Genomic DNA, 223,844 nt, shown 5'->3' on the forward strand with positions numbered 1-223,844 from the left:
TCCAGGTGCCCGTGCCCACGCCGGACGCCGCGACGGCCCGGCTGTGCGCGGGGCTGCGGCTGCCGGAGAAGGTGCACGGGCAGCAGCGCCGCGACACCTCCCCGGAGTCGCCGCTGACCGCCGCGTGGGGCTCGCCCGCGATCGCGTTGCGCTGCGGCGTGCCGCGTCCGGCCGAGCTGCGGCCGGAGTCCCGGCTGATGACGATCAACGGGGTGGACTGGTTCGGCGTGCCCGCCGACCGGCCCGTCACGTTCACCGCCGTGGCCCGTCAGGCGTACGTCGAGGTGACCGTGCCCGCCAAGTACGCGCCGCCGGGCGACGTCCTCATCGAGCTCGGCTCGGCGATCACCGCCACCATCCCCGAGAAGCCCGAGGGCCAGATCTAGGGGTGGGTCACCACAGCGGCACCGGGCTTTCGCCGCGGGGGTAGTAGCCGGGGACGGGCTCGCCGGACGAGGCGCGTTCCAGCCGTCGCCGCATCCCGTCCGACAGCACGTCGGCCTTCATCATCTCCACGAACACCGCGGTGACGTTGCCGAGGTCGAACCAGTCGCGCTGCCAGGACCACCGCCGCCCGCCGGCGTACCGGAACCAGCTTCCGCCGATGCCCGCCACCTCGTACGGTGTCCCGTCGGGACGGCGGGCGTCGGCGATCTGCTTCCAGAACCCGACGACCTCGCCCCTGCCGTCGTCGATGAGGATGCTCTGGTACGGGTAGCGCCAGCCGTCCAGCCCGCCCATCTCCGAGCCGAGCGCCAGCTCGCGGATCTCCTCGCGGCCCACGGCCATGAAGTCCTGGCCCGGCCCGATGTTCCAGCCGTAGGTGGCGTCCTCGGTGTACAGGTCGGCCAGCGGCCGCCAGTCGCCGAGCCGCTCGCACCGCCGGTTGCTGTCGAGCCAGTGCTCCACCATGTCTTCGAGTTCCTCGCGCGGGAACGCGGGCATCCGGCACCTCCGGGGGTCAGTCGATGAGCTTGAGCGCCTGCGTGGGGCAGTAGCGGACGGCGGCGGCGACCTCGTTGCGCAGGTCCTCGGAAGGCTCGGGGTCGGCCACGCGCACCTTGCCCTTGCGCGGCACCTCGAAGACGCCGGGCGCCTCCAGCTCGCACATGGCGTGCCCCTGGCACAGGTCCAGGTCGGCCTCGACCCTCATCGCGCCGTCCCCGGCGACCTGCGGCGGTAGCGGACGGCGCACGGCCGCGCGAGCTGCACCACCATCTTGGAGTGGTCGTTGCGGTAGGTGTCCGGCGGCTGGGCCAGTTCGAACTCCCAGTCCCGCAGCAGCACCGAGAAGATCGCCTTGAGCTGCATCATCGCGAAGTTGGCGCCGACGCAGCGGTGCCGTCCCGCCCCGAACGGCACCCACGTCCACCGGTTGACCAGGTCCTCCTCGCGCGGCGCGACGTAGCGTTCGGGGTGGAAGGCGTCCGGGTCGGGGAAGTCCTCGGGGATGCGGTTGGACACCGCCAGGCCGCAGCCGACCATCGTCCCCTCCGGGATGCGGTGGCCGAGCACCCGCTGCTCCGACTTGGCCACCCGCAGCAGCAGGATCAGCGGCGGGTGCAGCCGCAGCGTCTCCTTGATGGCCGACTCCAGGCGCGGGATGGCGCGCAGCGCCTGGAAACTGACCTCCCGCCCGTCCGCGTACAGGCCGTCCAGCTCCTCCACGACCCCCGCCAGCACGTCCGGGTGACGCAGCAGCTCGATGAGCGTCCAGGCGGCGGTGCCGGACGAGGTGTGGTGCCCGGCGAACATCATCGAGATGAACATGCCGGTCACCTGGTCGGCGTCGAACCGGGGCGTGCCGTCGGCGGCGCGGATCGACATCAGCACGTCGAGCAGGTCGCGGTCCTCGCGCGGCGGGTTCGGTGGGCGCGCGTCCATGATCTGCCGGACCAGCTCCACCAGCCCCGCCCGGGCCCGGTCGCGCCGCCGGAAGCTGTCGATCGGCGCGTACGGGTCGACGTAGGCGATCGCGTCGGTGCCGCGCTCCAGGTCGTGGTACAGCTCGGCGAACCGCCGGTCCAGGCTCTGCCGGAACTTGCGGCCGATCAGGCACGCCGACGAGGTGTAGATGGTCAGCTCGGCGAACCAGTCGAGCAGGTCGATCTCGCCCTCGTCGCCCCAGCCGGCCACCATCCGGTCCACCTCGGCGGCGATCGTCGCGGCGTGTCCCTTGAGGTGGGAGCCCTTGAGCGCCTGGTTGTGCAGGGCCTCGCGGCGCTGCTCGGGCGTGGCGTCGAACACCACGCCCGTCCCGAAGATCGGGGTCATGAACGGGTACGCCTCGGCCTGGTCGAGCTCCTCGTCGGGCGCGCGGAAGAAGAACTCGTTGGCCTCGGCGCCCGACAGCAGCACCACCGCGCGTCCGCCGATGCGGAACGCGCCCACGTCGCCGCACTCGGCGCGGACGCGGCGCATCAGCGCGATGGGGTCGGTGCGCAGCTCGTCCAGGTGGTCGGGACCGCCCGAGACGAACGGCACGTCGAGCAGCGTGGTGGTCATCGGGACTCCTCCAGGGGCGCTTCGGGTTGCACCTCCACCAGGGACAGATGCGCGCCGCGCGGCGTGGACACCACCGCCGTCACGGCCGCCGCGACATCGGACGGGCGCAGGAAGTACGGATGCCGGGCGTGGCCCCACCTGACCCACTCCTCCAGCACCTCGCCGGTGGTCTGGGCGTCCCAGTCCATGCCCATGCCGGTCGCGGTCGGTCCGGGCCGCACGATCGACGCCCGCACACCCGTGCCCTCCAGTTCCATCTGCAACGCCCGTGCCATGCCCTCGACGCCGTTCTTGGCGGCGACGTAGGCGCCCATGCGCGTGCGCGGCGACCGCACCACGTCCGAGGAGACGAACACCACGTCGCCGCGCCGCCGCCGCACCATGTCCGGCACCAAATGCGACACCAGCCGGTGCGCCCCGACCAGCAACACCTGCAGCTGCGCCAGGAACGTCTCGGAGTCCAGGTCGTGGACGCGCGCGGCGGCCAGCTCACCGGCGCCGGACACCACCACCTCGATCGGGCCGAGGGCGTCGGCGGCGGCCGCCGCGAACTCCTTCACCGAGTCGGCGTCGGCGACGTCGAGCCGGTGCGCGAACGCCTCCCCGCCCCCGGCGCGGATCGTCGCGGCCAGCTCCTCGCACGTGCCGACGCGGCGCGCGCCCAGCGCCACCGGATGCCCGGCCGTCGCCAGCGCCGTCGCCGTGGCGGCGCCGATGCCGGACGACGCGCCGCTGACCACGGCGGGACGCCGCTCGGGATGCGGCTCGAACCTCGGCACCTACCTCACCTCCACGCGGACCGGCAGCGACGCGAACCCGCGCACGTTCACCGAGTGGACGCGGTCGGCGCGCGCCTCGTCGACCTCGTAGCCGCGGACCCGGTTCACCAGCTCGGTCAGCGCGACGCGGGCCTCCAGCCGGGCCAGGTTGGCGCCCAGGCAGAAGTGCCGTCCGCCGCCGAAGCTGACCAGCTGGGACGTGTCGCGGCCGAGGCGGTAGACGTCCGGGTCGGGGAACACGCGGGGGTCGCGGTTGGCCGACCCGACCAGCAGCAGCATCCGGCCGCCGGCGGGCACGCGCCGACCGTGCCAGGTCGTGTCCCGCGTCACCGTGCGCGCCAGCATCTGGCTGGAGGTGTCGTAGCGCAGGGTCTCCTCGACCCAGTCGTCCACGCGCGCCGGGTCGCCGAACGGCTTGGCCAGCTCGGCGGGGTTGCGCCACGCCCAGTACACGGCGTTGGCCAGCAGCTTGGTGGTCGTCTCATTCCCCGCGACCACCATCAGGAACAGGAACGCGATGATCTCGCGGTCGTCGAGGCGGTCGCCGTCGATCTCCGCGTCGAGCAGCGCCGAGGTGAGGTCGCCGGTGCGGCGGCGGCGCCGCTCGGCCAGCATGCCCTCGTAGTAGCCGACGAGCGCGAGCGCGGCCTCCATCCCGGCGGGCGGGACGTCGTTCAGGCCCTCCTCGCGGTGCACCACCACGTCGGCCAGGCGCCGCACCTCCGCACGGTCGGCCTCGGGGACGCCCATCATCTCCGAGATGACGTCCATGGGCAGCAGCCCCGCGAAGTCGGCGACGAAGTCGAACTCGCGTCTCTCCAGGGCGGGTTCGAGGTGCCTTCTCGTCAGGTCCCCGATGCGGCCTTCGAGTTCGCGCACCCTGCGGGGCGTGAAGCCCTTGGAGACCAGCGCCCGCATGCGCGTGTGCCGGGGCGGGTCGAGCGCGAGGAACGACATCGTCCGGTGCGCCTGCGGGCCCCACGCGCTGGGCTCCAGCGAGACGCCGTTGGCGTTGGAGAACGTGACGTGGTCGCGGAACGCCGCCGCCACGTCGGCGTGCCGCGACAGCGCCCAGAAGCCGAGTTCGTCGTTGCGGTAGAGCGGCGCCTCGTCCCTGAGGCGCGCGTACGTCGGGTAGGGGTCCTCGTGGACGGCGTAGTCGAACGGGCTGTAGGTGGGGGGCTCCCTCAGGGGCTCCACAGCCGTCACCTCACTCGGGCAGTATCAGCTCGGCTATCTCCGTCAGCCGGTCGGCCATGCGGGCGTAGGAGGTGTGGCCCATGCCGGCGTGCACCAGCGCGCCGGCGTAGGCGATCTCGAGCGCGCTCAGCACCTTGGGGTCGGCGTCGTCCCCGAGCGCCGTCTGCAGGCGCTCGCGGATCCGCATGCCGATGCGCAGGCGCAGCTCGCACACGTCGGGGTCGCCGCCGAGCATCGCCGCCGTGCACGCCGCCGCGAGCTCCGGCTCGTCGGACACCAGCAGCGCCACCTCGCGCAACACCGCCGCCACCCGCTCGCGCGCCGGGTCCGTCCCCCGCTCGACGGGCGGCAGCGCGCTCAGCCGCCGCCAGAACACCTCGGTGATGAGGTGGTTCTTGGACGTGAAGTAGGTGTAGGCCGTGGCCGGCGCCACTCCGGCGCGGCGGGCCACGTTCCGCACGGTCAGCCCGTCGTATCCCTGGTCGCGCAGCTCGGCGACGGCCGCGTCGGTCAGCCGCCGCACGGTGTCGGCCTGCCGCTCGGTGAGCCGCCGCCGGGTGGGCTCGGTCGCCAACTCGCTGGACATGTGTCCAGACATTAGTTCAGCAGCCCGCCGGTGACAACCCCGCCCCTGGACGGCAGCCGTCCCCGGCCCTGAGCGGTGGACCGGGGACGGCCGCGCCGGACGGGCGAGGACAGCGGATCCCCACCCGGCCCGGCGGCTGTTGCGGGCCTCAGCCGGTGAAGCCCTTGAAGATGCCGGTGAACTCGTAGGCGGACTGTGCGATGCCGCTGCACGTCGGGGAGACGCGGCCGTCGGCGCAGCCGCCGTTGTCGCGTCCCACCGACCAGAAGCCGACGAAGCCGATGTGGTTGGCGTTGGCCCAGTCGCGCAGGGCGCGGGCGTGCGCCTGGGTGGTGGTCATCCCCGAGTCGTTCTTGCCGATCATGGGGGTGACGCCGAGCCGCCGCTTCTGTTCGGCGTCGCCGCGCCCCGGCCAGATCTGCCGCATCTGCCGCAGCGTCGCCTCCGCGGCGGAGATCATGGCGGCGCCCCAGTCGCCGGTGTACCCGAAGTTCATCAGCATCGGGTTGACCACGACGTCCAGCCCCCTGGCGGCCGCGTCCCGCAGGATCTGCTCGGAGAACGGGTCCACGCCGTAGTCCTGGCCCTGGACGCGCAGCGTGTAGCTGATGGCCGTGCCGCGCTCGTCCTGGAGCCGCTTGAGCGCGGTGTTCACCTTGGCGACGTCGACGGCCGCCTCGATGTCGACGTCCAGGTGGTTGGTGCCGACCGTGTCGAGGACCTTCTTGTACGCGCCGAGCAGCGCGTCGGCCGAGCCGCACACGTGCTCCAGGTACGGCGACAGCGCACCGCCGGACGCCACGACCACCTGGCCGCCGCCGCTCTGCAGCGCGCGGACGTCGTTGATGATGCGCGCGTCGTTCAGGGGGATGATGCCGCCCCAGGACGGGTTGCACCCGGTGCTGTCGGCCAGCACGAACGCCAGCGTGTAGTTCTTGACGCCGGTCGCCCGCGCGGCCGCGGCCAGCGACGGCGTCGTCATGGTGATGTCGATGTAGGGGGCGTGGCGGATGGCGGGGGCCGCTGCCTGACGTGCGGCGGCGTACGAGCCGGATGCGGACGCGGCGGCCGCCGGCACGGCCAGCAGCGCCGCCAGGAACGAAAGGAGGATGCGTCGCAAGGTCGCTCCCAGGGTCGTGCGGTGCGGGGATCGGGGCGCGGCTTACTATTAGGAAAGTTTCCTAACTGATTGCACGTTAGCCGCGCCGTCCCCGTCCGGCAACCCCCGTCCGGCCCCGCACGACGGCACCACCCCAGGTCGCCCCCCGAACCGGCATCGTCCACTCCGCGAATTCGGCAAGACCGAACGACCACCCCGCCGCCACACTGGCAACCCTCACCACGACACTCCCGGCATACGAGCCCGCTCCGCATCTCGACACGGCTCGATACCCCGACGGTGAGCGGCTGCCGTATTCGGGGCAGCGGCCACCCAGGTCTCCTTTGCCGACAATTCGGCGCGGCCTGCGGAACAATTCAGAATCGTTCCGCGATTCGTGACGCGACTCGTGGCGAGTTTTGTGGGGCGGGTGGGATTCGAACCCACTCAGCGCGAAGCACCTGCTTTACAGGCAAGCCCGACTCTCCCGCGTCGGCGCCGCCCCCGGCGTGTGCTTTCACGGTGTCAGCGGAAGGCCATTTCCCGCAAATGAATTTCCGGGCCGTCACTGCGGCTGGCAGGTGCGGCACCATACGGTGGTGCGGCCGGAGATCCGGCGTCGGGACAGCGTCGTGCCGCAGCGCGGGCAGGCTCCCTCGGGCTCGTCGCGGGCCCCTGTCAGCCACGTGTCGCGCGGCGGGACCCGTCCCGCCCTGACCGAATCGCGCAGCACGCGCCGCATCGCCTGGTAGAGCGCGGTGACCTCGTCGTCGTCCAGGTCCGGCACGTTCCGTAGCGGGCTGACGCGGGCGCGCCAGCAGATCTCGTCGGCCAGCAGGTTGCCGAGGCCCGCGATGAGCGTCTGGTCGGTCAGCGCCGACTTCAACCGCCCCCGGCGTCCGGCCAGCAGCGCGCCCAGTTCCTCGCGGGAGACGTCCAGCGCGTCCGGGCCGAGGTCGTCGAGCGTCCGCCCGGCCTGGTCCTCGTCGGCGGCGAGCCGTACGCCCTGGAGCTTGCGCATGTCGCGGAAGCGCAGCTCACCGTCCCGGAAGCCCCACACGACCCGGTCGTGCGGGTGCCGTGGCTCGTCCGGGTCATGCCAGGACAGCGACCCGGTCATCCCGAAGTGCAGCATGAGCACCGGGCCGTCGGCCGGGGCGATCAGCCACTTGCCGTGCCGCCGGGGCTGCCCGAAACGATGGCCCCGCAGCGCCTCGTCCAGCCGCCGCGCGCTCACGCCGCGCAGCACGCCCGCGTCGCACACCCGCACGGCCGTGATCGGTTCGCCGGCATGTTCCGCCAGCACGCGGCGGAACCCTTCGACGTCCGGAAGCTCCGGCATGCCGCATGCCCTACCCGGTCTTCCCTCGTCCACCCCACGCGCACGAGGGGCCGGCACGTACCCCCGACAGGATTCGAACCTGCACCATTCCTGCTTCTCGAACAGGCGCCTCTGCCAGTTGGGCGACGGGGGCGTGGTGCGGCTCCCGGGATTCGAACCCGGAACATCCACTTCCTGAAAGTGGCCTCTCTGCCTGTTGGAGTAGAGCCGCGCGAAAAAAGGGCCGAGCGTTCGGGGAAGGCGTCGCTCGGAAACGCGCGGCCGGGAGGTCAGGCGATGGACCGGCCATGGCGGGCGAGCGACGCCCAGGGCAGTCGTAGGCGTTGGAGCGTCATGGCCGATCCTCCTCTCGAAGTCCTTGTGTCGTTCCCTTGGACGGGCCGACGACGACTACGGTGCCAGAATTCCCCCGAGCTGGGCAACGCGTTTTCTCGCCGGGGCCGGCGACCGGTTCAGAAGGTGCCCGACGTGGACGAGTCGTCGCTGATCAGGAACGCGAGGCCGATCAGCAGCCAGATCCCGACCATCACCCAGCCGCACGCGATGCCCGCCGCGGCCATGCCCAGCCCTTTCTGCCCGGCACGCCGGGTCTGGTTCCACCCGAGGTGGCCGAAGATGATGGCCGGTATGGACGACAGGCCGCAGGTGAGCAGGCCGACCACGCCCAGGATCAGCGCGCAGATCGCCGTGGTGTTGTAGCGGCCCGCCGCCGCGGGCAAGCCCGGGGCGTGCCCGGCCCGGGTCGCCGGGACGCCGTATCCGGGATGGCCGTTGCCGGGCGGCGGCGTGTCCATCGCGGCGGTGGCGCGCCGGTACCAGTAGTCGGCCTCGGCCGTCTGGCCCCGGGCGCTGAGCAGCACGCCGAGCTGGTACATGGCGGCGGAGTCTCCCGCCTCGGCGGCCTGCCGGTACTGCTGTTCGACCAGTCCCACCGCCGCGTCGGTGTCCAGAGCGGGCTGCGGCAGCGCCTGCCACGTCCCCGCGCCGGGCCGCGCGGACGCCGCGTCCGGCCGCGCCGCCGCCCCGCCGGGCCACGCGGCCGCGCCGTCAGGCCGCGCCGGTGCGAGGCCGCCGGGCGGCACGGGCGGGTCGCCGGGGTGCGGGGACGGGACGGGCGGCGAGGCGGGAGCGGCCTTGGGGGCGCCTGAGATCCTGGGAGCACCTGAGATGAGGTGTTCGAGCAGTTGCTGGGCGGTGGGACGCCGCGCCGGGTCCTTGGCCAGTGCCGCGCGGACGACCTCCAGCACCGTCCCCTGAAGGCCGGTGAGGTCGGGTTCCCCGCTGACGATCCGGTGGATGATCGCGGGCACGGTGGGGCCGTCGAAGCACGGCTTCGCGCGCGCGGCGAACGCCACCGTGGCCCCCCAGGCGAACACGTCGGTGGCCGGGGACGCGGACGCGCCCGCCAGTTGCTCGGGCGCCATGAACGCCGGGGTCCCCACGATGCCTCCGGTGGCGGTGAGACGGGTGCCGTCCAGCTCCGACCGGGCGATGCCGAAGTCGATCACGCGCGGGCCGAGGGGCGACAGCAGCACGTTGGCCGGTTTGAGGTCGCGGTGCACGATCCCGGCGTCGTGGATGGCGGTGAGCGCGGTGGCCATCCCGACCGCGAGCGCTTCGAGGTCGGCGCCGCGCAGCGGACCGCGGTCGGTGACGGCGTCGTCCAGGCTGGGTCCCTCGACGAACTCGGTCACCAGGTAGGGCGGGTCGGCGTGGGGATCGGCGTCCAGCACGGGGGCGGTGCAGAAGGGGCGGACGCGCTGCGCGGCGGCGACCTCGGCCTGGAACCGCGCCCGGTACTGCGGGTCCGCCGCGTACTCCCGGCGGATCACCTTGATGGCGACCCCGCGTCCGGAGTCGTCGACGCCCCGGTACACGGTGCCCATGCCGCCCTCGCCGAGCCTGCCGACGACCCGGTAGCGGCCGATGACCACCGGCGTGCCGGCGCGGGGCGTCTGGGACACGGCTGGCTCTCCTCCCGGCAATGACCTTGAAGCCCCCAAGCCTGGCATATCGGGAAGTGCGACGTGCCGATCTCCCGCAGGACTCGTCGCCCCGGCACGCGGTCCGGCGGGGTGCGGGTTCAGTCGGGGATGTGGGGGGTGCCGTCGCGCATGGGCGGGAAGCGGTGGGTGGCGGCGGTCGTGCCCGCGACCATGCGGGTGATGTCGGCCTCGGGGAGCACCTCGGTGTCGTCGTCGATGATGACCTCCCAGCGGCAGTGCGGGACGCGGCCGGCGGGCACGCGGGGCGGGCGGTGCACGGGGCGGATGCGCGCCTTGGGGTTGACCGCCTGGGCGGTGATGTCGAACGTGCCGTCCTCGATGGTGTGACACATGCCCTTGATGGAGCGTTCGCCGAAGGGTTCGACGTCCAGGAGGGCGCCGCAGGAGCGCAGCTGGAAGAAGCCGTGCGTCTCGGAGATCAGCTCGTACTCCACGTCCATGTAGTGCTGGGCGAATCCCGGGTCGAGCTGCAGGCACTTGAAGATCGCCGAGACGCCGTCGCCCTCGATCTTCATGATCTCGCGGATCCGCCGGGTGTAGACGGGGCTGGCGCCGCGCCACTCCTCGATCGCGATCTCCTCGACGGCGCGCTGGCCGTACCGCAGCCCGACCGCGATGAGCGCGGAGCGGTCGAGCAGGTGGACGATCAGCGCGTACTCGCGCACCAGCCGGACCAGTGCCTCCTTGGACAGGTCCTCGAACCGGAAGCCGGGGTCGAACTCGCCCGAATAGTCGTCGCGGGGCTTGCGTTCCGTCATGGCCTGAACTGTAGTCTGGACATGTGTCCAGAACAACCGATCGCTTGCTCGGTAACGCGTCCGGCGCCCGCGGCCCCTCGCCGCTGCTGCTGGACGGACGGCTGACCGCCGGATCGGGCGGCACGTTCCCGACCGTCGACCCGGCGACCGGGGAGACCCTCGGCGAGGCCGCCGACGCCACGGCCGCCGACATGGACGAGGCCATCGCGGCGGCGCGGCGCGCGTTCGACACCTCCTCCTGGCCCGCCGACGTGCCGTTTCGCGTGCGCTGCCTGCGGCAACTGCGGGAGGCGTTGCGGCGGCACGCCGACGAGCTGCGCGAGCTGACCATCGCCGAGGTGGGCGCCCCGCGCTTCCTGACGTTCGGCGGCCAACTGGACGCCCCGGTGAACGACCTGGGCTGGTTCGCCGACCTGGCCGAGTCGTACGCGTGGGAACACGACCTCGGCCGGGCCGAGCCGATGGGCGTCCCCAGCGTGCGGCGGGTGCGGCGCGAGCCCGTCGGGGTGGTCGGCGCGATCACGCCGTGGAACTTCCCGCACCAGATCAACCTGGCCAAGCTCGGCCCCGCCCTGGCGGCCGGCAACACGGTGGTGCTCAAGCCCGCCCCCGACACGCCCTGGTGCGCGGCCGTGCTGGGCGAGCTGATCGCCGAGGAGACCGACATCCCGCCGGGCGTGGTCAACGTCGTCACCTCCTCCGACCACCGGCTCGGCGCCCAGTTGGCCGGTGACCCGCGGGTGGACGCGGTGTCGTTCACCGGGTCCACCGCCACCGGCCGGGAGGTGATGACCACCGCCGCGCGCAACCTGACGAAGGTCTTCCTGGAGCTCGGCGGCAAGTCGGCGTTCATCGTGCTGGACGACGCGGATCTGCGGTCGGCCTGCTCGTACGCGGCGTTCGCGGCGGCCACCCACGCCGGGCAGGGCTGCGCGATCACCACCCGCCTGCTGGTCCCCCGGGAGCGGTACGACGAGGCCGTCCAGATCACCGCCAGGGCCCTCACCAAGATCGGCGTCGGGGACCCGCGCGACGACGGCACGGTGTGCGGGCCGGTGATCTCCGCCCGGCAGCGCGCCCGCGTCGAGGGCTACCTGGAGCTGGCGGTGCGGGAGGGCGGCTCGTTCGCCTGCGGCGGCGGCCGTCCGGCGGGCCGCGAGAACGGCTTCTGGATCGAACCCACCCTGGTCACCGGCCTGACCAACGACTGCCGCACCGCCCGCGAGGAGATCTTCGGGCCCGTCCTGGTGATCCTGCCGCACGACGGCGACGACGACGCGGTACGGCTGGCCAACGACTCGCCGTACGGGCTGTCGGGCGCGGTGCACGGCCGCGACGCCGAGCGCGCCCGGGCGGTCGCGCGGCGGCTGCGCACCGGGACCGTCAGCGTCAACGGCGGCGTGTGGTACGCGGCGGACGTCCCGTTCGGCGGCTACAAGCAGTCCGGAATCGGCCGTGAGATGGGCGTGGCCGGATTCGAGGAGTACCTGGAGACCAAGGCGATCGCCGAAACCCCGTCCTAGAGGAGGCACAGTGCGGTTCGAGGGAAAGGTCGCGGTCGTCACCGGGGCGGCGGGCGGCATCGGTGAGGCGTACGCGCGGGCGCTCGCCGGCGAGGGCGCCTCGGTGGTCGTCGCGGACGTCGACGAGGCCGGGCAGCGCGTCGCCGACGACGTCAAGGGCCTGTTCGTGCGGACCGACGTCTCCGATCCGGCGTCGGTCGAGGCGATGGCCGCGGCGGCGGCCGAACGCTTCGGCGGCATCGACCACCTGGTCAACAACGCCGCGATCTTCGGCGGCATGCGCATCGACCTGCTGCTCACCGTCGACTGGGACTACTACCGGAGGTTCATGGCGGTGAACATGGACGGGGCGCTGCTGTGCGCCCGGGCGTGCGTGCCGCACATGCGGGAACGCGGCGGCGGCTCGATCGTCAACCAGTCCTCCACGGCCGCCTGGCAGTACGCGGGCTTCTACGGGCTGGCCAAGGCCGGCGTCAACGGGCTCACCCAGCAGCTGGCGCACGAGCTGGGCGGCATGGGGATCCGCGTGAACGCCATCGCCCCCGGCCCCACCGACACCGCCGCGCACCGCGAGGTCGTCCCCGGCGGCATGTCGGAGAAGATCGTCCAGGACAAGATGGCGATCAAGCGGATGGGCACGCCTGGGGACCTGGTCGGCGCGTGCCTGTTCCTGCTGTCGGACGAGGCGTCCTGGATCACCGGCCAGATCCTCAACGTGGACGGCGGCGAGGTGTTCCGGTCGTGAGCGCGTACGGGTTCGTCGGCCTCGGGCAGATGGGCGCGCCGATGGCGCGGCACCTGGCCGGCACCGGCCTGGTCGTCCACGACACCCGCCCCGAGGCCATGGAGCCCCTGGTGAAGGCGGGCGCCCGCGCCGCGCGCACCGTCGCGGAGGTGGCCCGCTCCGCCGAGATCATCTCGGTGATGGTGCGCGACGACGACCAGGTGAACGAGGTCGGCGCCGAGATCCTGGCGTCCGCCCGGCCCGGCACCGTCCTGGCCGTCCACTCCACGATCCGCGCGAGTACCGCCGAGGAGCTGGCGCGGCGGGCCGAGCCGTACGGCATCGAGGTCGTGGACGCCCCCGTCAGCGGCGGCTTCATGGGCGCGACCGCGGGCACCCTGGCCGTCATGGTCGGCGGCTCCGCCGAGGCGTTCGAACGCTGCCGCGAACCCTTCGGCGCCTGGGCGGATCTCGTCCTGCACATGGGGCCGGTCGGCGCGGGCACCCGCACGAAGCTGGCCCGCAACCTGCTGCACTTCGTGGCGTTCACCGCGGCGGCCGAGGCGCAGCGCCTGGCCGAGGCGTCTGGCGTCTCGCTGCGCAGGCTCGCCCGCGTCGTCCGGCACTCCGACGCCGTCACCGGCGGGCCGGGCGCGATCATGCTGCGCCCCACCACCGCCCCCCTGCGCCCGCACGACGAGCTGTACGACGTCCTGCGCAACGTCCGCGACCTGGGCGAGAAGGACCTCGCCCTGGCCGTGGAACTGGCGTCCGACCTGGACGTCGACATCCCCCTGGCACGGCTCGCCCTGGACCGCTTCGGCGCGGCCCTCGGGCTGGAGGAGGACCGCGATGGATGAGCGGCGCCGCCGCGGCCTGGACATGATGCGCCAGGTGTACGGCTGGGAGGTCGGCGACTCCCCCGACGCCTTCTTCGGCGTCACCGTCGACCACCTGTTCGGCGACGTGTGGACGCGCCCCGGCCTGAGCATGCGCGACCGCCGTCTCCTGTTGGTCGGCGTGCTGGCCGGGCAGGGCCTGAACGACGTCCTGGACATCCAGATTCCCGCCGCCCTGGCCAACGGCGAGCTGTCCCCGGACGAACTCCGCGAAATCGCGATCTTCCTGACCCACTACGTCGGCTGGCCCCTGGGCTCCCGCCTCAACGTGCAGATCGAGAAACTGATCGCCAAGTACCAGCGCGGTTAACGGCCCGCCAGCGGCCCGGGGGCGGGCATCAGCATCGGCCCGTTCACCCGGAAGCGCTCCACGCCCCTGCGCGTCAGGTGGACCCGCAGGTCGATCCACCCGGCCCGGGCGGCCAGGCGGCAGTCGTCGGCGCCGCTCACCGGGAAGTGCAGGTCGCCCACCGACAGCTTGGCGCCGCGCACGTGCACCGGCAGCAGCACCCGCGACCCGGCCGTCAGCGGGGCGATGCCGCAGCCGCCGATCTGCCGTCCGCGCGCCTCGCTGCGCACCGCCTCCGCCGCGATCCGCCGGTACGCGGCCGACCCCTCCTCGACGTGCCCGAGCAGCATCCCGGGAGCCCCGGCGTCCAGCCGCCACACCTCCGCCTCCGGTTCGGCGGCCGGCTCCTCGTCCGGCACGGCGGCCGCCGCGGCCGCCAGCATCGCCGCGTCCGGCGCGCACCCGATCACACCGGGATGCCCGGCGGGCGCGTACACCCCGTCGGAGCGTCCCACGCCGATCACGTCCACCACGATGACGTCACCGGGCTCGGCGCCGACCACCACGACCGGACCGCACAGCACCGGATCGGCCCCGGGCTCACGCCCCTGGCACTCCATCCGGATCGAGCCGCCCGTGAGCACCTCGGCCACCGCCGGGATCTCCGGGTGCCACCGGTCGTGCCCGGGCACCGCACGGCTCGCGTCCCCACCGCCCCACGGCGACACGGCGGACCCGGGAGCGGCCGCACTGGGCGGCTCGGAGGCAAGCGGGAGCGACAACGGGATTCCTTCCTCACGGAGATCTTCTCTACGGAAGAATCCTGCCGACCGACCTGTTTCCGAGTGATTTCAACACCCTTAAGACCCGGTTAGCGATACCCCCCGGAGGGTGCTGAGGGTGGCGGTCAGCGCAGGCCGCTGGGGCGGTCGAGGGCGGTTCGGATGAGGCGGTCGACCAGGGCCGGGTAGTCCAGGCCGCTGGCGGCCCACATCTGGGGGAACGCCGACGTCGGGGTGAAGCCCGGCATGGTGTTGATCTCGTTGAGGATCCAGCGGCCGTCGGGGGTGTGGAAGAAGTCGACGCGGGCCAGGCCCTCGCAGTCGAGGGCCTCGAACGCGGCGACCGCCAGGCGCTGCACCTCGGCGACGGCCCCGGGCGGCAGGTCCGGGGGGATGGCCATGCGGGTCGCGCCGTCCAGGTACTTGGTCTCGAAGTCGTAGAAGTCCTGGCCGCCGGCCATGAGGATCTCGGCGGGCAGGCTGGCCTCGGCGGGGCCGCCGGACAGGCCCTGCAGGACGCCGCACTCGATCTCGCGGCCGACGATGGCGGCCTCGACGATGACCTTGGGGTCGTGCTCGCGGGCCGTCTCGATGGCCGCCGTCAGGTCGTCCTCGGTCTCCACCCTGGAGATGCCCATGCTGGACCCGGCACGGGCGGGCTTGACGAACACCGGCAGGCCCAGCTGCTTGATCTCGTCCAGCTTGGCGGTGCGGGCGGTGCGCCACTCCCGGTCGCCGACCATCACGTACCGGCCGACCGGCAGGCCGCGGGCCTGCCAGACCAGCTTCATGAAGCCCTTGTCCATGCCGACCGCGCTGGCCAGCACCCCGGCGCCGACGTAGCGGACGCCCGCCAGGTCGAGCATGCCCTGGATGGTGCCGTCCTCGCCGTACGGGCCGTGCAGCAGCGGCAGGACGACGTCCACCTCGGTGAGGGTGGCGGGCACCCGGCCCGGTTCGACCACCATCAGGCCCTTGCGGGCCGGGTCGAACGGCAGCGCCAGGGCCTGGCCGTCGGCGGAGACCTCGGGAAGCCGCCCGTCCTCGATGGCCAGCCGCTGGCTCTCGGGCGCGAGCACCCAGCGGCCGTCGCGGGCGATGCCGACGGGCACCACCTCGTAGCGGTCGCGGTCGATGGCGGCCATGACGGCTCCCGCGGTGACGCAGGAGATCGCGTGCTCGCTGCTGCGCCCGCCGAAGACCACGGCCACACGGATCTTAGGTGATGCGTCGGACATGATGTCCGACCCTACAGCGATCAGTGGGTGTCGGCTACGAGCCGGGCGCCGTCGACGCCGTCGAGCGTGCGGCCGACGGTGTCGAGGGCCTCGGTCACGTCGCGGACCAGGTCGTCGGCGTCCTCCAGCCCGACGGAGAAGCGGACCGCGCCGGGGTCGATGCCGGCGGCGCGCAGTGCGGCGTCGTCGTGGCAGCGGTGGGTGGTGGAGGCCACATGGGCGACGTGGGTGTGGGTGCCGCCGACGCAGGTCGCCGGGGTCGCCAGGCGCAGGGCGTCGACCAGGGCCAGGCCCGCGCGGCGCCCGCCGGACGGGGTGACGGTGACCGCGGCGCCGAACCGGGTGCCCTCCGGGCCGGCGTCGAACAGGGCGCGGGCCTGCTCGTGCCCGCGGTGGCCGGGCAGCCCCGGGTAGTCGACCGACCGGACGGCCGGGTGCCGGGCGACGGCGGCGGCGAACAGATTGGCGGTGTCGCACTGGCGGCGCACCCGCAGCGGCAGGGTCTCCAGGCCGCGGCGCAGCAGGAACGCCTCGTCGGGCGCCAGCGCCGCACCGGTCTGCACGCGGACGCGGCGGACCTGCTCGACCAGGTCGGGCGCGCCGACGACCGCGCCGCCGGTGGCGTCGCCGTGACCGCCGATCGCGGCGGTCGCCGAGTGCACCACCAGGTCGGCGCCGTGCTCCAGCGGACGGCACACCACCGGCGTGGCCAGGGTGGCGTCCACGGCCAGCAGCGCGCCCGCGCCGCGGGCCAGCGCGGCCAGGCCCGGCAGGTCGGGGACGGCCAGCCCGGGGTTGCCCGGCACCTCGGCCCAGATCAGGCGGGTGGTGGGACGGATCGCCTCGCGCGCGGCGGCGGCGTCGGCGACGTCGACGTACGAGGCGTCGACGCCGAACCGCGACAGCAGCCCGTCCAGCAGCGCGTACAGGTCGCGGTGCGGCCCGGCGGGCGCGACCACGTGCGCGCCCGCGTCGGTGAACGCCAGCAGCACGGCGGTGGCGGCGGCCATGCCGGACGCGAACGCCTCGCCCTCCACCGGCCCGGACGTCCCGTGGCCCTCCAGGGCCGCGAGGCCGGCCGCGAACGCGTCGGCGGTGGGGTTGGCCATCCGGCCGTAGGAGTAGCCGGGCGCGCGGCCGCTCAGCAGGGCGGCGTGCTCGGCGGCGCCGGCGAAGGCGAACGCGCCGGCGCGCCAGACCGGCAGCCCGACCGGGGCCTGACGCGGCAGCGGCGGCGCCGGCAGATGGACGGCGCGGGTGTTCTCACCGTGTGAACGACTGCTTCCCGTGGTACGCATCGTTCACAGCATGTCACACTCCGTAGCGCTCCGGCTTGGGGGAACGCGAGATCAGCGAGATCGCCGCGTCCTTGATGGGCACCCCGTGGCGCAGCACGTTGACGACCGCCTCGGTGATCGGCATCTCGACGTTGTGCTTGCGGGCCAGCTCCAGCACCGCCTCGGACGACTTGACGCCCTCGGCGGTCTGCTTGGTGACCGCCACCACCTGCTCCAGCGTCATGCCGCGGCCCAGGTTCTCGCCGAACGTGCGGTTGCGCGACAGCGGCGAGCTGCAGGTGGCGATCAGGTCGCCCATCCCGGCCAGCCCGGCGAAGGTGTGCTCGTCGGCGCCCAGCGCGGCGCCCAGCCGGGCCGTCTCGGCCAGCCCGCGGGTCATCAGCAGCGCCCGGGTGCTGTCGCCGAAGCCGAGCCCCACCGCCATGCCCACGCACAGCGCCACGATGTTCTTGACCGCGCCGCCCAGCTCGCACCCGATCACGTCGGTGGTGGTGTAGACGCGGAAGTACGGGGTCATGGTGGCGGCCTGCAGCCGCCGGGCGCGCTCCTCGTCCACGCAGGCGGCGACGGCGGCGGCGGGCTGCCCGGCGGCGACCTCGCGGGCCAGGTTGGGCCCGCAGAACACCGCGACCCGCTCGTCGGGCACCCCGGCGACCTCGGCGATCACCTCCGACATCCGGCGGCAGGTGCCGAGCTCCACCCCCTTCATCAGGCTGACCAGCACCGACTCGGGCGGCAGCAGCGGCGTCCAGGCCGCCAGGTTCTCCCGCAGCGTCTGGGCGGGGACGGCCAGCGCCACGAAGTCGGCGCCGGCCAGGGCCTCGGCCGGGTCGATGGTGGCGCGCAGCCCCTCGGGCAGGACGGTCCCCGGCAGGTAGTCGGGGTTCTCGCGGCGTTCGTTGATCGCCTCGACGACCTTGGGACGGCGCCCCCACACCGTGACCTCGCCGCCCGCGTCGCGCAGCAGCTTGGCGAACACGGTCCCCCAGGACCCCGCCCCCATCACGGCGGTGCGGACTGTCACGCGGTCTCCGCCCCCTTGCCCTCGCCCGCGTCCGCGGTCTTCTCCGGCCTCGCGGCCTCGACGGGCTTCCCGGCCCCGTCCCCGGAGCGGGTCTCGGAGCCGGCCTCGGCGGTGGCCCGGCGGCGCTCCTCCAGGACCTTGTGGTGGTCGTACAGCTCCTTGGGGGGCTCCTCGCCGCGCAGCTCGCCCAGCAGCCCGGCGATGGTCGTCATGATGTCGCCGGTGGCCTCGCGCAGGGTGCTCTTGGTGAGCGGCCTGCCCTCGTAGCGGGACAGGTCAACCGGCGGCCCGGCGATCACCTTGATCTTCTTGCGGGGGAACGGGTGGAAGCCCTTCTTCAGGCTGCCCGCCAGGCCCCGCTTCTCGACCTTGCGGTACGGCAGCAGCTCGTGGGTGCCCCAGATCGCCACCGGGACGACCGTGGCGCCGGTCTTGAGCGCCATGCGGGCCACGCCGGTCTGCCCGGTCATCGGCCACAGCTCCGGGTCGCGGGTGCAGCTGCCCTCGGGGAAGAAGATCAGGCACTGGCCGGCCTCCAAGGCCTTCTCGGCGTCCTTGAGGGCCAGCGCGGCGTCGGTGCGGTCGCGGTACACCGGGATCTGCCCGGTGCCGTAGAGGATCTTCTTGATGAACTTGACGCCGAACAGCTGGGACTTGGCCAGGAACACCGGGTAGCGCCCCGACTCGTACACGAAGTGCGACAGCGCCAGCGGGTCCGACTCGGAGATGTGGTTGACGGCCAGGATCAGGCCGCCCTTCCGGGGCACGTTGGCACGGCCACGCCAGTCTCGCTTCAGCAGCCCGTACAGCAGCGGGCGCAGCACGACGATGGTGAGCTTCCGCCAGCCCGGCGAATACCCGTACCCCTGACTCATGCCCGTCCCTTTCTCGATGCGCCCACGCGGTGAGCGCGGGGTGTCCTCAGTTTCGCGGTTGCGTGCGCATAGTGTCGAGTTGCCATGTCTACAGCACAGCGCGCTGCGCATCATCTCCAGTGGTCGCTCGTGGTGCCGGTCAAGGTGCTGGCCCGCGCGAAGTCCCGCATGTCCGCGTCGGCGGGCCCGCACCGGCAGGCTCTGGCGCTCGCGGTCGCGGCCGACACGGTCGCCGCCGCGCTGCGCTGCGACCGCGTCCGCGACGTGATCGTCGTCACCGACGACCCGGTGCCCGCCGCCGAGCTGGCCGCGCTGGGCGCCCGCGTGGTGCCGGACGAGCCGGACGCCGGGCTGAACCCGGCCCTGGTGTACGGGGCGGTGCGCGGCCGCGAGCTGGCCCCGGACAGCGGGGTCGGCGCGATCTCCGCCGACCTGCCCGCCCTGCGTCCGGACGAGCTGGCCCGGGTCCTGGACGCGGCGGCCGGGGCGCCGGCGGCGTTCGTGCCGGACGCCGCCGGGATCGGCACCACCCTGTACACGGCGCGGCCCGGCGTGCCGTTCGCGCCCGCCTTCGGCGGCGACTCGCGTGCCGCGCACCGTGCCCGCGGGGCCCGCGAGCTGCTGGTTCCGGACACCGCCAGCGTCCGCCGCGACGTCGACACCCTGCCGGACCTGCGCGAGGCCCTCGCCCTGGGCTGCGGCCCGCGCACCACGGCCGTCGCCCGCCTCATCACCGCCCTGCACACTCCCGCCTAGCGGGCCGGCGGCCGGCGCGGCGGCGAACGCGGGAACCTTGATCACCGCGCGGGGGGCGGGAACGGCTAGGGTGGCCGCTATGCAGGGGACGGTGCGGACGTACGACCCGGAGACGCGCTCGGGCAGCGTGCTGCTCGACGACGGCACCGAGCTCCCCTTCGACACCGCCGCGTTCGAGGCGGGCGGCCTGCGGATGCTGCGATTCGGCCAGCGGGTGAACCTGGCCGCCGAGGGCGGCCGGATCACGGTGGTGACGCTGTCGACGTTCCCGCTGCCCGGCGACGCCCCGTGAGCGACCGCGCAGGTCAGGGGCCACGAACAGTCCTGCACAGCGCTGAACGGCCCTGAGCGGCCCCGAAGCGGCCGTATCGCCACGAGCCCTGCGGACGCGGCCCGGGAGGGCCCTGCGGCGGGCTGAGCTGCGCATGGAATGCCGCAGCGCCCGGGAGCCGCGTGGGGCGGCGGCCCGGGCGCTGCCACGGGTAGTCTGCCGACGACCTACTTCTTGCCGGCCACCAGGTTCTTGAAGTCGGCGCCCGCCTTGAACTTGGGCACGGACGTCGCGGGGACCTGGATGGTCTTGCCGGTTGCGGGGTTGCGAGCCGTACGGGCAGGCCGGTCGGCCTTCTCGAACGAACCGAACCCGGTGATCGCGACCTTGTCGCCCTTGGCGACGGCGTCCTGGATCGTCTCCAGGATCGCGTCGACCGCCTCGGCTGCGGCCTTCTTACTGCCCAGCCGCTCTGAGATGGCGTCGACCAGCTCACGCTTGTTCATGGGTTACTCCTCTAGTTCCCCCCTTGCCCGAACGAAACTAAGGCAGCCTCCGCAGCGACACAATCACCTGCACGCAAGAATCCCCGTGTCGCTGACGTTTTTGTCGGCATCGCCCCCGTCTCACCCGGGAGCCGGACCTGTCCGGCCACCCCGCACGTTAGCGGGCGTCGGACGTGCCGGAAAAGTCGGCCAGGAAGGCGTCCAGCCTGCGAGCGGCCAGGTCGGCGTCCCGCTTGGCCAGGTCGGTGATCGCCAGCAGGTGCCGGATGAGGCGCCGGCGGGTGTCCCGGGGCAGCGGCGCCACCAGGCGGTGGGCGTCGCGGAGCCGCCGGGCGAGCAGGGTCAGCGCGGGATCATCCCACTCGGGGCCGCTCCACGGCGCCGGGACAGTCGGCTGCTCGCCCGGCTGGGGTCCGGCATGGGTCAAGGAGAGCCCCCCAACGATACGAGCGTGTGTCTGCGCACACTCTCGATTGTCGTCGGTGGGCGGGCATGCTCACGCACCCGGGGGGCGGTCCGGCCCGTTACGGGCCGGATGTCGCCCCGGGCCGGGCCGTTCAGACGGTCGTGGGCAGCCAGCCGAGACGGCGCTGCTCGTAGGCGGCGATGTCTTCGGCGTGGCGGAGGGTCAGGCCGATGTCGTCCAGGCCCTCCATCAGGCGCCAGCGGGTGTAGTCGTCGATCTCGAAGGCGGCGACCAGGTCGCCGGCGCGCACCTCGCGGGCGCCGAGGTCGACGGTGATCTGCGCGGTGGGGTCCTGCTCGGCGCGGGTCTGCAGCTCCTCGACGACGTCGCCGGGCAGCACGACCGGCAGCAGCCCCATCTTGGTGGAGTTGTTGCGGAAGATGTCCCCGAAGCGGGGGGCGATCACGACGCGGAACCCGTACTGCTGCAGCGCCCAGACGGCGTGCTCGCGGGACGAGCCGGTGCCGAAGTCCGGCCCGGCGACCAGGATGCTGGCGCCCTCGTACTCGGGGCGGTTCAGCACGAACTCGGGGTCCTCGCGCCAGGCCGAGAACAGCCCCTTGTCGAACCCGGTGCGGCTGACCTGCTTGAGCCAGACGGCCGGGATGATCTGGTCGGTGTCGACGTTGCTGCGGCGCAGCGGCACCGCGCGTCCGGTGTGGGTGGTGAAGGCTTCCATGATCGAGAACGTCCTTACAGGTCGGCGGGCGCGGTCAGGCGGCCGGTGACGGCGGTGGCGGCGGCGACGGCGGGCGACACCAGGTGGGTGCGGCCGCCGGGCCCCTGCCGGCCCTCGAAGTTGCGGTTGGACGTGGAGGCGCTGCGCTCGCCCGGGGTGAGCTTGTCGGGGTTCATCGCCAGGCACATCGAGCAGCCCGCCTCCCGCCACTCGGCGCCGGCGGCGGAGATCACCTCGTGCAGGCCCTCCTCCTCGGCCTGCTTCTTGACCTTCATCGAGCCGGGGACGACCAGCATGCGCACCCCGTCGGCGACCTTGCGGCCCTTGAGGACGCCCGCGACGGTGCGCAGGTCCTCGATGCGGCCGTTGGTGCAGGAGCCGACGAAGACGGTGTCGACGGCGATCTCGCGCAGCGGGGTGCCCGCGGTCAGGCCCATGTACCGCAGCGCCCGCTCGGCGGCGGCGCGCTCCACCGGGTCGTCGTAGGAGGCCGGGTCGGGCACCGACTCGCCGAGCGGCAGGCCCTGCCCGGGGTTGGTGCCCCAGGTGACGAAGGGGGTCAGCTCGGACGCGTCGATCACGACCTCCTTGTCGAAGGTCGCGTCGTCGTCGGTGCGCAGGGACGTCCAGTACTCGACGGCGCGGTCCCAGTCCTCGCCCTGGGGCGCGTGCGGACGGCCCTTGAGGTAGGCGAACGTGGTCTCGTCCGGCGCGATCATGCCGGCGCGGGCGCCCGCCTCGATGGACATGTTGCAGACCGTCATGCGGCCCTCCATCGACAGCGACCGGATCGCCTCGCCGCGATACTCGATGATGTGGCCCTGGCCGCCGCCGGTGCCGATCCTGGCGATGATCGCCAGGATGAGGTCCTTGGCGGTGACGCCCTCGGGCAGCGCGCCGTTCACGGTGACGGCCATCGTCTTCGGCTTGATCTGCGGCAGCGTCTGGGTGGCCAGGACGTGCTCGACCTCGCTGGTGCCGATGCCGAACGCCAGGGCGCCGAACGCGCCGTGCGTGGAGGTGTGCGAGTCGCCGCACACGACGGTCATGCCGGGCTGGGTCAGGCCGAGCTGCGGGCCGATGACGTGGACGATGCCCTGCCCCTCGTCGCCCATCGGATGCAGCCGGATGCCGAACTCGGCGCAGTTCTTGCGCAGCGTCTCGACCTGGGTGCGCGACACCGGGTCGGCGATCGGCCGCAGCAGGTCGGTCGTGGGGACGTTGTGGTCCTCGGTCGCGATCGTCAGCTCGGGGCGGCGGACGGTGCGCCCGGCCATGCGCAGCCCGTCGAACGCCTGCGGGCTGGTCACCTCGTGCACCAGGTGAAGGTCGATGTAGAGCAGGTCCGGTTCACCCTCGGCACGCCGTACGACGTGCGCGTCGTACACCTTCTCGGCCAATGTACGGCCCATCGCTCACCTCACCTGAGTTCGTTCGCAGCGGCGCGCGGGTCGCGCCGGCGCTCGCCGTCCGATTTGCATCTCACATAACGAGACGGCAATATCAAGTCATGGACAACTCTAGCGGAGTCGGCGTACTTGACAAAGCGGTTCTGGTGCTGAACGCCCTGGAGGCGGGTCCCGCCTCGCTGGCACAGCTCGTCCAGACCACCGGGCTGGCGCGGCCGACCGCCCACCGGCTCGCCGTCGCGCTGGAGCACCACCGCTTCGTCCACCGCGACACCCAGGGCAGGTTCATCCTGGGGCCGCGGCTGGCCGAGCTCGCGGTGGCCGCGGGCGAGGACCGGCTGCTGGCGATCGCCCAGCCCATCCTGGCCCAGCTGCGGGACCTGACCGGCGAGAGCGCCTCGCTGTTCCGGCGGCAGGGCGACGTGCGGGTGTGCGTGGCCGCCGCCGAGCGCAGCAGCGGGCTGCGCGACACCATCCCGGTGGGCGCCGCGCTGCCGATGACCGCCGGGTCGGCCGCGCAGGTGCTGCTGGCCTGGGAGGAGCCCGACCGGCTGCACCGGGGCCTGCGCGGCGCCAAGTTCGAGGCCACCACCCTGGCCCAGGTGCGGCGCCGCGGCTGGGCGCAGAGCGTGGGCGAGCGCGAGCAGGGCGTCGGCTCGGTGTCGGCGCCGATACGGGGCGCGGGCGGCCGGGTGATCGCCGCGGTGTCGGTGTCCGGCCCGCTGGAGCGCCTGACCCGCTCCCCCGGCCGCCTGCACGCCGGTCCGGTGATGGCCGCCGCCGAGAAGATCTCCGAGGCGATGCGCCGCACCGCGTCCTAGTCCCTCGACCGGACGGCCCTCATCCCGCCCGGCGCGCGTGCGTCCGCCCGCGCCTTACCCCTGCACGGCGGCCGTTACGTCGCCGGCCCGTGTTCTCACACCGACGTCCCGGGCCGGGTGGGCAGCGGCCGGTAGATGGGGATGCCCGCCTTCTCGAGTTCGTCGCGCAACGCGAAATAGGCGTCGCCGAACGGGTCGTCTCCGGTGAGCGGCATCAGGCCGCGGCGGATCGCCACGTCGTGCGGGGCGAGGGCGGCGGCCTCGGCCACGTGCCGCCGCGCCGCCTCGTCCCGGCCCTCGCGGGCCAGCCAGACCGCCAGGCGGGCGTGCGCGCGGGCCCGCTGCTCGTCGGCCGTCGGGACGCGCAGGTGCTCGCGGACCTGCGCCCGGTCCAGCCCGGCGTCGCCGTCGACCACCCAGCGGCGCAGCGCCGCGTAGGACTCCTGGGAGTCCAGGCCGTTCATGGAGCGGAACAGGTCGGTGGCGGTCTGGGTGTCCTGGGGACGGGCGATGCGGCCCTCCTCGTCGATCCACACCACCGTCGGCACGTTGATCACGTTGTAGAGCTCGGCGACGACGCCCTCGGTGTCGACCAGGGCGGGATGGGTGGCGTTCGCCTCCTCGATCCACGGCCGCGCGTCGCCGGCCGACCGGTCGCACGCCACGCTGACGACCGTGAACCCGTGGTCGCGCAGCGCCGCGTGCCGTTCCTCCCAGGCGGGCAGGTCGTAGCGGCACCCGCACCAGGAGGCCCAGAACACCAGCGCCACCTTGCGCCCGCGGAAGTCGGCGAGGCGGACGCCGTCCAGCTCGAAGTCGGGCGCCTCGGCGACGGTGAGCCGCGGAGCGGCGGCGGCCAGGGCGAGGGCGCGCTCCGCCGCGTCGACGACGGCGACGTGACCCGTCAGCTCGGCGAAGGCGGCCACGTCCACGCCGTCGGGCGTCTCGATCGCGGCGGCGCGGGCCGCGGGCAGGCAGGCGTCGTCGCGGCACCAGCCGTGCGGCTTGCGCTCCCAGCCGAGCAGCGGCCGGTCCAGCGGGGCGAAGGGCCGCCCGCCGGGACCGGGCCGGGCGTCGATCCGCTCGACGCGATCCCCCTCGACGACGGTGAACATCTGGTCCCCCCAGTTAGATAGTGTTGGTATCCAAGTATTGGATAGCTCTAGTATCCAGTCAAGGGGGTGTGCGCGGTGAAGATCTCCGAGCTCAGCGACCGCAGTGGGCTGACCATCCAGACGATCAAGTTCTACATTCGCGAGGGCCTGCTGCCGAAGGGCACGGCGACCGGCGCCACCCGCGCCGAGTACGACGAGCGGCACCTGGAGCGGCTGCGGCTGGTGCGGGCGCTGCGCGAGGTCGGCGACCTGCCGGTGGCCGCCATCCGGCGCATCGTGGCGGCGGTCGACGACGAGGACGTCGGCATGCACCGGCTGTTCGGCATCACCCAGTACGCCATCGGCCCGCACGTGGACCCGCCCGACCAGGACCCGGCCGCGCCCGAGGACCTGGCGGCCCAGTGGCGGGCCGCGCGCCGGGACGTCGACGCGCTGATCGGCGAGCTCGGCTGGCGCGTCACCGAGCGCGCCCCCGCCCGCGACCTGCTCGCCCAGACCTTCGTCGCGCTGCGCCGCCTCGGCTTCCCCATCACGCTGGCCGACCTGCTCCCGTACACGCGCGCCGCCACCGCCGTGGCCGAGCACGAGATCGGCGCGGTCGCCGCCGACGCCCCGCGCACCCGGGCGGTGCACGCCATGCTGGTGTCCACGGTGCTGTACGAGCAGGTGCTCACCGCCCTGCACCGGCTGGCCCAGGAGGACGCCTCGGCCCGCCGCTTCGGCGAGGACGACCCCGGCGCCGACAATTAGACAAATCAGCCTTTGCCAGTCGGATTCACCAATCACACCGGTTCGGCGGAAAAAACGGTAGCCGCATACGATGAACCGGCAATGACGACCACACCGGGTGATGTTCCGATGACCGCCGTGGACCCCGAGCGCGGGCGGTGGACCGACCGGCTGCTCGCCGAGGGCGACGACCCCGACCCGCGATTCACCCTCGCCAACGAGCGCACGTTCCTGGCCTGGATCCGCACCGCCCTGGCCGTGATCGCCGCCGGAATCGGGCTGGCCCTCAGCCGCGACCTGCTGGCCGCCCCCGCGCGCGACGCGCTGGCCGTCGGCTTCGCCGCCACCGGCGCCCTGATCGCCGTCCTGGCCTTCCGCCGCTGGCTGCGCACCGAACGCGCGCTGCGCCGCGCCGAGACCCTGCCGCCGCCCGCGCTGGCCCCGATCATGTCGTACGGCCTGGCGGCCGCCGCCGTCGTCCTGCTGGTCGCCCTGCTGGTCACCTAGGCGAGGCGAGGCAGACCGTGAGCCGCCTGTGGGACCCCGGCGCCCAGCCCGAACGCACCGCCCTCGCCTGGTCGCGCACCACCCTCTCCCTGCTGGCCGCGGGACTGCTCTGCGTCCGGCTCGCGCCCTCCGCCGCCGGCGCCGCTCTCGCCGCCGCGGCCGTCTGCGGCGCCGCCGCCCTCCAACTGCGCCGCGCCCGCCGCACCCACCACCGCCGCGGCCGGCGCCTGGCCGCCGGAGCCCCGGTCGCCGACCCCGCCTCCGTCCTCCTCGCCACCGCCGTCACCGTGCTGCTGGGCGTCATCGGCATCCTCTTCGCCGTCACCTGAAAGATCCGCTTGGTAGCCTCGCTGCCGTGCCCGACCGTCCGTTCGTCAGCCTGACCACCGACTTCGGCGCCGCCTACACCGCCATCTGCGCCGGTGTGATCTACTCGATCGCCCCGTCGGCGAACGTGCTCGTCCTCAGCGACGAAGTGACGCCCTACGCGGTGACCGAGGGCGCCATGCTGCTCCGCCAGGCCCTTCCGTACCTGCCTGCCGGCGTGCACGTCGGGATCGTCGACCCGGGCGTCGGCACCCCGCGCCGTCCCGTGGCGGTCGTCACCGGACGCGGCGACGTGCTGATCGGCCCCGACAACGGGCTCCTGCCCCCGGCCGCCGAGGTGCTGGGCGGCGCGGTCCACGCGTACGAGCTGGCCGACCCCGCCCACCGGCTGCCGGAGGTGTCCACCAGCTTCCACGGCCGCGACATCTTCTCCCCAGCCGCCGCGCACGTGGCCAACGGCCTGCCCCCGGCCGAACTCGGCCCGCGCGTCCCACCGACCGCCCTGCGCCCGCTGCGGGTGCCACCGGTCACCAAGGACGACGACGCCCTGACCGCGTCCACCCTCTACATCGACCGGTTCGGCAGCCTCGTCCTCGCCGCCAGAAGGGACGACCTGCCCGCCACGCCCGCATACGGCACGCCCCTGGAGGTCACCTGGACCACTCGGGACGGCACGCCCCGCACCATCCGCGCCCCGTTCGCGGAGACCTTCGGCAGCGTGGCCGAGGGAGAGCCTTTGCTGTGGGTCGACTCCTCCGGCTGGCTCGGCCTCGCCGTCAACCAGGGCTCGGCCGCCGCCCGCTTCGGCCTCGCCTCCGACGCCGTGCTCACCATCCGCCCCGCCACCGAGGAGTGACCATGGACCTGGACGTCGTCGCCTGGCTGCACACTGTCGACGGCCGCCTGCTCGCCGTCCGGTCCCGCGGCCGCGACCTGCTCTACCTCCCGGGCGGCAAGCGCGAGCCCGGCGAGGACGACTGGTCGGCCCTCTCCCGGGAGGTCCGCGAAGAGCTGGCCGTCCAGCTGGACGAGGGCTCCTTCCGCGAGGTCGGCGTCATCCGGGCCCCCGCCCACGACCAGCCCGCCTTCACCCACGTCCGCATGGCCTGCTTCACGGCCGCCTATCAGGGCGACTTCCTCCCCGCCGGCGAGGTCGACGAGTACCGCTACGTGGCCCCCGCCGACCGCGACCTGCTGGCCCCCGCCGCCCGGGCGGCCCTGGACATGGCCACCGCCCAGGGCCTGCTGTCCTGACCCGGCGGCGCCGAGCGCTCTCCCGGCAGGTCAGGGCGCCGGCGAAGTACGCGACGCCTCTCGTCGTTGATTTTCGTTGATCCGTCGTTGACGGCTTTTCCCGTTGTTCGGCTGTGGGTGCGCCCTCCGCTCCCTATGATCACGAATTCACCATCGGGGAAAGGCGAGAACAATGAGACGTAGATGGCTGAACGGCTCCGTCGGCCTCATGACGGTGATCGCGCTGGCGGGCTGCTCGGCCGGGGCGGAGGCGGTCGACGTGAAGAAGGCCGCCCAGGCGCAGAAGGGGACGGCGAGCCCGGTCGCCGAGCGGCTTCGGGAGACCATCGACCGGCTGCGGTTCGAGGAGGTCCTGGACACGGCGCCGCCCGGCTCGGCCCAGGCCCGTGCGCTGCGGGCTCCCGTGGACAAGGAGGCCACGCAGTCGCCGCGGCAGCGTGCGCGCCTGTACGCGGCGGCCGAGCCGAAGCCGATCGTCCAGCAGCCGCAGATGGACGCGACCATCATCGAGCTGGACAGGAACGGGCGCCCCGTCTCGTCCGGAACCGTGCTGATGAGCCCGCTCTACAAGGACGGCGTCGTGGTCCCGGTCGACCGCAACCTGTCCACGACGAGCGTGCGCTGGCGGCAGTGGGACGACGCGGGCTGGTACGCCAACAAGGGGCAGGGCTCCATCGACGTGGTCGCGGGCAGGGAGAACGCTCCGCTGGACCACATGCTCAACTATCCCGCCTCGGTCCTGAAGCTCATGGTCAACTTCGGCGTCCTGCGGCTGGTGGACCAGGGCAAGATCAAGCTGGACGACACCTTCGACTACCGGCCCACCTCCGACAGTTCCGTGTCCCTGTGCGGCACCGCCACCTCCAAGACGGTCCGGCAGTACATGGACGAGTCGCTCACCTGGTCGTCGAACGGGCGTCCTGCGCCCTGGTCAAGCTGCTCCACGAGCAGAACGCGATCGACCCGCTGAACCAGACCTTCCAGGACCTCGGCCTGGAGACGCTCCAGCTCAAGGGCACCAACCCGGCCACCGGCGGCCGGTGGTCCAACTCGATCACCATGGGGTCGCTGGACACGGCCAAGCTGCTGGCCCTGGTCAACGGCGCCCCCGGCCGCGTCTGGACCGCGCCGAACGGCAAGCCGGTCACCAGCGACGCGGTGCTGAGCGCCTCGTCGCGCGCGTTCTTCATGTCCAGGCTCAGGCAGCAGGGCTTCAACGACATGCTGTCGACCACCAACTGGTGCGGCGGCGCCTATCCGGCGCCCGGCATCCCCAACGCCGCTCCCGCCCGCTGGATCGGCGCGGACGGCACCGTCACCGTGGCGGGCAACAAGTTCGGCCGGGACGTGCGGCCCTGCAACGCCAAGGCCGAGGTCTCCTTCGCCCACAAGACCGGCTGGGTGAACAACACCGCCAGTGACGCCGGCATCGTCCGGGCCCTGCCGGGCAAGGAAGGCCGCCACTACATCATCGTGGTGTTCTCCAACCTGGGCACGCAGTACGTCGACGCGAACCGTCCCGACACGCCTTCCGGCATCTACCCGTTCAGCTACACCGAGAAGTTCGCCCAGCTGGGCCGCGCCATGGACTCCTACGAGAGCCGGCGCGCCAAGAGGAACTGAGGCACGGCCGAAAACCGTCGCCTCTCCCCTCCGGGTGTGAGTGCGTGTGACTGGAGGCGGGCCCGGCCGGTGACATACCGGCCGGGCCCGCCTCCAGCCGTGTGGTGGCACTCCAAGGGCGCGCGCCGGCCGGGTCATCCCGCCTGTCGGACGGCGGCGGGGGCGCCGGGTTCGACCCGGGTGCCGGGCCCGAGCCGCATGACCATCCGGTCGACTCCCGCCGCCGCGGCCCGGGTCATCAGGTGCGCCAGGTAGGGCACCCCGCCCACCGGCAGCATCGGCTTGGGGATGTTGACGGTCATGGGGCGCAGGCGGGTGCCCTTGCCACCGGCCAGCACGATTGCCTGGGTCAAGAGAACTCTTTCTGGTCGGCCGCGCTCCGCCGGACGGCAGGCAGGGCCGCCCGGCCGGAGTGCGGGTGTCACTGTGGGGTCACTGTCGGGGTGTCCGTGTGGGTGTCACCGTGGGGTGCCGCTCTGGGGTTCGACCACGGAAACAGGTGCGGATGGCCTGCTCGGTCTTGGGACGTCCGGCGAAGCTGAGCCGGGCGCTGCGCTCGGGGTCGGCGTTGGCGGGGTCGGTGTCGAAGTCGACCATCCACCAGTAGAGGCCGCGCATGTTGTTCTTGCGCACCACCCAGCACACCGCCGTGTACCAGCGGGCCTGCATGGTCTGGTCGACCCTGCGGCGGTTCACCCAGTCGCCGGGCGCGCTGTAGGCGCCGGTCTGCGCGGCGATGCCGACCTCCGACAGCAGGATCCGCGACGGCCGGCCGTCGTGCATTCCGTCCAGCCAGTTCTTCCAGCCCAGGGCCAGCTGCTTGACGGTGGCGTCGTCGGGCAGCCCCAGCGGCGGGTAGGCGTCCAGGCCGATCCGGCGGAACGGCACCGACCTGCGGCCGGTGCGGAAGCTGTCCCAGTTCATGTCGTAGCTGAGCTCTCCGGGGAACCGCCGCTGCGCCCAGGCCGCCAGCCCCCGCCACCGCCGGTCGGCCTGCAGCGAGTTGAGTTCGGTGCCGATGACGAAGGTGGCGGCCTGCTCGTCGGCGGCGACCTTGAGATAGGGGCTCAGGAAGGTCCGGTAACTTGCGAACCACCCGTCGCGGGAGGCGGGCTGAACGGCGCCGCGCCACTCGGTCTCGGTCCTGACCAGGTTGGTCTCGTCCATCAGCGGCCGGACGGTGACCCGCAGCCCGGCGGCCCGGGCCTCCCGCAGGACGATGCCCAGGCGCCGCGGCGTGGGCGTCCGCCTGGGAATGGCCCCGACCTCGGAGGATGCCGGCCCCGCCATCCGGAACGGGAAGTTGATCGAGACGGCGTTGGCGTTGAGGCTCACCAGGTAGCGCATCATGCGCTGGGCCTTGGCGCGCACGTGCGCCTCGTCATCGCGGGGGCTGTTGACGTAGTAGACGTTGACGCCCCACTCGCGCATGCCGGGCTTCCAGCGGGCCGGTTGCACGGCACCCGGTGATGCCGCGACCTGCCGGGAGCGGGACGGATTCCGCGTGTCGGTGCCCAGCATCCGGTCGCGCAGGTCGAGCAGCGGGCGGTCCCCCACGGTCACCGCGGTCGCCACCACTCCGGCGACCAGTGCCGACGGCACGGTGAAAAGGATCTTGTAGTTCATGATGGTGATCGGTCCCCCGGGATCCGGTCACCGGCCCTCAGGCCGGCTTGGCGATGACGACGAACTTGTTCTCCTCGCGCCGCACGAACCTGATGAAGCCGCGCAGGCCGCCCCAGCCCTCGATGAGGGAGAACAGCGGGATCAGCAGCAGCACCACCGGCGGTTCCCACCAGCGCCGCCGACCGCCGGCCGAGGCGTGCGCGTTGAGCCGCAGTCCCTCCCAGTAGCACCACACGACGTAGGCGAAGTTGATCGCCCACAGCACGGCGATGACCATGCTGACCGGGGAGGTGTTCACCGTCCCGGTCGCCCAGGCCACCAGGAGGACGAACCCGACGTGCTGGAGCGGCCCCAGCACCCACGTCGCCACGCACATCCCGAGGAACGCCCGGTAGCGCAGCTTGATGGTGCGGTTGAACACCAGGCCGACCAGTCCCCACGCCCAGCGCTCCCGCTGCTTGACGAAGTCGCGCACCGATGCCGGGGAGGCCCCGTAGCAGCGGCCGGCGAACCAGTCGCTGCGGCCCGGGTAGCACTGGCTGAAGTTCAGCGCCAGCTGCGCGTCCTCCACGATCGCCTTGGGGCCGAAGTCCCAGCCGATCCGCGCCTCGATCGACGCGCGGATCAGCAGCAGCTCGCCGTGCAGCCCGGCGATCGGCGTGCCGCTTCCGGTGATCGCCCGGAACCGTGCGATGTCGTCGGCGGGACGCACCGCGTCGGCCAGCCAGGTGAACCGGCTCACCGCGTTCTCGCGCGGGTAGGTGAGGATGCCCTGCGCCAGGTGCTTGGCCTTGGCGCCCGCCCGGCGCTGCCGGTTGACGAACTGCGCCATCGCCGCGGCGGTGTCCGGCCCGACGGCGGTGTCGTCGTCCATGTGCAGAACCCATACGTCGTCGCGGGCCTCGCCCTCGGCGATGCGCAGTTCGTGCGAGTACTGGTTGGCGCGGGCCTTGAACCGGGTCCCGTTGCGGGTCCGGTAGGCCGCCGGTACCTCCACCACCCTGACCCGCGGAAGAGACCGCGCCAAGGCCGCGATCGCGTCCGCCGCCTCGCATCCCTCTTCGGTGACGATGTCCACCCGCATGGAGGGGAAGTACGCCGGCAGGTGGCGGACGTAGGACTCCACCGAGCGCCTGAGCGCGGGATAGGTGTCCCGCCGTCCCACCGTCGGGACGACCACGAGCAGTGCGTCGTGCACGGCGGGGGACGGCGGCGGAAGCCTGCGGAGCTGCCGTGCGCGGCGGCGCATCAGGACCGCTCCCTGCATGCCCACCACCGACCCGATGACGGGCAGCGACCAGACGACGCTCAGGACCCAGTTCAGCGCTCCGCCGCCGGGTTGGTACGACCAGAAGCAGAACACCAGGATCACGGCCAGCGGAAGCAAGAAGGGCAGGAGGCCCGGTTTCCAGGGGACGTAGCTCTCAGCCTGCGGCCGCCGCGCAGGCGCGGTGGTCGCCCCTGCCTCCGGGGGCGGCTCGGGACGGGGCGGAATGGCGGTGGTCATCGCTGTTGCAGTCACCTTGCGGATCGGGGCGACGACGTTCGGTTCCGGCCGGTGAGCGGGTCGTGCCGCATTCCTCACGACGCATCGCCAGACACGAGAAAAACGGTCCAGATCACTTCGGCGAGGAAGGACAGTACAGCACGGAGAATGGCTGTCGAACTCCCTGGAGATCCGGGTTTTTCCCCATTTCTACTGTTGACGTCTGGCGTCGCGCCCCGGTTTACATGACCTTGGGGCGAATCAATGCCGCCTTGTCCGCGTCCGCCGGGCGGCCGGACTCCGGCCGCCCGGCGGACGCGGACACCCCTCCTTCCCTGAAAGCAGCCGTCCAGGTGTTCGTGCAGGTGATCCGCTTCAGGGAACCCGGGCCTCGGTTTCGCCCGCCCGCGCAGATGCGCCGTCCGATCTCCACGCGGCGACCTCGCACAGGACATGCCTCAATGCACGCAGGGCGCAGAACATTCTCGACTTTCCCGTACTCGGACCGGCGGCCCCGCATACGCCTGCGCACCGCAGTGAAACGGTCATGACCACCCGACCGTCAGGGCCGGACGTCTTTCAAAACGAACCCCCGTTCAATGAAAGCAGAAGGCGGTTACATATCGCCTACGGGCGACTTAAGGACGGCTTTCAGGGGCCACTCTCCACACACGGTTGCCGGCGTCGTCGGCCACCAGGAGGCCACCGGCCCTGTCCATGATGACTCCGACCGGCCTGCCGTACGTCTTGTCGCTCTTGGGGTCCGGCCGGAAGCCCGTCAGGAAATCCCGTGGAAGGCCGTCCGGCCGCCCCTGTTCGAACGGCACGTACACCACCTTGTAACCGACGGGGTTTCCACGGTTCCAGGATCCGTGCTCACCGATGAAGGCACCGCCGCGGTACTGCTCCGGAAACAAGGTGCCCGTGGAGAACGCGAGCCCCAGCGGCGCGGTGTGCGCGCCGAGCGAGTAGTCGGGCCGGACGGCCTTGGCGACGAGGTCGGGCCGCGGCGGCTTGACGCGGTCGTCGGCGTGCGTCCCCCAGTAACTCCACGGCCACCCGTAGAAGTCGCCCGGCCTGACCCGGGTCAGGTAGTCGGGGGCGACGTCGTCGCCGAGCACGTCGCGTTCGTTGACGACCGTCCAGGGCGTGCCGGTGGACGGTTCGACGCCCAGGCCGTTGGGGTTGCGGATGCCGGACGCGACGACGCGTTCACGGCGGCCGTCCAGATCGACCTGCAGGACGACGGCGCGCCGCTTCTCGGCCGCCAGGCCGTTCTCCCCCGCGTTGCTTCCGGAGCCGACGGTCACGTACAGGCTGCGGCCGTCGGCGCTGGGCATGATGTTGCGCGTCCAGTGGTTGTTGTAGCCGCCCGCCGGCAGATCGAGGATCTTCTCGCCGGGCGCGGTGATCCTGGTGTCGCCGCTCTTGTAGCGGTACCGCCACACCGCGTCGGTGTTGGCGACGTAGAACCAGTCCCCGACCACGGCCATGCCGAAGGGGTGGTTGAGGTTCTGCAGGAACGCGCTGCGGAAGTCGGCGACGCCGTCGCCGTTGGTGTCGCGCAGCAGGGTGATGCGGTTGGCGCTGTCCTTCACCGCCCCGTCGTTGCGGCGAAGCCAGTAGAGCAGCCGGGTGCCGAGGGAGTCGGGATCCTTGGGCGGAGTCGCCGCCTCGGCCGCCAGCACGTCGCCGTTGGGCAGCGAGTAGAGCCAGCGGGGGTGATCCAGGTTCGTGGCGAAAGCCGTGACCGCGAAGCCCTCGGGGGCGCGCGGCGTCGCGCCTTCCGGCCATCCCACGACGTTGGGCGCGTTGACCTTGGGGATCGGCTCGGGATTGGGCGGCGCCAGTTGCGGGGAGGGGCCGAGCCTGGCCGGTCCCTGGGGTTCGCTGCCCCGGTTGAGCAGGTAGTAGACGCCGCCGACGGCGAGCAGCGCCAACGCCACGACGGCCCCGGTGACGGAGACCAGAACGCGCTTGACCAGCCGGCGCCGCTGACGCGGACGCGGGGCGGGCTCGGCCGGAGTGTCGGAGAGCTGATCGATCGCGGACTCGTCAGACATGAGAGGTGCCGTTTCGTGTGGAGCGGGGTTCGACGACGCGCTGCCGCAGCTCCCCGATGCCCTCGACGTCGCTGACGAGTTCGTCGCCGGGCGCGAGGTAGCGCGGGGGCTGCCGGGCGAACCCGACGCCCTCCGGGGTGCCGGTGAAGATGAGGTCGCCGGGCAGGAGCGTGACCGTCCTGGACAGCCGCGCCACCAGCTCCGCCACCGGGAGCACCATCTGGCCGGTGCGGCCGTCCTGCACGCACTCGCCGTTGAGCGACGAGCGCAGCCGCAGGTCGTCGGGGTCGTCGAACTCCTCGGGCGTCACCAGGCACGGCCCCGTGGGCCCGAACCCGGGATGGGACTTGCCGAGGCTGAACTGCGGGACGGGCCCGGCGAACTGCATCGTCCGCTCGGACAGGTCCTGCCCGGCCGTCAGTCCGGCGACGTGCTCCCACGCGCGCGACGCCGGGACGTCGCGCGCGGTCCTGCCTATGACGACCACCAGCTCGATCTCCCAGTCCACCCGGCTGTCCCCGTCCGGCAGAGCGACGTCGCCGACCGGACCGGCGATGCAGGTGGGGAACTTGGTGAACACGGCGGGTTCCGCGGGGACGCCGACGCCGCTCTCGGCGGCGTGCGCCCCGTAGTTGAGGCCGATTCCGAACACCTGCCGCGGCTCCGGGACGGGTGGGCCGAGACTCGCGGGCTCCACCGGCTCACCGGCGACGTTCCGCACACCGTCGGCCCAGCTTCTGAACTCGTCCCAGCGCCGGTAGAGCGACGTCGGGTCGGCGGCGAAGCGCCCGCCGCTGGCCGACTCGACGTCGATGGCGGTCCCGTCGGTGAGCAGCACCGCGCGTCCGCCGAGATTCGCCAGCCGCATCAGCGCTCGCCCCCCTGCCGTCCCCAGAGGAAGGCGAGGTCGCGGAACGCCTTGAACTCCAGGCCGTTGCCGGACGGGTCGGCGAGCATCATCATGGCCTCCTCGTGCGGCTCGCCCCGGTGCCGGACCGTCGGCTCGACCACGAACGCCACCGATCGGGCCGCCAGGCGCTCGGCGAGGGCCTCCCACTCCGGCCACGGGAGGACGACCCCGAAGTGCCGGACGGCGATGTTGGCCCCCTCGGCAGCCGCCCGGTGCAGCCGCGCGTCGTCCCCCTCGACCAGCCGGACCACGATGTGGTGCCCGAAGAAGTCGAAGTCGGCTGCCCGCTCCGCCCCTTTCTTCCGCGCCTCGGGGCACCCCAGAACGGTGCCGTAGAAGTGCCGGGCGGCATCGAGGTCGGGCACGGGAAATGTGTGGTGAAACGGGTAATGAGCGCTGCCCGCGGTCGGCTGGCCCATCGGATCCTCCCTGGGATAGACTCCACTCCTCAGAACTTAACAGTCGTAAGATGTAACACTCGTTAAGTTAGGACGTCAATATCCGTGCTCACCCGCGACAGGATTCTCGACGCCGGACTGGAACTTCTGGAGGAGGAGGGTCCGCACGGCATCACCATGCGCAAGCTGGCCAAACGCCTCGACGTCACGGCGACGGCCATCTACCACCACGTCGACGGACGCGACGTCCTCCTGGACGCGATCGTCGACCGGGTCTGTGCCGCCATCGTGGCCGAGGCCCCACGGGAGGGCGGCTGGCGCGACCGGCTGCGCGGGCTGCTGACCGTCCTGGTCGAGCGGGCGTCCCGGCATCCGCGGGCGTCGGTGTGGGCCATCACCGAGTACGCCCGCCGGCCGCCGGTCATCCGGTTGCACGACGCGATGCTGTCGATCCTGCTGGACGCCGGGTTCACGCCCGCTCGCGCGGTTCATCTCAAGGGCGCGGCGATGCGGCTCGTCGTGGGGCATCTGGTGATCCTGGAGGCGTCGTCGCGGGAGTGGAGCCGGGCCCCGGGCGAGGGCGACTCGGCCTTCGAGACCGTGCGCCCGGCCCAGGAGAACGCCGCCCCGGCCGAGGCGTTCCGCGTCGGGCTCGACGCCCTCCTGGCGGGCATCGCACCCGGCCCCCGGCTTCCGGACGACGATTGACGCTCACTTCTAACGAGTGTTAATCTCCGCATATCTAACACTCGTTAAGTGGGCCGCGTCCGCCTCTCTGACGCCTTTTCGCGCGTCCGGCGGCGAATTCACCGCGCAGCCCGGACGACATGCTCATCCCACCCCCCAGGAGCATGAGAAATGGCGACGGAAAGCGCACGGAACCCGACGGCCGCCGATCCGGTCGCCTTCACCCGCGACCGGCGTTACCTCCGGTCGCTGCTCCTGATGCTCGCCGGGGCGTCGTTCTTCCAGGGATACGACAACCAGATCTTCGCCCTGCTGTTGTCGGACATCCAGAGCGACTTCCGGGTGGGCGAGTCGACCCTCGGCGCGATCAACATCGTCAGCGAGCTCGGCACCTTCGCCGCGTTCTTCGTGGCCCGCGGCTCGGACCGCTTCGGCCGCCGGGCGCTGCTGCTGTGGTCGGTCGCGGGCTACACGCTGTTCACCGCCCTGACCGCCCTGAGCTGGGACGTCTGGTCGTTCGCGAGCACGCAGTTCCTCGCCCGGGTCTTCATCGGCACCGAGTACGCGGTGAGCGTGACGATCATCGTCGAGGAGTTCCCGGCGCGGCGGCGGGGGCGTGCGCTCGGCGTCCTGCTGGCGGCCGGCGCCTTCGGCAGCGTCGTCGTCGCCGGTCTGCTGGGTTCGGGCCTCCAGGACGGGCCGCTCGGCTGGCGGACCTTCTACCTCATGGGGCTGGTGCCCCTGGTGGTGCTCGGCGTCTACCGGCGGCGCCTGCGGGAGACCGAGCGGTTCGCCGCGCTCCAGGCCGCGCGAGCGGCCCGGGCGGAGCAGACCGCGCGAGTGAAGCGGGCGGAGCGGGCGGGCCCTTCGTTCCTGCTGCCCTGGCAGCCGCGCTACCGGCGCCCCCTGGTCCTGGTCGGCCTGGTGTACGTCTTCACCGCCATCCCCCACTACGGCGCCACGGCCTGGTGGGCGTTCTACGCCGAGCGCGAGCGGGGGTACGGCTCGGGCGAGATCTCGTTCTTCGTGATCTGCGCGTACGGGCTCGGCATCGTCGGCTACCTCCTGTGCGGCCGGGCGATGGAACGTTTCGGCAGGCGGCCCACGGCGCTGGCGTACGCGGCGGGCGCCCTCGTCAGCACCGCCGTGCTGTTCCAGGTCGGCGACAAACGGCTGGCGTTCGCGCTGGTCGTCCTGTCGGTGGTGTTCGGCCTCGGCATCCGGCCGGTGCTGGGCGCGTTCGCCACCGAGCTGTTCCCCACCGAGATCCGCGGCCAGACCGCGGCGTGGATCAGGAACGTCTTCGAGATCGTCGGCACGACGGCGGGACCGGCCGTCGTCGGGCTGCTGGGCGATCACACGATCGGCGCGATCGGCACGATCGGTGACACGGTCACCGCGGTGGTCCTGCTGTACCTGCCGGTGATCTGGCTGATCTGGCGGTACATGCCCGAGACCCGCGGACGGCTCCACGAGGACAGGCTGGTGACGCGCTCATGAGCACCGACGCTTGCGGCGAAGCCCGTGACAAGGCTCCCGAGAACACGACCGAGGACAGGGCCGAGGACGGCTTCGCCGGCGGTCGGGCGGCAGCGCGGCGCGCGTTCGTCGTCGCGTGCCTCGTCCTGGTCACGACGCTGCTGGTGGCGGGCTCGCTGCTGCTGACCGTCGGGACCGTTCCGGCCAGGCCGGAGGGCGTGGCCGAACGCTGGCTGACCTACGCGGGCGAGAGCACCCGCGCCGGCGTCGGCCTCCAGGCGCGCGCCCACGCCGACGCGATCGGCCCGGTGGCGCTCGCGGCCTCCATGCTCGACATCGGGACGGGCGGCGGCGAGGCCGCCTTCGCCACGGTGACGGTGGGTTCCGCGGACGTCTACGGTGATCTCGCGCGGGTTCCCTTCCACGTGCGTCAGCGGCGGGACGACGTCCCCGAGCCGGACGTTCACGGCACGCTCTCCTTGCGGCGGACCGGGGACGACTGGCGCGTCACCGGCCTGGACCGAGGCGCGGGCGTCGCCCCGGCCCAGCCGTCCAGGCGCACACGGCCCTGGCTCTTCCCCGGGGCCCTTCTGCTGGCCGTCGCGGTCGCCGCCACGTGCTCGCTGCTCGTCCGCGTCGCGACCCCTTCGACGGGCCGGCGGGACGGCGCCCGGGGTTGACCCGCGGACGCCGTCCCACCGGCCGGCCTTCCCTCAGCGCGGACGGCGGGTCGTCACCGGTTGCCGCACAGCGCCCGATCGGTCAGCTCGTTGGCGGCCGTGAGCTGGGCGAGCTTGGCCTTCTCCTCCCCCGGCTGGGTGGCCAGCATGATCTCCACACTCGTCCCGCCGTCCTCGGCGACGGAGTTGACACTGGACACGCCGAACATGCTGCCGCCGTGGAACCAGGCCCACGTGCCGCAGGAGGTCCGCCGCTTGGCCAGCCCCAGCCCGTAACCCGCGTCCTTGTACAGCGTCCGCCACGCGGTGGCCGGCACGGTCTGCTTCATCTGCTCCAGTTGCGCCGCCGGCAGCAGCCGCCCGCCCAGCAGTGCCCGCAGGAACCGGTTCATGTCGTCGGTGGTGCTGATCAGCCCGCCGTCGGCGTACCCGTCGGACATGATGGACACGTCCACCAGCGGCCCGCCCGGCGTGAACCGCTCGTAGAACGTGGCGCGCGGCTGCGGCACGTACGCCGAGGACCCCGGACTGTAGGTGTGCTCCAACCCCAGCGGCGCGATGATGCGTTCGTGGACCTCGTGCTCCCAGGGGTTCCCGGTCGCCTTCTCGATGATCATCCCGGCGACGATGTAGTTGGTGTTGGAGTAGCTCCAGCGCTCGCCCGGCGTGAACTCCGGCGCGTGCCGCATCGCCATCCTGACCAGTTCCTCCGGCCGGTACGACCGGAACCGCACCTTGCGGTATCCCTCCGGCGTGTGGTCCTGGTCCTGCGGCAGGTAGTAGCTGTAGTCGTACAGCCCGCTGGTCTGCCGCAGCAGATGCCGCACGATGATCTTCGCCCCGTCGTTGCCGTTCCCCTGGACGAGGCCGGGCAGCCAGCGTTCCACCGTGTCGTCGAGGCCGACCTTCCTCTCGGCCGCCAGCTGCAGCATCACCGTCGCCACGAACGTCTTGGTGTTGCTGCCGACCCGGTAGTACCCGTCCCAGGGCACCGGCCGCCGCGTGTCGAGATCGGCGACGCCGCTGCGCGCCTTGACACTCCCCTCCTTGTGCACCACCTGCGCCAGCACCCCGGTGGTCCCGGTGTCGCGGATGGCGTCGACATCGTGCTGCAACTGCTCCCGCGAATAGCGCGGCGCCCCGGAGGCGGGCACCGCGACGGCCGCCGCGACGAGCGCGGCGAGGCCGATCCCGCCCGCGCACTGAGCGATGCGTCTCATCATGTGACCCCCGTCTTCGATGATCGGCAAGGCTACGGATCCGCATCCCGCCCGCACGATCAGGCCACCTGCAGACGTCCCGGTGGGGATGACCTCACCCCCGAGTTCCGGCGAACCTGTCGTCCGGCCGGTCGATCACTCACCCGGATCCGGCTGAAACCGTGGCCGGTCACCTGCCGTCGAAGATGTCGTCTTTCGCCGGACCGATCGCCCGTGCCGCGCGGCGGCGCGTGCGGTGACGCCGGGCGTGTTCGCTGCCGGGAAACGTCTGGCGTCCATAAGGGAGGCTGGCGAAGATACGTGGGGATTGACCGGATCTCACAGCGTCGGGGGGCTGATGGACACCGCTGTCGAATTCAGGGTGCTGGGTCCGCTTGAGGTCGTTCGCGGCGGGCGGGAGATCCCGCTGTCGTCGGGGCGGCAGCGGACCGTGCTGGCGTGCCTGCTGGTCAGCGCCGGCCGGCTGGTCACGGTCAGCACGCTGATCGACCGGGTGTGGGGCCAGGACCCGCCGTCCGGCGCCCGTGGCACGGTCCAGGTGCACCTCATGCGGCTGCGGCGCACCCTGGGTGATCCGGCGCTCATCGAGACGAGGCCCGACGGATATCTGATCGCGAGGGGCCCGGACGACCTGGGGCGCCTGGACGACCTGACCGTCCGGGCCGGCGACGCGGAGCGGGCCGGCGACCTGGACCGCGCGCTGCGGGCCCTGCGGGAGGCCACGGCACTGTGGCGGGGGCCGATCCTGGCGAACGTGGCCTCGTCCTGGCTGCACACCGAGCAGATCCCCCAGCTCACCGAGCGGTGCCTGAAGACGGCCGAGCACCGCTACGAGCTGGAACTGCGGCTGGGCAATCACGAGGCGGTCATCGCCGACCTCAAGGCGCTGGCCGCCGCCCATCCCCAGCGCGAGCCGCTGCACGGCCTGCTGATGCGGGCCCTGTACCGGGCGGGCCGCCAGGCCGAGGCGCTGGACGTCTACGACCGCGCCGCGGCCACGTTGCGCGACGAGCTCGGCCTGGACCCCGGCGACCGGCTGCAGGAGCTGCGGCAGGCGATCCTCACCCGTACCGAGGACGCCGGCGTCCGCCCGCAGGCGCCGGTGTCGCTGGTGGCGGACGACGCCTGGCGGGCGGCCTGCCAGCTGCCCCCGGCACCCGCCGACTTCACCGGGCGGGCGGACGCGCTGGCCCGGATCGAACGTCTCCTGGCCCCCGAACGCCTCAGGCCCCTGGACCTGGCGGTCCCGATCGTGACGGTGTCGGGACCGCCGGGTGCCGGCAAGACCGCGTTGGCCGTCCATGCCGCGCACCGGCTGCGGGAACGCTTCCCCGACGGCCAGTTGTACGCCCCACTCGGTTCCCGGGACCCCGCCGACGTCGCCGAGGACCTGCTGCGGGGCCTGGGCCTGGCGGCCGCCGCGATCCCCGAGCGGATCGAGGCGCGCGCCGCGGTGCTGCGGGCCCGGCTCGCCGACCGGCGCGTCCTGCTCGTCCTGGACGACGCCGACGAGGCCGCCCAGATCCAGCCGCTGCTGCCCGGCACCGCGGGCTCGGCCGTCCTGGTCACGAGCCGGCGCCTGCTCGCCGACCTGCCCGGCAACCATGTCGTCCGGCTCGGCCCGCTCTCGCCCGGCGAGGCCGGCGACCTGCTCCAGCGGATGGTCGGCCCCGGCCGCGTCGCCGCCGACCCCGACGCGGCCCGTGACATCGCCGCCGCCTGCGGTCACCTGCCCCTGGCCCTGCGCATCGCGGGTGCGCGGCTGGCCGCGCGGCCGTCCATCGGCCTGGCCGGCCTGGCCGGTCGCCTGCGGGACCACCGCCGCCGTCTCGACGAGCTGTCCCTCGGGAGCCTGGAGGTCCGGGCCGGGCTGCGGCTGGCCTACCAGGCCCTCGACCCGGCCGCGCGCACCGCGTTCCGGCGGCTCGGCCTGCTCGCCCGCGCCGACTTCTCCCTGTGGCTGCTGACCCTGCTCACCGAGCACGACGGTGACGGCCGTGACGCGGACCGGGCGCTGGAGGCGCTGGTCGACGCCAACCTGCTGCAGCCCGCGGGCGTCAACGCCGCGGGCGAGCCGAGCTACCGCTACCACGAACTCACCGCCGACTTCGCCGCCGAACTGGCCGGTAGCGCCGAGGCCGACGGCCGGCTGGCGCTGCGCCACCTCGTCCGCGCGCTGACGTCGCTGACCGCCACGGCCGAGCACACGCACGCCCGCGCCTTCGACGACCTGCCCGCGCGGCGTCCCGCCGACGCGCCCGCCCGGCCCTTCGCCGACGCGGCGCCCGTCACCGTGGACGCCGCGCCGCCCGATCGGCGCGTCGGCGTCAGCGACCACCTGGAGGCGCACGTCCGGCGTCTCCCGCACGACCCGATCGGCTGGTTCGCCGCGCACCGCTCCCTGCTCGTGCACATCGTGGAAGAGGGATGCGCGCGGGGCCTGTACGAGGACGTGGCGGACCTCGTCGACCGGGTCGTGCCGCTGCTGCACCGGCAGGTCGGCGCTCCGGCGCTGCGGCGGCTCCGCGAAGCGGTCCGCGACGCCGCCCGCGACGCCGGCGACGAACCCGTCATGTGGCGCGCCGAATACGGCCTCGTCGTTCTCGCCATGTACACCGAACGCCGAGCCGACATCGTCCACGCACTGCGTGCCTGCGTACGGGCGTTCGAACGGCTCGGCATGACCCGCGAACTCTCCTACGCCCTGGGCGAGCTCGTCTCCGCGGAGGTCAGGCCCGGAGCCGAGGTCCCGGCGCGCGACGGCCACCAGCCGCTGCCCGGCTGCTCGGCCATGGCCGAGCGGGCGGTCCGGCTGGCCCGGCAGGCCGGTGACCGGCACGCCGAGGTCATCGGCCTGGTCGCCCAGGCCGACGCGTTGGCGGCGTCGTTGCACTTCGATTCCGCCCTGTCCACGGCGGACCGGGCCCGGCGGCTGGCACACGCGCTGGCGGCCCCGCACTTCGAGGCGACGGCGCTGAGCCGCGTCACCCGCTGCGCCCTGGCCGTCGGCGACACGGAACGGGCGGCGGAGGCGTGCCGGACGGCGCTGCGTCTGCTGGACGACGTCCAGGACCACCGGGGCACGGCCTGGATGCTGCGCGAGTCCGCCCGCATCGCGCTGGACGAGGGCCGCTGCGACGACGCGCTCGTCCTGGCCGAAAAGGCCGCGGAAAGGTTCTGCGAACTCGGCGACGAGCGCGGTCACGCCCTGGCCTCGGCCACGCTGGACGACATCCGCCGCGCCCGCTCATGCCCGGCCTGAGCGTCCCCGCCGGGCGGCACCCGCAGCGTGCGGGATAGCGGGGACACGTCAGTGAGGCGCATTCCGCCGCAGCCGACAGGGTTATCCGATGTGCCAGGGGCGCCCTTCACGGCGTTCAGTGTGCTGTCGCCGGAATGTAAATGCCGCTTTGTACCGTCGCTTGCGTTCTCTTCGGCGAATCCGACCGGCCCTGACCGGGCATTCCATCGAAAGGACGGAAACGTGCGGAAAACGAGTCTGCGCAGCGGGCTGACGTTGGCGCTCGCGGGCGCCGGCATGGCTGCGGCCGTTTCGGTCGCCACTCCGGCATCGGCCGCCCTGCCGCGCAACTGCGAGTGGGAGGCGCTCACGACGACGCAGTTTTCCTGGGGAACCGGCCATGGCTGGCTGAACTCCGGCGACCGCGTCTACGGAGCCGACACCAGCAGCACCCTCCGCCAGGTGTACGCCTACAAGTTCGCCCGTACGGGCACGGTCGACATCACGAATTTCAAGACCATCTACTGCGAGTAGGGCTGAGTGGGGGGACCCTCGGCTACCGTGCCCTCGAGAAACCCCGTTCGGAAGCACTGGGCGATTCCCGCCCGAGCGGCTCGATGTGACCGATCACGCGGTGGAGTGCCGCCGTAAAGGCGGCACTCCACCAAAGGCACGGGAGTCATCTTGTCCGCGGCACCCTATGCCGTCCTCATCATGATCAGCAAGGCTGAGAGCATGACGACGCTTCCGGAGACCTTGGCGGAGAAGGCCTAAGTTAGAACTCGCCCTGCCGATGCAGTTTCAGGCCGTGATCGCGCCAGAGCTCCGCGATGAAATTGTGCGACACCTCGATGCCCTCACACTTGAGGTATCTGGCCATCGCACGGCTCGACCAGCGGCTGAGCCCGCTTTCCGCCGGCGGGGAGGAACGGGTCAACGCGATGATCCGGGAGCGGACCGGCTCCGGCACGCTGCGCGGTCGTCCCGTCGATCTGCTGCCGGTCAAGCCGTTGATACCGCTCTGTTCATAACGAGCCAGCCAGCGGTAGACGGTCGCCGGTGTCGTGCCCAGGGCCGCGGCGATCTCCGACACCGGACGCCCCTCGCCTCGCCACAGCACCATGTGCACTCGATCTACAACAGAATCCGCCGCATCCTTCCCACCGGCAAGAGCGATCAGCTTCTGGCGCTCATCTTTCGACAGGTGCATTTCCACCACAATGTTTCGAGAGCTCGGAGCAACGTACATGAAATGAAGGTGAACATCGGATATCAGAACGCCCGGCGGCGGTCCACAGAGGGTGCCTCTCCAGCCCCGACCGGCTCATGACTGGTCGGGCGTCATCGAGATCGTCGAGGCATGCGGACCGCCTTCTCGGCCTGCAGAGTGCGGGCATGGCGGGTAGTTCACGGTGCGTTTGTAAAGTGCCTCCAAATCCTCCGGGGAGCCGTTGAACCGAATGCTCACCAGCTCGGCCCCCACCTGGCCCGGTCAACGTTGGGCAGGCCGACCTTCTTGAGCATCGTGCAACCTGTCGATCTGAGTTGAGTACTACTGTGCTCGTGGCCTTCGCCTGGAGCACTTGAGACCGTCCGTCTCTGCCAGGTTGTGGCAACCCCGAAGGGGACGGCGGTCGACCGCGTGGGCAACAGCGTGTCCGAATCCATGTCTCCGCGCCCTGTAGTGGGGCTGCGCCCGTGTTTCCACGCCGGTCGGGTCAGTGTCCTGCACGAGGCATCGGAAGCCGCTGCCCATGGCTCCACCGGACACGGTGTCTTGGCCGTTGACCTGCTGCTCATCTCCGCGGAAGGGGGTGAGTGCGACAGGCACTCGTATGCAGCGACCGTGGCCTGCTACAGAGGGCCGCGACCCGGCACGTGAGCGCCGTCAGCCGAGTGTTTGCGGCAGAACGAGGTGCTCCAGCAGGTCACCACGCTCCTCGTGCATGAGCCGCCGCTGGGCTGGGACCACGTCCAAGTGGATTACAGAGGGATGGGCGACTACATCGAGGCGGGCGCGCTGCTGCGCATGACAAACGGCGCCCTGTACGGGGCGCCGCTTCCGGAGAAGGTCCAGAACCTCCTCACCCGATTGCGCGCCGGAATGTACCGACCCGGCCGGGGGACTTGGTTGCACACGACGTACTGGTTGGATTACCCGACGACGTACCAGATCCATTACTCCCGGCACGAGGCGCCCCAGTTCTGCACGCCGCCATCAGCGGAGCAATAAGCCCGTGAACTCGTCCTGTTCTCGCGCGGCGCGGAACATACGCCGGACTGGCTGAAGGCGGCGGCCGAAGCCGACCCACCGGCGAACACCTCCTGACGACCGACAACCGCCAGCGCGGCCCTCGTCTCGCTCACCTGGTGCCCGCACGCCCCCCTGGGCCCGCTGGTACGCCGTTCTCGTGGCGGAGTCGCCTTCGTTCCACGCCACGCGTCGCCCTCGCCACAGTTGATCGCGGCGATTGTGACGATGGCGGCGGTAAGCGGGCCAAGGCGTTCGGCGTCTACGGCGCGGTCCCGCCGGAAGGCTGTTACCCAAGCGGGCGCTGGTTAAGAACCGGGGATCAGACGCCGGAGTTCCACTCGGCGCAGGTCTCACAGCAGCAGCCGTCGCGAGTGCACCAGCAGCGCCCCCCGCAGCCCTTGCCGTGGTGCTTGCTCCACGGCGGCTGGTAGCAACCGCACGTCGCACCGATCAGGGGGCTGACCAGGCACGGGATGGGGAACGGCGGACGCTGGCGCGGGCCCTTGCCGCCGAACATCCCGCCGCCGCCAGGCGGGTAGTGGCCCCCGCCGCCGTGTCCCCCATGTCCGCCGTACCCGCCGTGTCCGCCGTGGGGCGGTGGGGGCGGGTACCCGCCCTGCGGCGGGTACGGCCCCTGCGGGGGATACGGGCCCTGCGGGCCTTGCGGGCCGTAGCCGCCCGGCGGGTAGGCGTTGAACACCCGGTCGACCGACCGGGCCACCTCACGATCCAGCAGCGCCCGCACCAACCGCCGGTCCTGCATCTGCACATCCGCCAGCGCCAACCGCAACCCGTGCGCCGCCTCATCACACAAACGACGCGCCTCGGCCAGATCGGTACCAGTGGCCACCAGCGGGTTGTAGGCACCCGAGGCCACGTCGTCCGCCAGGTCCTCCACCGCGTCCACCAGATGCGCGATACGGCCGAAGAACCGCCCCGCCTCCGCCAGCGCCTCGGCGTTGCCCTCCCGCCCCGCCAGCACCGCGGTATGCGCGAACACCGCCGCCACCGCCGTCTCCGCCGGCTCGGTCAACTCCAGCAACCCCAAGCCCCCGGCGGCCTCCAGCAACGGCTGCCGCGCCACCGCCTCCCGCAACACCCCCGGATCGAACCCCACCGCCGCACCCGTACGCGCCCCCGCGGCATCCCACCGATCCGCCATCCGCCCCGCAGCCGCCGCCACCACCCGCCGCGCATACGCGCCGTCCCCATCGGCCACATGATCACGGGTCTTGCCCGCCGCCAGCAGCAGCGACGCCGCCGCCGCCAGCCGCGCACCCTCCGCCCGCGCCGACACCACCTCGGCACCACGCATCCCCCGCAACGCACACGGCCCGGCCTTACGACGCGGCGACAACTCCGGACACTGCGCCTCCACCAGCACCGATACCAGCAACCCGTCATAGTTGGTCACCAGACGAGCCGCCTGCCCATGCTCACCACGCAACGTCAGGCACAACCCGCACAGATGCGCCATCCAATCCTCGAACAGCGACCCGCACAGCACATGCCTGCACGGACGAACCACACCGAACATTTCCCCACGTCTCCTATGCGTTGGCCCGCAGCACTACTCACGGACGTGATCTTCAACGAATCGGTTCCGGCCCTTTCGAGGTCCGGGTCCGCTCCCCCCGGCGCAACCCGGCACGGTGTTCAAGCGCCCGGCCTGGAAGCCCGACGGCGGCCGTGCCGCAATCGGCGACCGGCCAGTTCCAGTGCGAACGCCACAGTGCCCGGCCGATCGACCTCGTCCGTCAGGTGGCCGCTCATGCGCTGGGCCGGCTCCTCGGCGTCGCGTCGCTCAGAAGCAAAGTGCTCGATGTCCCCCGGCACCACAGCGTCGATCGGTCAGCCGCATCGTCGACGCCTGGCCCACTCCTCGGGCCGGATGCGTCGCCATGCCCGGAGGGCGATCGGCGACGCCGGGTGGCCGGGCCGGCCTGGGCGTCCACGCCGGACGACGCGGAGGGAGATCTTCCATGCCGCGTCACCGTAAAGCAACGCGTTGACTCCCCGCTTTCACCTGGCTTACGTCCCACCCCCTCCCTCGACCGGCCCCGAGGAGTGCTGGGCGCTCATGCTCCCGGACGGCTCGGCGGTCGCCCGTATCAACGCATTCCTCGCCATCAGCCGATTGATCCGCATCGCCCGTGAGCGGCAGCCGGAAGCTCACTTCCAGGCCGCCCGACGAAGCGGTGGCCAGTTCGATATGGCCGTGCATGGCCTTGATCAAGGCCACGCCGCACTGGAAGGCCCGGATGAACTGGCGGCGTTGGGGCGGCGGTTCGGCCGTCATCGTGGCGGCACTCGGGGGCTTCGGCTCGGTGCAGTCGCCGTATCACCGCGTGTCCCCGGGCCCTGTGGTGGACGTCGGCCGTCCCGTCCAAGGGGCATGGTCGGTGACGACAGTGCGGGTGCGGTCCAGCAGAGGTTCGAGTGGATCGCGGCGGAGGTCACCGACAACCGCACGGTCCGGGGGGCGGGAGCGACCGCGGCGCCGTCCGTGGAGTCGTAGCAGACCACCGCCGCGCTGGGCACCGCCGCCGCGTCCCGCTGGGCACCGCCAGGTTGCAGGTCACCGCCATGGACGGTCCCGTCCGGCGGGGCGGTCCGCGTCCCGGCGACGTGCTGCTGGCGGTCGGCGACGGCGGTGCGCCGGCACCATCCGGTCACCGCGGACGACGGCGCGGCCGCGCGGCGCGCGCTCCGCACCGCCCCGCCGCCCGGACTCGTCGTTCCCGATCGAATGCTGCCCGACGGCGACGGGGCCGACCTGCTGGCGTGGCTACGCGGCGGCGAGCGCACCAGGACAGTGCCGGTGCTGCTGCTCACCGCCGCCGCCCGTGAGTCGGCCCACCTGGCCGACGGCGTGCTCACCCGCGTGCTGCGCAAGCCGTTCGACCTTTCCGCGTTCAACGCCGCGCTCTCGGCCCTGACATCACACTGACCGGTACGCGGCCCCCACCCAGGGACGCCCCGCCCGCGCGGGCGTGAGACCGGCCACCGCGACGACCGGCCGGAATCGCCGTCACTTCACCGGCTGGAAGGACGGCCACTCGGTCAGCCGCCACGGGGAGCCGCCGTCGGCGCGGTGCCAGGTGACGTGAGAGACGGCGAGCACGGCCGACCCGTCTCGCAGCTCCCACACCTGCGTGGCCCGCAGACCCGACGGCTCCCCGACGGGCCGGCTCTGCCGGATGCCGAGGCCCGCCTTGACCCAGCCGGTGTAGGTCGCCGCGTACAGCCGGCGTTCGCCGGCGTCGAACCGGCTCCGTTCGGTGACGTCGGCGACCCGGTCCGGATCGCCCGACGTGACCTCGGTCAGCACGGCGGCGCACCGGTCGGGCGAGGGCGCCGGCATGGCCGGGGAGAACGCTCTGCCCTCAGCGGGCTTCACCGGGGGCGCCGACGCCCGGGGAGCCACCCGGCTCGACGGCGCGGACTCCGCGGCCGGCCTCCCGGGCACGGAGGAGAAGACGGCCGAGATGGCGCTGCCCACGGTGACGAGGAACACCCCACCGGCGACGATGAGCGTCCAGCGTCCCTGGAGCCCGCCCACGCCCCTGGACGAGGCGTCCACCGCCGGGCCCGACGACACCGACGGTGCGCCTTTCCTCGTGCGCGGCGCGGCCTCGGTGAACTCGGCGGGATCGGCGTCCTTGTTCTCCGCTTGGACCCCGGCCATCGGCTCGGCGGAGGCACGACGCAGTTCTTCCAGCTCAGGAACGATGACGAACTCTTTCACGTCGTCCCCCACCTCTCGTTTCGGCCGGGTTGGGCCCGCGCGACCCGATGGGTGACCGTCCCGTCCCTTCTCCCCTTGTCAATCCGGAGCGCGGTGACGGGGCCGCCGGCGCGTATGGTGAGGCTTCCGGCGGCCGGCCCGCCGCACGAGTCCGGCTCAGGGCAGCAGGGCGGCGACGAGCATGCGCCGGAGCCAGTCCTCGTACTCGTCATGCGACCAGCCGGCGTCCACGACGAGGCTCTCGTAGACGCCGAGGCTCATCGGGGCGACCGCGATGTCCGCCGCCCTTGGGTCGACGTCGCGGCCGGTGCCGCGGATGCGGTCGACGACCATCTCGACGCCGAGCCGGTTGCGGCGGTCGCCCTCCGCGCGGGTGGCGTCGATGTGGGGGGCGACGGCGGCACCGGAGTTCAGCATCACGACGATGTCGCCGCAGCGCTCCCTGACCTTGGGGCTCGCCTTGGCCAGCAGCCCGAGCAGGTCGGCCGGGTCACGCAGGTCGGCGGCCTCGGCCATCAGGTCCGGGAGATGCGCCTCGTCGTCCATCAGGTCGACCAGCCCGTTCAGCGCGCGCCCGCCTTGGACCCAAAGTGCGCATCGATGGTCTGCGGCGCGCGACGCCCGCCTCATTGGCGATAAGGCGGATCGGGGTGCGGGCGTAGCCATGCTCGGCGAACAGGCGGCGGGCGACAGTGAGGATGGTGCGCAGCGTCAGCGCCTCACGCCGGTCACGCAGCCGGACGACACCCGGCAGGTCACGGTCGGTCACACCAACCCCATTGGAACAGCGTTCCACCCAATGGACGCATGATCTGGAATCACGGGCGGCTTCGACCATCCCCGGTGCGAAGGGGCGACCCGTCTCCCGTGAGCACCGAACTGGACGACACCATCGTCCACGCCCTCGACAAGCGCGCCTCGGCGCCCTTCCTGCCCGGAATGCCGGGGTGGTCGCGAGCGCGGGAGGGAATGTCCGGGCTGTTGGTGTGGGGGGCGGGACGGATGGTCAGCGATAGGAGTCGATGAGCCGGGCCAGATGCCTGCCCGCGAGGCGCAGGGGCGTCTCGCTCTGGGAGACCTGGGCGGACATCTCCGCGCCCTCCAGTGTGTTGATCACCGTGTGGGCGAGATCGCTCGCCAGGTCCTCGGGGAAGCCCGAACGGCGGAGCCTGTCGCTGACCAGGCCACGCCAGTTCGCGAAGGCCTGTTCGGCGGCGCGCTGGATGTCCGGCACGCGCCCGGCGCTTTCCAGCGCGGTGGTGGTGATGGGGCAGCCGTCCAGCCAGCCGGAGTCGCGTAGATCCCTCGCCAGCTCGTCGGCGCACGCGATGACCGCCTCCGCCGGATCCTCCACCCGTTCCAGGGTGGCGCGCAGGATGTCGGCGAACTCCCTGTCCCCATGGCGGATGGCTTCGATCGTCAGCTCGGTCTTGCCGCCGGGGAAGAAGTGATAGACCGACCCGAGCGTGGCCTGGGCCTCCTGCGAGATCTGCTTGAGGCCGGTCGCCTCGTACCCCTGCCGTTGCATCAGGCGGGAGGTGGCTCGGACGATCCGCTCCCTCGTGCCGATCTCGTGCTTGGTCCTCATGGCGCCCATCGTAGTGAATAGAGCGCTCGTTTTAGTGCTAGGGTCCCTCAGTGAGTAGAACGTTCGTTTTAGTCCGTGAGGAGAACCATGACCGTCAAGTCCGTCACCGTGATCGGCCTCGGTCCCATGGGGCAGGCGATGGCCGCCGCCTACCTGGACAGGGGCTACGAGGTCACGGTGTGGAACCGCACGCCGGGCAAGGCCGACGGGCTGGTGGCCCGCGGCGCTCACCGCGCGGACACGGTGGAGGCCGCGTTCAAGGCCAACGACCTGGTGGTGCTGAGCCTGACCGACTACACCGCCGTGTACGCGATTCTGGAGCAGGCCCCTGGCGCCCTGGCCGGCCGTACGGTGGCCAACCTCACCTCCGACACCCCTGACCGGGCGCGTGAGGCGGCGGAGTGGCTGGCCGCCCGTGGCGCCGTGCAGATCACCGGAGGCGTACAGGTGCCGCCCCCGGGCATCGGCACTCCGGACGCCATGACGTACTACAGCGGCCCTGAGAAGGCGATCGAAACCCACCGGACCGCCCTGGAGGTCCTGACGGGCATCGACTACCTCGGTGAGGACCCGGGCCTGGCCGCGCTGTACTACCAGATCGGGATGGACATGTTCTGGACCGGCCTGGTGGGCTTCCTGCACGGCCAGGCGCTGGCGCAGGCCAACGGCATCTCGGCACGGGAGTTCCTGCCCAACGCCGTGAAGACGATGGACTTCCGGTACTTCCTGGAGTTCTACGCCCCGCGCATCGACGCCGGTAACCACGAGGGCGACGTCGACAACCTGACCATGGGCGCGGCCAGCCTGGAGCATGTGCTGCACACCGCGCAGGCGTCCGGCGTGGACGGCTCTCTCCCGGCGGCGGTCCTGGACCTCTTCCGTCGCGGCATCGCCGCCGGCCACGGCCAGGACAGCCTCACCAGCCTGACCAAGGTGCTGAAGGGGTAACTAACGGCCGCACGAGGGTTCCCGCCGTCCTCCCCGCCGGGGCGCCGCGACGTCGGCCAGGGAGGGCGGCTGGGACGGGACACTCGTGTGGGACGCCACGAACGCTCGTCCGCCGTCCGGTCAGAACCGCGTCGTCGCATCTGTCCGCGCCACCTGCCGGCTCTGCTGCGATGTCCCTTCCAGCCCTGCCCGCGTGCGCGGATGCCGGTGAGGTCGCCCCGGAAGCCGTCCTTGGACAGTGGACGGCGGCCGATCACGGTCAGCGTGGCCTGGATGTCCGCGCTCGGCCGCGCGGGCAGCCTGCCACCGGGCCGGGGATCGTGTTCGCGGACGAAGGTGACGAGCACGTCGTAGATCGGGTGCTTGTCGCGAGCGGTGCCGACGTGGCCGGACAACCGCGCGGTCGTGCCTCATCCGAGGTCAGATGTGTGGACCTGCGCAGGTCAGCGCATCGGACCGGGGTCGCGGGCGGGGCCTGCGTGCCGGTCGGGTTCGGACGTTGTGTGAAGTCGCCGATCACCCGGCGTCACGGCCCTGATGGCTACCGACAGGGTACCGCCAACGGCTGTGCGCAGGTTCCTCAACCCCGAGTCTGCTCGGTCCCCTCCCAATCGGCCATGGCCACGGCGCGGGACGGCAGGGTCGGGGTCTGGCAGTCAAAGCACATCCCCTCCGCCAATGCCGTTGGGGCATGCGGGACGTACCGAGGTCTCGAGACTCCACTGACCGGTAGTGACGCTGGGACTGAACGATGTCACTGTTTATGCCCGCTCCACCACCGTCACGGCGATCGCTGTGGGGTGCTTACAGGGGCACGACAGGTCGGTGGCCGCGGCCGAACTGCCGGCTCAACGGGTCCAGCAGTTCGGGCGCACGGTGGTGCTGAAGCACCGGCATGTCCACCTGCCGCGCATCCGCGGCTAGGCGGGCCGCACCGAGAGGGCGTGGCGGAAGACGTCGCGCGGGTCCCACCTGGCCTTGACCTGCTGTAGCCGGGCGTAGTTGTCCCGGTAGTAGAGGGTGTGCCAGGGCGCGCCCCTGTTCCAGGCGGGGTCGGCCAGGTCGGCGTCGGGGTAGTTGATGAACGCTCCGTCGCCGGGCGCCGGGACGCCGCCGGTGTCGGCGTACAGGTCGCGGTAGAGCTCCCGCAGCCAGGTGATGTGCCGGTGGTCGTCGGCGGGGTCCTCCCACCCGTTGATCAGGAAGACCTTCATGATCGTGTCGCGGTGCGGCGTCGCCGTCGCGTCCGGGGCGACGGTGTTGACCCGGCCGCCGAAGGTGTAGAGGTTGAGCATGCCGCCCGGGTAGTCGTAGTCGGTCCGGGTGAGATGGTGGTGCAGGACGTCGATCTGCCGGTCGCTCAGGCGGCGGCGCAGGTACGCCGACTTGGCCTTCAGCCGGTAGTGGGGGCCGGGTTCGCCCGGCGATCCGGCCAGGGCGCCGGCCAGCCAGGGCTGGTTCCTCACCTGGCGGACCGGAGTGACCGGGACGCCGCGGTTGATCACGGCCAGATGGTCGTCCAGCAGCCGTTCGGCGCCGGACGCGGCGGCCACCTGGCCGATCATGCCGAGCGTCCCGGCCGGCCGGCGGTTGAGCTGGAGCTCGCTGTAGAGCCGGGTGGACGGGGAGTCCGGCGCGCTGTTGCGCTCGGCCCATTCGCCGTAATTGCGTACCATCCGGGCGAAGGATGCCTTGTCGAACCCGTTCCAGTCCCAGGTGACGGTGAAGCTCAGCACGGTCGGCGGCGGCGCGGGCAGCAGCCGGGCGGGGTCGTCGCCGCGCGCGCCGGGCGTGCGGAACCAGTAGCGGGTGACGATGCCGAAGCTGCCGCCCCCGCCGCCGGTGTGCGCCCACCACAGGTCCCGGTTCGGGTCCGTGGCCTCGCGGGTGGCAACGACGCTGCGGGCCCTGCCCGTTCGGTCCACCACGACGACCTCGACCGCGTGCAGGTGGTCGACGGCCAGGCCCATCGACCGCGACAGCGGGCCGAAGCCGCCGCCCAGGACGTGCCCGCCGGCGCCCACGGTGGGACACCACCCGGCGGGGATCGTCACGCCCCAGCCCAGGTAGAGCCTGCGGTACACCTCGCCCAGCAGGGCGCCCGCCTCCACGGCGAACGCGCGGCGACCCGGGTCGTAGTAGACGGCGGTCATGGCGGAGGTGTCGATGACGACCTGCACGGCGGGGTCGGCGGCGAAGTCCTCGAAGCAGTGGCCGCCGCTGCGGACCGTGACCCTCTTGCCGCCGTCGACCGCTTCCTGCACGGCCCGGACGACGTGCTCGGTCGTGCCGACCACCCACACGTGCTCGGGCCGGCCCACGAACCGCCGGTTGTAGCCGCGGGAGGCCAGAGATGGGTGGCGCGGGTCGTCGCGGCCGACCTTGACGGGGCCGGGCGGGAGCGGGCAGCCGGCCCCGCCGGGTTCCGCTCCGGCGGGGACGGCTCCCACGGCGGGGACGGCGATGCCCGCCGCCGTCGCAGCCAGGCCGCCGCGCAGGACGTTCCTTCTGGTGTGCTCGGGTCTTCCGGTTCGCTCGGTCATCAGGGCTCCTCGGCCAGGTTGCCCTCAACCTAGGAACGCGGCCGCGAAGAATCAGTGGGCCTGGCTCCACCGGACCGGTAGGCGTAACCCCCCATCCGGGAAACCGCGCCCGCCGGACGGGAGGTCGACCCGGCGCCCTGTGGCCGCTACCTGCGGGCCAACGCGACTTTCCACACCAACGACGCCGAGTACCGCACTGGCGGCCTGGACCGCCAAGAATGTGCCGAAGCCACCGACCTGACCGACTTCCCCCACCGACCGGGGGCCGTGCCAGGGCGAGGCCGGCCACATGGCGGCCACCAGCGGATACGGCGGCGGCCACCTGATCGCCGCCACCCTGCACGGCGTGGACCGCCGTTACGGCCTGGTGCCGCAGTGGCACTCGATCAACAGAGGGATCTATATGCGCTGGGAGGAGGGCGCGAGCCGGTGCCTGCGGGGCCCCGGCGGGCGGGTGCGGCGCTACGCCGTCCGGGTCGAGTATCCGGCCGGTGACAGCGTGGTCCACGACCGGTTCGTCACCCGCATGACCGTGGCCCCCGGCCACGAACGGCAGTCGTTCGGGCTGGACATCCCCAACCGCGCCCTAACCGGAGGAGTACCGCGAGCTTCGCAACCACCTGGACGACAGCCTGCGTGCCGCCGGCTGCGCCGCGGCCGAGGAGAAGCACGACCGCCGCCCACAGGTTGCCGGTCCTGGCACTGCCTGCGGACGGCCTGGCAGGAGCACCTGGTAGTCCCAAGAGCGCCATCTCGTGTCCACGGGCGGGAATGAGCGGGTCGAAGACCTGCTCGACGACTGCGGCCGTCTCGGCCTGCCCGGCGCGGAAGTAGCGGGCGGAGGTGTCCAGCAGGGCGTGGTCGAGCAGCGCCTGGACCTGGGCGGGGTCGGCGCCGCCCTGGCGGAGGCAGATGGCGGAGCCGGTGCGGGCCCCGCGGCACCCAGCACCCCGCACCGCCTATGTACCGGCCGGCGGTGTGGGGCGGAACGGCCAGTAGGGAGCGGCCCTGGCGCTACGACGAGAAGACACCGCCGGGTTGGTGGGGCTCGGTGACCAGCGTTCATCAACCGGAACGCCCGAGTCTACGACCGTTGATCAAGAGCGCGCCCGTTACTGCCGTATTCCGGTGGCACCCGCAGATCGCGCCGGGCGCGGACATCGTCACCTCGGTGCCCTCCCGGACGCGTCCGCTTGGAAGGCAGTTGCTGCTGGATGTGGTGAGGCGGGCGGGCTCGGGGCAGGAGGAGGGCCATGAGCAGGCCGATCGCCATCGTGCCTGTCGCGATCAGGAACGAGACGCGGAAGCCGTGCATGGTCGGGACCGCGACCCCGTTCACGTCGTTCGCGGTGTCGGCGATGACCGTGCCGATGACGGCGCTGGAGGCCGAGGAGCCGATCGAGCGCATCAGGGTGTTGAGGCCGTTGGCCGCTCCCGTCTCCGAGGCGTGGACAGCGCCGGTGATCAGGGCGGGGAGGGAGGAGTAGGCGAGGCCGATGCCCACGCCCAGGATCACCGTGATGACGAGGCTCTGCCAGGGGGCGCTCATCAGGCCGAGGCCGGCCCCGTAGCCGATCGCAATGATCACCATGCCGAGGATCAGGGTGACCTTGGGGCTGTGCTTTGCGGACAGCCGGGCGTATACGGGGGCCGCGAGCATCATGGTCAGGCCGAGCGGCGCCATGCACAGGCCCGCGACCACCATTGACTGGCCGAGGCCGTGGCCGGTGGCCTTCGGCAGCTGGAGCAGCTGGGGAAGGACCAGCGAGACGACGAGAAAGGAGGCACCGACCATGATCGAGGCGAGGTTGGTGAAGAGCACGGCGGGGCGGGCCGTGGTGCGCAGGTTCACCAGCGGCGCCTTGACACCAAGCTCGATCACGCCCCACAGGGCGAGGACGACCGCCGCCGCGGCGAACGATCCGAGCGTGGTGCCGGAGGTCCAGCCCCAGTCGCCGCCCTTGGTGATCGGCAGCAGGAAAAGGACGAGGCCGGCGGACAGCCCGACCGCACCGAGAACGTCGAAGGTGCCCTGCGCGCGGATCGGGGATTCGGGGACGACGAGGAGGATGAGGGCGATGCAGAGAATGCCGAGGCCGGCGGCGCCGTAGAAGAGGGCGTGCCAGTCGGTGTGCTGGGCGACCAGGGCCGCGGCGGGCAGGGCGAGGCTGCCGCCGACGCCCATGGAGGAGCTCACGAGGGCCATCGCCGAGCCGAGCCTCTCACGGGGGAGCAGGTCGCGCAGCAGGCCGATACCGAGGGGTATCGCGCTCATCGCGAAACCCTGGAGGGCCCGGCCTGCGATCATCGTGAGCAGGTCGCTGGTGAGGGCGCTGACGAGCGCGCCGATGACCATCACCGCGAGGCTGAGGATCAGCATGCCGCGCTTGCCGTGGAGGTCGCCGAGACGGCCCATGATCGGTGTGGCGACGGCGCCGGAGAGCAGGGTCGAGGTGATGACCCAGGTCGCGTTGCTCGGTTCGGTGCCCAGCAGTTGCGGCAGGTCTTTGATCACCGGGACGAGCAGGGTCTGCATCACCGAGACGACGATGCCCGTGAAGGCGAGCACCGGGACGAGGGCCCCGCTCCCTCTTGCCGTGGGCTGGTCGGTCGACGTGTGCGTCATGAAGAAGGCCTTCAGGCTGGGCGGTCAGGTGCAGGACAGCTCGTGGATTTCGACAGGTTGAGGGGGGCGACGATCACGCCGTCCGCGAGGCGTTGAGGGCTTCGCGGACGCAGGCGGTGAGCGGGATGGGCCTGCGATCCACCTCGCGGTGATCGGCCTATGGCCAGCAGGCTCGTGGATGGGCCCCCGAACCGGCGGGGAGCCTCATCCGGTACCGAATGCGAAACGCCGGACCAAAGGCTCACTCGGAGACTGACGCCGTCTTCTTCGGGTCGGCTGCCGCCCAGGGGCCGAGGGCGAACCCGGCACCGTTCCGTCGGACTTCCAGGGCACCTGCACCGCCGAAGTGCGCGGGGACGAGCAGCTCCCGTTCATCAGCCGCCCTTCCGAGAATCCGCCGGCGGCTGCCCACGGCTTGTTCCGGGGCCAGGCAGGCGTTGCTGTTGCAGCAGGGCTGGAGGATCTGCACCGGGCTGTGCAGCAGGTCTCCTACGAAAACAGCCCGGTCGCTCCCGGATGCGAGTCGCAGCACGGACGAGCCGGGGGTGTGCCCAGGCGCGGACTCCAGGGTGAGGTGTTCGTCGATGCGGTGGAAGCCGTCCCACAGCACGGCCTGTCCGGCCTCGTGGATGGGCGCGATGCTGTCTTCGTAGATCAGGCGGTCGACCTTCTGAGCGCCGTTGCCGTACGCGTTGTCGGGACCGTAATGGAAGTCGTCGGCGGCAGGGATGAGGTATTGGGCGTTGGGAAATGTCGGTACCCACTGCCCGTCCGCGTCGACGGTGTTCCAGCCGACGTGATCGACGTGGAGGTGGGTGTTGACGACGACGTCCACATCCTGCGGGCGAACACCGGCCCTCGCCAGAAGGCCGGGAAGATCACTCTGAGACTGGTGGAAGGGCCCCATGCCCGGTCGCTCGCGCCCGTTGCCCGCGCCGGTGTCGACCAGGACGGTCCGCCCGCCGCTGCGCAGTACCCAGGTCTGCAGAGCGAGCACCGCCCGGTCGCTGTCCGGCTCCCAGTGGTCCGGTGCCAGCCAGTCCTCGTTGTCCTTCCACACCTCGGCGGCAACGGCAGGGAACATGCCGGAGGTGGGCAGAAACGGCTCATGCCATTCAAGGACCCGGATGACTTCGACGTCACCCAGCACCATGCTCTGCACATTCTCGTTCTCGTTCGTCATGTACTCGACCCTAAGAACACCGAACGAGCCTCTCAATGCGCGTCCAGCTCAATAAAATAAGAATCCGTCTCACGAATGATGCGGGAGATATCCTGGACGGATGGATGTGGTGAGCGACGCCATCTCCGCCGTGCACCTCGGGCACCCCTGGTTTCACCGAGTGCGGACGAGTGGAAGCTGGTGCGCGCGGCTGGATCCGTACGATGGCGCGGGCTTCTACGTCGTCTTGAAAGGAAGCAGTTGGCTGCTGACCGACGGCGGCGCCCCGGTGACTCTCGGCGTGGGTGACGCGGTGCTGCTGCCTCACGGCACAGGCCATGTGATCGCCGATTCCCCCATCGATACGGCGGTCGCGGAGGAGAAGGCAGTGCCGTTCGAGCAATGGCTCATGGGGACGGGGACGCGAGCCCGACCTGGTCGTGACGAGACGGAGCTGCTCTGCGGCAAGTACTGGCTCGACTGCAGCCGCATGCACCCGCTCATGGCGGAGTTGCCCGAGGTCGTCCACCTTCCCAGTCGAGTAGGCAGCCACCTCGAACTGCGTGCCGCGATCGATCTGCTCGCCGGTGAGCTGGACGAGGTGCGGCCCGGCTCCTGCGTGGCCCTCCCGAGCCTGCTCGACCTCCTCCTCGTCTACATGATCCGTTCCTGGATGACCGAGGCCACCAGCGGAGCATGGCCCACCGCATTGGGCGACCCGGTGACGGCCGCCGCCCTGCGGGCGATGCACTCGAAACCGGCCGCGCGGTGGAGCCTCGACCGCCTGGCCGCGGAGGCGGGCGTCTCCCGTCCCACCCTGGCACGCCGGTTCACCACCCTGGTCGGCCGCCCTCCGATGGCGTACCTCACCTGGTGGCGCGTGATCCTTGCCGCCACCCTGCTCCGCGACACCAAGGAAACCCTGGCCACCATCGCCGACCGAGTCGGCTACGGCAGCCCGTACGCGCTCTCACACGCCTTCGAAAGGGAGTTCGGCACCACACCGGGGCGATATCGAGCGAAGGCCGCAGAGCGCTCCGCTCCCACCGCAAGCCCTCAACCGACGTCAAAACAAGCTGACGTCGAAAACTCGGTCAGGCAGTGACTTCACAGTCATCGCGAAACGGCACTACCCGCAGTCCCGCACACCTCGCCGGCCGACGGAGTGAAGACCTCCGCCAGTTCCCGCGTAGACACCGCCCGCATGAACCTCGGGTACGCCGTCCGGTCGATCGACGCCATCCGAGCATCCCTCGCTGATGGAGATGCCGACCTGCATCAGGTCGCCCCAGTGCCGTCAATCAGCTTCCAGTCGATCACGTTCCGGAGGCGATCCGGTCGATCGTCGACATCGCCGACAAGTACCTCGACGACTTCGAGCCGCTGGTCGTGCACGCCTGGCGGCGCCAGCTCGCCGCCGCCGGGACCCGGGCGCCGGCCTCGGCCGCCACCCGCGACGGCCGCGAGACCGACCCGGCCGCGCCCGCCGCCCGCAGCCCCATCACGGTCGGCTTCGCCGACATGGGCCGGCGGCGGTGCGCTCGCGCTTGAGCGTCGGGACGCCACCCTCCCCATCACCAGGTCGACGTTGTCGGCGTACCCGGCGTCCAGCTCGGCGGCCTCCGAGATCACTTCGGAGCCGTTGTGAGGCTGGGCGATCAGCCGAGATGACGTCTGGTCCTGATGACGAACCGACGAAAAAGGATCTTGAAAAGATGAACCGCAGGTCGGGACCATAGCCCTGACCTGCGGTCTTATCTGTACCCCCGAGCGGATTCGAACCGCCGTTACCGCCTTGAGAGGGCGGCGTCCTAGGCCACTAGACGACGGGGGCCTGTCTTTTGTTCGGCCTCTGCGATCTCTCGCTCGGGCCTCGCCCAGCTTACCGGACGATCTCCCCTTGTTCGAACCGATTCTTGGCGAATCGCTCCGGACGGAGGGAGCGGGTCTGACCGATCGAGATCGGGGGGGACCCAGCTGGGGTACCAGGACTCGAACCTAGACTAACTGAACCAGAATCAGTCGTGCTGCCGATTACACCATACCCCAGTGCGGTACGGCTCCCCGCCGGTGTGACCCGGCCGGTCGCTCGCGCCTCGAAGAGAATACAGGACCCGGGGACCGCGAACCAAAACGATTAGCCGGCCCCGGCCGGGGACATCGCGAAGAGCTCGAGCTGGACGCCGTCCGGGTCGCGGAAGCACAGGACGTGACCGAAGTCCGTCTCGGCGATCGGCGAGTGGGTGACGCCGAGGTCGGCGAGACGGTCCTGCCATGCGCGCAGTTCGTCGAGGTCGGCGACGGCGAAGGCCAGGTGGTCCAGGCCGGTGCGGCGGTGGTCGAAGGGGGCGCCGTCGGCGTCGCGGTGCTGCTGGAAGCCGACGATGGTGGGGCCGGCGGGGTGCACGCAGATCGTCTCGAGCCGGTCGTCGCCGTCGAGGCGGGCGTACGGGGTGAAGCCGAGCACGTCGCCGTACCAGCGGACACTGGCGTCGCGGTCGCGGACCGACAGGGACAGATGGGACAGGCCGGTGATCCGCGGCACGGCGCCCTCCAGGTGAATGCTCTGGATCGGAGTATTGCCGACGATACTCCGGTTCGGAGTATCGTCAAGGGCGTGCTCACCACCACCTCGTACGCGGTCCTGGCCCTGCTCGGTGTGCGTCCCTGGACGACCTACGAGCTCAAGCAGCAGATGGACCGCAGCCTGCGGACGATGTGGCCGCGGGCGGCCAGCGTGCTGTACGAGGAGCCGAAGAAGCTGGTGGCGCACGGCCTGGCCCGCGGCCGCGTCGAGTACACCGGGCGGCGCCGCAGCACCGTGTACGAGATCACGCCGGAGGGGCGGCGGGCGCTGCGGGAGTGGCTGGACGAGCCGGGCGGGGCGGGGCCGGTGCTGGAGTTCGAGGCGCTGGTCAAGGTGGCGTTCGCCGACCACGGCGACCTGGCGCAGCTGCGCGCGACGCTGCGGGCGATCCGGGCCGACGCCGAACGGCGGATGGCCGCCACCGTCGAGCGCATGACCGAATACCGGACCTCGGGCGGCCCGCACCCCGAGCGGCTGCCGGTGATCGCGTTGACGGCGCGGCTGCTGCGCGAGCAGAACGAGGCGCTGCTGCGCTGGGCCGAATGGGCGGAGGCCGAGGCGGCGCGGTGGGAGGGCGTCACGCCCGAGACGGGCGCGCGGGTGCCTCCCGACGCGTTCAGCGACGGCTGAAGTCGGGCGGGCCCAGGTGGTCGTGGCCCCATTCGACCAGGGGCCGCAGCCGGCGCCAGGACTCGCGCACCCGGTGCACCACCTCGGGGGTGCCCATCCAGGGGTCGGCGGGCCAGCCGTGGTGGGCGTACAGGGAACGATGCCGCAGCAGGTCCAGCCGGGGATGGTCGGCGGGGACGCCGCGCGGCCGGGTCTTGAGCCGGTCGCCCGCGATCTCCATGCCGGACGCGCGCAGCTCGTCCACGATCGCCTGGAGCAGCTTGCCGGGCGGCTCCTGCACGGCCTCCCGGTAGCGCCGCAGCTGCTCGGGGGTCGGCGCGTACATGCCGCCCGCCACCATCAGCCCGTCGGCGTCGATCTGGACGTAGAACCCGCCGACGTGCGCTCCCTGGTGGGTCTTGTACGGCGTTTTGTCCGGCGAGAACCGCAGGTCGCGGTAGGGGCGGAACAGCTTGGCCGGCCCGAACTCCTCCTCCAGCTCGGCGCACAGGGCCACCATGGGCTCGCGCACGCAACGCTCGTAGGCGTCGCGGTGCGCGGCCCAGTAGCTCGTGGAGTTGTCGGCGAGGAGCCCGGCGTAGAAGTCGAACGCCTCGTCGGGAAAGCCGGTGAACGTCACGGCGACCACCTCCCCGGTACGACGGCGGGGACCACGCTACGCGCCGGGTACGACAGAACCGCTACTCGCGGGCCACCACGCGGTTGGTGAGCTCGCCGATGCCCTCCACGCGCACGGTGACCTCGTCGCCGATCTCCAGCGGGCCGACCCCGGCCGGGGTGCCGGTCAGGATGACGTCGCCGGGCAGCAGCGTCATGACCTGGCTGACGTACTCGACCAGCGCGGGAACGTCGTGCAGCAGCAGCGAGGTGCGGGCGTCCTGGCGGACCTCGCCGTTGACGGCGGTGGTGATGGCCAGGTCGGCGGGGTCGATCTCGGTCTCGATCCACGGGCCGAGCGGGCAGAAGGTGTCGAAGCCCTTGGCCCGCGTCCACTGCCCGTCCTTCTTCTGCAGGTCGCGGGCGGTGACGTCGTTGGCGCAGGTGTAGCCGAGGATCACCTCGGGAACGCGGGCGGCGGGCACCTCGCGGCACATCCGGCCGATCACCACGGCCAGCTCGCCCTCGTAGTCGACCCGCTGCGACAGCTTCTCGGGATAGGCGATCGCCTCGCCCGGGCCGATGACGGCGGTGGACGGCTTGGCGAAGATCACCGGCTCGGCGGGGGGCTCCCCGCCCATCTCCCGGGCGTGGTCGGCGTAGTTCTTGCCGATCGCGATGACCTTGCTGGGCAGGATCGGCGCCAGCAGCCGGACGTCGGCCAGCGGGTACCGCACGCCCGTGAAGGTCAGCTCACCGAACGGATGGGCCGCGACCGCGGCGACGGTGTTCTCTTCGACCACCCCGAAGGACATGCCCTCCTCGGTGGAGAACCTGGCGATGCGCATGTCCGGAAGCCTAGTACGGGTCCCGGGACGTCCCGTCCGGCAGGTCACCCGTCCGGACGGATCACCACAAAAGGTGCGGTCTACCCCTTGCGTACCGCGCCACGGCTACTGAGAACATGGACCGGCCGCCACCGGAAGGACGGACCGCCGCTCATGGCACATCCGAACCCGCGGGCTCGGGCCGAGCCCATCCAGCAGTCCACGATCGTCCGCAGCGACCGTGCCCACACCTTCGGGATGTTCGTCGGCCGCATCGGGGCGTGGTGGCCCCGCCGCACCTTCGCGATCGACGCCGACCGGGCCGCCGGGGTGCGCTTCGAGGAGGCCCTCGACGGCCGCGTCGGCGAGGTGTGGGAGGACGGCACCGAGCACGACTGGGGCCGCGTCGTCGCCTGGGACCCGCCCAGCCGGTTCGCGATCACCTGGCGGGTGCCGCCCGCCGACGGCACCGAGGTCGAGGTGCGGTTCGCGGCGCTCGGCCCCAACCTGACGCGCGTGGAACTGGAGCACCGCGGCTGGGACCGGCTGTCGGCCGAGCAGCGCGCCGAGGCCGGCGACCTCGGCGAGGACTGGCACCTGACCCTCGGCCGGTTCGCGGCCGCCGCCGAGGCCGCCGCCCGCGCGTTCTGACCGCCGGAACGGCCGTCAGAAACCGCACGGGGAACCGTTCACACGGCAGTTCTCGGGGCCCGAGGGAGTGCCCTCCGCGCCGAACCGCACCTCCCACGTGGCGCCGACCGGGATGGGCCGGGCGCCCTCGGCGTTCTGAATCTCCACCGTGGACCCGCCGCGCACCAGCCGTCCGCCCCAGATGTTCTTGACGTTGGCGCCGGGCGCGGCGAAGGTGATCCGCCAGTTCGTCAGTGGCCTGCCGGTCCGGTTGGTCACGGCGAACTCGCCCTCGAAGTAGCCGGGGTCCTGCTGAACGACCTGGTAGGTGATCCCTTCGCCGCGGACCACGGGGCCGGGCGGGGGCGCGGGCAGCGGAGGCGGTGCGGCGGTCGTGCCGGCGGACGGAGCGGCTCCGCCGGGCGCCGGCGCCTGCGAGGGCGGCGGCGCGGCCGCCCCGGGGGATGCGGACGGCGCCGGCTCCCCACCGGCCGGCGGCGACGGCGGCGTGGACGTCGCGGTGCCGCCGTCCGGCGCCGTCGGGGACGCGGCCGGCGACTGCCGGGTCGCCGCGGGCTCCTCCTCGCCGCCGCCAAGCATGAGCACGACGACGGCGAGCGCGGCGACGACGACCACGGCCACCAGCACGGCCACCAGCACCATCGGGCGCCGCCTGCGGTTCGACGCGCCGGGTGCTGGGCTCACCGGCACCCCGAGCGGAGGGCTCGCGGGCGCGCCGGGCGGGGGGCTCGGGGACGCGACCGGCGGCAGGCTCGTCGGCCCGGTCTGCGCGTCCTTCGCCATCGGCGCCGGGACGTCGGGCCCTGCCGAGCCGTTCGGCGGCGGCTCCGGAGGCACGGCGGGCATCTCGGCCATGGCGGGCGCCAGGGTGTACGGGGTGGGCGGCACCTGGCCGGCGCTGGGCTGCTCGCCGGGCTCGCCGCTCTCGGCCTCGGACCCGAACTGCATCGTCCAGGGCTCCTCGTCCCCGCCGGGAACGGCGGCCGGGGTCGCGGCCGGGGCGACCGGCTCGTCCGTCACCGTCTCGGAGGCGCGGTCGGCGGGAGCCGGGCGCCCGGACGGGCCGTCCACGGACGTGGCGTCGGGGTCGAGCGGCGCGTCCACGATGGTGTTCTCGGCCTCGCCGGCCTTGGTTCTGGGGATCCCGAACTCGGTCGTCGTCCGGTGGTCCGGGGGCACGTGTCCCGGCTCGTGACCGCTCACCTGCGTCACCTTTCGCGCTGCGTCGTCTACTGATGTGCGACGGCGGCCGGACGCGCCCGGTTCAGGCTCGGCCGAAATCGGATCTTCAGGACGTGGCGGCCGGCTCCGGGACGCCGCGCCGGGCGGCCCGGCGCTGGTGGCGGTTGAGCATGTCGGTCACGAGCTCGATGGCGTCCGGCGCGGCGGCGTCCCGGCCGCTGGACGCGCAGGCCCTGGCCAGCCAGCGGGTCGCCTCGGCCAGCAGCACGTCCGAGGCGCCGGGCGACCGCTCGCCGCGCTCGTCGGCCAGCCGTCCCAGCACGTCCACCAGCGCCAGCGCGGCGCGCGGGTGGCCGGACTCGGCGGCGCGCCGGAACCACCCGGCGGCCTGCTCCAGGTCGCCCTCGCTCTCGTACAGCGCGCCGAGCCCGTAGGCGAAGTCGGGCCACTCGCTCCACGCGCCGTCCTTCGCTCTCCCTGCCGGACGCGGGTCCCCCACCGGCTGGGGACGCGGGGAGGGGACGGACATGACGACGCTCCGGAGTTTCGGTGGTGGGACTGGGCGGCTCGGCACGCGCGGCGTCAACGGGACGGCCGCGCCGGTCGAGCGTACATATCGTGGCGACCGGCGTCCCGTTTCGCCACTGATTTGCCAGCTTTGGCAGTAATGCCAGTAAAAACCTCGCCGTGCCGGCCGCAGAGCACTCCCCCGGCAGGCGGGCCGGACACCGGCCGCGTACGGTTGTGGTGATCGCCGACAGGATCGACCGGGAGGGGCGCCACGTGTCCGTCGTGAAGATCAACGTGCTGACCGTCAGCGAGGAGATGCGCGCGGAGCTGGAGAAGCGCTTCGCGGGCCGGGCGGGGCTGGTGGAGTCCGCCGACGGGTTCGAGCACTTCGAGCTGCTGCGTCCCGTCGAGGGCACCGACCGCTACATGGTCTACACGCGCTGGCGCAGCGAGGAGGACTTCGAGCGCTGGACGCAGAGCCAGGCGTTCCAGCGCGGCCACGCCGAGGCGGCCAGGGACGCCGAGCGCGCGGGCGCCCAGGGCCACGGTCACGGGCACGGTCACGGCGGCCCGGCGGCCGGCGCGGCCGAGCTGTGGAGCTTCGAGGTCGTCCAGGAGGCCGACCCCAAGCCCGCGTCCGGCTGAGCCGCCCGGCGCGCGCCGCCGCGTCCGGCCCGGACGGTCAGCTCGCCTCGTAGCCGGCGTGCAGCAGGCAGTAGGTGACGGCCTGCTCCAGGGCCTGCCAGGACGCGGCGATGACGTTCTCCTCCACGCCGACCGTGCCCCACTCGCGGTCGCCGTCGCTGGACTCGATGAGCACGCGGGTGCGGGCGCCGGTGCCGTGCGCGCCCTCCAGGATGCGCACCTTGTAGTCGACCAGCTCCAGCCGGGCCAGCTCGGGGTAGAGCCGCTCCAGCGCCAGGCGCAGAGCGTTGTCGAGCGCGTTGACCGGGCCGTTGCCCTCCCCGGTGGCGACGATCCGCTCGCCCTTGGCGTGCAGCTTGACGGTGGCCTCGGAGACCATGGAGCCGTCGGGGCGGCGCTCCACGATGGCCCGCCACGACTCGACCTCGAAGTGCCGCTGCCGCACCCCGGTCAGCTCCTCGCGCAGCAGCAGCTCGAACGAGGCGTCGGCGGCCTCGAAGGTGTACCCGGCCGACTCCAGCTCCTTGACCCGCTCGACGACCTTGCGCGCCTTCTCCCCCGACAGGTCGTAGCCCAGCTCGCGGCCCTTGAGCTCGACCGAGGCGCGGCCGGCCATGCTGGACACCAGCATCCGCATGTCGTTGCCGACGGCGGCCGGGTCGATGTGCTGGTACAGGTCGGGGTCGACCTTGACGGCCGAGGCGTGCAGCCCGGCCTTGTGCGCGAACGCCGACACCCCCACGTACGGCTGCTGGGAGCCGAGCACGACGTTGGTGACCTCGGAGACGGCGTGCGCGATGCGGGTCATCTCGGCCAGCTGCTCGTCGGACACCAGCCGCATACCGCGCTTGAGCTGCAGGTTGCCGACCACGGTGAACAGGTTGGCGTTGCCGCTGCGCTCGCCGTAGCCGTTGGCGCAGCCCTGGACGTGGGTGGCGCCCGCCTTGACCGCGGCCAGCGAGTTGGCGACGGCGCAGCCGGAGTCGTCGTGGCAGTGGATGCCGACCCGGGCGCCCACGCCCACCACCTCGTGGACGACCTCGGCCAGCTCGTCGGGAAGCATGCCGCCGTTGGTGTCGCACAGCGCGATCACGTCCGCGCCCGCCTCGGCGGCGGTGCGCACGACCTCCAGCGCGTAGGCGGGGTTGGCCCGGTAGCCGTCGAAGAAGTGCTCGGCGTCCAGGAAGACGCGTTGGCCCTCCGCACGCAGGTGGGAGACCGTGTCGCGGATCATCGCCAGGTTCTCCTCCAGGGTCGTGCGGAGGGCCAGCTCGACGTGCCGGTCATGGCTCTTGGCGACGAGCGTCACGACCGGCGCGCCGGATTCGCGCAGGGCGGCCACCAGGGGATCGTCGGCGGCCTTCGCACCGGGCCGGCGGGTCGCGCCGAACGCGGCGAGCTGCGCGTGCCTCAGGCCGAGCTCGGTCCGAGCCCGCCTGAAGAACTCGGTGTCCTTGGGGTTGGCGCCGGGCCAGCCGCCCTCGATGAAGCTCACGCCGAGGTCGTCCAGGTGGCGCGCGATGGCGAGCTTGTCGCCGACGGAGAGGTTGAGGCCCTCCTGCTGCGCGCCGTCCCGCAGCGTGGTGTCGTAGACGTGGAATCCGTCGCCGTGCATGTCGCAGTCCCCTCCAGGGATGGAAGCAGCCCCGCCGGAAAGAAAAAGACCTCTCACGGACGTGAGAGGTCTGCGCGCCGGCGGTGTCCCGAAATCAGTCGCCGGCGCGCCAGCCGATAATGACGAGGCTGAGGCGCATGATGGTCACAGTCTGCCACATCCGCCGCACCACTGAGACATCGGTCTTAAATGGTGAGACGGACGTGGCTTGTGCGACGGATGCGCCGGAAGGGATCGCGGCGCCCGCGGTCAGCAGATCTTGTGGACCCAGCCGTAGGGGTCGGGGCGGGTGCCGTACTGGATGCCGATCAGCTCCTCGCGCAGCCGCATGGAGACGGGACCGGGCTCGCCGTCGCCGATCGTCCAGGCGCGGTCGGCGCCCTTGACGCTGCCGACCGGGCTGATCACCGCGGCGGTGCCGCAGCCGAACACCTCGGTGATCTGGCCGGACTCGCAGCCCTCCTGCCACTCGTCGATGCTGATCTTGCCCTCCTCCACCGGGATGCCGAGGTCGGGGGCGAGCTTGAGCATCGAGTCGCGGGTGATGCCGGGCAGCAGGGTGCCGGTGAGGGCGGGGGTGAGCAGCCGCACGTCGGCGCCCGAGCCGTACACGAAGACCAGGTTCATCGACCCGACCTCCTCGACCCAGCGGTGCTCGACCGCGTCCAGCCAGACCACCTGGTCGCAGCCGTTGGCCACGGCCTGGGCCTGCCCGGCGAACGAGGCGGCGTAGTTGCCGCCGGTCTTGGCCTCGCCGGTGCCGCCGGGCGCGGCCCGGGTGAAGTCCTGCGACAGCCAGACCGACACCGGCCGGATCCCCTTGGCGTAGTAGTTGCCGGACGGGGAGGCGATCACCACGAACAGGTACTCGTTGGCGGGGCTGTTCACGCCGAGGGCGCGGGTGGTGGCGAACATGAACGGCCGCAGGTAGAGGCTGTGGCCGGCCTGCGTCGGCACCCAGTCGCGGTCGTTCTCGACCAGCAGTTCCAGCGCCCGGACGAACAGCTCCTCGGGGATCTCCGGCATGGCCATGCGGCGGGCCGAGCGATTCATGCGGGCGGCGTTGGCGTACGGGCGGAAGGTGACGATCGTCCCGTCGGCCTGCCGGTACGCCTTGAGCCCCTCGAACAGCTCCTGGGAGTAGTGCAGGACCTGGCTGGCGGGGTCGAGGGCGATGGGGCCGTACGGCTCGAGCCGGGCGTCGTACCAGCCCTTCCCCTCCGCGTAACGGATCGTGACCATGTGGTCGGTGAAGTACTGGCCCCATCCGGGATCGGCCAGGATCGCCTCGCGCTCGGCGGTGCCGCGCCGCCGCTCGGAGAGCCTGATGTCGAAGTCCAGCGTGCTGCTCATGGTGGGTCCTCTCCCGGATCGCCCGCCCGGCCCCGTCGCCGTCCGGGCATTCCTATCCTCATTGTCGTACTTCGTCCAGCCCTGCTCCCTGATCACGGCGCACACGAAGAACCGGGCGCGCCGTGTCGGCGCGCCCGGTGCTGTGGCTTGTGTCGCGTTTCGCGGTCCGGCCGGGGCGCGCCCTAGCCGGATACTCGCTCGGCGATCGCGTCGCCGACCTCGGCGGTGCCCCGGGCGGGGCGGCCGCGGCGGGCGGCCAGGTCGTCGGCGACGGCCCGCTCGACCCGCCGGGCGGCCTCGGGGGCGCCGACGTGGTCCAGCAGCATGGCCACCGACAGGATGGTGGCGGTCGGGTCGGCCTTGCCCTGCCCGGCGATGTCGGGGGCGCTGCCGTGCACCGGCTCGAACATCGACGGCGCGGTGCGGTCGGGGTTGACGTTGCCGGAGGCGGCCAGGCCGATGCCCCCGGCGACGGCCGCGCCGAGGTCGGTGATGATGTCGCCGAACAGGTTGTCGGTGACGATCACGTCGAACCGCTGCGGCGCGGTGACGAAGAACATGGTGGCCGCGTCGACGTGCACGTAGTCGGTGCTGACCTGCGGGTACTCCTGGCCGACCCGCTTGACGACGCGCTGGTACAGCTCGCCGGCGAAGGTCAGCACGTTGTCCTTGTGGACCAGCGTCAGCTTGCGCCGGGGCCGGGAGGCCGCCTGCTCGAAGGCGTACCGGACGACGCGCTCGACGCCGTAGGCGGTGTTGACGCTCTCCTGGGTGGCGATCTCCTGCGGGGTGCCCTTGCGCAGGACGCCGCCGACGCCCGCGTACGGGCCCTCGGTGCCCTCCCGGACGACGATCATGTCGACGTCCTCGGGCTTGACCCCCGACAGCGGCGTGTCCATGCCGGGGAACAGCTTCACCGGCCGCAGGTTGACGTAGTGGTCGAGCTCGAACCGGGCCCGCAGCAGCAGCCCGCGCTCCAGCACGCCGCTGGGCACGCTGGGGTCGCCGATCGCGCCCAGCAGGATCACGTCGTGGCCGCGCAGCTCCTCCAGGACCGTGTCGGGCAGCGTCTCGCCGGTGCGGTGCCAGCGGGCGGCACCCAGGTCGTAGGAGGTCTGCTCGAACTTCAGGTCGTGCGCCGGAGCGACGGCGTCCAGAACCTTCAGGCCCTCGGCGACGACCTCGGGGCCGATCCCGTCACCAGGGATGACGGCCAGGCGGATGCTGCGGGAAGCCATGCGCGCACTCTACTGCAAACGTCTCAGTTCCTGAGCATCGGTCTCACTCTTCGGGATGCACGTCTCGTGTCCGGCAGCCCGCCGGGTGCGTCCCAGGGGGGCGACGCCCCTGCTCAGCGGGGGTACGAGTGGGGCGCCGCCCCCTGCTCGGTGGAGGAAGGGGGGCGGCGCCCGGGGAGGGCAGGTCGCGCCCGGGTCAGCCGCAGGACGTGCCGTTGACGGCGTAGGTCTGCGGTTGCGGCGTGTCGCTGCCGTTGGCGGTGAAGCCGACGCTCGCCTTCTCACCGGCCTCCAGGTCGGCGTTCCAGGACGGGCCCTTGACCGTGACCTTGGTGCCGCTCTGGCTGAACGTGGCATTCCACCCGCTGGACACCGTGACGCCCTGCGGCACGTCGAACGTCAGCGTCCAGTTCCGGAACGTGGTGGAGCCGGAGTTGGTCACGTCCACGTTGCCCTGGAAGCCCCCGGACCAGCGGTTGATGACGGTGTAGGCGACCTTGCAGGCGTCCGAGCCCGTCGGCGGCGGGTCCGTGGGGCCGCCCCCGTCCCCGGGCGTCGGCGGGATCAGGTACGGCTGCAGGATGCTCTGCTTGGCCTGGTTCACCGTCGTCCAGTCGTCGTTGAGGATGCCGCCGGTGTCCCCGGAGTTGGGGTTCCACGACCAGTAGGTGAAGCTCATCCCCGTGGCCCCGGTGCCCGCGTAGGCGAGCAGCTTCTCCAGCCACACCTTGTCCTTGGGGTCGGCCAGGGTGCTGCCGAACTCGCCCAGCAGCAGCGGGGCGGTGTTCTGCTTGTAGAGGTAGCCCCACTGCTGGTCCCAGATCGCGGCCAGGTTGTTGGGGAAGTCGGCGGAGTCGAACCAGGGCTGGCGGTAGACGGAGATGCCGTACTCGTGCGGCGAGTACACCAGGCGGTTGGCGACGTTCAGCCGCACCGGGTACTGCCCCGCCTTCGACAGGTTGCCGCCCCACCAGCCGCAGTGCTCGTCGGGGATGTCGTCCCAGGAGTTGGCGTTGCCGCCGCTGGGGCAGCTCACGCCCTCCACGAAGATCAGCCAGTTGGAGTTGACCGACAGGATCGCGTTGCCCGCGCGCTCGGCCGCCAGCCGCCAGTCGCGGGCCGGGTCGCCGCAGCCCCAGCAGGAGCCGGTGCCGTTGGGGTCGGTGCCGTCGGCGTGCGGCTCGTTGTGCAGGTCGGCGCCGATCACGGTGGGATTGCCCGCGTAGCGGCGGGCCAGCGCCTTCCAGTCCTCGATCCACGTCGTCTCGGAGACGGTGGGGGTGTACCACAGCGCCGACTGCCCGGCGCTGGTCGGCCGGTGCCGGTCCAGGATCACCCGCATGCCCTTCTGGCCGGCGTAGGCGATCACCTTGTCGAGGATCTGCAGCGGGCTGAGGCCCACCAGGTCCGGGTTGGACACCCCGTCGACGCTGGTGGCCTTGGCGTCCGGCTTCAGCGCGTCGTTGGAGTACGGCACGCGCAGGGTGTTGTAGCCGAGCTGCGCCATCTGGTCGAGCATCGACTTGTAACCGCGCGCCCACAGGCCGTGGAAGGTCTTGTTGTCGGTCTCCATGCCGAACCAGTTGATGCCGGTCAGCCGGACCGTCTGGCCGGTGCCGTCGACGATCCGGTTGCCGCTGGTGCTGAGGTATCCGGTGCCGGTGCCCGCCGGGGCGGCGGCGGAGGCGTCCGGCGGACGGACCAGTACGGCCACCAGCGCGGCGGCCACGAGGCTCAGGCAGACGGCCAGCGCGGCCGCCGCTCGCGCCACCGGCGGTCGTGTTCCTGGGGGATGGGTCATGGCTCGGGCGCCTCCAGGTCGGGGACGAAGTGCGTTTCGGTGGGCGGTCGCGGTGGGCGGTCGCGGTGGGCGGTTCGTGGGAGCGAACGCGGAGGTGAATCGCCGGAGATTGTGGGAACGCGCCGTCCGCACGGTCAACGAACCCCATGCCGGGCGGCGGATTTTCACGCCGTCCGCTCGCACGGCGCCCGTTTCACCTCGTACGGCGCCGCCTCGTCCGCGACGTCGCTCTTTCACGGGCGGGGGCGGCCCCGCACTGCCCTCCGGGCAACAGAACCCGCACTTGACGCTGGACCACCACAAAGGGGACGCTCTCCCCAACAAGTGCACATCGAGGCGACGGTGCGCAGGAACCTGGTGCGACTCCAGGACGGTCCCGCCACTGTGACCAGGGAGCCTCCCCCACTCCACGACCACGGCCGGACACCCGGCGGGAAGGTCGGCGGGAGGCGCTGATCTGGGAGTCAGGACACTGACCCGTCGTCCTCCCGTACCGGGGCGAGTGAACCCCGTGAGGAGACCCTGAGATGGCTCAGACCGCCGTTCCGTCGACGCCTGCCGGAGAACGTCCGGCGCCCGTCCGCATCCCCCTTCGCCAGGTCCTGCCGTGGGCGGTGTTCGCCGCGGTGCTCGGCCTGGTGCTGATCTACTTCGTCGGCGCCGAGCAGGGCGCCACCTCCCTGATCGGCGGCACCTGGGTGCACGAGTTCACCCACGACGGCCGTCACCTGCTCGGCTTCCCCTGCCACTGACGGGCGGGCCGATTCCCCGATGATGAGAACACTGCTGGTCCGCGGCATGCTCGCCGGGCTGGCGGCGGCCGCGCTCGCGCTGGTCGTCGCCTGGCTGTACGGGGAGCCGCAGGTGGGCCACGCCATCGCCTTCGAGGAGGCCAAGGCGGCCGCAGCCCACGAGGGGCACGAGCACGAGGTGGTCAGCCGCACGGTGCAGAAGACCGCCGGGCTGGTCACCGCGCTCGGCGTGTACGGCGTCGCGCTCGGCGGGCTGTTCGCGATCGCGTTCGCGGTCGCCTACGGCCGCGTCGGCGCGTTCGGCGCCCGCGCCACCGCCGCGCTGGTCGCGCTGGGCGGGTTCGTCGCCGTCGAGCTGGTGCCGTTCCTGAAGTACCCGCCGACGCCCCCGGCCGTCGGCAACCCCGACACGATCGGCGGCCGCACCGCGCTGTACTTCGGCATGGTGGCGCTGGGCGTGCTGGCCGTCGTCGCCGCCGTGATCGTGTTCCGCCGCCTGCTGCCCCGGTTCGGGGCCTGGAACGCGGCGATCGCGACCACGGCCGGGTTCGCGGTCGTCCTGGCGCTGGTGTACCGGCTGACGCCGACGCCGGACGCGGTCGCGGACGGGTTCCCGGCCACGGTCCTGTGGGACTTCCGGATCGCGTCGCTGGGCGTCCAGGTCGTCCTGTGGGCGACGCTGGGCCTGGTGTTCGGCGCGCTCACCGAGCGCTCCTTCCAGCGGCGGCCGTCACCGGCCGCCACAGCGGCCTGACCTGTGCGCCCTCCCGCGCCGCGCGGGACGCTCACGCGCGGCGCAGGAGGGCGCAGTCGCCGCACATCTCGCCGCCGGGCGGCACCCGGTAGTACAGGCAGCAGCTCCGGCGGACGAACCCGTCCGGGGTGAACGAGCCCGTGCCCGCCAGCGGTTCGCGTTCGAACAGTTCTCGCACGAGCGTCCCGACCGGCTCGGCCAGTTCGGGCCTGAGCGTGCCGGCGCGCAGCGTCCCGGCGAGGGCCGCCGCCGCGTTGCCCCACAGCAGGCCGTCCGCGAGCCCGACGGTCTCCAGCAGCGTGGCGCGCAGCGGCCGTAGCTGCCCCTCCAGGACCGTCCGGTGCACGAGCCCGGCGGTGGCGGCGGGATCGTCCGCGGCGGGCCAGCCGCCGGGGTCGGCCAGCCAGAGCGCGATCGGCGCGCCGGGGGCCCAGCGCCAGTGCAGCCCGGACAGGTCGGGGACGACGCCGTACGCCGTCGCCGCCACCACGGGCGACCACAACCGCGACGCCAGACCCTGGAAAAGGATGGACGCCGCCACCCGGCGCTCCCCGGTGCCCAGCCGCCTTGCATAGGCGTCGGTCAGCTCGCCGAGCCGTGCCGCGTCGGGTTCGGGCAGGGGCCGCCAGGTGGGGTCGGCCTCCTCGGCGGGGTCGGTGACGACCTGGAAGTAGGGGCCCAGCCGGGCCGCGTCCGCCAGCGCCCGCCGGACCTCGTCCGCTCCCGCCCGACCACGTGGTGCCACGTCAGCGATCATGCCATCCGGCGGGAGCGGACCGCGGGTCAGCGGTCGGAGCGGCCGCCGTTGTCGCGGCGGTCCAGGGCGGTCTGCAGCGCGCGGGCCGCCTCCTCGGCGGCGTCGTCGGCGGGCGTGGGCACGTTGACGTCGGTGTTCATGATCGCGATCCCTCGTGGTGGTTCGTCGGAAGAGTGAACGACGGGCTTACGGCCAGCGCCCTGCTCCGCGGCGGGTCGCCGGCCTGCCGTCTCAGGCCCCGCCGCGGCGGCGAAGGATGCATACCACCAAGCGCATGACTCCGCCCACGTTACCGGCCCGCCTCCCGGATTGTCCCGACCCGTGGCCCAACTTTCCGCATGCTGAGACACCCCGCGAAGAACCCGCAGGTGCACACACAACCGCCAGAAGCAGCCAACGACAAAGGCGGGCGAAGCACACCAAGCACGCTCCGCCCGCCTCAAGCCGGGGGTTCAGGGGGTCGTCCCCGTGGGAGACACGACGGGCGGGGCCACGGCGAAGGCACGCGCAGCGTGCCGAGCACGCCGACCCCGCCCCGCCCCGGGGGTTCCAGGGGGTCGCCCCCCCTGGGAGAGACAACGGGCGGGGCCACGGCGAAGGCACGCGCAGCGTGCCGAGCATGCTGGCCCCGCCCCGCCCGCTCTTAGCCGTCGAGGTCGACGCGGCGGCCCATTTCGGCGCCTACCTCGTCGCGGATCACGTCGACGAGCTGGGCCGGGATGGCCGAGTCGACGGTCAGCGCGATCAGCGCGGTGCCGCCCTTGGCGTCCCGGCCGACCTGCATGCCGGCGATGTTGACGCCCTGGTCGCCGAGCAGCCGGCCGACCACGCCGACGATGCCGGGCCGGTCGCTGTAGGAGAAGAACGCCATGTGGTCGGTGGGCGACAGCTCCATGTCGTAGCCGTTGATCTCCACGATGCGCTCGTGGTGCTTGGGGCCGGTGAGCGTGCCGGACACCGACACCACCGTGCCGTCGCCCATGGTGCCGCGCACCTGGACCACGTTGCGCCAGTCGGGGCTGTCCTCGGTGGTGGTGAGGGTGACCTCGACGCCGCGGTCGCGGGCCAGCAGCGGGGCGTTGACGAACGTCACCGACTCCTCGGTCACGTCGGCGAACGCGCCCTTGAGCGCGGCCAGCTCCAGCACCTTGACGTCGTGCCCGGCGATCTCGCCGCGCACCACGACCTCCAGCCGCACCGGCACGCCGCCGGCCAGGGCGGTGAAGATGCGGCCGAGCTTCTCGGCCAGCGGCAGGCCGGGCTTGACGTCCTCGGCGACGGCGCCGCCCTGCACGTTGACCGCGTCGGGCACGAACTCGCCGGACAGCGCCAGCCGCACCGAGCGGGCCACCTGGGTGCCGGCCTTCTCCTGCGCCTCGTGGGTGCTGGCGCCCAGGTGCGGGGTGACCACCACGTTGTCGTGGTGGAACAGCGGGCTGTCGGTGCACGGCTCGGTGCTGAACACGTCCAGGCCCGCCCCGGCGACGCGGCCCTCCTTGAGCGCCAGGTCGAGGGCGGCCTCGTCGACGATGCCGCCGCGCGCGGCGTTGACGATGCGCACGCTGGGCTTGACCATGCGCAGCTCGCGGTCGCCGATCAGGCCGAGGGTCTCGGGGGTCTTGGGCAGGTGGACGGTGATGAAGTCGCTCTCGCGCAGCAGCTCCTCCAGCCCGACCAGGCGGACGCCGAGCTGCGCGGCGCGGGCCGCCTGCACGTAGGGGTCGTAGGCGATGATGTTCATGTCGAACGCGGCCAGCCGCTGGGCGACCAGCACGCCGATGCGGCCGAGGCCGAGCACGCCGACGGTCTTGCCCTGCAGCTCGACGCCGGTGTACTTGGAGCGCTTCCACTCGCCCTGCTTGAGCGCGGCGTGGCCCTGCGGAACGTTCCGGGCGGTGGCCAGCAGCAGCGCGATCGCGTGCTCGGCGGCGGTGACGATGTTCGACGTCGGGGCGTTGACGACCATCACCCCGGCCTTGGTGGCGGCCTCGACGTCGACGTTGTCGAGGCCCACCCCGGCCCGGGCCACCACGCGCAGCTTGCCCGCGTGCTGGAACACCTCGGCGGTCACCTTGGTGGCGCTGCGCACGATCAGCGCGTCGACGTCGGCCACGGCGGGCAGCAGGGCCGCCCGGTCGGACCCGTCCACGTGCCGGACGTCGAAGTCGGCCTCCAGCTCGGCGATTCCGGCCGGGGAGAGTTCTTCTGCGACGAGGACGACAGGCTTGCTCAAGGAAGATCCTTCGGAAGATGTCGGGCAGATGAAGATCGCGAGTCACCCCGTCGTGCCCCCGCGCTTACCGAGTTTAGACCCCCCGGCCGACGCGTCCCCACGGCGGTGGAGACACATCCGTATACGCCCGGAATAGACACTTACGTCCCTCCGGAACCCGGTCGTGGAGGCCGCTCGCGGCGCCACCCCCGCGCCTATACTGCCGGTGCCCCGAGTTGCCCCCGTACTCGTTCGTCACCCGCCCCCGGCCGCGCCCGGCACCCGCCCCGGGCGGCCGGTACCGACGTCACGCCGCGTTGGGCTCGGGCAGCGCGGTCAGGATCCGGGCGACGCGTTCGGCGTCGGCGACCCGCAGGTACGGGACGTCGACGAACACCCGCATCGGGCCCGGGGGCAGCCCCAGTTCCTCGGCCACCTCCAGCTGGACCTCCCGCAGCGGGACGTAGGACAGGTAGCCCCGGAAGACGTTCTGCGCCCGGAACATCGCCGTCATCATCAGCTTGTAGGCGCGGATGCGGAACGACAGCGCGACCAGGCACGGCGCGGCGTCCCGCGGCTCGCACGGCACGGCCAGGGAGATCCACGCGCTGGTGGTCCACGGCCGGGCGCGCAGCAGGTCCACCACCCAGCGCACCTGGTCGGCGTCCTGCAGGTCGCGCAGCCGGGCGCGCTCGCGCTCGGACGCCGCGGGCGGCCGCGCCCGCCCCTCGGCCCCGCGCCGCTCGCCCGCCGGGTCCCCGTGCTCGCGCAGGATCGGGTCCTCCCACGTCAGCGAGGTCACCTCGAAAAGGACCGGGGGCCCCTCGATGATGGGCCCCCGATCCTCCATGCCGGCCTCGCCGGCCGTCCAGACGTGCCGCAGCACCGCGATCCACGCGCTGCCGCAGGTGTCCCACCGCCGGACGGCCCGCTCCTCCGCCGCGGCCACGTCACGACTCCCCGCCGCAATTGGGGCCGCGCGCCGCCGGAATCGGAGAATTACCTCCCGCCGACAATGCGCGTCCGGTATTCGTCGCCGGACCGCCGCGCCCGCACGGAAAATGATCGCCACTCATGAGCATCCGCCCCAAGCGTCACGGCGAACGCGGACGCGGTCCGGTGTCAGCGCTGGTGCGCTCGGCGTGTCGCGTTCACCGCCAGTCTTTTCTTCCAGTATCGGACAAACATCACGCAATTGGTAGGGCGAGATTATCCGACCGGGTCTTCACCGGGATTTCTGACGATCGTGACCGGCGATGCTTACCGATCCGCGCGAGGGCTCTGAATGGCGCGGGTCAGCGGTCCGGACGGTGCAGGACGACGTAGCCGCCGGACCGGAAGACCTCCCGGTAGCCCGACTCGACGAGCGCCTCGACGCGGCGGCGCTGCTCGTCCAGCGAGCCGAACGGGAACGTGTGGCGTTCGACGTCGGCCACCACCCACGGCGCGCCGCGCGGGCGCTCGTCCCACAGCAGCACCCGGGTGCGCGACGACAGGGCCGGGCCGAGCCGGTTCGCCGACTCCACCACCACGCCGTCGGGCACCTCGGCCACCGCCTCGGCCGCGGCCCGCGCGCGCTCGTCGCGCCGCAGGAACGCGGGGTCGACCAGGTCGCTGAAGGCGAAGAACGGCACGGTCACGGCCGTGGCGACCAGCAGCACCCCGGCCGCGGGCAGGCGCACCCGTCCATGAGCCCACCCGGGCCGCGCACGCTCCCACAGCGGCGGCAGGCGGTCGCGCAGGGGACGCAGCCGCGCGAGGCCGTCCACGGCCGCGATGACCAGCACGGCGATCAGGAAGGCGTTGTAGTGGTACTTGGGCTCCCACCAGTTGGAGAAGTCGCTGGCCAGCATGCGTTCGGCCAGCAGCGGCACGGCGGTGAGCGTGATCGGCGAGCGCAGCGGCAGCAACAGCAGCGGCAGGACGAGCAGCGCCATCGTCCACAGCTTGGCCACCGGGGTGCCCAGCGTGATCACCGCGTCCCACGGGTGCGTCAGCACGTGCAGGACGGCGTCCGGCAGGTCGTCGCCCAGCGAGCCGTACGCCCAGTAGTAGTCGCCGTCGCCGCCGAACGCGGGGATCAGCACCCGCGACGCCACCCACGTCGCCACCGTCCCGGCGGCGACCAGGCCCGCCCCGAGGCGGCGCTCGCCGCGCCGGGTCAGCAGGTAGAGGCCGAAACCCGCCAGCAGCAGCCCCATGTCCTCCTTGACCAGCAGCAGCGCGGCGGCGGCCAGCAGGGCCTGGCCGCGGCGGCCCGCGTCGTGGCGTTCCACCAGCAGCGCCGACAGCAGCGGGACGAACGCGACCTCGTGGAAGTCGAACGCCAGCGCCTCGGCGATCGGCCACGACAGCGCGTAGGCGCCCGCGGCGCAGTAGGCGGCGCGCGTGCCCAGGCGGCGGCGCGCGTACCGCCAGATCGGCACGATCGCCGCGGCGAACAGCGCGGCCTGCGCGACCAGCAGCGTGCCGGGCCCGTCATGGATCCGGTACAGCGGCGCCAGCAGCGCCAGGATGGGCGAGAAGTGGTCCCCCAGGACCGAGAAGCCGGGCCCGAATCCGTTGTGGACGCCCTTGACCATGGCCACCGGCGCGCCGAACCCGCTGTAGGACCGGACGGCCTGGTCGAAGATGACCAGGTCGTAGGTGCTGGCCCGGAACGTCCGCAGCCGGAGCAGGGAGTACGCCGCGTACAACACGGCCGCCCCCGCGACCATCGCCACCAGAGGTACGGGCACCCGCACGGACCGTCGCCGCTCTTCGGCCCGCTGGAGCCCGCCAGGGGCGCCCTCCACCGCAACCGCCTCCGCCACGTGCCAGGACGCTACCAGCCCCGGCCGCCGCCCCGAACCCGGCGGTGACCACCGGAAGCGTCACAAGCCGGGTCGCCGCCGCGAAGTGACCGAGACGACACCGAAACGCCTCCCGCCGGTACGGGGACGTACACCCCACTCCCCCGCAGAGGCGGCGTGAACGAGGGGGACGGTCAGTGGTGCTCGTTGGCGGCCAGCTCGCGAGCGTCCGTGCGCGGGGCGGCGGCGGCCGGCTCGCCGCGGAGCATGTAGGCCTCACAGTGGTCCAGCCAGCGCACCTCGGCCTCGGACTGCATGATCATCGACTCCAGCACCAGCCGCCACGCGCGGTCGCCGGGCGCGGGCGGCACGCCGGGGTCGTCGCCCCTGAGCCGGGTGAGCTCCTGGAGGGTGCGCAGCGTGGCGGTGCGCTGGGCGCGTACGACCCCGCGCACGTCGACGCCCGGTGTGGTGACGGCGAGGGCGAGCTTGATGGCCAGCTCGTCGCGGGGCCGGTCGCCGCGGGCCACGGGGGTGGTGAACCACCGTCGCACGTCCTCCCGGCCGGCCGGGGTGATGCGGTAGACGAAGCGGCCCTCGTCGTCGGCGCCCACCCGGGTGACCAGCTCGTCGCGCTCCAGCCGGGACAGCGTGGAGTAGACCTGCCCGATGTTGAGCGGCCATGTCGCGCCGGTCGACGCCTCGAACTCGGCGCGCAGCTGGTAGCCGTAGCGGGGCCCCTGGGCCAGCAGGGCCAGGAGGCCGTGACGGATCGACATGGCCCCACGCTTGCATACGGCGTATGCGGAGGCAATACCGCGTATGCACGCGGACGACACGCGGCACCGCCTCACCCCGGCCGGTCACCGGCCCCCTTAACGTAACCTCCGTGACCCCGGACTCCGCCACCAGCCTCCTGCGCGACATGCTGCGCGTGTACGACCACCGGTTCCTGGACCTCGACGGCGCGGCACGGCGCGGCATGGTGGCCGGGACTCGGCAGATGCTCGCCGACGGCGGCCTCGCCGACGCCGCCGACCGCACCGCCCTGCCCGCCGCGTACCGGCTGCGCGCCTTCTGCATCCGCCATGACCTGCAGGACGAACTGGAGCGCCTGGTCCGCGACGAGGTCGACGGCGTCGAGGTCGGCACTGTCGTGGTGGGCGGCCGGGTGTACGCGGTCTACCCGTACCTGCGCGGCGTGCCCCGCCAGGACGCCGACGTCACCGCCGAGATCGGCCTGGACCACCGGCTGGACGCGGTCGGCTGGCAGGGCGGCGCACGGCTGCGGGTGCGCGGGCACGCCGCCGTGCAGCGCGTCCAGGCACGCGAGACCAAGGTCGTGCTGATCCTGCGTGAACGGCGGTCGGGGGTGGAGCACCACTTCCCCGCCGAGCCGGAGGACGACGGCTTCACCGCGTACGCCGACGTCACCGCCACGGGCCCGGGACGCTGGGACGCCTTCGTCGCCGCCGAGGCGCTCGGGATCCGCCGCGAGGAGCGCTTCGGCACCGTCCGCGGCCCCAAGCTCAAGACCGACCCGCAGCAGCGCCTGCTGGCCCCCTCCACCGAGGCCACCGCCTACTTCACCAAGGGCGGTCACCTGGCCGTCCTGGTCAGGGACGCCTCCTGCCGCCTCCCCCTGCGCGCCCGCCTCCGCCGCCGTCTCAGCCGCCCCTGACACGGCGTCCCGAAAGCCGTGTGCGCCCGGCCCGGCGTCGGCCGGACCGGGCGCACACCTGTCTGTCGTGCGTCCTGAGGACGGGGCTCAGTCGTTGAGCCAGCTCATCATGGGACGGAGCTTGGCACCGGTCTTCTCGATCGGGTGCTCGGCCAGCTCCTGGCGGAACTTGCCGAACTGGGCCTGGCCGCCCTCGAACTCCTCCACCAGCTCCTTGGCGAACTTGCCGGACTGGATCTCACCGAGGATCTTCTTCATCTCGGCCTTGGTGTCGGCCGTGATGACCCGCGGGCCGCGGGTGTAGCCGCCGTACTCGGCGGTGTCCGAGATCGACCAGTTCATCTTGGCCAGGCCGCCCTCGTACATGAGGTCGACGATGAGCTTCATCTCGTGCAGGCACTCGAAGTAGGCCACCTCCGGCTGGTAGCCGGCCTCGATGAGCACCTCGAAGCCGGTCTTGATCAGCTCGGAGACGCCGCCGCACAGCACCACCTGCTCGCCGAACAGGTCGGTCTCGGTCTCCTCGGTGAAGGTGGTCTTGATGCCGCCCGCGCGCAGCCCGCCGATGGCCTTGGCGTAGGACAGGGCCAGCGGCCAGGCGCCGCCGGAGGCGTCCTTCTCCACCGCCACGATCACCGGGACGCCGCGGCCCGCGGTGAACTGGCGGCGCACCAGGTGGCCGGGGCCCTTGGGCGCGACCATGCACACGTCCACGCCCGCCGGCGGCTCGATCAGGCCGTACCGGATGTTGAGGCCGTGGCCGAAGAACAGCGCGTCGCCCTCGACCAGGGCGGGCTTGATGTCCTGCTCGTAGATCCCGCGCTGCAGGTGGTCCGGCGCCAGGATCATGATCAGGTCGGCCTCCTCGGCGGCCTCGGCCGGGGTGAGCACCCGCAGCCCCTCCGCCTCGGCCTTCTCCCGGCTGGCCGAGCCCTCGCGCAGGCCGACGCGCACGTCCACGCCGGAGTCGCGCAGCGACAGCGCGTGCGCGTGGCCCTGGCTGCCGTATCCGATGACGGCCACGTGCCGCCCCTGGATGACGCTCAGGTCGGCGTCGTCGTCGTAGAACATCTCAGCCACTGTTGCTGTTGCCTTTCTTCGCGTGGTGTTGCTCGTGCTTTCAGGGGCGGCGCCGCGTCACGCGCTGCGTTCGAGGGCGCGCAGCGACCGGTCGGTGATGGACCGGGCGCCGCGGCCGATGGCCACCATGCCCGACTGCACCAGTTCCTTGATGCCGAAGGGCTCCAGGACGCGGATGAAGGCGTCCAGCTTGTCGCGGTTGCCGGTGGCCTCGATGGTGACCGCGTCCGGCGCCACGTCGACGACCTTGGCGCGGAACAACTGGACGGTCTCCAGCACCTGCGACCGGGTCTCGGCGTCGGCGCGGACCTTGACCAGCACCAGCTCGCGCTGCACCGAGGACGACGGGTCGAGCTCGACGATCTTCAGCACGTTGATCAGCTTGTTGAGCTGCTTGGTGACCTGCTCGAGCGGCAGCTCCTCGACGTTGACCACGATCGTCATGCGGGAGATCTCGGGGTGCTCGGTGGTGCCCACGGCGAGCGACTCGATGTTGAATCCGCGCCGGGAGAACAGGGCCGCCACCCGCGCGAGGATGCCCGGCGTGTTCTCCACCAGGACCGACAGCGTGTGCTGGCTCATCGGGGTCAGTCTCCGTTCTCCCAGTCGGGGGCCATGTCCCTGGCGATCTTGATGTCGTCGTTGCTGGTGCCCGCGGCGACCATCGGCCAGACCATGGCGTCCTGGTGGACGACGAAGTCGATGACGACCGGCGCGTCGTTGATCTCCATGGCCTTGGCGATCGTGGCGTCGACGTCCTCGGTACGGTCGCAGCGCAACCCGACACAACCGTACGCCTCGGCCAGCTTGACGAAGTCGGGGACCCGGCGGCTGTGCAGGTTGGTGTTGGAGTAGCGCTCGTTGTAGAAGAGCGTCTGCCACTGCCGGACCATGCCCAGGTTGCCGTTGTTGATGACGGCGACCTTGATCGGGATGCCCTCGATGGCGCAGGTGGCCAGCTCCTGGTTGGTCATCTGGAAGCAGCCGTCGCCGTCGATCGCCCACACCTGCGTGCCGGGCGCGCCGACCTTGGCGCCCATCGCGGCCGGGACGGCGTAGCCCATGGTGCCCGCGCCGCCGGAGTTGAGGAACGCGCCGGGCCGCTCGTACTTGATGAACTGCGCCGCCCACATCTGGTGCTGGCCGACGCCCGCGACGTAGTACGCCTCGGGACCGGCCAGCTTCCCGATCCGCTCGATGACGTACTGCGGCGACAGCGACCCGTCGGCGGGCTGGTCGTAGCCGAGCGGGTAGGTCTCGCGCCAGGCGCGCAGCTGGCGCCACCACTCCTCGTAGTCGCCGCGGCGGCCGGCGTCGTGCTCGGCCTGGACCGCCACGATCAGGTCGGCGAGCACCTCGCGGGCGTCGCCGACGATCGGGACGTCGGCGTGCCGGTTCTTGGAGATCTCGGCCGGGTCGATGTCGGCGTGCACGACCTTGGCGTCCGGCGCGAAGGTGGACAGCTGGCCGGTGACCCGGTCGTCGAACCGGGCGCCGAGGGCGACCAGCAGGTCGGCGCGCTGCAGCGCGCCGACCGCGCCGACGCTGCCGTGCATGCCGGGCATGCCCATGTGCAGGGGGTGGCTGTCGGGCAGCGCGCCCTTGGCCATCAGGGTGGTGACGACCGGCGCTCCGGTCAGCTCCGCCAGCACCTTCAGCTCGGCGGACGCCCCGGCCTTCAGCACGCCGCCGCCGACGTACAGCACCGGCCGCTTCGCCTGGACGATCAGCCGTGCCGCCTCGCGGACCTGCTTGGAGTGCGGCCGGGTGACCGGACGGTAGCCGGGCAGGTGCATGGTGACCGGCCAGCTGAACTCGACGGTGGACTGCAGCGCGTCCTTGGCGATGTCGACCAGCACCGGCCCGGGACGCCCGGTGGAGGCGATGTGGAACGCCTCGGCGATCGTGCGGACGATGTCCTCGGCCTTGGTGACCAGGAAGTTGTGCTTGGTGATCGGCATGGTGATGCCGGAGATGTCGGCCTCCTGGAAGCCGTCCGTGCCGATCAGCGGGGTCGCCACCTGCCCGGTGATCGCCACGATCGGCACCGAGTCCATGTAGGCGTCGGAGATCGCGGTGACCAGGTTGGTGGCGCCCGGCCCGCTGGTGGCCATGCAGACGCCGACCTTGCCGGTGACCATGGCGTACCCCTGGGCCGCGTGCCCGGCGCCCTGCTCGTGCCGCACCAGGATGTGACGGAGCCTGTTGGAGTCGTACAGCGGGTCGTACGCCGGGAGGATGGCGCCCCCCGGGATGCCGAACACGGTGTCGACGCCGACGTTCTCCAGGGCGCGGACCAGCGCCTGGGCTCCCGTCATCTGTTCGGTCGTCATGTTCCTGTTCCTTGGGGAGAGGTCGGTGTGGCCTGGACGTCGCGGCCGCGGGTCACGGCCGTTCGCGGGTCACGCGGCCAACAAAAAACCCCCGCCGCCGGGTGACGGTCGAGGGAAGCGCGCAGGACGAAGGGACTCGGTCAGCCTGCGCGCCGACCAAGTACTACGAGAATGCGGGAAGTGCTCTGCACGGGCCCCACTTTCGCCGACTTCACGCCGCTGGTCAAATCCCTGGACGGTTTATCTCAGAATGTGAGACGTCCGTGGCGAAAAACTGACCCTTTCCGCACCTCGTTCCCGCAGGTCAGCGCGGTCCGCGGCGGCGATCACCCCGCGGACAGCGCGGAGTCCTCCAGCGGCAGCGTCACCTCGCCCGGGACGCTCCTGGCCTTGAGGTTGGTGCGCACCAGCGACTCGACGCGTCCGGCGGCCATCGGACGGGCCACCAGGTAGCCCTGGCCGCGCGGGCAGCCCATCTCGCGCAGCAGCTCCAGCTGCTCGGGCCGCTCGATGCCCTCGGCCACCACGGTCAGCCCGAGATCGCTGCCGAGACGCACGATGGTGCGGGTGAGCAGGGTGAGGGTCTCGTCCGACCCCAGCCCGGCCACGAACGACGGGTCGATCTTGATGACGTCCACGGGGAGCTGCCCCAGGTAGGCCAGCGACGCGTAGCCGGTGCCGAAGTCGTCGATGGCCAGCCGTACGCCCAGGTCGCGCAGCGCCGACAGCCGCTCCACGCTCTGCCCGGCGTCCTCGACCAGCACCTCCTCCCGCACCTCGACCGTCAGGGCCTGCGGCGGGAGCCCGGTCTCCTCCAGCGCGGCCGCGACCGACTCCACGAAGCCGGGCGCGGCGATCTGCCGGGCGGTGAAGTTGACCGACACGCCGACCTCCCAGGAGTCGCGGCGCCAGCGCGCCACCTCCCGGCACGCCTCGCGCAGCACCCAGTCGCCCAGCGGGGTCATCAGGCCGGACTCCTCGGCCGGCCCGATGAACTCCTCCGGCGGTACCGCCTCGCTGCCCCGCCACCAGCGCACCAGCGCCTCCACGCCGGTGACGCGGGACGTCGCCAGGTCCACCACCGGCTGGAACTCCACGGCGAACTGCTCCTCGGCGAGCGCCCGCTGCAGGTCGCTGCCCAGCTCCAGGCGGCGTACGACGTCGGTGTGCATGTGCGGGGCGAACACCTCGACCCGGCCGCCGCCCAGCTCCTTGGCACGGGCCATCGCCAGGTCGCCGTTGCGGATCAGGTCGGCGGCGCTGCGCCGCAGCCGCCGTTCGGCGTCGGCGCCCCCGGCCGTCGCCGCCGCGCGCGACCGGTCGCGTCCGGCGGACGGCTGCTCCTGGTCGCCGGCGAAGGCGATCCCGATGCTGGCGGTCAGCACGATGCCCTTGCCGCCGACCCGGTACGGCTCCTTCGACAGCGCGCGCAGCAGCCGTTCGGCGAGGTCGACGGCGGCCTGGGTGTCGGCGCCGGGCCCCGTGCGGGCGCCCGCGCCGGACGCGTCCGGCGGGAGCTGGACGAGCACGGCGAACTCGTCGCCGCCCCAGCGCGCCACGGTGTCGTCGGCCTGGACGGCCGCGCGCAGCCGCCGCGCCGCCTGCGCCAGCACCTGGTCGCCGGCCGCGTGCCCGGCCGAGTCGTTGACGGCGGTGAACCCGTCGAGGTCGGCGAACAGCACCGCGACCCGGCCGCCGTCCGGCTGGTGCGACAGCAGCTCGCGGGTGCGCTCCTCGAAGTAGGCGCGGTTGGGCAGCCCGGTGAGCCCGTCGTGGAAGGTCAGATGGGTGACCTGGCGTTGCAGCGCGGCCTGCTCGCTCAGGTCGCGGGTGGTCACCAGCAGCCGTCCCGGGGCCTCCCCGGTGCCGCTGTAGCGGGAGATCGTCGACTCGGTGGGCAGCCAGGTGCCGTCGGCGGCGCGGATCCGGCACGACAGCCGCAGGGTGTCGGTGTCCTCGTCGCGGACCACGCCGAGGTCGTCGTCGGACGGCGGGGGCGGGTCGTCGACCTCGGGGTCGTCCACGTCCGGCCCGGACCGCCCGGCCCCCTCCGCCGGCCCGCCGGAGGGCCCGTCGGCGGGCTCGTCGAGGAACCCGCTGAACACCGCACGTACCCGGGGCAGGTCCTCGGGGTGGATCATCTCGTGCAGGCGGCGGCCCAGCAGCTCCTCGGGGGTGTACCGGTACGTGCGCAGGGCGCCCGCGCTGGCGTACTGCACCACCGCGTCCAGGTCGCAGATCAGCACCGCGTCGTTGATGCTCTCCGACAGCGCGCGGAAGTGCTCCTCGCCGGTGCGCACCGCGCCGCGCAGCGACTCGTTCTCGCGCAGCAGCTCGGCCAGCCGCGCCAGCAGCACCATCGTGGCCGACCCCGCCACCAGCGACACGACCGGTTCCAGGCCGTGCGTGGCGGTCAGCGAGTGCCCCGCGACGAACAGGGTCGCCGCGGCCGCCACCGCCGCCGGGGTGATGCCGGGGCCGATCATCCGCCCGGCCCGTCCGTCGTCGGCCGCCTCGGCGTCGGCGGACGCCCCCTGCGGGGCGTCGATGGTCACGCCCTGCGGCACGTCGTCGACGTCGTCGCGGGGGGCGGCGGCGGCCTCGGCCGGGGCCGTCCAGGGGACGAGGACGAGCAGCAGCAGCGCGCCCAGCCGCAGGATGTCGGACGGGTCGTCGGCGGGGGCGCCCCCGCGCAGCCGTACCGCCAGCGTCACCACGTCGGCGACGGCGAGCGCGGTCAGCGCCGCGTAGCCCAGCCAGGCCGGGCGCCTGCGCCCGGACCCGGCGCCCAGCACGAACGGCAGCGCCCCGCACACGAGCACCAGGTCGACCACCGGGTACAGCAGTTCCAGCAGGAACTCCCACGGCGACTCGCCGGAGCCGTGGTAGAGGTCGCTGAACAGGGCCACCCAGCCCAGGACGAACAGCGCGCACACGCATACGTAGGTGTCGGCGGCGTACCGCAGCCAGGCCCGTACGTCCCGCGTCATCCGTATCGGCGCGACCAGCCCGACGACCAGTGCGATGACGGCGGCCAGGTAGAACAGGTCGGCCGCCGACAGCGACAGGGCGCTGCGGGTCGGTACGGTCGAGAACGCCGCGCTGCCCGCCGCGCCGAGGAACCAGCAGGTGGCCGCGATGCCGTACCAGCGCCAGGAGGCCCGCCACACCGAGCCGCCCTCCCCGCCGTCGGGCCCCTGCGGGTCGGGCACGGCCGGAACCGCCGCGCCGCCCGCGCCGCGCGGCCGGCGCGCGGCCAGCAGCAGCGACCCCGCCGCGGCGGCGGCCGCGGCGGCCTCGCCCCAGGCGATGAACGTGCGGCCGCCCCAGCCGAGGATCGAGCCGAGGGCGTAGAGCACGCCTGCGACCGCGACCATGGTGACCGGCACCGCGCGCGGCGGCAACGGCCGCGGCAGCCGCCTGGCGTTCTCGCCGCTCATCGCGCCGTGTCCCTTTCTGCCCCGTCGGGGCGGACGGCCCCGACCGGGCGCTGCGCCGCGCCCGGTGGTTTGTCGGTACCGGATCCTGACCGGACGATCGGGTAACGCCCGGCAGGAGGTGGATCGTGCCCCGCGCAGGGTTCGCGCTCGGGCTGCTGCGGACGCCGCGGGAGCGCCGGCAGTGGATCAGCGACGTTGCTGCAGTGCGGGATCACCGTGATGCTCAATGTACGTTCCGTAGGTCACGGAGCGATTGAGGCTGAGCGTCCACCCGGCGACGAACGACCCTGTCGCGGAATGCCGCTGGTCGCCCCGCCCGCCCGGCCGTACAGCCGTCCCTTGACGCTGTGTCACCACCGCGGTGCCGCGCCCCGTCGGAAATGATCGTACAGTCCGCGATCCCGGGGGTCGCGGAAAACGCGCGTAACGCCGAACACGCCGAAACGGGTTACCGGAACGCCGGGATCGGCGCCGCCTCCGGGGGGAACGGAAACGCCGGAACGGGAACGCCGGGCCATCCGTATTACGGGGAGACGAAGGGGCGTGCCATGGGACTCCGAAGAGCGCACCGGCTCGTCGCGGCCGCCGCCGCGGCCCTCCTGCTGACCTCCGCCTGCTCGTCCGGCTCGGGGGGCGGCGGCGGGCAGGGGGCGGCCGGTACACCGCCGCCGCTGCCCGGTTCCCCGGGCGGCGCGTCCGGGCGGCAGGCCGCGGCCGAGCTCGGCCGGCCCCGGGAACTCGCCGGGAACCTGCGGGTGCCGTGGGCGATCGCGTTCCTGCCCGACCGCGACGCGCTGGTGACCGAACGTGACACCGCCCGGCTGCTGCGCGTGACGCCGCAGGGGCGGGTCACCGAGATCGGGCGGGTCCCCGGCGTCGAACCGGGCGGCGAGGGCGGCCTGCTGGGCGTGGCGGTGTCCCCGTCGTTCGCCCGCGACCGGCTCGTCTACCTGTACTTCACCGCCGCCTCCGACAACCGGGTGGTGCGGTTCCGGCTGGACGGCGCGATCCGGGACGTCCGGCCGATCGTCACCGGCATCCCCAAGGGCGCCAACCACAACGGCGGCCGCCTCGCCTTCGGCCCCGACCGGATGCTCTACATCTCCACCGGCGAGGTGTACCGAGGGGAACTGGCCCAGGACCGCGACTCGCTCGGCGGCAAGATCCTGCGGGTCACCCCCGACGGACGGCCTGCCCCCGGCAACCCGTTCGGCACCCGAGTGTGGACCCTGGGTCACCGCAACGTGCAGGGCATGGCCTGGGACGACCAGGGCCGCATGTACGCCACCGAGTTCGGCCAGGACCGCTTCGACGAGATCAACCGCATCGAGAAGGGCCGCAATTACGGCTGGCCCCAGGTGGAGGGCTTCGGCGGCCGCGACGGGTTCACCGACCCGCTGCTGACCTGGTCGACCTCGGAGGCGTCGCCGTCCGGCCTGGCCTACGCCGACGGGTCGCTGTGGGCGGCGGCCCTGCGCGGGCGGCGCCTGTGGCAGGTGCCGCTGGACGCCGGCGGGAAGGTCGGCCGGCCCGTCGCCCACCTGGACGACCGGTACGGCCGCCTGCGCGCCGTCGTTCGCGCCCCCGACGGCACGCTGTGGGTCACCACCAGCAACCAGGACGGCCGCGGCAGCCCCCGTCCGGGCGACGACAAGATCCTCGTCATCCCGGTCACCTGAACCGTCGTTGGGGGCCTGCCGGCTCCACTGCGCTCAGGGCCGCGAGCGCCGGACGGACACGCGGACGGGCACGAAGGACATGGGCGCCTCCGCCGCGCCGGCGCGCCGGACGGCCGGGGAACGGCCGCCCGGCGCTGGGCACGGGGTCAGGAAGCGCCGAGCTTCTCCAGGATGAGCTGGCGGGCGCGGCCCGCGTCGGCCTTGCCGCCGGTGGCGCGCATGACGGCGCCGACCAGGGCGCCCGCGGCCGCGACCTTGCCGCCGCGGATCTTGTCGGCCACGTCCGGGTTGTCGGCGATGGCCTGCTCGACGATGGCGGCCAGCTCCCCGTCGTCGCTGACGATCTTCAGGTTGCGGGCGGCGACGACCGCGTCCGGGTCGCCCTCGCCGGCCAGCACGCCCTCGAACACCTGGCGGGCCAGCTTGTCGTTCAGCTCGCCGGCGTCCACCATCGCCTGCACGCGGGCGACCTGCTCGGGCGTGATCGGCAGGTCGGCCAGCTCCACGCCCTGCTCGGTGGCGCGGCGCGACAGCTCGTTCATCCACCACTTGCGGGCCGCGGCGGGCGACGCGCCCGCGGTGACGGTGTCCTCGATCAGGCCGAGGGCGCCGGCGTTGACGACGTCCCGCAGCTCCAGGTCGGACAGGCCCCACTCGCGCTGCACGCGGCGGCGGCGCGCGGCGGGCAGCTCGGGCAGGCCCTGGCGCAGCTCCTCCACCCACTCGCGGGACGGCGCCATCGGCACCAGGTCCGGCTCGGGGAAGTAGCGGTAGTCCTGCGCCTCCTCCTTGCTGCGGCCCGCGGTGGTGGTGCCGGTGTCCTCGTGGAAGTGCCGGGTCTCCTGGATGATCTTGCCGCCCGAGGCCAGCACGGCGGCCTGCCGCTCGATCTCGTGCCGGACGGCGCGCTCCACCGACCGCAGCGAGTTGACGTTCTTGGTCTCGGTGCGGGTGCCCCACTCCGACGCGCCGCGCGGCATCAGCGACACGTTCACGTCGCAGCGCATCGAGCCCTGCTCCATGCGCACGTCCGACACGCCGAGGGCGCGCACCAGCTCGCGCAGCTCGGTGGCGTACGCGCGGGCCACCAGCGGCGCCTTGTCGCCGGTCGCGGTGATCGGCTTGGTGACGATCTCGACCAGCGGGATGCCCGCCCGGTTGTAGTCGACCAGCGAGTGGTCGGCCCCGTGGATACGGCCGGTGGCGCCGCCCACGTGCAGCGACTTGCCGGTGTCCTCCTCCATGTGGACGCGCTCGATGCCGATGCGGTACGTCTCGCCGTCCACCTCCACGTCCAGGTGGCCGTCGACGCACAGCGGCTCGTCGTACTGCGAGATCTGATAGTTCTTCGGCATGTCCGGATAGAAGTAGTTCTTCCGGGCGAACCGGCACCACTCCACGATCTCGCAGTTGAGCGCCAGGCCGATCTTGATGATGCCCTCGATCGCGGCCCGGTTGGTGACCGGCAGCGAGCCGGGCAGGCCGAGGCAGACCGGGCAGACCTGGGTGTTGGGCGGGGCGCCGAACGCGGTCGGGCAGCCGCAGAACATCTTGGACGCCGTGCCCAGCTCGATGTGGGTCTCCACGCCCAGCACCGGCTCGTAGCGGGCCAGCGCCTCGTCGTAGTCCATCAACGTCGCCTGCGACAAACTGGTCACTCGCCTGCCTCCGCCAGTTCGGGGGCCTTGGCCAGCAGCGGGCCGCCCCACCGGTCCTCCAGGGCCTTCTCCACGGCCGCGCCGACCCGGTACACCCGGTCGTCGCCCAGCACCGGCGCCATGATCTGCAGGCCCACCGGCAGCCCGTCCTCGTCGGCGAGACCGCAGGGCACGGAGATGGCCGCGTTGCCCGCCAGGTTCGCCGGGATCGTGCACAGGTCGGCCAGGTACATCGCCATGGGGTCGTCGGCGCGCTCGCCGATCGGGAAGGCCGTCGTCGGCGTGGTCGGCGACACCAGCACGTCCACCTGCTCGAACGCCGTGTCGAAGTCGCGCGCGATCAGCGTGCGGACCTGCTGGGCCTTGCCGTAGTAGGCGTCGTAGTAGCCCGACGACAGCGCGTAGGTGCCCAGCATGATGCGCCGCTTGACCTCGGGGCCGAAGCCCTGCGCCCGGGTCAGCGCCATGACGTCCTCGGCGCTGCGGGCGCCGTCGTCGCCGACGCGCAGCCCGTACCGCATGGCGTCGAAGCGGGCCAGGTTGGACGAGCACTCCGACGGTGCGATCAGGTAGTAGGCGGGCAGCGCGTACCCGAAGTGCGGGCAGGACACCTCGACCACCTTGGCGCCCAGCGACTCCAGCAGCTCGACGGCCTCGCGGAAGCGGGCCAGCACGCCCGGCTGGTAGCCCTCGCCGCCCAGCTCCCTGACCACGCCGACGCGCAGCCCCGCCACGTCGGCGCGGCGGGCCGCCTCGACCACCGGCGGCACCGGCTTGTCGATCGAGGTGGAGTCCATCGGGTCGTGGCCGCTGAACGCCTCGTGCAGCAGCGCCGCGTCGAGCACGTTGCGGGCGAACGGGCCCGGCGTGTCCAGCGACGACGCGAACGCGATCAGCCCGTAGCGGGACGAGCCGCCGTAGGTGGGCTTGGCGCCGACGATCCCGGTGACCGCCGCCGGCTGGCGGATCGAGCCGCCGGTGTCGGTGCCGGTCGCCAGCGGCGCCTCGTAGGCCGCCACCGCGGCCGACGACCCGCCGGACGAGCCGCCCGGGATCCGTGTCAGGTCCCACGGGTTGTGCGCCGGGCCGTACGCGCTGTTCTCGGTGGACGAGCCCATCGCGAACTCGTCCATGTTGGACTTGCCGAGGATCACCAGCCCCGCCGCGCGCAGCCGCGCGGTGACCGTCGCGTCGTACGGCGGCCGCCACCCCTCCAGGATCTTCGACCCGGCGGTGGTCGGCATGTCGACGGTGGTGAACACGTCCTTGTGCGCGATCGGCACCCCGGCCAGCGGGCCGAGCGTCTCGCCCGCGGCGCGCCGCTCGTCGACCGTGCGCGCCTGCGCCAGCACGGCCTCCTCGTCGACGTGCAGGAACGCGTGCACCCGCCCGTCGACGGCGGCGACCCGGTCCAGGTGCGCCCGCGCCACCTCGACGGCGGACGCCTCGCCCGAGGCCACCAGCCCCGCCAGCTCCGCCGCCGTCTTCCTGGTCAGATCACTCACCGCTCACGCCTCCTCGTCCAGGATCCGCGGGACGCGGAAGCGCTGCTCCTCGGCCGCCGGGGCGCCCGCCAGCGCCTGGTCGGGCGGCAGCGAGGGCCGGACCTCGTCGGCCCGGTACACGTTGGTCAGCGGCAGCGCGTGCGAGGTCGGCGGGATGTCCTCCGCCGCGACCTCCTGCACCCGCGCGACCGCGGAGATGATCTGGTCGAGCTGGGCGGCGAGGTGGTCGAGCTCGTCCTCGCCGAGCGCCAGCCGGGACAGCCGGGCGAGGTGCGCCACCTCGTCACGGGTGATGGCGGTCATCTGGAAAAACCGTTCCTGAGATCGGATTGGGTTCCCTGCCATCCTATGGGGCCCGCAGGCCACGGCCGACGGGTTTGCGTCCCGGGCGGGGCGGGCGGCGGCGCGTCCCCGTTTCAGGGCCGTCCAGGGGGAACGGACATCTGGAACACCCCCCGACGACGAGAGGAGAGCGCGGTGACCATCGGAGGCAGCCTCGCTCTGATCATCATCGGTGCCATCCTGGCCTACGCAGTCGAGTACGAGTTCAGCGGGGTCGACATCCGCGTGGTCGGGGTCATCCTCATGCTGGGCGGCCTGATCGGCCTGATCATCGGGATCGTGCGGATCGTCACCGCCCGGCGCGCCGCCGCGCCCCGCCCGCCCATCCGGGAGGAGCGCTACTACGAAGAGGACGTCCCCCCGACCTACGAGGCGCCCCCCACCCGCCGCCGCCCCTACTGACACGCCGCACGCGCACACGGCCGCCCGGCGTCGCCCCGGGTGAGCACATCGGGCCCCGCGGCCTTGGCGTCTTCGGGGCGGGCGCCGGGTGCGGGCCCTCGGTCGGGTGGCGGGGTCAGGCGGCGGGTTCGGGAGCGCGTTGCATGCGGCGGCGGAGCCAGTCGGTGGCGGTGGCGGCGTCCATGGGACGGCCGAAGTGCCAGCCCTGGGCGGCGTCGCAGCCCATCTCACGCAGCATGCTCGCGGTCTGCGGGTCCTCGACGCCCTCGGCGACCGAGCGCAGGCCGAGCGTGCGGACCAGGTCGACGGTGGAGCGGACGATCACCGCGTCGTCGGCCGAACGGGCCAGCCGCCGCACGAACGAGGCGTCGATCTTGATCTCTTCCACCGGCAGCCGTTTCAACCGGACCAGGGACGAGTAGCCGGTGCCGAAGTCGTCCAGGCTGAGCGGGATGCCGAGCTCGGCCAGCGCGCCGACGGTGTCGGAGGCGTAGGCGGGCTCGTTCATCAGGATCCGCTCGGTGATCTCCAGCTGCAGGGCGGCGGTGGGCAGGCCGCGGGCGAGCAGGCCGTTCTCGATCGTCTCGGTGAGGCCGGTGTCGAACAGGTCGCGGCCGGAGGCGTTCACCGCGACCTGGACGGTCAGGTCGTCGCGCCACCAGGCGGCGGCCTGCGCCAGGGCGGCGTCCACCACGTAGTGGGTGATGGAGCGCATCAGGTACGTCTGCTCGGCGATCGGCAGGAAGTGCTCGGGCTCCAGCACGCCCTTGTCGGGGTGGCGCCAGCGCACCAGCGCCTCCATGCCGACCAGCTGCCCGTCGTGCAGGGACACCTTGGGCTGGTAGAACAGCTCCAGCTCGCCGCGGTCGATGGCGCGGCGCAGGTCGCCGAGCATGCTCAGGCGGGCCGGGGAGTTGCGGTCCTTCTCGGGCGAGTAGACCTCGACGCCCGAACGGCTCTCCTTGGCGTGGTACATCGCCACGTCGGCGCGTTGCAGCAGCAGCTCGAAGTCGGGGGCGTGGTCGGGGAACAGCGCGATGCCGACGCTGCCCTCCAGGTCGAACGACATGCCGTCCAGCCGGACCGGCTCGCTGAGCGCGGCGCGCAGCCGCGCGGCGACCTCGCGGGCCGCGGCGGTGTCGCGGATGGTGGGCAGCAGCACGGCGAACTCGTCGCCGCCGAGCCGGGCCACCAGGTCGCCGGGCCGCACGCTGTGGGTGAGGCGGTGCGCCACCAGCTGCAGCAGCCGGTCGCCGGTCGGGTGGCCGAGGGTGTCGTTGACCTCCTTGAACCGGTCCAGGTCCAGCAGGAAGAGGCCGACGCGGGGGGCCTGGCCGGCGCCCCTGCTCCGGGACGCGGCGCGGGAGGCGATGGCGCGGGCCTCGGCCAGGGAGTCCTCGGTGCGGACGGTCAGCATCTTGCGGTTGGGCAGGCCGGTCAGCCCGTCGTGCAGGGCCTGGTGCTCGCGGCGCACCGAGGCCGAGGCGTTGAGGTAGACGGCGATGAACGGCAGCAGGATGAGCGGGACGAACACGGCGGACCGGTCCATCGCCACCACGACCAGCGGCGCCAGTGCCAGCAGCGCCAGGTGCACCAGGACCTGGTAGCCCAGGTCCCAGCGCAGCGTCTTGACCAGGGAGACCCGCTCGTGCAGCGCGACCGCGGCGCCCACGAGGCCGTCGTTGCAGGCGAAGTAGACCGCCCCGGCCGCGGCGATCGCTGGCAGGTCGCCTCCCTGGGGCACCCACAGGGCCGTCGGGCCGGGGTGGATGCCGAACAGCGTCAGCGTCCCGTAGGCGGCGGCCAGGCTGAGGGTGTACTGGGCGACGTTGAACGCGATGCGGTGCGGGGTGCGGCCGCGCAGCACGCCGCAGGCGATCACGGCGACCGACTGCAGCACCGCGGCGATGGGCAGCCCCGCGTACAGCAGGGCCGCGAACGAGAAGGTCGTGGAGGTGGTGGCGCCGTTGTTCTCGGTGGAACCGGGCGTGATGATCGGCCGGAGCTCGCCGAAGACGATGAAGGCGGCCAGGATCCAGAACACCGGGTTGCCCGCCAGCGCGTCGACCTGCGCGCCGGACATGCCCGCCAGGGCGGCCGCGAACACGGCGGCGCCCACGACGATGACGACCGCGAAGTAGATCCACAGCGGGGAGCCCCGGCGCGGCACGGTGTTCCGCGTGTTGTTCGGGTCCTTCATCACATCCTCGAAGGGTCGGCAACCGCCCCCCGGTCGGCCGCGGGTCCGTGTTCACCGCCGGCGCGGGCGCCGGCGGTGTGGGGCCCGTCCCCCGTTCTGTGACGAACGGAGGCTCGGGAGGGTCGTGATGACTGGGAGGGTACGGCCTTTGCTCAACTTCGCGAAACCGGTTGCGTACGTTCCGTTATTCCCATTCCGCTCCAGTCCACTACCCGTACGTAGCGACATCGTACCCCTGGGTAACCCGCTACTGGTTAACCTTGCAACGAGTACGGGCCGTCATTCGTCCCCGCGGAGGGTTACGCTTTTGGCCGCTTCCGGCCCTTCGGACAGCAGAACCTGGAACCCCGCCTCGTCCAGGACGGGCACCCCGAGCTTGATCGCCTTGTCGTACTTGGACCCCGGACTGTCGCCGACCACCACGAACCCGGTCTTCTTGGACACCGACCCGGTGACCTTGCCGCCGAGCTTCTGCACCGCCTCGGTGGCCGAGTCGCGGCTGTGCCCCTCCAGCGAACCGGTGATCACCACGGTGACGCCCTCCAGCGGGCGCGGCGCCGCGGCGCCCTCCTCCTCCATGCGGACCCCGGCCGCGGCCCACTTGCGGACGATCTCCTGGTGCCAGTCGACCTCGAACCACTGCCTGATGGACCGGGCGATCGTCGGGCCGACCCCGTCGACGGCCGCCAGCTCCTCCTCGGTGGCGGTGCGGATCGCCTCCATCGACCGCAGCTCGCGCGCCAGGTCCTGGGCGGCGGTCGGGCCGACGTGCCGGATGGACAGCGCCACCAGCACCCGCCACAGCGGCTGCCGCTTGGCCTTCTCCAGCTCCTCGAACAGCACCTCGACGGTCTTCTTCGGCTGCCCCTCCTTGTTGGCGAAGAACGTGACGACCTTCTCCTCGCCGGTCTTGGGATCGGTCTTGGGCAGGCCGGTGTCGGGGTCGAGCACCAGCGTCTTGATCGGCAGCAGCTGCTCGACCGTCAGGTCGAACAGGTCGCCCTCGTCCTTCAGCGGCGGGTCGGCGGGCTCCAGCGGGCGGGTCAGCGCGGTCGCCGCCACGTACCCGAGCGCCTCGATGTCCAGCGCCTTGCGGCTGGCCAGGAAGAACAGCCGCTCACGCAGCTGCGCCGGACACGAGCGGGCGTTCGGGCAGCGGATGTCGACGTCGCTCTCCTTCTCGCGGGCCAGCGGCGTGCCGCACTCGGGGCAGCGGTCGGGCATGACGAACTCGCGCTCGGTGCCGTCGCGCAGGTCGGCGACCGGCGCCACGATCTCGGGGATGACGTCGCCCGCCTTGCGCAGCACCACGGTGTCGCCGATCAGCACGCCCTTGCGCTTGACCTCGTCGGCGTTGTGCAGCGTGGCGCGCTCGACGGTGGACCCGGCGACGAACACCGGCTTCATCACGCCGTACGGGGTGACCCGCCCGGTGCGGCCCACGCCGACCTTGATGTCCAGCAGCTTGGTGTTGACCTCTTCGGGCGGGTACTTGAACGCGATCGCCCAGCGCGGCGCCCGCGAGGTGGACCCCAGCCGCCGCTGCAGCGGGAACTGGTCGACCTTGACGACCACGCCGTCGATCTCGTACTCGGGGTCGTGCCGGTGCTCGCCGTAGTACTCGATGTACTCCCGCACACCGGCCGGGTCGGGCACCACCTTGTAGCGGTCGCTGATCGGCAGGCCCCACTCGCGCATCATCTCGTACGCCTCGGCCTGGCTGTCGGGCTGCTTGCCGCCCTCCCAGCGGCCGAACCCGTGCACGAGCATGCTCAGCGGCCGCCGGGCGGTGACGCGCGGGTCCTTCTGCCGCAGCGATCCGGCGGCGGCGTTGCGCGGGTTGGCGAACGGCTCCTTGCCCTCCTCCACCTGCGCGGCGTTGACCTGCTCGAACCCCTCGCGGGGCAGGAACACCTCACCGCGCACCTCCAGCACCTCGGGCCAGCCGGCGCCCTTGAGCCGGGTGGGGATCGCGTCGATGGTGCGGATGTTGGGGGTGATGTCCTCGCCGGTGCGGCCGTCGCCGCGGGTGGCGCCGCGCACCAGCCGCCCGTTCTCGTAGATCAGCGCGACCGCCAGCCCGTCGATCTTCAGCTCGCACAGGTAGGCGGCGACCTCACCGACCTCGCGCAGCACCCGCTCGTCCCAGGCCGCCAGCTCCTCGGCGTTCATCGCGTTGTCGAGGCTCTGCATGCGCTCCAGGTGCTCGACGGTCGCGAAGTCGGTGATGATGGGCGCCCCGACCCGCTGCGTCGGCGAGTCGGGGGTCACCAGCTCCGGATGCGCCGCCTCCAGCTCGCGCAGCTCGCGCATCAACGCGTCGTAGTCGGCGTCGCTCAGCGTGGGCCGGTCGAGCACGTAGTAGCGGTAGTTGGCCTCGTCGATCTCCCGGCTCAGCTCCGCGTGCCGCTGCGCCGCCTCCGTGGGAACGCCGTCGCTCAAGGTCATGGGCCTATTCTTGCTCGCCCCACCGACATTCTGACCCCCCTCGCGCCGTCCGAGTCGTCCCGGTAACACCCGCGCTGACGTGCCAGGACGCGCTCAACCCCTCGGTCACGGGAGCGTGCTCTACTCGGCCGCCTCGTGGAGCATGCGGGCGGTGTCGCGGCAGCGTTTCAAGGCGGTCCGCACGTAACGGGGGGACGCCCCCGCCAGGCCGCACGCCGGGGTGACGACGACCTGCTCGGCCAGCCGGGCGGGCGGGAACCCCAGGCGCTGCCACAGCTTCCGTACGGGCGCGGCGGTTTCCTTGAGGGCGGGCAGGGCCGCGTCGGTGCCCGGCACCACGCCGAGCCACAGCCCCACCCCGGCGTCGATCGTCTCCCCCACGGCGTCGTCGTGGCGTTCGGGCACCAGCGCCAGGTCCACGGAGATCGCCTTGGCGCCCGCCCCGCGCAGCAGCCCGTACGGGACGTCGCGCGCGCAGCAGTGCACCACGGGGAAGGCGGCGTCGTCCGCGCAGACGGTCTCGATCACCTGGCGCAGGCCCTGTTCGGCCACGGGGGCCTCCACGGGCGGCAGCCGGGAGAAGCCGCTGGCGGTCGGCACCCGCCCGGCCAGGACCGCGGGCAGCGCGGGCTCGTCGAGCTGCAGCAGGATCCGCGCGGCCGGCAGCCGCCGCCGGACCTCGGCCACATGCCCGGCGACGCCCTCGGCGAGCGAGGCGGTCAGGTCGCGGACGGCGCCCGGGTCGCGCAGCGTGCGGTCGCCGTGCCGCAGCTCGATCGTCGCGGCCAGCGTCCACGGCCCGCACACCTGGATCTTGAACGGGCCGTCGTGCCCGCCCGCCAGCTCCTCCAGCACGTCCAGGTCGCGCGCCAGGTGGTCGTGGGCCCGGCGCAGGTCGCGGCCGGGCCGGTCGGCGAACCGCCAGCCGGAGGGCTGCAGGTGCACCGGCAGGTCCACCAGCAGCCCGGCGGTGCGGCCGGTCAGGTCGGCGCCCGGCCCGCGGTCCGGCAGCTCGGGCAGGTGCGGCAGCTCGGGCAGGTGCGGCAGCTCGGGCAGCTCGCCCAGCACGATCCGCAGCGCCTCGGCCGGGTCGTCACCGGGGTACGACCCGACCCCGGTCGCGCTCCCCACTCCCCAGGGAAAGCTCATCGTCACGCCCGAAACCCTAGCCAACCCGCGGCCCGAACGACGCTCAGAGAACCCCGGCCAGGGCGTCCAGGCGGCGCAGGGTGGCGTCCTGCGGCTCGGTCGGCAGGTTGAACAGGATCTCGTCGACGTCCGCGGCCCGCAGCTCGTCGATCACCTGCGGCTTGGGCGGCACGGCGAACACCGTGACCGGGACGCGGCGCCCGGCCCGCTCGCGCAGCTCGGCGATCTGCCCGGCCAGCTCGTCGGTGCCGCGCCCGTAGATCGGCAGCCAGCCGTCACCGAAGTCGATCACCCGGTCGAACGTCGTGGGGCCGGAGCCGCCCACCATCACGGGCGGGTGCGGGTCCTGCACGGGCTTGGGGTAGCTGTAGACGGGGTCGAAGTCGACGAACTCGCCGTGGAACTCGGCCTGCTCGGCGGTCCACAGCTCCTTGATCGCCAGCACGCGCTCGCGCATCAGGCGCATGCGGGTGCGCGGGTCGGTGCCGTGGTTGCGCATCTCCTCGCGGTTCCAGCCCGCGCCGACGCCGAGGACGGCCCGCCCGCCGGAGACCAGGTCGAGCGAGGCCAGCTCCTTGGCCAGGATGATCGGGTCGCGCTGGGTCACCAGGGCGATGCCCGTGCCGACGCGCAGCCGCTCGGTCACCGCCGCCGCGGCGGTCAGCGTCACGAACGGGTCCAGCGTGCGGTAGTAGTGGCGCGGCAGCTCGTCGCCGCCCGGCCATGGGCTCTCCCGCTTGGCGGGGATGTGGGTGTGCTCGGCAACGTACAGGGAGCCGAAGCCCCGGTCCTCCAGGGCTCGCCCCAGGGCCGCCGGGCCGATTCCGTCGTCGGTCACGAACGTGGACACGCCGAACTGCACGAGTCGTCCTTTCGACTGGGCGCGCCGCTTCAGACGGCGGCGCGCGCGGTGGTGGCGATGGTGGAGGAGCCTAGGACGCGGTCGCCGTCGTACAGGACGGCGGCCTGCCCGGCGGCCACGCCGCGCGCGGGGTGGGTGAGGGTGATGCGGACCGTGTCGTCCACCGTTTCGGCCACGCAGTCGTGCACCTCGCCGTGCGCGCGCAACTGCACCTGGCACGGCAGCGGCCCCGTCGGGGGCTCCGACAGCCAGATGGGACGCTCCCCCACGATCTCGTCGACGTCCAGGGCCTCGCGGGGGCCGACCGTGACGGTGTTGGTCACCGGCGAGATGTCGAGCACGTAGCGGGGACGGCCGTCGGGGGCCGGGGTGCCGATGCGCAGCCCCTTGCGCTGCCCCACGGTGTAGGCGTACGCGCCCTCGTGCTCGCCCACCGTGTTGCCGTCCTGGTCGACGATGGGGCCGGGGGCGCTGCCGAGCCGCTCGGCCAGGAAGCCGCGGGTGTCGCCGTCGGCGATGAAGCAGATGTCGTGGCTGTCGGGCTTGTCGGCCACCTGCAGGCCGCGACGCTGCGCCTCGGCGCGGATGTCGGCCTTGGTGGTGTCGCCCAGGGGGAACATGGCGTGCGCGAGCTGCTCGGGCGTGCACACGGCCAGCACGTAGGACTGGTCCTTGCCCGCGTCCACCCCCCGGCGCAGCACGCCGCCGTCCAGGCGGGCGTAGTGGCCGGTGCAGACCGCGTCGAAGCCGAGCGCCAGCGCGCGGTCCAGCAGCGCCGCGAACTTGATCTTCTCGTTGCAGCGCAGGCACGGGTTGGGCGTGCGGCCCGCCGCGTACTCGCTGACGAAGTCCTCGACCACGTCGCGGTGGAACCGCTCGGCCAGGTCCCACACGTAGAACGGGATGCCGATGACGTCGGCGGCGCGGCGGGCGTCACGGGAGTCCTCCAGCGTGCAGCAGCCGCGGGCGCCCGTGCGATACGACTGCGGGTTGCTGGACAGGGCCATGTGGACCCCGGTGACGTCGTGCCCGGCCTCGGCGGCGCGCGCGGCGGCCACGGCTGAGTCGACGCCACCCGACATGGCGGCGAGTACGCGCAAAGTCATAACACCTCCAGCCTATGCAGCGGCGGCGGGACGCCGGGCATTCCGCGTACGATGACATCCGCTATGGGAATCTTCCGCCGTCCTCGTGACACGTCCGCACCGGCCGCCGTGCCGGCGATCGCCGAGTTCTGGGCGTGGTGGCCGCAGGCCCGGCCGGAGATAGAGAAGCGGCTGGGCGACGGTCTGTCCACCGAGACGGTCGAGGAGCTGTCCCGCCGCGTCCACAAGATCAACCCGGGGCTGCAGTGGGAGATCGGCGGGGGCGACGACCACCCGCCCGCCCTGACGATCACCGGCGGCGGCGACCCCGAGCTGCGCGGGCTGGCCGAACGGTGGCGCCGCGCCGCCCCCGCCGACGCCGGCGGCTGGCGGTACCACGCGGCGCGGCAGGCCGACCCGGAGATGCTCGACCAGCGGCTGGTGCTGGGCGACCACGAGTTCGACCTGGAGTACGTGCGGTTCGGGATGCGCGCCGACCAGGGACGCGCCCGCGTGCACGTGACCGCCTACCACCCCGACTTCCTGTTCGTGGCCGAGGAGCAGCGGCTGCGGGTCGCCCTGCACGTGCTGGACTGGGCGCTCGGCGAGGACGACGTGGCCCGCTGGATCGGCGAGGTGACGATCGCCACCGAGGCGCCGATGGACGCGATGCCGCCCGCGATGCTGCCCGCCGTGGTGGAGCAGATCTCCGAGCCGTTCCGCGAGCCGACGTGGCTGAGCGGCGAGGGACGCACCCCGCGCGGCCATCCGGCCCGGGTGGGCGCCCGGTTCCCGCTGCACCGCCAGGACTACCCGCTGTGCGACCTGCACGTGGCGATCACGGTGCCGTACGCCAACAGCAACCCCGACCGGCTGCCGGTGGAGCCGTCGGCGGGCGCGCTGCGCGAGTTCGAGAAGCGGCTGTCGGCGCTGGGCGACCGCGCGGTGCTGGCGGTCCGCGAGACCGGCGACGGGCTGCGGGTGTTCCACCTGTACGCCGACCCCGACTCCGGTGTGATCGCCGAGCTGGACCAGTTGGCGGCGAGCTGGACGGAGGGCAAGGCCAAGGTGGCCTCCACCAGCGACCCCGGCTGGCGCGCCCTCGCCCCCTATCAGCCTTGAGAGCCGGGGGGATGGGCCCCCTGCTCGTCGTTCCTTGTCAGCCGAGGTGCTCCAGCTTGCGCCATCGGGCCTCGCAGAACGAGAACAGGCCGAACAGCAGCAGGCCGACGGCGACGGCGACCAGCAGCCAGGGGCCGACGGGCGTCCTGGCGAACTCGCGCAGCGTCCCGTCCACGCCCTGCGCCTTGTGCGGGTCGAAGCTGACGGCCGCGTAGGACAGCAGCACGCCCGCGCCGCCCATGACCAGGCCGCGTGCCACGTGACCGACCACGCCGAGCACGTCCACGACCGGGCGGACCCGCGGGTCGATGTGCTCCAGTTCCGCCTGGAACTTGCGGCGGACGGCGTGCACGATGACGCCGACGCCCACCGCGACGAACGCGATGCCCACCCCCAGGACCAGCCAGCGTCCGCCCGGCTCGCCCATGGCGCGGGCGGTGAACGTCTGCGACTGCGCGTCGCTGGACCTGCTGCCGTGCCCGACGACGAACGCGATGGTGGCCGCGAAGCCCGCCGTGTAGATCAGGCCGCGTCCCAGTGAGGACAGGCGCTTGCGGGCCTTGCGCCCGTCCGGGGACGGCTGGCCGTACAGCGCCTCGGTGTACCCCCACAGCGCCAGACCGGCGAACCCCACGATCAGCAGCCACAGCGCGAGCGTGCCGCCCGGCCGTTCGGCGACGGCCCGCAGCGCGCCCGCGCGGTCGGCCTCCTCGCCGCCGTGGCCCAGCCCGATCTGCACCGCGAGCCAGCCGACCAGCAGGTACATCACGCCGCGGGTGACCAGCCCGGCGCGCAGCAGCCGGCGGAACCACGAGCTGCGCACGGTCTTGCGGCCCATGTGGTCGGCCCTGCCGGCCACCGTGTTCGTCGCCATCCGCCCGTCCCTTCGCCCGGACGGGCAAGGCTGTCCCCCTGCCGGGAGGAGCGAAACCGGGTCAGGACGAAATGCCTGCTCGGCGGGCGCGTTCGACGACCGGGCCGATGGCGTCGGCGAGCGCGGCCACGTCGTCCTCGGTGGAGGTGTGCCCGAGGGTGAAGCGCAGGGAGCCGCGGGCGCGCGCCGGGTCGGCGCCCATCGCCAGCAGCACGTGGCTCGGCTGGGACACCCCGGCGGAGCAGGCCGAGCCGGTCGAGCACTCGATGTCGCGCGCGTCCAGCAGCATCAGCAGCGCGTCGCCCTCGCAGCCGGGGAAGGAGAAGTGGGCGTTGCCGGGCAGCCGGTCGTCGGGGTCGCCGTTGAGCACCGCGTCCGGCACCGCCGTGCGCACCGCCTTGACCAGCGAGTCGCGCAGCCCGGCCAGGCGGCGGGCCTCCTCGTCGCGGCGCGCCACCGCCACCTGGACGGCGGCGGCGAACCCGGCGATGGCAGGGGTGTCGAGCGTGCCCGAGCGCACGTCGCGTTCCTGGCCGCCGCCGTGCAGGACGGGCACCGGGTCGACGCCCTTGGCCAGCAGCAGCGCGCCCACGCCCAGCGGCCCGCCGAGCTTGTGGCCCGACAGGGTGAGCGCCTGGACGCCGGACGCGGCGAACGCGACCGGAAGCTGCGCGGCGGCCTGCACGGCGTCGGTGTGGAACGGGACGCCGTGTTCGCGGGCGATGCCGGCCAGCTCCGCGACGGGCTGGACGGTGCCGACCTCGTTGTTGGCCCACATGACGGTGACCAGCGCGACGTCGTCGGCCTCGGCGAGGGCGGCGCGCAGGGTGTCGGGGCGGACGCGGCCGAGCTCGTCGACCGGCAGCCACTGCGCCGTGGCGCCCTCGTGGTCGGCCAGCCAGCGCACCGCGTCCAGCACGGCGTGGTGCTCGACGGCGGCGGCCAGCACCCGGGTGCGGCGCGGGTCGACGGCGCGGCGCGCCCAGTACAGGCCCTTGACGGCGAGGTTGTCGGCCTCGGTGCCGCCGGAGGTGAAGACGACCTCGCTGGGGCGGGCGTCGAACGCCTCGGCGATGATCTCGCGGGACTCCTCCACGACGCGGCGGGCGCGGCGGCCCACGGCGTGCAGCGAGGAGGGGTTGCCGAGCGCGCCGAGCTGCTCGGTCATCGCCGCGACGGCCTCGGGCAGCATCGGGGTCGTCGCCGCATGGTCGAGGTAGGTCACCACCCGCTCAACATTAGCCGCGCCGCGAAGCTTCCCCGGAGGCGCCCCGGCGGCCCGGGGCGGCGGGAATGCGGGCGGGGCCGGCCGTGTTCGCCTACTGTACCGGCCGGACGGTACAGTAAATCTCATGCGAAAGGACGCCCTGTTGGACGCCGCCGAGGCCGTGCTCTTCGAGCAGGGCACCCAGGCGCTGACGCTCTCCGCGGTCGCCGACCGCGCGGGCGTGTCCAAGGGCGGCCTGCTCTACCACTTCCCCACCAAGGAGGCCCTCGTCACCGCGCTGGTCGCGCGGGTCATCGGGGAGTTCGACGAGCTGATCGACTCCTTCGACGACGGGTCGCCCGCCGGCTACAGCCGGGCCTACGTGCACGCCACGTTCGCGATACTCACCGGCGAGGCGCGCGCCCACCGGCGATGGTCGGCGATCACGGCCGCCGCGACCGACCCGGAACTGGCCGCCCCGCTCAACGACGCGATGGCCCGCTGGCACGGCCGCGCCCGCGAGGGCGACCCCGACCCGCTCACCGGGGCGGTGGTGCGGCTGGCGGCCGAAGGCCTGTGGGAGGTGGTCAGTCACGCGCCCGGCCTGTACGGCGCCGACCAGCTCGAGGCGCTGCGACGACGGCTGCTGGAGCTGCTCGAACGCTGACCGCCGCCATCGCGTGACGACCCCCGGCCCGGGGTGCGCCGGGCCCCGCTGAAACCGCCGCCGACCAGGCGGCCACACCGCGTGCGTGTCCACGCCCGCGGTGCCCACCCGACCGTATGTCGACCGGGGCCGGCCTGTGCCCCGGACATCCGGGGCCGACCGCGCCCCGCCGAGCCGAGAAAGAGGTGAATCATGCTGTTCCGCTCGCGTCTTGGATCCTTCCTGACGTTCGCACTGGCGGGCCTGCTGTGCGGGGTGTGGACGGCGCGCATGCCCGCGCTGGCGGACAAGTTCCGCACCGGCGAGAGCGAGATCGGCATCGTGGTCCTCGTCTGGGGGCTCGGCGCGCTGGCTGCCATGCAGGGCCTGCGCGGCGTGATGGCCCGGGCGGGCAGCCGGGGGGTGCTGCGCGTGGCGCTGCCGCTGACCGCCCTCGCCTACACCTCGGTCGCGCTGGCGCCGTCGTACGGGGTGCTGCTGGCGGCCGTGGCGCTGTTCGGCATGACGTTCGGCGTCACCGACATCGCGATGAACGCCCAGGCCAGCGTGGTGGAGCAGGCGTACAGGCGGCCCATCATGAGCGGCATGCACGCGGGCTGGTGCGTCGGCGCGATGAGCGGCGGGCTGTTCGGCGTGCTCACCGCCGCCCTCGGCCTGGGCTTCACGCGGACCGTGCTGACGGCCGGGCTGCTGGCGGTGCCCGCCGCGCTGGCGCTGGGCCGCACCTACCTGCCCGACCCGGCCGCGCCCGCCGGGGCCGGTGACGGACGGCGGCGCACCCGGCTGCCCGCCGCGGTGTACCTGATCGGCGTGCTGGCGTTCATCGCGTTCATGGCCGAGGGGTCGATCGCCGACTGGAGCGGGCTGCTGCTGCACCAGGAGATGGGCGCCTCGCAGGCGCTGGCCGCGCTCGGCTACCCGGTGTTCGAGCTGGCGATGTTGCTGGGACGGCTGTTCGGCGACCGGGTCCGGGTCCGCCTGGGGACCCGGCGGATGCTGGCGGCCGCCGGGATCGGCACGTCGCTGAGCATGACCGTCGTGGTGCTGGCGCCGTCCGCGCCCGTCGCGGTCGCCGGGTTCTTCCTGACGGGCCTGGTGGTGTGCACGGTCGTGCCCACCACGATGTCGCTGGCGGGGACGGCGGCGCCGGGCCGTTCGGGCGCCGCGGTCGCGCAGGTCGGCGCGATGGGGTACGGCGGGCTGCTGCTCGGCCCGGTGGTGGTCGGGTTCCTGTCGGAGGCGACGTCGCTGCGGGTGGGCGTCGGCGTGGTCGTCCTGCTGGCCCTGCTGATCTCGGCCGGGGCCCGGTTCGTCCCGCTGGGCGCGCACGCCGACGTGGCCGCGTCCCGTCCCGGCGCGGCCGAACCCGAGGAGCCGCGGGCGGTCACCCTCGCCGCCTGAACATCCCGGTCGCGTGCGTCGGACATGACACCACGCGACAGGATGTGGCGAAACGGTGCGACGGACAGGAGCGGTGATGGACGGCCCATGGCGGGTTCCGGGATACACGGAACTGCGGACGCTCGGCGAGGGCGCGCACGGACGCGTGGTGCTGGCCAGGTACGACGCCACCGGCGCGCCCGCCGCGATCAAGTACCTGGCGCCCCGGCTGTGCGCGGACGCCGCGTTCCGGGAGCGGTTCCGCGGCGAGGCCGAACTGCTGCGGCGCGTGTACGACCCGCACGTGGCGCGGCTGTACGGCCTGGTCGAGACCGAGGACGCGGCCGCCATCGTCATGGAGGCCGTGGACGGGGCGTCGCTGAAGGCGGTGCTGGCCGAGCGCGGACCGCTGCCGCCGGAGGCGGCGCTGGCGGTGCTGAAGGGCTCGCTGCTCGGCCTGGCCGCGGCGCACCACCTGGGCGTGGTGCACCGCGACTACAAGCCCGCCAACGTGATCGTCCAGGGTGACGGCGGCAGCAAGCTCATCGACTTCGGCATCGCCGTGGAGGCGGGCGAGGCGGGACGGTCGGGCACGCCGGCCTACATGGCCCCGGAGCAGTGGCGCGGTGAGCCCGTGTCCCCCGTCACGGACGTGTACGCGGCGACGTGCGTGTTCTTCGAGTGCGTGACGGGGCGCCGCCCCTTTGAGGCCGACGGGCAGGCCGCGCTCATGCACGGGCACCTGACGGCGCCCGTTCCGGTGCGGGACGTGCCCGAGCCGCTGCGTGCGCTGGTCGCCCGGGGCCTGGCCAAGGACCCGTGGGGCCGGCCCCACGGCGCGGCCGCGTTCGTCACCGAGCTGGAGCAGGTCGCGGCCGCCTCGTACGGCCCCGGCTGGGAGGGGCGTGGCCTGCGGATCGTCGCCGGGGCGGCCGCGGCGCTGTCGATGCTGTTCCCGCTGACCGCGCTCGCCCTGGCCCCGGCCGGTTCGAGCGGCGCCGCCGCGGCGGCGGGTTCGGGCGCGGCCGCATCGGGGGCGGCGGCCTCAGGCGCGGGCGGTGCCGCCGCGGGGGCCGGGGGCGGAGCGGCCGGGACGGCCGCGGCCGGCGGTGGGGTGGCGAGCGGTGGGGTGGCGAGCGGCCTCGTGGGCAAGGCGGCGCTCGCGGTGGCGGGCACGGCGGTGGTGGCGGGCGCCGGGGGCGCCGTCTACGTGGCGACGGCCGACGAGCCCGAGCGTCCGCGTACTCCGCCCTTGAGCGTCTCCCTGGCCGCGTGGCAGGAGACCTCGGCCTCGCTGCCGCTGTCGATGTCCGGGCAGCTCGCCCAGGTCAGGGGCAGTGCGAACGCCGCGCTGGGGCAGCGCGTCAACGCCGCGTTGCGCGGCCCGGTGGACACCCAGAAGAACGCTTACCGTTCGGCGCTCGCCAACGCCCCCGGCACCGACGCCAGCTCGTCCGTCACCGTCCGTCCGCACGTACGCCTCAACGGGCCGCGCTATGCGTCGGTGCGTTACGACTTCGCCATGCGGTCGCCGACGCTGTGGCATTCGAGCTGGAGCCGGGCCCGTACCGTCACGGTCGACCTCACGACGGGCGGCACTCTGCGCACCGCCGACATCTTCCTGCCTTCGATGCTGACCCGGCAGGGGCTGGCGGAGTTCTCCGCGCGGGTACGCGAGCGCGCGGCGGGCACGTGCCTGGCCGACCGGCCGCCGGCGTTCACGGCCGCCGACCTCGACAGCACCAAGGTCCAGATGGCGCTGACGGCCCGCGAGCTGGAGGTGCTGGTGGACGCCCCCGAACTCGGCGCCTACGAGATGGCGTGCGGCCAGACGGCCCATCGCATCCCCTACACCGCGCTCCAGGGCATGATCAGGCCCGAGGTGCTCAAGGCCGTCCCCTACCCCGCGCCCTCGGCGACGCGCAGCTGACACGCCGACGCCCCCGCCGGGCCGGCCGGCGGGGGCGTCTGGCGTGTCAGGCGCTCACTTGCGCTTGTTGATCTCCTCGGTGAGCTGGGGGGCCACCTGGAACAGGTCGCCCACCACGCCGTAGTCGACCAGCTCGAAGATCGGCGCCTCGGGGTCCTTGTTGATGGCGACGATCGTCTTGGAGGTCTGCATGCCGGCCCGGTGCTGGATGGCGCCGGAGATGCCGACCGCCACGTACAGCTGCGGCGAGACGGTCTTGCCGGTCTGGCCGACCTGGAACTGGTGCGGGTACCAGCCGGCGTCGGTGGCGGCGCGGGAGGCGCCCACCGCCGCGCCGAGCGAGTCGGCCAGGTCCTCGATGATCTTGAAGTTCTCGGCGCCGCCGACGCCGCGGCCGCCGGAGACCACGATCGCGGCCTCGGTCAGGTCCGGGCGCTCGCCCTTCTCCTGGACGACCTTCTCCACGATCCGGGCGGCCTTGTCGGTGTCCGACAGGGTCACCGAGACCTGCTCCTCGGCCGGGGGGGCGGGGGCGGCCTCGGGGGCGATCGAGTTGGGCCGCACCGCGATGATCGGCGTGCCCTTGGTGACCTTGGCGTGCGCGATGATCGCGCCACCGAAGATCGAGTGCTCGCCGACGAAGCCCTCGGCGACGTCCACCACGTCGGTGAGCACGCCGGAGCCGGTCTTGACCGCCAGGCGCCCGGCGATCTCCTTGCCCTCGCCGGTCGCCGAGACCAGCACGGCGCCGGGCGAGCCGTTCTGCACGAGCTGGGCCAGCAGGGCGGCCTTGGGCGCGACGACGTAGGAGGTCAGCTCCTCGTCGGCGGCGACGTAGACCTTGGCGGCGCCGTACTCGGCCAACCTGTCCTTGGCGCCCTCGTAGCCCGGGCCGACCCAGACCGCGGCCGGCTCGCCGAGGCGGCGCGCGAGGGTCAGCAGTTCGAGGGTGACCTTCTTGACCTCACCGTCGACGTGGTCGACGAGGACGAGAATCTCGGCCATCGGTTCGCGTGTCCCCTTCCCCGCTCAGACGAACTTCTTCGACGCGAGGAACTCGGCGATCTTGACGCCGCCGTCGCCCTCGTCGGTGACGATCTCACCCTTGCTGCGCGGCGGGGCCTCGGCGAAGTCCACCACCGCGGTGGCCGCGTTGGCCAGCCCCACCTGCCCGGCGTCGATGCCCGCGTCGGCGATGCCGAGCGTCTCCACCGGCTTCTTCTTGGCCGCCATGATCCCCTTGAACGAGGGGTAGCGCGGCTCGTTGATCTTCTCCACGACGCTGACGACCGCGGGCAGGCTCGCCTCGACCTTGTCGAAGCCGTAGTCGGTCTGCCGCTGCACGGTGATGGACGTGCCGTCGATGTCCACCTTGTTGGCCAGCGACAGCTGCGGAACGCCGAGGCGCTCGGCCAGCATCGCCGCCAGCAGCCCGGTGCGCGCGTCGGTCGACTCCGAGCCCAGCACCACCAGGTCGAACCCGGTGCGGCCCAGCACCTGCTGGATGGCGTAGGAGGTCTGCAGCGCGTCGGAGCCGGCGAGGGCGTCGTCGACGAGGTGCACGGCCTTGTCCGCGCCCATGGCCAGCGCCTTGCGGATGGAGTCGGTCGCCTTGTCGGGGCCCATGGTGAGGACGGTCACCTCCCCGCCGTGGGCCTCCTTGATGCGCAGCGCCTCCTCGATGGCGTACTCGTCGAGCTCGTTGATGACACCGTCCGCGGCGGCACGGTCCAGCGTGCTGTCCTCGGACTTGAGCTTGCGCGGGCTCTCGGTGTCGGGAACCTGCTTCACCAGGACGACGATGTTCATGGCCGGTGGCCGACCTCCCTGCACTCAGTTCGGCCGCTGAGGTAAAGCGGCTCGGAGGCGCCGCCCCTGCAACGGGTCGACGCGACGGGCTGATGCCTCACAGCCTGCCAAACTCCCGAACGGGCTTCGGCCCCGGGGGACGGTTTTCCGGCTGCGCACCTCATGTTACCCGCGGGTAATCGGGGCGCAAACTCGCCGTTCACGGCGATCTACGGGACCGGGCCGCGACCGCCGCGACCTGGGCGATCCCGCGACCCCGGGGTGATCGAGATCACATTGCGGGAGGGTCAGTGCAGGGCGGCCTGCAGGCGGCCGATCAGGCTCTCCGTCGAGGTCTGCAGCCCGTACATCGGCGCCAGGCTGGGCGTCAGGGAGATCGCGCCGACCACGGCGAGGAAGGCCAGCACGCCGAGCGCGACCCCGGCCGTTGCGAGCCGCCGCGGCGAGCGGGCCACCGCCGTGAACCACTGTTCGAGCCGGCGGTACGGGCCGGTGACGCCCGGCGCCGTCCACAGCGCGCACACCCCGGCGCCCACGGCGAACCCGCACACCCCCAGCGGGTCGGCCTCCACGCGGAACAGCGACAGCGCGATCAGGCCGCCGCCGAGCACCAGCGCGAACACCGCCGCGTACGGCAGCGTGGCCGCCGTGCGGGCCAGCGCCGACAGCCGGGCCCGGGTGTCCGCCGCGGCCTGCAGCCGCAGCACGGCCACCGCCACCACCGACACCAGCGCCCCCACCAGCGGCAGCATGATCGCCAGGCCGACCGCGAGCACGACCACCATGGCCGACAGCAGCCGCGCCCACCCCCGTTCGACCGCCGCCGCCTGCCGCGGCCGCCCGGACGCCGCCACCGATGGCGCCGAACGCGCCGGGCCGCGCGTCGCGGCCGCCGGGGCGGGAATCGACGGCGGCGGCGAGGCCGGCCCCAGGTCGAGCGCGGCGACCGCCTCGGCGACCTCCGCCGCCGACGGCGGGCACGCCGACAGCGCCGCCTCCACCACGGGCCACAGCGGCTCCGGCACGCTCCCCGCCCCGATGGCGAGGGCCGTGCCGGTGTCGTCGGTGTCGCCGAGCTTGGCCGTCGCGGCGAAGACGACCGTCCGCGCCCAGGCGTGCACGTCCTCGGCCGCCCCGTCGTCGCTCTGGGCGGTGATGCCGAAGTCGGTGACGACGGGGGCGCCGTCGACCACCAGGACCGTGTCGGGGCCGAACGCTCCGTGGGCGAGCCCCGCCTCGTGGACGGCCGCCAGCGCCTTGGCCATGCCGAGGGCCAGGCGGTGCAGGGCGGCGCCCTGCAACGGCCCGTGTTCGGCCACCACGTCGGTGAGCGGCTGCCCGGGGACGAAACGGCTGACGACGTAGGGCGGGTCGGCGGAGGCGTCGCCGTCCAGGACGTCCACCGCGTAAGGGCTCAGCACCTCGCGCATGCGTTCGAGGTCGCGGCCCAGACGTTCGCGTGGGGCCGGGACCGCCGCGTCCGGGAGCAGCCGGATCGCCACGTCGCGCCCGCTGGGATCGGCCGCCCGGTAGATCGTCCCGGTGGGGCCGCCCAGCCGGGCCAGCAGCCGATAGGGGCCGATCTGCTGTCGTTGCCTGGTCTCCCCGCTCATCGGCTCGCCACCTTACCGACCGGGCGCCCCCCGAGGGGGCACTCAGACGAAGGGGAGCCCGGTGAGCAGGTCGTGGACGTCGCTGCGCAGCCCCTCAAGGGACTGGCTCATCCCGCCCAGCGGGGTCGTGTCGGGCGGCTGCCCCCGGGACAGCACCACCAGCACCCCGGCGAACAGGCCCAGGATGAGCACCCCGGCCAGGGCGGCGTCCGTGCGGGGCAGCACCGCTCCCCAGGTGCGCGCCAGCTGGCGCCGTGGCGGGGCGCTCCCCGGCGCCAGGGTGAGCAGCACGATGACGGCCATGGACGAGTACGCGATGGCACGCGAGGCCGTCATGTCGGGGCTGGCGAACATCAGCACCGCCAGCAGGACCAGGCCCGCGAACACGGCGAGCGATGCCAGCAGCACCGTGACGAGCACCGCCCCCGGCAGGTGCAGGGGCGTCTTGAACGCCGCGGCCACCGCGTCGCCGGATCGTGGGCCGCGCCGTGTGCGCTTGTCCTCCATGCGGCGGGCGGCCTTGTCCGCCATGCGCAGCACCAGGACGCCGACGATGGTGACGCCCACGGCGAGCAGGGGGGCGATGTTGGCGAAGCCCAGCAGCGCCACCAGGACGATGAAGCTGAGCACCCGGTACCAGCCGTAGGGCTTGCGGCGGGGTTGTTCGTCCGGGCGGCGCGCGGGTTCTGTCGGGCGGCGCCGTTCGAGGTCCCTGCCGGCGGCGCCCTGGTTGTAGGGGTCGTACGGCGCGGGCGGGGGAAGCTGCTCCGGAGGCTGGGCGCGGCGCGCCTGCCCCTGGGCGGGGTCGTGGTGGTACGGGGCGTACGCCCGCTGGTCGTACGGCGACGGCTCGTACCGGTTCGGCTCGTAGGGAGCGGGCTCGTAGGGGTTCGTCTCGTACGGGCCGGGTGCGGGCGGCGGCGCGGCCGGGGGCAGCAGGCCCTTGAAGTCACTGGGCTGCGCCGGAGCGGGCGCAGGCGTGGGAGCGGGCAGCGGCTCGGCGGAGACGGGCGGCGGCGACGGAGTCGGCGGGACCGGCGACGGCCCCGGCATGGAGAACACCCGGGAGTGGTCGGACGAGGCGTCCGTCTGCTGGGACGTCCTGTCCGGCCGCGGGTAGTGCTCGTCCACCCGGGTGGTGTCGGTGATGGTGGCCTCGAAGTGGATGCGCCGGGTGAGCTGCACCAGCCCCACGGCGGTAGGCCGTTCGGCCGGGTTGCGGGCCATCGCCGAGCGCAGCACGGGCAGCAGCGCCTCGGGCACCCCGTCCAGGTCCGGCGCGCCCTGCATGATCTTGTAGAAGATCGACTCGAAGGTGCCGGAGCCGAACGGCGGCCGCCCGGTGGCGGCGTAGGCGACCGTGCCGGCCCAGGCGTGCACGTCGGACGCGGGCCCGGCGTCCTCCCCCTCGATGATCTCCGGGGCGAGGTAGCCGGGGGTGCCGATGACCATGCCGGTGGCGGTGAGCCGGGTGGCGTCGGCGGCCTGCGCGATGCCGAAGTCGATCACGATGGGCTCGTCGTCGACCAGCATGACGTTGCCCGGCTTGAGGTCGCGGTGCACGATCCCGGCGCCGTGGATGGCCGACAGCGCCGAGGCCAGGCCCACCGCCAGCCGCTGCAGCGCCTGCCCGTAGCGCGGCCCGTCCGCCTCGACGGCCTCCTCCAGGGTGCGGCCCGGCACGTACTGGGTGACGATGTACGGCTGCTCGGCGGTGACGTCGGCGTCGAGGATCTCCGCCACGTGCGGGCTGTGCACCCGCCGCATGGAGTCCACCTCGCGCGCCAGCCTCCGCCGGGCGGTGGTGTCCCCCGCCACGGCCGGACGCAGCACCTTGATGGCCACCTTGCGCCCCTCGGGATCGGCGGCGAGGTACACCACGCCCATGCCGCCTTCCCCCAGCGTCTGGAGTACGCGGTAATGGCCTATTCGGTCCCCGGACGTGACAACCCCCTTCATCGCTTACGAAACCCTACCTTCGCCCATTTCGTCGGCAGGATCCATCCGGACGGCGCTCCTCCCGAGGTGTCCTCATGCCGCGACGTACGGGACGGGCCCGGCCGCGCCCGCGTCCTCCGTCGCCAGCGCCCCGGCGAACCACCGCGCGGACGGGCGCCGCCGGGGGTCGCGGTCCAGCCCCCGCCGCAGCAGTCCGGCCAGGGGCTCCTCCACCCCGTCCAGGTCGGCCATCCCGCTCACGATGCGGAAGCAGACCCCCTCCAGGGACCCACGGCCGAACGGCGGCCGCCCTGTCGCGGCGAACGCGACCGTGGCCGCCCAGGCGAACACGTCGGACGCGGTCGTGGCGGGCTCGCCCTCGATGAGCTCGGGAGCCAGGTAGGCGGGGGTGCCCACGACCATGCCGGGACGGGTGGTCTGCCCCGCGTCCGCGTCGTGGGCGATGCCGAAGTCGATGAGCGTGGGACGGTCCCCGTGCACCATGACGTTGCCGGGGGTGACGTCACGGTGCAGCACCCCCGCGTCGTGCACGGCCGCCACCGCCAGCGCCATCCCCCGGGCCAGCCGCCGCAGCCGGTCACGGCGGGGCGGCCCGTAGGACTCCACCAGCTCGCTCAGCGGGCAGCCGGGGACGTAGGCCATCACCACGTAGGGCGGGTCGGCGTCCACCCGGCCGTCCAGCAGCCGCGCCACGTACGGGCTGCGCACCCGCCCCTGCACGGCCATCTCCCGGGCCAGGCGGCGCCGCGCCGCCGGGTCGGCCGCGATCTCCGGGCGCAGCCGCTTGACCGCCACCTCGCGGCCGAACGCGTCGATCGCCAGGTGCACCACGGCGGTGCCGCCGCGGCCGATCTCGTCCAGCAGCCGGTGCTCACCGAGTCGCGGAGGCGTCCCCATATCCCCTTTGACGCCGAGAACGGGGCGGACGTTCCTGACCGGACAAGGACAAGATCGGCGATCAGCCGCGTCGGGCCGCCTGCCTGGCGCGACGCTCCTCCCGCCGCTCCTCGAACCGCGCGGCGGCCGTGTCCAGCCCGGTCATGAACTCCGCCAGCTCCTCGCGGGCCTTCTCGCCCTCGGGCCCCAGGTCGGTCCGCTCGAAGATCCGCCACTTGCGCAGGCACGGGCTGAGCACGTCGTCGTGGTGCAGCCGCAGGTCGTAGATGCCCGCGTTGGCGATGATCACCGACTTGCGCAGGAACCCGTCGATGCCGTGGCCGGGCATCTGGAACGCCTTGACCACGTCGGTGACCGCCCGCACGGTGGCGTCCACGTCGATCTCCAGCGCGGCGTCCAGCAGGTTCCGGTAGAAGATCATGTGCAGGTTCTCGTCGGCGGCGACCCGCGCCAGCAGCCGCTCGCACACCGGGTCGCCCGACGCCGTGCCGGTGTTGCGGTGCGCCACCCGGGTGGCCAGCTCCTGGAACGACACGTACGCCACCCCGTGCAGGAAACTCGTGCCGTGCGTCGCCTCGTAGCCCAGCTCCATGTGCTTCATCCGGGCCCGCTCCAGCGCCACCGGGTCGACGGCCCGGGTGACGGTGAGGTAGTCGCGGATGACGATGCCGTGCCGGTTCTCCTCGGCCGTCCAGCGGTTCACCCACGTGCCCCACGCGCCGTCGCGTCCGAAGACGGTGGCGATGGCGTGGTGGTAGCCGGGCAGGTTGTCCTCGGTCAGCAGGTTGACGATCAGGGACTCGCGGGCCTCGGTGCTCAGCGCGGACTGCTCGGGGCTCCACGGCTCGCCGTCCAGGGGCCCGTCGAAGTCGCGGCCCTGGCTCCACGGGACGTACTGGTGCGGAAACCACTCCTTGGCCATCGACAGGTGACGGTCCAGCTCTTTCGCCACCACCGGCTCCAGATCCACCATCAGGCGCAACTGGGACTTGTCGTCGAACGTCACGGGCATGCCTGTTCCTTCGCTCAGGGACCGTGGGCACGGAGAGCCCGCGGCATGGCGGCGGCCTCGTGCCGGACGGCCGCAACCTACGGAAGCGTAAGTTCGATGCTGGCGACCGTCCGGTCTGGCCTGCTAGTCACGAGGGCCACAAACACCCCCCGCTTTTTCTTGTGGGAGCGAGTGGAACCGGGCGTTTATCGCGGAGACGAGCGGAAAACAGGCGCCTCCGCCGCAGTGGCGCCGTACCGCCGTCAGCGGGTGTCGGCGGCCTGGCGCCACATCCGGTTGACCGCCGCCCGCAGCAGCGAACGCGGCATCGCCCTCAACGCGGGCAGCGCCGCCTTGTACTGCGCCCCGGGCACGCACAGCGCGCGCCCCGCCGACACCGCGTCCAGCCCCGCGCGGGCCACGTCGTCACGGCGCAGCCACAGCAGGTTGGGCTCCTGGGTCTCGTCGGTACGGGTGAATCCAGGGCACAGCGCCGTCACGTGCACGCCCGTGCCGGCCAGCTCGGCGTGCAGGCTTTCGGAGAACGCCGTAACGAACGCCTTGGTCGCGCCGTACGTGGCGCTGCCGGGCGACGGGGTGAACCCCGCCATGGACGAGACGTTCAGCACCCCGCCCCGGCCCCGTTCCACCATCCCCGGCAGCGCGGCGCGGGTGAGCCGCATCAGCGCCAGCACGTTCAGCTCGACCTGGGCGAGCTGGTCGTCCAGCGGCTGCCCGGCGAAGGCCCCGAACGCCCCGTACCCGGCGTTGTTGACCAGCAGCTCCACCGGCTCGGCGCGCAGCCGGTGCTCCACCTCGCCGCGCTGCGCCGGGTCGGTGAGGTCGGCGGCCAGCACCTCCACGGCCACCCTGTACCGCTCCACCAGCTCGCGGGCCAGCTCGTCCAGCCGCGCGGCGCGGCGGGCCACGATCACCAGGTCGGTGCCGCGTCCGGCCAGGATCCGGGCGAAGCTCTCGCCGATGCCGCTGGACGCGCCGGTGACGAGAGCGGTGCGGTACGCGGTGTGGGAGGAGCCCGGGGGGAAGGGGCTTCGCATGGCGGCCGATGCTATCCATTGACAAACCCTTTGACCGGGGACAGTCACGGAGCTCCCGCGGCCACCTCCAGAGGCGGGAACATCGCCGCCGGGTCACCGCCCGCCGCCCAGACGCCGATCGCGAACGCCGTCGTCGCCTCGAGCAGCCCGGCCCGGTCCAGGCCGCCCCCGTCGACGGGCTCGCATCCGATGTCGCGCACCAGGCTCCGCACCGCGCGCAGGGCGTCGGCGTCGTCCCCGCACAGGGGGACGCCCAGGGGACGCCCGTCGAACACCGGCGGCGTCAGGCGCCACACGCTCTCGTGGCAGGTGTTGAACGCCTTCACCACACGGGCACCCCCTCGGGCGGCGTCAGCGATGCGCTGCGCCGCCGACGGCCCGTTGCCCGTCCGCAGGGTGAAGTCCGGCGGGCCGGTGGGGTTGGTGCAGTCGATGAGCACCTTTCCGCCGAGGGCGTCCGCCACGGCCTCCACCACGTCCAGCGCCCCCTCCCACCAGACGGCGAGCAGCACGACCTCACCGAACTCCGCTGCCTCACCCAGCGTCCCGCCGCGCGCCCCCTTGCCGATCCGCGCCGCCAGCGCCTCGGCCTTGGACGGCGTTCGCGCCCCGACGAAGACCTCGTGGCCAGCCCGTGCCCACTGCGTGGCGAGCGCGTCCGCCATGTTCCCGGCGCCCAGTGTCCCGATGCGCATCCCGACCTCCCGGTCGTCCCGTCGAATACGTTCGGACGGGACGCTAGGCGGTTCGTTACGCACCCCCGGGTGCGCATCGGAAGGGGCAGGCTGTGGACGACGCCATGAGAACAACCGACGACGTCTTCCTCGCGGACTGCCAGGCCCGCCTGGGGTTCGACCTGCTGTCCGGCACGTGGACGAGCGTGGTGCTGTACGCGCTGCGCGACGGCCCGACGCGTCCCGGCGAGCTGCGCGACCGCATCGGCGGCATCAGCCACAAGGTCCTCACCGAGACGCTGCGCCGGCTGGAGCGCAACGGCCTGGTGGCCCGCCGCCGCTACGCCGAGGCCCCGCCGCGCGTGGAGTACGAGCTGACCGAGCCGGGCCGCGGCCTCCTGGAGCCGATCACCGCCCTGGGCCGCTGGAGCGCCCGCCACGCCGACGAGGTCCTCGCCGCCCAGCGGCGAGCCGCCCCGGACGACGACTGGTGAGGCTCAGCGGCCGGTGAAGGTCGCCTTGCCCGGCCCCTGCTCCATGAAGCTGCGCATGCCGGTCGCCTGGTCCTCGGTGGCGAACAGCGCGGCGAACTGCGTCCGCTCCATCTCCAGGCCGGTCTCCAGGTCGACCTCGAGCCCCGCGTCGATCACCTGCTTGGCGGCGCGCAACGCCAGCGCCGGCCCGCCGACGAACGTCGCGGCCCACTCCCGCGCCGCCGTGTAGACCTCGCCGTCCGGCACGACCCGGTCGACCAGGCCCATGGCCAGCGCCTCGGGGGCGGCCACGTGCCGCCCCGAGAAGATCAGGTCCTTGGCCTTGGCGGGACCGACCAGCCGCGCCAGCCGCTGCGTGCCGCCCGCGCCGGGGATGATGCCGAGCTGGATCTCCGGCTGGCCCACCTTGGCGCCCTCCCCCGCGACGCGGAAGTCGGCCGCCAGCGCCACCTCCAGGCCGCCGCCGAGCGCGTAACCGGTGATCGCTGCGATGACCGGCTTGGGGATCGCCGCCAGGGCCTTGGTGAAGTCCTGCAGCAGCCGCGAGGGCGCGCCGGACATCTGCGCGAACGACAGCGGCGCCATCTCCTTGATGTCGGCGCCCGCCGCGAACACCCGCTCGCCGCCGTAGAGGATCACCGCGGCCACCGTCTCGTCCTGGGTGACCTCCCGCGCCGCCTCCACGAGCTCCCGCTGCATCGACGCGTTCAGGGCGTTCATCTTCGGCCGGTCCAGCCGGATCGTCCCGATGCCGTCCTCCACCTCGACACGCACGAACTCGCCCACAACGACCTCCCGTGATCGAACAACGCCCCGAGCCTAACGATGTCCGTGTGGGGGACGACCCCCTACACCCCCGTCAGTCGGACGGGCAATCCTCACTCCGCTAGCGCTCCGTTGCGGTTGCCCGTCCTCCGGGTGTCGGTCCTCGCTGGTAGCTTCGGGGACGCTCGGTAACGGCTCTCTCGGGGATCACTCTTCATGCTCGTCGCGCACGCCACCTGGCATGGGGGCGCGCTCTGCCTGTGGGCGGAGCGCACCGGCCCGTACCGGCCGCATCCCGACGTGCACCCGTTCGCCACCCGGGACTTCACCGGCACCTCCTACGAGCCGCTGGTGAAGGGCGCGTTCCGGGTCGAGCTGACGATGACGCTGCCCACGCACGGCGATCATCCGCTGCCGTCCCCGGAGTGCGGCGCCGAGGGCGTCGTCCCGGAGGAGCTGCGGGCCTGGCGGGTGCCCGCGCTGGTGCTGGAGCCGTTCCCGGCGATGACGCTGCTGCAGCTGGCCGAGCACAGCGCCGACGTGGTCCCCGGCAGCGACCTGCGGTTCCTGTGCCTGCTGGCGGACGAGGCGATGCGGCTGACCGGGCGTGGGCAGGTGCTGCCGGCGCTGCTGCGCGAGGACGGCGACCTGGTGGCGCGGTGGCGTCCCGTCATCGACGATCCCGCCCGTTTCGCCGACCTGGCGCGCGCGATGCCCGCCGCCTGCCGCGCCGCCGGCGGCGGGCGCCCCGCCGCCGAGGTGCTGCGCGAGGCGCTGTCGGGCCTGGTCGACACGGCCGTGCGGGGCGTGGTGCCGCATCCGCTGTTGCCGCCGCGCCGCGGCAAGGCGCCCGACCGCGTGCCGCTGGCCGAACGCTGGGTGGAGGCGCTGACCGGCCCCAACTTCAGCGTGCCGCGCGAGCCGGGTGACGACGCCGACGACCTGATCGCCGAGCTGGACGCCTGGGCCGCCGCCTCCCGCCGTCCCGCCGGGCCGCTGCGCGTGTGCTTCCGCCTGGTGGAGCCCGGCGCCGCCACGACGGACGTCCCCGACGCCCCCGGCGACGCGGACGAGGAGGCCGACGACGACGCCTGGCGCGTGGAGTTCGCCCTGCAGGGCACCGACGACCCCAGCCTGTACGTCCCGGCCGCCACGGTCTGGGCGGGCGAGGCCACGTCGATCGCGGCCGCCGAGGAGACGCTGCTCACCGGCCTGGGACGCGCCCTTCGCCTGTTCCCCGACCTGACGGCCGCGCTCGACTCCCCCACACCCGCCGAGCTGACCCTCGACACCGCGGGCGCGTTCCGCTTCCTGCGGCAGGCCGCGCCGATGCTGGCCGCCGCCGGTTTCGGCGTGCTGCTGCCGCAGTGGGCGGGCAAGGCCAAGCTCGGCATGCGCCTCACCACCCGAGCGCAGGACGGGGAGGGGTCGGGCGCGGCGGCGTCGTCCGGGTTCGACCTGGGCAGCATGGTGAACTTCCGCTGGGACCTGGCCATCGGCGACGAGACCGTCGACGAGGACGAGCTGGAGGAGCTGGCCCGGCTCAAGACGCCCCTGGTGCGGCTGCGCGGCCAGTGGGTGGAGCTGGACGAGCAGCAGCTGCAGGCCGCCCTGGACTTCCTGCGCCATCCCCGCCGCGGCCGGATGACCGCCGCCGAGGCGATGCGCGCGGTCATCCACGCCGGCGACGACGCCCTCCCGCTCCTCGGCGTCGACGCCGACGGCGCGTTCGGCGACCTGCTGTCCGGCGAGGCCGACCGCCGCCTCACCCCGCTGGCGACCCCGGACGGCCTGAGCGCCGAGCTGCGCGCCTACCAGCGGCGGGGGCTGGCCTGGCTGGCGTTCATGAACGGTCTCGGCCTCGGCGCCGTCCTCGCCGACGATATGGGGTTGGGAAAGACCGTCTCGGTGCTGTCCCTGCTGGTGCACGAGCGGGGGGACGGGCGGGGCGACGGGGCGGCCGCGCCGGGGCCGACGCTGCTGGTGGTGCCCATGTCGCTGGTGGGCAACTGGCAGCGGGAGGCGGCCAAGTTCGCGCCGAAGCTGCGCGTGTACGTCCACCACGGCACGGGGCGGCACCGCGACGACGATCTCGTCCGGGCGGCGGCGCAGGCCGATCTGGTCGTCACCACGTACGGCACGGCGGCCCGCGACGCGGCGATGCTGGCGCGCGTCACCTGGGAGCGGGTGGTGTGCGACGAGGCGCAGGCGCTGAAGAACAGCGGCACCCGGCAGGCCCGCGCCATCCGCGGCATCCCGGCCCGCACGCGGATCGCGCTGACCGGCACGCCGGTGGAGAACCACCTGACGGAGCTGTGGTCGATCCTGGAGTTCGCCAATCCGGGGCTGCTGGGCCCGCGGGCGGCGTTCCGGGAGCGGTTCGCGATCCCGATCGAGCGGGACGGGGACGAGGGCGCGGCCCAGGCGCTGCGGCGCGCCACCCGGCCGTTCGTGCTGCGCCGCCTGAAGACCGACAAGGCGATCATCTCCGACCTGCCGGAGAAGCAGGAGATCAAGGTCTACTGCAACCTGACCCCCGAGCAGGCCTCGCTGTACCAGGCGACGCTGGACGACATGCTGGAGCGCATCGCCGAGAGCGAGGAGGACAAGCGGCGGGGCCTGGTGCTGGCGACGATGGCGCGGCTCAAGCAGGTCTGCAACCATCCGGCGCAGCTGCTCAAGGACGGGTCGCGGCTGCCGGGCCGGTCGGGCAAGCTAGAGCGGCTGGAGGAGATCTGCGCGCAGGTCGTCGAGCAGGGTGAGAAGGCGCTGGTGTTCACCCAGTACGCCGAGTTCGGGGCGATGCTGCGGCCGTACCTGGCGGCGCGGCTGGAGCGGCCGGTGCTGTGGCTGCACGGCGGCACGTCCCGGCGCCGGCGTGACGAGCTGGTGCGGCACTTCCAGGAGGACGACGAGCCGGCGGTGTTCCTGCTGTCGCTGAAGGCGGCGGGCACCGGGCTGACGCTGACGGCCGCCAACCACGTGGTGCACGTCGACCGGTGGTGGAATCCGGCCGTGGAGGACCAGGCCACCGACCGGGCGTTCCGCATCGGCCAGACCAGGAACGTGCAGGTCCGCAAGCTCGTCTGCGTCGGCACGATGGAGGAGCGGATCGACGAGATGATCGACCGCAAGAAGGCGCTGGCCGAGTCGGTGGTCGGCAGCGGGGAGGACTGGCTGACCGAGCTGTCGGTCGCCGAGCTGCGCGACGTGCTGCGCCTGTCCCCCGAGGCGGTGAGCGACTGATGAGCGGGTTCTTCGAGTACCGCGACCCGATCCCGGTGGAGGACGGCATCCGGGCCCGCACCCGCCGCGGCTCGATCGGCGCGCGGTGGTGGTCGCGGCGGTTCGTCGACCTGATCGAGGCGTCCGGCGACACCGGACGGTTGCAGCGCGGCCGCGCGTACGCCCGCAAGGGCCAGGTCATCGATCTCAAAGTGGCGCCGTACGAGGTGACCGCGCGCGTGCAGGGCTCGGTGGACGAGCCGTACGAGGTGGCCGTCGGCATCGACGCGCTCTCGGAGGTCGAGTGGCGCGCGGTGGAGGGCGAGCTGGCGTCCCGGGCGGTGTTCCGGGCGCGGCTGCTGGCCGGGGAGATGCCGCCGGAGATCGAGGACGTGCTGGCGGAGCTGGGGTTGTCGCTGTTCCCCGAGTCGGCGGCCGGCCTGCACCTGATGTGCACCTGCCCGGACTACGGCGACCCCTGCAAGCACGCCGCCGCGGTGCTCTACCTGCTCGCCGAGGCGTTCGACGACGATCCGTTCCTGGTGTTGCAGTGGAACGGCCGTACCAAGGAGCAGTTGCTCACGGCGTTGCGGCGGCTGCCCGCCGCCTCCCCCGACCCGGTGGACGCGGACGGTGCGGACGACGAGCCGCTGTCACCATCCGGCTTCTGGACGGCCCCCACGGGCCTGGCGCACCTGCGCGAGCGGCCGCCCGCCCCTCCGGTGCCCCCCGGTTTCATCCTGCGCGTCGCCGCTCCCCCGCCGGTGCGGATCCGGCGCCGTGAGCTGACGGACGTCCTCGCCCCCGCCTATGAGGCGCTCGCGTCGGCGAGCTTCGACTTCGACGAGCGCCGCGACGACGGCTAGCGCGACGGCTTGCACGAGGGCTGGCTCGACGGCCCGGCGCATTCGACGCAGGCCAGCACGGGCGCCCCGTCCGGAAGGTCGCCGATCCGCTCGGTGGGGCGGGGCCAGCGCTTCTCGCAGACCGCGCAGGCGTGACCGGCGCGCTGCGCGGGCGACAGCGGCGCGGGGTCCACGACCGCCACACGGGGTTCCTGGGGTACGACTGCAACGACGTTCACATACATGTCAACGCATAACGCGACATGTCCGTTACGGTCGGGCGACGAAACGTTTCCCGCGGCGGCCCCGGCGCGGCGCCGCCGCCGTGCTCGGCCGCACCCGCTCAGTCGTAGTGCAGGCCGGTGCAGCCGACCTCGCCGCCGATGGTCGCGCACACCCCGAGCAGCCCCACGACCTCGGCATAGTCGCCGGTGGTGAACTCGGTGGCGCGCGGCCCCGCCAGCTTGACGCCGGGGATCACCGCGCAGGACTGGGCGATGGACGTGGAGCTCCACTCGATGCCCAGCGTGTACGGGGCGGGGACGGTGTGGAGGCGCCAGCGGGCCGGGTCCGCGAGGGCCCGGCGCGCCCCCTCGTAGATCATCTCCTGGGCGCGGGCGGGCGGCACCAGCTCGGCGGCGTACCGGTCGCTGCCCTTCTTCACCGCGACGGTCTCCACGTCGCCGAGCACCTCGCGGGCCTCGCGGCAGGCGGCCTCGTCCCCGGCGACCAGGCCCACCGGCACGCCCAGGGTGCCCGCGTAGGCGGCCATCAGCCGGATCTCCCCCGCCACCTCGCCGTTGAGGTAGGCGTTGTGGATCTCCCGGCCCATCCAGGTGTGGTTGAGCACGCCGCGCGGCGTCCCGGCACGGGCGTGGTAGCCCACGTACAGCGCCACGTCGAACGAGGCGTTCAGCCCCTCGGCCATGCGCATCGGCTTGTACGGGCCGCGCACGAGGGTGCAGCGCCGGTCGATGAGGTCGGCGCGCAGGTTGCGGCCCATGCCGTGCGCGTCGGTGACCACGACCGTGTCGGCGCCGGCGTCGTAGGCGGCGCGGACGGCGGCGTTGGCGTCGGCGGTCATCAGCTCGCAGCCGCGTTCGTAGCCGCGGCCGGGGGCGCGCATCTCCTCGGGGTCGGTCAGCCCGGAGACGCCCTCCATGTCGACCGAGACGAAGACCTTCATGACCCCCCATGGTGCCCCGGCCGCGCGCCCGAGGCGACCCGCCCCGGTCACGGCGTGGCGGACCGGTCTCCGGCCGGTCGCGGGCCGGGACGGCCCTCGCGCAGCGGCAGGCGGGCGCGGACGTGGAAGCCGCCGCCGGGACGGGCCCGCGCGGTCAGCTCGCCGCCCAGTGCCCGTGCCCGTTCCCGCATGCCGTCGACGCCGGTGCCGCCGCCGGGCGACGGTTTCGCGGCGGCGGGGCCGTCGTCCTCGATCTCCACGTGCAGCGCGTCGTCGCGGTAGCGGATGCGCACCCGCGCGGACGCCGCGTCCGAGTGGCGGGTGACGTTGGTCAGGGACTCCTGGACGATCCGGTAGGCGGCCAGGTCGGTCTCGGGCGGCAGCGGCCTCGGCTCGCCCTCGATGGTGGTGCGCACGGCCAGCCCGGCTGCCCCGGCGCGTCCGGTCAGCTCGTCCAGGCGGGCCAGCCCGGGTGCGGCGGGCGCGGGGGACGCGCCCTGGCCGGCCTCGTCGACCTGGCGCAGCACCCCCAGGGTGGCGCGCAGCTCGCGCAGCGCGTCCTTGCTGGCCTGCCGGATCGCGCCGAGCGCGGCCTCCGCGCCGTCCGGGTCGCGGGCCAGCCCGTGCAGCGCCGCGTTGGCCTGCACGTTGATCAGCGAGATGTTGTGGCCGAGGGCGTCGTGCAGCTCGCGGGCGATGCGCAGGCGTTCCTCGGTGGCGCGGCGGCGGGCCTCCTCCTCGCGGCCGCGTTCGGCGGCCAGCGCGCGCCGTTCGGCCTCGCGCAGGTAGGCGCGGCGGTTGCGCACCACCCCGCCGACCGCGACGACCGCGACGAACCACCCGGCCAGCATCCACAGCGCCGCGTCCTGCAGGTGGTTGACGGTGCTGGTGAGCTCGCCCGCCGCGACGAAGCCCATGGCCGCGGCGCCGAGCAGCACCGCGACGACCACCGACCCCTCGGCGGCGACCGTGTAGAGCGCTATGACGAACGTGAGCAGCAGCGGCCCGTCCGGCTCGGTGTAGGGGTAGTACACAGCGCAGGCGGCCATCGTCACCACGCACACCGCGACGGGCCGCACGCGCCGCCAGTACAGCGCCCCGCACGTCACGATCATCAGCGGCCAGCCGACCCCCGGGCCGTGCAAGGAGCCCGGGTCGCGGGCCAGCGCCACCAGGACGATCGAGGCCATCACGAGGAACATGGCGGCGGCCAGCGCCGCGTCCGCGCGGCGTCCCCGCCACGGCCGGACCCATCGCCCGGCACGCTTCTGGAACTGCTGGGGGGATCGCACCCCCCAATCCTGCCAGCGCCCGGCCCCGCTCCCTCGATCCGTCTGTTGCACCTATCTTATGGGATGTAGTACTACTGCTATCAGACGTTAAGGAGATACTGCGATCTTTCAAGGAACTTGTATGACCGGGGGAAGCGGATGAGCGATCCAGTGATCAGGACGCGGGGGCTGCGCGTGCGCTACGGCCGCACGGAGGTGCTGCGCGGCGTCGACCTGGAGGTCCGCGCGGGTGAGGTGTTCGCGCTGCTGGGCCCCAACGGCGCGGGCAAGACCACCACCGCCGAGGTGCTGGAGGGGTTCCGGCGGCGCTCGGCGGGCGAGGTGACGGTGCTCGGCACCGACCCCGAGCACGGCGACGAGGCCTGGCGCGGACGGATCGGCGTCGTCCTGCAGGACTGGCGCGACCATCCGCGCTGGCGGGTACGGCGGCTGGTCGCCCACCTGGCCGAATTCCACGCGCGGCCGCGGGACCCCGACGAGCTGCCGGCGGCACGGCCGGCCGGGCGGCGCCTGCGCGCCGCGTACTGACGCGGGAGGCTTGTGATGGCCACCGACAAGGAGAAGGTCTACAACCGGATCGCGATGCTGCGGGCCGAACGCGGTGTGTCGCGCCGCGACCTGGCCGCCGCGCTGGAGGTCCACTACCAGACGGTGGGCTACCTGGAGCGCGGCGAGTACAGCCCGAGCCTGCACCTGGCGCTGCGCATCGCCGACTACTTCGAGGTGCCGGTCGAGGTGGTGTTCTCGCTGACCCCCTTCCCGCGCCTGGGCGCCACGGACACGACGAACGACGGGAGCCGATCATGAAGCCGCGCAACCGGCGCGAGGAACGGATGCTGGCGGTGCTGGAGCGCGAGACGCCGCGCTACCAGACCAGGGAGAGACGGCGGAGGCTGGTGGTCGCGGCCGGCGGATGCCTGGGGCTGATGTGGGCGGCGGCGGTCGTCTGCTGGTTCCTGGCGCCCAGCACCGCCGCGATGGTCACCACGTTCGTCCTGTGGGGGCTGGCATTGGCGCTGGGCACCCAGTTGTGGGGAATGATCCACATCGTCACCCGGGGCACCGCCAGCCTTCCCGTACACCTGCTGGACGAGCGGCAGATCCGCGAGCGGCTGAGCGCCCACCCCATCGCCCACCGCCTGACCCTCCTGCTGCTGCTCGTGGTGTTCTTCGTCGTCGGCCTGGCGCTGCGAGGGGACAAGCCGGAGGTGCCCAGCGCGGCGGCCACCGTGCTGCTGTTCGCGCTGATGGCCACCGTGTGGTCGCTGCCGATGCTGGTCACCGCCTGGCGCATGTCCGACCCGCCCCCCGAGGAGGAGGACGAGGCAGAGGTCGCCTGATCCCGCCGGGTGGGCGCTGAAGGACTCTCAGGGCGACGCGGTGACGCGCCGGGCGACGGCCACCGCGTCGCCCTCGACGGCGGCGGCGCCCTTGGCTGCCGAGGCGTACCGCACGGTGACGCGCAGGGCACCGCGACGCACCAGGACAGTGGTGACGGGCAGCATGCCGCGGTCCGTCACCACGCACGCCTCGTCGCCGAGCCCCGGTGGGCGTCCCACCGGGCCGAGCCCGGTCAGCGACGCGCAGCCGCGACGGTGGCCCTCCTCGGCCCTGCCGGGCGTCCACGCCTTCTCGACCCTGACCTCAAGGCGGGCGTGACGCGGCGACGGGGCGCTGGTCTCGCACTCCGCGCCCGTGCGGCCGCCCTCGTCGCGCGCCACCTCCCCGCCGGGGACGAGCGCCGTGACCGACGCGTCCCGGCAGGGGGCGCGCAGCGTGCGGGGCTCGCCCAGCGGCAGCATCCCGGTCAGCTGCCCGGTCAGCACCGTCATGGAGCCGACCAGGCAGCCGCCGAACAGGCCGAGGACGACCCGTCCGACCTGGGTGGAGGCCAGTTCCCGCAGCGACGCCCGCCCGCTCACCGGCCCGCCTCCAGCACCCCGGCCGCCAGCCGCCCCAGCGGCTCGCGCCGCGCGGCGGTGCCCGCCACCCCGACGACGCTCAACACCAGATCGCCGCGCCGCGCCAGCAGCCGGTAGGCCGGGGACTGCCCGTCGTAGTACGTGCCCGCGCACGCCGCCGCCTGCTCGCCGATCCCGGTGACGGTCCGCAGCCGGCAGATGCCGTAGTCGTCGGACAGGCCCGCGGCGAACTCCCTGGCCGCCCGCTCGGCGCCCGGACGCACCACGATCCTCTCCCGTTTCCCCGGGTCGGTGTCCTCGCGGTGCGCGCCGTACCGCGTCAACCGCAGCGTCAGGGCGGGCTCCGCCGTCCCCTTCGGGGCGAGGGCGCACTCCCTGCTCGCCGACCACGCCTCGCCCGGCTCGCCGGAGCCGGACGACGACACCACGACCGCGCCGGGCAGCGCCTCGTCCAGCGGCTCGGCGGGCGCCAGATTGCAGGGCGAGCGCACGGCGCGGACGGGGTCGTCCCGTTCGCCGGAGGTGCCGTGCACCCGCCAGACGACGCCGCCGCCGAAGGCCAGGCCGACGACGGCGGCGGCCGCCACGGAGGCGACCCGCGGAAACCGGTCCATGATCGGATGATTATGGACCGGTTTCCGGCGCGGTGTCAGCGCAGGTCGCCGTTGGTCATGCCGTGCGGCGCGGGCGGGAGGGCGATCAGGCCCGTCTCGGCGTGGTGCGCCAGCAGGCGGTGCCGGGGGACGACGCGCACGCTGTAGCCGAACGCGCCGCTGCGCCGCAGCGGCACCTCGCCGACGTAGCGCAGCCGCTCGTTCTCGGCCGGCTCGGCCGGGGTCAGCTCCAGGTACGACGGGTCGATCAGCGCGTCGGACTCGTCGACCCGGCCGTAGGCGGCCTCGACCGCCACGTCGGACGGGTCCAGCCCGGCCAGGTCAACGACGACCCGCACGGCCAGCCGGCCGCCCAGGTGCGGGCTCTCCTCCCCGCTGGACTCCACGTGCTCGACGGCCACACCCGGCCAGGCCTTGGCGACCCGCTGCTTCCAGGCCGCCAGCTCGCGGGCGCCGGCGTACCCGTCGGCGCTCATCGCCCGCGACGCGACCGCCGCCGGGGTGTACAGGTCGGTGACGTAGTCGCGCACCATGCGCGAGGCGAGCACCTTGGGGCCGAGCGTGGCGATGGTGTGCTTGACCATCTCCAGCCAGCGGCGCGGCAGGCCCGAGGAGTCGCGGTCGTAGAACATCACCGCGACGTGGTCCTCGATCAGCTCGTACAGGGCGGCCGCCTCCAGGGCGTCGCGGCGGTCGGGGCCGGCCAGGCCGTCGGCGGACGGGATCGCCCAGCCGTTCTGCCCGTCGTACCACTCGTCCCACCAGCCGTCGCGGATGGACAGGTTGAGGCCGCCGTTCAGCGCCGCCTTCATGCCGGACGTGCCGCACGCCTCCAGCGGACGCAGCGGGTTGTTCATCCACACGTCGCAGCCCTGCACCAGGAACCGCCCGAGCGCCATGTCGTAGTCGGGCAGGAACACGATGCGGTGCCGCACGTCCTCGCGGTCGGCGAAGCGCACGATCTCCTGGATGAGCCGCTTGCCGCCCTCGTCGGCGGGGTGCGCCTTGCCCGCGATGACGATCTGCACGGGCCGTTCGGGGTCCAGCAGGATCGAGCGCAGGCGCTCGGGGTCGCGCAGCATCAGCGTGAGCCGCTTGTAGGACGGGACGCGGCGGGCGAACCCGATCGTCAGCACGTCCGGGTCGAGCGCCTCGTCGATCCAGGACACCTCGGCCTCGCTGGCGCCGCGCTGCCGCCACGACTCGCGCAGCCTGCGGCGGGCCTCGACGACGAGCCGTTCGCGCAGGTCGCGGCGCACCCGCCACAGGTCGGGCTCGGGCAGGTCGCGCACCTGCTGCCAGCCCTGCCCGGACTCCACCACCGACGGCGCCTCGCGCGCGACCAGGTCCAGGATCTCCCGGGACACCCAGGTGCCCGCGTGCACCCCGTTGGTGATCGACCCGACCGGGACCTCGGCGGTGTCGAAGCCGCCCCACAGGCCGCCGAACATCTCGCGGCTGACCCGGCCGTGCAGCTCGCTGACGCCGTTGACGCGCTGGGCCAGCCGCATGCCCATGACCGCCATGTTGAACACGGCGGGGTCGCCGTCGGGGTAGGTCTCGGCGCCCAGGTCCAGCACGCGTCCCAGCGGCACGTCGCGGCTCTCGGCGTCGCCGCCGAAGTAGCGTTCGATCAGCTCGCGGGGGAACCGGTCGATGCCCGCGGGGACCGGGGTGTGGGTGGTGAACACCGTCCCGGCGCGCACCGCCTCCAGGGCCTCGTCGAACGTCAGGCCCTCCTCCGACACCAGCTCGCGGATGCGTTCCAGGCCGAGGAACCCGGCGTGCCCCTCGTTGGTGTGGAACACCTCGGGGGCCGGGTGGCCGGTGATGCGGCAGTACGCGCGGATGGCGCGGACACCGCCGATGCCCAGCAGCATCTCCTGCAGCAGCCGGTGGTCGCCACCGCCCCCGTACAGGCGGTCGGTGATGTCACGGGCGGCCTGGTCGTTGTCCTCGACGTCGGAGTCGAGCAGCAGCTGCGGCACCCGGCCCACGCGCGCCAGCCAGACCTGCGCGTGCAGGCTGCGTCCCTGCGGCAGGCCGATCGTGACCCGCACCGGCGCGCCGTCGGCGTCGCGCAGCAGGGTCAGCGGCAGCCCGTTGGGGTCGATCGGCGGGTAGCGCTCCAGCTGCCAGCCGTCGCGCGACAGCGACTGGGCGAAGTAGCCGTGCCGGTACAGCAGCCCGACGGCGATGATCGGCACGCCGAGGTCGCTGGCGGTCTTGAGGTGGTCGCCCGCCAGGATGCCGAGGCCGCCGGAGTACTGCGGCAGCGCGGCGGTGATCCCGTACTCGGGCGAGAAGTAGGCGATCGCCTCGGCGGGCCGGCCGTTCCCGGATCCCCCGGCCGGCGCGGATTCGGTCAGGGACTGGTACCACCGGGGGGCGGTCAGATACTCGCGCAGATCCTCGGCGGTGTCCTCCAGGCGCCGCAGGAAGCGCCGGTCTGCGGCCAGCTGCTCCAGCCGGTCCGGGGACACCTCGCCCAGCAGGCGCACCGGGTCGTGCCCGACCGCCTCCCACAGCGCGGGATCCACCGAACGAAGCAGGTCTCTGGTCTCGTGGTGCCACGACCAGCGCAGGTTGAGGATCAGCTCCTCCAGCGGACGCAGCGGCTCCGGCAGGACGGTGCGTACGGTGAATCGTCGTATTGCCCTCACGAAACGCCACGTTAGGCGCCGTGCGCGGCTCCTGGCGACCCCGCTACGGGATCATCACCGTTCGGTTGGGGGCCGCCGGCGGCGCCCGCAAGGGTGGCGGCGGGTCACCGAACCCGTACGGAACGGCGCTCCCGCGGCCGCCGCCGGCCGGGGCGCGCCGCCCGGCATCTCCGCAGATCAGGACGTCCTTAGAGAAAAGGTTGCTTCTGCGTTGCCCGGACGTTCCCGAGGCGAACCCGGGCAACGGCCGCGTCTCGCCGCCGGCCGGGTCGCGGACACGGCCCGGCGATCACCATGAGGTCACGATCCCCCCTCGGCCAGTCGCAGAGCGTGTCCGGAAAATCGCGGAAAGTTTCCCGAAAACTACATGACGGTAAGGGGCGGATCGCGGGCATGGAAGTTTTGGAAATCGCGAGCGGGTAGAGGTGGCGCATGCGACGTCCCGAAGAAACAGGCCCCGGACGGGCAGGGGCCGAACCGTCCGCCCACCGGGAGGCGCCGCGCATCGGGCGCATTCCGATCCTGGACGTCGAACCGCTGGTGGGCTGCGGCCGGTGGCCCGCCAAGGCGGTGGTGGGCGAATCGTTCCAGGTGACCGCGACCGTGTTCCGCGAGGGGCACGAGATGCTCGGCGCCGAGGTGGTGCTGCGCGATCCGGGCGGCCGGGTGCAGCCGCCGGTGCGCATGGCCGAACTGGCCCCCGGCACCGACCGGATGGGCGCCGAGGTCGCCCCGACCGGGCCGGGGCACTGGCATTTCCGGATCGAGGCGTGGGGCGACCCCGTCGCGCACTGGCGGCACGACGCGGAGATCAAGGTGCCGCGCGGCCAGGACGTGGAGCTGATGCTCACCGAGGGGTCGCTGCTGTTCGAACGGGCCGCCGAGGGACTGCCGGGCAAGGACCGTCCCACGTTCACCCGGCTGGCCCGGCTGCTGGCCGACCGCACCGTCCCGCCGACGCGGCGGCTGGAGGCGGTGGGCGACCCGGACGTGCTCGATCTGATCGACCGCTACCCGCTGCGCGACCTGCTCACCACCACCGACTGGTTCCCGCTGGCGGTGCACCGCGAGCGGGCGCTCACCGGGGCGTGGTACGAGTTCTTCCCCCGGTCGGAGGGCGCGTCCTACGACCCGATGGGGCGGCGCGGGCCGATGTCTGGCACGTTCCGCACCGCCATGAAGCGGCTTCCCGCCATCGCCGACATGGGGTTCGACGTGGTGTACCTGCCGCCCATCCACCCGATCGGCACGACGTTCCGCAAGGGCCCCAACAACACCCTGGAGGCCGGGCCGTACGACCCGGGCTCGCCGTGGGCGATCGGCTCCCCCGACGGCGGGCACGACGCCGTCCACCCCGACCTCGGCACGATCGAGGACTTCGACGCGTTCGTGCGGTACGCCGGCGACCTGGGCCTTGAGGTGGCGCTGGACCTGGCGCTGCAGTGCTCGCCCGACCACCCGTGGGTGCGCGAGCATCCCGAGTGGTTCACCACCCGCGCCGACGGCACGATCGCCTACGCGGAGAACCCGCCCAAGAAGTACCAGGACATCTATCCGCTCAACTTCGACAACGACCCGGAGGGCATCTACCGGGAGGTGCTGCGGGTCGTGCGGCACTGGATGGACCACGGCGTGCGGATCTTCCGGGTGGACAACCCGCACACCAAGCCGGTGCCGTTCTGGGAGCGGCTGCTGGCCGAGATCGACCGCACCGATCCCGACGTGATCTTCCTGGCCGAGGCGTTCACCCGCCCGGCCATGATGCACACCCTGGCCAAGATCGGTTTCCACCAGTCGTACACCTACTTCACCTGGAAGAACTCCCAGTGGGAGCTGGAGGAGTACTTCCGGGAGCTGAGCGGGGACACGGCGGCGTACATGCGGCCGAACGTGTTCGTCAACACCCCCGACATCCTCAACGAGTACCTGGTGCACGGCGGGCGGCCCGCGTTCGAGATCCGCGCGATCCTGGCGGCGCTGCTGTCGCCGACGTGGGGCGTGTACTCCGGCTACGAGCTGATCGAGAACGTGCCGGTGCGGCCCGGCAGCGAGGAGTACCGCGACTCGGAGAAGTACCAGTACCGGCCGCGCGACTGGGAGGCGGCCGAGCGCGAGGGCCGCAGCATCGCCCCGCTGATCACCCGGCTGAACGCGTTCCGGCGCGGGCATCCGGCCCTGCACCGGCTGCGCAACCTGCGCTTCCACCACGTGGACCAGCCCGAGCTGATCTGCTTCTCCAAGCGGGTGACCGCGGCGGTGCCGTCGGCGGAGGTGCACCCCGAGACCGGGGAGTCGCTGGTCGCGCTCGACGACACCGTGCTGGCCGTGGTGAACCTCAACCCGCACATGGTCCGCGAGGCGACCGTTCATCTGGACATGGCCGCGCTGGGCCTGGACCCCGACGCGGAGTTCGTGGTCACCGACGAACTGTCGGGCGAGTCCTACACCTGGCGGCAGGCCAACTACGTCCGTCTCGACCCCCATATCCAGCCGGCCCACATCTTCACGCTCCGGAGAGACGACAGTTGAGCGACCGCGACACGCCTCCAGCTCCCCGAGAAGGAAACCGTCACCCCGCGCGAACCCCTCGCCCCCCCGCTCCACCGCCGGGCGACGCCGAGCTCGCCGACGCGGCGCCCGGCGACACGGCCCGCGCGGGCCGTGTGGACCGCGCCGATCCGCCCGAGGCGGACCGCGCCGGCCGCGCCGGGCAGGACGTCGCCCCGGGCACCGTGCCGCGCGGCGAGCCCATGCACGACCTTCCGACCGAGGCCGTGCCGAGCCCGTCGGAGGCGGTGCCCGACGCGTTCAACCCGGAGGTGGCCCGCGACCCGCACTGGTACAAGACGGCGGTCTTCTACGAGGTGCTGGTGCGCGGTTTCAACGACTCCAACAACGACGGCACCGGCGACCTGCGCGGGCTGATCGACAAGCTCGACTATCTGCAGTGGCTGGGCATCGACTGCCTGTGGCTGCTGCCGATCTACCACTCGCCGCTGCGCGACGGCGGCTACGACATCAGCGAGTACACCCAGATCCTGCCCGAGTTCGGCGAGCTGGGGGACTTCGTGGAGCTCATCGAGCAGTCCCACGCCCGCGGCATCCGCGTCATCGCCGACCTGGTGATGAACCACACCAGTGACCAGCACCCGTGGTTCCAGGCGTCCCGCACCGACCCCGACGGTCCCTACGGCGACTTCTACGTCTGGTCGGACACCGACGACAGATACCCCGACGCCCGCATCATCTTCGTCGACACCGAGGCGTCCAACTGGACCTACGACCCTGTCCGCGGCCAGTACTACTGGCACCGCTTCTTCTCCCACCAGCCCGACCTCAACTACGACAACCCGGCCGTCCAGGAGGCGATGCTGGAGGTCCTGCGGTTCTGGCTCGACCTGGGCATCGACGGTTTCCGCCTGGACGCGGTGCCGTACCTGTACGAGCGCGAGGGCACCAACTGCGAGAACCTCCCCGAGACCCACGCCTACCTCAAACGCGTCCGCGCCGAGGTCGACCGCCTGTACCCCGACCGCGTCCTGCTCGCCGAGGCCAACCAGTGGCCCGCCGACGTCGTGGAGTACTTCGGCGACCCGGCCGCCGGCGGCGACGAGTGCCACATGGCGTTCCACTTCCCCGTCATGCCGCGCATCTTCATGGCCGTCCGCCGCGAACAGCGCTACCCCATCTCCGAGATCATGGCGCAGACACCGAAGATCCCCGAGAACTGCCAGTGGGGGATCTTCCTGCGCAACCACGACGAGCTCACCCTGGAGATGGTCACCGACGAAGAACGCGACTACATGTACACCGAATACGCCAAAGACCCCCGCATGAAGGCCAACATCGGCATCCGCCGCCGCCTGGCCCCGCTGCTCGACAACGACCGCAACCAGCTGGAGCTGTTCACCGCTCTGCTGCTGTCACTGCCGGGCTCCCCCGTCCTCTACTACGGCGACGAGATCGGCATGGGCGACAACATCTGGCTCGGTGACCGTGACGCCGTCCGCACCCCCATGCAATGGACCCCCGACCGCAACGCCGGGTTCTCCCGCTGCGACCCCGCCCGCCTGTACCTGCCGGTCATCATGGACCCGATCTACGGGTACCAGGCGGTCAACGTCGAGGCGCAGCAGAACAACCCCGGCTCGCTGCTGCACTGGACACGGAAAATGATCGAAATCCGGCAGCGGCATCCGGTGTTCGGCATCGGTTCCTATGTGGAGCTGTCGGCGTCGAACCCCAGCGTGCTCGCGTTCGTCCGGGAGATCGGCGAAGGCGTGTCCTCGCACTGGACCGCCAGGCCCGACGAGGACGGCGTGCGGCGCGCGGGCGTCGACCGGGTGCTGTGCGTCAACAACCTGTCGCGCTTCCCCCAGCCCGTCGAACTGGACCTGCGCCGCTTCCGCGGCTCCACGCCCATCGAGTGCATGGGCGGCGTGCGGTTCCCGGCCATCGGCGAGCTGCCGTACCTGCTGACCCTCCCCGGGCACGGCTTCTACTGGTTCCTGCTGCCGGAGCCCGAGCCCACCGAGGAGGAGGTGATGTGACGATGCGACCGCCCGACGACGTGCTGGCCGACCTGCTGGCGGGCTGGCTGCCGCGGCAGCGCTGGTTCGCCGGCAAGGACCGCGCCATCGGCGAGATCTCCATCGGCACCGCCACCGAGCTGCACCCGGGACCGGCGGGCGCCCAGGACGGCCCCGAGCTGCACCACGTGATCGTCGCGGTGCGGCAGGGCGACGGCTGGGACCACTACCAGCTGCTGCTCGGCGTCCGGCACGAGATGCCCGACCGGCTGCGCTACGGGGAGATCGGCGGCTTCACCGCCGAGCATCCGGACGGCGGCGCGGACCACCCGGTGTCCGCCCACGTCTACGACGCCGTGTACGACGCGGAGCTGACCCGGGTGCTGCTGGACGGCATGGCCGCCGAGTCGGCCATCGGACCGCTGCGGTTCCGCCGCACTCCCGGCACCGAGGTCGAGACGGAGCTGGAGAGCGTGCCCGGCTCGGCCGAGCAGAGCAACACCTCGCTGATCTTCGGCGACGTCTACATCTGCAAGCTGTTCCGGCGGCTGGCGCCGGGCGCCAACCCCGACCTGGAGGTCAACCTGGCCCTGTCGCGGGCGGGCTGCGCCCACGTGCCCGCGGTGTGCGGCTGGATCGACCTCGACCCGTCCGCCGCGCCCGCGCTGACCTCGGGGCTGACCGAGGGCGAGACCGGCGCGGGCGAGCCGACCACGCTGGCGATGATGTCGCAGTACCTGCGCAGCGGCACCGACGGCTGGGACATGGCGATCACCAGCGTGCGCGACTGGTTCGCCTACGCGCCCACGGTCTGCGACCGGCAGGCGCCCACCGACGAGGACGCGGCCGCCGCCGGGGGCGACTTCGCCGCCGAGGCCGAGCGGCTGGGCGCCGCCACCGCGACCGTGCACCGCGACCTGGCCGCCGCGTTCGGCGTCACCGAGATGCCGGCCGGGCACGTGCGGGAGATGGCCGCGGGCATGCACCGGCAGCTGGAAGAGGTGTGCCGGTCCGTGCCCGCGCTGTCCGAGCACGAGACCGCGATCCGGGAGGCGTTCGACGAGCTGGCGCGGCTGCGCACGCCGCTGACGTTCCAGCGCGTCCACGGCGACTACCACCTCGGCCAGGTGATGCGCACCGACACCGGCTGGATCGTGCTGGACTTCGAGGGCGAGCCGGCGCGCACGCCCGGTGAGCGGCGCGCCGTCGCCCACCCGCTGCGGGACGTGGCCGGGATGCTGCGGTCCTTCGAGTACGCGGCGCGGTACCTGATCGCCGACCAGAGCCTGCCGACCGACACCGCGCTCAGCCTGGAGACGCGGGCGCACGCGTGGGCGGCGCGCAACCGGGACGCCTTCTGCCGCGGTTACGCGGCCGCGGGCGGCCTCGACCCGGCGGAGCACGCGGTGCTGGTGCGGGCGTTCGAGTTCGACAAGGCGGTGTACGAGATCCGGTACGAGGCGCGCAACCGCCCGTCCTGGCTGCCGGTGCCGCTGCGCTCGCTGGCGCATCTGGCGGGGTGAGACGGCCGGGGCCTCACAGGTCGATGGCGTAGTCGAGGACGACCCGGTCGGCCGGGATGACGATGTCGCGGCACACCTCCATGATCTGGGGCCCCGACAGCATCCGCCGGGTGATCGCCACCACCGGGACCCCGGCGGCCATGTGGAGCGTCTCGCTCTCCTCCGGCGTGGGCATGCGGGCGCGCACCGCCTCCTCCACCCGCGTCGGAGGGTGCCCGAGGTAACTGAGCTGCGCCAGGGTGCCGCCGGGCCAGGGCTCGCGGTCGGGGTCGGCCACGGGGGTGCCGCCCACCAGGTCCCACGGCAGGTAGTTCACCGAGAGCTGCTGCGGTTCCCCGCGGGCGTAGAACACGAAGCGGCGGCGCAGCAGCTCGGTGCCGACGGGCAGCTCGAACAGCCCGGCCAGTTCGGCGTCGGCGTGGGTGCGGGCGAAGACCCGGTCGAGGCGGTACTCGTCCCAGCCGATGCGCTGGTCGTGGGTGAAGGTCGTCTTGGGCGGCGGGGGCGGGGCGGAGGGCGGCTCGGAGGCCGGGACGGCCAGGGGCCGGGTGACCGCGCGGTAGCGGTCCATGGCGACGCGGCGCACCAGGGGCCGGGCCCGCACGACGGTGCCGCCGCCCCGCCGGGTCTCGACGAGCCCCTCGCCGCGCAGCAGCGCGATCGCCTGGCGGACCACGATCTCCGAGACGCCGTGCGCCGCGCACAGCTGCGCCATCGTCGGCAGCCTGGCGCCCGGCGGGTACCCGCCGTCCCGGATCCGTTCGCGCAGGGTGTCGGCTATCCGGAGGTAGGCCGGACGGTCCGGCACCGGCAATCACCTCTTCTCATCCGAGCCCGCCGCCGCGTCCCTGCCCGCCGCGTCCCGGCCCGCCGCCGCGCGGCGGCGCGCCGGTGTCCCGGCCGGTCCGCGGTCCCGGCCGCCTGCCTCCTCCCCGCTATCCACGGGGAGACGGTCCGCTTACGCACAGCTTGACACCTCTTCGACGGAGTAAGACTTTTGTATACAGAACAGCCTCCTCGGGGAAGGGACGACCTTGATGGGCGACTTCGATGACCTGAAAGCGGCCATCGAGGCGGAGTTCCCCGGATGGCTGGTATGGCGCAGCGACGCGGGACGCTGGTACGCCACGCGCAGCGGCGACCTCACCGACGCCCAGCTGCAGGCGGGATACGCGATGACGGTGGCGGCCGACGATTCGGCCGGGCTGCGCGAGCTGCTGCGCGACCAGGCGCGCCGGGACGCCGGGGACACCTGAGCGGAACCCGCGGTGGCGACAGGTAATTCTGTCGCTGCGGTTATGGAGGAATGGAGGCGCGGTCGGCGGTGGGGATGTGTCCACCGTGGCCAGACGGACGTGACCGCACGGTCGGCGCAGTCACATCGGCGCGACCCCCAACGAGAGAGCTGCGCCACCGTGCGGTCGCACGTCGCCTCCCCGCGCCGCCGTGCACCGGGGCGTCCGCCGCCGGAGACCGATGCGCCCACGCTGACCTCGGCGTTCACGGACAGACCGGAATCCGCGGGTGAAAGAGGCCGCCTTGGGGGCAGTGCTAAGTGGAGACGACCCCCGGCACGGAGGAGGCCATGAGCCCATGGCACGGGTGACGCGTGCGGAGATCGACAAGCTCGTCGGCGGCGACCACCACGACCCACACGGTGTCCTCGGCGCGCATCCCGGACGCAACGGCGTGACCGTCCGGGCGCTGCGCCCCCTGGCCGAACGCGTGGAGGTCGTCCTGCCCGGCGGCGACCGGTACAAGATGCGTCACTTCCACCAGGGCGTCTTCACCGTCACGCTGCCGCCGGAGGCGTCGCTGTCGGGCGGCAAGGAGGACGAGGCGCCGCAGGTGGTCCCCGACTACCGGCTGGCCGTCACCTACGCCGACGGCATCGAGCTGATCCAGGACGACCCGTACCGGCATCTGCCCACGCTCGGCGAGCTCGACCTGCACCTGATCAGCGAGGGGCGGCACGAGGAGCTGTGGCGGGCGCTGGGCGCGCGGACCCGCGGCTACTCCTCGGCGTTCGGCCCGGTGAGCGGAACGGCGTTCGCGGTGTGGGCGCCCAACGCCCGGGGCGTGCGCGTCGTCGGCGACTTCAACCACTGGGACGGCCGCGCGCACCCCATGCGCTCACTGGGGTCGACCGGGGTGTGGGAGCTGTACATCCCGGGCGTGGGCGACGGCGCCGTCTACAAGTACGAGATCCTCGGCCCCGACGGGCAGTGGCGCGCCAAGGCCGACCCGATGGCGCAGGCCACCGAGCACCCCCCGGCGACCGGATCGCGCGTGTTCACCTCCACCTACGAGTGGACCGACGGCGAGTGGATGGACCGCCGCAAGGACCGCTCCTGGGTGAACGAGCCGATGAGCGTGTACGAGGTGCACCTGGGTTCGTGGCGGCCCGGACTGAGCTACAGCGAACTGGCCGAGGAGCTCACCGCCTACGTGACGGACATGGGCTTCACCCACGTGGAGTTCATGCCGGTCGCCGAACACCCCTACGGCCCGTCCTGGGGCTACCAGGTCACGTCCTACTACGCCCCGAGCGCGCGCTTCGGCGACCCCGACGAGTTCCGCTTCCTGGTGGACAGCCTCCACCGCGCGGGCATCGGCGTCATCGTCGACTGGGTCCCCGCCCACTTCCCCCGCGACGAGTGGGCGCTGGCGCGTTTCGACGGCACGGCCCTGTACGAGCACGAGGACCCCCGGCGCGGCGAGCACCCCGACTGGGGCACCCTGGTGTTCAACTTCGGCCGCGCCGAGGTGCGCAACTTCCTGGTGGCCAACGCCTGCTACTGGCTGGAGGAGTTCCACGTCGACGGGCTGCGCGTGGACGCGGTGGCGTCCATGCTCTACCTGGACTACTCGCGGCGCGAGGGCGAGTGGACGCCCAACGTCTACGGCGGCCGGGAGAACCTGGAGGCCATCTCCTTCCTGCAGGAGATGAACGCCACCGCCTACAAGCGCAACCCCGGCATCATGACGATCGCCGAGGAGTCCACCGCCTGGCCCGGCGTCACCCGTCCCACCCACCTGGGCGGGCTCGGGTTCGGGTTCAAGTGGAACATGGGCTGGATGCACGACACGCTGGAGTACGTCGGGCGCGACCCGGTGTTCCGGCACTACCACCACGGCGAGATCACCTTCTCGATGGTGTACGCGTTCTCGGAGAACTACGTGCTGCCGCTGTCGCACGACGAGGTGGTGCACGGCAAGGGGTCGCTGCTGGGCAAGATGCCCGGCGACAACTGGCAGAAGTTCGCCGGGCTGCGCGTGCTGCTGGCGTACATGTGGACGCACCCGGGCAAGCAGCTGCTGTTCATGGGCGGCGAGTTCGGGCAGGGCGCCGAGTGGGCCGAGTCGCGGTCGCTGGACTGGTGGCTGCTGGACAACGCCGCCGAGGGCGCCGAGCACCTGGGCGTGCAGCGGCTCGTCCGCGACCTCAACCGCGCCTATCGCGACCTGCCCGCGCTGTGGACGCTGGACAACGACCCCGGCGGGTTCCGCTGGATCGACGCCAACGACGCCGCCGGGAACTGCCTGTCGTACCTGCGCTACGCGGTCCCGCCGGACGCGGAGCAGCCCTCCGGGCAGGCCCCCGCGCCGGACGCCGGGAGCGGGGGGCGGCCGCCCGTCGTCGCCTGCGTGGTGAACTTCTCCGGCGCCCCGCACGAGAACTACCGGCTGGGCCTGCCGTTCGCCGGCGGCTGGCGCGAGGTCCTCAACACCGACGCCTACGAGTACGGCGGCAGCGGCGTGGGCAACATGGGCCGCGTCGAGGCCTCCGACGAGCCGTGGCACGCCCAGCCCGCGTCCGCCGTGCTGCGCGTCCCGCCCCTGGGCGCGGTCTGGCTCGTCCCCGAATAGGGTTGCCGGGTGACCACCGCGCAGCGCCTGCAGATCGTGCCGTCCCAGTTCATGATCGAGCACCTGCCGAACGCCGTGTTCCCCGAGGACGACGAGTGGATCGCGCTGGTGCGGGCCCCGGAGGGCCTGACCGTGATCCGCGAGGCCCCGCCGTACGCCGAGGTGCGGCGGTGGCTCGGCCTGTACGCCGTCGAACCGCACGACCTGGACGCCACCGGCATGCTGGCCGCCCTGGTGGGCCCGCTGTCGGACGCGGGGATCCCGGTGTTCGTGGCGTCCACCTACCACGCCGACCTGGTCCTCGTCCCCGAACACCTGATCGCCGAGGCGACCGCCGCCCTCAAGGAGGCGGGCCACCAGGTGATCGACTCAGCCTGACCGGCCGCGCCGCGGCAGCCGCGACAGCAGCCAGCGGGGGCCGATGACGGAGGCGCCGGCGGCGGTGCAGCGCGCACGCAGCTCGCGGTCGGCGGTGACGACGAGGTACGTGGCGTCGGGATCGGCGGCGGTGACCAGCTCGACGATGCGGTCGTCACCGCTGCCGGGCGCGGCCACGACGCGCACCCCGTCGCAGGGCCGCTCGGCGACACCGCGGGCGGCGCCCTCCACCACCAGCACCACCTCGGGGAAGACCCGCTCGTAGGGCAGCACCCCGTCGGGCAGCCCGGTGATCCCGTCGCGCAGCACCGCCAGGTCGTCGCACAGCCGGGCGTTGGCGCCCGCGCGGTCCCTCCACCAGCCGTCGGCGCGCGCGCCGACCACGTTCGCCGCGTCCACCACCAGCACGAGCCGGGTGAGCATCGTGCTCAGCAGCGGCCAGGTGCGGGCGAACGGCCCGAACAGCCGCCTGCCCCGCACCTCCTCGACCGGCACCCACGCGGCCCTGCGGGTCTCCAGCGACGCGGGCCGCACGTCCGGCGGGTCGTCCACCGAGGCGATCACGGACGCGAAGTCCCATCCGCCGTGGTCGTCGGTGCGCACGCCGTGCACGCGGACGGCCCGGGTGTCCAGCGTGCACTCCTCGGCGGTCTCGCGCAGCGCCGCGGTCACCGGGTCCTCGCCGCTGTGCCGTCCGCCGCCGAACATCCCCCACGTGCCGGCGCCGTGGCACCACCACGCCCGCTGCTGCAGCAGCACCCGCAGCAGCCCGTCGCCGGGGTCGCGGTGGAAGAGCAGCAACCCGGCGGCGCCGAACCGTCCCCAGTGCACGTGCCCGAGGCCGCAGCGCGCCCATCCGTCGCCGTCTCCCATGGGGCGACGATATCCGCCCGTCCGGCGATCGTCCGACCGTGGCCGGTGGGGCGGGGGCAGCGCATAGGCTGGGGCCATGGTGGATCCCGGCACAGTCGTCAACCTCGTCAAGCACGCGCGCGAACGGCGCGTCGCCCCGCTGGTCCTGGAACTCGACCTCACCGACGGGCTGGTGGAGACGCCGCCTGCCGACCCGCTGACGGCGATCATGTCGATGCGCCGCACCCACCTGCGGGACGTGCTGGACGGGCTGCGCCGCGCCCGCCGCGACGAGCGGGTCCGCGCCCTGGTGGTCAAGGTGGCCGGCGGCGTCCCGGTGGCCATGGCGCAGGAGGTCCGCGACGCGGTGCGGGCGCTGCGGGAGGCGGGCAAGCTCACCGTCGCCTGGGCCGAGACGTTCGGCGAGGGCGGCCACGGCTCGGTGCCGTACTACCTGGCGACCGCGTTCGACCGGATCTACCTGCAGCCCTCCGGCGAGGTCGGGCTGACCGGCGTGGCGCTGGAGGAGCCGTTCCTGGCCGGGGCCCTGGAGAAGGCGGGCATCCAGCCGCGGTTCGCCCAGCGGCACGAGTACAAGACCATGGCGAACACGTTCATGGAGCAGGGCTACACGCCCGAGCACCGCGAGTCGTCCCAGCGCCTGGTCGACTCGCTCGGCGAGCAGCTGGTCGCCGGGATCGCCGCCGCCCGCGGCCTGCCCGAGGACAAGGTCCGCGACCTGGTCGACCGGGGCCCGCTGCTGGCCGGGGAGGCCCTGGAGGAAGGGCTGGTCGACCGGCTCGGCTACCGCGACCAGGTGTACGCCGACCTGCGCGCCGAGGTCGGCCCGCAGGCGCAGCTGCGGTACGTGTCGCGCTACAACCGCACGCAGGGCCTGGCCAAGCGGCTGCCGCAGCCGGGCCGCCAGGACGTCGTGGCGCTGATCAACGGGCAGGGCCCGATCCGGCTCGGCCGCAGCGGACGCGGCGGACCGCTGCCCGGCCAGGGCCTGGCCATGGGCTCGGACACGATCGGCGCCGCGTTCCGCGCCGCGGTCAAGGACGATCGGGTCAAGGCGATCGTGTTCCGCGTCAACAGCCCCGGCGGCTCGGCGGTGGCGTCCGACGCGATCTGGCGCGAGGTGGTGCTGGCGCGCAAGGCGGGCAAGCCGGTGATCGTGTCGATGGGCAACGTGGCCGCGTCCGGCGGCTACTACGTCGCCATGGCCGCCGACACGATCGTGGCGCAGCCCGGCACCATCACCGGGTCGATCGGCGTGGTCGTCGGCAAGGCCGTGGTGAACGGGCTGCTGGACCGGCTGGGCGTCGGCATGGGCAGCGTCGCCGACGGCGACCACGCCCGCATGTTCAGCGCCACCAAGGACTTCAGCGACTCGGAGTGGGAGCGCGTCAACGCCTCCCTGGACCGCATCTACGAGGACTTCACCGCCAAGGCCGCCGAGGGCCGCGGCCTGTCCCGCGAGCGCGTGCACGAACTGGCCCGCGGCCGGGTGTGGACGGGCGCCGACGCCAAGGACAACGGCCTGGTCGACGAGCTGGGCGGCCTCGACCACGCCCTCGACCTGGCCCGTAAGAAGGCCGGGCTGCCCGAGGACGCCCCCGTCCGCTCCTACCCGCACGTCTCCCCGCTGGAGCGGCTGCGTCCGGCCGAGTCCAGTGAGGACCGCACGGCCGCCGCGGCCCGCCTGGACGGCTGGGGGTCGCTGACCGGCGTCGCCACCCGCCTGGGCCTGCCCGCCGCCGGTCCGCTCACCCTCCCCGGCGTGTGGGAGATCCGCTGACCCGGGAGACGAACGTCAGCGGCGCCGACTTCACCGACGCCGTCGCGGGCTTCGCCACCGGCGTGGTGGTGCTGACCGTCCGCGACGGCCGCGACGACCTGGGCACGACGGTCACCTCCTTCATGTCGGTGTCGCTGGACCCGCCGATGGTGCTGGCCGGGGTGACGGCCACGTCCTACCTGTGCGAGGTCCTCCAGCGCCGGGACCGCTGGGCCGTGACCGTGCTGGGCGCCGGGCAGCGCGCCCTCGCGGGCCGTTTCGCCGCCGCCGGCCGCCCCAGCGCCCGCATCCTGCTGGCGAGCGAGCCCCACCACCGGGGGCCCCGCTCGGAGGCCCTCATCGTCGACGACGGCGTGGCCGCCCTCGAATGCGAGACCCGGCGCCGCATCGAGGCGGGCGACCACGTCCTGTTCGTCGCCGAGGTGCTGTCCGCCGACTACATCTCCCGCCGCCGCGACCCGTTGATCCGCGTGAACCGCCGCTACCTGGGCGGGTCGTGACCCCCCGTCCGCGTGGCGGCACGGCCCTGGGCGCCGCCCGGTCCTAGGCGCGTCCCAGCTCGGAGGGGAGTCGTTCGAGGAGGCCGCGCAGGTCGTCGGCGTGCTCCTCCTCCTGGGCGAGGATCTGCTCGAAGACACGGCGGGTGGTGGGGTCGCCCTCGCCGAGCCAGTGGATGATCTCGGTGTAGGACGCGATGGCGATCCGTTCCGCCACCAGGTCCTCCTTGATCATGTCGATGAGGTCGGCGCTGGCGTCGTACTCGGCGTGCGACCGCATGGTCAGGGTGTCGGGGGAGAAGTCCGGCTCGCCGCCGAGCTGGACGATCCGCTCGGCGATCATGTCGGCGTGCTCCTGCTCCTCCCGCGCGTGCTCGGCGAACTCCTGCGCCACCGACTCGGCGTGGATGCCCGTCGCGGTGAAGAAGTGCCGCTTGTACCGCAGGACGCACACGATCTCGGTGGCCAGGGCCTCGTTGCAGACCTGCACGACTCGGTCGACGTCCGCCCCGTACGCGGACGTGATCGGCCCCTTGTCGATCTCCTGCCGGGCGCGCTCGCGCAGCGTCTTGATGTCGGTAAGGAATTCCGCCATGTCTACCTCCTGGGGGAGGCATCTACCCGGCTGGACGCGTCTATGCCTGGACGCGGCGTCCCGCCTTCCACACGGCGGCCACCTGCGGCACTCCGGGACGGTAGGCGAGGTGGATGTGGGACGGGGCGTCCAGCACGAGCACGTCGGCGCGCGCGCCGGGCGTCAGGCGGCCCACGTCGTCGCGGCGCAGCGCTCGCGCGCCGCCCGCGGTGGCCGCCCACACCGCCTCGGCGGGGGTCATGCGCAGGTCGCGGACGGCGAGCGCGATGCAGAACGGCATGCTGGAGGTGTAGCAGGAACCGGGGTTGCAGTCGGTGGCCAGCGCCACGGTGGCGCCCGCGTCGATCAGCCGCCGCGCGTCCGGGTAGGGCTGACGGGTGGAGAAGTCGACGCCGGGCAGCAGCGTCGCGACCGTCGCGGCCGAGGCGAGGGCGTCCACGTCGGCGTCGGTGAGATGGGTGCAGTGGTCGGCGGAGGCGGCGCCGAGTTCCACGGCGAGCCGCACCCCCGGGCCCGGCCCGAGCTGGTTGGCGTGGACCCTCGGGGTCAGGCCCGCCCGCATGCCCGCCGTGAGGATCTCCCGGGACTGGTCGGCGTCGAACGCGCCGTCCTCGCAGAACACGTCGACCCAGCGGGCGTGCGGGGCGCAGGCGGCGAGCATCTCGTTCGTCACCAGCCGCACGTAGCCGCCGGGATCGCCGGCGTACTCCGGCGGGACCACGTGGGCGCCCAGGAACGTCACCTCGTCGGCGGTCTCGGCGGCGATGCGCAGGGACCGTTCCTCCTGCTCCACCGACAGCCCGTACCCCGACTTGCACTCGACGGTGGTGGTGCCCTGCCGCGCCATCTCGCCGACGAGCCTGCGCAGGTTGGCCCGCAGGTCGTCGTCGGACGCGGCGCGGGTCCTGGCCACGGTGGTGCGGATGCCGCCCGCCGTGTAGGGACGGCCGCTCATCCGCGCGGCGAACTCCTCGGCCCGTTCCCCGGCGAACACCAAGTGCGCGTGGGAGTCCACGAAGCCGGGCAGGGCCGCGCGTCCGGCCGCGTCGTACTGTTCGTCCGCCGCGGGCGCCCGTTCGGTGGGGCCGACCCAGGCGACCGTGCCGCCGTCGATCACGACCGCCGCGTCCCGGAGCAGTCCCAGCGCGTCCTCGCCGAGGCCGGGGTCGTTGGTCACCAGCTCGCCGATGTTCGTGATGACGATGCTCACCCGGCCAGCATCGCACCCGCCGCCGGCCGCGCCGGCGACCGGCTCCGACGATCCGTCTGGCATGTGAGACGGACCGCCGGAGGCGCTCACTCGTACTCCGTGCCGCCCTTGCGGGTCAGGTACGCGGGCGAGACGAACTTGCCGATCGCGCGGCCGCCCACCACGGGGCTGTAGCGGCCGGTGGCGGTCCGCACCACCACGCCCTCGCGCAGGTGCGCGCTCGCGCCCGACACGGTCTCCCTGCCGGTGGCCAGGTCCATCAGCGCGTCGGCGTCGTACGGCCCCGCGTACAGCTCGGGCACGCGCGGCAGGCCCAGCTCGTCGAGGATCTCGGCCTGCTCGGCGGGGTCCAGCCAGCGCACGTTGCCGTCGTCGCCGGAGACCGCGACGTCGAACACCGCGTAGCCGGGACGCTCGCCCTTGGCGTCGGCACCGTACGCCAGGTCCTGCACGCCGTTGCCGTACACCTCGCCGAACACGCCCACCCGCTCGGCGCCCAGCCGCTCGGCGATCCGCGCGGCGGCCTCGGGCACGCCGTGGGCCTCCACGGCCCGCCAGTACAGGTTGGACGCGTCCCGCCTGATCGCCATCCGTTTGGCGCTGAACCCCTTGGAGGAGACGTACGCCTCGCCGCCGACCAGCGTGAACGCGCACGCCGTGCCGTGGATCTTCTCCGTGGCCACCACCGGCTCCCCGGGCTCGAACAGCTTCGGGTACCGCTTGATGTCCTCGATGTCGATCCACGGGATGAGGTCGGGCGCGGGCTCGACCTCCCCGGCCATGTGCACCGGGATCGGCGGCACCCACTTGGTGACGCCCAGCTCGGCGGCGAAGTCGCGGCCCTGCGCGTGCGCCTCGGCCAGGTCGACGCCGTCCACCGCCTTGGGCACGCACACGATGCCCTGCGACAGCTCACCGCGCAGCCGGACCGCCTTGACCCGGTTCTTCGCCGAGCCCGCCAGCCTGCCGGTGAGGCCGAGCTCCTCGATCAGCTCGTCCGGCAGGAGCGCCCCTTCGGGGATGTAGAGCGCCCAGTCCCCCGTCTGGTAGCGGCCCTTGGCGACAACCGCCCGGTAGAGGCCGACCTGCGCCAGTTCGAGCGCGTCGGCGTTGTCGTGCGGGTGGATGGTCAGCTGTTCGGCGGTGACCCGCAGCGTGGACATCATGGCCCTTTCTCGAACCGGGGCGATCTACGCCAACGAGTGTCCGGACTCCGCGTGATCGCGGCAACGCGTTTTTCGCGCTACCAGCCGTGCGGAGGCTGACCGCCGTGACCCGGCTGCTGCGGCGGCGCGGGCGGATAGCCGTACGCGGGCGGAGGCACCGGCGGGTACGCCTGCGGCGGGGCCGGCGGAACACCCCCGCCGGGCGGATACGCGGCGGGCTGCGGCGGATAGGGCGCCGCCGGCTGCATCCCCGGGCCCGGCATGGGCGGGACACCGGGCATCGGGGCCGCCGCCGGTACCGGCGGCACGGGTCCCTGGGCGACGGGAGCCGGCGCGGGCTTGCCCTTGCCCTTGACCAGCGCCCCCACGGCACCGACTCCGAGGACGACCACGGCGCCGATCCCGAAAACGATCAGCTTGCCGATCCCCTTGCCGCGACGCCGGGACCCGGTGTAGGTGGTGTCGGTGTCGTAGGTCGGCGTCGTCACGGACGGCGCCGTCGGCACGGCCTGCGACGACGGCGGCGTCGGCGATGAGCTCGGCGCGGAGGAGCGCAACTGGCGGAGCAGGGCGTTGATGCTCAACGTCACGTCCCGGGTGCTCCTGGCCGTACGGCTGAACTCCTGCGTGGCCAGGTTCATGTCCGTCTGGGTGAGCCCGGACGCCGGCCCCGCCGTGTAGTACAGGTAGTCCAGCGACGGGTTGTACCCGATCACCAGTATGTCGGACGAGGTCCGCTGGCTCGTCACCCAGCTACCGAAGGCCGCCTTGGTGGACGGCGTGCGCGCGGTGGCGATCCGCACCGGCATGGGCAGCGGCTCGGCCGCCAGGCGCACCGACGCCGTCCGCAGCACCCCGGCGTCGTCCCGGATGACGACCGGCCCGGCCGCCGCGGCCGCCACCGGTCCCCCTGTCACCGCCAGCGCCGCCATGACCGCGGCTATAACCAGAAAACGCCGCACAATACGCTCCAATCCCCCGTACTGCAAAAATCCCGGCAGCAGAGACAATCACAGGAGCCGCCCCCGGCGCGGCGAACCAAGGACACGATCACGTCACCATGCGATCACCATCCGGCGATCATTCGCCGGAACCACTAGCGATCTTCCACCGGCCACCCTAAGCACCGCAGGCCAGGCACATGCCGCGCCCCCGGTTTCTTTCGGACATCCCGAATCGTCACCCGCATTTCTCCGATTCGCGGGGACGCGTTCACGCGAACCTCCGAATCCAGGCGATCTGCCCCGCGAGATCCTCAGGAGTATCGGCTTCGAGCAGCCGCCCTCCTTCCAGCGCCCACCATTTGCGCGTCGCCAGCCCGTACCAGACCCGCACCCCCGGAAACCGCTCTTCGAGGGCCCGCGCCGCCGGAGTGTGCAACTGCTCGGCGTCGACACCGAACACCCTGAACCCGATCACCGCCCCGACTCCCGCCGCATGGCCCGATCGATCAGCTCCGCGGTCTCCTGGATGTCACGGGCGGGCGGCACCGGCGCCCCATCCCCCCACCGAAACTGCACACCGTCCCAGACGACCGGCCACTCACCGCCACCCGAGTCGACCGCCACCAGGATGTCGCGACGCACATAGACGCGGCGCCCGCGTTCCTCCAGCGCACGACCGAGCCGCCGCACCAGCACAACGGCGTCCGTCCGCGTGATCAGCCTGAGCGCCGCCCGCAGCTCCCCCGCCGAGTCCGCCCCCACCTCCGAGACGACGAAGTCGACGAACCGCACCCCGACCAGCGGCCTTCGCCGCGCCACCCACCCCCCACCCCGGCACTCAACACCCCACCCGGGGAACTCGGCCGCCAACCTCGATGTGACGCCGCGACCAACTTTGATCACTCTGAGTGACTTTGCCATGGCGGGACGTTAGGGCGCCCCGCAGCGCGAGGAGGACAGGAAGTTGTCCCCTACCTCAGGGGACCAGGGACCTCACACAAGCAGGCCAATCCGGTCCGCGAGGTCGCGCGCGTCTCGCCGGAGGCCGGGCGTCCCCTCCTGGGCCAGGTCGGTGACCATCCGGCGGGCGTAGCCGTTGTAGCGGATCGTCTCCGGTGCGGCGACGTACGCGTCGTCGAGCGAGCGCAGCGCCCTCTCTTCGTCACCGGCGAGCTGCCACGCGCGTGCCACCTCGATGAGGTGACGCCCCTTGCGAGGCTGCGACGGAATTGCGGCGGCGGCCGTCCGGACCGCCTGCCTGCGCGCCTCGCCGCTCTGCCTCGCTTCCACGGCGACCGTCACCGCGTGCGCCCCCATGATCACCCTGCTGAACGACGTCATCGGCTCGTAGTAGCTGGTCGGCAGAGACTGAGCGATCTTCTCGGCCTTCTCCCACCACCGCCACGCCGTGCCCCGCTCCCCACCACACGCCGCGGTGTAGGCCACTTCGTGGTGGAGGGCCCCCCAGAGCGCCCACAGATTCTCCTCCGCGCCCTCGATGCGCGGCTTGAGCAGTTCGAGCCCCTCGCGATTGACGGCCTCGGCCGCGTCGAAATCGCCCGCGTCCCGGTGGGCCTGGGCGGTGCACCACACGGCAGCGGCGAACGCGCGCGCGTCCTCGGACTCCTCCGCCGCCATCATCGACCGTTCGACCACACGCCAATACAGATCGGTGGCCGGCTGGTAAGCGAGGAAGAACTGCGCGAGGTTGTAGACGCGCGCGAGCAGCGACAGGGCGCGCCGCCGCTCCGCTCCCTCGTACGCGCGCACGGCGTTCTTGGCGTCCTTGATGAGGTCGGGCAGCAGCGCACCGAGGACGGTGCGGTGGTCGGGAGCCGCATGACGCGCCCGCCACGCCGCGTCCAGCCGCGTCTCCAGGTGCTCCAACGGGCTGGGCGGGTCGGTCATGGACACCGACACCGAGTTGATGGCGTCCCGGACGGCGGGCAGCGCAGGATGGCCGGGGCCACGGAACATGCTCGTGGGCAGCGGTCGGCCGCCCGTGAGTTGTGCGATGTCGCGGAGCCGCAGGGCTTCCGCGAGGCTGAGCACGGTCGGCAGCTTGAGCTCCCTGATCTCTCCGCGCTCCACCGCCTTGACCCAGCGGGCGCTCTTGCCGACCAGCCCGCCCAGGATCTCGCGGCTCATGCCACGTCGCCGCCGAAAGTACTGGACCCGCTGCCCCACGGACAGCTCCGGGTCGGCCGGATCGATGTCACGTCCACGCATGAGCCCGCACCTCCTGGAGACTCGCTGCCTTCAGGCTACGAGCCACCCCGCCCGCGCGTCAGACTCTTGTCCGCGGATACGCGACGCACCCAGAATCCGCACTGATTCACGGAGGACACCATGCGCGACGTTCTTGTACCGATCACGGTGGAGCAGGACGAGGACGGCGCCTGGAACGCTCGGGCGGTTCTCGGCCCTAAGAACTTCGTTTACGGCTACGGCGATACGCCGGAGGAGGCCAGGGCCGACGTGCGGGCGGGAATCCAGGACGTGTTCGATCACGAGGGTGTGCCAGCCGACCTCGTTCCGGTGAACGCGCGCTTCTGCGGTGTGGTCGTGCGGTCGTACGTGGGGGCACCGTGACCGCTGGTGGGGGCTCGCTTGGCCGGGCGCGGGGTACGAGTCGGTAACTGAGCCGTCGTCCCCAGGAGGTGAGACGAGGTGCCGACTTACATCTCGCTGCTGAATTGGACGGATCAAGGGATCCGGGCCTACGAGGACACCATGAAGCGGGCGGAGACCTTCGCCGCGTCCCTGGAGGAGATGGGCGCCAGGCTCGTGGACCTCTTCTGGACCGTGGGTCAGTACGACCTGGTGGGCATCATCGAGGCCCCCGATGACGAAACGGCCGCCGCGGCGCTGCTGCGGAACGGCGGGGCGGGCAGCGTCCGCAGCACGACCCTGCGGGCATTCGGCCGGGACGAGATAAGCCAGATCGTCACGAAGGCGAAGGGGTAACTCAGACCGTTCCGGGCGCCTGGCGGCAGGGGGCGTCCGTTGAACGGAGTGCGGTGGGGCGGAGTACTCACTTGTGAGAGTGAGGAGCCGCATGAGTTACCCACCGCACGCAGATCCCGGGTACGGCCTGGGTACGGGGACCGCCCGCAACGGCGTCCCGTACGGCAGGTATGAATCAGGCCGTCCTGGCTTTCCCACTGCTACGTGGCCTCGGGACGATCCGTTCAGGGAGCCCGTGCCGTCGGACCCGTGGGATTACGGCGGGTCGCGGCGTCGCAGCAGCGGGGCCGGCCTGGTGGTCGTCGCGGTCGTGCTGGCGGCGCTGGTGGTCGGGGGGCTGGCCGGGGGCGTCGCCGGGCGGATGAGCGCAGGAGTGCCAGCGCCCACGGCACCGCAGGCCGCCGCCGGAACGACGGACGGCGCGGCCGGCGATCTGAGCGCCGTGGCGGCGCGGGTGCAGGGGAGCGTGACGTCGATCGAGGTGCGGTCGGGCGGCAGGCTGGGCGCCGGGTCCGGGTTCGTGATCGACCGGCAGGGGCGCGTGCTGACCAACGCGCACGTCGTCGGGGACGGCGGCCGGGTCACCGTGGTGCTGGCCGACCGCCGCCGCGTCCCGGCGCGCGTGGTGGGTTCCGACCGCGCCCGCGACCTGGCGGTGCTGGCGATCCCCGCCGACCAGAGCCCGGCGCCGCTGCCCTTCGGCCGCTCGTCGCGGGTGCGCGTCGGCGAGCCGGTGCTCGCGCTGGGCTCGCCGCTGGGCCTGCAGGGGACCGTCACCAGCGGCATCGTCAGCGCGCTGAACCGGGAGGTGCGCATGGGCGACGGCGGAACCGGGGGCACCGCGTTGCAGACCGACGCGTCCATCAACCCCGGCAACTCCGGCGGCCCGCTGGTCAACGCGCGCGGCGAGGTCATCGGCGTGAACACCGCGATCGCGACGCTGATGCGGGGCGGGGGCGGCGGTTCGATCGGCATCGGCTTCGCCATCCCCGCCGACCGGGCGCGTGAAGGCGCTCAGCGCCTCATCGGCTGACGGTTTGGGTGACTTCGTGGGCGTTTAGTCTTGCCGGGTGGCTCCCCCCGCTGTTCTGTCGCGTCCTGATGAGACCGCCGTCGCGGTGCGGCTGGGGTGGCTGGACGCGTTGCGGGGGTGGGCGGCGCTGGTGGTGGCGCTGCATCACGCGTCGTTCTACTACGTGCCGGAGCTGCGGGCGCAGATGGTCGGCTGGTTCGACCCCGGGCGGTACGGCGTCCTGCTGTTCTTCCTGGTGAGCGGGTACATCGTGCCGGTCTCGCTGGAGCGTCACGGGGACGTGCGCCGGTTCTGGATCGGACGGTTCTTCCGCATCTACCCGCTGCTGGCGGTGGCGTGTGCGGTGCCGGTGGCGCTGGCCGTGCTGGGGCTGCGCGAGATGCGGGCCGGGCTGGGCGACTATGACCCGGTGGTGGCGGTGCTGGCGCACGTGACGATGCTGCAGGACGTGCTGGCGGTGCCGAACGCCATCAACGTGCTGTGGACGCTGTCGTACGAGATGGCCTTCTACCTGGTGGTCGTGGCGCTGTTCGTGGTGAAGGGTGGCCGGCGGCCGGGGGCGGTCGCGGGTGTGTGCGTCGTCGCGGCGTTGGTGGCCGGTGGGGTGCTGCCCGTCGCGTTGTTCTCGCGGACGGCGGGGATCGGCGTGGTCGTGCTCGGTACGGCTGTGCTGCTCGCGGCGGCGGTGGGGCTCGCCATGTACGGGCAGGGGGCCGTGCGGATCGCCGGTGGGGTGGCCGGTGGGGTCGTCGCCGTTCTGCTGGTCGCGCTCAACAGCCGGATCGGAGCCTGGGAAGGGCTGGTGATCCTGGCGGTGATGTTCACCGGCACGGTGGTGTACCGGGCCGAGCATGGGCAGATGGGGCGGCGGGCCGCCGCCGGGACGATGCTGGCGGTGCTGGCGGGCGTGGTCGCGGCGGGGGTCGGGTACGCGCAGGTCAGCGTGCCCGAGGAGCAGGTCGCCGGGTTCCGGGTCTACTGGACGGGTTCGGTGCTGCTGGCGGCCGGGTCGTTCGCCGGGGCGTGGCTGCTGCGGGAGCGGCGGTTTCCGCGGTGGTGGACGGGCCTGGGGACGATCAGTTTCTCCGTCTACCTGGTGCATCACGTGCTGCTGATGCTGTCCGACCGGTTTCTGGGCACGTCCGGGCGCGACGAGGTGCACAGGCTCGTCGTGTTCGTGGTCGTGCTGCTGGCGGTGAGCCGGGTGACCTACCGCTGGATCGAGGCTCCGGCCCAGCGGTTCGGCAGGGCACTGGGGGCGCGGGGTCTCAAGCCTCCTGCGTGACGGCGGTGATGGCGGAGTCCAGGGCGGCGGCGACGTCCCCGACCAGCAGGTGACGGCCGTCGCGGACGATCTCTCGGCCCGAGACGACGACGTGGCGGACGTCGGCGGCGGTGGCGGCGAAGACGGCGGCCTCGGCCAGGTGGTCGGGGCCGGCTCCGGCGGTGCGGGGCGAGTCGAGCGCGACCGTGACCAGGTCGGCGTACGAGCCGGGTTCCAGCCGTCCCGCCTCGGGCCAGCCGAGGCCGTAGTGGCCGTTCCAGGTGGCGGCGGCCAGCAGTGACCCGGCGGTCCAGTGGCCGCGTTCGCGGGTGCGCAGCCGTTCGTCCAGTTCGACGGCGCGGGCCTCCTCGAACAGGTCGATGACGGCGTGCTGGTCGGAGCCGAGGCAGATCGGTGATCCGGCGGCGGCCAGGTCGCGGGCCGGGCCGATGCCGTCGGCCAGGTCGCGTTCGGTGGTGGGGCACATGCACACGCCGGTCATGGTGGTGCCGAGCAGGCCGATGTCCTCGTCGGTGAGGTGGGTGGCGTGCACGGCGACGGTGCGGGCGCCGAGCGCTCCGCATTCGGCGAGCAGCCGCGTGGGGGTCATGCCGTAGGCGTCCCGGCACGCCTCGTTCTCGGCGGGCTGCTCGGACAGGTGGACGTGCAGCGGCGCCCGGCGTTGCCGCGCCCAGTCCGCCACGGCGCCGATCTGCTCGCGGGGCACGGCGCGGACGGAGTGCACGGCGGCGCCGACCCGGGCGTGCAGGCGGCCGCTTTTGCCGGTGTGGTCGTACAGGCTGTCGACGCGCCGCGCCCAGTTGCCCGCGGTGCCGTCGCCGAAGCGCAGCTGGGGGCCCTGCAACGGCCGGCCGATCCCGCCGGTCAGGTAGCAGGTGTCGAGGAGGGTGATGCGGATGCCCGCGTCGGCCGCGGCCGCGATCAGCGCCTCCCCCATGGCGTTGGGGTCGTCGTACGGTTCCCCGCCGGGACGGTGGTGCAGGTAGTGGAACTCGCCGACGCAGCTCACCCCGGCCAGCGCCATCTCGGCGTACACGGCGGTGGCCAGGGCGCGGTAGGTGTCGGGGTCGAGTCGTTCGGCGACCGCGTACATCTGTTCCCGCCAGGTCCAGAAGGTGCCGCGGCCGCCCTGGGCGCGTGAGCGCAGGGCGCGGTGGAAGGCGTGGGAGTGGGCGTTGGCCAGGCCCGGGAGTGTCAGGCCGGGCAGGGGGCGGGCGTCCGGAGGGGCGGGGACGCCGGGCGTGACGCGGGTGAACCGCTCACCGTCGGCCTCGATGAGCACGTCGGCGGCCATGTGGTCGCCGAGCCAGGCGAACTCGGCATGCCAGTGCATAACGGAATCACTACCCGCGCGCGAGGTCGGTCAGTACCGCGGCGAGGGCCTCGACACCGGCCAGGCAGTCGGACGTCTCGGCGTGTTCGGCGGGGGCGTGCGACACCCCGGTCGGGTTGCGGACGAACAGCATGGCGGTCGGCAGCCGCGCCGACAGGATGCCCGCGTCGTGCCCGGCTCCCGTGGGCAGCACCGGCACCCCGCCGAGGGCCGTGACGAGGCGGTCGCGCAGGGAGGTGTCGAACCCGACGACCTCGGTGTAGGACTCCTCGGACAGCTCCACGGCGACGCCGTGGGACGCGGCGGCGGCGCGGGCCGCCTCGTGCACGTCGGCGACGGTGCGGCGGACGGCGTCGTCGGACGGGCCGCGGGCGTCCAGCCACGCCGCGACCGACGACGGGATGGCGTTCACCCCGCCCGGTGTCACGTCCACCTTGCCGACGGTGGCGACGGCGTCGTGGCGTTCGGCGGCCTCGCGGGCGGCCAGCACCATCCGCGCGAACGGCAGCATGGGGTCGCGGCGGTCGGCCAGGCGGGTGGTGCCCGCGTGGTTGCCCTCGCCGGTGAAGTCGAACCGCCAGCGCCCGTGCGGGACGATCGCGCTCGCCGCGCCGACCGGCTCGTCCAGGGCCCGGCCCTGCTCGACGTGCAGTTCGACGAAGCAGCCGACGCGGCCGAGCAGGTCGTCGTCGCGGCCGATCGCGTCGGGGTCGAGGTCGTGGGCGGCGAGCACGTCGGCGAACGTGCGGCCGTCGCCGTCGCGCAGGGCGCGGGCGCGGGACGGGTCGATGGCGCCGGTGAGCAGCCGCGATCCCAGGCAGGCGACGCCGAAGCGCGCCCCCTCCTCCTCGGCGAACACGGCCACGCCGACGGGCCGGTCGACGCGCACGCCGCGTTCGCGCATCAGGTCGATGGCGGCCAGCGCGGACACCACGCCGAGCGGCCCGTCGAACGCCCCGCCGCCCGGCACCGAGTCCAGGTGGCTGCCGGTCAGGACGGCCCGCCCGGCGGCGCCGTCCGGGCGCCACCAGGCGAACAGGTTGCCGTTGCGGTCGCGTTCGACGTCCAGGTCGCGGCGGCGCGCCTCGTCCAGGAACCAGGCACGGCACTCCAGTTCCGGCGGCGTCCAGGCGAACCGGTGGTAGCCGCCGCCGTCCGGGTCGCGGCCGACCGGCAGCAGCGCCGACCACATCTCCTCGAAGCCCACGCCGTCAGCCCTCGTCCGCGGTGGTCTCGTTCATGGGGATGCGGACACCGCGTTCGGCGGCGACCTCGCGGGCGCGTTCGTACCCGGCGTCGGCGTGGCGCATGACGCCGGTGCCGGGGTCGTTGGTGAGGACGCGTTCCAGCTTCTGGGCGGCCAGGTCGGTGCCGTCGGCCACGCACACCTGGCCGGCGTGGATGGAGCGGCCGATGCCGACGCCGCCGCCGTGGTGGAGGGAGACCCAGGTCGCGCCGGAGGAGGTGTTGAGCATCGCGTTGAGCAGGGGCCAGTCGGCGATGGCGTCGGAGCCGTCGGCCATGCCCTCGGTCTCGCGGTAGGGGGAGGCGACCGAGCCGCAGTCCAGGTGGTCACGGCCGAGCACGATCGGGGCGCTGATCTCGCCGCGCGCCACCAGGTCGTTGAACACCGCCCCGGCCTTGTCGCGTTCGCCGTAGCCGAGCCAGCAGATCCGCGACGGCAGGCCCTGGAAGTGCACCTTCTCCCCCGCCATGCGGATCCAGCGGGTCAGCGGCTCGTTGTCGGGGAACAGGTCGAGGATCGCCTGGTCGGTGCGGGCGATGTCGCGGGGGTCGCCCGACAGCGCCGCCCACCGGAACGGGCCCTTGCCCTCGCAGAACAGCGGACGGATGTAGGCGGGCACGAACCCGGGGAAGTCGAACGCCCGCTGGTAGCCGGCGAGCTGGGCCTCGCCGCGGATGGCGTTGCCGTAGTCGAAGACCTCGGCGCCGGCGTCCTGGAACCCGACCATCGCCTCGACGTGCGCGGCCATCGACTCGCGGGCGCGGGTGACGAAGCCGTCGCGGTCCTTGTCGCGTTCGGCGGCCCAGTCCTCGAACGCCACGCCGCGCGGCAGGTACTTCAGCGGGTCGTGGGCGCTGGTCTGGTCGGTGACGATGTCGATGGGCGCGCCGCGGCGCAGCAGTTCGGGGACGATGTCGGCGGCGTTGCCGAGCACGCCGATCGACAGCGGTTCCCGCCGGTCGCGGGCCTGCTCGGCGAGGCGCAGCGCCTCGTCCAGGTCGTCCACGCGCACGTCGCAGTAGCGGTGCTCCACGCGGCGGTCGATGCGGGACGGGTCGCACTCGACGCAGATCGCCACGCCGCCGTTCATGGTGACGGCCAGCGGCTGGGCGCCGCCCATGCCGCCGAGCCCGGCGGTCAGCGTGATCGTCCCGGCCAGCGACCCGCCGAACCGCTTGGCGGCGACGGCGGCGAACGTCTCGTAGGTGCCCTGCAGGATGCCCTGGGTGCCGATGTAGATCCAGGACCCGGCGGTCATCTGCCCGAACATGGTCAGCCCGAGCGACTCCAGGCGGCGGAACTCCTCCCAGGTGGCCCACTGCGGCACCAGGTTGGAGTTGGCGATCAGCACGCGCGGCGCCCACTCGTGCGTGCGGAAGATCCCGACCGGCTTGCCGGACTGCACCAGCAGCGTCTCGTCGCCCTCCAGCGAGGTCAGCGACCGGACGATGCCGTCGAAGCAGTCCCAGTCGCGGGCGGCCTTGCCGGACCCGCCGTAGACGACCAGCTCGTCGGGGTGCTCGGCGACCTCCGGGTCGAGGTTGTTCATGAGCATGCGCAGGGCCGCCTCCTGGGGCCAGCCCTTGGCGGCGGTGGGCGAGGTGCCGCGCGGGGCGCGCACGGGCCGGGGACCAGCGGACATGACGATCGCTCCTTGTCAGGAGAGGGGGCCGGTGACGGTTTCGGCGGCGGCGACGAGGGTGCCGTCGCGGACCAGTTCGGTGGCGGCGGCGATCTCGGGGGCGAGGTGGCGGTCGGGGCCGGGCGGCGGGACGCGGCGGCGCAGCGCGGCCACGGCGGCACCGGTGGCGGGGCCGGGACGCAGCGGGGTGCGCAGGTCCAAGGCCCGCGCGGCGGTGAGGATCTCGACGGCGACGACCTGCGCCAGGCCGTCCACGGCGCGGCGCAGCTTGCGGGCGGCGTTCCAGCCCATGGACACGTGGTCCTCCTGCATCGCCGAGCTGGGGATGGAGTCGGCGCTGGCGGGCGCGGCGAGCCGCTTGAGCTCGGACACGATCCCGGCCTGCGTGTACTGGGCGATCATGTGGCCGGAGTCGACGCCGGGGTCGTCGGCCAGGAACGCCGGAAGCCCGCCGGAGCGGCCGCGGTCGAGCATGCGGTCGGTGCGGCGCTCGGACATCGACGCCACGTCCGCGACCGGAATGGCCAGGAAGTCCAGGACGTAGGCGACGGGCGCGCCGTGGAAGTTGCCGTTGGACTCCACCCGCCCGTCCGGCAGCACCACCGGGTTGTCGATGGCGGACGCCAGCTCGCGGGAGGCGACCAGCTCGGCGTGGGAGAGGGTGTCGCGGGCCGCGCCGTGCACCTGCGGGGAGCAGCGCAGCGAGTAGGCGTCCTGGACGCGGGTGCAGTCGGGTCCGCGGTGCGACTCCATGATCTGCGAGTCGGCGAGCAGGGCCCGCAGGTTGGCGGCGGACACGGCCTGCCCGGGATGCGGCCGCAGTTCCTGCAGGTCGGCGGCGAACACGCGGTCGGTGCCGAGCAGCGCCTCGACGCTCATCGCGGCGGCGAGGTCGGCGGCCGTCAGCAGGCGGCGCAGGTCGGCGATGGCCAGGACGAGCATGCCGAGCATGCCGTCCGTGCCGTTGATCAGCGCGAGGCCCTCCTTGGCGCCGAGCACGGCGGGTTCGATGCCCGCGTCCGCGAGCGCCTCGGCGGCCGGGCGGAGCCCGCCGGACGCGTCCCGCACCGTGCCCTCGCCGATCAGCGCGAGCGCGACGTGCGACAGCGGCGCCAGGTCGCCGGAGCAGCCGAGGCTGCCGTGTTCGTGCACGACCGGGGTGATGCCCGCGTTGAGCAGCGCCGCCAGGGTCTGCGCGGTGCGGGGCTGGACGCCGGTGTGCCCGCTGGCCAGGGTGCGCAGCCGCAGCAGCATCATGGCCCGGACGACCTCGCGCTCCACCTCCGGGCCCGACCCGGCGGCGTGCGAACGGACCACGTTGACCTGCAGCTTTTCGCGCAGCTCGGGCTCGATGTGCCGGGTCGCCATCGCCCCGAAGCCGGTGGACACCCCGTAGACGGGGGTGGGACGGGCTGCCAGCTCCTCGATGTGGGCGCGGGAGGCGGCCATCAGCTTCAGCGCCTCGTCCGACAGCGCCACCGCCGCCCCGTCCCGCGCGACGGCCACCACCTGGTCGAAGGCCAGCGGTTCCGGGCCGACCTCGACGACTGCGCCCCCCATGCCGAAATCCATACCCACCATTGGAACGCGCCGAGCCCCGCCGCCCCAGCCCCCGGACGGCCGCTGTGTCTGACATACGAGACAATGGCGTCATCCGGGCGAGGGTCATCCGGACGAGGGGGGCGCGATGGGCGAGCAGGTGCCGGCGGCGCGGCGGGCGCTGGCGGTGCTGCGGCTGCTGGCGGCGTCCGCCGGTCCGCTTCCGGCGTCGGCGATCGCGCGTCACCTGGACGTGCCGCGCTCCAGCACGTACCACCTGCTGGCGGCGATGGCGGAGGACGGGTTCGTGACGTACCTGCCCGAGGAGCGGCGCTGGGGCCTGGGGGTGGCCGCGTTCGAGATCGGCTCGGCCTACCTGCGGCACGGGCCGCTGGAGCGGCTCGCCCGCCCGCTGCTGCGCCGCCTGGTCGACCGGGTCGGCGAGACCGCCCAGCTCGGCGTGCTGCACGGCGCCGAGACGCTCTACCTGCTCAAGGAGCAGCCGCCGCGGCCCGAGACCCTGGTGACCGACGTGGGCGTGCGGATGCCCGCGCAGCTCACCGCCAGCGGGCGGTCGATGCTGGCGCACCTGCCCGCCGCCCAGGTCCGCGCGCTGTTCCCGGGGCCCGCGCCATTCGTGCACCGGACGGGGCGGGGCCCGGCGTCACTGCGCGAGCTGCGCCGCGTGCTGGCCGACGACGCGCGGCGCGGCTGGTCGTACGAGGACGGCTGGATCACCGAGGGGCTGGCCAGCATCGCCGCCTGCGCGTTCGACCACACCGGCCATCCCACGGCCGCGGTCGCCGTGACGTTCCGGCGGGAGCGCCGCCCCGAGGAGTCCTGGCCGTGGCTGGCCGAGCGCGTCCGCGCCACCGCCGCCGACCTCACCACCCGCCTGGGCGGCAGGGCTTCTCCGCCGACGTGAACGGGCCCCACGCCGGCCGGCGCGGGGCCCGTTCGGGTGGCTGTGCGAGGAGGCCGGTCAGGCGAGGCCGTTCTTGCCGAGCCAGTTCTTGGCGACGGTCGCCGGGTCGGTCTTGTTCTCCGACATGTCGGCGTTCATCTCCAGCAGCCCCTCCGTGGTGAGCTTGGCCGACACCGCGTTGAGCGCGTTGCGGACCGTGTCGTTCACCTTGGACTTGTAGACGAGCGGCACCACGTTCTGCGCGCCGAACACGTTCTCGGGGTCCTGCAGCGCGACGAAGCCGTTCTTCTTGATGGCCGCGTCGGTGGAGAACAGGTTGGCAGCCTGGACCTGACCCTTGCTCAGGTTGGACACGGTGATCGGGCCCGCGGTGTCCAGGGACTTGAACTCCTTGAACTTCAGCCCGTACACCTGCTCCAGGCCGACCAGGCCCTGCTTGCGGGTCTTGAACTCCGGCGGGCCGCCCAGCACCATGTCCTTGGCCACCGGCTTGAGGTCCGCGATCGTCTTGAGGTTGTGCTTGGTGGCCGTGGCCTGGGTGACCGCCAGGGTGTCCTTGTCCTCGGCCGGCGCCGGGTTGAGGATCTCCAGCTCGGGCGGCAGCTTCTGCTTGAGCGCGGCGTCCACCTCCTGGCTGGTGCTGGCCGGGTTCTCCTTGTCGACGTAGGCCAGCAGCGCCCCGTTGTACTCGGGGAAGACCTGGATCGCGCCGCTCTTGACCTGGTTGATGTAGACCTCGCGGGAGCCGATGCCGAACTTGCGCTCGACCTTGACGCCCTTGGCCTCCAGCGCCTGCGCGTAGATCTCGCCGATCAGGCCGCTCTCGGGGAAGTCGGCGCCGCCGATGGTGATGGTGCTCCCGTCGCCTCCGCCACCGCTCAGCGGGTTGTCGTCACCGCCTCCGCCGCCGCAGGCCGACAGGGCGAGCACGGCGGCGGCCAGCAGCGCCGCCCCGCGGATCATCCGGGTCATGGGAGGGTTTCCTTCCTCACAGGCGGTGCGCTCCGCGCGCGCCGCTTCGTTCCGGGACGCTCTGTGCGGCGGGGGGCTCCCGGACGCACGCCCGGCGAGACCGCGGCGCGGTACAGGGCGGCGAACGCCAGCTGGGTGACGATCGCCAGCGCGATCACCAGGATCGCGCCGCCGGCCATGCTGTCGTAGTCCTGCCGGGAGTAGCCGTCGACGATGTAGCGTCCGAGTCCGCCGAGCCCCACGTAGGCGGCGATGGTGGCGGTGGAGATGATCTGGATCAGCGCGGTGCGCAGGCCGAGCAGGATCAGCGGCATCGCCACCGGCAGCTCCACCCGCGCCAGCACCTGCCGTCCGGTCATGCCCATGCCCTCGGCCGCGTCCCGCAGCCCCGCCTCCACCTGCTGGACCCCCGCGTAGGTGTTGACCAGCACCGGCGGGATCGCCAGCGCGACCAGCGGGACCAGGATCGGCACCAGGTCCCCGGCGGACGTCATGATCACCGCGAGGATCAGCAGGCCCAGGGTGGGCAGGGCGCGCGCCGCGTTCGCCGACGACATCACCAGGAAACCGGCGGCCGCGGCGGCCCGTCCGCGCCGCAGGTGGCCCAGCACCAGGCCCAGCGGCAGCGCGATCGCCACGGTGATCGCGAAGGCCAGCAGCGAGTACCACAGGTGCTCCAGCAGCCGGGCCGGGATGCCGTCGGGGCCCGACCAGCGGCCCGCCTCACCGAACCAGCCCAGGGAGTTCCAGATGACGTTCACGCGGCGCCCTCGCCCTTCGTCACGGCCGCCCGGCGCGGCTCGGCGGCCGCCTCGCGGCGCGCGGCGCGTTTCCCGCGGCGCCCGGCCCGCTCCCAGGGGGTGAGCAGCCGCTGGACGAGCAGCAGGAGCAGGTCGGCGACCAGCGCCAGCAGGATGATCAGCACGATCGCCACGACGATCGGGGTGGTGAACCCGCCGCCGGGCCACTTCATCCCGGTGACCATGAGCTGGCCGAGGCCGCCGATGCCGATGAGCGCGCCCACGCTGACCAGGCTGATGTTGGCGACCGTGGCGACCCGCAGCCCGGCCATCACCACCGGCAGCGCGATCGGCAGCTCCACCCGCAGCAGCCGCCGCAGCGGCCGGTAGCCCATGGCCTCGGCGGACTGGCGGACGTGGTCGGGGACGGACCGCAGCCCGTCCACCACGCTCGGCACCAGCACCGACAGCGTGTACAGCGCCAGCGGGACGATCACCGTGGTGTAGGTGAGCTGGGTGAACGCCACGAAGATCACGAACAGGCCGATGGCGGGCACCGCGTACAGCACGCTGGTGGCGGCCAGCACCGCCGGGTAGAGCCGCGACCAGCGCGCGCACGCCAGCCCGAGCGGCAGCGCGATCAGCAGGCCGAGCAGCACCGGCGTGAACGACAGCACCAGGTGCTCGCGGAACGCCTCGGCGATGGAGCCGCCGAGGTTGCGCGAGATCCAGTCCCAGCGGATGAGCGGCTCGCCGTCGGCGGCGGCCGCCGCCAGCGCGTTCACCGCCCCGCCGCCGCGGTCCGGCCGCCTTCGCCCTCGGCTGCGGCGTCCCCGGCGGTTCCGGCGGCGGAGTCCTCGGCGTCGAGTTCCTGGAAGAAGCGCAGGCGGCGGATGCCGCGCTCGCCGCCGAGGAAGTCGGTGACGAAGTCGTCGGCGGGCCGCTCCAGCAGTTCGTCGGGGGTGGCGTACTGGGCCAGCACGCCGCCGACCTGGAAGACCGCGATGCGGTGGCCCAGCTTGACCGCCTCGTCGATGTCGTGGGTGACGAACACGATCGTCTTCTCCAGGTCGCGCTGCAGCCGCAGGAACTCCTCCTGCAGCCCGGCGCGCACGATCGGGTCGACGGCGCTGAACGGCTCGTCCATCAGCATGATCGGCGGGTCGGCGGCCAGGGCGCGGGCGACGCCGACGCGCTGCTGCTGGCCGCCCGACAGCTGGGCGGGGTAGCGGCGGGCCAGCGCCGGGTCCAGGCCGACGCGCTCCATCAGCTCGTGCGCCCGGGCGCGGGCCCTCTTCTTGTCCCAGCCCAGCAGGTACGGCACGGTCGCGATGTTGTCGACGATCGTGCGGTGCGGGAACAGCCCGGCCTGCTGGATGACGTAGCCGATGCCGCGGCGCAGCGTGGCGGGGTCGACGCCGCGCACGTCCCGGCCGTCCACCGTCACGGTGCCCTCGCTGGGCTCCACCATCCGGTTGATCATCCGCAGCGTGGTGGTCTTGCCGCAGCCGGACGGGCCGACCAGCACGGTGATCCGCCCGGCCGGGATCTCCAGGTCCAGATGGTCGACGGCGACCGTGCCGTCGGGGTAGCGCTTGGTCACGCCCGCAAAGGTGATCAAGGTGGTCACGTCCTCGTGGGCGTCGGGGCGACGCCGCGGTCTCCGGTGGGTTGTCCGGTGGGTGTCATCGTCCTGGTGGGCGGCTGCCTGCTCCGTAACGCTTTGCTCGGGTACGTCCTTACCTCACGGTAGTCAATCGATACCGCCGGAGCCATGGCCGCCAGACCGGCCCGCCCCGTCACCGAAGCATAACTACCTGAAAAATACGGAAAGTACCGTGAGGGCGTGGAAAACAGCCGAATCGTTATCGATGGCACATCGCTCACCTGTGCCCAGGTCACCCGGGCCGCACGCGGCGACGTGACGATCGCCATAGCCGAGGACGGTGTGGAACGTGCCACAGCGGCCTGGCGGGTGGCCCGGGACGTGGCGGCCGCCCAACCGGTGTACGGCCGCACCACCGGGGTCGGCGCCAACCGCGTCGTGGACGTGGAGTGGGAGGACGCCGACGCGCACGGCCTGCGGCTGCTGCGCAGCCACGCCGCCGGCGCGGGCCCGCTGGTCGCCCCCGAGATCGTCCGGGCGATGCTGACGGTGCGGCTCAACCAGATCGCCGCGGGCGGCTCGGGCGTGGACCCGGGCGTCCTGCAGGCCCTCGCCGACGTGCTCAACCTGGGCCTGCTGCCGCCCGTGCCGGTGTACGGGGCGATCGGCACCGGCGACCTGACCGCGCTGGCGTCCACCGCGCTGTGCCTGCTGGGCGAGCGGGCCTGGCTGGGCGGCGGCGCGGACGGCGGCACCGAGCGCGGCCCCGGCTTCACCCTGCGCTCGGCGGACGCGCTGGCGTTCATCAGCTCCAACGCGGCCACGCTCGGCGAGGCGGCGCTGGCCGTCACCGACCTGCGCGAACTGCTGGACGCCTCGGTCGTCGTGGCGGCGCTGTCGCTGTTCGCGGTGCGCGGGTCGGAGGAGCCGTACTCCCCGGCCGTGCAGGAGGCGTGCCCGCACCCGGGCCAGCAGCAGGTCGCCGACGCGATGCGCACCCTGCTCGCCTACGAGCAGCCCACGCCCGCGCGCATCCAGGACCCGTACGGCTACCGGGCGTTCCCGCAGGTGCACGGCCCGGCGCTGGAGGCCGCCGCCTACGCCGAGGACACCGTCACCCGCGAGATCAACGCCCGCGCCGAGAACCCGCTGGTGGACGTGGCGGGCCGCACCGTCTGGCACAACGGCAACTTCCACACCGCCTACGTGGGGCTGGCCCTGGACTCGGTACGGGCCGCGCTGTTCCAGACCATGGCGTTGTCGGCGGCCCGTCTCGGCACGCTGGCCGAGCCGTCGTTCACCGGCCTGTACCCGTTCCAGGGCGCCACGGAGGCGTCCTCGGGGATCATGATCCTGGAGTACGTGGCGCATTCGGCGCTGGCCGACGTCCGCCGTCTGGCCACGCCCGCCGCGCTGGGCAGCGCCGTGCTGTCGCGCGGCGTGGAGGAGCACGCGGGCTTCTCGACGCAGTCGTCGCGCGCCACCACCGACGCGCTCGGCGCGTACCGGATCGGGCTGGGCTGCGAGCTGGTCGCGGCCGTGCGGGCGCTGCGGATGCAGGGCCGCGCCCCCGCGGGCGGCCCGCTCAGGGCCGCCTACGACATCGCCGCCGGCGTGCTGGACGCGCGCGTGGAGGACCGGCCCCTGGACACCGACATCGCGTCGGCGGCCGACCTGCTGCCCCGCTTGGCCCGCACCCTGCGCCAGGCCACCGCGCCGCCCGGCACGACCCCGTCTCAGGACGGCCCGCCGGCCCCGTGGCCTCTCCCCCCTCTCGGCCCTCAGGAGCCGTAGCGCCGCACCGAGCCACGGAAGACGACGGACGGCGGCCCGCACCGAGCGGGCACGCACCGCGGCCAGGCCACGGGAGGTCATGCGGTCTTCTGGGCCGTGGAGTCGCGCACGCGGAGGGCGGGCTCGCAGACGACGCGGCGGGTGGGCGAGCGTTCCTCGATGACGTCCACCACCAGGCGGACCGCGGTGTCGACGATGCCGCCGATGTCCCAGTCGACGGTGGTGAGCGGCGGCGTGAGCAGGGCCGACATCGGATGGTTGTCGTATCCGCACACGGCCACGTCGCCGGGGACGGCCAGGCCGAGCGCGCGCGTCGCCGCGTACACCCCGTAGGCGATCACGTCGGAGAAGCAGAAGACCGCCGAGGGGCGGCCGGGGCCCTCCAGCACCCGGCGGGCGGTGTCGGTGGCCTCGGCCAGGGACTGCGGCGCGACGACCACCTCGACCTCCAGGTCGAGCCGCTTGGCCTCGGCGTTGACGTGGACGTCGGCGGGACGGTCGGGGGTGCTGGAGCCGGTGGGCGTGAACACCGCGACGCGGCGGTGCCCGAGGAGGCGCAGGTGCTCCAGCGCCAGGGTCACGCCCCGCCGGTTGTCGAAGACCACCTCGCCCTGGGAGTTGCCGCCCGCCAGGACGTCGCCGATCGACACCACCGGCAGCGTCTCGGCCAGCTCGGCCCACAACGGCGCGGACGGGTCCAGCGGCTGGACGATCAGCCCGTCCACCCGCTGGTCGCGCAGCTGCCGGGCCAGCGACAGCTCGCGCTCGGGGTCGCCGACGGCGTCGACGATGAGCGCGTAGCGGTCGCGGGCCAGCAGGGCCCGGCCGATGCCCACGGCCAGGGACTGCTGCCAGTAGTCCTCCAGCGACCCGCACAGCAGCCCGACCATGCCGGTGCGGCCGCTGGCCAGGGCGCGGGCGATCGGATGCGCCTCGTAGCCGAGCTCCTCGGCCGCCGCGCGCACACGCTCCTGGGTCTCCTCCGACGTCTGGATGCCGCGCAACGCGTACGAGACGGCCGCAGGCGACAGCCCGGTCGCCTGCGCCACCTCTCTGATGGTCGCGCGCTTGCGCCTGCCTGGCACAGTCCAACCCTAGAGGGCGGCGCCGACAGTCCCGGGGCACCGACTTGACGTGCCGCTGACTGAACCGCTTCACTGAAACGGTTCACTGATGCGGTTCAGTACAACCGAGAGAGTTCCGGGGGGATCGCGCATGCCCGGCGTGGACGTGCACCAGCATCTGTGGGGGGCTCCCCTCGTCGAGGCCCTGCGCGCCCGCCGCACCCCGCCCCGGCTCGACGGATGGACGCTTCACCTGCACGGAGAGCCGCCGTACGAGGTCGACCCCGACGACCACGACCCGTCCCGCCGCGCCGAGCTGGTCGCCGCCGACGGCCTGGACGCCGCGTTGGTCTCACTGTCCTCACCTCTGGGCATTGAATGGCTGCCCCCGGAGGAGAGTCGGCCACTTCTGGACGCCTACCACGACGGCGCCGCCGCGCTGCCCGAGCCGTTCCGCGCCTGGGCGGCCGCGTGCGTCCGGGAGATCGACGCGGACGCGCTCGCCCACGACCTCGACCGCGGTTTCGTCGGGCTCCAGCTCCCCGCCGACGCGCTGGCCGACGCCGCCGGCTACGCCCGCTGCGCGCCCCTGCTGGACGTGCTGGAGCGACGCGGCCTGCCGCTGTTCGTCCACCCCGGCCCGGCTCCCCGCGTCGACGGCGACGTCCCGGCGTGGTGGACGGCGCTGGTGCCCTACGTGCAGCAGATGCACGCCGCCTGGTTCGCGTTCCGCGCCTACGGCCGTCCGCGTCATCCGCGCCTGCGCGTGTGCTTCGCGCTGCTGGCGGGGCTCGCCCCCGTGCACGGTGAACGCCTGGCCGCCCGGGGCGGCGGCCGGGGCGAGGTCGACCCGGACGCCTTCGTCGAGACCTCCTCCTACGGGCCGCGGGCCGCCGACGCCGTCGTGCGCGCGCTGGGTGTCGACGCCGTCGTGCACGGCTCGGACCGCCCGTACGCGCTTCCCGCCGACCTCATGCAGGGTGACGCGGCCCGGCACGCCTTCCGCGTCACCAATCCGTACCGCCTACTGAATGGAGAGGAGCGAATCCATGCCGTCTGAGGCACTGCTGACCCCCCCTTCCCCCGGTGCCTCGTCCTGTCTGGCGAGCCTGCCCGCCAGGACACTCGACAAGCGCGAGCTGCGTACCCTGGTCGACGCCCTGGCGCAGGAACCCGGGCTGTGGCGGCAGCACGTCGCCTTCTCCGACGACCAGCGGCACTACGCATCGCTCCACCGCGACGAGTACGTCGACGTCTGGCTGCTGTGCTGGACCCCGCAGAACGACACCGGCTGGCACGACCACGACATCTCCTCGGGGGCGGTGCGCGTCGTCTCGGGCGCCCTGGAGGAATGCAACCCGCGCATAGGCGGCGACCACGTCCGCACGGTCGTCACCGAGGGGCGGTCGTTCTGCTTCGGGCCCGACCACATCCACCGCCTCGTGGGCGTGGCCGAGGCCAGCGTGTCCATCCACGCCTACTCGCCGCCGCTGTGGCGGCTCGGCCAGTACTCCATCGACCGCGACGGCGTGATGCGCCGCGTGTCCGTCAGCTACGCCGACGAGCTGCGTCCCCTGGACGCCCCCGCCTGACCCGGCGTTTGGAGGGGGCGGGCCGCCCGATCCCCGCTCACGGCCGGAGGGCCCGCCCCTTACCTCCTCCAGCGCCTGCGCGCCCGGAAACGTCACACCTCCAACCTCAGACGCCCCACGCCACGCGAGGACCAGGACGCGCCAGTTTTAGGTCAATGCCGCGATGAGTTTGTGCAGGACCGCCAGTCTGTACGGGTGCAGACGTTGGAAGGGAGCACCGACAGATGAGCGCGGACTTGCAGGCACAGGTTCAGCAGGCCATCGAGCAGATGGTGGAGTCGGGGACGGAGCGGGGCGTCCAGGTCGCCGTCTACCAGCACGGCAAGCCCGTCGTGGAGGCGGCCGCGGGGGTCGCCGACCCCGACACCGGACGTGCCGTCACCCCGGGGACCGTCTTCTACAACTGGTCGATCGGCAAGGCGGCGACCGCCACGGTCGTGCACGTTCTCGTCGAGCGGGGCCTGTTCGGCTACGACACCCCGGTGGCGGAGCTGTGGCCCGAGTTCGCCGCGCACGGCAAGGGCGGCGTGACCGTCCGGCACGCGCTCAACCAGACGGCCGGGGTGCCCGGCATCCCGCTGGACAGCACGATCGAGGACCTGTGCGACTGGGAGAAGATGTGCGCGGCGGTCGCCGACGCCGAGCCGTGGTGGGAGGCCGGCACCAAGATCGGCTACCACGCCTACACGTTCGGCTACATCCTCGGCGAGGTGGTGCGCCGCGTCACCGGCAGGCCGATCTCCCGGGTGCTGGAAGAGGAGGTGGCCGGGCCGCTCGGCGTGTCCGGTGAGCTGTACTTCGGCATGCCCGCGTCCGAGCACGGCCGGCTCGCCCGCCTGGAGGACGCCCCCATGCCCGAAGGCCAGGCACCGGAGGCCGAGGCGTTCGGCGAGATGCCCGCCGACCTGCCGCTGTTCCGGTCGGCGCCGATGCACGCGTTCCCGACCGCCGCGCTGGGCAACCGGACCGACATGCTGGAGGCCGACATCCCCGCCGGCGGCAAGACCTCGGCCCGCGCGATGGCCCGGCTGTACGCGGCGCTGCTGGACGAGGTGGACGGCGTCCGCCTGATCTCCCCCCAGCGGCTCGCCGAGGTCACCGCGCCGTCGGCGAGCGGCCCGGACCAGGTGTTCGGCATGCCGACCACCTGGGGCCTGGGGTACTCCGTCGGCTTCCCCATGGACCCGGAGCTGGACTCGCCGACCCTGTTCGGCGTGGGCGGGGTCGGCGGCAGCTTCGCGTGCGGCGACACCGCCACGGGCATCGCGTTCACGCTGACCAAGAACCGGCTCACCAACGACATGAACGCGGTGGGCCAGGTCCTGCCCCTGGTCATCAAGGCCCTGTCCTGAGCCGGGCGCGTTCCCACCGCCCACAAGATTGGCAAGTCACCGAGGACAACAGCGCCACCCGGCTGCTGGCCGGGCTGGCCGTGGTCGGCCGCGGCACCGCGGCCGACGTCCTGGCCAAGGCCGGGGTGGACCTCGCCGCCGTGCCCGGCGCCCTGCCCGCCGCCGCGGCCGAGGCGTGAGTCACTGCTCGCCCGGCCTGCGGGCCGGGGTCGGGGCGGGGCCGGCGGTGCCGTCGGCGAAACGGCCCGGGCGGAACGGGGCGAGCAGCGGGGCCTCGCCGCCGTACACCTCCTGCGGGACGACCTCGGACAGCAGCGCCGACAGGGTCACCCCGCTGTGGGTGGCGACCACGTAGATCCGCGCGTGCGGGTCGGCGAAGCCGGCGACGGTCAGGCCGTCGGCGGGCATGGCGCGCTGCCCCACGCGGATCTGCTCGATGCGGGCGCCCTCGGTGGCGGCCAGCACGTCCGCCAGCCGGTCCAGCATCCGCGCGCCGATCGCGGGGCCCGGCTCGACCGCGGGGTCGGCGGTGGCGTCCAGGTCGAGGGCCTGCAGCTGGATGCGTCCGCCGCCGTCCGGCCGCAGGTTGAGCCGGTCGGTGGTCAGCACCCGCGACAGCCGCGCGGGAAGCGCCGCCGTCACCCCCAGGTACCCGTTGGTGGTGGGCCCGGACGTGCGCGGATCGAGCATCGGGACGGTCAGCCCGGCCCGGGCGGCGACCTCCTGGGTCCAGCGTCCGGTGCAGGTGACCACGGTGTCGGCGGTGTAGGCGTCCCCGCCGGCCACGGTCACGGTGACCCCCGACGGCCCGGCGGCGATCTCGCGGACCTCGGCGCCGGCGACCACCCGCGCGCCCAGGTCGCGGGCCTCGCCGAGGAACCGTCCGAGCAGCCTGACCGGCAGGGTGTGGGCCTCCTCGGGGAAGAACACGTAGTCCGCGTCGGCCGGGCGGATCAGGTCGGGTTCCAGCGCGCGGGCCCGCTCGGCGGTGATCCGCCGCACTGGGTAGCCGCGGTCCAGCAGCTTGGCGACGCGCGCCGCCAGCTGCTCGCGGTGCTCGGGCGCGGCGGCGCACTCCAGGTTGCCGGTCGGGAAGAACCAGTCGCCGCCGCCCGCGGCCAGGCCGTGGTGGGCGCGCACCGCCGCGTGGTTGAGCGCGAAGTACGGCTCGGGGTCCTTGTTGTTGGCGTTGATCCAGGCGACCGAGGTGGCCGTGGTCCCGGCGCCGGGCACGTCGCGTTCCAGCACGGTGACCTCCGCGCCGCGCCGGGCCAGCCCGGCCGCGACGGCGGCGCCGACCACTCCGGCCCCGATGACGACGACTCGCACGCAAGCTCCTTACTCGTGGATGGGACGGCTCGTGAGAACGATCGTGAAGACGGCTCGTGAAGACGGCTCGTGCAGACGGCCCGTGCAGACGGCCCGTGCAGACGGCTGGTGCAGAGGGCTCGGGCAACCGGACGGGCCCGTGGGTCAGTGCCCGTCCTCGGCGGCGCCGAACAGGCGGGCGACCCCGACGACGCGTTCGATCACCACCACGGCGACCGCCGCGAACAGCACCATCAGGGTGCCGATGGCGGTGACCGTCGGGTCGTAGTCGTACTGCAGGTAGTTGAAGATCCGCACCGGGAGCGTCTGCAGGTCGGTGGTGACCACGAACAGCGCCACGGTCAGGTCGTCGAAGGAGGTGATGAAGGCGAAGAACCCCCCGCCGACCAGCGCGCCGCGCACGGCGGGCAGCGTGACGTGCCAGAACACCAGCGGCGGCGAGGCGCCGAGGCCCGCCGCGGCCCGCTCGGCGGAGCGGTCCAGCCCGGCCAGGCCCGCCAGCACCAGCCGCACCGTGTACGGCACGGTCAGCACCAGATGCGACAGCAGCAGCGTCAGCGGGCTCGCGGCCAGTCCGAGCTGGGCGAACCACTGCAGCAGCCCGATGCCCAGCACGATCGTGGGCACCGCGAACGCGCCCGCCAGCAGGCCCTCCAGCGCCGCGCGCCCCGGGAACCGGTAGCGGTGGATGGCCAGGCCCCCGGCCAGCCCGACGGCCGACGACACCACGGCCGCCGCCAGCGCCACGACCACGCTCAGCAGGAACGACGACAGGAACTCCGGCTTGTTCAGCAGCTCGGCGTACCAGTGCAGCGTCAGCCCCTTGGGCGGGAACGTGACGTACCGGGTGGTGGTGAGCGAGGACGCCACCGTCGCCAGCACGGGCGCCAGCAGGAACAACCCGACCAGCACCGCGAAGACGGTGCCGAGCGCGCGGCCCAGGCGGCTCATGCGAACACCACCTCGCCCCTGCCCCGGCGCAGCAGCCGCGCGTACCCCAGCAGCAGCCCGGTGGTGACGATCACCAGCACGAACCCGATGGCCGCCGCGTACGGCCAGTCCAGGGTGGTGGTGGCCTGCGTGTACACGAAGTACGGCATCAGCTTCACCTTCGGGCCGCCCAGGATGGCCGGGGTGACGAAGCTGGACGCGGTCAGGCTGAACACGATCATCGCCCCGGCCAGCATGCCGGGCGCCGACAGCGGCACGGTGATCCGCCAGAAGCACGTCCAGCCGGAGGCGCCGAGGCCCCGGGCCGCCGGGACGAGCGTCGGGTCGATCCGGTCGAGGCTGCCCATGAGCGGCAGCACCATGTAGGCCAGCATGACGTGCACCATGCCGACGAGCACGGCGGTGTCGTTGTAGAGCAGCCGGGGCGCGGCCAGCCCGACCGCCTCGAACGCGCCCGCGACCGGGCCGTTGGGGCCGAGCACCACCAGCCACCCGTACGCGCGGATCACCATGCTGACCAGCAGCGGGGACAGCAGCATCAGCGCCAGCCAGTTGCGCACGCGCGGCGACCGGCCGCGCAGGTACAGCGCGAACGGGTAGCCGACGAGCAGGCACCCCACGGTGGTCAGCGCGGCGATCTTCAAGGTGTTGAGCAGCACCCCGCGGTAGAACGGGTCGCCCAGGAAGCGGACGTAGTTGTCCAGGGTGAGGGCGCCCTGCTGGGTGCGGAAGCTGTTGGCCACCAGGGTGCACAGCGGGGCCACGAACAGCAGCGCGAAGATCGCGATGGCGGGGGCGGCGAGCAGCAGGCCGGTGCGCAGGCGCGGCCGGTCCGCGGTGCCTACCGCCGGGCCAGCGACGCGTCCGACGGTCGCCATGTGCACGTCACCTCCTCCCCCACGGTGGGCGGCTCGGCGTCGAACGGGAGCATGGCCGTCACCGGGCCCGCCGGGGTGTCGACGTCGCAGCGCACCCGGGAGCCGAGGAAGCGCGTCCCGGTGACGGTGCCGGTCAGCCCGGCGGCGGCGCGGTCCTTGCGCAGCCGGACCGCCTCGGGACGCACGTACACGCGGATCGCCGTGCCGGCCGCGGGCGGCGGGCCCGCCGCGGGGGTGGCCGCGACGACCGCGTCCCCGATCCGGGCGCCGTCGCCGCCCTCGGCGACGCCGTCGAAGGCGTTGACCTCGCCGACGAACTCGGCCACGAACCCGGTGGCGGGGCGCCGGTAGATCTCCTCGGGCCCGGCGAGCTGGTGGATCGTGCCCTCCGCCATGACCGCGATGCGGTCGGAGACGGCCAGCGCCTCGTCCTGGTCGTGGGTGACCAGGATCGTGGTGATGCCGACGCGGCGCTGCAGTGCCACGACCTCCTCGCGCAGCCGCACCCGCAGCTTGGCGTCCAGGTTGGAGAACGGCTCGTCGAGCAGCAGCAGGTCCGGACGGATCACCAGCGCGCGGGCCAGTGCGGCGCGCTGCTGCTGCCCGCCGGACAGCTGCCGGGGATAGCGGTCCGCCATGCCGTCCAGGCCGACCATCTCCAGCGCCTCGGCGACGCGCCGGTCGCGTTCGGCGCCGCGCACCTTGCGCATGCGCAGCCCGAACCCGACGTTGTCGGCGATCGTCATGTGCGGGAACAGCGCGTAGGACTGGAACACCATGCCCATGGAGCGGCGGTGCGGGGGCGTGCCGGTCACGTCGCGGCCGTCCACCTCGATCGTCCCGCCGTCGGCGGTGAGATGTCCGGAGATCATGTTGAGCGTGGTGGTCTTGCCGCAGCCGGAGGGGCCGAGCAGGGTGAGGAACTCGCCGGGCTCGGTCTCCAGGTCCAGGCCCTTGACGATCTCCCGGCCGCCCAGGCTCTTGCGGATCCCGGTCAGGCGCAGCCGCCGGCCGCCGGCCGGGTCCGGGCGCGCGCCGGTCATCACGCCTCCACCCGCTTGTTCCAGGTGTCGGTCCAGGCGGACCGGCCGGCGTTGACGGTCGCCCAGTCGAGCCGGGTCAGCTCGGCGGCCCGGTCGAGGTTGACGACCTTGTCGCGCAGCGCGGGGTCGAGCTGGACGCTCTTCACGGTGGGGCCGTCGTACCCGTCCTGGGCCAGCTTCTTCTGCGCCTCGGGGCCGAGCAGTTCGTTGACGAACCGGGCCGCCAGGTCGGGGTGCGGCGCCTTGTTGACGACGTTGGCGGTGGCGAGCAGCGGGACCGCGCCCTCCTTCGGGTAGACGAACTTGATGGGGAAGTTCTTGTCGGCGAGGGTCTCGACGCGCGACTTGCCCCACACCGAGGCGGCCGCCTGGCCCTGCAGGAAGTAGTTGGAGACGTCGGCGGTGTTGTCGAAGGTGACGGCGTTGGCGGCCAGCCTGCGCACCACGTCGAACCCGGGCTGGATGTTCTTCTCCGAGCCGCCGCCCGCCTTGGCCGCCATGACCAGCAGGTGGACGCCGTAGGTGTTGGTGATGGACGGCAGGACGACCTTGTCCTTGAGCTTGGGGGAGGCCAGGTCCTCCAGGCTCGTCGGCTCCGGCAGCCCGTTCTCGGCGAACCAGTCGGGGTTGTAGGCGATGCCGGTGGCGGTGAGGCCGAAGCCGACGCCGACGTCCCCGGGCAGCCGGGCCAGTTCGGCGACCTGCGGCAGCCGCGTCACCCGCGCGGGGTCGAGCTTGGCGAGCAGGCCGGCCTGCGCGGCCTGCGCCTGCGGGCCGTCGTCGATCAGCGCGACGTCGATCTGCGGGCGGCCGGCCTGCGCCTTGAGCTTGGCGACGGTGTCGGTGGAGCTGCCCGCGATGTAGGTGACCTTGCAGCCGCAGGACTTCTCGAAGCCGGGGATCACCGACTGCTCGAACGCCTCCTGGTAGGAGCCGCCGTATCCGGCGACGACGACGGTGCCCGCGGCGGCCGAGGGGTTGGGGGCGGCGCAGGCGCCGAGCGCCAGCGCGGCCGCGGCGGTCAGGCCGGCCAGGCCGGTCACGCGGGATGGGACGAGGGAATGAGGGGGCACGGGACATACCTCCAGGCAGGTCCGCGGAGCCCGGGCAGGGCTCACCATCGGAAGAGGTGGGGTATGGGGCGGGAACTTGCGGGGATCGGCGGTGGATGACAGGTGGGAACGGTCCAGCCGGGCGAGGCGTCAGGCGAGGTTGGTCTCGACGTAGAACCGTTCGGTGGTGGCCGGGAGGATCGCCTCCATGACCTCCACCGGCTCGTCGCCGGCGGCCCAGGTGACCCGCAGCCACCGGAACACCGGTGCGCCGGCGGGCAGCCCGAACAGCGCGGCCTGCTCCTCGGTCAGCGCGTGCGGTTCGACGTACAGCCGGGACCGGCGCAGGGCCACGCCCCGTTCCCGCAGGTAGACGTGGGTGATCAGGGATTCCAGCGGGCGGTCGGGCAGGTCGGGCGCGTACCGGAACGGCAGCACCGCCAGCTCGGTGTTGAGCACCTCCACGCCGTCGTCGCCGAGCTTGTGCCGCTCCAGCTGCACGACGGCCTCGTCGTCGTCCAGACCGGGCAGCCGCAGCGCCGCCCGGCCGGCCGGCAGCACCTCGGCGGACACCACGCGGTGGTCGCCGTGCTTCTCCGGCCCGGGGGTGAGCAGTCCGGTGAAGCGCAGGAGGTTCTCCTCGCTCGCCGTCTGCGCCACGAACGTGCCGCGTCCCCGGTACCGGACGACCAGCCCGGCCTCGGCGAGGTCGCGCAGGGCCCGCTGCACCGTGATCCGGGACACCCCGAACTCGCGGCCCAGCTCGGCCTCCGTCGGCACCCGGGTCCCGGGGCCGAGGCGGCCGTCCCTGATGCGCGCCTCGATCTCCATGCGGATCCGCGCATGGAGCGGACGATCACGCTCTGACATGCGAAGACACTAAGGAACCGGGAAAAGATATGTCAATACGCCGAACGTTATGAGTTTTCCCGGCGTTCACCCGAGCGAGGCGGGACGGCCGCCCGCCCCGACGAGATCGCCGTCCGCCGGGCGCGGGGCGGGGACGGACGGCTCGGCGGCCTGCTGCTCCGGCGGGCGGCGCAGCGGGACCAGCGAGGCGCGCAACCGGCGGCGCAGCCACGCCTGCCCCGGACGTTCGACCAGCCGGTACACCGCGTAGGCGACCAGCATTGACACCGCGGTGACCAGCACCAGGGCCGTCCAGCGGTCCAGGGACGGGTAGGCGCGTTCCAGCAGCGGCAGTGCGATCTGCGAGTGCGTCAGGTACAGCGGGTAGGTCAGGGCGCCCAGCACGGTCAGCCCGCGCCAGCGCAGCCACGACAGCCGCCCGGTCGCCACCAGGATCATGATGAGGAAGATCCCGGCGACGGCGGCCGACGCCACCACCTCGTGCGCGCCCTTGAACGCCACGTCGGTGCGCCAGGCGGCCCAGTGCGTCGCCAGCAGCCACGCCGCCGCCACGTACCCCCACAGCAGCAGCGTCGGCCCGAACCGGTGGATCAGGTAGAGCGCCATGCCCGCGATGAAGTACGGGCTCCACGTCGGCACCAGCATGATCTGCAGGAACTTGTTCTCCGCCTCGTCGGCGAACACCCCGAGGAGCATCCAGGCGGCCATGAACACCAGGCAGGACCGGTAGGTGATGCTCCGGGCGGCCAGCAGCGCCACCAGGAAGTAGAAGTGCAGCTCGACCCAGAGCGTCCAGTAGACCGCGTCCACGTTCTGCAGGCCCAGGCCGGCCTGCAGCATGGTCAGGTTGGGCACGACCAGCCCCGGGACGCCCTTGCCGAGGCCGAACACCAGGTAGATGACCGCGCCCAGCAGCACGCTGGCCCAGTACGCGGGCATCAGCCGGGTCACCCGGGAGATCCCGAACTCGCCCGGCCCGCGGTTCCACGCGCTCATCAGGATGACGAAGCCGCTGATCATGAAGAACAGGTCGACGCCGAGATAGCCGTACCGGGTGATCTCGCCCAGGCCGGGGAACACCTCCCGGGCGGGCTCCGGCCAGGGGCCCGAGCCGCCGAAGCCGGTGAAGTGGTACAGCACCACCGCCATGGCCGCGGCGAAGCGCAGCAGATCCAGTTCCCGCAGCCGGTCGCGTCGATTCACGCGCGGAAGGCTCGCGTCGGCGGGTGGCACGTCCGGGTCGGCCAAATGAGCCGCCGGTGAACGCCACGTGTCGGGTAAGACCGCCCCTCCGGAGGCGCGGTCCTCAGTAGTATTCGGTGCGTCCCCGGAGAAATGGTGGTCACTTCATGACATCTCGCCGCGCCCGCCGCGGCGCGGCGATCGCCACGCTGTGCCTCGGTTCCCTGCTGGCGACGGGCTGTGGCGCGTTCTCCGAGCCGAGCCGCCCGAACGCCGCCGCCCCGGCCGCCCCCTCGGCGTCGGCCGTGCCGCGCGCCCCGGTGGTCATGTTCCTCGGCGACAGCTACACGGTGGGCGAACGCGGCACCCTCGTCGAGACCGCCTACGCCTCGGCCGCCGCGCGGCTGCTCGGCTGGCAGGTGATCGTCGGAGGACGCGGCGGCACCGGGTTCGTGCAGGGCGGCGCCGGCCGCACGCCGTTCGGGGTGATGTTCGAAAGCCAGCTCGGCTGGCGCCCGGCCCCCGACCTGCTGATCATCTCCGGCGGGCACAACGACGCGCGCGTCCGGGACGTGCAGGTCGGCCCGCCCGCCCGCGACCTGCTGGTGCGGGCGCGGCAGCGCTGGCCCGGCACCCGTATCGCGCTGATCGGCCCGATCTGGGGCAGCGACACGCCCCCGCCCGCCGCGCTGGCCGTGCGCGACCAGCTGCGCGGGGTCGCCCAGCAGCTGGGCGTGCCGTTCATCGACCCGATCGCCGAGCGGTGGATCACCGGCAACCGTTCCGAAGGGACCGGCAACGCGGCGGTCTTCATCAAGAAGGACGGGGTGCACCCGACCCCGGAGGGCCACCGCTACATCGCCGCGCGCCTGGTGGAGAACCTGCGCCGCCTGCACCTGGCCCACCCCTCCCGCGCGACCGCCTGACGCGCGGCCCCCGGCCCGTCCGGTGAGGACAGACCGGGGGCGGGCGACCAGCTCAGACGAGACGGTCAGGCGGCACGGTCAGGCGGGGCGGGCCAGGGACAGGGAGAAGTCGCCCGCCGCGTCCGTCCAGAACTCGGCGAGGGCGAGGCCGGCGGCGCGCAGTTCGTCCTCCAGGCGTTCCCGGCGGAACTTGGCGGAGATCTCGGTGCGCATCTCCTCGCCCGCCGCGAACGACACCGCCAGGTCCAGCCCGCCGATCCGGACGGCCTGGTCGCGGGCCGAGCGCAGCCGCATCTCGATCCACTCCCGCTCGGCGTCCCACAGCGCGACGTGCTCGAAGGCGCCGGGGTCGAAGTCGGCGTCCAGCTCCCGGTTGACGACGTGCAGGACGTTGCGGTTGAACGCGGCGGTGACCCCGGCCGCGTCGTCGTAGGCGCGCACGAGACGGCGCTCGTCCTTGACCAGGTCGGCGCCCAGCAGCAGCGCGTCGCCGTCGGCCATGCCCGCGCGCAGGCCGCCGAGGAAGCCGACGCGGGCGCCGGGCGGCATGTTGCCGATCGTCCCGCCGAGGAAGGCGATCAGGCGGCGCCGTCCGCCGGGCAGCAGGTGCAGGTGCTGCTCGTAGTCGGCGACGACGGGGCGCACCGCCAGGCCGGGGTGGTCGGCGGCGATCTGCCCGGCGGCCTCGGCGAGGAAGTCGCCGCTGACGTCCACCGGCACGTAGGAGCGCAGCGTGCCGTCCAGCGCGTCCAGCAGCAGCCGGGTCTTCTCCCCCGATCCGGCGCCCAGCTCCAGCAGCGTCTCGGCGCCGGTGGCGGCGGCGATGTCGGGCGCCCGCGCGGCGAGGATCTCCCGTTCCCGCCGGGTCGGGTAGTACTCGTCAAGCCGGGTGATCTCCTCGAACAGCGCGCTGCCCCGCTCGTCGTAGAACCACTTGGGCGGCAGCGTCTTCGGCGTCGCGGTCAGCCCGTCGCGCACGTCGCGGCGCAGCGTCTTGGCCAGGTCGTCGGCGGTCAGGTACCGGTCCACGGGCGGCTCCTTCACAGGGGGGTGACGCGGACGCCGGACTCGGCGTCCGCGGTCACCAGCGAACGGTCGGGCACGGCCTGCCATCCGGACTCGTCCAGGGGTTCGGACGACAGCATCACCGCGTCCGGCCTGGCGCGGACGTGCAGGCAGTCGCCCCAGGTGGTGGCGGCGAGCGCGGTGCCGTCGGCGGCGAGCAGGTTGTAGCGGCCGGGGGCGAGGGCGGCGACGGTGCGCACCACGGCGGCCAGGCCCTCGGCGAGGGACGCGCCGTCGCGCCAGTGCCGGGCGGCCATGGCGAACAGCAGGGCCGAGTCGACGGCGGCGCGCGCGTCGGGCACGGGCGCCAGGTCCCCGGCCAGTTCGCGCAGCTTGGCCTCCACACCCGCGAACCCCTCGACTAGGCCGTTGTGGCTGAACAGGCGGGGGCCGTCACGGAACGGCTGGGCGCCGCTCTCGTCCACGGGAAAGCCGACGGTCGCCGACCTGATGGCGGCGACCGCGCATCCGGACGTCACGACGCGGGCGACCTCCCGGAAGGACGCGTCGGTCCATATGGGCTGCGCCCTGCGGAACCGGACGGCCTCCCCCTCGTGGTACCAGCCCACGCCGAACCCGTCGGCGTTCAGCAGGTTCCCCTGCGTCATGCGCGGCGCGTACGACTGGCGCTCCAGCGAGTGCTCCCCCTCGTACATCAACGAGTGCAACGTCACCGGCGCCCCGAGGTATCCCACGTGCCGGCACATCAGTTGCCCCCAGACGGCTGCGCCGGCGGCTCCGCCGCGTCGCGCGAACCCTGTTGCCTGTGGGGGGACGACCCCCCACGCCCCCCGCGGCGCGAGAGAGACGGCTGCGCCGGCGGCTCCGCCGCGTCGCGCGCACAGCGGAACCCTGTGAAGATCTGGCGGCGGATGGGGTAGTCCCAGTTACGGAACGTGCCGCGTACGGCGAGAGGGTGCGTGGCCCAGGAGCCTCCGCGCAGCACCTTGTAGTCGTGGCCGAAGAACACCTCGGAGTACTCCTTGTAGGGGAACCACCGGAAGCCGGGGTAGCCGTGGAAGTCGGTGGACGTCCACTCCCACACGTCCCCCAGCATCCGCCGCACTCCGTACGCGGACGCCCCCGAAGGGAAGGACCCCGCCGGGGAGGGATGGAGCATGCGCTGTCCCAGGTTGGCGCGACCCTCCTCGTACTCGTCGCCCCAGGGGTAGCGGCGGGAGCGGGCCGCGACCGGGTCCCAGCGGGCGGCCTTCTCCCACTCGGCCTCGGTGGGCAGCCGTTTGCCCGCCCACCTGGCGTAGGCGTCGGCCTCGTACCAGCACACGTGCTGTACGGGCTCGTCCAAGGGCACCGGTTCCACTTTGCCGAAACGGCGGCGCAGCCACTGGCCCGCCTCACGTGTCCAGAACGCGGGGGCGCGCTTGCCCTTGGCGCAGCGCCACTCCCAGCCCTTGGGGTGCCACCACTGCGGGTCGTCGTAGCCACCGGCCTCCATGAAGGCGAGGTAGGCGGCGTTGGTGACGGGCTCGGTGTCGATGTAGTAGGCGGGCAGGTCGACGACGTGACCGGGACGTTCGTTGTCGTAGGCCCACGGGTCGTCCGACGTGCCCATCTCGAACGGGCCCGCTTCGATGAGGACCTCGTCCGCCGGCACGGTGTCACGGGCGGGGGCCGGTGTCTCCGGCGGGTCGAGCAGGGCGGGGGCGCCCTTGCGCAACTGGTGCGTCGCCAGCATGGTCTCGTCGTGCTGGTGCTCGTGCTGCACGACCATGCCGTAGACGAACCCGCCCGTGGTCAGCGGTCCGGAACCGTCGAACCGCACCGCGTCCAGGGAGTCGAGCACCTTGGCGCGGACGGTGGCGATGTACTCGCGGGCTTCCTCGGGGGGCAGCAGCGGGAGGCTGGGGCGCTCAACGCGGGGGTGTTCGAACGCGTCGTACAGGTCGTCGATCTCGGGGCGCATGGGCTCGATGCCGGCGGCGGCGCGCAGCAGCCACAGTTCCTCGTAGTTGCCCACGTGCGCCAGGTCCCAGACCAGGGGGGACATGAGCGGGGAGACCTGGGCGGTCAGCTCGGGTTCGTCCAGTGCCTCGGTGGTCAGGCCCAGGCTGCGGTCCCGCGCCGATTGCAGCTCAGCCGCGATCAGTTCTTTCAACGCTTGTTCGTCAAGCGAGCTCAGCGGAGGCATGACGGGTTCCTTCACGGGTCGGTTCGTCGGGGCGGAGGGGTGGACCGGAGGTGCCGGTGACGTCGTCGGCGGGGCACCGGCCGCGGTCGACGTAGCGCGAGGTGTACTCCTCCACGAGCGGGATCAGGTGGTGGGCGCCGAGCCGGGGCAGGGCGTCCAGCGCGGCGTGGAAACAGGCGCGGGCGGCCCTGGCCAGGGCCGGGTCCGCGAGCGCGTCGCGGGCGGCGGCCGCCCACCGGTCGGCGACCGGTTCGGTGGCGGCCTCGGCGGCGGCGGAGGCGCGCGCGTCGTCCAGCAGGGCGGTGGCGACGGCGACCGGGACCGCCCAGTACTCCCCGGGCAGCGCGTCGATCATGCGCAGTTCCAGCCAGCCGCGCGGCCGGACCGGCGGGAACAGGGTGGACAGGTGGTAGACGAGGTCGTCCAGCCCCGGCTCCCCCTTGGCCAGCCACTCGCGGAAGGTCATGCCGGGGTCGGCCACCCAGTCGCCGGCGGCGGTGCGCAGCACCATGACGCGTGCGTCCAGCGCGTACCGGGCCCACGCCTCGGCGGGGTCGCCGTCGGCGCCGGGCCGCAGGACGGGCAGGGTGCGGCACGGGTCCAGTTCCGTCCAGACGGCCTGCCGGGTGGAGCGCAGGCCGGTGCGGCGCCCGGCGCGTACCGGGGAGTTGGCGAACGCGGCGACGAGCACCGGGCCGAGCGCGTGCGCGAGCCGCCACCGCCGCGCCGCGTCGGCGGCGTCCGCGCCGATGTCCAGGCACACCTGGACGGACGCGGACGAGCACATCATCGCCATGCCCGCGTCGGTGAAGCCTCGGGAGTCGAAGTAGCTGCGCATGCACTGGTAGCGCGGGTGCTCGGCCTGGAAGACCGGGTCGCGCGCCGGGTCGACGCCGTGCCCGGCCAGGACGAGCCCGGCGGGCGCGAGCGCGTCGCGGACGTGCGCGATGTCGGCGGCCAGGCCGCGGTGCGCGGGGCCGAGCCCGGGGAACGGCGCCGAGCTGAGCTCCAGCTGGCCGCCCGGCTCGTAGGTGATGCGGCTGCCGTGCGGCGGCGGCCCGGCCCGGTCGAGCAGGGCGCGCAGCCGGGCGGGGGGCACCGGCGCGCCGGGCGCGGCGCGGTCGAGCACCAGCCACTCGGTCTCCGCGCCGACGGTGCCGGGCGGGCCCTTCTTGAAGCAGACACCGCGTATGTACTGGTGGACCTCGTCCACGGTCAGGTGGACCACCGGGGCACCCCCTTGTCGAAACAGTCCTTCGGCGACGGTCTCGAAGCCTTCCCCGGTGAACCGGATCACCTATCCGGCAATCTTGAGAAAAGTTAGTGAAACCAACCCAACTACCCACTCCGTCGCAGATTGCACTAGAGTCCCGTTTCCCACCGTTTTGTCCTGCCTGGGGGGTCGGCCCAGGTCACGACGGAGGAATGATGCGCGCGGACCCGGGATCCCTGTACGACGCGCACGCCGCCCGCCTGTACGCCTACTGCTGGTCGCTGGTGGGCGACCGCGCGGCGGCGGACGCCGTCACCAGCACGTTCGTCGCGACGGTACGCCACCCGCCGCGCGGCGACACGGTGCTGTGGCTGTACGCGCTGGCCCGCTCGGCCTGCCTGGAACGCGGCGCCCCGGGCGGCCTGCCGGACGGCGTGTTCCAGAGCCGCCCGCCGTCCCCGCGGCCGGCCGCCGGGCAGGGCGACCCGCTGCTGCGCGCCGCCGCCGGTCTGCGCGCCGACCACCGCGAGGTGCTGCTGCTGTGGGCGGGCGAGTGGCTGGAGATCGACGACATCGCCCGGGTGGTGGGCGTCGCCCCCGACACCGCGCGCGGGCTGCTGCACGCCGCCCGCACCCGCCTGGAACGCGCCGTCCTGGACGTGCTCATGCGCGCCCCCGCGGGCACCCGGACGCACCTGGAGCTCATCGGCGCGTTCGAGAAGGGCAGGCTGCCCCAGCTGCTGGCCCGCCGCGCACCGGCCCAGCCGCCGCGCGAGCTGCGCGAACGCGTGCTGGCGGCGTGCGAGGCGGAGGCGCGGCGGCCGCTGCCCAGCGTCACCGCCACCAGCCCGCTGGTCGTCATCGGCGCCGAGGCCGCGCCGGAGCCCGCGCCCTCGGGCGCCCGCCGCGGCAAGGCCAGGAAGGTCGGCGTCGCCGCGGGCCTGGCCGCGGCCGCCGCCGCGGCGGTGGGCATGCTGATCTCGTGGCCGGTGGGCAACGGCGGCCGCGCGGCCAACCTCGTGCCGACGTCGCGCAGCGACCACACGGAGGCGGGCTCGGCCCGCCCGGCGGGCGGTCCCCCCGGCGGCGCGTCCGATGCCACGCGCGGCGGCCCGAGCACCGGACCGTTCACCCAGACCAGCCGTCCGGCGGCACCGCCGTGGGCGACCGGCGGCACCGGCGCGTCCGGCGTGCCCGGCGGGCCGGGCGGCGGCGCGCCGTCCAGCGGAGGCGGCGGATCGTCCACGCCGGACGAGCGGCGCACCGCGACCGCCGGCCCGTCCGCCCCGGGATCGACGTCGCCGGGCACGCCGTCCGCCACGCCGTCGTCGCCCGCGCAGACGCCGGAGCCGTCGCAGTCGGCGACGCCCGCCGACCCCGGCTCCCCGGCCCCCTCGTCGCCGTCGAGCCCGCCGCCCGCCGCGTCGCCCGAGCCCCCGGCCGCGCCCACGCCGACGTCCAACCCGACGCCGAGCCCGAGCGAAGACTGAGCCCCGGCCGACGGGGGCGCTAGCGGGCGCCCTCGATGCGGCCCATCACCAGGCGCGGGTGGAAGTAGCTGATCGGCACGCGTTCGCTGTCGGTGACGCACACGATCCGGTAGCCGTTGCGGCCGTCCTCGTCCGGCGTCTGGAAGTCCTCGGGCTCGAACGCGCCGCGGCGCTCCATCTCCTTGAACCAGCGGCCGAGGGCGTACACGTCGGGAAAGGACTCCTGACCCATGCCGCGCTTGCCGAGGGTGTAGGTGACCTCGAAGGTGCACCCGTCGGGGGGGTAGATCGTCATATCCGTCCCTCGCCCCGGCAGACCCCGCACGTGTGGCCCCTGTGCGTGCCCGTCCCCTGGCATCCAGGGCAGGGACGCGTGGGCGGTTTGCTGTGCTTGCCCATGGCTTCTGCCCCCCTCCACTCGGCGGCCAAGTCTATGACGGTCGCGCGACGGCGCAGGTGACTTCCGAGCCGCCCGACCGACATGTCCCGTTCATGCCCGAACCGGCCGGACTTCCACTGGCGAAAGGCGTGGCGGGAATGCCACACTGCGCTCATGACCGCGACCGCCCCCGAGGCCCACCCCGCCGGTCCGCAGGTCCGCCCCGCCCCCACGGCGCCGGTCGGGCGCCGTGAACGCAAGAAACGGCAGACCCGGGACGCCCTGGTCGACGCCGCGTTCCGGCTGTTCGCCGAGAAGGGTTTCGACGCCACCACCGTCGACGAGATCGCCGAGGCCGTCGAGGTGTCGTCCCGCACGTTCTTCCGCTACTTCGCCTCCAAGGAGGACGTGGCGCTGACCTTCCAGGAGGAGCAGCACCACGCGCTCATGCGGATGGTGGCCGAGCGCTACACCGACGAGCCGATCCTGACCGCGCTGCGCCGCATCGCGGTGGACACCACCCGCGCGGCCGAACGCGGCGAGATGGGATTCGCCCCCGCGCGCTTCCGCTGCCTGCTCGACCTGACCGCCGACAGCGACACCCTCATGGCGGGCAGCCTGGAGCTGACGCAGAAGAAGCAGGCCGAGCTGACCCGCCTGATCGCCGAGCGGATGGGCACCGACCCCGACACCGACCTGCGCCCGCACGTGGTCGCGGCCGCCGCGGTGAGCGCGTTCCACGCCGCCGCCGAGGCGATGCGCTCGCCGAAGATGGGCTACGAGCAGATATCCGACGCGGTCGACGACGCCTTCGCCGTCCTGGAGCAGGGCCTCAACTTCCCGCCGGAGGCGAAGTAGCCCGGCTCACGGCAGGGCGCTGAGGACCAGGCCGCTCGTCGGAACGCCGGTTCCGGCCGTCACCAGCACATGCCCGACGTCGTCGAGCTGGTTGACGGAGGTGCCGCGGATCTGGCGGACGGCCTCGGCGATGCCGTTCATGCCATGGATGTACGCCTCACCCAGCTGACCCCCGTTGGGGTTGACGGGCAACCGGCCGTCGAGCTCAATGCCACCGTCCTTGACGAAGTCCTTGGCCTCGCCCCGTCCACAGAAGCCCAGCTCCTCCAGCTGGATCAGGACGAACGGGGTGAAGTGGTCGTACAGGATCGCGGTCCGGATGTCGGCGGGCGTCAGGCCGGACTGCCGCCACAGCGTCGCGCCGACCCGGCCCATGGCGGGCAGCGCCGCCAGGTCGCCGGTGTAGTAGCCGAACATCATCATCTGGTCGGGGCCGGTGCCCTGCGCGGCGGCCGTCACCACGGCGGGCGGACGCGGCAGGTCCCTGGCGCGTTCCACGGACGTGACGACGAGCGCCACGCCGCCGTCGGACTCCTGGCAGCAGTCCAGCAGGCGCAGCGGGTCCACGATCCACCGGGACGCCTGGTGGTCCTCCAGCGTGATGGGACGTCCGTGGAACCACGCCTTGGGGTTGGTGGCCGCGTGGCGTCGCATGGCCACCGCCACGCGGCCGAAGTCCTCGCCGGTCGCGCCGTACTCGTGCATGTAGCGGCGGGCCTGCATGGCCACCCACGCCGCCGGGGTGGCGAACCCGTACGGCAGGTGCCAGGAGAACTCCAGCCCCGTGGCGTCGGCGCGGCCGGAGCGGGTCGCCTGCCCGAACCGGTGCCCGGAACGCTCGTTGAACGCGCGGTAGCACACGACCACGTCGGCCTGCCCGGTCGCGACGGCCATCGCCGCGTGCGCGACCGTGCCGCACGCGGCGCCGCCGCCGTAGTCGACGCGGGAGAAGAACCGCAGCCCGGGGATGCCCAGCTCGCGCTGCACGGCGATCTCGGAGCTGGTGTCGGCGGTGTAGGTGACGAGCCCGTCCACGTCGGACGGCCGCAGCCCGGCGTCGCGGATCGCGTCCAGGCACGCCTCGGCGGCCAGCCGCAGCTCCGACCGTCCCGACTCCTTGGAGAACTCGGTCGCGCCGATGCCGACGACGGCGGCCTTGCCCGAGACGCTCACGCGTCCTCCTCGAACTCGACGGTGGCGGTCACGTGGTCCCCGAGGCTCACCGCGCCGCGCACCCTGAGCGTCGTCGCGTCCACGCGTTCGGCGTACAGGCGCAGGGTGTCGCCCGCGTAGGCGGGGACGCCGAGCCGCACGGCGATGCCGCTCAGCGTCGCGCCGGGGACGGCGGCCAGGGCGGCGCGCTGCACCAGGCCCATGGTCGTGAGGATGTTGAGGAAGATGTCCTTGGTGCCCTGGGCGCGGGCCAGCGCGGTGTCATGGTGGACGGGTGTGAAGTCGCGCGTGGCCAGGGCGGTGGCGATGACGAACGTGGGCGTCAGCGGGATCTCCAGGAGAGCCGGTTCGTCGGGTTCGGGGGGCGGTTCGTCCTCGGGGGCGTCGGCGGGGATCCACTGCGGCAGGGTCAGCTCGTCGTCGACGTGCTCGAACGTGACGCGGACGGGCATGCCGACCGTCACCTCGCCGGGGTCGCAGCGCAGGACGTTGCCGACGACGCGCACCCCCTCCTCCAGCTCGACCACGGCGACGACGAACGGCGGCGTCCGGCCGGGGACGGGCGGGTGGTGGTGCACGACGTAGCTGTGCACATGGCCGCGTCCGCTCGCCACCGTGTGGTCGCGGGCGACCGAGTGGCAGGACGGGCACATCGGCCCGGGCGGGTGGCGCAGCGCGCCGCAGTCCGCGCACCGCTGGATGCGCAGCTCGCCGGCCTTGGCGCCCTCCCAGAAGAACTCGGTGTCCAGGCTGGTCACCGGCCTCATGGGGGTCGTGGCCCCGGCGCGGCGCCTGCGCGGCCGGAACTTCAGCACGCGGAACAGCATCTCGGCCACGCGCCGGTCGTCCTCGTCGTACCAGGTCTGGTACCAGGTGACGAAGTAGCCCTCGCCCATCGCGGTCTTCTTCGGACCGGTCAGGCCGCCGAACCGCATGGCCGGGCGCAGATGTTCGCCGACGCGCACGTACCGGTCGTAGGTCTGCTCGCAGTTGGTGGCGACCACCCCCGTGAAGCCGGCCTCGTCCAGCATGCGGAGCACCTCGTCGGCCGCGGAGTCTCCCTTGCCCGCGACGAGGCCGGGCATCGACCAGACCTGGATCATCGCGGGCGGCGCGACCCGCGACCAGTCGCCGGTGTCGCCGAGCGCCTGCGTCCAGTTGCGGATCATCGCGGCGTTGACGGGGTCGGGGCAGGGCGGCGCGGGCCGCTCCCCGGCGGCGGCGAGCCGCTCGGCCGCCTCGGTCAGCCGGTCGTGGACGGACGGTTCCGCGGCCGCCTCCTGCGTCGTCGTCATCGGTGAACCTCCTAGCGGGGGGCGCGCGGCAGGCCGAGGCCGAGCATCGCGATGATCTCGCGTTGCACCTCGTTGACGCCGCCGCCGAACGTCAGCACGACCGCGCCCTTGACGCCGTGGTCGAGCACGCGGATGAACTCGGCGGTGGCCGGGTCGCCGGGGTCGCCGAACCGGGCCAGCGTGTCGCCGACGATCCGGCCGACGTCCTGCATGCGCTCCGAGCCGTAGATCTTGGTGGCGGACGCGTCCGGGGCGCCCAGCCAGCCCAGGTCCTGGTCGGCCGCGACCTGCCAGTTGAGCAGCTCGTTGACGCGCAGGTAGGCGTGCACGCGGGCGACGGCGCGGCGCACGTCCGGATGCTCGATCAGCGGCCTGCCGTCGCGTCCGGCGGTGGTGCGGGCCCAGCGTTCGAACCGGTCGTAGGTGTGGCCGATGTTGCCCGCCGGGCCGAGCGTGACCCGCTCGTGGTTGAGCTGGTTGACGATCAGGTCCCAGCCCTTGTTCTCCTCCCCGACGAGCATGTCGGCCGGGACGCGCACGTCCTGGTAGTAGGTGGAGTTGGTGTGGTGGCGGCCGTCCATGGTGACGATCGGCGTCCAGGAGTAGCCCGGGTCGCGGCAGTCCACGATCAGCATGGAGATGCCCTTGTGCTTCTTGGCGTGCGGGTCGGTGCGCGCGGCCAGCCAGATGTAGTCGGCGTAGTGCGCGCCCGAGGTGAAGATCTTCTGCCCGTTGACGACGTAGTGGTCGCCGTCGCGGACCGCCGTGGTGCGCAGCGACGCCAGGTCGGTGCCCGCGCCCGGCTCGCTGTAACCGATCGCGAAGTGGCACTCCCCCGCCAGGATGCGCGGCAGGAACGTGCGCTTCTGCTCGTCGGTGCCGTACTGCAGGAGCGTCGGCGCCACCGTGTTCAGCGTGATGATCGGGTACGGGACCTCGGCGCGGGCGATCTCGTTGGCGAAGATCTGCTGCTCGACCGGGCCGTAGCCGCGTCCGCCGTACTCCTTGGGCAGCGCCACGCCGAGCATGCCGTCGCGGCCGAGCCGCCGGCAGTGCTCCATGTACGCGGTGCCGAACGGGTCGTCGGCGATGCCCGCCCGCTGCTCGGGGGTCAGGCAGCCCTGGAAGTACTCGCGCAGCTCGGCGCGCAGCTTCTTCTGCTCGTCGGTGAGGTCGATGAACACGCGTGACGCTCCTCAGTTCCCGGCGGTGACGGTCGCGGCGGCTTCCCCGGTCGCGGGTGCGGCGAGGAGGGCGCCGAGCGCGTCGAGCTGGTCGTCGGCGCCGCCGAGCAGGTGGCCGACCTGCTTGCCCCAGGCGAAGCGGCGGTGCAGCGGGTAGGTGACGTCCAGCCCGATGCCGCCGTGCAGGTGCTGGCACGTGTAGAGGGCGCGCGGCACCGGATCGCAGGCGTTGTACGCGGCGACCGCCAGCACCTCGTCGGCGTCGGGCATCGACTCGGCGAACCGCCACACGCCCGCCCACATGGCCACGTCCAGCGCGCGCTTGGCGATGTAGACGTCCCCGACCTGCATGGTGACGGCCTGGAACTGCGCCAGCGGCCGATCGAACTGCTCGCGCGTCTTGACGTAGTCGGTGGTCAGCTTCAGCGCGCTGTCGATGACGCCGGAGGCCACCGCGACCGCGCCGGCGACGGCGGCGCGGTGCAGCGTCCGCCAGGCTTCGCCGCGGGTGCCGCCGCCGAGCAGGGCGTCCGCGCCGACCCGCACGCCCGCCAGCTCGACCCGCGACAGCGGCTCGGTGGTCGCCGACGGCTGCGGGGTGAGCGACACCGCGCCCGGTTCCACGAGGAACACCTCGACGTCACCGCCGTCCAGGCGGGCCGGGACGAGGATGCGGGACGACTCCGCCGCGTACGGCACGAACGTCTTCACGCCGTCCAGCACGTAGCCGTCGCCGTCACCGCGGGCGGTGGCGGTGACCGTCCCGGACGGGCCCACCTCGCGGTACGCGCCGGTCAGCACCGTGCCGCCCTCGCCCAGCGGCGCCAGCAGCGCGCGCTGGGCGGGGGTGCCGTGCCGCGCGATCGGGACGGCCGCCAGCGCGAGCGCCGCGTACAGGGGCACGGGCGCGACGTGCGCGCCGGCCTCCCGCAGGATCACCGCCATCTCGACGGGGCCGAGCCCGGCGCCGCCCGCGTCCTCGGGCAGGCACACGCCCAGCAGCCCGGCCTGCGCGAGCGCCTTCCAGGTGGCCGCGTCGTAGGGGGCGCCGCTCTTCTCGAACGCCTCCAGCCGTTCGTGGGACGCCTCGCGTCCGAGCACGTCGGCGGCGAGGTCCCGCAGCTCCCGCTGGGTCTCGTCGAGGTTGAAGTCCACGTCAGTCGCTCCCTTTCGGCGAGGGCTCGGGGGCCGGGTCGGGTGCCAGCAGGTGGAGGCGGCCGCGCCGGGCGAACTCGGCGCGCAGGGCGGCCGCGTCGTCCGGCGTCATCCTGCGGTAGACCAGTTCCCGGCCGGGCCGCCACCACACCGGGTCGCCGGTGCGCCAGCCCTCCCGGGCCAGCCTCCGCTTGAGGATCTTGTTGGACGCGGTGACGGGCAGTTCCCGCGCCACGCGCACGTACCGGGGCGGCCACTTGGGGCTCATGTCGGCGCGGCCGCGCAGGTAGGCGGCGAACCCCTCGGCGTCGAAGTCGCCGGGGGCGCGGTCGGTGACCAGGGCCGCCATCACCTGGTCGCCGGACGCGGCGTCCGGCACCCCGTACACCGCCACCGCCCGCAGCCCCGGAAGATCGGCGAGAACGCGTTCCACCTGCACGGCGCCGAAGTTCTCCCCGTCCACGCGCAGCCGGTCGGCGGACCGTCCGGCGAAGAACACGTGACCGCCCGCGTCGGCGTAGGCGAGGTCGCCGCTCCAGAACATGCCGTCGCGCAGCCGGTCGGGGGCGTCCTCGTTGTAGTAGCCGTCGAACAGGCCGAGCCCGGCGGTGTTGACCAGTTCCCCGATGGCCTCGTCGCCGTTGAGGAGCCGTCCGGCCGCGTCGAAGCGGGCGGGCGGACACTCACCGCCGGTCTCCGGATCGAGGATCTTGACGCCGTCGCCGAGGCGGCCGAGCGCGCCGGGCGGGCCGTGCGGGTCCGGGGTGAAGGCGATGGCGGTCTCGGTGGAGCCGTAGCCGTCCACCACATGGCAGCCGAACCGGTCGGCGAACGCGCGCTGCTCGGCCGGGGCCGCCTCGTTGCCGAACGCGACGCGCAGCGGGTTGGCGGCGTCGTCGGACGCGGCGGGCGTGGCCAGCGCGTACGACAGCGCCTTGCCGACGTAGTGCAGGTAGGTGCAGCCGTGCGCGCGCACGTCCGGCAGCATCCCGGACGCGGAGAACCGGCGGCGCAGCACCAGCTCGGCCCCGGCGGCCAGCGCGGGCGCGTAGGCGGCCATGACCGCGCCGGAGTGGAACAGCGGCATCGGGCAGTAGACGACGTCGTCCGGCGTGAGCAGGCGTCCGGCCAGGTTCCGGCCGGGGACGGTGACCTTGCGGTGGGTGACGCGCACGGCGCGGGGACGGCCGGACGTGCCCGAGGTGAAGATCAGCATGAGCAGCGTCGTGTCGGTGACGCCGGTGACGTCGGGCAGGGACGCGCCGGCGTGCCGCGCGAGCCGGGCGCGGTACGGCTCGCCGCCGGCGTCCAGCACGGGCAGCCCGGTCGCCGCGCCGACGGCGGCGGCCAGTCTGGCGTGCGCGGACTCGGTGACGATCACGTCGCAGTCGGCGCGCCCGGCGTCCCCGGCCAGCTCGGCCGCCGGACGGGTGGTGTTCAGCGCGACGAGCACCGACCCGGACAGCGCGGCCCCGCCCAGAAGGAACACCAGCTCCGGCACGTTGTCCAGCAGCACGCCCACGTGCACCGGCCGGTCGGCGGGGTGCGGCTCTGCGGCCAGCCAGGCGGCCCGGACGGCGCACTCGGCGACCGCCTGGCGCCAGGTCCAGGCGCGTCCGTCCTCGGCACGGCGCAGGCCGGGCCGGTCGTCGGCGGCCCGCGCCGTCAGCATCGCCGCCACGGTCACTCCCGCGCCCACCTTTCGCCGTCCCGACCTCACGGCGCAAACTAGAACAGATTCTAGTTCCTGTCCAGAGGCCCGGCCGGACGCCGCGTTCACAACGCCCACCGGGCAACGCGCCGAACGGGTCCCACCGCCCGCCGGAACGAATTCAGATAACAGGTTCTCGCCGGAAGGTAGGCTGGGGCCGCACAGCTGCGAGCGGCCCGCACAAGGGCACGCGCGAGGAAGGGAAGCGACCGTGACCGCAGAGCCGACGACCACCGACGACAGCACGGCCGGTGCGGGTCGGCAGGGCGGCCGCTCCCGCAGCCAGCTGCAGCGCCGCCGCCGCATCGTGCAGGCCGCCGCCGCGCTGGCCTCGCGCGGCGGCGTGGAGGCCATGCAGATGCGCACCGTGGCCGAACGCGCGGGCGTGGCCCTCGGCACCCTCTACCGCTACTTCCCGTCCAAGATGGACCTGGTCGTGGCCGTCGTCAGCGAGGAGCTGGACCTGCTGGAGGGCAGCGTCGAGCGCCGCCCGCCGCGCACCGACTCCCCGCCCGGCCGCACCGTGGAGGTGCTCATGCGCGCCACCCGCGGCCTGATGCGCGAACCCGAACTGGCCGACGCGCTGATCCGCTCGCTGCTGCTGTCCGACGTGCGCACCGACATCGGCGACCGCCTCGCCGCCCTCCTGCTGCGCGCCGCCGCGGGCCCGGACGCCGACCTCCCCGAGGACGACCCGCGCCGCATCGTGGTCCGGGCCCTGACCAGCGTCTGGACCATGGAGATGATCGAAATGCTGCGCGGCCGCGCCACCCCCGAGGAGTCCCAGTCCCGCCTGGAGATCGCCGCCGCCCGCCTCCTCCACGACTTCTAGCTCCCCGAGGAAGGCGAGGCGGGCCACCCGCGCGTGGCCCCGCCCCGCCGTTCGCCACCGCACCCGGTCAAGGGCGCGGCGCTGGATGGGGGCGACGATGCGGGACGGGGGGCGGTCCACCGCACGGCCGCCCCCGGCTCACCACTCCTCGTCGTCCAACTGGACGAAGGCACCCGCCAAGCGCCGCCACCACGGCGCCCGCGGCGCCTCATGCCGCCCGTACACCGGCATGGACGTAGGCACGCCCGCCCGACGCGGCACCGGGCGGGCGCGACCGGTGACGGGTCGCGGCGCCGGAGGCCGCCCGCCCTGCGCGTCCTCCAGGAGCCGACCGAGTTCGACGGGGCTTTCGGCCTCCACCAGGTGGGCCCGGCCGGACGGGTCGCGTACCAGACCCCACAGCTTGCCGGTGTGCTCTCCGCGCCACACCTGCGCCTCGGGGAACCGCGCGCGCAGAACGGCAAGCGCCTGGTCGACGTTCCGCCCGCCCGTCACCGCTCCGCCCTCGCGTCCCCCGAGCGCTCGGCGAGATGCACCAGCACGTACAGGGCCGCGTCGTCCATGTGCTCGTCGTCGGCCTCAGCGATCGGCTCGCCGCTTGACGTCCAGAACCACGGCCTGCCGCCGTCCTCCGGCCGGGGGCGGCACGCGATGGTGTCACAGGCGTCCGGGTCCCCCTTGACCGCGACATGAAGCCCGTCCGCGCCGCGCTCGACCACCAGTCCACGCACGGACAACTGCGTGCCGAGCGGCGCCAGTGGGTCGCACGAGTCGAGGGCGCCCGCACGCTCGTCCATAGTCGGACCTCCTCCTACCGTCTGGCGAGGCCCCGGATCTGTCCGCACCGGGCCAGGGCCGTCCTCGTCTTCGCGGGCGGACGGTCTCGGCCGCCTCCCACGGCGGACCCGGCAGTCACCGCGCATCCGCACGCAGATTCAAAGCGCTGCGAACCAGTTACGGAACGTAGACAATGGCAGCACCCGCGGGGACACCCCCTCTCTGTCCCCGGCCACCCCGAACGAAAGGGTGTGAGGTGCCATGGAGCAGGAGCGTCCCGCATGGGCCGAGCGGCTGCGCACCGAGCGGCAATCGCGCGGATGGGGAACCTTCGAGATGGCCCGGCAACTACGTCAGGCCATCGGGATCACCAGCCACCCCACGGACAAGGTCAAGGCCCTCGCCCGGCAGATCGTCCGCCATGAGAGCGGCCAGGTGTACCCCCGGGACTGGGTCACCGCCTACGCCACCGTGTTCGGTATCACCGAGACGGAACTCCACCCCCAGAACGAGACAAAGCTGCCCCAAACGGGCGACGATGATGAATATCCATCCACTTCGACACAAGGGGGTGGCCCGACGAAACGCCGAGATGCCCTGAGACTGGGAGCGACCGTCGCCGTCGCCCCCGAACTCCTGCACAGAGTCCTCCCGGACACTGCGGCCGAGGCGATGGAGTTCACCCGGCGCGCGAGCGCCAGTGCCGTCGGACACGGCACGTTCGCCCACCTGGAATCCGTCATCGCCACCCTCGACCGCCGCCAGAACATCGATGCGCCTGCCGACGTGTTCGTCAGCGCGCATGCCTATCGCAACAGGGTCGCCGAGCTCATCGAGGGGCCCCGCACTCTCAAGGAGTCTCGCGAGCTGTTCGTCTACGCGGCATGGCTGTCGGAGATGCTCGCGTGGCTGGCACACGACCTCGGTGACCCACTGGCTGCTGAGGCGTGGGCGATCGACGCGTTCGAGCACGCCGACCAGGCCGGGCACGACGAGCTATGCGCGTTCGCCACCGATGCCATGGCCTCGATCGCCATCTACAACAACCAGCCCGCTCGCGCGCTTGCCGCCGCCCGACGGGGTATCGCCAAGGCGCCGACGCGTCACCCACTGGCGGTCCGCCTCCGAACGCAAGCAGCCCGCGCCCACGCCAGGCTGGGCGAGCGAGAGGGATACCAGGAGATGTTCCGGCAGGCCGGTGAGCTGTACGAACGACTTCCCGCCCGTGCACCGCTCCGGATTGCCATGGACACCGGAACCTTGGCCTCCTTCGCCATCAGGGGCCATGCCGCACAAGCGTGCATCTGGCTCGGTGACGCAGAGCAGGGGGACTTCGTCCGCGCCAGGCAGTACGCCCAAGACGCCCTTGACGCCGAGCTGGCGTCGCCCGACCCGTCACAGTCGCCCAGCAGGGTCCCCATCGCCCGTCTCGACCTGGCCTTGGCCCTGGCCGAGCTGGGGGAACCTGAGGAGGCCGCCGAGCAGGGACGACAGGCACTCACCGCCTCACGGCTGGTGGATCCGGTGCGGCGGCGAGCCGGAGACCTTGATCGTGTGCTGACCGCCCGCTACCGCGACCTGAGCGCCGTCCAGGACTTCCGGGAGGCGTACCGGCACGACCGACCAGTGAGGTGACGATGGGCGACGCGGTCAAGTCCGAGCTGAACATTCGCGCGCCGTATCTGAGACTGATCGAGGACGGTGTGAAGACCGTGGAAGTCCGCGTCGGGTACCCGAGCATGCGCAGGATCCGGGCCGGGCAGGAGCTGACGTTCGTCTCCGGCGACGAACGCGTCCCGACCCGTGTCACCCGGGTGACCGAGTATCCGTCGTTCGAGGCGATGCTCGACCAGGAGGATCCTCGGTCGATCGGGGGCGATCTCGGGGAGGACCGCGAGGAGTTGCTGAGGGTGATCCGCGGCATCTACCCGCCGGAGAAGGAGAGGCTCGGCGTGCTGGCGATCGGGATTGAAGTCCTCCGGTAGCCATTGCTCCCCCAAGTGGGACAAAGGGTTCGCGGGTCGTTCTCGGGTCCGTGTGTTCGGGGTCAAGGGGCGGGCGGGTGGGGGCGGGCCGGGCTAGCCTGGGAGCCGTCCACCCCACCTGGGACGGAGAAGGTGTGCCAGTGACCGAGCAGCAGCCGGTGCTCAGCGACGGCGTCATCATCGAGTTCATCGATGGCAAGGACGTGCCCGTCGACCACAAGGACTTCGGTGAGCGCGCCGTGGTGATGCGCGACGCCAAGAACCCCGATGGCCCGATCCTGTACTTCACCGAGGCCGAGTGGGACGCCTTCATCGCCGGCGTCAAGGACGGCGAGTTCGACGACCTCCTGGAGGAGGAACCGCCCCAGGGCTAGGACACCCGGGCGGTGCGCGCGTCGCCCAGTGAGACGAACCTGCCGTCCTTCACCTGGTAGGCGTAGATGACGGGAGCGGTCAGCGCTCCGCCGGCGCCGAACTTGATCCGCTGGGTGACGCCCTGCACGTCGATGGTGCCGAGGTAGGCGTTGATGTCCTGGGGCGTGCTCCTGCCCTGGGCGAGTGCGCGGGTGACGGCCGTCGCCGCGTCGTACGCCTCGGCCGCGTAGGTGCCGGGCCGGGCGCCGCCGTTGGCCTTGGCGTACCGCTGGGCGAACGCGTTGTAGGCGGGGGGCGTCGTGCCGCCGGCCTGTGACGCCACGTCCAGGCAGCCGCAGATGGTGACGGTGCCCTCCGCGGCGTCCCGCCCGGCCATCTCGACGAAGTTGGGCAGCTGCGAGCCCTCGGGCAGGTAGAAGCGGGCCTTCACCCCGGCCTGCCGGGCGTTCTTGAGCAGCCGTGCGCTCTCGGGGAAGTAGCCGCTGAAGAAGACGGTGTCCGCGCCCTCCTTCTTGATCGCGTCGATGGCGCGCGTGAAGGTGGAGCCCGGGGGCTCCGTCACGCGCCGCACGGTGACGTTCTTGCCGCGCAGGTGCTTCTCGATGGGGTCGGCGTTCACGGTGGTCGCCGCGGTTCCGTCCGCGATCAGCACCGCCTTGCGCGTTCCCGGTGCGGCCGTCAGGGCCAGGTCGGCGAGCGCGGCGATCCTTGTCTCGTAGACGGGGACGACGGAGTGCCAGTACCGCCAGCCGCGCTGTGCCAGGGTCCGGTCGGCCACCGACGGGGTGACGCTGGGGATGCCCGCGCTTTCCAGCGCCTGCCCGGCGGGCATGGCCTCCTGGCCCGTCATGGGGCCGATGACCGCGGCTACGCCGTCGGTGCGGGCCCGGGTCGCCGCCAGCATGGCGCCCTCCGGCTTGCCGCCGGTGTCGTACTGCATGAGCCGCGCCCGCACCCGGGGCCGTGAGGCGTTGTACTCGTCCACCGCCAGGCGGGCGCCGGCGAGCATCGGCTGCCCGAGCGTGGACAGGTCGCCCGAGAACGGTCCCAGGACGCCGATGTCGACCGTCTTCCGCTCGGAGCCGCCGGACGCGCCGATCCCGCCGATGCCGGGGATCAGGGGGACGCCCGCGACTCCCAGGCCCACCACGCCCGCGATGATCAGCGCCCAGGTGGCGGCGAGCACGCCGACCACACGCGTCGGCCTGCGTGCGGGACCGCCGGGCGCCTGTGGTGTCCACGGTGTCGGCGGCGGCCCGCTGGTCGGGGCGGGCGCCGGGGGCGGTGGCGGCGGCGCGGCCAGGTGTTCGGCGGTGGCCATCGTCGCGCCGTGTTCCAGCAGGTCGCCGGAGTCCGGGCCGGGGCGGGCTCCGGCCGCGTCCAGCAGCCGCAGCAGCAGGTCCGGGGCGGTGAGGCGGCGGGCCGGGTCCTTGGCCAGGCAGATGCCGGCCAGTTCGGCCAGCGGGGCGGGCAGCGCGCGCACGTCCGCCTCGCCGTGCAAGACCTGGTGCAGCACCGCCGGGACCGAGTCGCCGCCGAACGGGGCGCGTCCGGTCGCGGCGAACACCATGGTGGCGGCCCACGCGAACATGTCGGTGGCCGGTCCGACGGTTCCGCCCGCGATCTGCTCGGGCGCCATGTAGGCGGGTGTGCCGACGATCTGGCCGGTGACGGTGACCGCCTCGTGGTCCAGGGCGCGGGCCACGCCGAAGTCGATGACGCGCGGCCCGTCCGGCGCCATCAGCACGTTGGCCGGTTTGAAGTCGCGGTGCACGATCCCGCCGCGGTGGACGGCCGCCAGCGCCGTGGCCGTGCCGATCGCCAGCCGCAGCAGCGCGGGCGCGTCCATCGGCCCCTCGTCGCGGACCAGCGCGGCCAGCGACGGGCCGGAGACGAACTCGCTGACGATGTAGGGGCGGTCGCCGTCGACGTCGGCGTCCAGGATCCGCGCCGTGCAGAACGGCGCGACCCGCTCGGCGGCCTCCAGCTCCCGCACGAACCGGGCCCGGGCGGACGGGTCGTCGCTGAGCCGGGCGTGCAGCAGCTTGACCGCGACCTGCCGTCCGTCGCCGTCGCGTCCCGCGTAGACCACGCCCTGCCCGCCTTCGCCCAGCCGCTTCTCCAGGGTGTAGGCGCCGAGCGCGGTCGGGTCGTCCGGGAGCAGGGGGTCGGCCATCCAGTCCTCCGGGCGCGTCACAACGGACACGTCGATCATGCCATTCCGGACCGGTTCCGCGTGAGGTCGTTCCAGCGGGCGGTGAGAAGGCGTTCGCCGTCTGGGGTGAGGTCGCCGAACAGGCGCAGGCGGGCCAGGCCGCCGTCGGGGTGGATGTCGACGCGGACGTGGGTGACCTCGCGGTCGCCGGGCAGGCGGAAGCGGTGCCGCCCGTCGGGTTGCACGCGGGTGCGCACCAGGAGTTCCCGCCAGGCGGACGGGTCGTCCGGGGAGGCGCGGCGGGCGTCCAGGCCCCGCAGCGTCACTGCGCCGGGCGCGTTGAACCGCAGGTTGGTGGTGTCGACCTCGGCGAGGCGGATCACGCCGGGGGCGGCGAGCCGGACGACCGCCCATTCGTTGCCGGGTTCGCGGCGCCGCGCGGTCTCCCAGCCTTCGGCCTGGTTGCGGGCCAGCCCGGGGTACAGCATGTTGTCGGGCGCCGAGTAGAACCCGTTGGAGCACGCGACGACGCGGGCGCCGTTCTCCAGCGCGGCCAGGTCGATGGTGAGGCCGGTGAGCAGCCGCGGGTCGGGGACGACGTCGCCGTGCACGCGCAGCCGGGCCACGCCGCCGTCCGGGTGGATGTTCAGCCGCACGTGCGTGAAGCGCCGTTCCACCCCCGTGACCGTGAACTCGTGCGCGGTGCCGCCCTTGAGCGGGCTCATCGGGACGATCTCCACCCAGTCGGCGGCCGCCACCTCGGCGGGCGAGGGGTGGCCGTCCACCGCGCACGCCTCCACCGACGCCAGCGGCGGGAAGTTGCCGAGGAACCAGGCGGTGTCGACGACGACGACGCGGATCACGCCGGGCAGGCCGAGCCGGACGATCGCCCAGTCGTGCCCGAGTTCCCCGTCCGCGCCGGGACGGCGCCGCGCGGTCTCCCAACCGTCGTACTCCTGCCCCTTGGCCCCGAACGTTTCCGGCCGGAACGCCGGGGCCCACGGGTTGAGCAGGTTCTCCTTGGCGGCGAACGACTCGTCGCTGGCGGCGACCACCGAGCCGCCCAGGGTCCGGACGGCCAGGTCGGGCAGCGCGGCGGTGTCGCTCACGGGCGCACGCCGGTCAGCAGCTCGCCGTGCGGCCTGTCGTCGTCGACGAGCACGCCGCGCACCCAGGTGGCCCGGACGACGCCGCTCAGCGCGCGTCCCGCGTAGGGGGTGACGGGGTGGCGGTGACGCAGCCGGTCGGGGTCGACCATGAACGTCCGGTCGGCGTCGAACGCGACCAGGTCGGCGTCGTGCCCGACGGCGATGCGGCCCTTGCGGGCGTCCAGGCCGACGAGCGCGGCCGGTTCCTCGGCCATCCAGCGCGCCACCGCGTCCAGGCCGTGCCCGCGCGCGCTTGCGGCCGTCCACATGACGGGGAGGCCGATCTGCAGCGAGGAGATCCCGCCCCACGCGGTGCGGAAGTCGCCGCGTTTCAGCTCCGGCGTGCAGGGCGAGTGGTCGGACACCACGCAGGAGATCACGCCGTCGGCGAGCGCCCGCCACAGCTCCTCGCGGTTGGCCTCGTCGCGGATGGGCGGGCAGCACTTGAACGAGGTGCCGGTCACGCCGGGGACGTCCTCGGGCGTGAGCGTCAGGTAGTGCGGGCATGTCTCGGCGGTCACCGGCAGGCCGCTCCGCTGGGCGTCGGCCAGCGGTTCCAGGCAGGCGGCGGCGGACAGGTGCAGGATGTGCGCCCGCACGCCCGTCTCCTCCACCAGCCGGATCACGTGCTCCACGGCGGCGCGTTCGGCGTCCGGCGGACGGGACGCCGCGAACGCCGCGAAGTCGCCGCCGCGCTGCTCGGCCAGCGCGTCCGGGTCCTCGGCGTGCACGACCACCAGGCCACCGAACATGGCGATCTCGGCGAACGCCTCGCGCATCTGCCGGGGCGTCAGCGGCGGGAACTCCGGCACGCCCGAGTCGCAGGTGAAGCACTTGAACCCGAACACGCCCCGCTCGTGCAGGGGACGCAGTTGCGGCAGGTTCCCGGGGACGGCGCCGCCCCAGAACCCCACGTCCACGAAGCACTGGCCGGCCGCGGTCTTGCGCTTGACCGTCAGGGCGTAGGGCTCGGTGGTCGGCGGCAGCGAGTTGAGCGGCATGTCGATCAGCGTCGTCACGCCCCCGGCGGCGGCCGCGCGCGTGGCGCTCGCGAAGCCCTCCCACTCGGTGCGTCCCGGCTCGTTGACGTGCACGTGGGTGTCGACCAGGCCCGGCAGCAGCGCGGCGTCGCCGAGGTCGACCTCCTCGGCGGCGGCGAACGGGGCGTCCAGGGCCCCGATCGCGGCGATCACCCCGTGCCGCACCGCCACCGCGGCCGCCCGCTCCCCCGTCGGCAGCACCGTCCGGCGGGAGCGGACCACCAGATCGTACGGTTCGTTCACCTCGGTCACTGTGTTCACGCGGCACCCCCAGGCAGGGATATGTCCTCAGGACGGACGGGTACTCGCGTCAGCGGCCTGCCGGTCGCGTCCCGGACGGCGGCGACGATCGCGGGCGTGGACGACAGGGTGGGCGGCTCGCCCGCGCCACGCAGCCCGTAGGGGGCGTGCGGGTCCGGATATTCAACGATGTCCAGCGTCATCGGTGGCATGTCGAGAATGGTAGGGATCAGGTAGTCGGTGAACGACGGGTTGCGGACCAGACCGCCCGATACCTGGATCTCCTCCATCAGCGCCAGCCCGAGCCCCTGCGCGGTGCCGCCGTGGATCTGCCCCTCCAGCGCCTGCCGGTTCATGATCTTCCCGACGTCCTGGACGGCGGCCAGTTCCACCACCTTGACCAGGCCGAGTTCGACGTCCACGTCCACCACGGCCCGGTGCACGCACAGCGCCAGCTGGTTGTGGCTGCGCCCCTGCCCGGTGACGGGGTCCATCCGCTGCGTCGGCCGGTGACGGTACTCGCGGGTCTCCTCGATCGCGTCGTCGCCGAGGATCTCCTCGATCGACGCCACGATCCCCGCGTCCCGCGACACGATCTTGCCGCCGAGCACGGACAGCCCGGACGCGGCGAGCCCGAGCCGCCGCCCGGCCCGCGCCAGCAGTTCGGCCCGCACGGCCTCGCACGCGGTCTTGACGGCGCCGCCGGTCATGTACGACTGGCGGGACGCGCTGGACGACCCCGCGTCCCCCACCCGGTTGTCGGCGGGGTGGATCGTCACCCGCTGCACGCCCAGCTCGGTCCGGGCGATCTGCGCCTGCAGCGTGACCAGGCCCTGCCCGACCTCGGCGGCGGCCGTGTGCACCAGCGCGGTCGGCTCCCCGCCGATCACCTCCAGCCGCACCCGCGCGGTCGAGTAGTCGTCGAACCCCTCGGAGAAGCAGATGTTCTTCAGGCCGACGCCGTAGCCGACGCCGCGCACGACGCCCTCGCCGTGCGTGGTCTGGGACGCGCCGCCCGGCAGGTCGCGGATGTCGGGGGACGGGCCGGGCGGCGGCGGCAGCGGCATCGCCTCCAGCCGGGTCAGCAGCTCGGCCAGCGGCGCCGGAGAGTCGATCACCTGGCCGGTGGCCAGCTTCGAGCCCTGGCGGACGGCGTTGCGGCGCCGCACCTCCAGCGGGCCGATCCCGCAGGCCGCGGCCAGTTTGTCCATCATCGACTCGTAGGCGAAGCACGCCTGCACCGCGCCGAACCCGCGCATCGCGCCGCACGGCGGGTTGTTGGTGTAGACGCCGTACGCGTCGATCCTGATGTTGGGGATCTCGTACGGGCCGACGCCCAGCGAGGCCGCGTTGCCGGTGACGTTCAGCGTGGAGGAGGTGTACGCGCCGCCGTCCAGCACGATCTCCACGTCCGCGTACAGCAGGCGGCCGTCGCGGGTGGCGCCGTACTCGTACCGCATCAGCGCCGGATGCCGGTGCACGTGCCCGAAGAACGACTCGTACCGGTTGTAGGACATCTTCACCGGACGGCCCGTGCGCAGCGCCAGCATGCCCGCGTGGATCTGCATCGACAGGTCCTCGCGTCCGCCGAACGCGCCGCCCACGCCCGCCAGCGTCATGCGGATCTGGTCCTCGCGCAGCCCCAGGCACGGCGCGATCTGGCGGAGGTCGTTGTGCATCCACTGCGTGGACACGTACATGTCCAGGCCGCCGTCCTCGGCGGGCACGGCCAGCCCGGACTCGGGCCCGAGGAACGCCTGGTCCTGGATGCCGACCTCGTACTCCCCCGACACCACGACCTCGGCGTGCCGCCTGGCCCGCGCGACGTCGCCGACGCGCACGGGCTGGTACCGGCAGATCCCGCCGCGCTCCTGCACCCGGTTGCCCTCGGGGTCGGCGATGACGGCGCGCGGGTCGGTGACCGGCTCCAGCACCTCCCAGCCGATCGCGATCCTCTCCATCGCCCGGCGCGCGATCTCCGGATGGTCGGCGGCGACCAGCGCGACCGGCTCGCCCTGGTGGCGGACCTCGCCGATGGCCAGCACCGGCTGGTCCCGCGTGCCGTCCAGGCCGTACACCTTGTCGCCGGGGACGTCCTCGTGCGTCAGGACGGCGTGCACGCCCGGCGTGGCCAGGGCCGGGCCGATGTCGATCGAGGTGATGCGGGCGCGCGGATGCGGGCTGCGCAGCGTGGCGCCCCACAGCATGCCGTCCATCCACAGGTCGGACGCGTAGGCGAACTCGCCGGTGACCTTGAGGGTGCCGTCGGGCCGGGGCGGGCTGTCCCCCACCCCGCCGAGGCCGGGCGCGGCGACCTGGCCGGGGCTTCGCACCGGAGCGGTCATCACACCACCTCCTCGGCGAGCCTCATCAGCCGGCGATGCGCGTCGGCCCCGCGGCGTGCGGTCTCGTCCTGCGGGACGGTGACCAGCACGCCGTCCTCGACCACGGTGCGGCCGCCGACCAGCAGGCGGGCCAGCGGCGGCGTCTGCCCGAACGCGAACGCCACCACGGGGTCGTCGATGGCGGCGTGGAAGCCGTCCATCCGCCACAGCGCGACGTCGGCGAGCCTGCCCGGCTCCAGCGTGCCGAGTTCGTCCTGGCGGCCCAGGCAGCGGGCGCCGCCGAGGGTCGCCATCTCCAGGGCCTGCCGGGCGGTCAGCGCGGTCGGCCCGTACCGGGCACGCTGCATGTAGATCGCCTGCCGCAGCTCCCCGGCCAGCGGCACCAGCTCCGCCGACGCCGCCCCGTCCACGCCCAGCCCGACCGGTGCGCCCGCCTCCAGCAGGTGCGCGACGCGGGCGATGCCGGCGCCGAGCCGCGCGTTGGAGCTGGGGCAGTGCGCCGTGCCGGTGCGGGTCTCGGCCAGGCGCGCGATGTCGGAGTCGTGCAGGTGGACGCAGTGCGCGAGCCACACGTCGGCGCCAAGCCAGCCGATCGAGTCCATGTACTCGACGGGCGTCATGCCGAACTGCTCGGTGGTGTGCTCCTCCTCGTCCAGGGTCTCGGCGAGGTGGGTGTGCAGCCGGACGCCCTTGGCTCGGGCCAGCTCGGCGGCCGCCACCAGCAGTTCCTTGCTCACCGAGAACGGCGAGCACGGCGCGACCGCGACGCGCAGCATGGCCCCGGGCGAGGCGTCGTGGTACCGGTCGATCGCGGCCTCGGTCTCGGCGAGGATCGTGTCGAGGTCCTCGACCACCTCGTCCGGCGGCAGGCCCCCGTCGGACTCGCCGCGGTCCATGGAGCCGCGGCACGGGTGGAACCGGACGCCCAGCTCGGCCGCCGCCTCGATCTCGGCGGCGAACAGGTCGCCGCGCCCCTTGGGGAACACATAGTGGTGGTCGGTCGTCGTGGTGCACCCCGACAGCGCCAGCCAGCCGAGCCCGGCGCTCGCCGCGCCCCGCACCACCTCGGCGTCCATCCGCGCCCACACCCGGTAGGACGCCACCAGCCATTCGAACAGCGTGTTGTCGATGGCCAGGCCCTGGGTCGCCCACTGGTACAGGTGATGGTGGGTGTTGACGAGCCCGGGCGTGGCCAGGCAGCCGGTGCCGTCGATCCGCTCCGCGCCGTCGATCTCCGGCGCGGGCCCGGGCCCCACCGCCGTGATCCGGTCGCCGTCGATCACGATGTGCCCGCCGGGATGCTCGTCCCCCGACACGGTGACGACGTACGCGTTCTCAATGATCTTCATCGGGCGGCCGCCTTCCGCCGCGCGGCCAGCCGGACCGCGTCGAGGATCTTCTCGTAGCCGGTGCAGCGGCACAGGTTGCCCGCCAGCGCCTCGCGGATCTCCGCGTCCTTCGGCTCGGGCACCCGGCTGAGCAGGTCGTGCGCCTGGACGATCAGCCCCGGCGTGCAGAACCCGCACTGCACGGCCCCCGCCTCAACGAACGCCTCCTGCACCGGGTCGAGCCCCTCGCCGTCCCGCTCGGCCAGCCCTTCCACCGTCCGAACGCGGCGTCCCTCCACCTGCCCGGCCGCCACCAGGCACGCGCACACCGGCACGTCGTCCAGATACACCGTGCACGACCCGCATTCGCCCTGCTCGCACGCGTTCTTCGAGCCCGGCAGGCCCATCCGCTCGCGCAGCACGTACAGCAGGCTCTCGCCCTCCCACACGTCGTCGACGGTCTCCTCGCACCCGTTGACGGTGAAGTTGACCCGCATCACGAGACCCTCCGTCCAGCCACGTAGTCGTTCCAGGCCCAGGTCAGCGTGCGGCGCGCCAGGACCGCCAGGGCGTGGCGGCGGTAGCCGGCGGTGCCGCGCACGTCGTCGATCGGGGACGCCGCCCCGGCGGCCAGCTCGCCGAACCGCCGCGCGACCGCCGGATCCAGCGGCCGCCGCCCCGTCCAGTCCAGCTCGGCCGACGCGAACTCCTCGGCGGCGGCGGCGCGGCGCGGCGTCGGCGCCGCCGACCCCACCCCGGTGCCGACCCGGCGCCGCTCCGGGTGCAGCGCGACGGCGAACGAGCACACCGCGATCACCATGGCGTTCCGGGTGCCGATCTTGGAGAAGTACTGGGGACCGCTCGCCGGGGCGATCCAGAACGCCCGGATCAGCTCGTCGTCGCGCAGCGCGTTCGTCTTGACGCCGGTGAAGAACTCCGCCGCCGGGATCATCCGCACGCCCCGCTGCGCCGACTCCACCTCGATCTCGGCGTCGCCCGCCAGCAGCGGCGGATGCCCGTCCCCGGCGGGCGAGGCCGCGCCCAGGTTCCCGCCGATCGTGCCGCGGTTGCGGATCTGCGGCGACCCCACCGTGCGGGACGCCTGCGCCAGCCCCGGCAGCCGGTCGCCCAGCTCCCCGATCAGCCGCGCGTACGGCACCCCGGCGCCGACCCGCAGCCGCCCGTCCTCGGCGACGTCCCACTCGGCCAGCTCCCGCACCGGGTTCAGGTCGAGCAGCGCCTCCGGCCTTCCCGCATCGAAGTTGATCTCCACCATGACGTCCGTGCCGCCCTGGATGGGCGCGGCGCCGGGCCGCGCGGCCTTGGCGGCCAGCGCGTCCGCCCAGCTCACCGGGCGCAGGAACTCCATGACCTTCCCCTAGCTCCAGGCCCTCGGCGCCGCCGGGGCCGCGTCGTCCAGGACGGTGCCCTCGATCAGCCCGTACGGGCGGTCCGCGGCGAAGAAGACCTCGTTGTCGTTGTCCATGCCGAACGGCGTCAGATCCACCGCGAAATGATGCCTGTTCGGCATGGACAGCCGTACCTCGCAGATCTCCCCGCACTCCGCCAGCACATGCCGCCCCATCTGGTAGAGCGTCTGCTGCAACGACAGGCTGTGGGTCCCGGCGAACGCCTCCAGCAGGCACCGCCTGGCCCGCTCGTACGACCGTCCCCACGCGGCGTCCGTGCCCCGGTGGCGCCAGCGCGCCGTCACCGCCGTCGCCAGGATCCGGTCGTCGGTGGGCTCCAGGGTGGTGTACTCGTCCCGGATGAACCCGTGGAACTCGCTGCCAGTGGAGTTGAGCACCACCAGGTCCGTCAGCCCCGACACCACGGACTCCTGCCCGCCCGGCCCGTCGCTGTGGACGAGCGCCGTCCTGACCTCCCGCCCCGACCGGACGAACGAGTGGGGGCCGTGGCGCTCCCAGGCGTACTCCTCGATCTCGACCCGCGCGTGCCGGATGGTCGGCTGCGAGGCGACGAAATGCCGGGCCAGCAGCAGCCCGAACTCCTCGATCTCCCCGATGCCGTGCTTGCGGGCGAAGGAGAACACGGTGTTCTTCTGCGAGTCCGTCGGCAGGACCGCCGCGTTGTCGCCCGTCAGGTGGACCTCGTCCATCTCCCCGGACAGCGAGATGCTCACGTTGAGGTCCTTGAGGTGGTGCGTCTCGCCGTCCCTGGTGACGTGGACGACGCGCGTCTCGGCCTTGCCGTACCGGTTCGGCCCCAGAACGATCGCCACCGGCCTAGCCCCCTCCCAGCAGCTTCGCCAGCCGCAACTCGGTGATCTTCGCCAGCTCGTCGCGGACCACCGCGCGCTCCGCCTCGGGATCGTTGGCCAGCCGCCCGCGCAGTTCGGCGAGCATCTCCGCCGCGCTCCGCCCCGTCGCGCAGATCAGGAACACATGCCCGAACCGCTCCTCGTACGCCCGGTTGCCCTCCACGAGCGCGGCCTTGAGGTCGTCGCCGGCTCCGTCCACCCCGGCCTGCTCACGACGCGACCAGGAGGCCTCCCTGGCGTCTCCCCCGATCCGCTCGCCGATCCGAGGATGGGCCCGGAGCGCTTCTTCTATGTCGTCCCAGCCCAATCCGGCCATCGTCTTGGCGGCGGCCTCCCATACGGCCGCCCTGTCCTCGAACGGCCGCCGCACGGCCATCGCCGCCGCCCACCGCCGCGAGGCGCAGCACGTACGCAGTTCGGCCTCCGCCTCGTCCCGGGACAGCCCGTTCAACCGCAGCAGACCAGGATCCACCGGCGCCTCCCGACTTCTTGGGTGCTGTCCCCCGAGTACACACACCTCCCGCCGCCGGGTCGAGATCCAGTCCCCCCGAACCCCACCGCCGTCCCACTCGGAATTCGTACGTTCCTACAAATCGCGGTGTCGCGGGCCGTTCCGTCAGAGCACTAGGCGTGCCAGAGGGCGATGAGCGGCCGGGTGGCCAGCCGGGACGGCATGGCGCGCAGCATCGTGTCGCGCAGCCACGCGGCGATGCCGGTCTGGGAGGTCAGCGCATCAGCAGGGAGTACGTCGAGAACATGGTGCAGGTGATGGTGTACGGCTGTTCCTGACCCCTAGGGCAGGATCGCGTCGATGTACCCGCCGTCCACGCGAAGGGCCCCGCCCGTGGTGGCCGACGCCGCGTCCGAGCTGAGGTAGACGACCATGTTGGCGATCTCCTCGGGCTCGATCAGGCGGCGCAGCAGCGAGCTGGGACGGTGCTCGGCCATGAAGCGCCGCTGGGCGTCGTCCCAGGGCACGTCGGCGCCGACCATCTCGGCGACGAAGTCCTCCACCCCCTCGGTGTGGGTGGGGCCCGCCATGACGGTGTTGACGGTGACCCCCGTGCCCTTCGCGGCCTTGGCGTAGCCGCGCGCCACCGCGAGCAGCGCGGTCTTGGACATGCCGTAGTGCACCATCTCCTCGGGGATCACCACCGCCGAGTCGCTGGCGATGAACTGCACCCGCCCCCACCCGCGTTCGATCATCCCGGGCAGGTACTGCCGTGCCAGCCGCACCCCCGACAGCACGTTGACCTCGAAGAACCGGCGCCACTCCGCGTCGTCGATCTCCAGCACGGGCCGCGGCTCGAAGATCCCGAGGTTGTTGACCAGGATGTCCACGCGCGGCACCCGCTCCAGCACGGCACGCGCGCCGTCCGCGGTGCCCACGTCGGCCGCGACGCCGACCAGGTCGGCGCCGGCCACCTCACCGCGCAGCGCCTCCAGCGCCTCGTTCACGCTCCGCTCGGACCGCCCGTTGACCACGGTCGTGGCCCCGGCCCTGGCCAGCCCGGCGGCGATCGCCCGTCCGATGCCCTTGGTGGATCCGCTGACGAATGCGGTACGCCCGCTGAGATCGATCTCCATACCGCCGTTCGTGCCCACCCCACGCCGCCCCTCACACACTGGTGACGCGCGCCGCCGGCGGTGCCGGCTCAGTCCTTGGGGCCGAAGGCGTGGAGGAAGGTGGTCACGGCGGAGGTGGCGACCGCGCGGAGTTCCTCGTCGGGGACGGGGCGGGTGCCCAGGCGGGTGCGGGTCTCCATGGGGCCGGTGAGCAGGGCGACGAACTGGTCGGCGGCCTCGACGGGGTCGGTGACGCGCAGCCGGCCGGCCAGGGAGAGGCGGGCGAAGCGGTCGGCCAGGAGTTCGGTGGTGCGACCGGCACCGCCCCCCAGGACGACATCGAACAGGTCGGGGAACCGGGTGACCTCGGCGTAGAGGAGGCGGCGCAGGGCCGAGGATCGTTCGTCGCTGTGGCAGCGCAGCAGGTGGTAGCCGACGTCCTCCAGCATGGCGCGCAGGTCGTCGTCGCCGGGGAGCAGGCGTTCGACGGCGGCCAGCGATCCGGCCGTGGCGCGCTCGGCGGCGGTCCGCATGGCGTGGCGGAACAGGGTCTCCTTGTCGTGCATGTGGTTGTAGACGGTCGGCTTGGCCACGCCCGCCTCCGCGGCGATCTCCTGCACGCACGCCTGCGCGTAGCCCTGACGGGAGAAGACCGTGAAGGCGGCCTCCAGGATCGCCTCGCGCTTGTCGATGCGCCCGCGTGACGCGGACCGGGTCTGGGAACTCGCCGCCTGTGCCACGTCCCGCATCGTACCCGCTGTTGAACCGGTGCGTTCAAAACGCTGGACTTTGGCCGCAACAGATCACTACGTTGAACCCGTGAGTTCAAACAGTGATGACGCGATGGATCCCGCGCTGCTGCGGCTGGTCGCCGTGGTGCTGCTCGGCGGGATGATGGGGCTGCTGGACGGGACGGTCGTCGCCGTCGGCGTCGAGACGCTGGCCACGGCGTTCGACGCCTCGCTGAGCACGACCGGATGGGTGGCCACGGGATACCTGCTGGCCGTGACGGTCTCGGTCGCGCTGACCGCCTGGTCGGTGGACCGGTTCGGGGACCGGCGGATGTGGCTGTTCGCGCTGGTGCTGTTCCTGGCCGGGTCGGTGGCGTCCGGGCTGGCCTGGAACATCGGCAGCCTGATCGTCTTCCGGGTGGTCCAGGGGCTGGCGGCGGGCATGCTCGACCCGCTGATGCTGGCGCTGCTGGCGCGCGCCGCCGGGCCGGCGCGGGCGGGCCGGGTGATGGGGCTGATGGGCGTGGTCCTGTCGCTGGGGCCCGCACTCGGACCGATCGTCGGCGGGACGCTCATCCAGGCGCTGGACTGGCGGTGGATGTTCCTGATCAACGTGCCGATCGGCGTGGTGGCGTTCCTCGGCGCGCTGCGGCTGGTGCCCGCGGACGCGCCGCGCGAGCAGCGTCCGGCGGTGCGGCTCGACGTTCTCGGGCTCGCGCTGGTCGGGCCGGGGTTCGCGGCGGTCGTCCTGGCGCTGTCGCAGACGGCCGAGCAGGCGACGTTCGCCGTGTGGCCGGTGCTGGTCCCGCTGGCCGCCGGTGCCGTGCTGCTGGCGGGCTACGGGGTGCACGCGCTGCGCGCCCGGCGCACGCCGCCGCTGATCGACCTGCGGCTGTTCCTGCATCCGAGTTTCGCCGCCAGCGTCGCCGTCATGACGTCGATGGGCGTGGTGATGTTCTCGATGCTGTTCGTGCTGCCGCTGTACTACCAGCGGATGCACGGGCACGGGGTGCTGATGGCCGGGGTGCTGGTGGCGTCGTACGGATTGGGCGCGACGCTGTCCATGCCGGTCGCGGGCCGTGTCAGTGACAGGGTGGGCGCGCGGCGCCTGGCCCTGGGGGGCGCGGCGATCGCCCTGGTGAGCATCCTCGCCTTGACCCAGATGGGGGCGCGGACGCCGGAGGCGTGGACGGCGTCGGCGGTCTTGGCGCTGGGCCTGGGAGCGGGCGCCGTGGGCGCGCCCACGATGGGGTCGTTGTACCGGACGTTGCCGGCGGCGTCGGTGTCCCAGGGCACCTCGGCGCTGTACATGCTCAACCAGGTCGGCGGATCGCTGGGCGTGGCCGTCAGCGCGCTCATCCTGGAGACCGCCGACGAGCCGATGGCGGGCTTTCACGGCGCCTACCGGTGGGTGACGGGCGCAGTGGTCGTCATGCTCGCGCTGAGCGTGCTGCTTCCCGGGCCGCCCCGGGCTCGTGTTTCGGCGCAGACATCAGAGCCTGAGCGGGAGGCCGCCGCGTAAGGCGGTGGCGTGGAGCCGGTTCGGGCGGCGGGCCGCTGGTCGGGGGACTCTGGCAGGCGAAAGTAGAACACGTTACAGTCAGGGGGCGAATCCGGTTCGGGACGTCGCGTCTAGGGAGGCGCCGCATGGGCAGTCCGGTGATAGTCGAGGCGGTGCGCACACCGTTGGGCAAGCGCAACGGATGGCTGGCGGGGCTCAAGGCGCAGGCCGTTCTGGCGCATGTGCTCAGGGCGGTCGTGGAGCGGGCGGACGTGGACGCGGCCGAGGTGGAGGAGGTCTTCGCCGGGTGCGTCACGCAGGCGGGCGAGCAGGGCGGTCACGTGGGCCGGTACGCCTGGCTGTACGCGGGGCTGCCGTGGCAGACCGGCGTGACGACCGTCGACGCGCAGTGCGGGTCGGCGCAGCAGGCGGTGCACCTGGCGGCCGCGCAGATCGCGGCGGGCGCGGTGGACGTGGCGATCGGGTGTGGCGTGGAGGTCATGAGCCGGTCTCCGCTGGGCAGCAACGTGCTGCCCGCCAAGCCGCGTCCGGACGACTGGTCGATCGACATGCCGAACCAGTTCGAGGCCGCCGAGCGCATCGCGCGGCGGCGCGGGTTGACGCGGGACGACCTGGACGCGTTCGGGGTCCGCTCCCAGCAGCTCGCCGCCAAGGCATGGGCGGACGGGCGTTTCGACAGGGAGATCGCCCCGATCGAGGCGCCCGTGCTGGGCGAGGACGGTCAGCCCACGGGACAGACGCGCACGGTCACCCGCGACCAGGGGCTCAGGGAGACGACGAGGGACGGGCTGGCCCGGCTCAAGCCCGTCCTGGGAAAGGGGGCGCTCCACACGGCGGGCACGTCCTCGCAGATCTCCGACGGGGCGGCGGCCGTGCTGCTGATGTCGGAGGAGAAGGCCGAGGCGCTGGGGGTGCGTCCGCGCGCGCGCATCAGGGCGCAGGCGCTGGTGGGGGCCGAGCCGTACTACCACCTGGACGGGCCGGTGCAGTCGACCGAGCGGGTGCTGGCCCGTGCGGGGATGACGCTCGGCGACGTCGATCTGGTCGAGATCAACGAGGCGTTCGCGTCCGTGGTGCTGTCCTGGGCGTCGGTGCACCGGCCGGACATGGACAGGGTCAACGTCAACGGCGGCGCGATCGCGCTGGGGCATCCGGTGGGCGCCACCGGGGCCCGGTTGATCACCACGGCCCTGCACGAGCTGGAGCGCCGGGACGCCGCCACCGCGCTGGTCACCATGTGCTGCGGCGGGGCGTTGTCCACGGCGTCGGTCCTTGAGCGCCTCTGAGCCGGTGCGGCCGCAGCATCTGGGCGGGGGGCTGTGGAGCGTCCCGGTCCCCATCCCCGGCATGTTCACCGGCGACCACGTGCTGCCGCGGATCACCCCGCACATCGGGCTGTATCCGTACGACCGGCCGGACGTCGATCCGCTCGGCGACTTCCTGGCGTCGCTGCGCCGCGTCGCCGGGCTGCCCGCGGCCGAGCGCGCCGAGGTGCCGCCCGCCCACCAGCACCGCTTCACCGGCCTGGCCGAACGCGCCCACGCGATCATCGGGCACCACGAGGACCGGCTCGCCGAGGTCGCCGCGCTGCTGGGCGCCGAGCCCGTGACGCTGTGGCAGGTCGCGGCGGGCCTGCGCTGGCGTTCGCCCTGGGAGGCGATGGCGCCGGCGGACCGGGAGATGGCGGCGGGCGAGGCGGCCGCGCACCTGCGCACCCTGGAGCGGCGCGGGGTGGCCCGGCGGGACGGGGCCGACGCCCCGATCCGGTTCGTCCGCGCCGCCGCGGCCTGACCCTCGGCCCACCCCACTCCCCGCCGCCACGGCCCGCCCCGCCCCGCCCGGCGGCGGGGCGCGATTCTGTCTGCCCGGTGACGTGGGCGGGCCCCGGTGCGACGCGGGTCACCCCCATGAGACTCTTGATGAGACTCGCGTCTCATGTTAGAACCGGTTCTAGCCAACAACCAAGCAAGCGTTCGATCACGAACGCGTCCGGCGCCCCGCGACGGCGCCCGCCGAGAGCACCGCCCCATCCCGGCTCTAAGGACGGCCATGGCCCCTGAGATCAACGTCATCGATCCCGGCGTCTACGAGAACGGCGGAGTCCCGCACGAGCAGCTGGCCTGGCTGCGCGAGCACGACCCGGTGCACTGGCATCCCGACCCCTACGAGGGGGTGCCGGGGTTCTGGGCGATCACCCGGCACGCGGACGTGGTGCACGTCTCGCGGCATCCCGAGCTGTTCTCCTCGCACACCCGCACCTCGATGTTCGAGGAGTTCAGCGACGACGACATCGCCCTGTACGGGATGATGATGCTGTTCCAGGACCCGCCGGACCACACCCGGCTGCGCGCCATGGTCAACCGGGGCTTCACCCCGCGCATGATCGGCAAGCTGGAGCAGCACATCCGGCAGATCTGCAACCGGCTCATCGACGAGGCCGCGCCGCTGGGCGAGTGCGACTTCGTCGAGCACTTCGCCGCGCCGCTGCCGCTCTACACGATCTGCGAGCTGCTCGGCGCGCCGCTGGAGGACCGGGAGCGGATCTTCCACTGGTCCAACAAGCTGGTGGCCTTCAACGACCCCGAGTTCATCGGCGACCGCTCCGACAGCACCCGGTACGCCGCCGAGTTCCTGGCCTGGGCGGCCGAGCTGGCCAAGGACCGCGAGTCCGTTCCGCGCGACGACATCGTCACCAAGCTGCTGCAGCCCGCGCCGGACGGGAGCCGGCTGAGCGGCGAGGAGTTCCAGCTGTTCGTGCTCATGCTGTCGATCGCCGGGAACGAGACGACGCGCACGGCCACCGCGGGCGGCATGCAGGCGTTCTTCGAGCGGCCCGACCAGTGGGAGCGGCTGAAGGCCGACCGGAGCCTGCTGCCGTCGGCGGTGGAGGAGATCGTCCGCTGGGTCTCCCCGATCAACCAGTTCCGCCGTACCGCCACCGCCGACACCGAGGTCGGCGGCAAGAAGATCCGCGCGGGCGACAAGGTGGTGCTGCTCTACCCGTCGGCGAACCGGGACGAGGCGGTGTTCGACGACCCGTTCACCTTCGACGTCGGCCGCGACCCCAACCCCCACCTGGGCTTCGGCGGCGGCGGCCCGCACTACTGCCTGGGCACCCACCTGGCCCGGATGAACCTGAGGATCATCTTCGACACGATCCTGGACCGGGTGCCCGACATCGCCCCGGCGGGCGAGCCGCGCCGGCTGCGGTCCAACTTCGTCAACGGTTACAAGGAACTGCCCGTCCGTTTCACTCCCACCGCCCGTCGGAACGCCTAGGACGAGGAGGTCCGCGGCGATGACGACTGTTCCTGACATCGATCTGGTCGATCTCGGCACCTACGAGCTCGGCGGCGTCCCGCACGACCAGCTGGCCTGGCTGCGCGAGCACGACCCCGTCCACCTGCATCCCGGCGATCCCGGGCAGGGCTCCCCGCCGTTCTGGGCGGTGACGCGGCACGAGGACGTGGTGCACGTCTCACGGCACCCGGAGATCTTCTCCTCCTACGCGCGGCTGGCGCTGTTCGAGGAGCCCACGGACGAGCACCTGGCGCTGCAGCGCAAGATGATGCTCAACGAGGACCCGCCCCAGCACACCCGCAAGCGCAGCATCGTCAACCGCGGGTTCACGCCCCGCGCGATCGGCGCGCTGGAGGAGCACGTCCGCGACATCTGCCGGGAGCTGGTGACCGAGGTGACCGCTTCCGGACGCGCCGCGAGCGGGTTCGACTTCGTGCGCGACATCGCCGCGCCGCTGCCGCTGTACGTGATCTGCGAGCTGCTCGGCGCCCCCGCCGAGGACCGCGACAAGATCTTCTCCTGGTCGAACACGCTGATCGGCGCGGACGACCCGGAGTTCCAGTCCGATCCCGAGCAGGGCCTGGCGGCCGCCACCGCCCTGTACGCCTACGCCAACGAGCTGGCGGCCGCGCGCCGCGAGAACCCGCGCGACGACATCGTCACCCGGCTGCTGCGGCCCGACGCCGAGGGCAACGAGCTGACCGGCGACGAGTTCGAGCTGTTCGTCATGCTGTTGTCGGTGGCGGGCAACGAGACCACGCGCAACGCCGCGTCCGGCGGCATGGCGGCGTTCTTCGAGCACCCCGGCCAGTGGGCGCGGCTGCGCGCCGACCGGGGGCTGGCGGGCACCGCGGTCGACGAGATCGTCCGCTGGGTGACGCCGGTCAACCTGTTCAAGCGCACCGCCGTCCGCGACACCGAGCTGGGCGGCAAGAAGATCGCCGCGGGCGACAAGGTGGTGGTGTTCTACGCCTCGGCCAACCGGGACGAGGCGGTGTTCGACGACCCGTCCGTCTTCGACGTGGGCCGCGACCCCAACCCCCACCTGGGCTTCGGCGGCGGTGGGCCGCACTACTGCCTGGGCTCGCACCTGGCCCGGTTGGAGCTGCGTGTGCTCTTCGAAACACTCTTGGACGCTATGCCCAATATCGAACTCTCCGGTAACCTCCGCAGGCTAAGGTCTAGTTTCATCAACGGGATAAAGGAGATGCCGGTCCGGGTTCGCGAGGATCGCGAGGTCCAGGAGGCGTCGGCGCGTGGCTGAGCCGGCCGCGCGGCCACGGCGCCGGCACCCGGCCGAGGCATCGCCCGGGGTCCCCCTACTGGACGGGAGTGGTGCGTGAGCAGGGGCTGGCGTGGCTGAGGCAGAGCAGGCACCGCCCCGGGAGCAGGGCGGTCCGTTGCGCGTCGCACTGCTCTCCTACCGGAGCAAGCCGCACTGCGGCGGTCAGGGCGTGTACCTGCGTCACCTGACCCGCGAGCTGGTCGACCTGGGGCACACGGTCGAGGTGTTCTCCGGGCAGCCCTATCCGGAGCTGGACCGGGACGAGATCGTCCTGACCAAGATCCCCAGCCTGGACCTGTACCGGGACGAGGACCCGTTCCGCACCCCGGCGCTCGGCGAGTTCCGCGACTGGATCGACGTGCTGGAGTTCGCCCACATGCGCACCGGCGGCTTCCCCGAGCCGCTGACGTTCAGCCTGCGGATACTGCGCGAGCTGCGGCGGCGCCTGTCCCAGCGGCCGGGCGACTTCGACGTGGCGCACGACAACCAGGTGCTCGGCCTGGGCAACCTCGGCATCGCCCGGCTGGGCCTGCCGCTGGTCACCAGCATCCACCACCCGATCAGCGTGGACCGGCGGATCGAGCTGGAGGCGGCGCAGGGGCTGGTGGAACGCCTCGGCAAGCGCCGCTGGTACGGGTTCGTGGCGATGCAGGCGCAGGTGGCGCGGCGGGTCGGACCGGTGCTGACCGTCTCGGAGTCCTCCAAGGTCGACATCGTCAAGGACTTCCGGGTCGACCCGCGCGACATCGAGATCCTGCCGCTGGGCGTCGACACCCGGATCTTCCACCCGCGCGGCGAGCGGGTGCCCGGCCGGATCGTCGCGATGGCCAGCGCGGACGCGCCGATCAAGGGCGTGGACGTGCTGCTGCGCGCGGTCGCCAAGGTCGCCACCGAACGCGACGTGCACGTGGTCGTCGTCAGCCGCCCGCAGCCGGAGGGCCCCACGGCCAGGCTGGTCCGGGAGCTGGCGCTGGGCGAGCGGGTGCGGTTCGTCAGCGGCATCGGCGACGAGGAGCTGGGCGAGCTGCTGGCGTCCGCCGAGATCGCGGTGGTGCCGTCCCGGTACGAGGGGTTCTCGCTGCCCGCCGTCGAGCACATGGCGTCCGGTACGCCGCTGGTCGCCAGCCGCGCCGGGGCCCTGCCCGAGGTGGTCGGCGACGCGGCCGTGCTGGTGGAGCCGGGCGACGTCGAGGAGCTGGCCGCCACGCTGCGCCGCCTGCACGACTCGCCCGCCGAACGCGCCCGGCTCTCGGAGGCGGCGCTCGCGCGGGTGCGCGAGCGGTTCGCCTGGCGGGCCGTGGCGCAGGCGACGGTGGAGCACTACCGCACCGCCATCCGCCAGCATCGCTACCTGCGGCTGGCCGCCGCCGCGCGCCGCCGGCGGTAGACGGCGCCCGTCCGGGCCCGCACACCGACTGAGGGACGGCCCCGCGCGTCCCCCGTACGGAAGGAGCACGACCCTGCTGACCGTGGATTTCCAGCGGTTCCGCGTCACCCCCGGAGAACGGGTGCTGGACATGGGATGCGGCGCCGGACGGCACGCCTTCGAGCTGTACCGGCGGGGGGCGCACGTCGTGGCCTTCGACCTGGACGCCGACGAGCTGGCCGGGGTGGAGAAGATGTTCGGCGCGATGCGCCTGGCGGGCGAGGCCCCCGAGGACGCCACCGCGCGGGTCGTCCGAGGCGACGCCCTCGACATGCCCTTCCCCGACGACCACTTCGACAAGATCATCGCGTCGGAGGTGCTGGAGCACATCCCCGACGACATGCGCGCCATGCGCGAGCTGCTGCGGGTGCTCAAGCCCGGCGGGCACCTGGCCGTCACGGTGCCGGCGTGGCTGCCCGAGCGGATCTGCTGGGCGCTGTCGGAGGACTACCACACCGCCCCCGGCGGGCACGTGCGCATCTACACCCGCGCCGAGCTGGAGGCCAAGCTGAAGGCCACCGGCTTCCGGGTGCGCGGCCACCACCACGCGCACGGCCTGCACTCCCCCTACTGGTGGATCAAGTGCGCGGTGGGCGTGAACAACGACGGCCACCCGCTGGCCAAGGCCTACCACCAGGTCCTGGTGTGGGACATCATGAAGCGCCCGCTGCCGACCCGGCTGGCCGAGCGCGTGCTGAACCCGCTGATCGGCAAGAGTGTCGTCGTCTACTTCACCAAGCCCGCCGGGAAGGGCTCCCAGGCGGCCGACGGCGAGAAGGCCGGCGCCGACACGACCTCCGGCGAGGGCGCCGGGCAGGAGACCGCCGATGCGGTCTGAGGTGGTCCCGCCGTCCGTGCCCGGCGTGGTGACCGCCGACGACATCGTCGCGACGGCCCGCAGCATCGTCGCCCAGCAGGAGCCGTCGGGCGCCATCCCCTGGTTCGCGCCGCTGGACGGCGTGCCCGGCCACGTCGACGCCTGGAACCACGTCGAGGCCGCCATGGCGCTCACCGTCGCCGGGCTGCGCGAGCACGCCCGGCTGGCCTACGAGTGGCTGCGCGGCGTGCAGCGGCCGGACGGGTCCTGGCCCGCCAAGTGGGTGCTGGGCGAGGTCACCGAGCCGGGCGGCGAGTCCAACCACGCCGCCTACCTGGCGGTCGGGGTCTGGCACGAGCTGCTGGTGACCGGCGACGAGGACTTCGCCCGGCACATGTGGCCCGCGGTGCGCGCCGCCGTCGAGTTCGCCCTCGGCCTGCAGACGCGGCGCGGCGAGATCCGCTGGATGCGCGACCCGGACGGCCGCGCCGCCGACCACGCGCTGCTGACCGGCTGCTCGTCGATCTACCAGTCGCTGCGCTGCGCGGTGGCGCTGGCCGAGCACCTGGGCGAGCCGCAGCCGGACTGGGAGCTGGCCGCCGACCAGCTCGGCCACGTGGTGGCCGAGCACCCGGAGGCGTTCGCCGACAAGAGCCGCTGGTCGATGGACTGGTACTACCCGGTGCTGGGCGGCCCGGTGCGCGGGGACGCCGCCGCCCGCCGCCTGGCCGAGGGCTGGGACACGTTCGTGGTGCCGGGGCTGGGCTGCCGCTGCGTGTCCGACCAGCCGTGGGTGACCGCGGCCGAGAGCTGCGAGCTGGTGATGGCGCTGGACGCGGCGGGCGACCGCGACCGGGCGCTGGAGCTGTTCGCCACCGTCCAGCACCTGCGGCACGAGGACGGCTCGTACTGGACGGGCTGGCAGTTCGAGAACCGGCGGCACTTCCCCGGGGACCGTTCCACCTACACGGCCGCCGCGGTGATCCTGGCGGCCGACGTGCTGGCGGACGCCTCGCCGGGCGCCCGCCTGTTCAAGGAGATCGCCGGGCGCCCGCTCGGGCCGTCCGCGGCCGCCGACCCCGTCGCCTGCGGCTGCGCCCTCGTCGGCGTCTGAACCGCGTCGGCGTCTGAACCGCGCGGGCCCCTGGGAGGGGCTACGGCCGCCCGCCCGGCGCGGCGAGCGGGTCGCGGTCGTCCACGCGCTCCAGCACGCGCAGCGAGCCCGTGACGCGCCGTTCGGCGAACGCGCCGCTGTTCAGCGCCCGCAGGTAGATGTGCTGGTAGGGGGCCTGCCCGCCGTCCACCGGGTCGGGGAACACGTCGTGGACGACCAGCGCGCCGCCGACCATCACCCACGGCGCCCAGCCCTCGTAGTCGGCGCGGGCGTGCTCCTCCGCGTGCCCGCCGTCGATGAACGCCAGCGCCAGCGGGGTGCGCCACAGCCGCGCCACCGTGCGGGACGCGCCCACGACGGCCACCACGTGGTCCTCCAGTCCCGCCGCGCCGATCGTCTTGCGGAACGTCGGCAGCGTGTCCATGCGGCCGGTCTGCGGGTCGACCAGCGACGGGTCGTGGTACTCCCAGCCCGCCTGGTTCTCCTCCGAGCCGTGGTGGTGGTCCACGGTCACCACGACCGTGCCGGTGCGCCGCGCCGCCGCGCCCAGGTAGAGCGCGGACTTTCCGCAGTAGCTGCCGACCTCCAGCAGCGGCCCGCGGTCGCCGAGCCGCGCGCCGTACTCCAGCGCCGTCTCGTACAGCGCCTGCCCCTCGGGCTCGGGCATGAAGCCCTTGGCGTGCCGCGCCGCGCGCAGCAGGTCGGGGGGCATGGGCTCGTACACGGTGTCCACGGGCGTCCGGGCGGCGGGCGGGGCCGCCTCGGAGGGCGTTCCCGCGCCGGTGGACGCCATGGTGTCGGTCATCCCTGCCTTCTTCCGTGGTCGGTCGGCGGCCGTGGGGGCGCCCAGGTCTGCTGGGCCTGCCGCGCACTCTATCCGGGCCGCGCCGGGCCCGCCGCTCCGGCGGCGGGCCTGCCGGGCGCCCGTCTTGTGGCACCTTACTGAAACGTGTTCTACTTTGGTCATGGGGCAGCGGACATCGGCGCGTCCCGGCCGCCGCGGGCGCCGGGCGGACGGCCGGGACGCGCCGCGCGCCGGGCCGCACGCCGCCCGCCTCCCGAGCGGCCCGCACCCCGGCGCACCCGGACAGGACGGAGTTCGCCCCACCCGTGACCAAACCGAATGACGTTCGCTATGTTGGCAGCCGGACCTTCCGGAGGATGATGGAGGGCGGCGGCCGGCGCGACCCCGCACCCGGGCCGTCGCTAGAACGTGTTCGCGTGCCCGTCCGGCGGAACCGCGAGCCCACCGGGAAGTGAACGGAGAAGGCGATGCGCGTACGAGTCGACCCCATGGTCTGCGAGGCCAACGCCGTGTGCGTGGGCCTGGCCCCCGAGGTCTTCGACCTGACCGACGACGACGAGCTGCGGATCCTGCTGCCGGACGTCCCGGCCGAGCACGCCGACCGCGTCCGGCACGCGGTGCGGTCGTGTCCCAAGGCCGCGCTCACCCTCGACGAGTGACCCCGGCCGTCCACAACCCTCCCTCCCCCACCCCTTTCCGCGACCCGCGCGCCCCGCGCGGCGTCCGATCCCTCAGTGGAGGCAGCCATGGCACGTGCCGCGGTACTGCACGCGGTCGGCGACACCGAACTCGACCTGCGCGACGACGTCACCGCCGTCGCCCCCGGTCCCGACCAGGTGAAGGTCCACCTCAAGGCGACCGGCGTCTGCCACTCCGACCTGTCCACCATGACCGGCGTGCTGCCCGCCGCGCCGCCGACCGTGCTCGGCCACGAGGGCGCCGGGATCGTCGCCGAGGTCGGCGAGCACGTCACCCACGTCCAGCCGGGCGACCACGTGGTGGTCAACTGGACCCCCGACTGCGGCACCTGCCCCGACTGCCTGCGCGGCCAGCCGTACCTGTGCATGACGTTCATCGCGCAGTCGTTCGGCGACCCGCGGTTCCGCATCGGCGCCGACAGCCCCGCGTTCGGCATGGCGGGCTGCGGCACCTGGGCGGAGGAGATGACGGTGCCCCGGCAGGGCGTCGTCAAGATCGCCGAGGACGTGCCGTTCGAGTACGCCGCGCTGCTCGGCTGCGGCATCCCCACCGGCGTGGGCGCGGCGATCAACACCGCGCGGGTGCGGCCCGGGTCCAAGGTCGCGGTGATCGGCGCGGGCGGCGTGGGCCTGGCGGTCATCCAGGGCGCCCGGATCGCCGGCGCGTCCACCGTCCTGGCCGTCGACCCCAACGAGGCCAAGCACCCGGTCGCCAAGCAGTTCGGCGCCACGCACGTCGCCACGCTGGACAACCTGGAGGAGACCAAGGGGCTGCTGACCGGCGGCGCCGGGTTCGACTACACCTTCGAGGTGGTCGGCAAGGCCGCGGCCATCACCACCGCCTGGAACCTCACCCGGCGCGGCGGCGACGTCATCGTGGTCGGCGCGGGCGCGGCCGACGACAACGTCGAGCTGAGCGCGTTCGCGCTGCTGTTCGACGGCAAGAACCTCAAGGCGTCGCTGTACGGCGGCTGCGACCTCAAGCACGACATCCCGCTGTTCGTCGACCTGTGGCGGGCCGGGCGCCTGGACATCGACGGCCTGATCTCCCGGCGCATCCGCTTCGAGGACCTCAACGACGCCGTGCAGGCCCTGCGCAAGGGCGAGGTGATCCGCCAGGTCGTGCTCTTCGACTGAGCGACCGGCAGGACGTGTCAGGCTGATTCACCCCGTCAGGCTGATTCACCCCGTCAGGCTGATTCACCCCGTCAGGCTGATTCACCCCGAGGTCGCCCGGCTTGTTCAGCAACCGCTTTCTCCTCACCGACAACGCATGTCATCCTTTGTCGTGTGCGGCGCCCGCCCGTGACGGCGGGCGCCGAGCGCACCACCGAGAACACGCGCGTCAGTCGAGCATGGAGCGTGGGTGACCTACGTCGGACGGGGGCGCGGCCGCCGCCCCGCAGTGCCCAGAACCCTCCTCATGGGAGCGGTGCTCGCCCTGCCCGTTCTCGCGGTGCCGACCTCCCAGGCGGCACCGCCCGAGGGCGTGGGGGCCGCCGCGTACGACCCCGCGCGGGGCACCCCGGGCGCCCCGCAGACCGTCCCGGACGGCGCCACGCGTGCCGGCGCGCGCGGCGCCGTACCGCCCGGCGCCTCGCGCACCCGGCAGATCCGCATCCGCGACATCCAGGGCGCCGGGCACGTGTCGCCGCTGAACGGGGCGCGGGTGACGGGCGTGCGCGGGGTCGTGACGACCCTGACCGCCAACGGCTTCTGGATGCAGGACCCGCGGCCCGACCGGAACGACGCCACGTCCGAGGGCGTCTTCGTCTACACGCGCAACCGGCCGCCGGTGACCGTGGCCGACGCCGTGCGCGTCGACGGCAAGGTCAGTGAGTTCCGCCCCGGCGGGAGGGCGTCGGCGAACCTGGGCCGCACCGAGATCGACGCGACCGCCACCGCGGTGGAGGCCCGCGGCGTGCCGCTGCCCCCGCCGGTGACGCTGGGGCCGAAAGGCCGCAGGCCGCCGGGCGAGGTGGTGGACGACGACGGCCGCGGCCTCCCCCTCAACGTCGAGACCGCGGGCGTGTTCGACCCGCGCCGCGACGCCCTGGACTTCTACGAGACGCTGGAGGGCATGCGCGTCCGCGTGCAGGACGCGGTGGCCGTCGGCCCGTCCAGCGACGGCCAGATCCCCGTGCTGCCCGCGGGCGGCGCGGGGGCGGGCCGGCGCACCGCGCGCGGCGGCATCGTCGCGGGGGTCGGCGACGCCAACCCCGAACGGGTCGTCCTCGACGACGCGCTGGCCCCGCTGCCCACCGTGAACGTCGGCGACCGGCTGCCCGGCCACGTCGAGGGCGTGCTCGACTACGGCTACGGCACGTACACGCTGCTGCCGACCGCGACGCCGCGCACCCGAAGCGGCGGGCTCCGGCGCGAGACGACGCGTCCGCAGCGTTCCGGCGAGCTGGCCGTGGCGACGCTGAACGTGGACGGCCTCGCCCCGAGCGCGCCGCGCGAGCGGTTCCGCGCCGTGGCCGCCGACATCGTGGACGGCCTGCGCTCGCCCGACCTGATCACGGTGTCCGGGGTGCGGGACAACAGCGGCCCCGACGACGACGGCACGGTCGCCGCCGACCAGACCGTGGCCGAGCTGATCGCGGCGATCAGCGAGGCGGGCGGCCCGGCCTACGACTGGCGGTCGGTGGCGCCGCGCGACAACGCCGACGGCGGCGAGGAAGGCTCCAACGACCACGTGGGCTTCCTGTTCCGCACCGACCGGGGGCTGGGCTTCGTCGACCGGCCCGCGCGCGGCGGCGGCGACGGCCTGGGCCCCGCCGCGTCGCCCGGCGGCCCCGACCTGACCCGCACGGCGGTGCGCGCGCTCGCCGAGGGAGGGCGCGCCCGGCTCAGCCTCAGCCCCGGCCGCGTCGCGCCCGCCGACCCGGTGTGGAGCAACTCGCGCAAGCCGCTGGCCGGTGAGATCACCTGGCGGGGACGGCGGATCATCGTCGTGGCCAACCACTGGTACCCCAAGAGCGGCGACGACCAGCCCGCGTTCGGCCGCATCCAGCCGCCGCGCCGCCCCAGCGAGTGGCGCCGCGCCGCGCAGGGGAAGGTGGTGGCGCGGTTCGTCCGGTCGGTGCGCGCCATGGACGGGAACGCCGACGTCATCGTCGCCGGCAGCCTCAACGAGCCCGAGTTCTCCGTCCCGGTGCGCGACCTCGCCCGGGAGGCGGGGCTGCGCAACATGACCGACGAACTGCCCCGCGCGGAGCGGTACACGGCCGTGTCGAGCGGGAACGCGCAGGCCCTCGACCACATCATGCTGAGCCCGTCGCTGGCGCGCCGCAAGCACGAGTACGACGTGGTGCACCGGCGGTCCGAGTTCGCCGACCGCCCCACCGGCGACCGCGACCCGGCGGTCGTGCGCATCGACATGTCGGCCGGCAAGCCCGCCACCGCCCCGAACACGCCCCCCGGCGAGTAGGCGCGGCGAGTAGGCGCGGCGAAGGCCGCTTCGCCACCGGGCGCGAGCCGCGGGCGGCGAGGGCGGCGGTGGCACGGGGACTCGGGTGTCGCGGGCGATGGCCGGCGTGCGCTGCCCGTGGGCAGCCGGCCATCGCGCGACATCCGGAGTATCGCCGCCGACGACGCATCCGCTACACCCGCGATTTACGGTTCGACCGAATATGGCGGGCCATTTCGTCCGATATCCGGCGCAGTTTTCGATCGCGCGGGCCGGGGCAGCCGTCCGGGCGTATCGCCGTCACCGATGGCGCCTGCGGAAGGAGCCGCCCGTCATGGCGTACCGCTACCGGCCGGGCATCAGCCTCATCGGCCTGCTCTACATCATCATCGGGCTGTTCGTGGCCTGGGACCGCGGCTACATCACCGTGGAACTGCTGCGCCGGGTCGGCAGCGCACTGCTGGCCGTCTTCCTGTGGTTCCTGGTCCTGCTGGACGTGAACCTGCACATCAACGCCTGACCGGGCGGGGCGTGCGCCGGCGCCGGGAGCGCCGGGGTCACGGGGGCATTGCCCCCGTGACCAGACGTTCGTTGCGTTCCAGTCATAGACCGCACATCGCCCAAAGAGCTACGTTCCGGGCATGAGCAAAGCTGGATGCAGTTGTGGACACGGCGGCGGATGCTCCTGCCCGAAGGGCTGCTCCTGCGGCTGCAACGGTTGAGCCGCGCTGTCCTTCGTAAGCGAACCGCAGCCCCGAACGAAACCGCTCCGGGCGTGGGCGCGGGTCACGGGGCCGTCGTCCGCCACAAGGTGGGCGTCTCACCCCGGTGGTCGGCGTTCACGCCCACGGCGAGCACGTCCCCGCCCACCGCGGCCAGCGCGGTGAGCCGCTGATCCCCCGGCCCGTCCAGGCCGGTGCCGCGCGCCGGGACCCGCCGCCACGCGGCCCCGTCCGTCGAGGCCCACATCGCCGCGTCCTGTGCGCCGGGACCGCCGACCGTACCGGCCACCACGAAACCCTTGGGCGTCACCACGGACGAGGTGAGCTCCGACGCCTCCCCGGCTCCCGTGGGCACGCTCGTACGCCACGTACGGCCGCCGTCGGACGACACCCCCGTGAACGCCAGCCAGCGCGCGGGCTTGCCGGCGGCCTGCGGCGCGGTGCCCCAGCCGAGTCCGACGAGAACGTCGCCGCGCGCCACGATCTGGTGGAACGCCCCCGACGCGACCCCGGACGGCAGCGGCGGCGGCGCGACGGCCGACCACTTCGCACCGTCCCGCGACGTCCACACCGCGGGCAGGTAGGAGACGGGCTTGGCCGGCTTGCGACCGGCGCCCGTGGTCGCCTGACGGCCGCCGACGGCCACATAGCCCTTGGACGTGGCCGCGACGTCCCGCATCCACGTGCGGCCGTCCAGGTCGCCCTTGCCCGCGTTCGAGCCGCGCTTCCAGGTCTTGAGGTCGGTGGAACGCCACGCGGCGGCCTTCCCTGCGGACGTGCCGACGACGACGTAGCCGGACGGCCCGGACGTGCACCCGTCCACGATGTTGCCCCGCGCCCCGGGGAACGGGGCCCTGCGCCACGTCACGCCGTCCGCGGACCCGGCCACCAGGGGCGTCACCTTCCCGTCGGGTGCGGTGACACGTCCGACGGCGAGCCACCCCTTGGAACCGTGGACGACATCGCCGAACCGCTGCCGCAGCTGGCGCGGCCCACCGGCCGCCTTGCCCGCGCGCAGGTCGGGCGTCTTCGCGCGCGCCCAGGCGCCCGGGTTCGCGGCGGGCGCGCTCCACACCGCCCCGCCGCCACCCGTGCTGCCCACGGCGACGACACGTCCCGCCCCCACGCCCATGGACGTGACGGCGCGTTCGGGACGGATCGCACCCGGCACCTTGGCCAGGTCCACGGCGTTCACCGGACGAGCCGCCGCCTCGCCCGACAGCGCCAGGTACGGGTCGTCACCCCGGCGTCCGGTGATGACGGCGGCGGCGCCCGCCGCGACCGTCAGCCCGCTGACGGTGAGCCCCGCACCGGGGGCGGCGGCCATGGCCCCCACGTCGCCGCCGGGTCGCCAGGTGCGTCCGTCGCCGCTGCGCAGCACCGTCCCGGCGCCGCCCTTGCCGCGCACCAGGACCGCCAGGCCGGTGGACGACCCCGCCAGCCGCGCCACTCCCCCGTACGACGGCACCGACACCTGCCCGGCCGGCGCCCACGTCCGCCCGTCGGGCGAGGAGAAGATCACGCCGTGGCGGGTGGTGGTGCGGCGCTTCTTCGTCCCGGTCACGCGCCTGCCCTCGCG

At 73.1% G+C, this 223,844-nt stretch carries 210 protein-coding genes, 5 tRNA genes, 3 pseudogenes and 1 riboswitch (2 of these 219 only partly in view); of the genes and pseudogenes, 82 read left to right on the plus strand and 136 right to left on the minus strand.

The features are described from left to right. A protein-coding gene (locus ABZ801_RS09650; RefSeq protein WP_360695069.1) for a DUF3515 domain-containing protein crosses the window boundary here: on the plus strand, nucleotides 1-386 show its 3' portion. It extends 121 nt beyond the left edge of the window; the window shows 386 of its 507 coding nt (coding positions 122-507); its start codon lies beyond the left edge, outside the window; it ends in the stop codon at nucleotides 384-386. 7 nt (nucleotides 387-393) lie between these two features. Here the strand turns inward: ABZ801_RS09650 and ABZ801_RS09655 are convergent, their stop codons facing one another. The 13 genes from ABZ801_RS09655 to ABZ801_RS09715 all read right to left on the minus strand — a co-directional run bounded on the left by ABZ801_RS09655 (nucleotide 394) and on the right by ABZ801_RS09715 (nucleotide 10,275). Further along, on the minus strand, nucleotides 394-945 hold the full coding sequence (locus ABZ801_RS09655) for a nuclear transport factor 2 family protein (RefSeq protein WP_360695072.1): 552 nt from the start codon (nucleotides 943-945) through the stop codon (nucleotides 394-396). 16 nt (nucleotides 946-961) lie between these two features. Further along, nucleotides 962-1,153: a ferredoxin gene (locus ABZ801_RS09660; protein WP_360695075.1), complete on the minus strand. Its 192-nt coding sequence runs from the start codon at nucleotides 1,151-1,153 to the stop codon at nucleotides 962-964. Further along, entirely contained in the window at nucleotides 1,150-2,505 is a 1,356-nt protein-coding gene (locus tag ABZ801_RS09665) for a cytochrome P450 (protein ID WP_360695078.1), read from the minus strand. Before ABZ801_RS09665 ends, ABZ801_RS09660 begins: the two co-directional genes overlap by 4 nt. Further along, complete coding sequence (locus ABZ801_RS09670; protein ID WP_360695081.1) at nucleotides 2,502-3,284, minus strand: SDR family oxidoreductase; 783 nt, start codon at nucleotides 3,282-3,284, stop codon at nucleotides 2,502-2,504. Before ABZ801_RS09670 ends, ABZ801_RS09665 begins: the two co-directional genes overlap by 4 nt. Further along, complete coding sequence (locus ABZ801_RS09675) at nucleotides 3,285-4,484, minus strand: cytochrome P450 (RefSeq protein WP_360695084.1); 1,200 nt, start codon at nucleotides 4,482-4,484, stop codon at nucleotides 3,285-3,287. Between the two features lie 10 nt (nucleotides 4,485-4,494). Next, nucleotides 4,495-5,070, minus strand: a complete 576-nt coding sequence (locus ABZ801_RS09680; RefSeq protein WP_360695086.1) for a helix-turn-helix domain-containing protein — start codon at nucleotides 5,068-5,070, stop codon at nucleotides 4,495-4,497. A 148-nt stretch (nucleotides 5,071-5,218) separates the two neighbouring features. Continuing rightward, complete coding sequence (locus tag ABZ801_RS09685) at nucleotides 5,219-6,190, minus strand: chitinase (protein WP_360695089.1); 972 nt, start codon at nucleotides 6,188-6,190, stop codon at nucleotides 5,219-5,221. A gap of 401 nt (nucleotides 6,191-6,591) precedes the next feature. Beyond that, nucleotides 6,592-6,674 (minus strand) — tRNA-Tyr (locus ABZ801_RS09690). 60 nt (nucleotides 6,675-6,734) lie between these two features. Continuing rightward, on the minus strand, nucleotides 6,735-7,511 hold the full coding sequence (locus ABZ801_RS09695) for a DNA-formamidopyrimidine glycosylase family protein (protein WP_360695092.1): 777 nt from the start codon (nucleotides 7,509-7,511) through the stop codon (nucleotides 6,735-6,737). Between the two features lie 58 nt (nucleotides 7,512-7,569). Then, nucleotides 7,570-7,644: transfer RNA gene (locus ABZ801_RS09700), tRNA-Leu, on the minus strand. 1 nt (nucleotide 7,645) lies between these two features. Next, a tRNA-Leu gene (locus tag ABZ801_RS09705) sits at nucleotides 7,646-7,722 on the minus strand. A gap of 241 nt (nucleotides 7,723-7,963) precedes the next feature. Continuing rightward, the gene (locus ABZ801_RS09710; RefSeq protein WP_360695095.1) at nucleotides 7,964-9,475 is read right to left on the minus strand and encodes a protein kinase; all 1,512 of its coding nucleotides are present in this window, start codon (nucleotides 9,473-9,475) and stop codon (nucleotides 7,964-7,966) included. A 119-nt stretch (nucleotides 9,476-9,594) separates the two neighbouring features. Beyond that, nucleotides 9,595-10,275, minus strand: a complete 681-nt coding sequence (locus tag ABZ801_RS09715; protein ID WP_360695098.1) for a hypothetical protein — start codon at nucleotides 10,273-10,275, stop codon at nucleotides 9,595-9,597. Nucleotides 10,276-10,319: 44 nt separating this feature from the next. On the opposite strand from ABZ801_RS09715, the gene ABZ801_RS09720 reads away from it, so the two are divergent. From ABZ801_RS09720 to ABZ801_RS09735, 4 genes are read left to right on the plus strand one after another with little or no spacing between them, the layout of a single operon-like run. Continuing rightward, the gene (locus tag ABZ801_RS09720) at nucleotides 10,320-11,798 is read left to right on the plus strand and encodes an aldehyde dehydrogenase (protein ID WP_360695101.1); all 1,479 of its coding nucleotides are present in this window, start codon (nucleotides 10,320-10,322) and stop codon (nucleotides 11,796-11,798) included. 10 nt (nucleotides 11,799-11,808) lie between these two features. Beyond that, nucleotides 11,809-12,543, plus strand: a complete 735-nt coding sequence (locus ABZ801_RS09725) for an SDR family oxidoreductase (protein WP_344945283.1) — start codon at nucleotides 11,809-11,811, stop codon at nucleotides 12,541-12,543. After that, nucleotides 12,540-13,382, plus strand: a complete 843-nt coding sequence (locus ABZ801_RS09730; RefSeq protein ID WP_360695105.1) for an NAD(P)-dependent oxidoreductase — start codon at nucleotides 12,540-12,542, stop codon at nucleotides 13,380-13,382. The genes ABZ801_RS09725 and ABZ801_RS09730 overlap by 4 nt, the downstream gene beginning before the upstream one ends. Beyond that, nucleotides 13,375-13,731: a carboxymuconolactone decarboxylase family protein gene (locus ABZ801_RS09735; protein ID WP_360695108.1), complete on the plus strand. Its 357-nt coding sequence runs from the start codon at nucleotides 13,375-13,377 to the stop codon at nucleotides 13,729-13,731. Before ABZ801_RS09730 ends, ABZ801_RS09735 begins: the two co-directional genes overlap by 8 nt. Here ABZ801_RS09735 and ABZ801_RS09740 read toward each other — a convergent pair. The 5 genes from ABZ801_RS09740 to ABZ801_RS09760 all read right to left on the minus strand — a co-directional run bounded on the left by ABZ801_RS09740 (nucleotide 13,728) and on the right by ABZ801_RS09760 (nucleotide 18,927). Then, nucleotides 13,728-14,492 carry an acetamidase/formamidase family protein gene (locus ABZ801_RS09740; protein ID WP_360695111.1) on the minus strand — a complete coding sequence of 255 codons (765 nt, stop codon included), beginning with the start codon at nucleotides 14,490-14,492 and terminating at the stop codon, nucleotides 13,728-13,730. The genes ABZ801_RS09735 and ABZ801_RS09740 overlap by 4 nt on opposite strands. 125 nt (nucleotides 14,493-14,617) lie before the next feature. Further along, nucleotides 14,618-15,730 carry a D-alanine--D-alanine ligase family protein gene (locus ABZ801_RS09745; protein WP_360695114.1) on the minus strand — a complete coding sequence of 371 codons (1,113 nt, stop codon included), beginning with the start codon at nucleotides 15,728-15,730 and terminating at the stop codon, nucleotides 14,618-14,620. Between the two features lie 20 nt (nucleotides 15,731-15,750). Beyond that, nucleotides 15,751-17,028: a PLP-dependent transferase gene (locus ABZ801_RS09750; protein WP_360695118.1), complete on the minus strand. Its 1,278-nt coding sequence runs from the start codon at nucleotides 17,026-17,028 to the stop codon at nucleotides 15,751-15,753. A 13-nt stretch (nucleotides 17,029-17,041) separates the two neighbouring features. Beyond that, on the minus strand, nucleotides 17,042-18,031 hold the full coding sequence (locus tag ABZ801_RS09755) for an NAD(P)H-dependent glycerol-3-phosphate dehydrogenase (RefSeq protein WP_360695702.1): 990 nt from the start codon (nucleotides 18,029-18,031) through the stop codon (nucleotides 17,042-17,044). Nucleotides 18,032-18,048: 17 nt separating this feature from the next. Continuing rightward, nucleotides 18,049-18,927: a lysophospholipid acyltransferase family protein gene (locus tag ABZ801_RS09760; RefSeq protein WP_344945301.1), complete on the minus strand. Its 879-nt coding sequence runs from the start codon at nucleotides 18,925-18,927 to the stop codon at nucleotides 18,049-18,051. A gap of 84 nt (nucleotides 18,928-19,011) precedes the next feature. Between ABZ801_RS09760 and cofC the strand changes: the two genes are divergently transcribed. Together cofC and ABZ801_RS09770 are read left to right on the plus strand one after the other, a co-directional pair. Continuing rightward, nucleotides 19,012-19,683, plus strand: a complete 672-nt coding sequence (gene cofC, locus ABZ801_RS09765) for a 2-phospho-L-lactate guanylyltransferase (RefSeq protein WP_360695121.1) — start codon at nucleotides 19,012-19,014, stop codon at nucleotides 19,681-19,683. Nucleotides 19,684-19,762: 79 nt separating this feature from the next. After that, a complete protein-coding gene (locus ABZ801_RS09770; RefSeq protein WP_360695124.1) occupies nucleotides 19,763-19,975 on the plus strand; it encodes a hypothetical protein in 213 nt (70 codons plus the stop codon). A 206-nt stretch (nucleotides 19,976-20,181) separates the two neighbouring features. On the opposite strand, the gene ABZ801_RS09775 is transcribed toward ABZ801_RS09770, so the two are convergent. The 4 genes from ABZ801_RS09775 to leuC form a co-directional block, all read right to left on the minus strand. After that, complete coding sequence (locus ABZ801_RS09775; protein WP_067916442.1) at nucleotides 20,182-20,460, minus strand: HU family DNA-binding protein; 279 nt, start codon at nucleotides 20,458-20,460, stop codon at nucleotides 20,182-20,184. Between the two features lie 157 nt (nucleotides 20,461-20,617). Beyond that, nucleotides 20,618-20,887, minus strand: coding sequence for a hypothetical protein (locus ABZ801_RS09780; RefSeq protein WP_344945313.1), 270 nt, complete (start codon nucleotides 20,885-20,887; stop codon nucleotides 20,618-20,620). A 130-nt stretch (nucleotides 20,888-21,017) separates the two neighbouring features. Next, the gene (gene leuD, locus ABZ801_RS09785; protein ID WP_360695128.1) at nucleotides 21,018-21,605 is read right to left on the minus strand and encodes a 3-isopropylmalate dehydratase small subunit; all 588 of its coding nucleotides are present in this window, start codon (nucleotides 21,603-21,605) and stop codon (nucleotides 21,018-21,020) included. Between the two features lie 14 nt (nucleotides 21,606-21,619). Next, nucleotides 21,620-23,017, minus strand: a complete 1,398-nt coding sequence (leuC, locus tag ABZ801_RS09790) for a 3-isopropylmalate dehydratase large subunit (protein ID WP_360695131.1) — start codon at nucleotides 23,015-23,017, stop codon at nucleotides 21,620-21,622. 98 nt (nucleotides 23,018-23,115) lie between these two features. On the opposite strand from leuC, the gene ABZ801_RS09795 reads away from it, so the two are divergent. After that, complete coding sequence (locus ABZ801_RS09795; protein ID WP_285493300.1) at nucleotides 23,116-23,835, plus strand: IclR family transcriptional regulator; 720 nt, start codon at nucleotides 23,116-23,118, stop codon at nucleotides 23,833-23,835. Nucleotides 23,836-23,930: 95 nt separating this feature from the next. Here the strand turns inward: ABZ801_RS09795 and ABZ801_RS09800 are convergent, their stop codons facing one another. After that, nucleotides 23,931-24,950: a TlpA disulfide reductase family protein gene (locus tag ABZ801_RS09800; RefSeq protein WP_360695134.1), complete on the minus strand. Its 1,020-nt coding sequence runs from the start codon at nucleotides 24,948-24,950 to the stop codon at nucleotides 23,931-23,933. Nucleotides 24,951-25,025: 75 nt separating this feature from the next. Here ABZ801_RS09800 and ABZ801_RS09805 point away from each other — a divergent pair, with 75 nt between their 5' ends. From ABZ801_RS09805 to ABZ801_RS09835, 7 genes are all read left to right on the plus strand, one after another. Then, nucleotides 25,026-25,700, plus strand: coding sequence for a MerR family transcriptional regulator (locus tag ABZ801_RS09805; protein WP_360695137.1), 675 nt, complete (start codon nucleotides 25,026-25,028; stop codon nucleotides 25,698-25,700). A gap of 81 nt (nucleotides 25,701-25,781) precedes the next feature. Continuing rightward, nucleotides 25,782-26,186, plus strand: a complete 405-nt coding sequence (locus ABZ801_RS09810; RefSeq protein WP_360695140.1) for a DUF202 domain-containing protein — start codon at nucleotides 25,782-25,784, stop codon at nucleotides 26,184-26,186. 17 nt (nucleotides 26,187-26,203) lie between these two features. Continuing rightward, nucleotides 26,204-26,515: a DUF202 domain-containing protein gene (locus ABZ801_RS09815; RefSeq protein WP_344945332.1), complete on the plus strand. Its 312-nt coding sequence runs from the start codon at nucleotides 26,204-26,206 to the stop codon at nucleotides 26,513-26,515. Nucleotides 26,516-26,541: 26 nt separating this feature from the next. Continuing rightward, the gene (locus ABZ801_RS09820) at nucleotides 26,542-27,369 is read left to right on the plus strand and encodes an SAM-dependent chlorinase/fluorinase (RefSeq protein ID WP_360695143.1); all 828 of its coding nucleotides are present in this window, start codon (nucleotides 26,542-26,544) and stop codon (nucleotides 27,367-27,369) included. A 2-nt stretch (nucleotides 27,370-27,371) separates the two neighbouring features. After that, a complete protein-coding gene (locus ABZ801_RS09825) occupies nucleotides 27,372-27,767 on the plus strand; it encodes an NUDIX domain-containing protein (RefSeq protein ID WP_360695145.1) in 396 nt (131 codons plus the stop codon). A 172-nt stretch (nucleotides 27,768-27,939) separates the two neighbouring features. After that, nucleotides 27,940-28,737 (plus strand): hypothetical protein, encoded by a 798-nt coding sequence (locus ABZ801_RS09830; protein WP_360695148.1) that lies wholly within the window; start codon nucleotides 27,940-27,942, stop codon nucleotides 28,735-28,737. Between the two features lie 23 nt (nucleotides 28,738-28,760). Then, a complete protein-coding gene (locus tag ABZ801_RS09835; RefSeq protein ID WP_360695705.1) occupies nucleotides 28,761-29,390 on the plus strand; it encodes a serine hydrolase in 630 nt (209 codons plus the stop codon). A 134-nt stretch (nucleotides 29,391-29,524) separates the two neighbouring features. Here the strand turns inward: ABZ801_RS09835 and ABZ801_RS09840 are convergent, their stop codons facing one another. From ABZ801_RS09840 to ABZ801_RS09865, 6 genes are all read right to left on the minus strand, one after another. Next, complete coding sequence (locus ABZ801_RS09840; RefSeq protein WP_360695151.1) at nucleotides 29,525-29,743, minus strand: sugar phosphate nucleotidyltransferase; 219 nt, start codon at nucleotides 29,741-29,743, stop codon at nucleotides 29,525-29,527. Nucleotides 29,744-29,822: 79 nt separating this feature from the next. Next, the gene (locus ABZ801_RS09845) at nucleotides 29,823-31,016 is read right to left on the minus strand and encodes a hypothetical protein (RefSeq protein WP_360695154.1); all 1,194 of its coding nucleotides are present in this window, start codon (nucleotides 31,014-31,016) and stop codon (nucleotides 29,823-29,825) included. 37 nt (nucleotides 31,017-31,053) lie between these two features. Beyond that, a complete protein-coding gene (locus ABZ801_RS09850; protein WP_360695157.1) occupies nucleotides 31,054-32,523 on the minus strand; it encodes a glycosyltransferase family 2 protein in 1,470 nt (489 codons plus the stop codon). Between the two features lie 617 nt (nucleotides 32,524-33,140). Continuing rightward, nucleotides 33,141-34,565: a sorbosone dehydrogenase family protein gene (locus ABZ801_RS09855; protein WP_360695159.1), complete on the minus strand. Its 1,425-nt coding sequence runs from the start codon at nucleotides 34,563-34,565 to the stop codon at nucleotides 33,141-33,143. Continuing rightward, nucleotides 34,558-35,433 carry a fumarylacetoacetate hydrolase family protein gene (locus tag ABZ801_RS09860; RefSeq protein ID WP_360695162.1) on the minus strand — a complete coding sequence of 292 codons (876 nt, stop codon included), beginning with the start codon at nucleotides 35,431-35,433 and terminating at the stop codon, nucleotides 34,558-34,560. The genes ABZ801_RS09855 and ABZ801_RS09860 overlap by 8 nt, the downstream gene beginning before the upstream one ends. After that, on the minus strand, nucleotides 35,433-35,894 hold the full coding sequence (locus ABZ801_RS09865) for a VOC family protein (RefSeq protein WP_360695165.1): 462 nt from the start codon (nucleotides 35,892-35,894) through the stop codon (nucleotides 35,433-35,435). Before ABZ801_RS09865 ends, ABZ801_RS09860 begins: the two co-directional genes overlap by 1 nt. 84 nt (nucleotides 35,895-35,978) lie before the next feature. On the opposite strand from ABZ801_RS09865, the gene ABZ801_RS09870 reads away from it, so the two are divergent. The 3 genes from ABZ801_RS09870 (at nucleotide 35,979) to ABZ801_RS09880 (ending at nucleotide 38,719) form a co-directional block, all read left to right on the plus strand. Continuing rightward, entirely contained in the window at nucleotides 35,979-36,581 is a 603-nt protein-coding gene (locus ABZ801_RS09870) for a helix-turn-helix domain-containing protein (protein WP_344945361.1), read from the plus strand. A gap of 150 nt (nucleotides 36,582-36,731) precedes the next feature. Beyond that, nucleotides 36,732-38,060 carry an MFS transporter gene (locus ABZ801_RS09875; RefSeq protein WP_360695168.1) on the plus strand — a complete coding sequence of 443 codons (1,329 nt, stop codon included), beginning with the start codon at nucleotides 36,732-36,734 and terminating at the stop codon, nucleotides 38,058-38,060. Then, nucleotides 38,057-38,719, plus strand: coding sequence for a hypothetical protein (locus tag ABZ801_RS09880; RefSeq protein ID WP_360695171.1), 663 nt, complete (start codon nucleotides 38,057-38,059; stop codon nucleotides 38,717-38,719). The genes ABZ801_RS09875 and ABZ801_RS09880 overlap by 4 nt, the downstream gene beginning before the upstream one ends. Nucleotides 38,720-38,772: 53 nt before the next feature. Here ABZ801_RS09880 and ABZ801_RS09885 read toward each other — a convergent pair whose 3' ends face one another. After that, on the minus strand, nucleotides 38,773-39,942 hold the full coding sequence (locus tag ABZ801_RS09885; protein ID WP_360695174.1) for a serine hydrolase domain-containing protein: 1,170 nt from the start codon (nucleotides 39,940-39,942) through the stop codon (nucleotides 38,773-38,775). A gap of 334 nt (nucleotides 39,943-40,276) precedes the next feature. Between ABZ801_RS09885 and ABZ801_RS09890 the strand changes: the two genes are divergently transcribed. After that, entirely contained in the window at nucleotides 40,277-43,201 is a 2,925-nt protein-coding gene (locus ABZ801_RS09890) for a BTAD domain-containing putative transcriptional regulator (RefSeq protein ID WP_360695177.1), read from the plus strand. A 222-nt stretch (nucleotides 43,202-43,423) separates the two neighbouring features. Further along, nucleotides 43,424-43,714 carry a hypothetical protein gene (locus ABZ801_RS09895; RefSeq protein ID WP_344945375.1) on the plus strand — a complete coding sequence of 97 codons (291 nt, stop codon included), beginning with the start codon at nucleotides 43,424-43,426 and terminating at the stop codon, nucleotides 43,712-43,714. A gap of 241 nt (nucleotides 43,715-43,955) precedes the next feature. Here the strand turns inward: ABZ801_RS09895 and ABZ801_RS09900 are convergent, their stop codons facing one another. Next, on the minus strand, nucleotides 43,956-44,429 hold the full coding sequence (locus ABZ801_RS09900; RefSeq protein WP_360695181.1) for a helix-turn-helix domain-containing protein: 474 nt from the start codon (nucleotides 44,427-44,429) through the stop codon (nucleotides 43,956-43,958). A 666-nt stretch (nucleotides 44,430-45,095) separates the two neighbouring features. Between ABZ801_RS09900 and ABZ801_RS09905 the strand changes: the two genes are divergently transcribed. After that, nucleotides 45,096-45,413: a hypothetical protein gene (locus tag ABZ801_RS09905; protein WP_360695184.1), complete on the plus strand. Its 318-nt coding sequence runs from the start codon at nucleotides 45,096-45,098 to the stop codon at nucleotides 45,411-45,413. Nucleotides 45,414-45,753: 340 nt separating this feature from the next. On the opposite strand, the gene ABZ801_RS09910 is transcribed toward ABZ801_RS09905, so the two are convergent. Both ABZ801_RS09910 and ABZ801_RS09915 read right to left on the minus strand, forming a co-directional pair. Continuing rightward, nucleotides 45,754-46,971 carry a DUF5685 family protein gene (locus ABZ801_RS09910; protein ID WP_360695187.1) on the minus strand — a complete coding sequence of 406 codons (1,218 nt, stop codon included), beginning with the start codon at nucleotides 46,969-46,971 and terminating at the stop codon, nucleotides 45,754-45,756. A 453-nt stretch (nucleotides 46,972-47,424) separates the two neighbouring features. Continuing rightward, complete coding sequence (locus ABZ801_RS09915; protein WP_360695190.1) at nucleotides 47,425-47,733, minus strand: hypothetical protein; 309 nt, start codon at nucleotides 47,731-47,733, stop codon at nucleotides 47,425-47,427. Nucleotides 47,734-48,087: 354 nt separating this feature from the next. Between ABZ801_RS09915 and ABZ801_RS09920 the strand changes: the two genes are divergently transcribed. Beyond that, complete coding sequence (locus ABZ801_RS09920; protein WP_360695193.1) at nucleotides 48,088-48,384, plus strand: response regulator; 297 nt, start codon at nucleotides 48,088-48,090, stop codon at nucleotides 48,382-48,384. Nucleotides 48,385-48,465: 81 nt separating this feature from the next. On the opposite strand, the gene ABZ801_RS09925 is transcribed toward ABZ801_RS09920, so the two are convergent. The 3 genes from ABZ801_RS09925 to ABZ801_RS09935 all read right to left on the minus strand — a co-directional run bounded on the left by ABZ801_RS09925 (nucleotide 48,466) and on the right by ABZ801_RS09935 (nucleotide 49,897). Further along, nucleotides 48,466-49,182, minus strand: a complete 717-nt coding sequence (locus ABZ801_RS09925) for a hypothetical protein (protein ID WP_360695196.1) — start codon at nucleotides 49,180-49,182, stop codon at nucleotides 48,466-48,468. A gap of 156 nt (nucleotides 49,183-49,338) precedes the next feature. Then, nucleotides 49,339-49,728 (minus strand): hypothetical protein, encoded by a 390-nt coding sequence (locus tag ABZ801_RS09930; RefSeq protein ID WP_360695199.1) that lies wholly within the window; start codon nucleotides 49,726-49,728, stop codon nucleotides 49,339-49,341. After that, nucleotides 49,673-49,897 carry a helix-turn-helix domain-containing protein gene (locus tag ABZ801_RS09935; protein ID WP_360695710.1) on the minus strand — a complete coding sequence of 75 codons (225 nt, stop codon included), beginning with the start codon at nucleotides 49,895-49,897 and terminating at the stop codon, nucleotides 49,673-49,675. Before ABZ801_RS09935 ends, ABZ801_RS09930 begins: the two co-directional genes overlap by 56 nt. On the opposite strand from ABZ801_RS09935, the gene ABZ801_RS09940 reads away from it, so the two are divergent. Beyond that, entirely contained in the window at nucleotides 49,847-49,993 is a 147-nt protein-coding gene (locus ABZ801_RS09940; RefSeq protein ID WP_360695753.1) for a hypothetical protein, read from the plus strand. The two genes, ABZ801_RS09935 and ABZ801_RS09940, sit on opposite strands and share 51 nt — an antisense overlap. Before the next feature lie 195 nt (nucleotides 49,994-50,188). On the opposite strand, the gene ABZ801_RS09945 is transcribed toward ABZ801_RS09940, so the two are convergent. Then, on the minus strand, nucleotides 50,189-50,770 hold the full coding sequence (locus tag ABZ801_RS09945) for a TetR/AcrR family transcriptional regulator (protein ID WP_360695202.1): 582 nt from the start codon (nucleotides 50,768-50,770) through the stop codon (nucleotides 50,189-50,191). Between the two features lie 87 nt (nucleotides 50,771-50,857). Here ABZ801_RS09945 and ABZ801_RS09950 point away from each other — a divergent pair, with 87 nt between their 5' ends. Both ABZ801_RS09950 and ABZ801_RS09955 read left to right on the plus strand, forming a co-directional pair. Then, nucleotides 50,858-51,718 carry an NAD(P)-binding domain-containing protein gene (locus tag ABZ801_RS09950; RefSeq protein WP_360695205.1) on the plus strand — a complete coding sequence of 287 codons (861 nt, stop codon included), beginning with the start codon at nucleotides 50,858-50,860 and terminating at the stop codon, nucleotides 51,716-51,718. A 732-nt stretch (nucleotides 51,719-52,450) separates the two neighbouring features. Then, nucleotides 52,451-52,642: a hypothetical protein gene (locus tag ABZ801_RS09955; RefSeq protein WP_360695208.1), complete on the plus strand. Its 192-nt coding sequence runs from the start codon at nucleotides 52,451-52,453 to the stop codon at nucleotides 52,640-52,642. Here ABZ801_RS09955 and ABZ801_RS09960 read toward each other — a convergent pair. After that, nucleotides 52,639-54,261: an FAD-binding protein gene (locus ABZ801_RS09960; RefSeq protein ID WP_360695211.1), complete on the minus strand. Its 1,623-nt coding sequence runs from the start codon at nucleotides 54,259-54,261 to the stop codon at nucleotides 52,639-52,641. The two genes, ABZ801_RS09955 and ABZ801_RS09960, sit on opposite strands and share 4 nt — an antisense overlap. Before the next feature lie 289 nt (nucleotides 54,262-54,550). On the opposite strand from ABZ801_RS09960, the gene ABZ801_RS09965 reads away from it, so the two are divergent. Further along, nucleotides 54,551-55,036: a DNA/RNA non-specific endonuclease gene (locus ABZ801_RS09965; protein ID WP_360695214.1), complete on the plus strand. Its 486-nt coding sequence runs from the start codon at nucleotides 54,551-54,553 to the stop codon at nucleotides 55,034-55,036. 309 nt (nucleotides 55,037-55,345) lie between these two features. Here ABZ801_RS09965 and ABZ801_RS09970 read toward each other — a convergent pair whose 3' ends face one another. After that, nucleotides 55,346-56,887, minus strand: a complete 1,542-nt coding sequence (locus ABZ801_RS09970) for an MFS transporter (RefSeq protein ID WP_360695217.1) — start codon at nucleotides 56,885-56,887, stop codon at nucleotides 55,346-55,348. Nucleotides 56,888-57,128: 241 nt separating this feature from the next. After that, nucleotides 57,129-58,070 carry an MBL fold metallo-hydrolase gene (locus tag ABZ801_RS09975; RefSeq protein WP_360695220.1) on the minus strand — a complete coding sequence of 314 codons (942 nt, stop codon included), beginning with the start codon at nucleotides 58,068-58,070 and terminating at the stop codon, nucleotides 57,129-57,131. Between the two features lie 100 nt (nucleotides 58,071-58,170). Here ABZ801_RS09975 and ABZ801_RS09980 point away from each other — a divergent pair, with 100 nt between their 5' ends. After that, nucleotides 58,171-59,154, plus strand: coding sequence for an AraC family transcriptional regulator (locus ABZ801_RS09980; protein ID WP_360695223.1), 984 nt, complete (start codon nucleotides 58,171-58,173; stop codon nucleotides 59,152-59,154). A 173-nt stretch (nucleotides 59,155-59,327) separates the two neighbouring features. On the opposite strand, the gene ABZ801_RS09985 is transcribed toward ABZ801_RS09980, so the two are convergent. The 4 genes from ABZ801_RS09985 to ABZ801_RS10000 form a co-directional block, all read right to left on the minus strand. Continuing rightward, nucleotides 59,328-59,786 carry a hypothetical protein gene (locus ABZ801_RS09985; RefSeq protein WP_360695226.1) on the minus strand — a complete coding sequence of 153 codons (459 nt, stop codon included), beginning with the start codon at nucleotides 59,784-59,786 and terminating at the stop codon, nucleotides 59,328-59,330. A gap of 24 nt (nucleotides 59,787-59,810) precedes the next feature. Further along, a tRNA-Glu gene (locus ABZ801_RS09990) sits at nucleotides 59,811-59,883 on the minus strand. A gap of 143 nt (nucleotides 59,884-60,026) precedes the next feature. After that, nucleotides 60,027-60,098 (minus strand) — tRNA-Gln (locus ABZ801_RS09995). Between the two features lie 88 nt (nucleotides 60,099-60,186). Next, complete coding sequence (locus ABZ801_RS10000; RefSeq protein WP_344945414.1) at nucleotides 60,187-60,594, minus strand: VOC family protein; 408 nt, start codon at nucleotides 60,592-60,594, stop codon at nucleotides 60,187-60,189. Nucleotides 60,595-60,666: 72 nt separating this feature from the next. Between ABZ801_RS10000 and ABZ801_RS10005 the strand changes: the two genes are divergently transcribed. Then, nucleotides 60,667-61,266 carry a PadR family transcriptional regulator gene (locus ABZ801_RS10005; RefSeq protein ID WP_360695229.1) on the plus strand — a complete coding sequence of 200 codons (600 nt, stop codon included), beginning with the start codon at nucleotides 60,667-60,669 and terminating at the stop codon, nucleotides 61,264-61,266. Here ABZ801_RS10005 and ABZ801_RS10010 read toward each other — a convergent pair. Beyond that, nucleotides 61,253-61,885 carry a DUF2461 domain-containing protein gene (locus tag ABZ801_RS10010; RefSeq protein WP_360695232.1) on the minus strand — a complete coding sequence of 211 codons (633 nt, stop codon included), beginning with the start codon at nucleotides 61,883-61,885 and terminating at the stop codon, nucleotides 61,253-61,255. The two genes, ABZ801_RS10005 and ABZ801_RS10010, sit on opposite strands and share 14 nt — an antisense overlap. Before the next feature lie 61 nt (nucleotides 61,886-61,946). Continuing rightward, nucleotides 61,947-62,711: a fumarylacetoacetate hydrolase family protein gene (locus ABZ801_RS10015; RefSeq protein ID WP_344945418.1), complete on the minus strand. Its 765-nt coding sequence runs from the start codon at nucleotides 62,709-62,711 to the stop codon at nucleotides 61,947-61,949. Between the two features lie 153 nt (nucleotides 62,712-62,864). Between ABZ801_RS10015 and ABZ801_RS10020 the strand changes: the two genes are divergently transcribed. Next, nucleotides 62,865-63,341 (plus strand): SRPBCC domain-containing protein, encoded by a 477-nt coding sequence (locus ABZ801_RS10020; RefSeq protein WP_344945420.1) that lies wholly within the window; start codon nucleotides 62,865-62,867, stop codon nucleotides 63,339-63,341. A 15-nt stretch (nucleotides 63,342-63,356) separates the two neighbouring features. Here the strand turns inward: ABZ801_RS10020 and ABZ801_RS10025 are convergent, their stop codons facing one another. Further along, nucleotides 63,357-64,544 carry a cellulose binding domain-containing protein gene (locus ABZ801_RS10025; protein WP_360695237.1) on the minus strand — a complete coding sequence of 396 codons (1,188 nt, stop codon included), beginning with the start codon at nucleotides 64,542-64,544 and terminating at the stop codon, nucleotides 63,357-63,359. 85 nt (nucleotides 64,545-64,629) lie between these two features. Beyond that, nucleotides 64,630-65,052 carry a hypothetical protein gene (locus tag ABZ801_RS10030; protein ID WP_344945424.1) on the minus strand — a complete coding sequence of 141 codons (423 nt, stop codon included), beginning with the start codon at nucleotides 65,050-65,052 and terminating at the stop codon, nucleotides 64,630-64,632. Nucleotides 65,053-65,306: 254 nt separating this feature from the next. Here ABZ801_RS10030 and ABZ801_RS10035 point away from each other — a divergent pair, with 254 nt between their 5' ends. Continuing rightward, a complete protein-coding gene (locus tag ABZ801_RS10035; RefSeq protein ID WP_360695713.1) occupies nucleotides 65,307-65,678 on the plus strand; it encodes an antibiotic biosynthesis monooxygenase in 372 nt (123 codons plus the stop codon). Nucleotides 65,679-65,715: 37 nt separating this feature from the next. On the opposite strand, the gene cimA is transcribed toward ABZ801_RS10035, so the two are convergent. The 4 genes from cimA to ABZ801_RS10055 all read right to left on the minus strand — a co-directional run bounded on the left by cimA (nucleotide 65,716) and on the right by ABZ801_RS10055 (nucleotide 71,655). Beyond that, nucleotides 65,716-67,293, minus strand: coding sequence for a citramalate synthase (gene cimA / locus ABZ801_RS10040; protein WP_344945427.1), 1,578 nt, complete (start codon nucleotides 67,291-67,293; stop codon nucleotides 65,716-65,718). Nucleotides 67,294-67,542: 249 nt separating this feature from the next. Beyond that, on the minus strand, nucleotides 67,543-68,646 hold the full coding sequence (locus ABZ801_RS10045; RefSeq protein WP_360695242.1) for a branched-chain amino acid aminotransferase: 1,104 nt from the start codon (nucleotides 68,644-68,646) through the stop codon (nucleotides 67,543-67,545). Nucleotides 68,647-68,828: 182 nt separating this feature from the next. Beyond that, complete coding sequence (locus ABZ801_RS10050; protein ID WP_360695245.1) at nucleotides 68,829-69,884, minus strand: 3-isopropylmalate dehydrogenase; 1,056 nt, start codon at nucleotides 69,882-69,884, stop codon at nucleotides 68,829-68,831. A gap of 196 nt (nucleotides 69,885-70,080) precedes the next feature. Next, the gene (locus ABZ801_RS10055) at nucleotides 70,081-71,655 is read right to left on the minus strand and encodes a cellulase family glycosylhydrolase (protein ID WP_360695248.1); all 1,575 of its coding nucleotides are present in this window, start codon (nucleotides 71,653-71,655) and stop codon (nucleotides 70,081-70,083) included. A 335-nt stretch (nucleotides 71,656-71,990) separates the two neighbouring features. Next, nucleotides 71,991-72,181: riboswitch (cobalamin riboswitch) on the plus strand. A 31-nt stretch (nucleotides 72,182-72,212) separates the two neighbouring features. Here ABZ801_RS10055 and ABZ801_RS10060 point away from each other — a divergent pair. Next, a complete protein-coding gene (locus tag ABZ801_RS10060) occupies nucleotides 72,213-72,437 on the plus strand; it encodes a CbtB domain-containing protein (RefSeq protein WP_344945439.1) in 225 nt (74 codons plus the stop codon). Nucleotides 72,438-72,456: 19 nt separating this feature from the next. After that, nucleotides 72,457-73,191, plus strand: a complete 735-nt coding sequence (locus ABZ801_RS10065) for a CbtA family protein (protein WP_360695252.1) — start codon at nucleotides 72,457-72,459, stop codon at nucleotides 73,189-73,191. Nucleotides 73,192-73,222: 31 nt separating this feature from the next. Here ABZ801_RS10065 and ABZ801_RS10070 read toward each other — a convergent pair whose 3' ends face one another. The 5 genes from ABZ801_RS10070 to ABZ801_RS10090 all read right to left on the minus strand — a co-directional run bounded on the left by ABZ801_RS10070 (nucleotide 73,223) and on the right by ABZ801_RS10090 (nucleotide 79,731). Beyond that, nucleotides 73,223-73,936: a (2Fe-2S)-binding protein gene (locus tag ABZ801_RS10070; RefSeq protein ID WP_360695257.1), complete on the minus strand. Its 714-nt coding sequence runs from the start codon at nucleotides 73,934-73,936 to the stop codon at nucleotides 73,223-73,225. Between the two features lie 655 nt (nucleotides 73,937-74,591). Continuing rightward, on the minus strand, nucleotides 74,592-76,181 hold the full coding sequence (gene serA, locus ABZ801_RS10075) for a phosphoglycerate dehydrogenase (protein WP_360695260.1): 1,590 nt from the start codon (nucleotides 76,179-76,181) through the stop codon (nucleotides 74,592-74,594). Between the two features lie 286 nt (nucleotides 76,182-76,467). Next, the gene (locus ABZ801_RS10080) at nucleotides 76,468-77,109 is read right to left on the minus strand and encodes a hypothetical protein (protein WP_344945451.1); all 642 of its coding nucleotides are present in this window, start codon (nucleotides 77,107-77,109) and stop codon (nucleotides 76,468-76,470) included. 346 nt (nucleotides 77,110-77,455) lie between these two features. Then, nucleotides 77,456-78,973 carry a DUF2079 domain-containing protein gene (locus ABZ801_RS10085; protein WP_360695263.1) on the minus strand — a complete coding sequence of 506 codons (1,518 nt, stop codon included), beginning with the start codon at nucleotides 78,971-78,973 and terminating at the stop codon, nucleotides 77,456-77,458. Nucleotides 78,974-79,146: 173 nt separating this feature from the next. Then, nucleotides 79,147-79,731, minus strand: a complete 585-nt coding sequence (locus ABZ801_RS10090) for a PadR family transcriptional regulator (protein WP_360695266.1) — start codon at nucleotides 79,729-79,731, stop codon at nucleotides 79,147-79,149. Between the two features lie 110 nt (nucleotides 79,732-79,841). Between ABZ801_RS10090 and ABZ801_RS10095 the strand changes: the two genes are divergently transcribed. Further along, nucleotides 79,842-80,633 carry a hypothetical protein gene (locus ABZ801_RS10095; protein WP_360695269.1) on the plus strand — a complete coding sequence of 264 codons (792 nt, stop codon included), beginning with the start codon at nucleotides 79,842-79,844 and terminating at the stop codon, nucleotides 80,631-80,633. Nucleotides 80,634-80,720: 87 nt separating this feature from the next. On the opposite strand, the gene ilvC is transcribed toward ABZ801_RS10095, so the two are convergent. The 4 genes and pseudogenes from ilvC to ABZ801_RS10115 form a co-directional block, all read right to left on the minus strand. Next, nucleotides 80,721-81,704, minus strand: a complete 984-nt coding sequence (gene ilvC, locus ABZ801_RS10100) for a ketol-acid reductoisomerase (protein ID WP_360695272.1) — start codon at nucleotides 81,702-81,704, stop codon at nucleotides 80,721-80,723. Nucleotides 81,705-81,770: 66 nt separating this feature from the next. Further along, nucleotides 81,771-82,295 carry an acetolactate synthase small subunit gene (ilvN, locus tag ABZ801_RS10105; RefSeq protein WP_344945463.1) on the minus strand — a complete coding sequence of 175 codons (525 nt, stop codon included), beginning with the start codon at nucleotides 82,293-82,295 and terminating at the stop codon, nucleotides 81,771-81,773. Nucleotides 82,296-82,300: 5 nt separating this feature from the next. Next, nucleotides 82,301-84,052, minus strand: a pseudogene (locus ABZ801_RS10110) (acetolactate synthase large subunit); the annotation flags it as partial. Nucleotides 84,053-84,372: 320 nt separating this feature from the next. Beyond that, nucleotides 84,373-87,486, minus strand: coding sequence for an EAL domain-containing protein (locus tag ABZ801_RS10115; protein WP_360695276.1), 3,114 nt, complete (start codon nucleotides 87,484-87,486; stop codon nucleotides 84,373-84,375). Nucleotides 87,487-88,034: 548 nt separating this feature from the next. Between ABZ801_RS10115 and ABZ801_RS10120 the strand changes: the two genes are divergently transcribed. Then, the gene (locus ABZ801_RS10120) at nucleotides 88,035-89,165 is read left to right on the plus strand and encodes a PQQ-dependent sugar dehydrogenase (protein WP_360695279.1); all 1,131 of its coding nucleotides are present in this window, start codon (nucleotides 88,035-88,037) and stop codon (nucleotides 89,163-89,165) included. Between the two features lie 146 nt (nucleotides 89,166-89,311). On the opposite strand, the gene gatB is transcribed toward ABZ801_RS10120, so the two are convergent. Genes gatB through gatC form a run of 3 tightly spaced genes read right to left on the minus strand, consistent with a single transcriptional unit; the run spans nucleotide 89,312 to nucleotide 92,631 of the window. Continuing rightward, a complete protein-coding gene (gene gatB, locus ABZ801_RS10125; RefSeq protein WP_360695716.1) occupies nucleotides 89,312-90,796 on the minus strand; it encodes an Asp-tRNA(Asn)/Glu-tRNA(Gln) amidotransferase subunit GatB in 1,485 nt (494 codons plus the stop codon). Between the two features lie 23 nt (nucleotides 90,797-90,819). Continuing rightward, nucleotides 90,820-92,328: an Asp-tRNA(Asn)/Glu-tRNA(Gln) amidotransferase subunit GatA gene (gene gatA, locus ABZ801_RS10130; RefSeq protein WP_360695282.1), complete on the minus strand. Its 1,509-nt coding sequence runs from the start codon at nucleotides 92,326-92,328 to the stop codon at nucleotides 90,820-90,822. Nucleotides 92,329-92,331: 3 nt separating this feature from the next. Continuing rightward, nucleotides 92,332-92,631 (minus strand): Asp-tRNA(Asn)/Glu-tRNA(Gln) amidotransferase subunit GatC, encoded by a 300-nt coding sequence (gene gatC / locus ABZ801_RS10135; protein ID WP_360695285.1) that lies wholly within the window; start codon nucleotides 92,629-92,631, stop codon nucleotides 92,332-92,334. 174 nt (nucleotides 92,632-92,805) lie between these two features. On the opposite strand from gatC, the gene ABZ801_RS10140 reads away from it, so the two are divergent. Continuing rightward, a complete protein-coding gene (locus tag ABZ801_RS10140; protein ID WP_344945476.1) occupies nucleotides 92,806-93,072 on the plus strand; it encodes a DUF6458 family protein in 267 nt (88 codons plus the stop codon). Nucleotides 93,073-93,187: 115 nt separating this feature from the next. Here the strand turns inward: ABZ801_RS10140 and ABZ801_RS10145 are convergent, their stop codons facing one another. The 5 genes from ABZ801_RS10145 to mnmA all read right to left on the minus strand — a co-directional run bounded on the left by ABZ801_RS10145 (nucleotide 93,188) and on the right by mnmA (nucleotide 100,837). Next, nucleotides 93,188-95,272 carry a bifunctional diguanylate cyclase/phosphodiesterase gene (locus tag ABZ801_RS10145; RefSeq protein ID WP_360695289.1) on the minus strand — a complete coding sequence of 695 codons (2,085 nt, stop codon included), beginning with the start codon at nucleotides 95,270-95,272 and terminating at the stop codon, nucleotides 93,188-93,190. Nucleotides 95,273-95,551: 279 nt separating this feature from the next. Continuing rightward, nucleotides 95,552-97,720 carry an NAD-dependent DNA ligase LigA gene (gene ligA, locus ABZ801_RS10150; protein WP_360695292.1) on the minus strand — a complete coding sequence of 723 codons (2,169 nt, stop codon included), beginning with the start codon at nucleotides 97,718-97,720 and terminating at the stop codon, nucleotides 95,552-95,554. 120 nt (nucleotides 97,721-97,840) lie between these two features. Next, nucleotides 97,841-98,869 (minus strand): methionine synthase, encoded by a 1,029-nt coding sequence (locus tag ABZ801_RS10155; protein WP_360695719.1) that lies wholly within the window; start codon nucleotides 98,867-98,869, stop codon nucleotides 97,841-97,843. Between the two features lie 43 nt (nucleotides 98,870-98,912). Next, nucleotides 98,913-99,731, minus strand: a complete 819-nt coding sequence (locus ABZ801_RS10160) for an LLM class F420-dependent oxidoreductase (RefSeq protein ID WP_360695295.1) — start codon at nucleotides 99,729-99,731, stop codon at nucleotides 98,913-98,915. Nucleotides 99,732-99,760: 29 nt separating this feature from the next. After that, nucleotides 99,761-100,837 carry a tRNA 2-thiouridine(34) synthase MnmA gene (gene mnmA / locus ABZ801_RS10165; RefSeq protein WP_344945488.1) on the minus strand — a complete coding sequence of 359 codons (1,077 nt, stop codon included), beginning with the start codon at nucleotides 100,835-100,837 and terminating at the stop codon, nucleotides 99,761-99,763. A 63-nt stretch (nucleotides 100,838-100,900) separates the two neighbouring features. Between mnmA and ABZ801_RS10170 the strand changes: the two genes are divergently transcribed. Further along, complete coding sequence (locus ABZ801_RS10170) at nucleotides 100,901-101,938, plus strand: DUF695 domain-containing protein (RefSeq protein ID WP_360695299.1); 1,038 nt, start codon at nucleotides 100,901-100,903, stop codon at nucleotides 101,936-101,938. Nucleotides 101,939-101,975: 37 nt separating this feature from the next. Here the strand turns inward: ABZ801_RS10170 and ABZ801_RS10175 are convergent, their stop codons facing one another. Then, nucleotides 101,976-102,812 carry a DUF1206 domain-containing protein gene (locus tag ABZ801_RS10175; protein ID WP_360695302.1) on the minus strand — a complete coding sequence of 279 codons (837 nt, stop codon included), beginning with the start codon at nucleotides 102,810-102,812 and terminating at the stop codon, nucleotides 101,976-101,978. A gap of 61 nt (nucleotides 102,813-102,873) precedes the next feature. Beyond that, complete coding sequence (locus ABZ801_RS10180) at nucleotides 102,874-104,037, minus strand: cysteine desulfurase family protein (RefSeq protein WP_360695722.1); 1,164 nt, start codon at nucleotides 104,035-104,037, stop codon at nucleotides 102,874-102,876. Nucleotides 104,038-104,164: 127 nt separating this feature from the next. Here ABZ801_RS10180 and ABZ801_RS10185 point away from each other — a divergent pair, with 127 nt between their 5' ends. The 3 genes from ABZ801_RS10185 to ABZ801_RS10195 all read left to right on the plus strand — a co-directional run bounded on the left by ABZ801_RS10185 (nucleotide 104,165) and on the right by ABZ801_RS10195 (nucleotide 107,996). Further along, complete coding sequence (locus ABZ801_RS10185) at nucleotides 104,165-104,686, plus strand: TetR/AcrR family transcriptional regulator (RefSeq protein WP_360695305.1); 522 nt, start codon at nucleotides 104,165-104,167, stop codon at nucleotides 104,684-104,686. A 192-nt stretch (nucleotides 104,687-104,878) separates the two neighbouring features. Then, nucleotides 104,879-106,087 (plus strand): MFS transporter, encoded by a 1,209-nt coding sequence (locus ABZ801_RS10190; protein WP_360695308.1) that lies wholly within the window; start codon nucleotides 104,879-104,881, stop codon nucleotides 106,085-106,087. A 76-nt stretch (nucleotides 106,088-106,163) separates the two neighbouring features. Then, nucleotides 106,164-107,996, plus strand: coding sequence for a serine/threonine-protein kinase (locus ABZ801_RS10195; RefSeq protein ID WP_360695311.1), 1,833 nt, complete (start codon nucleotides 106,164-106,166; stop codon nucleotides 107,994-107,996). 54 nt (nucleotides 107,997-108,050) lie between these two features. Here the strand turns inward: ABZ801_RS10195 and ABZ801_RS10200 are convergent, their stop codons facing one another. From ABZ801_RS10200 to ABZ801_RS10235, 8 genes are all read right to left on the minus strand, one after another. After that, nucleotides 108,051-109,001 (minus strand): electron transfer flavoprotein subunit alpha/FixB family protein, encoded by a 951-nt coding sequence (locus tag ABZ801_RS10200; protein ID WP_360695314.1) that lies wholly within the window; start codon nucleotides 108,999-109,001, stop codon nucleotides 108,051-108,053. Between the two features lie 24 nt (nucleotides 109,002-109,025). Continuing rightward, nucleotides 109,026-109,805 (minus strand): electron transfer flavoprotein subunit beta/FixA family protein, encoded by a 780-nt coding sequence (locus ABZ801_RS10205; protein WP_360695317.1) that lies wholly within the window; start codon nucleotides 109,803-109,805, stop codon nucleotides 109,026-109,028. A 287-nt stretch (nucleotides 109,806-110,092) separates the two neighbouring features. Then, nucleotides 110,093-111,418 (minus strand): protein kinase, encoded by a 1,326-nt coding sequence (locus tag ABZ801_RS10210; protein ID WP_360695320.1) that lies wholly within the window; start codon nucleotides 111,416-111,418, stop codon nucleotides 110,093-110,095. Nucleotides 111,419-111,460: 42 nt separating this feature from the next. Beyond that, nucleotides 111,461-113,377 carry a serine/threonine-protein kinase gene (locus tag ABZ801_RS10215; protein WP_360695323.1) on the minus strand — a complete coding sequence of 639 codons (1,917 nt, stop codon included), beginning with the start codon at nucleotides 113,375-113,377 and terminating at the stop codon, nucleotides 111,461-111,463. A 72-nt stretch (nucleotides 113,378-113,449) separates the two neighbouring features. Continuing rightward, nucleotides 113,450-114,274: a serine/threonine-protein kinase gene (locus ABZ801_RS10220; protein WP_360695326.1), complete on the minus strand. Its 825-nt coding sequence runs from the start codon at nucleotides 114,272-114,274 to the stop codon at nucleotides 113,450-113,452. Nucleotides 114,275-114,335: 61 nt separating this feature from the next. Then, nucleotides 114,336-115,286 carry an acyl-ACP desaturase gene (locus tag ABZ801_RS10225; protein ID WP_360695329.1) on the minus strand — a complete coding sequence of 317 codons (951 nt, stop codon included), beginning with the start codon at nucleotides 115,284-115,286 and terminating at the stop codon, nucleotides 114,336-114,338. A gap of 242 nt (nucleotides 115,287-115,528) precedes the next feature. After that, nucleotides 115,529-116,323 carry an SDR family oxidoreductase gene (locus tag ABZ801_RS10230; protein ID WP_360695332.1) on the minus strand — a complete coding sequence of 265 codons (795 nt, stop codon included), beginning with the start codon at nucleotides 116,321-116,323 and terminating at the stop codon, nucleotides 115,529-115,531. A gap of 44 nt (nucleotides 116,324-116,367) precedes the next feature. Beyond that, nucleotides 116,368-117,018, minus strand: a complete 651-nt coding sequence (locus ABZ801_RS10235; RefSeq protein WP_360695335.1) for an NADPH-dependent F420 reductase — start codon at nucleotides 117,016-117,018, stop codon at nucleotides 116,368-116,370. Between the two features lie 104 nt (nucleotides 117,019-117,122). Here ABZ801_RS10235 and ABZ801_RS10240 point away from each other — a divergent pair, with 104 nt between their 5' ends. Beyond that, nucleotides 117,123-117,491 carry a helix-turn-helix domain-containing protein gene (locus ABZ801_RS10240; protein WP_344953464.1) on the plus strand — a complete coding sequence of 123 codons (369 nt, stop codon included), beginning with the start codon at nucleotides 117,123-117,125 and terminating at the stop codon, nucleotides 117,489-117,491. Nucleotides 117,492-117,494: 3 nt separating this feature from the next. Here ABZ801_RS10240 and ABZ801_RS10245 read toward each other — a convergent pair whose 3' ends face one another. Next, a complete protein-coding gene (locus ABZ801_RS10245; RefSeq protein WP_360695339.1) occupies nucleotides 117,495-118,277 on the minus strand; it encodes an enoyl-CoA hydratase-related protein in 783 nt (260 codons plus the stop codon). A gap of 195 nt (nucleotides 118,278-118,472) precedes the next feature. Between ABZ801_RS10245 and ABZ801_RS10250 the strand changes: the two genes are divergently transcribed. Beyond that, complete coding sequence (locus ABZ801_RS10250; RefSeq protein ID WP_360695342.1) at nucleotides 118,473-121,502, plus strand: DEAD/DEAH box helicase; 3,030 nt, start codon at nucleotides 118,473-118,475, stop codon at nucleotides 121,500-121,502. Further along, nucleotides 121,502-122,347 (plus strand): SWIM zinc finger family protein, encoded by an 846-nt coding sequence (locus ABZ801_RS10255; protein ID WP_360695345.1) that lies wholly within the window; start codon nucleotides 121,502-121,504, stop codon nucleotides 122,345-122,347. The genes ABZ801_RS10250 and ABZ801_RS10255 overlap by 1 nt, the downstream gene beginning before the upstream one ends. Here the strand turns inward: ABZ801_RS10255 and ABZ801_RS10260 are convergent. The 3 genes from ABZ801_RS10260 to ABZ801_RS10270 form a co-directional block, all read right to left on the minus strand. Beyond that, a complete protein-coding gene (locus ABZ801_RS10260) occupies nucleotides 122,344-122,529 on the minus strand; it encodes a hypothetical protein (protein ID WP_360695348.1) in 186 nt (61 codons plus the stop codon). The genes ABZ801_RS10255 and ABZ801_RS10260 overlap by 4 nt on opposite strands. A gap of 140 nt (nucleotides 122,530-122,669) precedes the next feature. Next, entirely contained in the window at nucleotides 122,670-123,512 is an 843-nt protein-coding gene (locus tag ABZ801_RS10265; protein WP_360695350.1) for a M55 family metallopeptidase, read from the minus strand. Between the two features lie 47 nt (nucleotides 123,513-123,559). After that, on the minus strand, nucleotides 123,560-124,804 hold the full coding sequence (locus ABZ801_RS10270) for a sensor histidine kinase (RefSeq protein WP_360695353.1): 1,245 nt from the start codon (nucleotides 124,802-124,804) through the stop codon (nucleotides 123,560-123,562). A 138-nt stretch (nucleotides 124,805-124,942) separates the two neighbouring features. On the opposite strand from ABZ801_RS10270, the pseudogene ABZ801_RS10275 reads away from it, so the two are divergent. The 3 genes and pseudogenes from ABZ801_RS10275 to ABZ801_RS10285 form a co-directional block, all read left to right on the plus strand. After that, nucleotides 124,943-125,263, plus strand: a pseudogene (locus tag ABZ801_RS10275) (ATP-binding cassette domain-containing protein); the annotation flags it as partial. 84 nt (nucleotides 125,264-125,347) lie between these two features. Then, the gene (locus tag ABZ801_RS10280) at nucleotides 125,348-125,611 is read left to right on the plus strand and encodes a helix-turn-helix transcriptional regulator (protein ID WP_344953439.1); all 264 of its coding nucleotides are present in this window, start codon (nucleotides 125,348-125,350) and stop codon (nucleotides 125,609-125,611) included. Beyond that, complete coding sequence (locus ABZ801_RS10285) at nucleotides 125,608-126,144, plus strand: hypothetical protein (RefSeq protein ID WP_360695356.1); 537 nt, start codon at nucleotides 125,608-125,610, stop codon at nucleotides 126,142-126,144. Before ABZ801_RS10280 ends, ABZ801_RS10285 begins: the two co-directional genes overlap by 4 nt. 27 nt (nucleotides 126,145-126,171) lie before the next feature. Here the strand turns inward: ABZ801_RS10285 and ABZ801_RS10290 are convergent, their stop codons facing one another. From ABZ801_RS10290 to glgP, 3 genes are read right to left on the minus strand one after another with little or no spacing between them, the layout of a single operon-like run. Then, the gene (locus ABZ801_RS10290; RefSeq protein ID WP_360695359.1) at nucleotides 126,172-126,726 is read right to left on the minus strand and encodes a hypothetical protein; all 555 of its coding nucleotides are present in this window, start codon (nucleotides 126,724-126,726) and stop codon (nucleotides 126,172-126,174) included. After that, entirely contained in the window at nucleotides 126,723-127,340 is a 618-nt protein-coding gene (locus ABZ801_RS10295; protein ID WP_360695362.1) for a hypothetical protein, read from the minus strand. The genes ABZ801_RS10290 and ABZ801_RS10295 overlap by 4 nt, the downstream gene beginning before the upstream one ends. Before the next feature lie 35 nt (nucleotides 127,341-127,375). Beyond that, the gene (glgP, locus tag ABZ801_RS10300; protein ID WP_360695365.1) at nucleotides 127,376-130,003 is read right to left on the minus strand and encodes an alpha-glucan family phosphorylase; all 2,628 of its coding nucleotides are present in this window, start codon (nucleotides 130,001-130,003) and stop codon (nucleotides 127,376-127,378) included. A 432-nt stretch (nucleotides 130,004-130,435) separates the two neighbouring features. Between glgP and ABZ801_RS10305 the strand changes: the two genes are divergently transcribed. The 3 genes from ABZ801_RS10305 (at nucleotide 130,436) to ABZ801_RS10315 (ending at nucleotide 136,055) form a co-directional block, all read left to right on the plus strand. Then, nucleotides 130,436-132,532 (plus strand): alpha-1,4-glucan--maltose-1-phosphate maltosyltransferase, encoded by a 2,097-nt coding sequence (locus tag ABZ801_RS10305; RefSeq protein WP_360695368.1) that lies wholly within the window; start codon nucleotides 130,436-130,438, stop codon nucleotides 132,530-132,532. Nucleotides 132,533-132,753: 221 nt separating this feature from the next. After that, nucleotides 132,754-134,553, plus strand: coding sequence for a maltose alpha-D-glucosyltransferase (gene treS, locus ABZ801_RS10310; protein ID WP_344953525.1), 1,800 nt, complete (start codon nucleotides 132,754-132,756; stop codon nucleotides 134,551-134,553). 2 nt (nucleotides 134,554-134,555) lie between these two features. Continuing rightward, nucleotides 134,556-136,055, plus strand: coding sequence for a phosphotransferase (locus ABZ801_RS10315; protein ID WP_360695725.1), 1,500 nt, complete (start codon nucleotides 134,556-134,558; stop codon nucleotides 136,053-136,055). Between the two features lie 13 nt (nucleotides 136,056-136,068). On the opposite strand, the gene ABZ801_RS10320 is transcribed toward ABZ801_RS10315, so the two are convergent. Then, entirely contained in the window at nucleotides 136,069-136,863 is a 795-nt protein-coding gene (locus ABZ801_RS10320; protein ID WP_360695371.1) for a GntR family transcriptional regulator, read from the minus strand. A 229-nt stretch (nucleotides 136,864-137,092) separates the two neighbouring features. On the opposite strand from ABZ801_RS10320, the gene ABZ801_RS10325 reads away from it, so the two are divergent. The 3 genes from ABZ801_RS10325 to ABZ801_RS10335 all read left to right on the plus strand — a co-directional run bounded on the left by ABZ801_RS10325 (nucleotide 137,093) and on the right by ABZ801_RS10335 (nucleotide 140,303). Beyond that, a complete protein-coding gene (locus tag ABZ801_RS10325) occupies nucleotides 137,093-137,311 on the plus strand; it encodes a hypothetical protein (protein ID WP_360695374.1) in 219 nt (72 codons plus the stop codon). A gap of 337 nt (nucleotides 137,312-137,648) precedes the next feature. Then, nucleotides 137,649-139,925, plus strand: coding sequence for a 1,4-alpha-glucan branching protein GlgB (glgB, locus tag ABZ801_RS10330; RefSeq protein WP_360695377.1), 2,277 nt, complete (start codon nucleotides 137,649-137,651; stop codon nucleotides 139,923-139,925). Nucleotides 139,926-139,934: 9 nt separating this feature from the next. Next, a complete protein-coding gene (locus tag ABZ801_RS10335; protein WP_360695380.1) occupies nucleotides 139,935-140,303 on the plus strand; it encodes an ACT domain-containing protein in 369 nt (122 codons plus the stop codon). On the opposite strand, the gene ABZ801_RS10340 is transcribed toward ABZ801_RS10335, so the two are convergent. Further along, nucleotides 140,295-141,176, minus strand: coding sequence for an NUDIX hydrolase (locus ABZ801_RS10340; protein WP_360695383.1), 882 nt, complete (start codon nucleotides 141,174-141,176; stop codon nucleotides 140,295-140,297). The two genes, ABZ801_RS10335 and ABZ801_RS10340, sit on opposite strands and share 9 nt — an antisense overlap. Nucleotides 141,177-141,252: 76 nt before the next feature. Here ABZ801_RS10340 and sppA point away from each other — a divergent pair, with 76 nt between their 5' ends. Continuing rightward, nucleotides 141,253-142,956, plus strand: a complete 1,704-nt coding sequence (gene sppA / locus ABZ801_RS10345; RefSeq protein ID WP_360695387.1) for a signal peptide peptidase SppA — start codon at nucleotides 141,253-141,255, stop codon at nucleotides 142,954-142,956. Beyond that, nucleotides 142,941-143,456 carry a flavin reductase family protein gene (locus ABZ801_RS10350; protein WP_360695390.1) on the plus strand — a complete coding sequence of 172 codons (516 nt, stop codon included), beginning with the start codon at nucleotides 142,941-142,943 and terminating at the stop codon, nucleotides 143,454-143,456. Before sppA ends, ABZ801_RS10350 begins: the two co-directional genes overlap by 16 nt. A gap of 43 nt (nucleotides 143,457-143,499) precedes the next feature. Here ABZ801_RS10350 and ABZ801_RS10355 read toward each other — a convergent pair whose 3' ends face one another. From ABZ801_RS10355 to ABZ801_RS10385, 7 genes are all read right to left on the minus strand, one after another. Beyond that, nucleotides 143,500-144,048 carry a DUF892 family protein gene (locus ABZ801_RS10355; RefSeq protein WP_344953401.1) on the minus strand — a complete coding sequence of 183 codons (549 nt, stop codon included), beginning with the start codon at nucleotides 144,046-144,048 and terminating at the stop codon, nucleotides 143,500-143,502. A 40-nt stretch (nucleotides 144,049-144,088) separates the two neighbouring features. Further along, nucleotides 144,089-145,258: an imidazolonepropionase gene (gene hutI / locus ABZ801_RS10360; RefSeq protein WP_360695394.1), complete on the minus strand. Its 1,170-nt coding sequence runs from the start codon at nucleotides 145,256-145,258 to the stop codon at nucleotides 144,089-144,091. Between the two features lie 86 nt (nucleotides 145,259-145,344). Beyond that, nucleotides 145,345-146,421 carry an RNA ligase (ATP) gene (locus tag ABZ801_RS10365; RefSeq protein ID WP_360695728.1) on the minus strand — a complete coding sequence of 359 codons (1,077 nt, stop codon included), beginning with the start codon at nucleotides 146,419-146,421 and terminating at the stop codon, nucleotides 145,345-145,347. An 80-nt stretch (nucleotides 146,422-146,501) separates the two neighbouring features. Further along, entirely contained in the window at nucleotides 146,502-147,356 is an 855-nt protein-coding gene (locus tag ABZ801_RS10370; protein ID WP_360695397.1) for a hypothetical protein, read from the minus strand. Nucleotides 147,357-147,636: 280 nt separating this feature from the next. Then, a complete protein-coding gene (locus ABZ801_RS10375) occupies nucleotides 147,637-147,843 on the minus strand; it encodes a hypothetical protein (RefSeq protein WP_360695400.1) in 207 nt (68 codons plus the stop codon). Beyond that, nucleotides 147,840-148,187: a hypothetical protein gene (locus tag ABZ801_RS10380; protein ID WP_344953390.1), complete on the minus strand. Its 348-nt coding sequence runs from the start codon at nucleotides 148,185-148,187 to the stop codon at nucleotides 147,840-147,842. Before ABZ801_RS10380 ends, ABZ801_RS10375 begins: the two co-directional genes overlap by 4 nt. Before the next feature lie 174 nt (nucleotides 148,188-148,361). Then, nucleotides 148,362-149,516, minus strand: a complete 1,155-nt coding sequence (locus tag ABZ801_RS10385; protein ID WP_360695404.1) for an XRE family transcriptional regulator — start codon at nucleotides 149,514-149,516, stop codon at nucleotides 148,362-148,364. A 201-nt stretch (nucleotides 149,517-149,717) separates the two neighbouring features. Here ABZ801_RS10385 and ABZ801_RS10390 point away from each other — a divergent pair, with 201 nt between their 5' ends. The 4 genes from ABZ801_RS10390 (at nucleotide 149,718) to ABZ801_RS10405 (ending at nucleotide 152,653) form a co-directional block, all read left to right on the plus strand. Continuing rightward, a complete protein-coding gene (locus ABZ801_RS10390) occupies nucleotides 149,718-149,960 on the plus strand; it encodes a hypothetical protein (protein WP_360695407.1) in 243 nt (80 codons plus the stop codon). 78 nt (nucleotides 149,961-150,038) lie between these two features. Beyond that, nucleotides 150,039-150,335, plus strand: a complete 297-nt coding sequence (locus ABZ801_RS10395; protein WP_360695410.1) for a GYD domain-containing protein — start codon at nucleotides 150,039-150,041, stop codon at nucleotides 150,333-150,335. A gap of 235 nt (nucleotides 150,336-150,570) precedes the next feature. Beyond that, nucleotides 150,571-151,368: a trypsin-like peptidase domain-containing protein gene (locus tag ABZ801_RS10400; RefSeq protein WP_360695413.1), complete on the plus strand. Its 798-nt coding sequence runs from the start codon at nucleotides 150,571-150,573 to the stop codon at nucleotides 151,366-151,368. A gap of 37 nt (nucleotides 151,369-151,405) precedes the next feature. After that, a complete protein-coding gene (locus ABZ801_RS10405; RefSeq protein WP_360695415.1) occupies nucleotides 151,406-152,653 on the plus strand; it encodes an acyltransferase in 1,248 nt (415 codons plus the stop codon). On the opposite strand, the gene ABZ801_RS10410 is transcribed toward ABZ801_RS10405, so the two are convergent. From ABZ801_RS10410 to hutH, 4 genes are read right to left on the minus strand one after another with little or no spacing between them, the layout of a single operon-like run. Continuing rightward, nucleotides 152,637-153,986, minus strand: coding sequence for a formimidoylglutamate deiminase (locus ABZ801_RS10410; protein ID WP_360695418.1), 1,350 nt, complete (start codon nucleotides 153,984-153,986; stop codon nucleotides 152,637-152,639). The two genes, ABZ801_RS10405 and ABZ801_RS10410, sit on opposite strands and share 17 nt — an antisense overlap. Before the next feature lie 10 nt (nucleotides 153,987-153,996). After that, nucleotides 153,997-155,193 carry an allantoate amidohydrolase gene (locus ABZ801_RS10415; RefSeq protein WP_360695420.1) on the minus strand — a complete coding sequence of 399 codons (1,197 nt, stop codon included), beginning with the start codon at nucleotides 155,191-155,193 and terminating at the stop codon, nucleotides 153,997-153,999. 4 nt (nucleotides 155,194-155,197) lie between these two features. Beyond that, the gene (hutU, locus tag ABZ801_RS10420; RefSeq protein WP_360695423.1) at nucleotides 155,198-156,874 is read right to left on the minus strand and encodes a urocanate hydratase; all 1,677 of its coding nucleotides are present in this window, start codon (nucleotides 156,872-156,874) and stop codon (nucleotides 155,198-155,200) included. Nucleotides 156,875-156,889: 15 nt separating this feature from the next. After that, nucleotides 156,890-158,434 carry a histidine ammonia-lyase gene (gene hutH / locus ABZ801_RS10425; RefSeq protein WP_360695426.1) on the minus strand — a complete coding sequence of 515 codons (1,545 nt, stop codon included), beginning with the start codon at nucleotides 158,432-158,434 and terminating at the stop codon, nucleotides 156,890-156,892. Nucleotides 158,435-158,561: 127 nt separating this feature from the next. Here hutH and ABZ801_RS10430 point away from each other — a divergent pair, with 127 nt between their 5' ends. Continuing rightward, nucleotides 158,562-159,338, plus strand: coding sequence for an IclR family transcriptional regulator (locus ABZ801_RS10430; RefSeq protein ID WP_360695429.1), 777 nt, complete (start codon nucleotides 158,562-158,564; stop codon nucleotides 159,336-159,338). A 57-nt stretch (nucleotides 159,339-159,395) separates the two neighbouring features. Here the strand turns inward: ABZ801_RS10430 and ABZ801_RS10435 are convergent, their stop codons facing one another. From ABZ801_RS10435 to ABZ801_RS10450, 4 genes and pseudogenes are all read right to left on the minus strand, one after another. After that, nucleotides 159,396-160,310, minus strand: coding sequence for an ABC transporter substrate-binding protein (locus ABZ801_RS10435; protein ID WP_360695432.1), 915 nt, complete (start codon nucleotides 160,308-160,310; stop codon nucleotides 159,396-159,398). Further along, nucleotides 160,307-161,071 carry an ABC transporter permease gene (locus tag ABZ801_RS10440; RefSeq protein ID WP_360695435.1) on the minus strand — a complete coding sequence of 255 codons (765 nt, stop codon included), beginning with the start codon at nucleotides 161,069-161,071 and terminating at the stop codon, nucleotides 160,307-160,309. Before ABZ801_RS10440 ends, ABZ801_RS10435 begins: the two co-directional genes overlap by 4 nt. Continuing rightward, nucleotides 161,068-161,826, minus strand: a complete 759-nt coding sequence (locus tag ABZ801_RS10445; RefSeq protein ID WP_360695731.1) for an ABC transporter permease subunit — start codon at nucleotides 161,824-161,826, stop codon at nucleotides 161,068-161,070. The genes ABZ801_RS10440 and ABZ801_RS10445 overlap by 4 nt, the downstream gene beginning before the upstream one ends. Nucleotides 161,827-161,924: 98 nt before the next feature. Further along, nucleotides 161,925-162,671, minus strand: a pseudogene (locus ABZ801_RS10450) (ATP-binding cassette domain-containing protein); the annotation flags it as partial. Nucleotides 162,672-162,896: 225 nt separating this feature from the next. On the opposite strand from ABZ801_RS10450, the gene ABZ801_RS10455 reads away from it, so the two are divergent. Beyond that, nucleotides 162,897-164,450 carry an aromatic amino acid ammonia-lyase gene (locus ABZ801_RS10455; RefSeq protein ID WP_344953361.1) on the plus strand — a complete coding sequence of 518 codons (1,554 nt, stop codon included), beginning with the start codon at nucleotides 162,897-162,899 and terminating at the stop codon, nucleotides 164,448-164,450. 77 nt (nucleotides 164,451-164,527) lie between these two features. Here ABZ801_RS10455 and ABZ801_RS10460 read toward each other — a convergent pair whose 3' ends face one another. Next, complete coding sequence (locus tag ABZ801_RS10460) at nucleotides 164,528-165,499, minus strand: LacI family DNA-binding transcriptional regulator (protein ID WP_344953358.1); 972 nt, start codon at nucleotides 165,497-165,499, stop codon at nucleotides 164,528-164,530. 166 nt (nucleotides 165,500-165,665) lie between these two features. On the opposite strand from ABZ801_RS10460, the gene ABZ801_RS10465 reads away from it, so the two are divergent. The 4 genes from ABZ801_RS10465 to ABZ801_RS10480 all read left to right on the plus strand — a co-directional run bounded on the left by ABZ801_RS10465 (nucleotide 165,666) and on the right by ABZ801_RS10480 (nucleotide 168,637). Further along, the gene (locus ABZ801_RS10465; protein WP_360695439.1) at nucleotides 165,666-166,574 is read left to right on the plus strand and encodes an amidohydrolase; all 909 of its coding nucleotides are present in this window, start codon (nucleotides 165,666-165,668) and stop codon (nucleotides 166,572-166,574) included. Next, entirely contained in the window at nucleotides 166,564-167,106 is a 543-nt protein-coding gene (locus tag ABZ801_RS10470; RefSeq protein WP_344953353.1) for a cysteine dioxygenase family protein, read from the plus strand. Before ABZ801_RS10465 ends, ABZ801_RS10470 begins: the two co-directional genes overlap by 11 nt. 224 nt (nucleotides 167,107-167,330) lie before the next feature. Further along, nucleotides 167,331-168,458, plus strand: a complete 1,128-nt coding sequence (locus tag ABZ801_RS10475) for a serine hydrolase domain-containing protein (RefSeq protein ID WP_360695443.1) — start codon at nucleotides 167,331-167,333, stop codon at nucleotides 168,456-168,458. Then, a complete protein-coding gene (locus ABZ801_RS10480) occupies nucleotides 168,347-168,637 on the plus strand; it encodes a Clp protease N-terminal domain-containing protein (protein WP_360695446.1) in 291 nt (96 codons plus the stop codon). Before ABZ801_RS10475 ends, ABZ801_RS10480 begins: the two co-directional genes overlap by 112 nt. A 1-nt stretch (nucleotide 168,638) precedes the next feature. Here the strand turns inward: ABZ801_RS10480 and ABZ801_RS10485 are convergent, their stop codons facing one another. From ABZ801_RS10485 to ABZ801_RS10515, 7 genes are all read right to left on the minus strand, one after another. After that, nucleotides 168,639-169,787, minus strand: coding sequence for an FAD-binding oxidoreductase (locus ABZ801_RS10485; protein ID WP_360695449.1), 1,149 nt, complete (start codon nucleotides 169,785-169,787; stop codon nucleotides 168,639-168,641). A gap of 144 nt (nucleotides 169,788-169,931) precedes the next feature. After that, nucleotides 169,932-170,738, minus strand: a complete 807-nt coding sequence (locus ABZ801_RS10490; protein WP_344953342.1) for an ABC transporter permease — start codon at nucleotides 170,736-170,738, stop codon at nucleotides 169,932-169,934. Continuing rightward, on the minus strand, nucleotides 170,735-171,616 hold the full coding sequence (locus ABZ801_RS10495) for an ABC transporter permease (RefSeq protein ID WP_360695453.1): 882 nt from the start codon (nucleotides 171,614-171,616) through the stop codon (nucleotides 170,735-170,737). Before ABZ801_RS10495 ends, ABZ801_RS10490 begins: the two co-directional genes overlap by 4 nt. Next, nucleotides 171,580-172,659 carry an ABC transporter ATP-binding protein gene (locus ABZ801_RS10500; protein WP_360695456.1) on the minus strand — a complete coding sequence of 360 codons (1,080 nt, stop codon included), beginning with the start codon at nucleotides 172,657-172,659 and terminating at the stop codon, nucleotides 171,580-171,582. The genes ABZ801_RS10495 and ABZ801_RS10500 overlap by 37 nt, the downstream gene beginning before the upstream one ends. After that, nucleotides 172,659-173,702: an ABC transporter substrate-binding protein gene (locus ABZ801_RS10505; RefSeq protein WP_360695459.1), complete on the minus strand. Its 1,044-nt coding sequence runs from the start codon at nucleotides 173,700-173,702 to the stop codon at nucleotides 172,659-172,661. Before ABZ801_RS10505 ends, ABZ801_RS10500 begins: the two co-directional genes overlap by 1 nt. A 159-nt stretch (nucleotides 173,703-173,861) precedes the next feature. After that, nucleotides 173,862-174,581 carry a GntR family transcriptional regulator gene (locus ABZ801_RS10510; protein WP_360695462.1) on the minus strand — a complete coding sequence of 240 codons (720 nt, stop codon included), beginning with the start codon at nucleotides 174,579-174,581 and terminating at the stop codon, nucleotides 173,862-173,864. Nucleotides 174,582-174,647: 66 nt separating this feature from the next. Next, on the minus strand, nucleotides 174,648-175,784 hold the full coding sequence (locus ABZ801_RS10515) for an acyltransferase (protein ID WP_360695465.1): 1,137 nt from the start codon (nucleotides 175,782-175,784) through the stop codon (nucleotides 174,648-174,650). A gap of 146 nt (nucleotides 175,785-175,930) precedes the next feature. Here ABZ801_RS10515 and ABZ801_RS10520 point away from each other — a divergent pair, with 146 nt between their 5' ends. Beyond that, entirely contained in the window at nucleotides 175,931-176,689 is a 759-nt protein-coding gene (locus ABZ801_RS10520) for an SGNH/GDSL hydrolase family protein (protein WP_360695468.1), read from the plus strand. Nucleotides 176,690-176,767: 78 nt separating this feature from the next. Here ABZ801_RS10520 and egtD read toward each other — a convergent pair whose 3' ends face one another. From egtD to egtA, 4 genes are read right to left on the minus strand one after another with little or no spacing between them, the layout of a single operon-like run. Then, the gene (gene egtD, locus ABZ801_RS10525) at nucleotides 176,768-177,718 is read right to left on the minus strand and encodes an L-histidine N(alpha)-methyltransferase (protein WP_360695471.1); all 951 of its coding nucleotides are present in this window, start codon (nucleotides 177,716-177,718) and stop codon (nucleotides 176,768-176,770) included. Between the two features lie 11 nt (nucleotides 177,719-177,729). Beyond that, on the minus strand, nucleotides 177,730-178,461 hold the full coding sequence (egtC, locus tag ABZ801_RS10530; RefSeq protein WP_360695473.1) for an ergothioneine biosynthesis protein EgtC: 732 nt from the start codon (nucleotides 178,459-178,461) through the stop codon (nucleotides 177,730-177,732). Further along, entirely contained in the window at nucleotides 178,461-179,903 is a 1,443-nt protein-coding gene (egtB, locus tag ABZ801_RS10535) for an ergothioneine biosynthesis protein EgtB (RefSeq protein WP_360695476.1), read from the minus strand. Before egtB ends, egtC begins: the two co-directional genes overlap by 1 nt. Beyond that, complete coding sequence (egtA, locus tag ABZ801_RS10540; protein WP_360695479.1) at nucleotides 179,881-181,131, minus strand: ergothioneine biosynthesis glutamate--cysteine ligase EgtA; 1,251 nt, start codon at nucleotides 181,129-181,131, stop codon at nucleotides 179,881-179,883. Before egtA ends, egtB begins: the two co-directional genes overlap by 23 nt. A gap of 200 nt (nucleotides 181,132-181,331) precedes the next feature. Here egtA and ABZ801_RS10545 point away from each other — a divergent pair, with 200 nt between their 5' ends. After that, nucleotides 181,332-182,606: a hypothetical protein gene (locus ABZ801_RS10545; RefSeq protein WP_360695482.1), complete on the plus strand. Its 1,275-nt coding sequence runs from the start codon at nucleotides 181,332-181,334 to the stop codon at nucleotides 182,604-182,606. Nucleotides 182,607-182,625: 19 nt separating this feature from the next. On the opposite strand, the gene ABZ801_RS10550 is transcribed toward ABZ801_RS10545, so the two are convergent. After that, a complete protein-coding gene (locus ABZ801_RS10550) occupies nucleotides 182,626-182,901 on the minus strand; it encodes a hypothetical protein (RefSeq protein WP_344953308.1) in 276 nt (91 codons plus the stop codon). A gap of 258 nt (nucleotides 182,902-183,159) precedes the next feature. Between ABZ801_RS10550 and ABZ801_RS10555 the strand changes: the two genes are divergently transcribed. Then, complete coding sequence (locus tag ABZ801_RS10555; protein WP_360695485.1) at nucleotides 183,160-183,843, plus strand: TetR family transcriptional regulator; 684 nt, start codon at nucleotides 183,160-183,162, stop codon at nucleotides 183,841-183,843. A gap of 6 nt (nucleotides 183,844-183,849) precedes the next feature. Here the strand turns inward: ABZ801_RS10555 and ABZ801_RS10560 are convergent, their stop codons facing one another. From ABZ801_RS10560 to ABZ801_RS10580, 5 genes are read right to left on the minus strand one after another with little or no spacing between them, the layout of a single operon-like run. Then, on the minus strand, nucleotides 183,850-185,016 hold the full coding sequence (locus tag ABZ801_RS10560) for a lipid-transfer protein (RefSeq protein ID WP_344953302.1): 1,167 nt from the start codon (nucleotides 185,014-185,016) through the stop codon (nucleotides 183,850-183,852). Beyond that, entirely contained in the window at nucleotides 185,013-186,311 is a 1,299-nt protein-coding gene (locus ABZ801_RS10565; RefSeq protein ID WP_360695489.1) for an OB-fold domain-containing protein, read from the minus strand. Before ABZ801_RS10565 ends, ABZ801_RS10560 begins: the two co-directional genes overlap by 4 nt. A gap of 11 nt (nucleotides 186,312-186,322) precedes the next feature. Then, entirely contained in the window at nucleotides 186,323-187,495 is a 1,173-nt protein-coding gene (locus tag ABZ801_RS10570) for an acyl-CoA dehydrogenase family protein (protein ID WP_344953295.1), read from the minus strand. A gap of 12 nt (nucleotides 187,496-187,507) precedes the next feature. Then, a complete protein-coding gene (locus tag ABZ801_RS10575) occupies nucleotides 187,508-188,650 on the minus strand; it encodes an acyl-CoA dehydrogenase family protein (protein ID WP_360695492.1) in 1,143 nt (380 codons plus the stop codon). A gap of 1 nt (nucleotide 188,651) precedes the next feature. Next, entirely contained in the window at nucleotides 188,652-190,337 is a 1,686-nt protein-coding gene (locus ABZ801_RS10580) for an AMP-binding protein (RefSeq protein WP_360695495.1), read from the minus strand. A gap of 235 nt (nucleotides 190,338-190,572) precedes the next feature. Here ABZ801_RS10580 and ABZ801_RS10585 point away from each other — a divergent pair, with 235 nt between their 5' ends. Next, nucleotides 190,573-191,193: a TetR family transcriptional regulator gene (locus ABZ801_RS10585; protein ID WP_344953286.1), complete on the plus strand. Its 621-nt coding sequence runs from the start codon at nucleotides 190,573-190,575 to the stop codon at nucleotides 191,191-191,193. A 138-nt stretch (nucleotides 191,194-191,331) separates the two neighbouring features. Here the strand turns inward: ABZ801_RS10585 and ABZ801_RS10590 are convergent, their stop codons facing one another. Both ABZ801_RS10590 and ABZ801_RS10595 read right to left on the minus strand, forming a co-directional pair. Further along, nucleotides 191,332-191,688: a hypothetical protein gene (locus ABZ801_RS10590; protein ID WP_360695499.1), complete on the minus strand. Its 357-nt coding sequence runs from the start codon at nucleotides 191,686-191,688 to the stop codon at nucleotides 191,332-191,334. Beyond that, complete coding sequence (locus ABZ801_RS10595) at nucleotides 191,685-191,990, minus strand: hypothetical protein (protein WP_360695502.1); 306 nt, start codon at nucleotides 191,988-191,990, stop codon at nucleotides 191,685-191,687. The genes ABZ801_RS10590 and ABZ801_RS10595 overlap by 4 nt, the downstream gene beginning before the upstream one ends. A gap of 241 nt (nucleotides 191,991-192,231) precedes the next feature. On the opposite strand from ABZ801_RS10595, the gene ABZ801_RS10600 reads away from it, so the two are divergent. From ABZ801_RS10600 to ABZ801_RS10610, 3 genes are all read left to right on the plus strand, one after another. Beyond that, nucleotides 192,232-193,605: a hypothetical protein gene (locus ABZ801_RS10600; protein ID WP_360695505.1), complete on the plus strand. Its 1,374-nt coding sequence runs from the start codon at nucleotides 192,232-192,234 to the stop codon at nucleotides 193,603-193,605. A gap of 2 nt (nucleotides 193,606-193,607) precedes the next feature. Next, nucleotides 193,608-193,955 (plus strand): ASCH domain-containing protein, encoded by a 348-nt coding sequence (locus ABZ801_RS10605; RefSeq protein WP_360695509.1) that lies wholly within the window; start codon nucleotides 193,608-193,610, stop codon nucleotides 193,953-193,955. A 140-nt stretch (nucleotides 193,956-194,095) separates the two neighbouring features. Further along, the gene (locus ABZ801_RS10610; RefSeq protein ID WP_344953265.1) at nucleotides 194,096-194,329 is read left to right on the plus strand and encodes a DUF397 domain-containing protein; all 234 of its coding nucleotides are present in this window, start codon (nucleotides 194,096-194,098) and stop codon (nucleotides 194,327-194,329) included. On the opposite strand, the gene ABZ801_RS10615 is transcribed toward ABZ801_RS10610, so the two are convergent. The 11 genes from ABZ801_RS10615 to ABZ801_RS10665 form a co-directional block, all read right to left on the minus strand. Further along, on the minus strand, nucleotides 194,326-196,536 hold the full coding sequence (locus tag ABZ801_RS10615) for a bifunctional serine/threonine-protein kinase/ABC transporter substrate-binding protein (RefSeq protein ID WP_360695513.1): 2,211 nt from the start codon (nucleotides 196,534-196,536) through the stop codon (nucleotides 194,326-194,328). The genes ABZ801_RS10610 and ABZ801_RS10615 overlap by 4 nt on opposite strands. 5 nt (nucleotides 196,537-196,541) lie before the next feature. Continuing rightward, a complete protein-coding gene (gene alc / locus ABZ801_RS10620; RefSeq protein WP_360695516.1) occupies nucleotides 196,542-197,594 on the minus strand; it encodes an allantoicase in 1,053 nt (350 codons plus the stop codon). Further along, complete coding sequence (allB, locus tag ABZ801_RS10625) at nucleotides 197,591-198,916, minus strand: allantoinase AllB (RefSeq protein ID WP_360695519.1); 1,326 nt, start codon at nucleotides 198,914-198,916, stop codon at nucleotides 197,591-197,593. The genes alc and allB overlap by 4 nt, the downstream gene beginning before the upstream one ends. A 14-nt stretch (nucleotides 198,917-198,930) precedes the next feature. Beyond that, the gene (gene pucD, locus ABZ801_RS10630; RefSeq protein ID WP_360695522.1) at nucleotides 198,931-201,258 is read right to left on the minus strand and encodes a xanthine dehydrogenase subunit D; all 2,328 of its coding nucleotides are present in this window, start codon (nucleotides 201,256-201,258) and stop codon (nucleotides 198,931-198,933) included. Continuing rightward, entirely contained in the window at nucleotides 201,258-202,607 is a 1,350-nt protein-coding gene (locus tag ABZ801_RS10635; protein WP_360695526.1) for an 8-oxoguanine deaminase, read from the minus strand. The genes pucD and ABZ801_RS10635 overlap by 1 nt, the downstream gene beginning before the upstream one ends. Continuing rightward, entirely contained in the window at nucleotides 202,604-203,083 is a 480-nt protein-coding gene (locus ABZ801_RS10640) for a (2Fe-2S)-binding protein (RefSeq protein WP_360695734.1), read from the minus strand. The genes ABZ801_RS10635 and ABZ801_RS10640 overlap by 4 nt, the downstream gene beginning before the upstream one ends. Next, a complete protein-coding gene (locus ABZ801_RS10645) occupies nucleotides 203,083-203,955 on the minus strand; it encodes an FAD binding domain-containing protein (RefSeq protein ID WP_360695528.1) in 873 nt (290 codons plus the stop codon). Before ABZ801_RS10645 ends, ABZ801_RS10640 begins: the two co-directional genes overlap by 1 nt. 9 nt (nucleotides 203,956-203,964) lie before the next feature. Continuing rightward, the gene (gene pucL, locus ABZ801_RS10650) at nucleotides 203,965-204,828 is read right to left on the minus strand and encodes a factor-independent urate hydroxylase (RefSeq protein WP_360695531.1); all 864 of its coding nucleotides are present in this window, start codon (nucleotides 204,826-204,828) and stop codon (nucleotides 203,965-203,967) included. Nucleotides 204,829-204,832: 4 nt separating this feature from the next. Beyond that, nucleotides 204,833-205,339: a 2-oxo-4-hydroxy-4-carboxy-5-ureidoimidazoline decarboxylase gene (uraD, locus tag ABZ801_RS10655; protein ID WP_360695534.1), complete on the minus strand. Its 507-nt coding sequence runs from the start codon at nucleotides 205,337-205,339 to the stop codon at nucleotides 204,833-204,835. A gap of 320 nt (nucleotides 205,340-205,659) precedes the next feature. Further along, nucleotides 205,660-206,454, minus strand: a complete 795-nt coding sequence (locus ABZ801_RS10660; protein WP_344953235.1) for an SDR family oxidoreductase — start codon at nucleotides 206,452-206,454, stop codon at nucleotides 205,660-205,662. 68 nt (nucleotides 206,455-206,522) lie between these two features. Then, nucleotides 206,523-207,182: a TetR/AcrR family transcriptional regulator gene (locus tag ABZ801_RS10665; RefSeq protein WP_360695538.1), complete on the minus strand. Its 660-nt coding sequence runs from the start codon at nucleotides 207,180-207,182 to the stop codon at nucleotides 206,523-206,525. A 70-nt stretch (nucleotides 207,183-207,252) separates the two neighbouring features. Between ABZ801_RS10665 and ABZ801_RS10670 the strand changes: the two genes are divergently transcribed. The 8 genes from ABZ801_RS10670 to ABZ801_RS10705 all read left to right on the plus strand — a co-directional run bounded on the left by ABZ801_RS10670 (nucleotide 207,253) and on the right by ABZ801_RS10705 (nucleotide 216,628). After that, the gene (locus tag ABZ801_RS10670) at nucleotides 207,253-208,686 is read left to right on the plus strand and encodes a DHA2 family efflux MFS transporter permease subunit (RefSeq protein ID WP_360695541.1); all 1,434 of its coding nucleotides are present in this window, start codon (nucleotides 207,253-207,255) and stop codon (nucleotides 208,684-208,686) included. Between the two features lie 125 nt (nucleotides 208,687-208,811). After that, nucleotides 208,812-209,972 (plus strand): steroid 3-ketoacyl-CoA thiolase, encoded by a 1,161-nt coding sequence (locus ABZ801_RS10675; RefSeq protein WP_360695544.1) that lies wholly within the window; start codon nucleotides 208,812-208,814, stop codon nucleotides 209,970-209,972. Beyond that, nucleotides 209,959-210,477 carry a hypothetical protein gene (locus ABZ801_RS10680; RefSeq protein ID WP_360695547.1) on the plus strand — a complete coding sequence of 173 codons (519 nt, stop codon included), beginning with the start codon at nucleotides 209,959-209,961 and terminating at the stop codon, nucleotides 210,475-210,477. Before ABZ801_RS10675 ends, ABZ801_RS10680 begins: the two co-directional genes overlap by 14 nt. A 258-nt stretch (nucleotides 210,478-210,735) precedes the next feature. Then, nucleotides 210,736-211,965, plus strand: coding sequence for a cytochrome P450 (locus ABZ801_RS10685; RefSeq protein ID WP_360695550.1), 1,230 nt, complete (start codon nucleotides 210,736-210,738; stop codon nucleotides 211,963-211,965). 19 nt (nucleotides 211,966-211,984) lie between these two features. Then, the gene (locus ABZ801_RS10690) at nucleotides 211,985-213,250 is read left to right on the plus strand and encodes a cytochrome P450 (RefSeq protein ID WP_360695553.1); all 1,266 of its coding nucleotides are present in this window, start codon (nucleotides 211,985-211,987) and stop codon (nucleotides 213,248-213,250) included. A 91-nt stretch (nucleotides 213,251-213,341) separates the two neighbouring features. Continuing rightward, nucleotides 213,342-214,658, plus strand: a complete 1,317-nt coding sequence (locus ABZ801_RS10695) for a glycosyltransferase family 4 protein (protein WP_344953215.1) — start codon at nucleotides 213,342-213,344, stop codon at nucleotides 214,656-214,658. A 73-nt stretch (nucleotides 214,659-214,731) separates the two neighbouring features. After that, nucleotides 214,732-215,535 (plus strand): methyltransferase domain-containing protein, encoded by an 804-nt coding sequence (locus ABZ801_RS10700; RefSeq protein ID WP_360695738.1) that lies wholly within the window; start codon nucleotides 214,732-214,734, stop codon nucleotides 215,533-215,535. Then, nucleotides 215,525-216,628, plus strand: coding sequence for a prenyltransferase (locus ABZ801_RS10705; protein ID WP_344953213.1), 1,104 nt, complete (start codon nucleotides 215,525-215,527; stop codon nucleotides 216,626-216,628). Before ABZ801_RS10700 ends, ABZ801_RS10705 begins: the two co-directional genes overlap by 11 nt. A gap of 40 nt (nucleotides 216,629-216,668) precedes the next feature. Here ABZ801_RS10705 and ABZ801_RS10710 read toward each other — a convergent pair whose 3' ends face one another. Beyond that, the gene (locus ABZ801_RS10710) at nucleotides 216,669-217,340 is read right to left on the minus strand and encodes a class I SAM-dependent methyltransferase (protein ID WP_360695741.1); all 672 of its coding nucleotides are present in this window, start codon (nucleotides 217,338-217,340) and stop codon (nucleotides 216,669-216,671) included. 560 nt (nucleotides 217,341-217,900) lie between these two features. Between ABZ801_RS10710 and ABZ801_RS10715 the strand changes: the two genes are divergently transcribed. The 4 genes from ABZ801_RS10715 to ABZ801_RS10730 all read left to right on the plus strand — a co-directional run bounded on the left by ABZ801_RS10715 (nucleotide 217,901) and on the right by ABZ801_RS10730 (nucleotide 222,063). After that, nucleotides 217,901-218,092: a ferredoxin gene (locus ABZ801_RS10715; protein WP_344953211.1), complete on the plus strand. Its 192-nt coding sequence runs from the start codon at nucleotides 217,901-217,903 to the stop codon at nucleotides 218,090-218,092. 87 nt (nucleotides 218,093-218,179) lie between these two features. Continuing rightward, nucleotides 218,180-219,268, plus strand: a complete 1,089-nt coding sequence (locus ABZ801_RS10720; protein ID WP_344953209.1) for a Zn-dependent alcohol dehydrogenase — start codon at nucleotides 218,180-218,182, stop codon at nucleotides 219,266-219,268. Between the two features lie 229 nt (nucleotides 219,269-219,497). Further along, nucleotides 219,498-221,564 carry an endonuclease/exonuclease/phosphatase gene (locus tag ABZ801_RS10725; protein WP_360695560.1) on the plus strand — a complete coding sequence of 689 codons (2,067 nt, stop codon included), beginning with the start codon at nucleotides 219,498-219,500 and terminating at the stop codon, nucleotides 221,562-221,564. Nucleotides 221,565-221,877: 313 nt separating this feature from the next. Next, on the plus strand, nucleotides 221,878-222,063 hold the full coding sequence (locus ABZ801_RS10730) for a hypothetical protein (protein ID WP_344953205.1): 186 nt from the start codon (nucleotides 221,878-221,880) through the stop codon (nucleotides 222,061-222,063). 266 nt (nucleotides 222,064-222,329) lie between these two features. Here the strand turns inward: ABZ801_RS10730 and ABZ801_RS10735 are convergent, their stop codons facing one another. Beyond that, nucleotides 222,330-223,844, minus strand: the 3' portion of a protein-coding gene (locus tag ABZ801_RS10735) for a hypothetical protein (RefSeq protein ID WP_360695563.1). The gene runs 1,662 nt beyond the window's last position; the window shows 1,515 of its 3,177 coding nt (coding positions 1,663-3,177); its start codon lies off the right edge, out of view — the gene reads right to left on this strand; its stop codon occupies nucleotides 222,330-222,332.

This window comes from Actinomadura sp. NPDC047616 (assembly GCF_040642915.1).
GTDB classification, from domain to species: domain Bacteria; phylum Actinomycetota; class Actinomycetes; order Streptosporangiales; family Streptosporangiaceae; genus Spirillospora; species Spirillospora miaoliensis.

Excerpts from the sequence above, each read along its gene's own strand:
- ABZ801_RS09655 (WP_360695072.1), bottom strand. The coding sequence starts at position 945 with ATGCCCGCGTTCCCGCGCGAGGAACTCGAAGACATGGTGGAGCACTGG.
- ABZ801_RS09660 (WP_360695075.1), bottom strand. The coding sequence starts at position 1,153 with ATGAGGGTCGAGGCCGACCTGGACCTGTGCCAGGGGCACGCCATGTGC.
- ABZ801_RS09665 (WP_360695078.1), bottom strand. The coding sequence starts at position 2,505 with ATGACCACCACGCTGCTCGACGTGCCGTTCGTCTCGGGCGGTCCCGAC.
- ABZ801_RS09680 (WP_360695086.1), bottom strand. The coding sequence starts at position 5,070 with ATGTCCAGCGAGTTGGCGACCGAGCCCACCCGGCGGCGGCTCACCGAG.
- ABZ801_RS09695 (WP_360695092.1), bottom strand. The coding sequence starts at position 7,511 with ATGCCGGAGCTTCCGGACGTCGAAGGGTTCCGCCGCGTGCTGGCGGAA.
- ABZ801_RS09715 (WP_360695098.1), bottom strand. The coding sequence starts at position 10,275 with ATGACGGAACGCAAGCCCCGCGACGACTATTCGGGCGAGTTCGACCCC.
- ABZ801_RS09735 (WP_360695108.1), top strand. The coding sequence starts at position 13,375 with ATGGATGAGCGGCGCCGCCGCGGCCTGGACATGATGCGCCAGGTGTAC.
- ABZ801_RS09745 (WP_360695114.1), bottom strand. The coding sequence starts at position 15,730 with ATGTCCGACGCATCACCTAAGATCCGTGTGGCCGTGGTCTTCGGCGGG.
- ABZ801_RS09750 (WP_360695118.1), bottom strand. The coding sequence starts at position 17,028 with ATGCGTACCACGGGAAGCAGTCGTTCACACGGTGAGAACACCCGCGCC.
- ABZ801_RS09755 (WP_360695702.1), bottom strand. The coding sequence starts at position 18,031 with ATGGGGGCGGGGTCCTGGGGGACCGTGTTCGCCAAGCTGCTGCGCGAC.
- ABZ801_RS09760 (WP_344945301.1), bottom strand. The coding sequence starts at position 18,927 with ATGAGTCAGGGGTACGGGTATTCGCCGGGCTGGCGGAAGCTCACCATC.
- cofC (WP_360695121.1), top strand. The coding sequence starts at position 19,012 with ATGTCTACAGCACAGCGCGCTGCGCATCATCTCCAGTGGTCGCTCGTG.
- ABZ801_RS09770 (WP_360695124.1), top strand. The coding sequence starts at position 19,763 with ATGCAGGGGACGGTGCGGACGTACGACCCGGAGACGCGCTCGGGCAGC.
- ABZ801_RS09775 (WP_067916442.1), bottom strand. The coding sequence starts at position 20,460 with ATGAACAAGCGTGAGCTGGTCGACGCCATCTCAGAGCGGCTGGGCAGT.
- leuD (WP_360695128.1), bottom strand. The coding sequence starts at position 21,605 with ATGGAAGCCTTCACCACCCACACCGGACGCGCGGTGCCGCTGCGCCGC.
- leuC (WP_360695131.1), bottom strand. The coding sequence starts at position 23,017 with ATGGGCCGTACATTGGCCGAGAAGGTGTACGACGCGCACGTCGTACGG.
- ABZ801_RS09795 (WP_285493300.1), top strand. The coding sequence starts at position 23,116 with ATGGACAACTCTAGCGGAGTCGGCGTACTTGACAAAGCGGTTCTGGTG.
- ABZ801_RS09800 (WP_360695134.1), bottom strand. The coding sequence starts at position 24,950 with ATGTTCACCGTCGTCGAGGGGGATCGCGTCGAGCGGATCGACGCCCGG.
- ABZ801_RS09810 (WP_360695140.1), top strand. The coding sequence starts at position 25,782 with ATGACGACCACACCGGGTGATGTTCCGATGACCGCCGTGGACCCCGAG.
- ABZ801_RS09825 (WP_360695145.1), top strand. The coding sequence starts at position 27,372 with ATGGACCTGGACGTCGTCGCCTGGCTGCACACTGTCGACGGCCGCCTG.
- ABZ801_RS09830 (WP_360695148.1), top strand. The coding sequence starts at position 27,940 with ATGAGACGTAGATGGCTGAACGGCTCCGTCGGCCTCATGACGGTGATC.
- ABZ801_RS09845 (WP_360695154.1), bottom strand. The coding sequence starts at position 31,016 with ATGAACTACAAGATCCTTTTCACCGTGCCGTCGGCACTGGTCGCCGGA.
- ABZ801_RS09850 (WP_360695157.1), bottom strand. The coding sequence starts at position 32,523 with ATGACCACCGCCATTCCGCCCCGTCCCGAGCCGCCCCCGGAGGCAGGG.
- ABZ801_RS09855 (WP_360695159.1), bottom strand. The coding sequence starts at position 34,565 with ATGTCTGACGAGTCCGCGATCGATCAGCTCTCCGACACTCCGGCCGAG.
- ABZ801_RS09860 (WP_360695162.1), bottom strand. The coding sequence starts at position 35,433 with ATGCGGCTGGCGAATCTCGGCGGACGCGCGGTGCTGCTCACCGACGGG.
- ABZ801_RS09865 (WP_360695165.1), bottom strand. The coding sequence starts at position 35,894 with ATGGGCCAGCCGACCGCGGGCAGCGCTCATTACCCGTTTCACCACACA.
- ABZ801_RS09875 (WP_360695168.1), top strand. The coding sequence starts at position 36,732 with ATGGCGACGGAAAGCGCACGGAACCCGACGGCCGCCGATCCGGTCGCC.
- ABZ801_RS09880 (WP_360695171.1), top strand. The coding sequence starts at position 38,057 with ATGAGCACCGACGCTTGCGGCGAAGCCCGTGACAAGGCTCCCGAGAAC.
- ABZ801_RS09885 (WP_360695174.1), bottom strand. The coding sequence starts at position 39,942 with ATGATGAGACGCATCGCTCAGTGCGCGGGCGGGATCGGCCTCGCCGCG.
- ABZ801_RS09890 (WP_360695177.1), top strand. The coding sequence starts at position 40,277 with ATGGACACCGCTGTCGAATTCAGGGTGCTGGGTCCGCTTGAGGTCGTT.
- ABZ801_RS09900 (WP_360695181.1), bottom strand. The coding sequence starts at position 44,429 with ATGTACGTTGCTCCGAGCTCTCGAAACATTGTGGTGGAAATGCACCTG.
- ABZ801_RS09910 (WP_360695187.1), bottom strand. The coding sequence starts at position 46,971 with ATGTTCGGTGTGGTTCGTCCGTGCAGGCATGTGCTGTGCGGGTCGCTG.
- ABZ801_RS09915 (WP_360695190.1), bottom strand. The coding sequence starts at position 47,733 with ATGACGGCCGAACCGCCGCCCCAACGCCGCCAGTTCATCCGGGCCTTC.
- ABZ801_RS09930 (WP_360695199.1), bottom strand. The coding sequence starts at position 49,728 with ATGGACGACGAGGCGCATCTCCCGGACCTGATGGCCGAGGCCGCCGAC.
- ABZ801_RS09940 (WP_360695753.1), top strand. The coding sequence starts at position 49,847 with ATGCTCGGCGAACAGGCGGCGGGCGACAGTGAGGATGGTGCGCAGCGT.
- ABZ801_RS09945 (WP_360695202.1), bottom strand. The coding sequence starts at position 50,770 with ATGAGGACCAAGCACGAGATCGGCACGAGGGAGCGGATCGTCCGAGCC.
- ABZ801_RS09950 (WP_360695205.1), top strand. The coding sequence starts at position 50,858 with ATGACCGTCAAGTCCGTCACCGTGATCGGCCTCGGTCCCATGGGGCAG.
- ABZ801_RS09960 (WP_360695211.1), bottom strand. The coding sequence starts at position 54,261 with ATGACCGAGCGAACCGGAAGACCCGAGCACACCAGAAGGAACGTCCTG.
- ABZ801_RS09965 (WP_360695214.1), top strand. The coding sequence starts at position 54,551 with ATGGCGGCCACCAGCGGATACGGCGGCGGCCACCTGATCGCCGCCACC.
- ABZ801_RS09970 (WP_360695217.1), bottom strand. The coding sequence starts at position 56,887 with ATGACGCACACGTCGACCGACCAGCCCACGGCAAGAGGGAGCGGGGCC.
- ABZ801_RS09975 (WP_360695220.1), bottom strand. The coding sequence starts at position 58,070 with ATGACGAACGAGAACGAGAATGTGCAGAGCATGGTGCTGGGTGACGTC.
- ABZ801_RS09980 (WP_360695223.1), top strand. The coding sequence starts at position 58,171 with ATGGATGTGGTGAGCGACGCCATCTCCGCCGTGCACCTCGGGCACCCC.
- ABZ801_RS09985 (WP_360695226.1), bottom strand. The coding sequence starts at position 59,786 with ATGGTCCCGACCTGCGGTTCATCTTTTCAAGATCCTTTTTCGTCGGTT.
- ABZ801_RS10015 (WP_344945418.1), bottom strand. The coding sequence starts at position 62,711 with ATGCGCATCGCCAGGTTCTCCACCGAGGAGGGCATGTCCTTCGGGGTG.
- ABZ801_RS10020 (WP_344945420.1), top strand. The coding sequence starts at position 62,865 with ATGGCACATCCGAACCCGCGGGCTCGGGCCGAGCCCATCCAGCAGTCC.
- ABZ801_RS10030 (WP_344945424.1), bottom strand. The coding sequence starts at position 65,052 with ATGTCCGTCCCCTCCCCGCGTCCCCAGCCGGTGGGGGACCCGCGTCCG.
- cimA (WP_344945427.1), bottom strand. The coding sequence starts at position 67,293 with ATGCACGGCGACGGATTCCACGTCTACGACACCACGCTGCGGGACGGC.
- ABZ801_RS10045 (WP_360695242.1), bottom strand. The coding sequence starts at position 68,646 with ATGAGCAGCACGCTGGACTTCGACATCAGGCTCTCCGAGCGGCGGCGC.
- ABZ801_RS10050 (WP_360695245.1), bottom strand. The coding sequence starts at position 69,884 with ATGGCTTCCCGCAGCATCCGCCTGGCCGTCATCCCTGGTGACGGGATC.
- ABZ801_RS10060 (WP_344945439.1), top strand. The coding sequence starts at position 72,213 with ATGGCTCAGACCGCCGTTCCGTCGACGCCTGCCGGAGAACGTCCGGCG.
- ABZ801_RS10065 (WP_360695252.1), top strand. The coding sequence starts at position 72,457 with ATGATGAGAACACTGCTGGTCCGCGGCATGCTCGCCGGGCTGGCGGCG.
- ABZ801_RS10090 (WP_360695266.1), bottom strand. The coding sequence starts at position 79,731 with ATGTCGATCCGTCACGGCCTCCTGGCCCTGCTGGCCCAGGGGCCCCGC.
- ilvC (WP_360695272.1), bottom strand. The coding sequence starts at position 81,704 with ATGTTCTACGACGACGACGCCGACCTGAGCGTCATCCAGGGGCGGCAC.
- ilvN (WP_344945463.1), bottom strand. The coding sequence starts at position 82,295 with ATGAGCCAGCACACGCTGTCGGTCCTGGTGGAGAACACGCCGGGCATC.
- ABZ801_RS10115 (WP_360695276.1), bottom strand. The coding sequence starts at position 87,486 with ATGAGCGGCGAGAACGCCAGGCGGCTGCCGCGGCCGTTGCCGCCGCGC.
- ABZ801_RS10120 (WP_360695279.1), top strand. The coding sequence starts at position 88,035 with ATGGGACTCCGAAGAGCGCACCGGCTCGTCGCGGCCGCCGCCGCGGCC.
- gatB (WP_360695716.1), bottom strand. The coding sequence starts at position 90,796 with ATGGACTACGACGAGGCGCTGGCCCGCTACGAGCCGGTGCTGGGCGTG.
- gatC (WP_360695285.1), bottom strand. The coding sequence starts at position 92,631 with ATGACCGCCATCACCCGTGACGAGGTGGCGCACCTCGCCCGGCTGTCC.
- ABZ801_RS10145 (WP_360695289.1), bottom strand. The coding sequence starts at position 95,272 with ATGAAGGACCCGAACAACACGCGGAACACCGTGCCGCGCCGGGGCTCC.
- ligA (WP_360695292.1), bottom strand. The coding sequence starts at position 97,720 with ATGACCTTGAGCGACGGCGTTCCCACGGAGGCGGCGCAGCGGCACGCG.
- ABZ801_RS10155 (WP_360695719.1), bottom strand. The coding sequence starts at position 98,869 with ATGAGCTTTCCCTGGGGAGTGGGGAGCGCGACCGGGGTCGGGTCGTAC.
- mnmA (WP_344945488.1), bottom strand. The coding sequence starts at position 100,837 with ATGACTTTGCGCGTACTCGCCGCCATGTCGGGTGGCGTCGACTCAGCC.
- ABZ801_RS10170 (WP_360695299.1), top strand. The coding sequence starts at position 100,901 with ATGGGAATCTTCCGCCGTCCTCGTGACACGTCCGCACCGGCCGCCGTG.
- ABZ801_RS10175 (WP_360695302.1), bottom strand. The coding sequence starts at position 102,812 with ATGGCGACGAACACGGTGGCCGGCAGGGCCGACCACATGGGCCGCAAG.
- ABZ801_RS10185 (WP_360695305.1), top strand. The coding sequence starts at position 104,165 with ATGCGAAAGGACGCCCTGTTGGACGCCGCCGAGGCCGTGCTCTTCGAG.
- ABZ801_RS10190 (WP_360695308.1), top strand. The coding sequence starts at position 104,879 with ATGCTGTTCCGCTCGCGTCTTGGATCCTTCCTGACGTTCGCACTGGCG.
- ABZ801_RS10195 (WP_360695311.1), top strand. The coding sequence starts at position 106,164 with ATGGACGGCCCATGGCGGGTTCCGGGATACACGGAACTGCGGACGCTC.
- ABZ801_RS10200 (WP_360695314.1), bottom strand. The coding sequence starts at position 109,001 with ATGGCCGAGATTCTCGTCCTCGTCGACCACGTCGACGGTGAGGTCAAG.
- ABZ801_RS10205 (WP_360695317.1), bottom strand. The coding sequence starts at position 109,805 with ATGAACATCGTCGTCCTGGTGAAGCAGGTTCCCGACACCGAGAGCCCG.
- ABZ801_RS10210 (WP_360695320.1), bottom strand. The coding sequence starts at position 111,418 with ATGAGCGGGGAGACCAGGCAACGACAGCAGATCGGCCCCTATCGGCTG.
- ABZ801_RS10215 (WP_360695323.1), bottom strand. The coding sequence starts at position 113,377 with ATGAAGGGGGTTGTCACGTCCGGGGACCGAATAGGCCATTACCGCGTA.
- ABZ801_RS10220 (WP_360695326.1), bottom strand. The coding sequence starts at position 114,274 with ATGGGGACGCCTCCGCGACTCGGTGAGCACCGGCTGCTGGACGAGATC.
- ABZ801_RS10225 (WP_360695329.1), bottom strand. The coding sequence starts at position 115,286 with ATGCCCGTGACGTTCGACGACAAGTCCCAGTTGCGCCTGATGGTGGAT.
- ABZ801_RS10230 (WP_360695332.1), bottom strand. The coding sequence starts at position 116,323 with ATGCGAAGCCCCTTCCCCCCGGGCTCCTCCCACACCGCGTACCGCACC.
- ABZ801_RS10235 (WP_360695335.1), bottom strand. The coding sequence starts at position 117,018 with ATGCGCATCGGGACACTGGGCGCCGGGAACATGGCGGACGCGCTCGCC.
- ABZ801_RS10240 (WP_344953464.1), top strand. The coding sequence starts at position 117,123 with ATGAGAACAACCGACGACGTCTTCCTCGCGGACTGCCAGGCCCGCCTG.
- ABZ801_RS10250 (WP_360695342.1), top strand. The coding sequence starts at position 118,473 with ATGCTCGTCGCGCACGCCACCTGGCATGGGGGCGCGCTCTGCCTGTGG.
- ABZ801_RS10255 (WP_360695345.1), top strand. The coding sequence starts at position 121,502 with ATGAGCGGGTTCTTCGAGTACCGCGACCCGATCCCGGTGGAGGACGGC.
- ABZ801_RS10265 (WP_360695350.1), bottom strand. The coding sequence starts at position 123,512 with ATGAAGGTCTTCGTCTCGGTCGACATGGAGGGCGTCTCCGGGCTGACC.
- ABZ801_RS10280 (WP_344953439.1), top strand. The coding sequence starts at position 125,348 with ATGGCCACCGACAAGGAGAAGGTCTACAACCGGATCGCGATGCTGCGG.
- ABZ801_RS10285 (WP_360695356.1), top strand. The coding sequence starts at position 125,608 with ATGAAGCCGCGCAACCGGCGCGAGGAACGGATGCTGGCGGTGCTGGAG.
- ABZ801_RS10295 (WP_360695362.1), bottom strand. The coding sequence starts at position 127,340 with ATGGACCGGTTTCCGCGGGTCGCCTCCGTGGCGGCCGCCGCCGTCGTC.
- ABZ801_RS10305 (WP_360695368.1), top strand. The coding sequence starts at position 130,436 with ATGCGACGTCCCGAAGAAACAGGCCCCGGACGGGCAGGGGCCGAACCG.
- treS (WP_344953525.1), top strand. The coding sequence starts at position 132,754 with ATGCACGACCTTCCGACCGAGGCCGTGCCGAGCCCGTCGGAGGCGGTG.
- ABZ801_RS10315 (WP_360695725.1), top strand. The coding sequence starts at position 134,556 with ATGCGACCGCCCGACGACGTGCTGGCCGACCTGCTGGCGGGCTGGCTG.
- ABZ801_RS10325 (WP_360695374.1), top strand. The coding sequence starts at position 137,093 with ATGGGCGACTTCGATGACCTGAAAGCGGCCATCGAGGCGGAGTTCCCC.
- glgB (WP_360695377.1), top strand. The coding sequence starts at position 137,649 with ATGGCACGGGTGACGCGTGCGGAGATCGACAAGCTCGTCGGCGGCGAC.
- ABZ801_RS10340 (WP_360695383.1), bottom strand. The coding sequence starts at position 141,176 with ATGGGAGACGGCGACGGATGGGCGCGCTGCGGCCTCGGGCACGTGCAC.
- sppA (WP_360695387.1), top strand. The coding sequence starts at position 141,253 with ATGGTGGATCCCGGCACAGTCGTCAACCTCGTCAAGCACGCGCGCGAA.
- ABZ801_RS10355 (WP_344953401.1), bottom strand. The coding sequence starts at position 144,048 with ATGGCGGAATTCCTTACCGACATCAAGACGCTGCGCGAGCGCGCCCGG.
- ABZ801_RS10365 (WP_360695728.1), bottom strand. The coding sequence starts at position 146,421 with ATGTCCACGCTGCGGGTCACCGCCGAACAGCTGACCATCCACCCGCAC.
- ABZ801_RS10370 (WP_360695397.1), bottom strand. The coding sequence starts at position 147,356 with ATGGCGGCGCTGGCGGTGACAGGGGGACCGGTGGCGGCCGCGGCGGCC.
- ABZ801_RS10385 (WP_360695404.1), bottom strand. The coding sequence starts at position 149,516 with ATGAGCCGCGAGATCCTGGGCGGGCTGGTCGGCAAGAGCGCCCGCTGG.
- ABZ801_RS10390 (WP_360695407.1), top strand. The coding sequence starts at position 149,718 with ATGCGCGACGTTCTTGTACCGATCACGGTGGAGCAGGACGAGGACGGC.
- ABZ801_RS10410 (WP_360695418.1), bottom strand. The coding sequence starts at position 153,986 with ATGCACTGGCATGCCGAGTTCGCCTGGCTCGGCGACCACATGGCCGCC.
- hutU (WP_360695423.1), bottom strand. The coding sequence starts at position 156,874 with ATGTCCGCTGGTCCCCGGCCCGTGCGCGCCCCGCGCGGCACCTCGCCC.
- hutH (WP_360695426.1), bottom strand. The coding sequence starts at position 158,434 with ATGGGGGGCGCAGTCGTCGAGGTCGGCCCGGAACCGCTGGCCTTCGAC.
- ABZ801_RS10430 (WP_360695429.1), top strand. The coding sequence starts at position 158,562 with ATGGGCGAGCAGGTGCCGGCGGCGCGGCGGGCGCTGGCGGTGCTGCGG.
- ABZ801_RS10435 (WP_360695432.1), bottom strand. The coding sequence starts at position 160,310 with ATGACCCGGATGATCCGCGGGGCGGCGCTGCTGGCCGCCGCCGTGCTC.
- ABZ801_RS10465 (WP_360695439.1), top strand. The coding sequence starts at position 165,666 with ATGCCCGGCGTGGACGTGCACCAGCATCTGTGGGGGGCTCCCCTCGTC.
- ABZ801_RS10470 (WP_344953353.1), top strand. The coding sequence starts at position 166,564 with ATGCCGTCTGAGGCACTGCTGACCCCCCCTTCCCCCGGTGCCTCGTCC.
- ABZ801_RS10475 (WP_360695443.1), top strand. The coding sequence starts at position 167,331 with ATGAGCGCGGACTTGCAGGCACAGGTTCAGCAGGCCATCGAGCAGATG.
- ABZ801_RS10490 (WP_344953342.1), bottom strand. The coding sequence starts at position 170,738 with ATGAGCCGCCTGGGCCGCGCGCTCGGCACCGTCTTCGCGGTGCTGGTC.
- ABZ801_RS10495 (WP_360695453.1), bottom strand. The coding sequence starts at position 171,616 with ATGGCGACCGTCGGACGCGTCGCTGGCCCGGCGGTAGGCACCGCGGAC.
- ABZ801_RS10500 (WP_360695456.1), bottom strand. The coding sequence starts at position 172,659 with ATGACCGGCGCGCGCCCGGACCCGGCCGGCGGCCGGCGGCTGCGCCTG.
- ABZ801_RS10510 (WP_360695462.1), bottom strand. The coding sequence starts at position 174,581 with ATGTCAGAGCGTGATCGTCCGCTCCATGCGCGGATCCGCATGGAGATC.
- ABZ801_RS10520 (WP_360695468.1), top strand. The coding sequence starts at position 175,931 with ATGACATCTCGCCGCGCCCGCCGCGGCGCGGCGATCGCCACGCTGTGC.
- egtC (WP_360695473.1), bottom strand. The coding sequence starts at position 178,461 with ATGTGCCGGCACGTGGGATACCTCGGGGCGCCGGTGACGTTGCACTCG.
- egtB (WP_360695476.1), bottom strand. The coding sequence starts at position 179,903 with ATGCCTCCGCTGAGCTCGCTTGACGAACAAGCGTTGAAAGAACTGATC.
- ABZ801_RS10545 (WP_360695482.1), top strand. The coding sequence starts at position 181,332 with ATGCGCGCGGACCCGGGATCCCTGTACGACGCGCACGCCGCCCGCCTG.
- ABZ801_RS10550 (WP_344953308.1), bottom strand. The coding sequence starts at position 182,901 with ATGACGATCTACCCCCCCGACGGGTGCACCTTCGAGGTCACCTACACC.
- ABZ801_RS10555 (WP_360695485.1), top strand. The coding sequence starts at position 183,160 with ATGACCGCGACCGCCCCCGAGGCCCACCCCGCCGGTCCGCAGGTCCGC.
- ABZ801_RS10565 (WP_360695489.1), bottom strand. The coding sequence starts at position 186,311 with ATGACGACGACGCAGGAGGCGGCCGCGGAACCGTCCGTCCACGACCGG.
- ABZ801_RS10595 (WP_360695502.1), bottom strand. The coding sequence starts at position 191,990 with ATGGACGAGCGTGCGGGCGCCCTCGACTCGTGCGACCCACTGGCGCCG.
- ABZ801_RS10600 (WP_360695505.1), top strand. The coding sequence starts at position 192,232 with ATGGAGCAGGAGCGTCCCGCATGGGCCGAGCGGCTGCGCACCGAGCGG.
- ABZ801_RS10605 (WP_360695509.1), top strand. The coding sequence starts at position 193,608 with ATGGGCGACGCGGTCAAGTCCGAGCTGAACATTCGCGCGCCGTATCTG.
- pucD (WP_360695522.1), bottom strand. The coding sequence starts at position 201,258 with ATGACCGCTCCGGTGCGAAGCCCCGGCCAGGTCGCCGCGCCCGGCCTC.
- ABZ801_RS10635 (WP_360695526.1), bottom strand. The coding sequence starts at position 202,607 with ATGAAGATCATTGAGAACGCGTACGTCGTCACCGTGTCGGGGGACGAG.
- ABZ801_RS10640 (WP_360695734.1), bottom strand. The coding sequence starts at position 203,083 with ATGCGGGTCAACTTCACCGTCAACGGGTGCGAGGAGACCGTCGACGAC.
- ABZ801_RS10645 (WP_360695528.1), bottom strand. The coding sequence starts at position 203,955 with ATGGAGTTCCTGCGCCCGGTGAGCTGGGCGGACGCGCTGGCCGCCAAG.
- ABZ801_RS10660 (WP_344953235.1), bottom strand. The coding sequence starts at position 206,454 with ATGGAGATCGATCTCAGCGGGCGTACCGCATTCGTCAGCGGATCCACC.
- ABZ801_RS10665 (WP_360695538.1), bottom strand. The coding sequence starts at position 207,182 with ATGCGGGACGTGGCACAGGCGGCGAGTTCCCAGACCCGGTCCGCGTCA.
- ABZ801_RS10675 (WP_360695544.1), top strand. The coding sequence starts at position 208,812 with ATGGGCAGTCCGGTGATAGTCGAGGCGGTGCGCACACCGTTGGGCAAG.
- ABZ801_RS10685 (WP_360695550.1), top strand. The coding sequence starts at position 210,736 with ATGGCCCCTGAGATCAACGTCATCGATCCCGGCGTCTACGAGAACGGC.
- ABZ801_RS10690 (WP_360695553.1), top strand. The coding sequence starts at position 211,985 with ATGACGACTGTTCCTGACATCGATCTGGTCGATCTCGGCACCTACGAG.
- ABZ801_RS10705 (WP_344953213.1), top strand. The coding sequence starts at position 215,525 with ATGCGGTCTGAGGTGGTCCCGCCGTCCGTGCCCGGCGTGGTGACCGCC.
- ABZ801_RS10710 (WP_360695741.1), bottom strand. The coding sequence starts at position 217,340 with ATGCCCCCCGACCTGCTGCGCGCGGCGCGGCACGCCAAGGGCTTCATG.
- ABZ801_RS10715 (WP_344953211.1), top strand. The coding sequence starts at position 217,901 with ATGCGCGTACGAGTCGACCCCATGGTCTGCGAGGCCAACGCCGTGTGC.
- ABZ801_RS10720 (WP_344953209.1), top strand. The coding sequence starts at position 218,180 with ATGGCACGTGCCGCGGTACTGCACGCGGTCGGCGACACCGAACTCGAC.
- ABZ801_RS10730 (WP_344953205.1), top strand. The coding sequence starts at position 221,878 with ATGGCGTACCGCTACCGGCCGGGCATCAGCCTCATCGGCCTGCTCTAC.